The organism is Microbulbifer mixtoriginis (SeqCode) (genome assembly GCF_052468275.1).
Window position 1 is genome coordinate 2,936,543 of sequence record NZ_CP174341.1, and the last position, 230,686, is coordinate 3,167,228.

Genomic DNA, 230,686 nt, shown 5'->3' on the forward strand with positions numbered 1-230,686 from the left:
ATTCCTGCGAGTAACAGATTCCAGGCTTCGAAGCAGACTTAAGGATGCTGCCTGGGGTCAACAGCAAGTGGAAGATGCGTCTGAGCTGATTATTCTTTGTGCAGATATAAACGCTTGGAAAGATCGACCAGAACGCTATTGGGCTGATGCACCCAGAGAGGCGAGGGAACTTTTAGTCCCGATGCTAACTGACTTCTATAGAGATAAACCCCAATTACAGCGAGATGAAGCAATAAGGAGCTGTGGCTTAGCGGCGCAAACCATGATGCTTGCGGCAAAAGCACTGGGCTATGACACCGGCGCACTGGTTGGGTTTGACTCAGATAAAGTGGCCGAGCTTATAAACCTGCCAGAAGGTTATCTGATCGGAATGATGATAGTCGTGGGTAAGGCTAGCAAGGCAGCGAATGGACGTGGTGGCCAGTTAGCATTGGGTGAAGTGTTATTTGAAAACCAATTTTGAGCATAACTTACATACCGTAGTTTAGTATTTATGCTTGCAATCTGTAGGCTGTTCTTGTGATCAATTATCCATATCTCCGCTAGTGGGATAATTGATCACAAGTGGATTAGAGCACAAAGTCAATTGGCGGTTATTGGGTGGGTAAAAAATGAATCGGGTAGTGAATTGTTGTTCTTCGTGTGTCGCTGGCACCGAAGTTAAATTCCTGAATCTTTGCCATTAACTGATCGGTAAACGGCTTGGAATCGAGGCTGGAGCTGGCCAATGCGATATTGGCGACTTCGCCACTAGGTTCAATATCGATAATAAATTCCGCGCCGCCTTCAAGGTCAGGGTCTTGTTTGCGCGCACTCAAGTATAAACGATAAAGCTGGCCTTTGTGTTTATCAAATACCTGCTGAATTTCTACTCTGCTACGCTCTCGCTTTTTCTTAACGGTTTTTTTAAGGGTGGCATCTGCTATGGCTGGTGGTTTTTTATCAGAGAAGCTGGCGTTTCCGCTTTGATCGACCCACTGATAAATTTCTGCGCTTGCAAGATTGCTGGAGAGTGTGAGACTGATACAGAATAAGCTTTGATAAGTAAATCGGTTCATTTTTCCATTTATACTTCGATATTCTTGACCAAGTACTTAGTCTACTTTAGGTGCTACGCCTAGGAGGAGATTAGCGTATTGATTGGTTAAACCTAAGGTTCGTGAATTTTCTGTAGCAATTAATCGCCAGGCTTTACAAGGTATCTTTGTACAATTTTCCCATCTGCTTCGATCTCAGAATCGAATAATCCACCACATGCCTTAATTGTATTGGCAGAGGCGGGGTTGTCTTTGTGACAGTGAATGTGAATTGTCCCGGCTTTCATTTCCTGAAGCCACTGGATCGAGAGCTCCATCAGGCGTTTACCGTACCCTTTGCCTCTATACTTGGGTCTGATCCCCAAACCAATATGCCCACCGCAGTGGGTAATTCTATCGTTCAGGTAGTGGCGAATATTGGTGACGCCTACGATTTTAGTTTCATCAACAAGCCATAGTGTAGAACTTGGGACAAAGCCTTCCGGTAGGTTTTTACCCTGTGCAAAGTTAATGAGCTTTTGGATGAGAGCTTCGAAGTCCGCATGATCAAAATCCATAGGAAAGGGATAGCGCTCTTCATCACCCAACTCTTCTATATATTGCTGATAACTAGCCTCATAGATAGCTGAAGGGGGTACTAATTTCAAGGTAATGCCTGGGAATTCGAGTTATGAATAGGGTGAAAGCAAAATTTAGCCTATAAAAATTAGCTGTGTAATCTCTAAAGAATTGTTAAAACATTTGAGTTGGCAGAAGGGGATAAAGGGACGGCTGTAAATGACTGCATCTTGGGCGCCCTTTGCCAGGAATAGGACCCCAAGACGGTAGGAAAATTTTAAGCTGCCTGAAATTTCAACAAGACAGTACATCCTGTTTCTGACTGGGGAATATGTGCTGAGCCAATGGGGTTGTGAATAAATGATCCCTCGAGATGATCGTCTCTGCCATCATTAAAGATCCCTGAAATCACAAAAATTTGTTCTGCACCGTCAACATGTGTTTCCACACCTGGGTATCTGGCTCCAGGTAGAAACTCGAAGACAGACACCCAGCTTCCTGCTTCCTCTCTCCAAAGACTTCTCTCGAATATGCCGGGAGCAACCTCCCTGGCTTCAATATTCTTCCAGTGACTAGACGTGATGCCAGAAAAATTCACTTGATTCATAGCAGTACTCTTCCATCTTAAGCAACAATATTTTGCGCGCAAAGTATTGTTGCTTAAGTTCGGGTTTACCGTCAAGTACTTTGCGCGCATAATATATAGATCTGTTCAGTGAGTAATCAAGATGACTCCAAAAGAGTTCAATCTCCAAGAGTTGGTGTGTTTTGCCTTATATTCGACAGCGAACTCTATGGTGCGTGAATATAGGCCGGAGCTTGATCAGTTTGATCTTACCTACCCGCAGTTTCTGGTGATGATGAGCCTTTGGAATGAAGACTCTGTTTTCATCAAAGAGCTAAGCCATCAGACTTACCTGGATGCAGGCACCTTGACTCAAGTTCTGAAACGCCTAGAGGCTAAAGGGTTTATCGAGAGGCAAAAGTCCAGCGTGGACGAGCGTGCAAAAGTGATTGTCCTCACCCGAAAAGGGCGCGATCTAAAGCAGAAAACCTCTCATATACTTGAAGATATGGCCTGCAAGGTCAGATTAACGGCTGAAGAGCAACAGGACTTGACCTCACTGTGTCATAAAATTTTATCCCGGCTGAAAAAATAGGGTTGGACCTTATTCAATCGTCCATCACTTTGGTTTGTTATTTATGATTTTTTAATAACTCTTTGGCTTTGTTTGGAACTGACTCATAACTTGGGTATTCAGGAGCCCTTGATGCACAAAGACTCAGTAGCTTTATCGCTTCCTTTTTCTGATTGACTTTAAGGTAAGCTATCGCTAGAGAAAGTTGTGCATTTGGTAGGCAGTAGTGGGGCTTTAGATCAATGGCTCTTTTTAAAACCGCTATAGATTGTTTCCAATGATTTAATTCTTGGAGGCACATACCATAAGCGATGTAATATCTTGGGTCATTAGATGAGGCCGTTAACTGTGCATAAAGCTGAAGAGCTTGAGAAAGCTTCCCAGAAGTTTGGAGCTCACAAGCCCTGCGATAGCTTTTATCTCTGTCCATATTGATAGTGCTAAATTTAATCGTTAATTCCTACATATATTTCAATCCGATCCACATTCCCGCTCTCATCCAACACTGCAATTTGATGCTGCCCACTCTGTGGTGAGAGTGCAAAATTTTGAGTGCCCAATGTTTCATCCTTGGGTTCGCCGTTGATAAACCAGTAGCGTTTCCCTTGTCCTCCTATCGCGCTGAGATTTATACGTGGTAAAGGAGCGCTGTTACCGGTAGGAAGGTATTGGTTACCATTGCTGGCACCGACAATTTTCAGTGGGGTACCCGTAGTTGCGGTTGGGGCGTTACATTCGGGCGCTGTCGGTGGGATTTGTTGGTTCCGAGTTTGGTTGGTGGGCAACCAGGACTCCAGCTCCTTTGGCCACAGGGCAAGGCTTCTCTTTGTAGCAGAGGAGTCCATACAGCTGGGTTTTACCCGCAAGCCCTGTTGGTTGGCAAAGAAGTGGTAAGTTTGTGCAGCACGTAAAGGTTCTCCTTTTGGGGGGAGGGTTCGGGGCGCCCGGCCCTGGATAAGCCAGGCATTGCGCTGTTGGTGGCAGAGTTCATCTTCGGTTAACGACTTCTGGCCTCCTAACGGCCAGCAGATTTCTGTTTGGATTATTGATTCGGGTCTTGCCAGGCGTTGCTGCTTGTTACCTGGTAGAGATGAAATCACTGCATTTAACAATGGCGTTGCACTGATGGAGCCGTAGTAGCCGGGGAGGGGGGTGCCGTCTGGGCGACCTACCCAAATTCCTACGGTATAGCTGGGGGTTACACCGATCGCCCAAGCATCGCGGTAGCCGTAACTAGTGCCTGTTTTCCAGGCAATATCTGCTTTGCTTTGCCTTACCAGATTGCGCCAGCGGCGTGAGCCACCACTGTTGGAAGCCAGCATCTCAAATGTGATCCAGGCGGCCTCTGCAGACATCAGGTACCGCTCTCGCAGTGGAGTTTCGGGTAAATAGCGGGGTGCTGCGGATAGCCCGCTGCGTGCTAGGGCTGCATAAAGTCCGGTGAGTTGGTCCAGGCGGGTGCCAACGCCACCTAAAATCATGGCTAGATTAGGTTTGCCGCCGCTGGGAAATTGTAGTGAGAGGCCGGCATTTTCCAGTGTCGCTGCGAATCGGCCGGGGCCGTAGTGCTCCAGCAATTGCACGGCTGGGATATTGAGAGAGCGCTGCAAAGCGGCAGTAGCACTGACCGGGCCGGAAAAACCACGATGGAAATTCTCTGGGCGGTAATCTCCATAAATTCGCGGTGCATCACTGAGCAAGGAGGCGCTGTGGATCAGGTCTCCATCGATTGCCAGTCCATACAGAAATGGTTTGAGAGTAGAGCCGGGCGAGCGCGTGGCTCTCGCCATATCTACATAGCCATATCGACGTTTGTCACCGAAATGGGAGGCTCCCACATAGGCGCGTACAGATAAGTCGGAATTCTCCAGTACTATAACGGCGGCAGAAGTTTTCTGCGGATAGCTCTCCATATAATCGCGCAGATAGTCCTCCAGTCCACGCTGAATATTGCCGTCAATGGTGGTGTTAATCACCTCTTGATCACCGATGCTTTCTACCAGCCAGCGGGATAAATGAGGGGCATTCTGTGGAAATTCCAGACGCTCCGCATAAACGTTTTCTAGCTGCGCGCGCTCGACCTCGTTTGCGCTCCAAACGCCGTAGACCTGTAACCGGGTCAGAACTTTATCCCGAGCTTTTTGTGCTCGATTTGGGTACCTGTCCGGTCGTAGGCGACTGGGCGCTTGGGGTAATACTGCCAGGAGTGCCGCTTCGGCGTGGGTGAGATCGGCGGAGGATTTACGCAGGTATAAACGGCTGGCGGCTTCCACGCCTTCAATATTGCCGCCGTAAGGTGCCAGATTGAGGTAGAGATCGAGAATTTCCTGCTTGCTGAAATGCCATTCCAATTGCAGGGCGCGCAACATTTGTTTGGTCTTACCGATTAAAGTCCTGTGATGTGGATCTAGCAGGCGCGCTACCTGCATGGTCAGGGTGGAGCCACCGGAGACCACATGTCCATTGCGAAGGTATTGGCTGGCCGCCCGAACGAGCGCAAAGGGATTGATACCTGGGTGCTGATAAAAATGGCGATCCTCATAGGTGAGTAGTGCCTCGATAAATCGTGGCGCTACTTCATCTTGCGTGATGGGGTAACGCCACACGCCGCGATTATCAGCGAAGAAACGCAGTGGCTTACCATGGCGATCAGCCACTACCCGCGCAAAACCATGTGTTTCAGGCAAAGGTAGGGGGAAAATAGTATCCAGGGCCAACAATGTGACTAAAAGAAAGAATGGTGAGATCAGCAGCACGCGAAACATGCGGCTGCTGTTTTTCCATCGAGCTATTAGTGTGGCTAACAGTTTCAATGCTTGCCGATTACCTGTACTTGCGCCATTGGGTTCTTGCCAATGGAAAAGCGTTCAGGGTTATACATATCCTCCACAAAGGGAGGTGGTACCTGGTAGTGACCGGGAGTTACTGCTCGGGCGATATAAAAGAGATTGGTGGGTTTCCACTCAGATTGATCCAATGCTGCCACAAATCGATCATCGCGGAATTCCATGTGTTGTATATTGTCCTGGTCGTTCTGCCATTGGGCGATACTCTTACCGTCGAATTTAAGCTCATCCACTTTGATACTATCGGCGAGGTTTTGGTTTTCCAGCTCAAACCCTGCGGGTAGCAGGTCTACTGCGAGAAGATCGGGCAGGCGTCGGTCCGCGTCGATTTGCAGGCGCGCCAGATAGAGTTCACCTTCACGTACCTGAGTCGGCACCACACTTGAACCGTCTAGTTTGTGGTAGCTGCGCGTGATTTTAACGCCCTTATCCATCACCTCTGTAGGTGCCTGTTTGCTGTAACCATTAATGGTAATAGCAGCGAAGAGTTTTTCTATTTGGCTGGTTACCTCAAATACCTCTGCGGCTTCACGACCACGGAAGAGAGTATTGTGCGGATTATCATCATTCACTTCCCGTAAACCATCAATGGTTTTTAGTAAAGCAGACCAATTTTCACCGCCATTAAGCTGTAACTGAACGCCGGCCATAAATATACTGCCTCGTTCCTGCGTGCTTAGGTACTCCCGTTCACGGAGCAGATTCACCATTTCAAACAGCATCTCTTCGGCTTTGTCGGTAGCCAAATTATGCTCCAGCAATAGGGAGATCATCTGTGCAGTATCGCGTAGGTTAGAGCCATAATCGCCGTAGTAACTAAGGCGCTTGCGCTCAATGGAAAGGGCTTTTTGTAAGGCCTCTTGAGACAGGGTGTTATCGCCCATGGCCTGGAGAGCAATTGCCATATGTAACTGTGGTAGAGGGGATCGGGTTAAGTCAGCACCGCTTTCGTAAAGGCTGCGCAATTGGCCGAGCGAGATTTTTTGCACACGGGATAGCACATAGGCGGCATAGGAGCGGGCAGCATAAGCGTAAAAGTCAGGGTCACTACTATAGCGCTGTTGATAAAAGCTACCGCGCTCGCGGGCATATTCCTGCAGACGCTTGAGGGTGGACTCCAGGCGTGTGTTATCGAACACAATACCTTGATCACGAGCGCGCAGAAGTAAGTCGGCCGCATAAGCGGTGAGCCATTGGTTCTCTGCTGATTCCGCACTCCACAGGCCAAAACCGCCGTTGCTTTTTTGCATACTGAAGATACGTTCGATACCTGCATCAATACGTCTCGCACGCTCGATTTCGTCCAGGGGTTCGATGCCCAATTTTTGTTGCTGTAGTGGCGTTGCCATCACCAGTGGATAAACACGGCTGGAAGTTTGCTCCAGGCAGCCATAGGGATAGCGAAGCAAATTTGCTAGGTGGTCCTGAAGTTGCAATTGCGGGCGGCTATCCAGGGATACTAATGTTTGTACCGTGTCCGGCATCAGGGAATCCAGAAAAGCCTTATCCGGGCTGAAACTCTCATCCTGCTCTAGAAGACGGCGCTGGGTGTGCGTGGTGGCGGGCCAGGCTGGGCGAACACCCAGGCGCCACTGGCGTTCGATGGTGATATTCTGGCCATCTTCATCTATTGCACCATTTACTATCAGTTGGAATTCCGCTTCACCAGTGGCGTTTTTGGCAGTAATTGGGAAGCGCAAAGTCTTGCGCTCGCCATCGGCCAGCTCTAACAGACGCTCTCCCATTTCCATATCCACAGCGCCCACAGACCGCATTTCCACAGTCAGTTTTTGCGTGCTGCCGCTCAGGTTGTTCAGGTCAAGCGCCAGTGTGCTGCGATCTCCGGGAGACATAAAACGGGGTAGGGCAGCTTGGGTGACTAATGGGGAGGCTACTATCAGTTCTCCTTCAGTACTGCCAAACCCCTCTTTACTGAATGACACCGCCATTAGGCGCAGGCTGCCATTGAATTCCGGCAGCTGAAGGGAAATTTTGGCTTTGCCTTGCTGATCGAATTCCACTGGCCCGGAAAATAGCGAAACGATCTGCACATCGGAATTGGGCTCTTCTCCACCACGCGCCAGTTCAGCATCTCCACCGAAACGTTGCTCCAACAGCTTGCCATTACCAGACTCAATAATTCGGTGATAGATATCGCGGACATCAACACTGTAGCGGCGCTGGCCGAAAAAGGCTTCAAAGGGATCTGGTGTTTCAAAGCGGGTGATATTGAGCACGCCCACATCTACCGCTGCCAAGGTGGTCCAGGCTGCGCCGCCATTTTTACCGATGGAGTCCAGGTCCGTGATTACGGTGGCTTCTATCTCTGAGCCGGGCAGGGCGCGTGCCGGGGCTTCCAGGCGCACAGGCAAGCGTCGGGCTTCCCGGTCCAGTGGCAAATGAGCCAGTCCGAAAGCGCGATTAGGGGCGATACGCTCATTCTTATCGGCCGGGCGCAGTGCGGTTACGGAAATATAAGTATCGTGACTGTCCCAGTCTGCTGAAATGGGAATTTCAACTTTGGTGCCCGATTTCTCTACCGATACACGCTCGGACCACAGCAATCGATCGCTCTCTACCAACACCAGCGCTTCACCGTCTGCCGGCGGCACTATAGTGAGTTGTGCTAAATCTCCAGGTGAGTATTTGGGTTTATCTAAAGATAAAGCCACGGTATCCGGGCGGGCCGCCTGGCCTTTCGCTACTTGGTCCTTACGCCACCAGTAATACCAGTCGCGCCCAGCATGGAAGCGCAGGCTGCTGGTGGCTCCGCTATTAGTATCGGTAATTTCCAAACGGTAGTGGCCATTTTCCACAGGCACCGTGAGTTTCAGGGGAGTCTCTTCATTAAATTGCAGTTGGCGGCTGAAAGATTCGAACTCGGCAGTGGAGTATTCATAGTGCCAACCCTGGCTAGCGGAGTACTCCCAAAAATATTGGCGATCCTCTGAGATTAATACCGCACTGAGATTGCGGCCTGTGACCGGTTCACCTAGTGCATCGGCTACAACAATTTCGAATTCCGGTCGGCTATTGGCCGAGGGATTCTCCTTGCCAAAGTTAGGGCGAATGCCGACTACTGGATGCTCGGGCCAAACCAGAACGGGATGTTGCCGAGTTACGGGGCGGCCGCCGGACTCGAACAGGCTCGAAACCAGATTAATTTTCAGCGGGCTCTTCGCGTGATTCCAACGGGATCGCAGCGGTAATTTGCCAAGCCCTTCAGCATCCAGCTCAATGGTGGACGCATTAAACTGGCGCGCGGGTAATCGCTCAGTGGCGTCCCCAAACAAAAACCCTTCCCATTGAGGGAAGGGTTCCCGGTAGTGGCTGACTTGTACCAGAGTTTCCAAGCGGTTGTTGGCGGCCGGAGCACCGTACAGATAGCTACCTTCAACTTCCAGTTTCAAGGCTTTATCGTGCCCCTGAACCAGGCTGCGCTCTTCACCATCCTGTAATACCAGCTTCATACGTTCCGGTAGAAACTCCTCCACCTTGAATGGGTAGCGCACTTTGCGTCCATCGGCCAATTCGACTTCCAGGCGCCAGTCACCCGTCGGAGCATTTTGAGGTAGGGGAAGCAGCTTCTCGTAGTATCCCGGCGCGCTGGCGTGCCAAGTGAAAGTACGGGCACTGGTGTTATCGGGTTTAATCAAGTCCGCCTTGATCGGTAAGTCTTTTAAATAGCGCCCGTCGTAATTGCGTAGCAGGCCGCTAACTTGTATGGATTCTGTGGGACGGTACAAATCCCGGGGACCGTACATAAAGAACTCCATCGGCCTGGAAGGGCGTTGGCCCAGCTTGAAGTCCGATAGGTCCAGCGCCGGTTCGCGCAAATCTAACAGAGAGAAATGGCCTGTATCTGGGTCTCGCGCAACAAAGAAGCGCTGGGAGTCCTCCTGCTCCTGGCTGAGCATAAAACGAACATGCCCTTCTTTGGAGGTCGTCTGCTGCTTGATCAGTCCTCCTTTGTTATCCAGTAGCTCCACCTGGATGCCTTTCAATGCTTGACCCTCATCCAGAGAGGAAACATAGAGGTCAATGCTTTCCGGGTAGTAACGGGCATGTAAGCCCAAGTTGGAAATAGAAAAGTGGGTGACATCGAAAAGATTGGTGTTGTATACACCGGCCGGCTGCATGACAGCAACATAAATGCCTGGCTGCTTTAATGGTTCAATATGGCCTATGGAGAGATCGAAGTCTCGCTGAACATATTTTTCTTGGGTTAGATCAAAATGTGCACTGTAGACTAACTCAGCAACATTGTTCAGAGCCCTTAACTGGTAGTAGTACTTCAGAGACTGATTGTTGACCAGACTAAGGAAGGCGGAATAGTGTTCAGGCTTCACTCTGTGAAAATGGATTTGCACCGCTTCAATGCTGACGGCAGTCACTGGTAAGCCAGGTGTTACCGTAACTGGAAATATACTGCCGTTACTGGAGAAGCTGATACTGGGTTCGATACGCCGAGTGTGAACTGTGTCCTTCTTTAACTTTCGTAACTCGAATCCATCCTTACTGGGCAGGCCGGGGTGTATCGCTACACTGTAGCGTGTATTCGGTTCGATGTTGGTGAAGTAAAGGATCTTTTGGTTGTCAGATAAAACCCAGCCCCCATCGACATCTTCACCATTTTCCTGGGTGAGGGTTAGGTAGGAACCAAAATGGGCATTCCCCAGCAGTGGCTCAGAAAAGATCACCGCAATAGCTCGCGCATCTTTGTAGACCCGCTCACCTATATGGAGCACCGTAAGAGCACTTTCCGTTGAATCCGCAACCAGCGGCATCGTGTCGTTGTTGGAAGTAGAAGCCTGCGAAGGAGCTTCTTCACTGGACTTGCTTAGGGGTTTGGTATCGGAAGTTGTTGATCCAGTCTCACTACTAGCCTCTTTAACACTAGCCTTTGGGGCAGAGACTAATGGGGGTGTTTCTTCCTTTGAATTTTCATCACCGCTTTTGAGTGCCCCATGGGTAGATGCCTTTTTAGTAGAGGGCTCGCTCAGCTTTTCTGGCTTCTCAGGCGTGCAGGCTATAGCAACAAGACAGAGAAGAATGACCGCAATCCAACGCGGTAAGCGGTGAGGGAACATGGATATTTCCTAGTTGGTAAAGAAAGTGGCGGACAATTTAGTTGGTCTTGAACGTTGTCTCAAGCTTTCGTATTGCTCAATGTGAGTTAGTAAGGGTATTGAGCTTGGTAATGAGTATTAGCGAAGGTGGGATAAGGAGCCAAGGAGATATCGGCAATAGGAGAATATGGTTCGTTATTGCTAAAAGAAGTCGCGCAAGTAGGGTCGCTTAGGCTCGACTAAACTGTGAACACGTCTTTGACTAGGTAGAAATAACAAGATATTAATTATTAGGCTGACTCTCTCTTGCGTTTGAACAGTTTTACCCAAAAGATCCCCTCAAAAACAACACCCAAAGCGAGAAAAAAGGCCCCGCCAACAGGCACACCAAATACATAGCAGGCAATGGCTGCTAGTAAGAATAGTAGGGCGACGGTGATCCTCTTCAATTTGGTGCTCCTTTTTGTGTTGTGTGTGGGCACAGGCTCAAGCTTGGCACACTTCAAAGACTATACTGAATGCCAGACCGAAACCCAACATAAATAATGCTTAGGCAGAGAGCTGCAGAGCAGAATGCTAAAGGTAGATAGAGTTTGTGGGAACCATGTTTGATTCTATTAACCGTGACCAATACGAATGAGCCTAAGGCCAGGAGAGTCGATAGACACAGCGCCATGAAGATGACTCGAACTTCTGTAATACCGCCATTGCCAGCAACTAAAGTCGGCTCTGGATAAATTAGGTTGCTCTGCCCGACAGATACCATAGCTGAAACACTTCTGGCTAGAAACAACTCGTTACCATCTAGGCCTAGCCAGTATTCCATAGTGGCAATAAAAATTGATATTGAGCTTGCTATAAGGCAAAGACAGATTTTTGAAACAGTCATCATTTTTTATGGTATTCGCTGCTACTTTTTCTAGCACTTAGCCTTTTGAACTTGTGGGGATATTTTTTTATAAATAAGAACTTCTTAAGAAGTAGTATCTATTTGTGTGGGAAGCCCACAAGGTATTTTTAATATCTAGTTCATTTCTTGTTAATATGTCTTTTCGTATCATGGTACTGCCAGAGAACGTTAATGATTTTCCAGTTATTTTTATCATTCTTATATAAGTGCATATAATCAATCCAATCATCGACTGTAAGCTTTACCGAGGCTACCCGGTTATCAATATCAAGTATGTTGATATCAACCCTGGGGGACTCTGTAAATTTATCGCCTTCCTTATTGTAGTTTTCGGCCAACCAAACCATGGTTTCATAGTCTGTCATCCATGATGAATTCTGAGCCGTCTTTGGATTTCCAGTAGGTTCGCTTGGCTAGTTTCGTATCTAAACCTCTTTCCATTAGGCTTGGTTCAACTTTTTGTTGTGACTCAATGTAATCGAGTACGGCTCTGCGTATTTTGGTGTTGTCCTCAGCGGAATTGGCATATACATATGAATTTAAAAAAGTTAACAGGATTAAAGGTATTAATTTGTACATCATATTTCCTTGGATAACTCTTGTTGTGGGGTTTGTAGAATAACGGTTTATTGGTTAGTTAATGAGCTATCAGATTCTGCTTTGACAGATTGCTGAATAGATGAGTGATTAGAAATCATTGAGTCAATCCAGCTTGCATAATGACTTAAGCGAATGGAATAGGAAGTCTGGCCATAGGTGCCAGGGCGGAAGGTTCGTATATCAACATTTTCCGCGTGCTTCCAGGATGTGAGACCTGCGAGTAACCACTGGCCATCAATTTCAATTAGTACCGGGCCGCCACTGTCGCCATTCGTAGACATGCCTTCAAGTGGCAACGCATTCGGGGCTTGATCAAAGTCATAGCCAAGCCAACGATTTTGAGTTGATGAGATTATGTTAAATGCTCTGCGGAGTTCTGTTCGATTGGGGCCTTTGGGGTCATGGCCGAGGTCAGCTGTACCCGTTGCTCCTTTTCCGATCAGTTTTACTATTTTTCCTTGCTCATCACTTTCACGGTAAATTCCTACCGGATTAACACCAATCATAGGCTGAGAGAGTTTAATTAAGGCAATATCATCGGATGTGGCCAATAATGCTTCAATTTCACTGGCATCTCCCGTTTCTAGTGCCTCATCAATCATCCTTTGAGGTATCTTCTTGTAGCCGGGGTGTATCACCAGCTTATCGATCCTTCTGGAAGTGCCTTTAATGGTGACCTCTTCAATACAGTGTTGCCAAGTAACGGCATGCGCAGCTGTCGCAATCCACTCTGGGGAGATAAGTACACCGTGTCCTTCTCCCGGTAAATCTACAAGTGCGGGGAGTTCAGAGGCATCGATACGGTATCTTGAGTCACTCACATCATCGCGAATGGTTATTGCTATTACCACAGGTGTTAATACTAATTGGAAGGAAAGAAAAAGATATTTAATTGTGCGTATCATGAGAGATCTTTCTGTAAGTTATTGGTTATATAGATCATTGATGTCTGAAAAAAATAGATCTGACGTAGAGGCCTTGGCCTAGTTGCCACCAGTGAATCCTATCGCCAGATATTGGGCTGTAAATTAGAGGCTCCATTGAATTTAATTTCGGAACCTCGTATCCCTGAATTGAAGCTAACTAGCAGTAAAAGCTATATTTTACGGAATCTTTCAAAATAGGCACTAATTGTAGGTTAGGGGATATCACTTCCTTAGTTTGACGGCAGTCCCAAAGACCATCATTTCACAAGATCCTTCCATAATGGCACTTGTTGAAAATCGGATACCTACTACGGCATCGGCTCCTTTCTGCTGGGCACTATCAATCAACCGTTGAAGGGCCTTATTTCTGGCTTCGGATAGCATTTCTGTATAGCCTCTTATCTCACCGCCAACGATACTCTTTAAGCCCGCCATAACATCACGACCAATATGCTTGGATTGAACAACGTTACCGGTAACCACTCCGAGTATCTCTTTGATTTCATATCCTGGTACGGTTTCAGTGGTTGAGTAGATCATGATACATTTCTTAATGTTGCTTGGTATGGTTCTTACTATGATTGCATGGGACATGCCTTGAAAAGAAGAAAGTATTACATTTTGATGAAACTAAAAATACGCCTTATTATTGGGGATGCTTGGAATTAGACTGGGATTTTGACACCCAGCTTCTTGCCATCATGATCGCAATAGAGAACTATCTAGGATATTCAAGAAAGCATTAAATGCTCTTTTTTCTCCGCCTCTACGAAATTTAAGTACGCACTTACCACATGATCAGGCGCCTCCCAATGCGGATAGTGCCCAATCTTTCCCAGCTCAATAATGTCTGCTGCCCGATCTATCAATTGACGAAATCGATCCACCATATGCTTCCCTGAAACTGGGTCCAACGAGCCATTGATTAGCAGTAGGGGGCCAGGGTATTGGTTTAGCGCGTCGATCCAACGCTGACGATGTTTGCGCCTGTCGTACATGTAGGTGATCAGTTTATAGAGGAGCCGGTTGCCATTCTTATATTGGAGAATTTGCCACAAGTCTCGCAATTCTCTGTCGGAGGGTTTTGTCTCTGGTCCGAAAATGGCACTGAAGCTGCGGCAAAACTGCTGGTAGCGCATTAGTTTATTGATTAGAGAGCCAATAGGAGAAAGCAGGAGTTTCTGCACGAGGCGAGCTTGATGAGTTTCTGGGAATAGACCGCCATTCAGCAGGCACACCGAGATATACCCTGTAGTGCCGCCGTTGTTGGCTCTGGCGAGTAACTCCTGTGCTACGGAATCCCCATAGTCATGGGCCAACAGGTGGACCTTATTGATGTTTAAATATTGTAGAAGAGCTTCATGTAAATCAGCTTGCTGGTGGATACTGTAGTTATGCTGTTTGGGTTTGTCTGAATAGCCAAAGCCCAGCATATCCATAGCAATGCAGCGATAGTGCTCTGTCAGTTGGGTCCATACCTTTTGCCAGTCATAACTACTGGTTGGAAAACCGTGGATCAAAAGCAGTACTGGTTTATGACGACAGCTTGGGTTGCTATCGACATAGAAGAGTTGGTGGTCTTGATAATCAAATATCTTTCCGTTTGATAACCATTGCTGAGGTTGCATTGGCTGCTCCATTTCTTATTGTTGTACTTGCTGTAAAGATTGCATGATGAGCGCGCAACCTCAAGCAGCGGCTATCAGATGGAAAGTATTTATCCTGTTCCTTGCAATGCGTAAACCGCGGGCTTGTTGATTATTTTCCATACAGAAAGCAGGGTAACCGAGGCCGTCAGGCCGATAATAAACAGTGGTGGCAGCAGCCAGCCCCAGAGGCTGGTTTCAATGCTGAACTCGCTTTGCTCAAGCCAAAGTGCTAGTGGGACCACTACCAAAGTTGCTACAGCGATACCGATAATTACGGGAGTCAAGCTATCGATCAGCGTGTGATAGAAAATCGTCGCTGGGCGGGCGCCGATTGCCATGCGCACGCCAAGCTCGGTACGCCGCAGTTGTACACTGTAACTGAGCACTCCAAAGATACCGATGGCAGCGAGGCTGAGTGCCAGTAATGTTAGGGCTGTGGTTACCCAAACTGAGACTCGGTCATTGCTTAGGAGTAGGTCTCGCGCCTGCTCCAGGGAGAATAGCTCGGAAACTTTGTACTGCCTGTTTACTTCGGCAAACTCCCGGTTAATCTCTGTGGTGCTGAGTGGTTGGTGAGGCTTATGTCTGAGTACGAGTAGGGGATAGCTCACGTTGATACCGCGCACAAATAAGCGGGCGGGTTCCATTTTGCCTGGCAGGCTTGCGTTACGCACTACACCGACCACTTGGTAGGGCAAGTCACCTCGCCAGTAGTAGCGCTTGCCTAATACTTCTCCATTCGGTTCCAGCTGCTGGGCAAGGGTTTCGTTGACGAGCATCATGCGATTGTTATCGGAAAACTCAGCCGCATTGATATGACGGCCAGCTACCAGTGGCATACGCAAAATGGAAAGGTAGTTTTCGTCGACTACTGTGGTCTTGGCCATCACCGGGTTTTGTCGGCTGGCATCATGACTCAGGGATGTGGTCCAGAGTGGCCGGCTGATAGAGATAGGAGTGTTTAAGCTCAGGCTGGCATTTTGTACTTTAGGGTGCTCCAGCAATCTTTGCCTGATGGCCTTCAGATAACTCTCTCGCTCGGTAGTGGGGGCGCTCCTAAGATTGCCGATATTCAGAGTCATTACCTGAACGTTGTCCAAAGGGAAACCAAATGGTTGGTTAATCAGGCGATTGGCTTGCAGGAATATCTGTAAACTGGCGACTATGAGTAAGCTGGTCATCGCTACTTGGCTGCTGATGAGGACTTTGCGGATCAGTGGTGAAATTTGTACACCGGAGCCTTTGCCGCTGCTCTGCAACATTTGATTCAGTGCGCGGTAATTAACCTGGCGACTGACTATGGCTGAGAAGAATAGGGCGAGCAGTAAGGCACACAACAGTGCGAAAACCAGTGTCTGCCAGTTTAAGGTGAGCTCTTGAATGCGAGGAATTTGTTCCGTAGCCATCACCTTTAATACTTCCGTCGACCCCAGGGCTAAAAGTAGAGAAAGTAATGCAGCCCCTAACATAAGTAGGCCGATTTCACACAGCAGGGCCAAAAAGATATGTTTTTTGTGTGCGCCCAACGCGACCTGTATCGCCATATTGCGTTGTTGTTTGGCAGCGCGAGAAAGAATCAGATTGGTAACATTGGCGCAGGCAATTAACAGGAGCACCAGTGTACCGCCCATAACCATTAGGGTTCGTGTGGCGCTGTCGCCAAGTATTTTATTGGCGAAGGGGGTGAGTCGGTATTCAACGGACCTCTCTACCGAAGAGGATCTTCCCGCTAGGGCAGCTTGATACTGGGCATCCATTAATGTGCTCAATTCATGCCCTGCGCTGGTGGAGTCAATGCCCGGCTTCAGCTTTCCTGTGAGCATGCGAAAAGGCAGGAAGCCTCTCCAATTATTTCTGCGCCCTACTTGTGTATCGTTAAAGTCCCAGGGCAGCCAGACTGCTGTTTGTCGGCCCTGTTTATAGATCTGGGGCTCAATGAAGTTTTTGGCAGTGACGCCGACAATACGAAAGTCCACCTCCCCAAATTGCAGGCTTTGCTCCAAGACATTTGGGCTGCGCCGGAACATCTGCTCCCAGGTTTGATAGCTGATAACCGCCACAGGGACTCGGCTGTCGAGCCCTTCATCGGCATTGAATTGTCTGCCCAGGGCCAGGGGTGCTCCAGCCAGCTGGAGATATTCTGGAGAGACATAGGAAACATTAACCCGTGGTGATCCGGATAAATTGCGGACCACATCTTCCCAGAAGTACACCAGGGCGCTGGACTCGAAGAAACTGTCGTTTTTATAGATTTCAACCAGGGCGGGGTATTGGCTGTTGTTTTCCAGCCGCAGCTGCTTGTTCTGGTAGAGATTACCATTCACGACATACAGCCGATCTTCGTCCGGGTAGGGTAGGGGTGCGGCTAACAGTTGGTAGTTGAGATTAAATAGCGTTACCAGGGCGCCGAGGGTGATACCCAGGGTTAAAATAATAGTGGTGGCGTAGCTCCGCGCCCGATTGAGGGACTGGAGGGCAATGGACAGGTCCTTTGTGGTGATCATAGGGCCATCTCATGGGGCTCTTTTATGGGCTGCGGCGTTGAGATTTTTCCATCCAGCAGATGCAATTGGCGGCTGGCCATGTCAGCGTAACGAGGATCATGGGTCACCATACACAGGGTGGTCCCTTCATTGTTGAGCTGCCGCAGCATTTCCATTACCGCATCGCCATTGTGGGAATCCAGGTTGCCGGTGGGCTCGTCCACCAGTAGCAGGGATGGATTGCCAACTAGCGCCCGGGCTATGGCGATTCGCTGCTGTTGGCCACCCGATAACTGATTAGGTTTGTGAGAGGCCCGGTGACTCATCCCCACCTTCTCCAGGCAGTGTTTCACTTTTTTGTCGGCTTCAGACTTGGGAATGGGATTGCGTCGGTATCGCAGGGGCAGGGCGATATTGTCGTACACAGAGAGTTCGTCAATCAGGTTAAAGGACTGGAAGATAAAGCCTACTTTCTCGTTACGAATTGTCGCCGCCTCACTTAGCGTCAATTGAGCGACTTCAGTGCCTTCAATCTCATAGCTGCCGCTGGTGGGGAGGTCCAGCAGGCCGAGAATCGAGAGAAGTGTGGATTTACCGCAACCCGAGGGGCCGCAGATAGAAACAAATTCCCCCGAGTAAATACTCAGGTCAACGCCCCGCAGGGCGTGAGTTTCCATTTCTTCGGTGCTGAACACCTTAGTGATCCCGGCCATATGAAGGATTGGCTTGGACATAGCGAACTCCCTGTTCTCGCTTTGGGTTTCAGGCTTTAGTCAATAATCTGGATATGCTCAGCTTCATTAAAATTGGCCATATCCGAGAGGATGATACGGTCCGCTTCATTGACGCCTTGGGTGATCTGGATATATCGGCCCGATTCCTCACCGAAGCTGATAGACTGGAGTGCCGCTTCCTCCCCGTTTTCGTTAATCAGGAAGAGGTTGGTCTCACTGTGCCTCTGTACATTGATAGGTCTCTCGACGAACAGTGTATCTTCCATAGTGGCGGTGAAGATCCGGGCATCGACGTTGAGCTGTGGCCTGGCAGACTCTGGGGCGCCTGCGCTAAAAGCAATTTCCACTTCAATATTGCCGTCCCGAACCTCAGGAGTAATACGGGTTACCACACCTTCGACTTTTTCCCTGCGGGTATCAATTTCAGCGGGCTGGCCAACCTCCAGTTGTTCTGCTTTGGATTGTGGGACTTGAACCAGGGCGAGTAGATCTGTCTCGCTGCCGATCAGAGCCAGTTCCTGGCCGGGGTCGACACCTTGCCCCAGCTCTACTGGTAGTCGTTGTAGTATGCCGTCCAGGCCTGCGCGTACTGTGAGACGATCTGTCCGCTGTTGGATACTTTGCAGTTGGGTCTGGGCTTGGTTGATTTGCTCGCGCTGGATTAACTCTGATTCAACGGCGACTTTGCGCAGGTGGTTGATACGCTGTTTTTGCAGGTCCACACGTTTTTTCATCTGCTCTTGGCGTAAGACGGTGGTTTGGTAGGTGAGCTGGGAAACCACTCCACTTTTTACCAGTTCGTCCTCAGCTTCGCGGCGCAACTTGATCACTTGGTAATTGGAATTCAGTTCCGCGAGTATGGCTTCTTCCGCGAGAACATCGCGCTGGTTGTTCAGAACAAGCCGGCGCAGATTAGCTTCCTCTTGTTCTAGGGAGGTTTCGGCTGCATCCAGATCGCGCATTAACTCTGGATTGCTCAGTTGCATAATGACGCTATCACTTTGTACTTCTGCACCGGGACGCAACATGATTTTTTCAACATTCGCTGCGGTTAGGGCGGTAATTAAAGTCTGCTTGTCTGAACGCAGCCTACCGTAGCCATCTACCACAACCTGCAGGTCTCCCCGTTGGACGGTACCTAGCATCAGCTGTTCCCGCTCAACTTTGTAGGCGCTGTCAGGAAGTAACAGGAGGGTGCTGGTAAATGCCACAAAAGCTAGGGCAGCACCACCCAACATTAAAGGGTGCTTAATCAGGGGGCGTTTCTTAGGTTTAATAATATCCATATTGCGGCATTTCCTTGGTTAAGCAATCGTTACACGCTTTTCTGCTGTGAAACCTTGATGCGGAGGCGAGTTAGAGGTGGAAAATCATAACTATTTAAAACGGGTGTATTCCTGTTGGAACTCCGAGGGAGGGCGGGTTCTTATCTTGTAATTAGTACTGTCGAGCATATTTTTGTGATCAAAACTCAGGCCTGTATAAGGGTTTTAGGTGAGGCTGAAAATGCAGGAAAATTGGCACAAGAACCAGTTGCTTGCGGTGAATGGTGGGGAAATACAGGACGGTTTGAATATTGTGAGGCGGGCAGTCACTTGAGAAGTTTAACGATTACCCAATGAATTTTGAGGATCGATTCGCAAATAAAATTGCGGAGATGTAGTGGGAATAAAGGTGTCGTGGTTTAGTGAATCCGGTAGATTTTCTAAACCACTACACCTTTAACAAAATATGTTTGCAAAACGAGGGTTATCCCAGAGCTTTGACTAATAGCGCCTGTTGAAGTTGATCGTCATCAACCCCCTCTGGTCGGGGTATTTGCACGATATGCCCGGATCCCGGAGCTACATCGATCGCTTTGCCTTCCGTATTCTCCATTTGCTCCAAGGGGAAGAACAAGCTACCTCTGGGAGTCATTAACTCCAATTGATCACCGCGTTCAAAGCGATTTTTAACATCAATCGTCAAATACTCAGGACTGCCGTCAATAAGCTCGCCTACGAACTGTTGGCCCGGAGTTGATATCAACCCCTTTTCATATTGCTGGTATTCTGCTGGTGGATGGCGACGGTAGAAACCTTCCGTGTAGCCTCTGTTCGAGAGGGTTTCCAATTCGTCCATCATCTTCATGTCGAAGTCTTTTCCTGCTGCAGCGTCGTCTATGGCGCGACGATAGATCTGAGCAGTACGAGCCACATAATAGTGGGACTTGGTGCGACCTTCGATTTTTAAAGAGTGGACCCCCATTTCCGTGAGGCGCTTGACGTGCTGTACGGCCCGCAGATCTTTGGAGTTCATGATGTAGGTACCGTGCTCATCTTCGTAAGCCGGCATATATTCTCCAGGGCGACCTTCTTCCTGTAGTAAAAAGGCTTGGGAAGTACTGTCACTGGCGGAGGTGGGTTGCTGGATAGATTCCTGATTTTGCACATGAATCAATTCGCCAACTTCATTCTCTTTGGCTTCATGAGCTTGGTATTGCCAGCGGCAGGAGTTGGTGCAGGCGCCCTGGTTGGCATCTCTATGGGTCATATAACCGGATAGCAAGCAGCGCCCGGAATAGGCGATACAGAGTGCACCGTGGACAAAGACTTCCAGCTCCATCTCAGGCACTTTCTGGCGAATTTCCTCAATCTCATCCAGGGACAGTTCTCGAGAAAGTATCACCCGAGATAACCCCTGGCGATGCCAGAACTTTACGGTCGCGTAGTTTACCGCATTGGCCTGTACGGATAGGTGGACTGGCAGATCAGGCCAACGCTCCCTTACCATCATTATCAGGCCTGGGTCGGACATAATCAGGGCGTCAGGTCCCATTTCAACAATTTCTTCCAGGTCCCGCAGGTAACTGCGAACTTTATCGTTGTGGGCGGCGATATTGGAAGCGATATAGAACTGTTTTCCTTGCTGGTGTGCTTCTTCTATACCTAGGCGCAGGGTTTCAATATTTTTAAATTCATTATTGCGCACACGCAAGCTATAGCGGGGCTGGCCTGCATAAACGGCATCGGCACCATAGGCAAACGCATATCGCATATTTTTTAAAGTCCCTGCGGGGGACAGTAACTCAGGTTTAAACACGGAAAAACTCATAGTGGAATAGTCGGACGCGGCCGCATGTTAACGGCATTCAAGATCGCGCTAATTGATATAAATCAATTAGCGCTGGGGTGGGGGTGATAAGCTGATCTGGAGGGAATCTATGCCTGTTACTCTAGCCGAATAAAAGACCTCTAACCTCTAATTTTTGCTGTTTACTTTTTAGTTCTGTAGGACCTGTTGATAGCCTTGTGTATAGACCCAGTCATTATTCTTGGCTGGTAAGTGGCATCCAAAACAGTTGTTAAGCCCGCTGCCCTTCCAGGTTTTGGTTTCACTTTTTGCTACCCCTGGCTTGAATAAAGCCCATCCCCAACCTTCTGCCCAGGCCTCATTCTTGGGAAATCTCCCTTCTGTGTCCTTTACCATCATAAAGGTGAACTGGAGATCAGTAGAGTAGTAAGCCAAGCCTGTGGTTAATGGTTCTGATTTGGTGCTGTTGACATCTTTTACCAGGACTGCGCCATCCGGGAATTTTCCATTTTTGCGAAAGGCTTTAACTGCTTCAGGTTGAGTGTAAACAATGTGAGTATCCCAGCCCTTGCCACTGGATGACTTTACTTGGTAGGAGCCGAGAAATGTCCATTCTTGGCGGTAATCCTTGGGTAATGTGATGTTTCCCTGTGCGTCAACGAAATGACTGAAAGTGGACTTTAGATTCTCTTGAGCTATGGCCTGTAGGCTAAACAGTATTCCCAGTGTAACTAAGCAGATTGTGCGCATAATGCCTCTTCCTATGTTGATTCCATGGAGGTGGGGACTAGGTCTAGCCCTCATTGTTTGGAAGTATAGGGAGGAGAGGGATGATCAACTGTCAGCTAGCTGACACTAAAGCCAAATTTAGCCTTGCGCTAAGCCTTCGAGGGCGCCTTTGTTTAGTAGGCAAATATGTTGGCGTGTGTAATCAATAATGCCTTTGTGTTTCCAGGTGCTAAGTAGTTGGCTAACGGTTTGTCTACTGCCGCCGGCCATAGCCGCTAGCTCAGATTGGGAAAGCTTTACATCTATTTCATGCCCGTGAGCGCAAGGTTGGCCCCGAAAATGAAAGAGTTGGGATAATAAACTTGCCAATCTAACAGCTAGGGGCGCGGTTATATGCTGAAATATACGCTGTTGTAATAAAGACTCTCTGTTGGCTAGATGCTCTATAAGGTCTTGCTGGGTTTGTGACAGTGAATGTAACAGGTCATTGAGATTTTCTGGAAAAGCGACTTCTAGCTCACAACCTATTTTGGCAATTGCTTCTATTTCTTGTGAATTTCCGCCAAGACCTGGGCCAAACCAGGAGCCTGGCCCATACAGGTCTACAAGTCCCCGGCTGCCATTAAAGTCCACTTTATGGATAAGAACATAACCGGCATGTATAAAATAAATATTTCGGGAGGCCACTCCCTGACGAAATAACACTGTTTCTGTGGTACAGCATACTCTTTTTGTTTTAGTCGCTATCGTTTGCAATTTAGTGTTTTCTTATTGGAGGTTGGAGTGTATGGACTAATCACAAACCCTCTTACCTTTTCAATCTTGGTCGAATATTAGTGAAATTCACAGGATGACAATATACACGAAAAAGCAAGCCATCAATGTCGTAGCGCTCAAATCTTGTTATCCATTTACAAAGTGAAAGATACAGCTAAAAAATTACTAGGCTTATTTAATTTCTTCACAGTACCATCAGGCCTTCTGCTATGCGCACCGACTCAGACCAAACTGGCCATCTAATTTATGATCAGGTAATCCAGGATATTGCCGATTACGTTCTCAATTTTGAAGTTTATTCCAATGAGGCTTGGCAAACAGCGCGCTACTGCCTGATGGATTCCTTGGGCTGTGCTTTTCTTTCACTGCGTTTTCCCGAGTGTACGAAACTATTAGGCCCTCTAGTTGAGGGGACGGTGGTGCCCAATGGGGCTCGTGTGCCGGGTACCCAATTTTGCATGGATCCGGTTAAAGCTGCCTGGGATATAGGCTGTACTATCCGCTGGCTGGATTTCAATGATACTTGGCTGGCCGAAGAGTGGGGGCATCCATCTGACAATCTGGGCGCTATCTTGGCGGTGTGCGATTTCCTTTCTCAGAAGCGGCTGAGTGCAGGGGAAGAGCCCCTGACAATGGGAAAGGTGATGGAGGCGATGATCAAGGCTTATGAGATCCAAGGTGTACTGGCATTACAAAACAGCTTTAACCGCGTTGGCTTGGACCATGTATTGTTGGTTCGCGTGGCTTCTACAGCGATTGCTACTTGGTTGATGGGGGGAGGCAGGGAAGAATTACTGGCGGCGATTTCCCAGGCCTGGGTAGATGGTAGCGCCCTGCGTGCCTACAGGCACTTCCCCAATACGGGTTCGCGTAAATCTTGGGCGGCAGGAGATGCCACGGCAAGGGGAGTTCGCCTGGCGGATATGGCCATGCGTGGTGAGATGGGTATACCAACCGTACTTACGGCGAAGCAATGGGGCTTTTATGACGTGGCTTTCAGTAAAACCAATGCTGATCAGGCAATAAAACCGTTGGAGGAGCGGCAGTTCCGGTTTCCGCGTCGATTCGGCTCCTATGTAATGGAGAATATCCTTTTCAAGATTTCCTTCCCGGCAGAATTCCATGGCCAAACAGCCTGTGAAGCCGCGATAGTTTTACATCCATTGGTAAGGGGTAGGGTGCAAGACATAGAGAGAATTGTCGTGACTACTCACGAATCCGCAATACGAATTATTAGTAAAACCGGCCCCCTCTCCAATCCGGCGGACCGCGATCACTGCCTGCAATATATCGTGGCTGTGGCTCTTTTATTTGGGGATTTGCAGGCTAGTTTTTATGAGGATGAATTCCATCAGTCCCATCCGGAAATTGATGAGCTGCGCGGGAAAATTACCGTTGTTGAGGATGGCTGCTATTCGAAGGATTACCTTGATCCGGATAAGCGTTCAATTGCGAATGGTGTGCAGGTTTTTTTTAAGGGGGGCAAGGCAACAGAGAATGTAGTGGTGGAATACCCGCTTGGTCATCGTCGACGCCGTAAAGAGGGGATACCGCTTTTGTTGAAGAAATTCCATTCCAATCTGGCTGCACGTTTCCCTTCAGGCCAAGCAGAGAAAATATTAGCTTTATTTGCTGATCAACAACAGTTACAGGCAATGCCAGTACATCTTTTTATGGATAAGTTGGTTATTTGATGGACTGCCGCATTGCGGCTTTGGAACTTCCAATAAAAAAGGCGACCATAGGCCGCCTAATTCAAGCTCTCAAATCATACGACGGTCAAACAGCTCTTCCCAATTCGGATGATCGTCGTTAAAAGCGCTCTTAGAACTTGTATTCAGCACCGATACCGGCATAGCTGCGGTCGTAATCGCCATCAGCTGTTTCATCGGTGTAGAAGCCGAATACTTTAGCGGCGCTGTTGAACTTGTAGTCAACACCCAGGCTGTAAGTTTCGCCGTCTTCTTTCTTAATGTCAGACTGACCGTACTGTGCTTTCAGAGTCCACTGCTCGATTTTGTAAGCTACAGAGCTCATCCAGCCGTCAGCGTTTTCACCGTCAGCGTTTTCCTGGTCTTCAAACAGGGCACCAACCTGTACAGGGCCGATGTTGTACTGGGCTACAAAGCGCTGAACGTCAACGTCCTGGCCTTCCACGTCTTGGTCGAAAGCGTAGGCCATGTAAACGCCGTTGTTGTCGTAAGCAATAGAAGTGGAGATGCCATTATTGCGCTTGATTTCTTTGCCTAAGATGTCACTGCCATCATCATTTTGGCCAATGATCTCGTAACCAATTACCTCATCTTTATTGCTGATATAAGCAGCAGAAGCTTTGAAGCCCGCGAAAGACGGGGTAGTGTACTGTAGAGCGTCTTCTTCGCGGTTGTCGCTGCTGGTGATCAGGCTTTTAATATCGCCTTCCAGGTCGTTGAACAGGTCAACTTTCTTCTGGGCAACTTTCAACGGGGTGTCGAACTTACCCGCGATTACCTGACCGAAGCCGCCTTCCAGTCCAGCGTAGATATTGCGTTGAGAGAAAGTGTCATCAGCGTCGCCGTCCATATCTACTTCGTATTCCATACGGTAGATACCCTTGATGCCGTCGGTCAGGGCGATCTCACCCTTAACGCCCAGGCGGGAAGCGTTGCTTTGAACATCGGTTACAGAGCCGTCACCTTCGTCAGCAGACTGGAAGGTAACATTGGCTTTGCCGTAAAAGTCGAGGACATCGCCTTCTTCTTGGGCGTTGGCCAGAGTCGGGATCATGGCAACAATGGCCAGAGAGAGAGCGGTCTTATTCATAGTCGTCTCGCACAGTTTATGGTTGTGGGTTGAGGGGAAGCCTTCCGTTCAGTCTGTTGGTTGCCCCTCGATTTGGTGCGGATTCTGCGACCTGAATATTACAAACATGTTAAACATGGCATTTTTCTTAAAAAAATATGACCAGCGGGTGCCATGTATAGCAGTTAAGGCAGTCACTATGCGGCATGGCGCGCCGGTTATAGACATGTTTTGGTTCTATGGTGCCTGTTTTGTGTGCGGTGTCAAATTTTCTGATCTATTGCTATCACGGGGCTTCGGACAAGGATGAGAACCATAAACCCTGTACAAAAAAAGTGCAGGCTGGATGTGGATTGGGACCCTAAGACTACTCTGTGGCTATGGAGCCCTACGCTGGCCCTTTGGGTCTTCTCTCTATCAGTTGCTGCTATTGGTTTGTTGCCGTCTCTACCAGAAATAGGGGGAGTACTGTGGGTATATATTATTGCCTTCCTATTGTTGGTTTCCCTCCCTCAAACACGCGCTCTCTGCCTATTACTTGTCATCTCGTTGCTCGGTGCTCTCTGGGCTTTATCGAGCAATAAAGCCGCGCTTGAGCAGCGTTTACCTGAATCGGCTCATGGCATTGATCAATGCCTAAGGGTTGAGGTTGTATCCCTCCCCGAGGTCAGGAGTAATCCAGCGTTACAGAGGGGTGCTACCCGGGATATACGCTTCCAGGCGAGAATACTGGAGGCGGGGCCGGGGGAAGTTCATTCAGGTAGCCTTCTTTATCTCACCTGGTACCGCGCAGATGTTGAGGTGCAAAGGCTGCTGCGAGGTAATAGCCACTGGGATTTACCGGTGCGGTTAAAGCGTCCACGCGGTAGTGTAAATCCCCATACCTTTGACTATGAGGGCTGGCTCTTACGGCGGGGTGTTTATGCAACGGGGTATGTGCGCCCACAAAATGGCGACCCACAGTGGTTGAGCCAGGGCATGGGGCTATCCGCCCTGCGAGATGCTTTTAGGCAGAAGCTTCAAAGGCTACCGATAAACCAAAGCGCCCTGGTTACAGCACTGTTACTAGGGGATCGCAGCGGCCTTTCCCGTGCCGACAGTGACCTGTTAAAGCAGACAGGGACGGCACACCTTTTGGCCATATCGGGCCTGCATGTGGGCATGGTGGCTGGGTTTTTACTGCTGTTGGGGCAGGTATTGGCGAGGGCTCTCGGGGTATTGATGGGGACCTGTCCCAGGTGGATTCCGATGTTGTTGGCGCTTATTGGCACTCTAACCTATACCTTGTTGGCTGGCGCTCCTCTCTCCGCCCAAAGGGCCCTGGTGATGACCTGGGTATTGTTGCTGGCTTGGCATTGGCGGCGACGGGTAGGCGCTGGCTTGGCTTTTTCTCTCGCTTTGGCATTAGTGCTATTTATCCAGCCATTGGCTTTCTTCGGAGCCGGGTTTTGGCTGTCATTCGCCGCTGTGGGTGCGCTTCTCTTGGGGTTTTCTGGGCGTAGCTCTGTTAGGCAAGAGAGGACAACGAAGAACGGTGTGGAGGGAAGTGAGACGAGTGCTCATGTGGGGATGAAAAGGCACGTTGAAGCTTGGTTTTTACGCTGGTTCTCCACCTTTGTACAATTATTACGCAGCCAATGGCTGGTGGCGCTGGGTTTGATTTTACCCTCGGTAGTGTATTTTTCTGGGTACAGCTCTGGCGGAATGCTGCTGAACCTGATGGCAATTCCCTGGCTTGGTTTGCTAATACTGCCGGCCTTGATGCTTGGCACCTTACTGTTAGGGACTGGCCTTGGAAACTGGTGCTTTAAATTTGCCGACTGGCAACTGACTCTTCTCATGGAAATGCTGAAGTATGCCCGGGATTTTGTTCCTACCTGGCAGCCTTTGATAGCGCCTCAAAGCACAACCCTGCTTGTCTTATCCGCACTGGGCGCCCTGTTATTAATCTTACCCAGGGGTGTGCCGGGACGATATCTGGGCTGCTTGTTTCTGCTTCCTTTGCTCCAATCTATGCTGCCTGTTTCGACATCAGGTCGTCAGGGGCTTACTTTCACCGCTTTGGATGTTGGCCAGGGTTTGGCTCTCTCGGTCCGCTCCCAAGAAGCGCGCCTTGTCTTTGACACCGGACCTCTCTCGTCATCGGGTTGGAGTGCTGGAGGGGCTATTGTTGCTCCTTATTTGAGTGGAGTCGGGGTGAGAGAACTCGATGTATTGGTTGTCAGCCATGGTGACAGGGATCATGCGGGTGGGGTGGCGGCGCTATTGCAGTCACTGCCCGTCAATAATTTCTATGCTCCAGGGCAACTGGGAAAAAAACTGGTGGGGGATTTTGATATTCGAGCAGACTCCTGTGTCGCGGGTGAAAGGCTTTATTTCGGTGAGCTCTCTGTACGTTGGTTATGGCCACTGCAAAAAAAAATTGATGGAGAGGAAAATGATCAAAGTTGTGTGGCTCTAATTGAATGGCAACAAGTGCGTATTTTACTTACTGGTGACATTACAAGCTCCGTAGAACGCCGTCTTGTGGAGCTTTATCCAATGGAGAAGCCAGTAGATTTATTGGTGGCGCCTCATCATGGTTCTAAGACTTCTTCATCCCAGACTTTACTGAGCTGGGCAAGGCCTGAGCGAGTGATATTCAGCGCAGGCTATCGTCATCATTTTGGCCATCCCCATGCGAATGTAGTCGCACGTTATCGTGCGATGGATACACAAGTTTTTAATACAGCACAAAGTGGAGCTGTCGAGCTTTCTTGGCAAAGAGGCACCTCGGAGCCTGTGATAAGTTGGGGTCGTTCAGCGTCACGGTTTTGGTATGCGGATCACAATGGTGAGGCTGAGCCTAGTGGAAGACTTAGCCGCCGAGAGCAGCTGTGATAAAGTGCGACTCCTGCGTCTAAGATGCAGAAGAAATTCCTGAAATCCCTCTCGCTGTTTAGGGCCAAGAAAAGTGTTTGAAATAATAAAATCTGGCGGCTGGTTGATGTTGCCGATCCTGTTGTGTTCCGTTGCTGTTATTGCTATCAGCATTGAGCGTTTTTGGACGCTGAATCCCCAGCGTATTGCACCGCGCACTTTACTTGGAGAAGTGTGGGGGTGGCTAAAAAACAACCAGGTCAATAGTGAGAAAATTAAGGAGCTGCGTGATTCCAGCCCACTCGGACGAATTTTTGCCGCAGGACTTTCCAATTCCCGCCACGGCCGTGAAGTAATGAGAGACAGTATTGAGGAAACTGCAAGCCAGGTAGTACACGAGCTGGAGCGTTTCCTCAATGCCCTCGGCACCATCGCCGCGATTGCGCCATTGATCGGTTTGCTTGGGACTGTCATCGGTATGATCCAGGTTTTCACGGCAATTATGCTGGAGGGCACCGGCAATGCGGGTATTTTGGCCGGTGGTATCAGCCAGGCTCTGATTACTACGGCGGCGGGTCTGACTGTGGCGATTCCAGCGCTAATGGCGCACAGATACTTCCAGCGCCGAGTGGATACTATTGTGGTAACCATGGAACAGGAAGCCGTGAAGCTGGTGGATGCCTTACACAGTGACCGCAAAATTGAAAAAGCGGCCTGAGTGAGGTAGCAATCGATGCAATTTCGCCGCCAAACCAAAGAGCAGGATGGGGTAAACCTTACGCCATTAATCGATGTGGTCTTTCTTCTGCTGATTTTCTTTATGGTGTCGACCACATTCACCAAAGAGAGCCATTTGAAGTTAAATTTGCCCGAGGCCGCTGGGCCTCAGGCAGAAGAGCAGCCTCGTTCTGTTGAAATTCTGATCAGTGCCGATGGTTCTTATTCGGTAAATGGCCAGGGGTTGATCAACAAAAAGTTGACCACTTTGAAATCTGCGCTGTCGGAAGTTTCTGCAGGCGAGTACAATCGCCCGCTTGTGATAACCGCCGACGCTACAGCTCACCATCAGGCTGTGGTGCGGGCAATGGATGCCGCTGGACAGCTAGGCTTTGTCAACCTAAGCATTACTACACGGCAACCAGAAGAGAACTAGCGCGCTGGGCTTTGCTTTAATGCCAGGGATGGACGATTAGCCTTGCGAGCGTACTCGCCCCACTGCCTACGGGGTTGGGGCGAGTCCAGTCATTGGTCTGTATGAAGAAAGTAACCATGCCCCCCCGTAAACCACAGCACGGGGCGCACACCTATCGTCGTTTACTCGCGTACGCTCGGCCGCACCTAGCGATTTTTGCTGTTGCAGTGCTGGGATTTTTCCTGTTTTCCACCATGGGCGTCAGCTTAATTGCCGTTACGGAGCTGCTGTTAGATGCGGTGGGCGCTGGCATCCAAGAAAGCAGAGGTTTTCTCTCGAAATACGTAGCCTCCTATTATCCCGATGGGGTAATGCCACAGGAGACTGCGCGTTGGCTGGTACCTCTGGCCATGCTCATCATTATTCTGCTGCGTGCGATTGGTAACTTTGTTGGCAGTTATGGTCTCGCCTATGTGGGGCGCGCAATTATTCACCAGTTGCGCTCGCAGTTGTTTGAGAAGATTGGCCAGCTGCCTAGTGCCTATTTTGATCGTTACACGGGTGCCTACCTGATTTCCAAAGTCTCATACAATGTTGAGCAGGTTACCAATTCCATTACCAAGGCGGTTAAGGTTTTATTTCGCGAGACTTTTACTACCGTTGCGCTGCTGGCTTACTTGTTGTTGGTGAACTGGAAGCTGACATTGACCTTTTTCCTTTTTGCCCCCTTGATTGCTCTAATCGTGCGTACGGTGGGCAAACGATTCCGTAAACTGAGCCATCGCATCCAAAACTCCATGGGTGATGTCACTCATGTTACCCAGGAGGCGATTAATGGCTATCAAGTAGTACGGATGTATGGTGGCCAAGAATATGAGAATTCACGTTTTGAATCTGCCAGTGACAATAACCGCCGACAATTTATGAAGCTGGTGGTGGCCAACAATGCCAGCGTGTCGGTGATTCAGATTCTGGTTGGCCTATCTACTGCAACTATTGTGTGGTTTGCCCTGGCTCCGGGTATGGTGGAATCCATGACCGCGGGGGTCTTTGCCGCTTATATTGGTGCCGCAGCTTCTCTGGCCAAGCCTGTTCGCAGCCTTTCAGAAGTTTTTGCAGATATTCAGAAGGGAATTGCCGCCGCGGAAAGTATTTTTGAAGTAATGGATACCCCCAGTGAGCCAGAGGGCGGCCGCGAGGTGTTGCCCAAGCCGGTGCGTGGTGCGGTTACCTTTGAGTCTCTCGATTTTAGTTACGATGAGGCCGCTCCCCAGGTGCTGTCGAATATTAGCTTCTCGGTGGAACCGGGCGAAACAGTTGCGCTGGTAGGGGCGTCGGGTTCCGGTAAAACAACGCTTGCCAGTCTGCTGGCGCGTTTTTACGAGCCTACTGGCGGGCGCATCCTTCTTGATGGAGTCGATATTTCAACGGTTCCCCTACAAGATTTACGCCGACATATCAGCATGGTGTCCCAAAATATCGTCCTATTTAACGACAGCGTCTATCGCAACATCGCCTATGGCGATTTGGAAGGGGCACCGAAAGAGAATGTCTTGCGGGCTATCGAGTTGGCGCATGCGGCTAACTTTATTGAGGAGCTACCTCAAGGTTTGGAAACTGTATTGGGAGACAATGCCCAGATGCTTTCCGGTGGCCAAAGACAGCGATTGTCTATTGCGCGGGCGCTATTAAAAGATGCACCGGTATTGATTCTCGATGAGGCAACTTCAGCACTGGACAATGAATCAGAGCGCCATATCCAGTCGGCTCTGACAGAAGTTATGAAAAATCGCACCACCTTTGTGATAGCCCACCGTCTCAGTACGATTGAAAGTGCCGATCGAATCCTGGTTATGGAGAAAGGGCGTATCGTAGAGAGCGGCAAGCACAGCGAACTGCTCGCCCGCGGTGGGCGCTATGCCACATTATTACAACAGCAGACAATGGGTTAGGGCACTGGATGTCACTGGAAGACTGGTTCAACAAGCGCTGGTACAAGAAAGACGGTACAAGCCCTGCCTTATCTCTGCTTACGCCTTTGGAGTTGCTCTATAGCGGAGTGAGTAATCGGCGCAGGGTGATCAGTTCCCGCACCCCACCGGAACCACTATCGGTACCTGTTATTGTTGTAGGCAATATCACCGTCGGTGGTGCCGGTAAGACGCCATTGGTGGCAGAGTTGGCTCGCTGGCTAAAAGAGAGGGGTAAAAATCCCGGGATTGTTAGCCGTGGCTATGGCGGTCGTGCAGAGCAATATCCCTACCAGGTAACTGCTCAGTCTCACCCTCTGGAATCCGGTGATGAGCCGCTGATGTTGCATTTGATCACCGGGGTACCGGTGATGGTTTCCCCCAATCGCAGCGAAGCGGCGAGGGCGTTAGTTGATTACCACCAGTGTGATGTGATCCTCTCTGATGATGGTTTACAGCATTACAGCCTCTGGCGAAGCTTTGAAATCTGCGTGGTGGATGGCAGTCGCGGTCTCGGTAATGGGCATATGCTCCCTCGTGGCCCTTTGCGGGAACCCGTTAGTCGTTTACAGAGTGTCGATTTGGTGGTGAGTAATGGCGAGCCTGAAGCCAGTGTGAAACAGCAGTGCGGCGCGCTACTGGAATACCAGATGACTCTGGAGCCTGCCTGCTGGCACCAGTTTAACCTTGATCAGACCTCTACGCTGCGCCTGACCTCAGGCCCTGAGCCAGGCCCCTGCCATGGGGTGGCAGCGATAGGAAACCCCAAACGTTTTTTCCGCGCACTGCAACGTATGGGCTACAAGGTGATGGAGCAGCCCTTTGCGGATCATCACCAGTTCAGCCCCCAGGAGCTGCATTTCGATGGCGAGACACCAGTGATTATGACGATGAAAGACGCGGTGAAGTGTCGCGATTTCTGGGAGAGTCACTGGTGGGCGCTGGAAGTGCGTGCCAAGTTGCCAGATCTTTTTTATCAGAAGGTGCACCAGCACCTGCAACAGTTCTCCAAAGATGAAAAATAAACACTCATTTGATGTCATTATTCCCGCCCGCTTTGGCTCCAGTCGTTTACCGGGCAAGCCCTTGGCAGATATTGCCGGCAAACCCATGGTTCAGCATGTCTTTGAGAGGGCTTGCGAGAGTGATGCAGAGAGGGTCATCGTTGCCACCGACGATATGCGAGTAGCGGAGGCAGTTCGTGGCTTTGGCGGTGAGGTGTGTATGACCTCTGCTGATCACGCATCGGGCACTGACCGCCTACAGGAAGTCGCTGTTAACCTGGGTTTAGCCGATGACCGTATTCTGGTGAATGTACAGGGGGATGAACCCTTAATTCCCGCTCAGGTAATTAATCAGGTAGCCGCTAACCTTGCGGAAAATACCCGCGCCGGTGTGGCTACACTGTGCGAACCTATTCTTGCGGTGGAGGATTTCTGCAACCCTAATATTGTTAAGGTGGTTGCTGCACAATCCGGGTTAGCCCGCTATTTCTCCCGTGCGCCGATACCTTGGCCGCGCGATGCCTTTGCTGTGCACGCAAATGAGTTGCCGCAGGGGTTGGAACCGCGCCGTCATATCGGTATCTATGCTTATCGTGTAGCGCTGCTGCAAAGTTTTGTTACTTGGCCAGTGGCGCCGCTGGAGCAGTTTGAAGCCCTAGAGCAGCTGCGTTTTTTGTATCACGATGAGAATATTCATGTGGCTGTTGCCTGCGCGGAGGTGCCCGGTGGTGTAGACACCGAGCAGGATCTCCAGCGAATGCGTGAGCTTCTCGGTTAAAGTTACCTGCATGATAGAAACTGATATTGACCTGCAGCCCCACAACACCTTGGCAATTTCGGCTCGTAGCGCCCACTTTGCCAGGGTGCAAAACCTGGATCAGCTGCGAGAGGCATTGACCTTTGCCAGAACACAGAAACTACCAATCTTACCCTTGGGGGGTGGTAGCAATGTTGTGTTGACCGATGATTTCCCTGGTCTTGTTATCCAGGTCGACTTGCGAGGACTTTTAATAGAGCCCAATAGCCAGGGGCATACTATTGAAGCTGCGGCTGGGGAAAATTGGCACCAGCTGGTTATGGCTACTGTTACCAGTGGCATAGGTGGACTTGAAAATCTTGCACTGATTCCCGGTAAGATTGGTGCGGCACCGATCCAAAATATAGGTGCCTACGGTATCGAGTTGTGTGATCGCTTTACAAGCTTGCAGGCTATGGAAGTTGCCACAGGTGAGCTGCACGATTTTACTAAAGACGATTGTGGTTTTGCCTATCGGGATAGTGTTTTTAAAGGGCGTCTGCGCGACCAGTATATTATTACCCAGGTGAATTTGCAGTTGCCACAAGACTGGCAGCCGCGCGTAGACTACCCGGCACTGCGCCAATATATTTCGCAGCACAATTGGGATGCAAAGCACCCGACACCTACTCAGATTGCTCAAGCAGTTATTGATATCCGGAGTAACAAACTGCCTTTGCCTACTGAGATCCCCAATGCCGGGAGTTTTTTCAAAAACCCGGTGGTAGATACGGATCTCTATCAGAGTCTAAAAGCAGAGCATCCCGATCTAGTTGCTTTCGCGGCCGGCGAGGATTGGAAGCTTGCCGCTGGTTGGTTAATAGATCGCGCTGGCTGGCGTGGTTTACGACGCAGTGCGGTTGGAGTCCATGAGCGCCAGGCACTGGTGCTGATTAATCCTGGTAGGGGAGCAGGCCGTGAATTAGTACAGCTTGCTCAGGATATTGCTGCCGATATACATTCAAAATTTGGTGTTTCCCTCGAGCCGGAGCCACGCTTTTACCCTTAAAACTCAGTAAATAAACTGTCTTTCGAGTATTCGCAAAGTGCGAGCCCCAAGTCCTGTCTGGTTTTGATGGCAGGACTTTATACTGGTTTCTATAAAGAATTCTGCTATAGCTGTTAGAAATATAAAATCTATTGACTATTGCAAAGTACAAAAATTTTTTTTATTTCTTGAATTTTCGTTTCCTCAAGTCATACGGCAAAGGCCGGCTTGAGTGCAGAATGATTAGCTGTTACGTTTCTAGGTTATAATTAATCGCTATATACAAGCCAAGATCCTGCGGCTAAACATCAGTTAAACAACATTTGAGACGGTGGTGGCGCTTTGCAGTAGCGTTTTTGTCTGGTATGTTGCGACTGGATTCTTGGGGAGGATCTGCGCGGAGTAGTTTCTCCGTGAGTAAAAAGAAGAACGCAGTTCAAGAGCACGCGCGAGGGGATTGTACGCCGCGTAGCCACTGCACTTATCCGTAGTTGGGGATAGCTTGATCAAAGTCTTAGTGGTGGATGATCACGACCTTGTGCGAATGGGGATTTCGCGCATGTTGAGTGACGTCGAGGATATTGAAGTTGTTGGCGATGCGAATTGTGGCGAAGAAGCGCTGGAATTCGTGCGTGAGACTGCGGTTGATGTCATCTTGATGGATGTAAAAATGCCAGGAATGGGTGGCTTGGAGGCGACCCGCAAGCTGTTAAACCGCTGTCCTGAAGTCAAAGTAGTGGCTGTTAGCGCCCTGGATGACGACCTGTTTCCTGGCCGCCTAATGCAAGCTGGTGCTATGGGCTATGTGACCAAGGGGGCAGATCTTGAAGAGATGGTGCGTGCAATTCATACAGTAATGAATGGTGGAGTTTTTATCAGCAACTCCATGGCTACCAAAATGGCTCTGCGCAATGTCTCAGGTCAATCGGATAACCTTTCTCCCTTTGAAAAACTTTCTAAACGTGAGTTGCAAACTGCGGACATGATTGTGAATGGAGCCAAGGTTGCCGAGATTGCCAAGTCCCTTTCGGTCAGCCCTAAAACCGTAAATAGCTACCGTTATCGGATATTTGAAAAGCTGAATATTAACAGCGATGTGGAATTGACCTTGCTTGCCGTCAAGTACCAGATACTCGACCCCGAAGCAGCGCTCTAATATCCGTGTATTTACTGAAGCGGCAAGACCGGTTGTCAGATGTTCGATAGCAAGCGTTTTCTCTCTACAGTTACCCGTAAGCCTGGCGTCTATCAAATGTTCGATGCCAGTAACCATATACTTTATGTGGGTAAGGCGAAAAATTTACGCAATCGGCTTGCCAGTTATTTTCGCAGCTCTGGGCTCACAGCCAAGACCATGGCGCTGGTGCAGAAGATCGGCAACATCGAAGTAACTGTTACTCGTAGTGAAACCGAGGCATTAGTACTCGAACAGAGCCTGATTAAATCCCAGCGTCCGCCTTACAATGTGATGCTGAAAGATGATAAGGGCTATCCTTACATCTTTCTTTCCAGTGTTGACACTTTTCCCCGTATAGCACTCCATCGTGGAGCTAAGCGGAAGAAAGGCCGCTATTTTGGTCCTTTCCCCAACGCCTCTTCTGTACGTGATAGCCTGAATTTTTTGCAAAAGACCTTTCGTATTCGCTCCTGTGAAGACAGCGTGTTTCGCAATCGATCCAGGCCCTGCCTGCAATATCAGATTGAGCGCTGTACGGCACCCTGTGTAGACTTCATCAGTCCCGAGGATTATCGCCAGGATGTACGCCACGCAGAAATGTTTCTCACTGGCAAGAGCGATAATATTATTCGTGAACTGGCCGATGAAATGGATGAAGCCTCAAGAGCGTTGGAGTTTGAAAAGGCCGCGCGCGTCAGGGATCAAATATCCGCACTACGGCGTCTTCAAGCGGATCAAGTGGCAGAGGGTGATACAGGGGATGTTGATGTCCATGGTGTTGCCACCGAGGGTGGTAGCTGCTGTGTGCATGTACTCTTTATCCGACAGGGGAGAATTCTTGGTAGTCGCAGCTTTTTTCCCAGTGAGCGACTGGGCTTAAGCCACCCTGAATTGCTTTCGGCCTTTGTGGCTCAATTTTATCTCGGTAGTCCAAGAGAAATTCCCCGTGAAATTCTAGCCTCGGAATCTATAGAAGATGTGGTTCCGCTGCAGCAGGCACTCGGTGCTCAGGCAGGGCGAGACATTTCAGTTACCCATAAACTGCGAGGCAAGCGCGCTACCTGGGTGGAAATGGCCCAGCAGGCGGCTCAGCAGAATTTAAGTAGCCGCACTGCAGCGCAGCAGAAGTTGTTTAGTCGTTTTGAGGCCCTTCAAGAAGTGCTTGGACTGGAACAGTTGCCCGAGCGGCTGGAATGCTTTGACATCAGCCACTCCTCGGGTGAGGCCACGGTTGCTTCTTGTGTGGTTTTTGATTCAGGCGGTCCAGTTAAGTCAGATTATCGTCTCTTTAATATTGATGGCATTCAGGCTGGTGATGATTATGCTGCAATGGGGCAGGCACTTAAGCGTCGCTACACGCGCCTATCGGGAGGTGAGGGTAAGTTCCCTAATATCCTGTTAATTGACGGTGGCAAGGGGCAGGTCAGTCAGGCGGTGGACACCCTCAATGGCCTGGGCGTTGTAGGTGTTCAGATAATCGGAGTGGCCAAGGGCACTACCCGTAAAGCAGGTTTTGAGACCTTACATATCGTTTCCAGTAATCAGGAACTGGTACTTTCGGCGGACTCCCCGGCATTGCACCTGATTCAACAGGTTAGAGATGAGGCCCATCGATTTGCAATTACCGGGCACCGCGCGCGGCGTGACAAAAAACGAAGGGAGTCCCCTCTGGAGGGTATTGCTGGCGTGGGCCCCGCACGTAGACGCGCATTGCTTCGCCATTTTGGCGGTCTTCAGGAAATTAAGAAGGCTACAGTGACAGAAATTGCTAGTGTAGATGGCATCAGTCGCAAGCTTGCGCAGGATATATACTCGGCACTACATCACGAGTAAAAATGCAGGGCACAGGCGGCGGATTTTTTCTCCGGGTTTCTCATTGAGCGTTTCAATTTGCCCCACAGCTTGATAACGTACGCCCTCCGCAAGAACAGAGAAAAGTATGACACTCGCCAACCAACTTACACTGCTTCGCGTCGCACTGATACCTGTCCTGGTTTTGGTTTTCTATTTACCTTATAAATGGAGTTACATTGCTTCTGCCGTTATTTTTTCAGCTGCCGCAGTTACCGACTGGCTTGATGGCTACCTGGCAAGGAAACTTAATCAGAGCACTGCCTTTGGCGCCTTTCTTGACCCTGTTGCAGATAAGTTAATGGTGGCTACTGCGCTTGTATTACTTGTGGGCCTGCACAAAAGTGCCTGGTTCACGGTGGCTGCAGCCATTATTATCTGCCGTGAGATCGCGGTCTCAGGTTTGCGCGAGTGGATGGCAGAACTGGGGCAGCGCAGTAGTGTCGCTGTGTCCTATGTCGGGAAGATAAAAACAACCGCACAAATGGCGGCAATCATAGTTCTTCTTGCTTTTGATGTTCGCGACTTTCCTGTAATGGAAACGCTGGGCTATCTACTGCTGTATATTGCCGCGGCTCTGACCCTTTGGACCATGGTGATGTACTTACGAGCAGCCTGGCCTGTATTGATGGCTGATAATCATAAGTCTCTGTGATCTAGATCCCTGTTATTGCCAATCTTGTTATTTTAGGTGCCCTTCTGCATCCTGTGGGGCACCTATCCCTCCACGACTTAAATTCTTTCCACTCTGGCAGAACCGCAGGGCCTCTGTAAGTCCTGGCCACTCATAAAAACTTTCTAGTTGTCGCCACTTATAGCGCTCCTATGACACCTTTCTTCTAGAGTGATGCATTGGGGTTGTAACACTGTTAATAAAAGTATTGCACTTCCAGCCACACTTACTGAGGGAGGATGGACTGTGACAGTGAGGCAAATCTTGATCGGGTTACTGGTGTTTCTGAGCTGGATGCCTGTGCAGGCACAGATAGTACATGACGCTGAATACTATGTGTTGAAAATGCAAAATGGTGAGCGCTGGCAGCAAGAAGACTCAGAAATAACCAGGCGGTTACAGGCTCTACGGGATAAATATGGGCAGCCCCCCAATATTGTTTTCCTTCTCTGGGATGACACCGCCTTTGGCGCTGTTGGATTTCCTGCATTACAAAAAAATTTCGGTTACTCAACACCCAACTTAAATAAGATGGCCGCAGAGGGTATCAACTTTACTCGCATGTACTCTGAACCTTCCTGTACTCCAACCCGTGCTGCTGTGCTTACCGGTCGCCATCCGGTGCGTTATGGCATGGGGGCTGTGGGGATGCCCCATGAATTTTCTGGGCTTCGTGCTGAGGAGGTAACTATTGCGGAGGTGCTGTCCAGAGCCGGGTATGCCACTGGGTTCTTTGGGAAAGGCCACTTGGGAGATATTGAGGAGAGCTACTTGCACAACCAGGGGTTTGATGAGGCGTTATTTACCCCAATGAACCAGATAACCTCTCTCTTTAACCCTCAAGCTAATGCCGTAAATGCGGTGCTGGGTATGTTTCCTGAGATATACCCTCCCGACCCTTATCGCCTGGATAATCCCGGTTTGGTTCCCACCGGTTGGGTCATGAATATTGAAGGTGAAAAAGGACAGCCTGGTAGGGAGTGGTGCGGCACTTCCAATGAGTGTTTCAGCAAGTTCGACCCCGAGGTGGAGCGTCGTACCATAGCATTCATTCGCAAGAACGCCGAAGCCAACAAGCCTTTCTTTGTGGCCTATTGGCCTAATTTTTTGAATTTTATGGCCGCCTTTATGCCCAAGCCATCCGTTTCTGGTTTGATGGTGGCGGATTCATTTCCCGCAGTGGATGACTTCGCCGGCCAGTTAATGGATGAGCTACAAGCGCTGGGTATCGCAGAAAACACTCTCTTTATAGCCATGGCAGACAATGGCCCCATGGTGCACAGTCCCCCTGCGGGTTGGGGTATGCTCCCAATGTTATATCGGGGAGGCAAAGGGGATTTCACTGAAGGAGGGGTAAGAGTCCCAGCCTTTGCCTGGTGGCCAGGTATGGTTCAACCCGGCCAGGTAGTGGGAGATATTATTCATATCGCCGACCTGTACACCACATTTGCCAGGCTTGCTGGCGCCTCTGAGTATATTCCAACCGACAGAGTGGTGGATGGTTTGGATCAGACTGCACTGCTGCTAAATGGCGATACCCATAGTCGTCGGGATTATGTCTTTATCTATACCGGCAACCAACTAGGAGCTACGGTTAAAGGGCGCTATAAGCGTCACTGGATAGGCGCTGGTGAGGTTGCGTCTTCAGGAATGCCAGAGGCCTACTACGATCTTTACATGGACCCGCGTGAGGAATATCCGCAATTAGTGCCTTTGATATACACCCAAGGGCAGTTCAATCACATGGTTGCACGGCATCGGCTCTTTAAGAAAAAGTATCCTGATGTGCCTAGCGGAAAGGGTATCCCCTACACCGGACTTGCCAATGCGCGCCCTGAGACCAAAGCCATTGGCCAACGAGTTCGAGCAGTCGTGGAAGAAATGCCATTTAGCATTGAGGAATACCTGGAGTTTCAAATCCCTGGGGCCGATAAGGTTGGGGATTGGGGGCATTAATCACCGGATTTTGATCTGGACAAACTGGTTCAATCATTCGAGAGGGCAGGTTAAGGGTGCTTATTAATAGAAAAAAACTTTCAGCTTCTATTGTCGGTTTGCTGTTTGTCTGCCACGCCTCAATGCTTTGTGCGGATGACTCACCAAAAGGGAAGTTACAGCTTGAACTAGTAAATGATGCACTTTTCCAGACGGACAGAGACTATACCGGCGGTTTCTTTGTTCGTTGGAGCCCTATAGGAAAGCCCTACACCTTGAGGTTTGGTCAGGAGATTTATACTCCAGATCATCTTGGTAGATCTGAACCCATTAATGAAGAGCACCCCTATGCAGGTTGGAGCTATTTAGGCATAAGATACAAGTATCAAATTTTAAATCAGTGGATGATTGATTTAACACTTGATGCCGGAACAGTCGGCTCTAGAGCGGGCGCTCGCCAAACACAGAAATTTATGCACTGGATTGTCTCGTCTTCTCCCCCCAAAGGATGGGATTCCCAGGTTTTCAATGAATGGGGATTGATGCCTGAGCTTAAGTTAGATTATCACTTACTTCAGAATGTCATATGGGGCACAAGCTATCGACTAGTGCCTTACCTTCGTTGGAAAACAGGTAATATCGTCAGGGACTTTGGTGCAGGGGTGCGAGTTTTATTGGGAAGCTCTTTACCCGCCTTTAGTGCCGCGTCCTCCCCCCTTGAGGGTGGGCGTTACTGGTATTTACAGGCTGGGTTAGAGCATAGAACTGTTCAAAGGAATGTATTGATGGAGGGCAATTCAAAGACTAAGGGAGGAGTAAAAATCTTCAGCTACGGTGTCACCCCTGAGAAGGAGGTGACGTTTGCGAATATCGGCGCTTTCTTTGGTCGAAACTCTTACGAATTCGGCTTGAAGATCATGTATAACACAAAAATTTATGAGTCCCAGTCCCATCCTGACGAGGGGTTCCTCAGTCATAACAGTGCACCAATGGGTAACTTTGTAATGTCCCTGATCCTTACCAAGCAAATTTAGCGGGTGAGTAATGAGGAGGGCAAGCAGGCTCGCAATCCACAGACCGACAAGTAGTAAATCAAGCGAAAGAGTTACCGATATTGGTTCAAGTGAATGACCCCACTTCTATTCACCTTAATTGAGGGAAGTAGTGATTTACGCAAGCCTATTTTTGCTTCTAGTTCATAGGGTATTGAGTGCTGATTTAAGTTAATGAGGTTTACAGCGGCAAAGATTGAGCCGACTATGCTAGCTGTTGCATCCACAGCGATATCATCCTGGCCGTAGGGGGCGATGGGCATCAGGTTATTTGAGGTTCCCGTCAAAACCTTATGCCCACCTAGCCGCAGAGTGTAGAAAAGACCGGAGAGTGTCAATTCACTATTGTTTGGGTTGAAAACACGAAGGTGGATTCGGAATCTGAGATTATTGCCATCTCTTGCAGGAAGAGGTTCCACGGCAACCACTTCTACTTCAGGTTTTTGGAAGCTCGGTGAAAGTGCCGCACAGCCACTAAATAGTACTGCAATCAATAATATCAGAATAAATCGATAATAATTTGTCACTATGATTCCTTGGTTTTCCTAATTATTGGCCTGGACACCAGATTAAGGTGATGTTGTGCATATATTTTGAACGTATTGATTTTTAATTGATCGTTGAGTGTTTCCAAACCTAGCTGGCTCCTGACATGCCGCAACGTCTCAGGTTATAACCCCAATCGTGTACAAGACTACTGGCATCAGGAAATCATAATGAAGACTTGGCTTATAAGTTTGACAGCAGTGGCATTAATATTGTTCGCGAGCTGGAAATGGCTTTTGCTGCCAGGAATTGAGCGAAGTTTAAACAAGATTAGTGTTGGTGAGCCCCCTAAAATTCCCGAACAAGCTGAAGCTTTGCATAGATCACTCATTGTTGGTGATTTGCATGCAGATAGCTTCCTCTGGTCTCGTGATTTGTCAAAGGAGGTAAACTATGGCCATCTGGATCTACCCAGGGCACGGCGTGGTAATTTGGGAATGCAGGTTTTTACCTCTGTCACTAAGTCTCCCCGGGGCATGAACTTAAATGAAAATTCTGCTAGTGCTGGTGACAATATAACCTTACTGGCAATTGCTCAAGGTTGGCCGCCGCGAACATGGAATAGCTTGTTGGAGCGGGCACTTTTTCACTCTGAAAGGGCCACTAAGCTACAGGAATCTTCTCCCGAGAAATTTCGCATTGTGCGTAATGCGGAAGATCTGAGGCAAGTCCTCCAGGCCCGGCAACAAGGCGCTAGCACCCTCGCAGCAATTCTTGGTATTGAAGGGGCCCACCCATTAGAGGGTGAGTTATCCAATATTGACCGCCTTTATGAGGCCGGATTTCGAGTGATGGGATTACAGCACTTTTTTGACAATGAACTGGGTGGATCTTTGCATGGGCAAAGTGGGGCTGGTTTAACAGAGTTTGGTCGGTCAGCTGTGCAGGAGATGGATAAACGTTCAATTGTTATCGACGTAGCCCACTCCTCAGAGCCTGTTGTGAGGGATGTGTTGGCTCTGACCAAAAGGCCTGTAATTATTTCTCATACTGGCCTGAAAGGTATGTGTGACTCGCCGCGGAATATTAGCGATGACCTAATGAAGGAGATTGCCGATCAAGGGGGCTTGATCGGCATTGGATTTTGGGAAGAAGCGGTATGTGATAATAGCCCTCACAATATTGTTAAAACAATCCGCTATGCCATAGATCTATTAGGGGTTGATCATGTTGCCCTTGGTTCAGATTATGATGGCACTGTTGAAGTTTCTTTTGATGCTGGTGATTTGGGGATTTTGACCGCAGAAATGCTAAGTCAAGGGTTCACTGAAGAGGAAATTCGAAAGGTCATGGGTGAAAATATGCGAGACTTTTTCCTGAAGAACTTACCCCAAGGGGATTGAAATTTACTTTCTGAGGTTATTCGAGAGAGAGTTGTCATTCCAACCTGTAAGAACTGGATCAGAGTTATTGGGATGTATTCGGGAGATGGTGATTCTTGAAGGGCATGTGAATCACTATCCATTTGTTCGGAGCCTGACAATCTCCTAACAATTTAACTTCATCTAGATATTAATCCAGACATCTAGAAATATCTGATCTCGCATAACATTGTAACATCAAGGGTAAATAGGGTTGCTTTGACTTGTTGACTACTATGAGCTCCGAAGTAGTTGCAGTGAATAAAATGACAAGGACTAATGATTTATTCGAGTTATGTAGTATGTTTGTGCTGGGTAAATTGAGACGCTTTCTCTTTGTACGCCCCTCTTTCAAGGGGCGTGCGGTAGAGAAAATTAGCAGCAACTCCCATTGGCGCAAGAGTTATCTAGATTGTGGGTGCTTGCCTTGTTACCTCCAAGAAAAGTATTTTCTGATAGGTAGAAATCTGTAAAGCGCTTTTCGAAATCTTCAGGTACTGATTTTTCTGGCAATCCAGTATTCAGAATGGCAGTTTGCCATGCCTTTACTTTTGGGTAGTCGACAATGAAGTCGTACCCGGAACGTGCTTTGATAATGGCAGCTCGGTGAAGAAGTGGTAGCCAGGCAATATCGACATTACTTAGCGTCGCGCCTTTAAAATATGGCCCCTGTCCTAAAGCCTTTTCAGCTCGCTCAAAAACTTTGCTCAGTTTTTCGCTGCGCTCAGCCAGTGTTTGCTCATCTTTACTACGTTGAGCAGAGCACTGTAGCAAATAGTTCTTTGCTGCCTGGTAACTCCAGGCTCGGTCGCGCGCACGTTGTTCTGGAGTGAGCCCTGACTCTAGAGGTGGGGCTATTTCATTTAAGTACTCAACAATCGCATCGGACTCAAAGAGGGCCTCCCCAGAATCGGTGATCAGAACTGGTACCTGGCCAGTGGGCGAGATATCCAGGAACCACTGAGGTTTATCATTCAAGCTAATGTATTCAATTTCATAGGGAATCTCTTTTGCTTCAAGAAGGGCGGTTACTCGCTGAACAAAAGGGCATATTTTAAAGCTGACAACCTTGATCATAATTCGTCCTCGTCATTGGTTTGTATTTATATGACGGAGGCTTTTTGAAAAAGACGAAACTATTTAACAATTTTTATGGTGTTTTGATTTCGGCACATAATCGATCACTGTTCCATGGCTGTCGTGAGTGAAATGGCAGCAGTCCTCAAATAGTTTGCGCAGTTGGCTTCTACCTTTTTGTACTCTGGATTTTAAGGTGGAGTAGGGGATTTTATGCTCTGTCGCATAAGATTTTTGTGACTGACCTTCCAGTTCAATAGCCTTTAGTAGAGCAGCTGACTCCTGTGGGAGCGCGTTAACAAAAGGCTCTATACAGGCTGATAACCTACGCTGCGTTTCTGAATCCTCTTCAGGTAACAACAAGTTGTCTTCGAGTTCTACTTCCTTGAGCCTTCCATTTTCACGGTAGAAATCAATAACTGTCCTGTTGGCTATCTGAAATAGCCAAGACTTGATACTTTTTTGATCCCTTACTGTATGGAGATTCCTGTGAATCTTTATCAGGATCTCTTGGAGCAGATCATCAACTGCATCGGCAGATGAAACCTTTGAGCTGAGAAAAGCTCGCAGGGCTGAACGATATTCTTTCCAAACAGAATCAATAGTCATATTTTTTATCGCTCTTGCTTTATGCATTTTTTTGACCAGCTGGTTTCAGCCACTTGTTCGAAATTAGATGAGAAGAACCCTTTCGCTTTCATCTAAGTTTAGCGGCGGTGCAAGACACTAATCAAATCCAGTAGATAAGAGTCGGTTAGAGGGTAGGGCCAGGTGTGTAGAGAAATCACTAGAGGAAGGTGGAGTAACTGGATACTTCTCGGGGGTCGAGCTTTGTCTAGAAGTTGCCTTTTTTAATAGTCGCTAATGACACATACTTAACCGTTGATGATTAAAGCCCCGGCCAGTGTGAGGAGGCTACCTGGGGCGCAGCCGAACCTTTTCACTGACCGGTGAACTGCGACGCCCCAAACTCTGGTCAGACAGCTTCTAATGCTCTTCCGGCAAGAGTGATACGGTGCATTAGGCGGAACTGTCCCTGATAATCATTTTCGGCAGAATGCCAGGTAGAGCGGTTATCCCAAAATGCGACTGAGCCCGGCTCCCAATTGAAGCGGCATGTATAGCCATTAGTGAGCACGTGGGCAAATAGGAAGTTCAATAGAGGTCTACTTTCCTCAGGTGTCCATCCCTCAAAGCGCAGTGTGAACCCTGGATTTACATAGAGAATCTTGCGCCCGTTATCGGGGTGCTGGATTACCACCGGATGAATCGCTTCTCCAACTTCGTTGACGCCCCCAAGTTGTGATGACAAATCTGTTGATTGGTAGTAACCATCCTCACCATATACGTGGACATTGGAATGTACGGCCCTAAGTGTTTCCAGTGTTTGCTTTAGCCCATTGGAAAGACTTTCGTACGCCTTTTGTAGGTTGGCGAAGTGGGTATCGCCTCCGGATTTGGGTAATTCTCTGGCAACCAGAATCGAGCCGAGGGCTGGTTCCTGATCATAAGAATGATCAGTATGCCATCCACCGCCTACATTGGTTTCCTGATCTTTCTCCTTGCGTACTTCAGCAATGCCTGGATATTCCTGAGTGTGGGTAAAAAACTTATTGATGACAATTTCGCCCCAGCGGCGGGCAAAGGTCAGGTGCTCCTCAGGGGATAGAGACTGGTTGCGAAAAAATAGCACGCCATGATCAGCGAAAGCTTGGCGTAGGTCGCTTAGCTCGGTACTAGATAAATTAGCTAGCTGTATGCCTTCCACGAGCGCACCACAGCCTGTTGAGAACTGAGAGATATGCATGATAGGTGTCGCATCAAATGAATGTCATCGCATAATAAGATATTCGTAAAGAGGTTCAACCTTTTGTAATTCACTTTTCCCATTGATTTTGGCTCTATCAAAATAAAAGGAAATAAAATTAATGAGTTACAAAAATTGATATATTTTGCGTCATATTTCTATAGATCTATAGCAACTATCTCATAACGCAACTTTGATGCTAAGCAAAAAAATCTCAATATTTAATAACTTGATGTACTTCCTGAGTTCCGTGCTGGTTGCACATTCATCTGGTGCGACCTTCTCTAGAAATTACTCTGAATGGCGATATCTCCCACAGAGTAATGGCTATCCTGCGGGTATTAGGTGCCAAAGTGGAGGTTTACAGCCTTACATGTATTCCTACATGCCTTACCCCATGAGCCCAATTACTACAGTCGCTGCGCCGTAGTCCAGACCCCATACTCCACCGGTGCCACGGGGGTGATCGTGCGGCGAGTAAGAGAAACCATTGCGGATTGATAGCCTCCCGGCTGCCGCTTTATGAAAGCGGCAGCCGGGCTAGGCGTAATAATCCCCCGTGCCCTCAGTCAGGGAAATGGGGCAGGGAAGGGGAAACCATGTAGACGATGGACCGGATCAATAAAAAGCTTGGTCACGGGACGCTGTTTCTAGTAGCCGAGGGTATCCAGAAAAAGTGGAAGATACGTCAGGTGTTTACATCGCCTGCCTATACGACTCTATGGGGAGATTTGCAGAGGGAAGTAACTTAAGGGGTGGTATAGCATTAGCTTTATGGATAAGTGTTTCACTAGATGTTGGCTTTGAATAGCGAAGATGAAAAGATATAACCACTGGTTGTACGTTTAGCTGCCGATATTTAAAATTACATTTTTGTGCGGCGAATATACAGAAAGTGAGTCCTCTTTTTCGCCGATAGTAACTTCAATCCAATGAAATCCAGAAGATTCAATATTGATTGAGTGCTTGACTTTTTTATTGTTGAGATTCACAAATCCAGAAAGGGTGCAAGGCCTATCGAAATACACCAGCATAAGGTAATTGCCGCTTTCAGAAAGTGCACTAGCCTCCACGTTCTGTTTTGTTTTGCTGAAATAACCGTAAATACTTATTCTCGCCAATTGTGTGTCAGCAGGCTTAATACTTAAATTAGAGTTTTCGTTTGGTTTAGCGAGTTTCGCTATGAAAGGCAAAAATTCATGTTTTTCTCGTTTCGTGGGCCAGGCTACGCTTTTGAATCATCAATTTTTACAAGCCACAGTGGACTGTTAAGAGGCTGCCCGAAAATAGCTCCAGGGATCACCCCGAATTCTATAGATAGCTCGTTTTCTAAATTTATTACAGAAGATAGATGAGGATGGACTTTTGTGTAAACTGAAATACCTTCTATTGCATGCAATGTGGCTGGATAGAAGAAAATGAAGATGAAAAATCTTAAAAATCGCACTTTATCTCCTTGCGTATAATGCCTCGCATAGGGGTGGAAAAATAAGCGTAGCATTTTGGCTGTCCCAGCATCCATCGGGAGCGATTGTGGCGGTTTGTTAGGTGCTAGCAGCGACCTCGCTATAGACAATTTTTAATGAGTCTGGTGATATGAGGCTTGGAGCTCGGTGATTCTCTGAATCTGGGCTACTCATGCGAACACTAAAACCGTGCTGTGACAAAATGGCGAGTTCCCGGAGAGATTCAACTCGAACGTAGTCTTTTTTAAAGCGAGACATGCTAGCAACATATCTACCGCACTCATGTTTATGCGGTTCAAGTACCGTTCCAGCTTCATTACCTCTAGACACGATGTAATTGATTGTAACTACTTCTGACATCGATATTTCCTTATGGGCCCCTAACGTCTCTAGCAGTGGCAAATTACGGAGCCAAAGGCAGAGTAATTTGTCCGTTTGTCTAAATCTATTAGGCCTCTCATAGTACGATCTCATTGGCATTGATTGCAGTTGCTCTTGCGCTATAGCTGGTAATATTCTCCCAAGTGCAGTTATGATGCTTGGATATCGTATTTGCAGGAATAATATCGTTATCTACAGTTGTGTGGCCATCCGCTATGACGGTGACAGTGTAGCCAAGCGATAGGGCACACCTTAACGTACTATCTACGCAAAACTCACTTTGCATGCCGCATATAATTAGCTCCTGAATATCTAATCTATCCAGGTGGTCTTTGAGATCGGTGTCCTTGAAAGAGTCTGAGGCCTGCTTTCTTACGTAGATATCTGAGTCTGAGTTCTCTAGCTCTTTTGGAAGTTGCCAGCTCTCTGTCTGATACCTCAAAGCATCTGACTCAGTATCATGCTGAATATAAATGACCGGGGCACCAGCCTGTCTTGCTCGCGACGCAACTAGATTGATGTTATCGATTACCCCAAGTGCATTATATGTAGCTCCTTTACCGTGACAAAGAGCGTTTTGAACATCGATAACTAAAAGGGCTTTGCTTTGGGACATTAAGAATCCATATGTTGTTGGTCTGACAGTTACATTGTGACCTTATCACAACGACTATTATTTCATTTGCAAATATACGCCAACTAGCTTCTTCCTGCAGCTAAATTAATAGGCTGCAGCTACTTGGTACTGTAGAGACAAGTGGAAAAGTGGCCATCATGACCGCTATCAACTTTTCTAGTGATCACACGGCTCATTGGTTAGAAGGGGGGACATTTGATTTTTAAGAGTCTCCCAGAAATAACAGCGCGATGATCGAGAATTCAATTGAGTATGATTATAAATGACCCGGCATCAGGTCAGTCCAGGTTGATTTCTGGTGGTAATTTAAGGGGGTAAAAAATGTTCAAGACTAATGGCTAACTCATCGATATACACAGAATAAAGTAGGCTGTTTTCTTAGGCTGCGATTTCCCAGAAAGCTAGTAACTAAGGGGCTTGAGGGCTTCTCTATTAACTACTGGTGCAGTACGTGAGTATCTCAGTAGGGTAATGTTGGGCAATGATGACCGCAAGCAGGCTAGGGCGATAAGCGCGTGGTGAGAAAATGCTATTGTAAGAGTTATTCTGGGTCGCCCGTGAATGACTTCTTCTGGCGATGGGAGGAAAGTGTCGACTGAGGTTTATTAAGCAAGAGTCAACTCAGATTCATGAATCTCTTAGGCTGAGCCCATCCCCCTATTGAAAATTTAGGCAATTACCTCTTTTCACTCTATGTAAATCATGGGTGGAGAGACAGAGTCCGCATTTATTTCTGTTGTATACAATGCTAAGAAGTAGCGTAGCTCCCCTATTTTTTCAGGAGCAAGAGATGTCGGCTGGCAAAAAGATGGCTGAAATCTATCAGGCAAATTATGGTAGTTTGAAAATCTGGCCCATGGTTTCTTAAAGCTTACTTCAGTCAAGTGCCTTACCACCTTGTGGGATCGACGAACCATTAACATAGGTGGTATTGATGTGTAGGGGCTCGGCTATTTTACAGCTGGGATTATAAGGGCGGGCTGAATTTAAATAGAGTGATTAGGGGAGTAGGAGCACTTTTGAATCAAGAAAACGATTTCTACTCTCTCTGCCTTAAGTTTTGAGGAAGAGTTTAGAGGTTCTGAAGGTGTGCACAAAATTTGTGCCAAGAGATATTTCGTTTTTTGATTCTAACAAAATGTGTGGTGCCCGGGGCCGGACATTTTCACAATTTTGCAGAGAGATTCACCCAGCCTCCATGCCCTGCAAATTCTTGATTTTAAAAAAATATTCACTTTACTTATCCTTTGTGATTGTCAGCTGTTTGCGAATGGGTGCAAAATAGTGCACCAAATTTGCACCAACGATAGGGGATAGTAATGGCAACATTTACCCGGCGTGGTAAAGCATGGCGCGCCCAGGTAAGACTCCAAGGCCATTCTGTTGGGGCGTCCTTTGATACCAAAAGGCAAGCTCAGCAGTGGGCGCAGGATACGGAATATCAGATAAGGCAGGGAGAATTCGGAAAGCCCCAGGCGGGTACATTTGGTGACCTAATGAAGCGTTTTTCCGAGACAGTTTCCCCTGGTAGGGCAGGTGCAAGGTGGGAGATTGTCAGACTTAATAAACTTCTATCCGATCCAATATCGCAGATCCCCCTATCGGAGCTTAAGACACAGAATTTCGCTGAATTTAGGGACCGTCGGCTGACTTTTGTATCCCCCGGTTCGGTGAATCGTGAGATTAACTTGCTGGGCGCTGTATGCCGTTATGCGCTTCGAGAGTGGCATCTGTTGGACCACCACCCAATACAAGTTTAGGTAAGTAGTATGGAAGAAATCATTGGCGGTATTCTTCGCCCAATTGGTAGGTTTCTCGTAGAAGTCGTATTCCAAATTATCTTCGAGCTACTATTCCACTTCCCAGGCTATTTCATCTGTAAAGTGTTTATTGGCGGTAAAAGCGAGCCAAAGGATGGCTGGATCTTTCTTACTTCTGTTCTGTTTTGGCTGATCGTCGCAGTCGTAGGTTACTCCGCATACTCATTTTTCAGTGGTGGCGGCAATGCTTAACAAACGCAAGCAGTATGCTACGGCTCTTCGGGCCTCCGCGGGACGCCCAACGCTATGCACATTTTGTGCGGGTCGCTACGCTCCCAGTTTCGCACGAAATGTGCATAGTATTGGTCGCCCCTGTTGCGGGCGTTAGCTGCTCCTAATCATTTACACTCAATATCAAGGGATGATGATGAAAGATATAACCAGAATTAATCATGTAGGATTGAGGGTTAGAGATTTGGATGTCTCTCGTGAATTCTATGGCAAGCTAGGTTTTGAGTTTATAGTTGGCCCAGTTGGCCCTGAGCCAGTAGCTATAGTTGAGCATCCATCAGGAGTTAACATCAACTTGATCCTTAATGCTTCAAAGGATGCACCAAGGAAAAATGTGCTAATGGAAGGTGATATAAAATATCCAGGCTATACGCACATCGCTTTAGAAATAACAGACTATGATTCAGCCAAAAGTAACGTCGAAGCTCTGGGTTTTCCTATAACAGGTGAAGTCGAATACAACGGTGCTCAGTTTTTCTTTATAAGAGATCCAGATGACAATGTTATAGAGTTCCATCAACCAGCACGCAGCTAACAAAGCATTCCAGGTGGCGCCTACGGCGCACCTGAATGCGGCGTTATCTGGCGTGAAGTTGAACCAGTGGGGCATTAATCGACCTAGACTCAAATGAAACTCGATAGCGGGATCCGGTTAGAAAGCGACGGCGAGCAAGCTGACTTGTATGCACTCGACGAAATCAACACAGCGCTGGCGCCGATCGGCGCCCGGATTTGGGCGCAGGATTGGTCGGGCCTCTCCAACGACCTTAAGGCCTTTTTGGCCGATCCCAAACCTTCGACGGAGCGTGTCGCGGAAGTGATGCCACACTTTCTGCTATCCCGTGAACGTCTACTGGAAATCATCGCCCAGGCGGGACGCGAGCCCCATATTCCCGGAGGCGGAGAGCTGACCACACTGGACGAGACCCATGGCGTTTCCTATCCGCAACTGTATGTCGCACAGGAAGGTGAGGACTTTTCGCGTTTTGACCGAATGCATGTGAACATTAGCGCCGACGGGACGCCTGTCGATGACGTGGTACAACTTCTCTGCGGCAGCGGTTTTGTTGTGCACTTCCGTATTCCTTCGGGCGAGACGTTCAAAGTATATCTTGCCTGCCCCACACCCGATGCTGGCTGGCTTTTAACTTTTGATTGCGCCACCCCATTTATCGGCAGCTTTAGCGGCGCTTCGGCTGGGGCCAAAGCCGTCACCCAAGTCATCGGCCCGGCACGCTGGAGAATGGAGTATCTTGAATAAAGATGTCTGCGCAGCTAACGGACGCGTTCAATCAATGGAAAATGGCAACAGCCAGATAACAACGCGTTGCACCGGAATAAGGGCGTCGTCCTTCCTCCAGCTACCCAACCAAACGAACGCCCTTACCTGGTGAGCGCCACCGTTATCGCCTCCCTTTCCAAAGCTGGTAACTACTCTCAATCACTCGGTGAATATGCCGACGAAACTCCTGCGGCAGCTGCGCATATAGACGAGCTATAAGTGGCGGAAAGGGAGCCTGCGCAAAGTGGTGCCGGTTCTCGGCCCCGTACACCTCGGCCAAAGTAATCCCCACCGCCTCACACCAGACCGGCAGCAGCTCCGCCGCTATCTTCTGCTTGCCTGTTTCCATTTTCGAAACTTGAGATGGTGTTAGCCCCAGCTGGTTGGCCAATTGTGCGATCGTCTTCCCCTTCAATTTCCGTGCGTTGCGCAGGTGTTCGCCCAGTGTCCCGGCCTCCAACATCTAGCCGTATTAGGTACTTCCGTAATAACAAATTTTCGATTTTTGAAATAAACCGCATTTTGCATTGCTAAATTAGAAATAATCCAGAATCTCCGTGCATAAACTGTGAAATTGTTAGTAATGTTCCGGTGTTTGTTGCCAAAAGCCCGAATAAATCACTATAGGGAATCTGGTGGCTAGAAGTCGCCGAGGCACTTGCCTTTGGTGGTTAGGATTTGTCGTTCCTACAAGGAGGTAGACCATGCCTTTGACCGCTCATGTTCAACAACTTCACTACGTCAACAATCTATGTATCGGCCTGGAATGGGTTGCGGATTGTCCGAATCAGCTGGCCCGTAAAGCCTTGCTGCAGCTTATTGGTGAGGAGGTAGGGTTCGTGCTTCAAGATGTTATCTGCGCTTATGAGCAAAAGATCCCAGGGGGAAGACTTGTAATAGAAGAGCCTGCCTGACTGCTTTGTAGAGCCGGTGCCGTGAGTGGTACCGGCCTCATAGTCATCCATTGCCCTTGCCGATTGCTGCCCTCTAGCAATAAACTGTATATGTATACAGTATTCAGGGTTTCCAGAATGAAGCTTTCCCCACTGTACGGCCACGGCATTGCCTGTGGCTTTCCCTCTCCCGCCGATGACCACAAGGAAGCGGCTCTTAGCCTGGATGAGCACCTGGTCAGCAAGCCAGCGGCGACCTTTATGGCACGGGCGAATGGGGATTCCATGATGGGGTTGGGCATCTTCGACAAGGATCTATTGATTGTCGATCGTTCGTTAAAGCCTACCCATGGCGATGTGGTGGTGGTGGCCCTGGATGGACAGCTCACCTGCAAGGTGCTGGACCAGCAGCAAGGGCGGCTGCACTCTGCCAATGATGACTACGCCCCGATCCCCATTTGGGAAGGGCAGGAATTGATTGTAGAGGGGGTGGTTAAAGCTTCGGTGCGTTACCACCGGCCGCGCTGAATGCTGGTATTGGTGGATTGCAACAGCTGCTATGCCAGCTGTGAGCAGATATTCCGGCCGGATCTGCGTGGGCGCCCGGTGGTGGTGCTCTCCAATAACGACGGCTTTGTGGTGGCGCGCTCCAAGGAAGCGAAGCTATTAGGCATTGGCGACCTGGAGCCCTTCTTCAAAGTTGCGTGCGCATCGGGTGGCCATCTTCTCCAGCAATTATCCCCTGTATGGCGATATCTCCCACCGGGTAATGACCACTCTGCGGGAGTTCGGCCCCAATGTGGAGGTCTATAGCATCGATGAGATGTTTTTGGACCTGCACGGGCTGCAGGAAGATTGGAGCGATTACGGCCGCAAGATCCGCAACACCCTGTGGCGCAATATTCGTATGCCTGTCGGTGTGGGAATCGCCCCCAGTAAAACCCTGGCCAAGCTCGCTAACCGCGCGGCCAAGAAAATCCCCAAGTGCGATGGCGTCTGTGCGTTGGACACTCCAGAAAAGTGGCAGTGGATGCAGCGCCGCACCGCCGTCAATGATGTGTGGGGCATAGGCCGGCGCCTCACCAAGCGCCTGGCGGATTTCGGTATAGAGACCGCCTATGACCTGGCGCAGGCCAACCCAAAAATTTTGCGCCGCCGTATCAATGTGAATATTGAGCGCACTATTGAGGAGCTAAACGGAATCCCCTGCCTGGGTTTGGAGGAGGAGCCCCCAGCGAAGAAGCAGATCTACTGCACCCGCTCCTTCGGTGAAAAGCTCACCGAGCTAGCGCCGATACTGCAGGCCGCCACCCTCTACGCCAGCAGGGCCGCAGAGAAACTACGCACACAGAAATCGCTGGTTAAGTCGATCCATCTATTCCTGCACACCTCACCCCATGAACCCAACTACTACAGCCGCAGCGCCGTAGTGCAGACCCCATACCCCACCGACGACACGCGGGTAATCGTGCGGCTGGTGAGAGAAGCCATTGCCGATTTATACCGCCCCGGCTGCCGCTTTATGAAAGCAGGCGTCGGGCTAATCGAGATAATCCCCCGCGCCCTGGGGCAGGGTGATTTGTTCACCCCGGGGCTATCCGTTAGGGCAGGGCAGACCATGCAAGCGATGGACAGGATCAATAAAAAGTTCGGTCGCGGGACGCTGTTTCTAGGTGCTGAGGGGATTCAGAAAAAATGGAAGATGAGGCAGGCATTTACATCGCCTGCCTATACCACCCGATCGGGGGATTTGCCGAGGGTGGTAACTTGAGTTGTTTAAGAAATACACCTTAGTCTAGCAATTTCAAGTGTTAAGTAATCAACTCTCAATAGGGGTGTCTATGAGTTTGTTTTCTGGGGTGTGACAATTACTTTCTGGTTTGAAGTATACTCTGGCAGCAGCATCAAAATCTTCACAGTGATGGATTTGACGGGCATTAAAACAGTCAATGTCAGAAAACCTCCCAAGTTGAATCAATACGTCACTAATTAACTCCCTATGGATTAAAGGGTTTTCGATAGAGAATCCTATCTTTGCACCATTTATCTGTACCCCATCTTTCACTTGAAAAAATAGCTGGTTTGATAATTCTGAGTAGGTGCCATAAATTTCTATTATTTTTTCTTGAGTAAAAGGTACCTCAGGATAGGTAATTTTCATTTCGGCATTTTCGAATTTTTCATCTAAATAGAGCAGGTAAGGCTGGGCGGCATCTTCTTTAAGGCCGACAGGATCAATATTGAATTCGATTTTTTTATTTCTTGGAAAGCAATTCTGATAGAGTGCGCCCGTATCAGAAAATGTAATCTTGAGTTTTGTTTCAAGTTCTGAAAGCAAATCGAAGAATTCTTTTCTGTGGGTAAAATAGTTTGAGAAAGAGTTTTGGAGTTCCACTCTTTTTAGGCTCTCGGCAGACTGAGCTGATCTATGATTTGTCGCTATGAATGCTGTAAATGGCAGTGCAAGAGAAAAAACAGCGATAGGAAATTTATAGATGTCGAAGAGCCGATTTAAGCCAACATAAGTTGGATCCCAGGGAAGGTCTAGCCGAGCGGCTATCCAGACAGCGGAGATTATCGCAAGGAACAGAGGAATGTAGAAAGCCGCCTTAAACCAGTCTATCTGCCAAAGAGTGCGCTCCTCAATGGGCCCCTTTGGCGACCGCCAGTTTACAAGTCTTGCCCATGCTACCTTAAAGCCTATTTCAGCCATATGTCTTTCCATTTTTTGACATCGGCGAATTATTAAATTTGGCAGTATTGATGTCTAGTGGCCATATCATTTTACGCCTGCGAATATGGAGGCGAGTGCGTTTTGAACTAATTGATCAGGAGAAGAAGCTCAGTAAGAGACTATGAAGAGATATATGAGGGGAAGGCGATTATTTAAGAATGAACTTTGAAAATGGGTGCACCAAATTTGCACCAAAAAGTATCTAACTTGTTGATTCTGATAGAGTGTGTGGTGCCCGGGGCCGGACTTGAACCGGCACGGCCGTGAAGCCGGGAGATTTTAAGTCTCCTGTGTCTACCAATTCCACCACCCGGGCAGCTCCTTTGCGAGACGGGAGTTTAGCACTTTTGCTCTTCCCTGGATCCTCACGTTCAATGCAGTTCACAGGATTCTGCAATGAAAAGGAAAAATGGAGGCTAGGGTCGGAATCGAACCGGCGTACACGGAGTTGCAGTCCGCTGCATGACCACTCTGCCACCTAGCCTTTGTTCCACATCGTGTGTGGATGAGAACGCTGCGAATTCTATCTGATAAATCTGAAAAATCCTAGCGTTTTCTTATACTTACGTGCCCTTGGCTGCGTAAGTGGGCGCTATTCTATGGACTATCAGAGATTAGTCAAGCGTTGTTTTCAACAAATTGTAAAACTTGAGGAAAAAAGTCTGGAAAGTTCACGGATGACCTTATGGCAATAGACTTAATAACTTTTAGTACGGTTGCCAATGAAGCTATTTCCATTTGTTCTTAATTTATTGGAAGGGTTGCTGGCAATCCATTGAGGGTGTTCGATACTGTCTTTATCTGGCTAACATGTCTCCCCCCAAACGTGTTATGCAATGCCGGTAGGGCACACCAGGATGGTATTTGCCCGTAGTGTAGCAAGGATGAAATCCTCCAAGTTTCACTCCTAATGGTCTTGGCCCTGACGCTCTCCCCCCCCGTCGTCAGGGCTTTTTTTTATCTGTTGTTTGATGTCCTTAGAATTATTCTCGGTGAGGTTTTCTAAGGCCAGTGCTTTTACGGGTCTACCAGCTGCTTGTTCTGACAGCTTTCGAAAGCGTTCCAAAGTAACTTCGCCACGGGTACTCGCGAGTGCTTTCGCAACCTCATCAATACTGGCTTTACCGTCGCTCGCTTCACGAATCTCTTTATCGAGTTCCAGCATAACTCCCGCTGCCCGCGCTGTAACTGGTCCTGAGGAGCGTTTCACCAATAGAGTGGGGGCCTTTTTTCCCCAATTAATCAGTTTATCCATTGCCTCTTGGTAGCGGTCATCACTGATGCCACCAGTTCTTCTTAAAATTTCAAGGGAGTAAAATTCTGCAAGGCCCTCCACAATCCAGTCACTCTGGTCATCTCCATGGATACCTGTTCCGACATGTACTAGCTCGTGGATCATGCTACTGGTGCGGTTTCCACTGATCAAAGGCCGATCGGCATGCATAAATAATGAGCGCGTCCCGGATAATCCCCCTCGCCACATAGGGTCATCAGCGGTAACGATCAATAAATGGCCTGGAAATAGAGGGAAGATTTTTTTAAGTTCTGGCAGGTTCCAATTGAGAAATGCAAGAATGTCCTGTCGACGGATATTTTGCCCCTTAGGGCCGGAAATTCTGGTATCTGTGTTGGCAATCAAATCCTGGCGGCTGCCGATCTTACCAACAATCATCCATCCCTTTGGTCTGACAAAACGTCGCTTTTTGTCGGATATTTGATAGAGATTTTCTTCGATTTGAGGGTAGGGCAGAGCGGAAGACCAACCTTCAGGCATCTCTAACTTCAGGCGGGTATCCGTGGCCCGTCCTCGGCTAGTAGCAGAAATTGGCGGAATTAATTTATCGCTGCGTAGAATTGCCCAGTCTTTGGTAATGCGTGAATCATAACCACCGTTTTTCCTTTGGTTATTGATAACAAAACTATAACGGAGTTTTGCCTCGTTGCCGGCGGTGTGCCATATAGCCTTTCCTTCCTTTTCTTCCAAAGGCTGCGCGCTCTTCAGGTCCTTATAACGGCCTGAAGCCAGGTTCAGGGTTAGCTTACTGGGTACGTCTTCACCACTCAGAGCTACCTCAACCAAGGCCTTCTTACTTTCAGGGTCGATTTTTGCCGTGTATAAGAGCTCATATGCCCTAGAAACCGGTGAAAGGATAAGAACAATCAAAGATAAAGAGAGAAGTTGTTTACGCATCATTATCTGGCAGAAAATCCAACAAGTTCCAATTTGGACAATGAGCAAGCCTACAGGTGCCGAGATGTCGCCATCAAGCAAATGAGTCACGGCACCTGGGTTTAATCATTCGTTCCGGTGCGTCTTGTTAGTGCATGTAGAAGCAACTTTGACTATCAAGTCGAACTAAAGAACACACTTATAAAGACGTTATCAATGTAAGTGGTATATTTAAGCACAACCCAATATGTCACTAGAGGTTGTGTTATGTAGAAAAGCGCCGCCGAAAAATGTTGATAGGGGAAAGGGTGGTTGATTTTTATTCAAGCTGTGTGTAGGGAATATGGCCCATGCGCAAGCATTGAGGAATGACGTAGGTACAGAGGCCACAGGCTCCCGTGGCCTCTGTGGATGTCTCTACCAATAACGAATGGAGCGTGGATCCATAAAGGGCATTCCATAGGCAAAGGCGAAGCCGTCTGGGAAAGTACCCATCACTGGTTGTTGGGGGGGCATTCCGCTAACCTCTGCCCCGTAATAGGCCGGGACAAACTGATGGCCGGACCAGTTTGCTCCAGCCCCCGCATAGCCTTGCATTGGCGGCACGCTATATCCGGTATAAGGAGAAGCGTGTGGGCTTGTGGGCTGGGCGGCAGATACACCAACACCTTCGGTTTTTGCCATTTCTTTGGCTGACTCGAATAGAGAATCAATACCAAATAGCCTGGGAACACCGGCTCCTACTCTATCTGCCCCAAGATTCATTGGTGATGTTAGTGTTCGGATCAGTTGGAAGAGGCCGGTTGTACGCGAAATATCACGCTGTCTGAAAGTGGTTTTAAATAATGGGTGGTGGGCAAGTAGCAGGGCAGCAAGACCAGTGATATGAGGTGCTGCCATGGACGTGCCTGACTGTACATCAAATCCTTTATCTGGCACCGATGACACAATACCCACTCCCGGAGCCGCTACTGATACCTCTGGTCCATGGCAACTAAAGGTGGGTAAGAAAACACCATCTGCAGTAACGGTTGATGGAATAACGGTTTGAGCATCCCAGGAGTCTCTTGGAAATTCATTGAGCATTCCTATTGCCCCTACAGCCATAACATTGGGGGATCTTGCAGGATACTGAACAGGGCCGCCAGAATTGCCAGCGGCAACAACGCAGGCGATACCATGTTGCACGGCATCTTCAATTTGCTGTTCAACGGCTTCTGATGAATCTGTGCTCCCCAGGCTCATATTGATTACATCAATACCTATTTCAATGCAGTGAGCGATTGCATCAATCAGGCTACTAAATTGGCCGCCAGGGAAGACTTTAAATACATAAATTTCGGCTTCTGGTGCAAAGCCACGTATAGCATCAGTCCCAGAGGGTTGGCCGGCAATGATACCTGCGCAATGGGTTCCATGTCCGACAATGTCTTCTGCCCAGCTTTTGCTGTCGTAATTATTAGTGACATCAATGCCATTTTTTAGATGCGAGAGTATTGGATGTTGGTTATCGGCCCCCGAGTCAATGATGGCGATCTTAATACCTTTACCGGTATATTCATCGGGAAGTTGATCTAAGCCCATGTACTTTTGCCCCCAGCCATAGGGAGCGTTATTTGGAAAGCTGGGGATTGCCTCGCTTAGTGAGTGCAATTTGACCAGGTTTACTCCTGTCAGAGAAAGTGAGGGGCAACGAATATATTTATTCCAGAAATCTTTAGAGGGGCGGATAAGAAGGGATTTGATCTGGGCCCCGCCACTCTGGGCGAAAATATTGATTGCCACTTCCCCTTTGTTGTTGGTTACGCCCTCTTGTGGGAAGCCCGCACTTTCTACAATTACTTGAGCATCCCTAATCGGTTCACCCTTTGAGCCGACCACTCGGAGCCGGACTTGTTGGGCCTTAGCATGATATTCACGCAAGAGACCGGGTTGCTGTGCAAAAATTGCAGTAAAGCTTGGTGCAAAATTAGCTTGCCCATAAGAAAGTAATGAATCCAGTTCAACGGCAATATTGGGAGGGGCCGTTTGGTAGAGATTAGCGGCAGCATCAACATCCATACGCACTTTGTAGATGTTTGTTGCTTCATCTGCAGTTGAAAGTGTTTTTAGCTTTCTGCCTGGCCTAATTTCGCGAAGCACTTCACAACCGGGCTGCCTGGCAATAGTTGAAATTATATTGTGCATTGAGCCAGCGTTTAATAGCTGGACTCCCATAGACTTGGCCACTTGGCTCCGGCGGGGAGAAATAAGTAACTCGACCTTCTCTGCAACCTCGACCGAAGGTTCTCCTGCGGCCTTTTCTTGTCGGGATTCAGTCATGTTTGTGTTCCTTCGCTTTCAGTGCGGTGCTGACTTTTAGCGTGTGCTTAACGTCCGAAAGTAATGAATCGAGAGGGTATTCAATATTAGCCGATTGGCTGAATAGGTCTGTCTGGATCTATGATCACTTTCCCGCCTAATTTCCTTCTTAAGTTTTCAACTGCATCTGGTGTAGCTCGTAGTGTGACATTGCTTTTGCGCAAGACGACTTCTTTCACATCTGGGCAGTTTTTTGCCTCGCGTGCCAGCTCCTCCAATTCTATGGCGGTAGCTAATACCTTGCGGTTAGGGACAGCCACATACTGCTCAAATTTTTTCATTATTTTTCTCTGATAACGATCAACTTAAAGAATGCCGGGGCAAGTTATATAAAACTGGTGGCGGAAAATCCGCCACCAAGAATCAGTGTTTGATTAGTGTAAATAGGATTGCTGCTGTAGGGGTGAGTTAGGCTGCTGCATGGCCTGGAATGGGTATGCCTGTCCAATACCACTTAAATTTTGCAATCCTTGATATGGAGTCTGTGGTATTACCTGAAATGGCAATGTATGGCCGATACTCGTCATTGGGTTCATCATTTGAGCAGGGAGGGTCCCCAGCTGCTCTTGAATCTGGGTAACAGGGGTAAACTGATTTAAATATGGCTGTGTCGTTATTTGTGGAACGAACTGAGGCATGGCCTGAAATGGCAGTAGCTGACCTAGTCGCGCAACATTGTTGAGAAGTTGGCCCTGTGGGCCACCAATGTAGTTGCCAATTACCGGCGCAGCGCGGTTTATCAGTTCTCCTAGGAAACCCTGGGGCGTATATTGTGGCGCAGCCTGGAAAGGCAGTAACTGACTGAGGTTATTCACAGCATTCACAAATTGGTTTTGGGGGGCACCCAAATAGCCCCCAAATTGTTGCGCTGCCCGGTTGATTAATTCTCCAGTATATCCTTGAGGAATGAATGGCTGGGTAAGTTGAGGCTGAATTTGTGGTAATGCTTGGAAGGGAAGCAATTGACCAAGACCGCCGAGGGAATTGATCAGCTGGCCTTGAGGTCCACCAACAATACCGCTAATTAATGGCGCCGCCCGACTCACCAAATCACCCAGGAAACCTTGGGGGCTCAGTTGTGGTACAGCATGATGAGGGAATATATTGGTGAATCCTGCGACTGTGTTGATTGGAGGAATAGCGTAGTTAAGTGGCTGTCCAAAAGTCCCTTGAGCGTATGCATATGGCTGGTACATGAACGTACTCCTTGAGTAGGCCTTTATCGATATAAAAATCTATCGTCCAGGTATTTCATGGTTTCTGGGTTGAGAGTATTGAGACTTGATAAAGCCCCATTAACAATTTGACCAGCTAGAAGTAAATCAGGTGCCAATAATAGGGGGAATGCTTTAAGTGTCGGGTATCCAGCTGGCTGAGCAGAGTATAGAGAAGCTTTCGCAGTGTGCTGGAAAAGTTTAAGAATTTTTTGTGGCTAAAATCGGTTGAATATAAAGGCGTGAAAAATGTTTGTACCTTTTTAAAAATGTAACGTTTTTTAGCCGATAATTCACTCAGTTTTCTATAAGATGCAGGCCGTGTTGATTCTAAACTTATACATTGTATTGTTTGGAGGAGGCGATGTATTCATCCCCGCTCAAAAGTTTCAGGGTGTGACTTCAAGTAGGCAATCTTATTTAAATTCCTCCTAAATAATAATCATAAAGCATTTCTTCTTTTCTGAGTTGTTTTATGTGTAAGCTAAAAATTCTTCTCTATGGAATCAATGTGGGGTAGGGCGGAGGGCTTTTTTATTCTGCATGTTTCACATGGATCTTTATCAATCTATTGGCTTCGCCGGGTTTAATAGCAGCAGGTAGTGCTGAATGAAACTCTATGTGTGCTGTGAAAAATCTTGGTGCAGTTAAAAAGGCGTAGTATCCAGGATCAAGGTAGAGGTCACCTGGTATCAGGCTACGAATAATGTGATGGACACCCATTAACTTGGAAGGCACTTAAATAGCGGTTAAAAGAATGCACTTATAAAGCCGTTAACATGCTGTTAGTTTCAAGCAAGTATCATCTATATCTGGTCACCAGTGTTGAGGTGAGTGGTATCTACGAAGCAGATGATGCCCTGCAATTGCAGGAGTCCATTGCTCACCAAGTGCACCGCATGCGGTATTTGCCGAAATGAAGGAGCGAAATCAGCAGGAGTACACTATTGATTGAAATATATCCAAAATAAGACTCCCGAATGGGCAAGCCGGTTATTTCAGAGGGGGCGATAACATAAAACCAAAGATGTTCGTATAGCGGGGAGAGATAAAGCCTTCAAAAGCCATAAAGTAAGGTGGTTGAATGCAAAATGTACGAAGATGAAATTTGCGTCGAAAATACTTGACCGATAAAAAGTGGGCGCGTAGTATTCGCGACCTCGGTGAGTAGCGCAGCCTGGTAGCGCACTTCGTTCGGGACGAAGGGGTCGGAGGTTCGAATCCTCTCTCACCGACCATTATTTAAAAAGCCCGCATGCTGCGGGCTTTTTTGTGTCTGTCAGCTTGCTTCTTTTCTCCTGAGTATTTCTAGCACCAACTTTCCACATGGTTCAAAAGCCTTATTAATAAACTCCGGTTATTGTGCTTGGGAATGGTCTGTACTTTTCCATTTTTTGCTCTTATGGGGCAGGGGTTAAGAGGGTGCCGCACATGTAGATGAAGGTATTTTCGCGAGCCCCTAAAGCGAAATGACTCCATACTTCTCACACTTCAAAAATGCAGAGTGGCCTGTTACGTATCCTAAGAAGAAAACTGCCAGTTTATGTCGGCGAGATCGCCAAATTGGTAGCGATTGTCTTTGTGGATTAGAAGGGACTATTCACCCGTGGAGATCCTGAAGCTATTTATGAGATTTTCAGGTAAAAAGGTTACGCCGCTCATTCCCGGCTGGGCTATCTCTACCGATACAATGAGTGGCGCTTTCTTGTCTGGCTTTCGTTATAACCTTTCGATTTAGCTTTTAATTTGTCGAATGAGGCCTTCTTGTGCGGTAGAGGCTACCAACACGCCATCGCGGGTATAGATCTGGCCGCGGGTAAATCCACGTGCACCACCGGCAGATGGGCTATCAGTGACGTACAAAAGCCATTGATCGAGACGGAAGTTGCGATGAAACCACATGGCGTGGTCAACGCTGGCTGGCATCAGGTGTGGATCGAATAGGGAAATATCATGTGGCTGCAGAGAGGTGCCCAGTAGTCCCATATCAGAGGCATAGCAGAGTGCTGCTCGGTGCTCGATAGGGTCATCAGACATTTCGCCCTCTGCACGCAACCAGAACATACACTTGGCTTCTCGAGTTTCGGCACCAAAGTAGCTTTGTGGATCTACTGGGCGGAAGTCGATCATATAGCGGCGCTGGTCATACTGCGGGCTAACGAGGCCAGCCTCCAGAGCCAGTTCCTGAGTGTTTTTTAAGCTTTCTGGGTCAGGTATGTCCACAGCAGGCATGTCGGCCTGATGGTCGAAACCAGGCTCCTGGATCTGGAAAGAGGCCGACATGTTAAAGATCGCGCGGCCGCGCTGTTTGGCCACAACGCGGCGGGTGGTAAAGCTGCCCCCGTCACGTATTGGGTCCACCTCATAGATTACCGGTAGCTCGCTTGATCCAGGGCGTAAGAAATAGGCATGTAGGGAGTGTGGCAGGCGATCCTCGACGGTACGGGCGGCGGCCATCAGGGCTTGGCCAAGCACCTGGCCCCCAAAGAGTACTTTTCGATAATTTTCGACGTGATGGCGACTGCGAAAGAGGTGGCGATCCAGCTCTTCGACGTCGAGAAGTTTGCTCAGCTTTTCCAACATGGACGACTCTACCTGTTACCTATAAGTGATAGTCGGGTTTGCCTGGGCTGGCATTGGAGGTCTGCCCAGAAGAGCGATAATAACAGTAGATGACGTAAAGGCCATTATTAGTCATTAATTTTGCATCAAGTTTCATTGGTGGCTGATGGTTCACTTAGTTGGGCGCTTTGCGTTAGCAATGTGATGTCATTCATGGCGAAAATGATGGCTAACTTGGACCTTAAATGTCGTATTAGGACAAAATTTAGGCGGGCTGCTCTCTCTTTGGGCGTATTTTCTAGGCTAATTTCCCGATTCTCTTTTCCAAGCGACTCGAATTGCCTATCATTCATGAATGAATAGTCAATTTCAGTCCCCAACATTACGGGCAGAGAAGGTCGGAAGTATGGATAAGGCAAAAGAGAAGGTTCAGAGGTTTCGCGCGCGAGAGCAGCGCATCCTGGATGCGGCTCTGGAGCTTCTGCTGGAGCATGGTGAAGAGAAAGTCACGGTTGAGCAGATTGCTGAGCGTGTAGATATAGGCAAAGGCACCATCTACAAGCACTTTATCTCTAAAACAGAAATCTATATGCGGCTGCTGATGGACTATGAAAAGTCCCTGGCAGAGCGCCTGAAGATCGCAGTAGAGAATGCAGAGAAAGGCGACATTACCGCGCCCGCCCGTGCCTACTTTGAGTCCCGTATGGCTGATCCTGGTAAGGATCGCCTCTTTCAGCGCTTGGAAGAAAAGATTATCTCTCTCAATTTGGCGCCTGAGATGATCTCCGAATTACACGCTATCCGTAACTCCAACACCTCGGCTTTAAACCGAGTATTTGAGCGCAGGATAGAGCAGGGGATGCTGAAAAAAGTGCCTGCCTATTTCTATTACTCCACTTACTGGGCCCTAGTGCAGGGCGCAGTAGAGCTCTATCACTCCAAATCCTTTGCCGATGTGATCGAGGATCGTGAGGGATTGATGGAGTTTATTATGGATGTGGGTGTACACATTGGTGATACCTCACAGCGTAAACCCATGGAGAGCGGCCATTCTGGCGACACGGCGGGGTCCTCCTTTGGCTGAGCCACTTTTTCAGCAACTGCAAAAGTTGCAAAAGGAGTTCCACGGGCACCCACCGGTTGACCGGTGGGACCCGGATTTCTGTGGCGATATGGATATGGTGATCAAGAGTGATGGTCGCTGGATTCATGAAGGAACCGAAATCCGCCGCCAGCCACTGGTGAAGTTGTTTGCTAGCATTCTGAAGAGGGAAGGGGATGAGTACTTTCTGGTCACTCCTGTCGAAAAGCTGCGAATACAGGTTGAGGATGTCCCCTTTGTAGCTACTCAGGTTGCGCGCAGTGCCTCAGAGGGTGAGGAGCAGCGGCTATTATTCACTACGAGTGTGGGCGATGTCATCGAGCTGAATCAAGGTAGCAATTGGCAGCTTCAAGAATTCGGCACACCTGCGCAGCCAGTCCCCTACGTAGAAGCCCGAAATGGCCTAATGGCCAGGGTGTCCCGTGATGTCTTCTACCAGCTGGTAGATTGGGCAGAAGAGAGAAGGCTGGGGGAAAATGGTTCTGGGCAGCTGTTTATACGCAGTGCGGGTGGTGAATTTCTTTTGGGTTCTTATTAGCAAGCGCCCTTTTCTAAACCTGGGGTTGTTTTCTATTCCCCCAGGTTTATCTAACTATTTAGATAAGCCCCTCTTGAAATCGCCTTTAACGTAAGTTCTCCCTAGATTCATAACTTTCCATATTTTTTTGAAGTCTTTGTAGTCTTGTGCAAATTGGCAAGATTTAATGGTTTTTATATTTCTTTCATTTTTCTGAAAGCGTATGTAAATCCAAGGGAAATAAAAAATACAATTAAATGTAAAGTTCAAGTTTCTAGTGCAAAAATTACTGAAAACATATAAAAAGTTAACAAATTCGCAATACGCCGTTTCTACACTCCCCTTCGTCCTATTCGCTTAGGCGTAAAAACAAACATAGTGTTCAGGCAGTCAATTATTTGATTTCAAGTTTTTACCTGTAAGTAAAATCTGAGGTCAATATTCATAGGCTGCTCATATTTTGGATATTAATTCCTTTAGGGGGGGGGTATGAAGCGTATACAAAATCGAGTTGTCCTGGCTGCTGTAATTGCGGCTTTATTGGCGGGTTGTGATGGTGGTGGTGTCAGTGTTGAGCCTAAGACCGTAGATAATTCAGTAGATAACTCTGTTGATAATTCTGGAAGTGGTTCTTCAGAAAACCCCTGTGCAATTATCGAAAGCTCGGGCGTGCAAGGTACCTACGAGAGTGGTAACTGCCGATATGGAACCGATTTTGTTTCTGCATCCAATCCTTTAATTGAAGATTTGTACCTCCCGGCGCTTTCAGAAGGTGGAGCCCATATTTTTGATGGTAGTCTTTTTGTTGGTGAAAATTTCTCTAGTGATGCCGACTTGCAGGCCGCTGGTATCACCAAGGGAGGAGATAACGTAAAGCTGGAGATACAGGCTGGGACAACCGTTGCGTTCAAGGATAACTCGGCTTTTATGGTCGTGAATCGTGGCTCGCAAGTTTTTGCCCGTGGTACTGAAACCGCACCAATTACCTTCACTTCTGAAACTGATGTTCGCGGCACTGTGACTGCTGATGCAGTATCCCAGTGGGGTGGAATGGTTATCAATGGTTTTGGTGTTACCAATAAATGTAAATATAAAGGCTCTATTGGCAGCGGAGATTTGGTCTTGGATGGAGAGTGTCATGTTGCTGCCGAGGGGTCTACTGACGATAACACTTCATACTACGGCGGCGACAACAATGCGGATAACTCTGGTGAGCTTTCCTATGTCGTCGTAAAACATACTGGAGCCTTGGTCGCTAGTGGCGATGAGCTCAATGGTATCTCATTTGATGCGGTTGGAAATGGGACTGTGGTAAACAATTTGCAGGCTTATTCCACTTTTGATGATGGGATTGAGTTCTTTGGTGGTGCGGTAGATATTAATAATTATGTTGCTCTTTATGTGCGAGATGACTCAATCGATATTGACGAGGGTTACCGCGGAAGTATCACCAATGCCCTGGTGATTCAGAGTGAAAATGATGGCAACCACTGTATTGAGGCAGATGGAATCGGTTCTTATAAAGACACGATTGATTACACCGCACTGATTAATCAAGGGCTTAACAGTCGCCCTATGATTGATGGTCTGACTTGTATCGTTTCTGCTCAAAAAGAAGGTACGCATGATCCGGGTGCTGGGTGGCGCTTGCGTGAGGGTATTTACCCAATGATTACTAACTCAATAATCGTTGCCTCATTTAAAGCTGACGAAACGGCTGATGATGGTAGCAACTACTGTTTACGTATGGAGAGTGCTCAAACCCGTAACGAAGCGACCTCCGGAAAAGAGCTAGCCCTGACCTCAAACATTTTCGCTTGTGAAGATCGCACTAAAACCGACGAAGCTTCATTCGATTTAGTGGCCTGGGCTGAAGATAACGGTAACCAGTTTGCCCCGATTTCTGGTGCGGTGAGCCCAACCATCGGTATTGATACCAATTTTATTTTGCTAGACGGAGCCCCTGCAATCTATACGGTGGCTGCTGATCAACAGCGCATCAATGATGCCGTGCCTACTGTAACTGCGTTTGAACGCGCATACTTGGGTGCCCTCGATATAAATGGCACTGACTGGACTCAAGGTTGGACTTACGGCCTTCACCAGGGCAACCGTGCACAGCCTCTCTGGTTTGAATAATTAGCTTTAGGGATTGTTAGGAGTATTTCTCCTGAACCTGCAGGGCGCCGCCTTCGCTGATGGGGTTGGCGCCCTGTTTGGTTTTGATACCCCAAAATAGGAATGATAAGAGGCCCGTGTAATGGCTAAATATGAAAATTTCCAGAGGCTGCCGTTGGTAATGGCTATTACCGCGGCCTCTGCTATGGCTCCTGGTGTATTTGCCCAGGATGCGGATTTGGTGGAAGAAAGCACTGGTACAGCACAAGGGATTGAAGAAGTGGTAGTTCAGGGGCGTTTGCGGGACTCCGCAGAGGCCCTGGTCAGTGAGCGCCTGGAAGAAGAAGTGGTCACCGATATCCTTGGTGCCGAGATGATCGGTCGGGTAGGGGATTCTACAGTGGCGGCTGCGTTGCGCAGGGTGTCAGGACTGTCGCTCGTGAGTGATAAGTTCGTCTATGTACGTGGATTGGGGGAGCGTTACTCAAGTACCACGCTAAATGGTGCGATAGTGCCCTCACCGGACCTGACCCGAAATGTAATCCCCCTCGATTTATTCCCTACTTCTATAGTGGATTCCCTGGCTGTTCAGAAGAGTTACTCTGCTGATCAGGCTGCTAGCTTTGGCGGTGGCAATGTGGATATTCGCACAAAGGGAATTCCCGATGATCTGACTTATTCTGTAGAGTTAGGCACAGGAAGCAATACGGAAACCAGCGGTGAGGTTCTGAGTTATCAGGGTGGGGATGATGATATCTTCGGAACTGATGATGGTACCAGGGCACTCCCAGGAGAAATATCTGCAGCGCTAAAACGCTTTAGGGGAGGCTTGGGTATCTCCGATATCAGAAAAGTTCTGGTCGAGGAGGGAAATCAGTATGCCAGTGAGCAGGAGGCCGATGATGCAGCTCAAGCGCTAAATCGTGAACTGGCCTTAAATCTCAATCGTGATATTTCTATCGAAGAGGATTCCAGTGATTTGGATGGGGATGTGAAAGCGAGTGTAGGCAATCGTTTTTCCCTCAATGATCATTGGGAGTTGGGGTTTCTGGCTGGAGCTTCTTATAAAAATAAGTGGAGGGAGTCTGAGAGAACCCTACGCAATTTTGGTGCCCCCAAAGAGCAATTGAATAATCGTAACAAGTCAACTTATTCAGTGGATATCAGTGGGAATTTAAATTTAGGTATACGCTTTGCTGATGAGCATGTGATTGAAACTACGAGTATATTCCTGCGCAATACTGATGATGAAACCTCTATTACTGATTACTTTAATGAGAATCGACAGGTGTCGGACGGTTCTGGTTATCGTGAGTATTTGCTGAAGTATGAAGAGAGAGAGCTAGCCCTGAATCAGGTCAAGGGCAGTCACTCTCTGGAGCCTGAGACCAAAACTCTTATGCCCTTTGACCTCCTCAATTGGGTTCCGGAAGAGGTGGTTGTCGATTGGTTTTATTCGGATGCAACAGCGACCACAGATATCCCCAATCAGGTCGACGTCATTTCCGATACAGTTACTGATCCTACGACGGGTGAAGTGCTTAGCTCTAAGGTCAGTACGGGTTCTCGAAGTGCAGGTTTCCGATTTACAGAGCTTGAAGACGAAGTCAAAAATTACGGTTGGTCAGTCAACTTGCCTCTAGAATTTTCATTTTCAAGTTTGGAGTTGACGGGCGGCTTCGCGAGGATGGAGAAGGGGCGCTCATACAAGCAAACTGAGCTGCGCCTAGATATCTTCAGTGTGGCTACTGAAGATGTACTCGTTGGCCCGCTGGGCGAGGTATTTGGTGATGAAAATATCACCAACAATGGAAATGACTACGTTTTCGACTTGGCGGGAAGTAACAAGCAAAGCTATTTAGCAGCTACGGCTACAGATGCAGTATTTGGTAAATTCGATTGGACATTATTTGAAACCTGGCGAATTTCGGCAGGGGCGCGCTGGGAGGATTACAGTCAAGTGGCACTTGAGTGGAATCCTTATGGCTACACCATAGATGACCCTCAAGTAATAACTGACCCGAAAGAACTGCTGGAAGCCGTATATTCTGAAGATGACATTTATCCATCTTTCTCACTGACTTATATGGGAGAGTTTTGGACGGAGACTTTTCAGCTTCGTTTTGGAGTCTCAAAGACAGCTGTACGGCCGGATCTTCGTGAAATTACCGATGCGTATTATATCGATCCTATTACTGGAGAGCAGGTCAAAGGTAACCCCAGTGTTCGTCCCTCTGAAATCCATAATTATGATCTGCGTGCCGAATGGTTCTTCGATAGTGGGGACAACTTAACGGTTTCCGCTTTTTATAAGGATGTTATTGACCCCATAGAATTTTTTGAAGCGGCTTCCAGTGATACCAATGTAGCCAGGGAAATTATTAATGCCGAGTCTGGAGAAATTACCGGTATTGAAATCGAGGGCATGAAGCAGCTCGGCTTCCTGGGTGACTCGATGGAGAGTTTCTTTGTGCAGGGCAACGTCACTTTGCAGGAGACGGAATTGGTTGCGGGGGGTGAGGCTGATGCGCCTACGAATCCTGAGCGGGAAATGACGGGGGCTTCGGAGTTTGTCGTGAATATGCTTTTGGGCTTTGATAGTCCTGATGGCAACCATTCGGCAACATTGGGGTATAACGTATTTGGTGAGAGGTTGCATCTCGCCGGCCGTAAACTCGATCCAGACTCATATGAACAACCTTTTCATTCTTTGGATTTGACTTACTCCTGGTATCCCATCGAAGAAGTGACAATAAAAGCCAAGATGCAAAATTTGTTGGATGAGTCTATCGAGATTGAGCGTGATGGCGTCATCGTATTCGAAGAGAAGCTTGGCCAATTCTTTGCCTTAAGTGCTCAGTATAAATTCTGATTTTCTGCCTGCTAAATCCTGCTTCCGACTTCTGGGAGCAGGAGTTCATCTGGTTTTGCGTTCTTAGAAGAGCGCTGACTAATAACGCGGATACAAAAATGGCGCCCGAAGGCGCCAGAAAGCAAACTGCTTACATATTTGGGTAGTTGGGGCCGCCGCCACCTTCTGGAGTAACCCAGACAATATTCTGGGTTGGGTCTTTGATGTCACAGGTCTTACAGTGCACACAGTTCTGTGCATTTATCTGGAAACGTTTGCCGTTGGTATCTTCAACCACTTCATAAACGCCTGCAGGGCAGTAACGCTGAGCCGGTTCATCATAAATCGGCAGATTGTGGTTAAGCGGAATCTCCGGATCCTTCAGGGTTAGGTGACAAGGCTGGTCTTCCTCGTGGTTGGTGTTAGAAATAAACACAGAGGAGAGCTTGTCAAAGCTGAGTACGCCATCGGGCTTGGGGTAATCAATTTTTGCGCAGTCCGCAGCCGGTTTCAGTTGTGCATGGTCAGCTTTGGTGTCGCGCAGGGTCCAGGGCAGCTTGCCTTTGAAGATATTGATATCGACAAATGCGTAAGCTGAACCGAGGATGTTGCCCCACTTGTGTTGTGCCGGGCCGAAGTTGCGCTGCATATGCAGCTCTTTCCAGGCCCAGCTGTCACGATACTTGGTGGTGTAGTCGGTCAGCTCTTCACTGTTGCGCTCTGCGGCAAGGGCTTCCACTACGGACTCAGCGGCGATCATGCCGGACTTCATCGCGGTATGATTGCCCTTGATCTTGGCGAAGTTCAGGGTGCCGGCGTTGTCGCCGATCAGCAGGCCGCCAGGGAAGGTCATCTTCGGCTGAGATTGCAGTCCACCTTTAACAATGGCACGTGCACCGTAAGCGACACGCTGACCACCGTCCAAGTATTGTTTGATTACCGGATGATGTTTGTAACGCTGAAATTCGTCAAAGGGGCTTACGTGTGGATTGCTGTAAGCGAGATCGGTAATTAGGCCAACCACAACCTGGTTGTCTTCCAGGTGATAAAGGAAACCACCACCGTGGGTGCCGCTTTGCTCCAAAGGCCAGCCTGCTGTGTGAACTACCAGGCCTTGCTGGTGTTTGTCCGCAGGAACTTTCCAGATTTCCTTAACGCCAATGCCGTAATGTTGCGGATCGGCATCTGTATCCAGCTTGAAGCGCTCGATCAGTTGCTTGCCCAGATGGCCGCGACAGCCTTCGGCAAAAAGAGTGTACTTGGCGTGCAGCTCCATGCCTGGCATATAGGAGTCTTTCTGCTCACCATTTAAGCCAATACCCATATCGCCGGTGGCAATACCTTTTACAGAGCCATCTTCGTTGTACAGAACTTCTGCAGCGGCGAAGCCGGGGAAAATCTCCACCCCCAGGTTCTCTGCCTGCTCGGCCAACCAACGGCAAAGGTTACCGAGGCTGATAATGTAGTTGCCCTCATTGTGCATGGTGCTTGGCACAAACATGTTGGGCACTTTGATGGAATTCTCATCGCTGCGTAGAACGTAGATATCGTCGCCCTTGACCTCTGTGTTCAGCGGGGCGCCGCGCTCTTTCCAGTCTGGGAATAGCTCATTTAGAGCAGTTGGCTCAAAAACTGCGCCGGAGAGAATGTGGGCGCCGACCTCGGAACCTTTCTCCACAACGCATACTGAGACATCTTCATTGAGCTGGCGAATACGGCAGGCCGCTGCCAATCCGGCCGGACCGGCACCCACGATCACTACATCGTATTCCATTGATTCGCGTTCCACGGCACTCTCCTCAGCAGTTGTATTCAACTTTTTGCGGCCATTCCGGCCTTATCATTTATAAAGAGGGCGGATTATATAGGCGTTTATTCAACCCTACCAATTGCATGACTATTCATTTGCTATGGCAAATGTGCTGTATTTCAACAGCTTAGGGAAGCTGAATAGATGGTCTCTATTTCCTGAAATAGATTGCATGAATGGCAGAAGTCACTTCTATTTGGCTATTGATTTTGCGGTATAGAACCGCCACCATACACGCCGTTCAAACACCTGTTTGACCAGAACACCGTATCCGTTCGCGATGAGAATCGTCAGTCGCGGCTGTTAAAAAGCATATTTGAGACGGGATTTCCATGAAAGTTCTTGTAGCTGTGAAACGCGTTGTCGACTACAACGTCAAGGTTCGCCCCAAGGCGGACGGCACTGACGTTGATACTGCCAACGTCAAAATGTCTATCAACCCCTTCTGCGAAATTGCAGTAGAAGAGGCGGTTCGCTTGAAGGAAAAAGGCGTTGTTAGTGAGATAGTCGCCGTTTCCATGGGTCCCAAGCAGAGCCAGGAGCAAATTCGCACAGCACTGGCGCTGGGAGCCGACCGAGGCATTCTGGTTGAGACCGATGCCGAACTGCAGCCTCTGGCTGTGGCTAAGTGCCTGAAGGCGATTGTCGATAAAGAAGAGCCGCAAATGGTTATTCTCGGCAAGCAGTCTATCGATGGCGACAACAACCAAACTGGCCAGATGCTGGGCGCATTGACTGGTATGGGGCAGGGCACCTTTGCTTCCGAAGTGGTTGTAGAAGGCGACGCTGTGAAGGTAACCCGTGAAATCGATGGCGGCCTGCAGACTGTTGAGCTGAAGCTGCCAGCTATCGTGACTACCGACCTGCGTTTGAATGAGCCACGATATGCATCTTTGCCGAATATCATGAAGGCCAAGAAGAAGCCTCTCGATACTACTACTCCCGATGAGTTGGGTGTAGACATCGCTCCTCGCACTAAAACCCTGAAAGTCGAGCCACCAGCAGAGCGTCAGGCTGGCGTTAAAGTTGCCGACGTGGCGGAACTGGTAGAGAAACTGAAAAACGAGGCGAAGGTAATCTGATGAGCATCCTGGTTATTGCTGAACACGACAACGCCGAACTGAAGGGCGCTACGCTCAACACTATCGCCGCAGCTAAGGCTATCGGTGGCGACATCGCCGTCCTAGTCGCTGGCGCAGGCTGTTCTGCTGTTGCAGACGCCGCTGCTAAAGTTGATGGCGTAAGCAAAGTATTGCTGGCTGACAACGCTGCTTACGAGCACCAGTTGGCTGAAAACGTTGCCAAGCTGGTTGCCGATCTGGGAAAAGATTACGGCCATATCCTGGCGCCAGCCACTACCACCGGTAAAAACATGCTGCCGCGTGCCGCTGCGCTGCTGGATGTTCAACCGATCTCTGACATTATCTCTGTAGAGAGTGCCGATACTTTCAAGCGTCCAATCTACGCTGGCAACGTTATCGCGACCGTGCAGAGCTCTGACGCCATTAAGGTGATTTCCGTTCGTACTACTGCTTTCGACGCAGTGGCTGCAGAAGGTGGAAGTGCAGCTGTTGAGGCTGTAGATATTGCCGATGACGCCGGTGTTTCTTCTTTCGTAGGAGAAGAGCTTGCTAAATCCGACCGCCCTGAGCTTACCGCCGCTAGCGTGGTAGTTTCCGGTGGTCGCGGTATGCAGAATGGCGACAACTTCGAGATGCTGTACAAGTTGGCAGACAAGCTGGGTGCGGCGGTTGGCGCCTCACGCGCTGCAGTAGACGCTGGATTTGTGCCAAATGATATGCAAGTTGGCCAAACCGGTAAGATCGTTGCTCCGGACTTGTACATTGCCGTTGGTATTTCCGGTGCCATCCAACATTTGGCTGGCATGAAGGATTCCAAGGTTATTGTGGCTATCAACAAAGATGAGGAGGCTCCAATCTTCTCCGTTGCTGACTACGGCTTGGTGGCAGATTTGTTTGAAGCAGTCCCCGAGCTGGAAGCAAAGCTGTAATTTCTGATTAGTATACTGATCAGTACTGGAAAAGGCGGCGTATTGCCGCCTTTTCTCATTTTTGGCTTCTGGACTACGGAACTAGTGTGCAATTTCGGGGACGAAGTGTTGGTTTGCAACGTTTAACTGGGCAGGAGCGTTGCCTTTCGAAGGCGAAGGCAACAAAATAGGCGTCAAAAACCAATAACCTAAGAAAGTTGAACTTGTATGTGGGTATGTTCATGTCCCCATTAAAGCGAGCCATTGGCTCAGTCGGTAAAGGCTTTAGCCAGGGCGATTCACGCAGATCGCTCTCTCGTGGCACCATGGCGGCATCTGCGGTGGGGTTGCTGTGGGTATCTGGCAATCTACTTGCCTATGGCTCTTTACTGATTCCTGCAGAGCCGGAAGAGTCTCTGCTGGCCGAGCGCAATGATAGTCGTGTGAGTGCCCCCCAGGCAGCTTCAATACCGAACACTCCCTTCTTTGGTTATGCCGAAGCCAAGAAGCAAGAAGCTGTTCCCGAAGTTGATCTCTCCAACCTCCCTATAACCCAGCTGAACATCGTCCTCTCTGGCGTTTTGGATAATTCGGACAAGAGTAAAGCCAGCGCCCTGGTTGCCGAAAAAGGCAAGCCTGCAAAGCGTTTGTATGTGGGGGATTCCCTTCCTGGTGGCGCAGAACTTTATTCTGTTGAGGTAGACCATGTAGTTCTTCGTCGTAATGGCAGGATGGAAAAGCTGACATATCCCGAGATGGATGGCCGCCCCAATGTCCCGCTGAAAAACTACTCAAGCCTGTCACGCAAATCTAGGCAAAGTAGTAGTGCGGGAAGTTCCTCAAGACGTGAGGCGAGCCAGGAAAGTATTCGAGAGCGGATGGAAAAGCTGCGTGAACTGGCCCGTGAGCGTCGTGCTCAGCGCCAGCCCCAATAAAAACTGTCTAACTAGATTGTTTTGAGTTTTTTGAACATTTACTAGAGCCAGATAAATAATGATGAAGATGTTTTATCGACGGCTGATTGCGGTCGGGTTTAGTTTTTTTGTGTCTACTGCAACGCTGGCTCAGGGCCCGGAGAGAGTTACCCTTTCTCTCGACAATGCCGATGTTCGCGACCTGATTAACTGGGCAGCGGATTTCACCGGAAAAAATATAATTGTCCACCCCAATGTAAAGGGAAAAGTCACCGTTGTTGCCGGTGACCCTATGACACATGATGAAGCCTTCGATGTTTTTATGTCGGTGCTTCAAGTAAATGGTTTCAGCCTGGTAGAGCAGGGTGGTACCTGGAAAGTGGTACCCGATGCCCTTGCCAAGCAGCAGGCGATTCCGGTTGCTGATGAAAATACCCGTGCGCCGGCCGAATCATTAGTCGTTCGTACTGTTCGAGTTGAGAATATCTCAGCTTCCCAGTTGATCGCTATGTTGCGCCCGCTGATTCCTCAGACTGGCCACCTGGCAGCTTATGCTGATACCAATACCCTGATTATTGCTGATCGTGCTGCGAATATTGACCAGATTGTTCTATTGGTAAAACAGCTCGATCGTGCAGGTGCCATCGACATTGAAGTGGTGCCACTGATGTTTGCTTCCGCCAAAGAAGTGAAGCAAATTCTCAATGACTTGTTGCAGGCGTCTGGTGGCAAGGGCGCTGGCCGGGAAGTTCAGCCGTTGCGAATCGCAGTGGACGAGCGTTCCAATAGCGTTCTTTTGACCGGTGACCCAGTAACACGCCAGCAGATCAGAACCGTTATTGCCCGCTTGGACCAGCCGCTGGATGGTGATGGCAATACGGCTGTGGTTTATGTTCAGTATGCCAATGCCGCCGACCTGAAACCAATTCTGGAAGGCATGAGCGGTAGTATTCAGAATACAGAAAAAGACCAGCAGGCTGCGAACGTTGAAGTCAGTATTCAGGTCAACGAATCCCTCAATGCGCTGGTTCTCACCGCGCCTCCGGCACTACTGGAAACAATGAAAGGCGTGATCGCACGGCTGGATGTACGTCGTGCTCAGGTGCTGATTGAGGCCATTATTGTCGAGGTTAAAGAGGATACCAATAATAACCTTGGTATCAGCTGGATCACGGGTGATGAAAACCTTGTTGCAGGCTGGAACAACCTACCGGCTGAAGACGGAGATGGGAATATCAATCCGTTCTCCCTTCCTTTCACGAGTATCACTGGCGCGAATGCATTACATTTAGGCTATTTGAGTGGAAGTGATATCCGAGTTGCAGTGAATGCGCTTGCCACAGCGGGCAATACCAATATTCTGTCTACGCCGACCATTATGGCTTTGGATAACGAAGAGGCTGAAATCCTCGTCGGGCAGAATGTACCCTTTATTACTGGTGAGCAATTGTTGTCCGGTAGCAATGACGACCCTTTCACCACTATTCAGCGGGAAGATATTGGTACCACCCTCAAAGTCACTCCACGTGTAAATAACAATAACTCGGTAACTTTGGAAATTGAGCAGAAGGTTGAAAACCTGCTTTCCGCTGCTGCTGATGCCGCTGTGGGTGCCTCGGACATCGTTACTAGTAAACGTGAAATTCGCACCAAGGTATTGATTGATGATGGTGCGATTTTGGTTTTGGGTGGGCTGATAGAAGATAATGTTACTGACTCCGTGCAGAAAGTGCCTCTGTTGGGGGATATTCCAGGAATAGGGCGTCTGTTCCGAAACAACACCAAGAAAGTCGTAAAAACTAATTTGATGGTGTTCCTGAAGCCCAAGATTCTGAGCACCCAGTTGGCTGGCTATGAAGAAACCCGCAAACGCTACATGGATATGCAGCAGAAGCAGATCTTCTTGAAAGACAGAACGAGCCTGCTGTGGGATTGGCACCGCGGTGATGCACTGCCTGACCTGATGCCGCCAACAGGAACTTATAACGAAAGCCCAGCGCCGGTAGATGGTTCTATCAATGCCGTTGACAACCTGGAAGACGCCCTTGAGGGAGTACCTGGCGAGGTTGAAGTGTTGGATGGTGAGGTTGAGGTGCTGGAGGTAGAAGAATCTAAATGACGGTTGATACAGGAACAGGGACTCCAGCAATTCGTCGCCTTCCATATGCTTTCGCTAAGCGCCACAAGGTCCTGCTACTGGAGCAGGAGGGGCGCCCGCTGTGCCAATACGTTGCACCGCTGAGCCCCTCTGCGATTGCCGAGGTGCAACGTATCAATGGTGGTGCGGTAAGCCTGGAGTCGGTGGAAGATGAAATTTTCCAGGTAGCCTTGCAGCGCCTCTACGAAAACCGTGAGGGGGGCAACCTCTCCGAAGTCGAGGGGCTGGGTGATGACTTGGATTTGGCCGCAGTTGTAGATTCGCTACCGGAAACAGAAGACCTACTAGAGCAGGAAGACGATGCGCCCATCGTTAAGCTGATCAATGCGATTTTTGCGGAGTCCCTGAAACAGGGGGCTTCGGATATTCACATTGAGACCTTTGAAAAACGCTTGATTGTGCGTTTTAGGGTAGACGGCGTGCTGCGCGAGGTGCTGCAGCCTCGGCGCGCCCTGGCTCCGCTATTGGTTTCCCGTATCAAGGTAATGGCCAAGCTGGATATCGCTGAAAAGCGTATTCCCCAGGATGGCCGTATTTCACTACTGATGGCCGGGCGTGAAGTCGATGTACGTGTTTCCACCATGCCATCCTCGGCAGGTGAAAGGGTGGTGATGCGCCTGCTTGATAAACAAGCGGGTAAAATGGACTTGTCCAAACTTGGCATGTCCGAGCGGGACCACAATGTCATGACTGAGCTTTTGGCTCACCCACACGGCATTATTCTGGTTACGGGCCCGACGGGCTCAGGTAAAACGACCACTCTCTATGCCGGCCTCGGCAGCATTAACAGCCGCGAAAAAAATATCCTGACGGTGGAAGACCCGGTCGAATACAACCTGGAAGGGGTTGGACAGACCCAGGTCAACACCAAGGCAGATATGACTTTTGCACGGGGCTTGCGCGCAATTTTGCGTCAGGACCCGGATGTGGTGATGATTGGTGAGATTCGAGATCTTGAGACTATGCAGATCGCCATCCAGGCGAGTTTGACAGGTCACTTGGTACTCTCAACCCTGCATACCAATACTGCACTTGGTGCTGTTACCCGTCTGATGGATATGGGCATCGAACCTTTCTTGCTGTCCTCCAGTTTGATTGGAGTTCTGGCACAGCGCCTGGTCAGGGTGCTTTGCCCTACCTGTAAGCAGCCCCATATTCCCGATGAAGGGGAGAGGCTAGTGCTCGGTGTCGCTCCCGCTGAGGATGCTCTCATCTACCGCCCCAATGGTTGTGATGAATGTAACCATAGCGGCTATGTGGGCCGAATCGGTATTTATGAGTTGGTGCCGCTCAATGAAATCATGCGCCAGCTGATCCACGATCGAGCCTCCGAGAGCAAGCTGGTGGCAGAAGCACGTAAATTGGGGCCAAGTATCCGCGATGACGGTATTGCCAAGGTCCTGGCCGGCAGGACTTCCCTTGAAGAAGTCATGCGGGTAACCCAGGAGTCTTAATCGTGGCAGCGTTTGAGTACACAGCCCTCGCGGCATCCGGTCGAAAAAGCAAGGGAACCCTAGAGGCCGACAGTGCCCGTTCGGCGCGGCAGCAATTGCGTGCTAAAGGCATGGTGCCTCTGGATGTTACCCCTGCCGCCGAGCAATCTGAGAAGAGTGCTGGCGGTTTTATGTCCGGAAGTCCTGGGCTCAGCATTAAAAATCTGGCCCTGCTTACCCGCCAAATTGCCACTTTGTTGCGCGCCGGTATTCCGTTGGAGGAGACCCTAGGGGCAATTGCCAACCAGACTCGCAACCAGAAAATCCGGCGGGTAGTGCTGGCGGTGCGCGGAAAGATTTTGGAGGGCCACAGTTTTGCCCAGGCCCTTGGGTGTTTCCCCAAGGCTTTCCCCAAGCTCTACCGGGCTACCGTGGAGGCCGGTGAGCACTCCGGACACTTGGATGCGGTGCTGGAACGTTTGGGAGATTACACCGAGGGGCAGCAGCAGTTTCGTCAGAAAGTGCAATTGGCACTTATTTACCCCATGGTATTGGTATTTATCTGTGTCCTCGTGGTTACTGGCCTGATGGTTTATGTGGTGCCGGATGTCATTGAGGTCTTCACCGGCACTGGACAAATTTTGCCGCTGCCCACTCGGATACTGGTCTCAATGAGTGACTTTATTGCCGCCTGGGGCTGGCTGGTGCCTCCAGCGCTAGGGGCCATTATTGCGGGTGTAGTCATTATGCTGCGCCGCCCGGCGATCAAATATAAGTTTCACCATCGCCTATTGGACCTGCCGGTAATTGGTTGGATGGTTCGCGGTGCGCAGAGTGCCCGTTATGTGGGAACCTTAGCGATCCTTACCGGCAGTAGTGTCCCACTGGTGCAGGCAATGGGTATTGCTCGCGGGGTAATGACCAATGAGTTCTTAAAGGATCGTCTGGAAACTGCACAGAAGACGGTACGTGAGGGCGGTAGTTTGCACCGAGCCATGGAAGATATTGGGTATTTCCCGCCAATGATGATCTACATGATCGCCAGTGGTGAGTCTTCTGGCACCCTGGACGAAATGCTGCAGAGGGCTGCGGAGTCCCAGGAGCAAGACCTTCAGGGGGCGGTGACTGCTTTTGTGAGCTTGTTCGAACCGCTGATGTTGCTTGTTATGGCCGCTATCGTACTATTTATCGTGATGGCCATCATGATGCCAATTATGAGCATGAACGAACTGGCTATGTAGAGTTCAAAGTAGTGAAGTCCACAGATTCAGGATGCAGGTTATTTAGGAGGGGAAGATGAAATCCTTACTAAACAGCCGTGGCTTTACCCTACGCGAGGCCTCAAGGGTACTTATTGGACTCGGCTTAGTAGGGGTGCTCGGCTTCTTACTGCTTTGAGAGTGTAGATAGATCTCTTTTTACAAAAACTGAATATTTTTAAATTGGGGCCACGATTCCCTTCGTGGCCCTGGGGGTTCCCAGCTTTCAGCTGAACTTGGAGAAAAAAATGCGAAACCTACGCAGAAGTGGTGGCTTCACCTTGATTGAAGTCATGGTGGTGATTGTGATCCTCGGTGTTCTCGGCGCCATGGTGGTTCCCAGTGTTTTGGGCAAAACTGGTGAAGCCCGCATGAAGGCAGCTCGCGTTGACCTTCGTGCTATCGAGACTGCCCTCGACATGTACCGCATGGACAACTTTGTTTACCCAAGTTCTGACCAGGGTCTGGAAGCTCTAGTTTCCCGTCCCTCCGGTTTTCCCGAAGCTAAAAACTGGACTGAGCCTTACTTAAAGAAAGCACCCAAGGACCCTTGGGGTAATCACTACCAGTACATCAGCCCCGGCAGTGCCGGCGCATTCGATTTGTTCTCCCTGGGTGCGGATGGTAAGCCCGGTGGAGAGGGGGAAGCCGCCGATATTTTTGCCGCTGACCTGTAACTCGGTTCAATCAGCAATCGATGTATAGGCGATCAGCCCGCAGTAGGCTCAAGCGTAATCAGGGTTTCACGCTGGTCGAGATTCTGGTGGTGATTGTTATCATCGCCAGCTTGGCTGGCATGGCCATGATGTCCCTGGGCAGTTCCGGGGTGCGTGTTTGGGAAGGGGAGACTCAACGTCTCTCCGCCTTGTTGCAGCTTGTCGCGGACCGTGCCCTGATTGATAAAGCCCATTACGGCGTAGTGCTTGAACCCGAGTCTTATACGGTAGTGCGATTTGATCCCACTTCAATGACTTGGCAGGCTCCCGATATGGCTGCTGCCGGTCGACGCAGCCAGCGATTTGCGGCTCATGAGCTTCCCGCTATCGTTCGTTTGGAGGTGCTTGAAGAGGCGGAACTGCCTTCCACCCAATCCACAGAGTTTGCTGAAGAGCAGAGCGATGAGGAAAAGATCAAGCCGCAGTTTGTCGCTTTATCGAGTGGTGAAGTTCTCCCGATCAAACTAGCCGTTTTTCTGGTCGAGGATGGTGACTTCTCTCGTGGCGCGACAATTTCTTACAGTAGCCTCTATGGCTTGCAGCTAGAGTGGCAAGCCGATGACCTTTAAGCGCAATTCCCTGGCCCGACAGGGCGGTTTTACTCTGGTTGAGGTTTTGATCGCCCTGGTTATCTTTGGGGTTATTGCCGCCAGCGTATTGCGCACTATGCAGAGCAGCGTGCAGCGCCAAAGAGTTATGGAGGAGCGGCTCGCAGCCAACTGGGTCGCTCAACAGGTACTCTCGCAAATTAGGGTACAAACTCCCTGGCCTCCGATTGGTGAGAAAAAAGAGGAAGTGTCCTTTGCGGAGAGAGACTGGGAAGTGACCGCAAAGGTAGAGGCAACCAGCGAAGAGCGCCTTCGACATATCGTGATTCAAGTGGGTTACCCCGATGCCGAAAACCCAACTTTGACACTGGATGCCTGGGCGGCGCAGGAGTAGCTTCTATGCAGATTTCTCCAATAAAGGGCCAGTCAGGCTTTACTCTGGTTGAAGTGCTCGTCGTACTGGTGCTGGTGGCGATTATCAGTGTTGGTTCGTTTTCCCTTCTAGAAGTTTTCCATAATTCCGACAGTGTTGTTGAGCGTCGTGCAGAAGAGTTGCGCCGTTTTTCCATGGCTCTCTATCGTCTGGAGGAGGACCTGCGCCAGGTAACAGCGCGACCGATTAAAAATGCCTATACGGGCTATGAACCCGCTTTGCGCGGTGATCAGGACGAATTCGAATTTACCCGCCTTGGGGCGGCAAACCTTATTGGTGAGCCTCGGGGTGAACTTCAGCGGCTGGGTTATAGTATCGGCTACCCAGAAGACGATGAGAGAAACAGCTCCTTTACTGAAGAGGAAGATCCTGGGGCTTTGTTATTGCGCAGTCGCTGGCAAGTTTTAGACCGAGGCCCTGATTCCGAGCCAATTGTTGAACCTCTGCTCGCCGGTGTGGAGAGCCTGACTTTACAATATTTTGACCCTAGCTCAGATGCCTGGGTTGCCCAATGGCCGCCAGCCGGTACTACAGCATCTACTACCAGTGCAGATAGCCGCCTGCCAAAGGCTATCGAGTTCGTGTTAATGACTCGTCAGTACGGTGAAATACGCCGCGTATTCTCCTTCTCAACTGTAGAGTTCAGTCCTCCTGGAGCTAATTCCGGCAACGGTGGTAATGGAGGGGGGAACAACTCTGGAGGTGGGAACAACTCAAACGACGGCAATTCAGGTGGGGATAATTCCGGCGGAGGTGGTAACGATGAGCGGCTCTAAGTCGATAAAGACTTTTCGCCGCCAGCGGGGCGTGGCTTTAATTACCGTTTTACTTGTAATGGTGATTGCAATTGCCCTGGTCTCGCACGCCATTACCCGCGATCAGATTTCCATCACCCGAAGCGGTGCTCTTTTGGCCAATTCGCAATTAGCCGAGTTTGTCGCTGGGGCTGAGGCCTGGAGTAGGGTGGCGCTTCTCAAGGATTATGAAGAGGATAAAGACGCTGCCCAACCTGCCGATCACGCTCTTGAGGCCTGGGCAGCACCGGCGTTGCAGTTCAATCCTGATAACGGAAAAATACGCATAAATATTAAAGACTTAAACTCTTGCTTTAATGTAAATAATCTTGTCGATAGCGGTAACGGCACCGATCAGTTTGATATTTTTCGCCGACTGGTGAGCAATGTCACAGGAAAATCAGACTTAGCCGGGACTATTGCCGACTGGATGGATGACAACGACACGCCGCGTTCTTCAGCAACCGAGGATGATGGCTATCTCGGTAGGGATCTTGCCCATCGCACCCCAGATACCTTAATCAGTGATATATCGGAACTGTCTTCTGTACAGGGTATGGAGCCGGAAGACTGGCAGAAGCTGGCTCCATTCCTGTGTGCGCTGCCGGAGACTGGAAGCAAGATCAATGTCAACCTGGCTTCTCAGGAGCTTTTGGAAGCGGTGGACCCCTCTGCTAGCGTGAGTAAGTTGCTGCTGTTTCGAGAGTCTGGCGGCATCCTCAGCCAGTCGGGGGATTTGTCCTCTTATGGCTTCAACAACACCAACCAGTTTGTGTTTCATAGCCAGCACTTTCTGGCGCGTATTGCTGTCCAATTGGGAGATAGTGAAGACTACCGCCAGTATTGGGAGACGTCTCTATGGCTCGATGAGGGCGGGGACGGTGAAGTCAAAGTTGTACAGCGCCAGCGGCGCACTTTTTCTGGTGCAATGATGCAGGAATTACTCGACTACAAGGCACCGTAGCGAGTCTAGATAGTAGATAGCCAATAAGATTGTATGTTTAAAAAGAAAAGCGTAAATGAAATCGGCATGCCTGCAGTGCCACCCAAGCCAGCTTTGGTCTTGCTGCGGCTCTCTGAAACTGGCGCCGGTGGGCTCACCTTACATCAGTGGGAGAATGGCTCTTGGTGTGAAGCTGCTCTGGATGATGAATTCCTTTCAGCCTTCAATCCAGAGTTTGAGGCATCGGCTGTACCCGACATCCACCCAGCGTTGAACTTGCCAGAGGGCAGCAAGGCGCTGCTACTTCTGCCTGGTAACTGGGTTTGGAGTGGCGTTGAATCTATCCCCAAAGCAGCTAGACGTCAGGCCAACGCTATTGGCTATATGGTCGAAGAGCAGCTTGCGGAGGATGTAGAAGATCTGCATTTTGTCTGTGCGCCTCGCAATGGTGATATCTGTAGCATTTACGCGATTTCCAAAGACAAAATGGAAATTTTGCACAGCCAGGTGGAGCGACTCGGCTGGCCTTTGACTGCGGCATTACCAGAATATTTACTTTTGGATCTACTCGATATTGACCTTTCCCTTTGGTTGGATGGAGAGCAGGCTCATTTTTGGCAGTCGACGGGGCAGGGATTGTCGATCCGCCGCGAATACCTCCAGCCTCTGTTAGGCTCCCTTCTTGACGTAGATAATGCTTCTGAAGAAGGTGCTGATGAGGAGGAAGGGGAAGAGGGCAAAGAACTCCTGTTACTGGGTGGCGGTGAAGAGGACGGTCTTGTTGTTGCCGAGCTGGAATCACTTTTTGCCGATCGCCTACAAGTCAATCAGCGCCCACCTGAAGAAGTTTTTCTTGAGCGTTATAAGCCCGGCAAACTTAGTAATTTGCTCAGTGGCGATTATCAACTAGCCAGCGGCAAAACTGAGTCGGTATGGTGGCTAAAGCCGGCCAAAGTAGCCGCCTTCTGTTTTGCCGCACAACTTCTGTTTTTTGTTGGTGCTGGGGCCTACTACCACTGGCAGGCTGAGCAGGCAGAAGAGCAGGCTAGAGCCATGTTCACAGAGATGTTCCCCAATGTACGTCCCTCGGCCCAGATGCGTAGGCAGCTAAATGGCTTCTTAAAAAATGCGGGGAATCAGGGCGGCGCCTTTACCACCCATATGCAGCAGCTCAGTAAGGTGTGGACTCAACAGCGAGGTAAAGAGTTGCAACTTCAATCACTTCGCTTTGATGGCCAGCGCGGTGAAATGGTATTGCAGCTTAAGGCACAGAACCTCTCAGATTTGGACACTTTTGTCAGCAAGCTGTCTGGCAATGGTTTGCGTGCAGATTTACTTGGTGCCAATGAGTTGAAGAAGGGCGTATCCGGGCGGGTGCGTGTGCGCTAGAGGCGCAAGGTATAAGGCGAAAGAATTCGGTATTTAAAGCAGAATGAAAGAACAAATCGAGCAGTGGAAACAGAAGTGGCAGGCGATGTCACCCAGTGATCAACGCGCCTTGAGCATCCTTAGTCTTTTTGCCGGGGCGCTTTTTATTGTCTATGGCCTTTACAGTCCGGCCAAAGGTTTTTTCGATGAGTCTCGCGCGCGAGCAGAGGAGTCACAGGAGCTGGTTCAGTGGATGGAGTCCCAGCGACCCGTGCTCTCCCGTGTTAAACCCAATGGTGGGGGCGGCCAGGCTTCCGGCACTTTGTTGCAGCGGGTAACTAATGCGGCCAAGCAAAACCGGGTCACGATTAAACGATTTGAGCCCGAAGGGGAAAATCGTATTCGTCTATGGGTTGAGGAGGTGCGCTATCAGGATCTTCAGCCATGGTTAAACCAGTTGATGAAAGAACAATTGGGTGTTCGCACCATCAACCTTGATGCCTTGCCGGAGCAGGGTATGGTTTCCGCTCGCCTGACTATTGAGGGCTAAAGGAGCCCTATCATTTTCTATAGAATTTGGAGAAGTCCGGATAAGATTAGGCTTCTCCTTATCAATCCATATGTGTTCTGCAGATCACAAGCTCTTTACAATTATGTGCTCCTCCTTGCCCTGTAGCTGCATTTCTTTTTTACATCTTTTCAATAAACCCTAATTTAGCCAGAATTGTCGCCAAAAGCCCTATACTGAAGATGGGAAGTGGAAAAAGGTGCCACTATGCTTTTTAAAGATGTAACCACCAAGCACTTGGTTGAGGTGGCAGATGTTGTCACGCTCTCGAATCCCTATGAGCTCACGGTAGTTGGCCGCTATCTGTGGGGGGAAGAGGTACAAGACCCAGAGGTTTTCGATAAAACAGACTTGTGTTTTCTGTCTGGTGAGCCACTACCAAGATGTTGGCACGATAGCCGCTATCGTGAGAAGGAAGTGCGTCGTTTGCGCTGTGGAACCCACGCGCAGGAAGATGGTGACTATTATCAGGGTGCTTGAACTGCCAGTCATGTTAATGGGTGAGCTGACCGACTGTATTCGGCCAAGTCTTACCTGTAGCTGTTAAGCGCTGTACAATGCGCGCCAATTTTTACAAGCGAAGATTTGCATGACTTTTGAGCAGTTTGAAGAGTATTCCCTGTGGTTGGGAATTGGCGCACTAATCTTATTCATGGTGTTTATCGTCTGGAACCTGGCCAAGGATTCTAAAGCGGGTAGGTTTGGCACCTTTATCCTGTTTCTGGCACTAGGTCTTGGACTGCTCGGCTTTATTATAAAAACAGTACTGGTTGAAGTACTTGGGATAGGCTAGGGACCTCTATGTCACCGGATACCCAATGCTCCAGGGAAGGTCGCTATGACATTATTTGATCGCCCTGAACTCAAGGTGCAGAAAGATCGGCGTATTTGCCGTGCCACCGATATGCGTATCGCCAAATATAGCCGGCGAGGCATGGTGCTCTCATTCTGTGCATTTTTGATCGCGGCCACCATCGGTGATATGCGCCTGGAAGCTCCGCGCTTATTGCTGATTCTAGGGGCCGGGTTAGTGGTTCTCACGCTGATCCGCGGTTACTACGTTTTTCGTTTTGGTCATTTGTATAGTTCGGGACCCAATCGCTGGCGTAATCATTACTTTTTTGTATCGATTCTTGGTTCTATCTGGTGGGGCCTGACTCTATTCTATTTTGTTTACTATATGGGGTTTGCCCCAGAGACCCACTTTCTGTGGATCTATACCGTCATCTTTTGCTCCAGCGTGACCACGGTATTCTCGCCTTATCACCGTTTTCTCACTTGGTTTACGGTTACTTCTCTACTGCCAGCGGCATTGATGGCTCTTTTCTCTGGCATGATCCTCGGTACTATTTACGGGACGCTCACTCTGGCCTTTATCTGGCTGACCGCTCACCAGGGGCGGCGAGAGTCGGAGAATTATTGGGAGCGCCTGTCGGCTATGCAGGAGTTGCAGCAGCGTGCGAGCAGCCTGGCTGCAGCACGAAAGCACTCTGAAGCGGCCGTTGAATTGACGAATGAATTTATTGTTAATATTGGTCAGGAATTCCGCAGCCAGCTTTCTGATGCCTTGGGGGCCTTGTCTCTTTTGGAGGCAGAACCGCTCAGCGAGCGTCAAAAAGAGTGGGTGGGGCTGGCCAAAAATGCCAGCAGCCAACAGCTTAAGCTAGTGGACAATGTGGGGCTCTTTACCCGCGTTGCTCGCAAAGATATCCGTATGCGCCAGGGGCCATTTAACCTGGTCAAAACCATTGAAAAGTCCTTCAAGTTCGCTGCGCGAGCAGCCCATAGTCAGTCTTTGGAATTTAACTTTCAGATTGATGACAGCCTGCCGGTGATGGTCACTGGCGATAATCGCAAAACAGCTCAGTTGATTCGGAATCTGGTGGACTCGGCTACGGGAATTGCCCAACGGGGAGAGCTTTGGGGCGAAGTGAGTTTTACCCCGATCACCTCTGTAGAAGGGCAGTTGAATATTACTCTGAAAGATGACGGCCGCGGTGAAATCCTGCCTGATGAGAGCGAGCTGTTTGGTGCTTTTTCCAGAATGGATACCAATCAGGTAACTACAGGTTTAGGGCTGTCTATCGCCAAGGGTCTGGCGGAAGCTATGGGGGGGTATCTACAACTGCACTCCAATCAAGACGGTAACCGCTACCAGGTCGTAGTCAAATTTACTATTGAACCTAATCAGCGTACTTACTTAACCCCGGACCGCCGTTTGCAGGATAGTGAGGTTTTACTGATACACCAAAAGGGCCTGTTTATTTCCGGCTTGATGCAGATGCTGCGCTCCTTTGGTATGGACGTAAAGTCCCAGCGCTGGTGTGAAGGTTGCGAGTGTGAAGTACAGCAGCTCCTTCAGCAGGCTTTGGAGCGAGGGCAACTGATCATGTTGGTGCCCGCCATGGGCGATGAGATACTCTTCGAATCAGTTACACCATTCTTTGAAAAGACTCATGCTGAGGACCGTGATTGCCCATTGATATGCCTGGGCGGCTTTGGTCAAAAGTCCTCTTTTGCGGAATTGCAAAGACTCGTACCTTCAGCTCTCTACCTGGGACGACCGGTAACCCGTAAGGAGTTGCACGATACTCTGGTGGAGAGAATCTTTGGCGGCGCCAAGCGAACTACTCGGCGTGTAGTAAAAGGTGGTGCCGACCAGCCGCGGCAATATTCTCTGCTGTTGGTGGAGGACTCCCGTCCACATCAGTGGGTAACGGAAGAGATGTTGCAGGCACTCGGTTACCAGGTAGATATCGCCAGCAATGGAGAGGAGGCCTTGCTGCGTTTATCAGAGGGGCATTACGACCTGGCCCTGGTAGATTGTCAGCAAAATACCGATCACAGTGCCGAGATAATCGAGATACTGCGCCGATGGGAAACAGAGCACAGGCCTGATGATCGATTACCAATCGTTGCTTTAACTAGTACCACAGAAGAACAATTCGAAGGGCGTTGTTTAGCGGCAGGAATGGATGATTATCTAACCAAGCCCCTGAGCAAGGATCTGTTACGGGAAACCTTGGCCCGTTGGTTGGGTAGCGCCTAGAGTTGCTGAACTAGGATTATTTAATAATTGGATAATAGAAAGCCGCGGCAATTGCCGCGGCTTTCTTATGGTTAGAATTCGTAGCGAACGCCTATACGAGCGCTCCAATAAGACGGTTCAGCAACCCGTGTCTGGCCTGATGGCTCTAAGAATTTATTGAAAACGTAGCGGCCTTGATCATCGATATCAGCCTCTACAGCGGCCTGATAGCGCGGGAAATCTCCTTCATACATCACGCCCCAATCATCGTTAATCAAGTTCCCCAGATTTTCTACGATAAAGTAGGCGTTGATCCTGTCATCCGCGCGCCAACCGGGTAATTCCTGGTCAATACGTAGGTCGAACTTGGTCCACCAATCACTATGGATTTCATTTCGCTCCATAATCTGACCGCGATCAAGATCTTCAGAATCAACAAAAGCGAAAAAGGCTTCAGTATCGAAGTCTTCAGCAAATACTACATTTGCGTCATCGCTACCGGTTGGTATGTACAGTAGGCTGCGGCCGGAGCCTACATCGCCAAATAAGCCGCCGCCAAAGGTATAGCTATAGGGTAGCCCTTCATTTGCACTGCCAAACAAGGTAAAGCGCGTTTCATAGCCTGCAAAAAACTCGTGAGCGTAGTCCATTTTGAGAGTGAAGCGGTGGGGTACCACATAGTTGGAGGTAGCGGCCCCCGGGTTCTCAGCATCGACAGTTGCAATTTTGGTGTAGTTAGACCAAGCCACAGAACTGGTCATTGGATTCACATCCTCGGCTTCTGTGTAGGCATAGCCCAAGGCTACATTGAGACCAAAGTCGAAGGATTTGCTTAGACCCAGGGATAGAACGCTGGAAAAACCGGAATCTCCTTTTACGTTAGTGAGCATAAAGTCTCCGCTACGACCATTGGCGCTTTCATAAATTGGGCGCCCATCCACAGCAGTATCTACTTGTTGCAGGGATATATCGCGGACAATGGCAGCATCTTTATAGTCGCTATAGAGGTAGTCAGCAGAAAGCAAATAGCCGGATTCAAACTCGTAACTAGCGCCGATGGCATACTTCCAAACTGAAGGGATTTCGAAATCCGGATCCATTAGATTGACGCCACCAGATCTACCTTCTCCATTGGCAACCTGGTCATATAGATTTTGCGGTATGTCATAGATGGGGCGGCCACTGCCAGTCCAGTCCATATCGAAGAGCGGGGTTCCACTACTATCGGTGGTTTCTATCTGCAATACCCCGTTGTTGGAATAATTGTTGGAAATCCAAACGTTGGGATTGCCACCAGAATATAGGCCCAGGCCACCGTGTAGCTCCAGGCTATCATTGACATTCCAGTTGAGACCGAGACGTGGCTGTAAAAGGTCTATGCCATCCATATTATGCTGGTTACTGAAACCGTACGTTTCTGTGATATCCAGATTCTTCACCGGCCTATCGTTGCTGCTGTAGCGGTCATAGCGCAAGCCTGCTACGACTGTGAGATCAACTTCGGCAAAAGTGTATTCATCCTGCAGGTAGAAAGTATCGATGTCATAAGCAAACTCTGCTGCAGCATCCAAGGGATTATTGGTGATGGCAGCATTTTCATAGATAATTTTGCTGGCAACGCCATTTTCAAAATCTTCGATACTAGCAAACCGGTACTCCCCCTGTGCTTCCTGAATAAACAGGTTAAATACATCGAAACTTTCATGTTCGTAGCCGGCGGTGAGATTGTGCTCACCCAGCAATAAGCGCCCGGCGAGTTTTATGCTCAAATTATCGTAACTCAGCTTATTGGCATGGCGGGAGTCATCAGATCCCAAGTAAACCGTTGCGCTCTTTAGGCCTTCTTCGTCCTTACTGGTGACCTGGACTTCACCAAATTCAGTACCACCGAGAGAGAGTTGCCAGTTATCCAACTCTGAATAACCGATCTTTATTTCTGTAGAAAAGATATCGCTCCAATCGGAAAACAGCTGAACAATATAAGAATTCAGTTCGGCACCGCGCTCATAATAATGATTGGATAGCTCTAGCTCATTGTAGTCGTCGTCGGATTCGGCAATAGAGTAGCCATCGTTGTAGTTATAGGTAAGAGAGGCTCGATGATTATCGCTGATATTCCAGTCTAGCTTGATCAGCAATTTCTCATCTTCTTCCGGCAGGCTTGAGGGGAGCCGGCCAGGGTTATAATCGTACACATCATTCGCGATGCGCACGATTTCCTGCAGCTGCTCCTGAGATACGCCCTCAACCTCAGAGGGAGAGTTACTACCTGTTGGTCCACGGTCAAAAGTAGCGACACCTTCTAGCTTTTCGTAAGCGGTGAAGAAGAACAGTTTGTCCTGGATAATGGCTCCACCTAAGGTAGCGTTGTAGCGTTTCTCATCAAAGCTGGCTACAGGGAAGTCTTCACCCTCAAGAGAATCTCCACGGAAACCATCATCGGTATAGTCATAAAAGAATGAACCATGCCACTCATTGCTGCCGGACTTGGTCACTGCATTGATGTTACAGGCGCTGAATCCGCCGTACTGCACATCGAATGGAGCCAGCTCTACAGCAACTTGCTCGATTGCATCGTATGAGAAGGGCATGCGTTCTGTTGGATAGCCATTGCTATTCAAGCCAAAGTTGTCATTCATGCGCACCCCGTCAACAGTAAGGCTGTTGAAGCGCGGGTTGGCGCCAGTACATTGAATAGAGTCATAACTGGCTTCGTCGATGTAAACTCGTGGGTCCAGACGTAGCAAGTCCTTGATATCGCGGTTTACTGCGGGTGCACTGGCTAGGTCATCGCTATTGAAGTGAGATGCCGGGCCTACCGCTAGTCGGGAAGTAGTGATAGCTTGTCCAAGCACGCTGACTTCCTCAAGGTTACTTGTGTCGAGGGATACCACCAGGGGCAGGGTATCGCCTACTGAGAGATAAATATCTTCAAAGGTACGATTCCCCTGTTCGGTTTCAATTTTGACGATATAAGGGCCACCCACACGCAAACCACTGAGATTAAACTGTCCTGATTCTCCTACCTCGGCCACTCGCCGACTATTGGATGGCGTGTGCACTACAGTAATTTTTGCATCGCTGATGGCTTCGCCTGCGCTACCAGTAATAGAGCCGCGAATGGCTGCGGCAGTTTCCTGAGCGTAAGAGATATGTGTTGAACCAATCGCGGAGATAATCGCGGCGGATAAGCACATGCGCCGGAAGATAGAAGGTTTCATAACTAGATCCTGGTCTTTAAGTGGGCCAACAGCGTGGCTTTGAGAGAACTGGTTGTAAACGGCTCCCGAGACTCATCCCCAGGTCTCGGCCAGAGTGCTTTTTAGCGGGTGAAATTGAAGGGCTGGTTAACGATTTGTTGCAATTTTGTAACAGGTTCGTGAGATGGCATTGATGCATACCAATTTGTCACAAGTGTTTATTAAGCTTGCCGCAAATTTCTGCAGTGGATGATTGAGATGATTAACCTAAAAAAAATAATTTGTATAAATATTCTATTGGTTGGGCTGCTCAGCACCCTAAAAACCCATGCTTGGGGAGATGATGGCCATAGAGTGGTTGGAGAAATCGCTTGGCATTATTTGGCACCTAATGTAGCCGCAGAAGTTGAATTGTTACTTGATGAGGTTGGGGAACCACATCTGGCAGAGTCAGCCACCTGGGCGGATCGTATTCGTTCCAACGAGCAATATAATTGGGCAGCGCCCATGCACTATATCAATCTATCTCGGGACTGGAACCGCTATGACGCGGAGAGGGATTGCCCTCCAACAGGATGTATTGTCAAAGCCATTCAGCAGTTTGAAGAAGTTCTTGCAGATCGCACCCGGTCAGGGACAGAGCGTGCCGAGGCCTTAATGTTTATTGCGCACTTTGTAGGGGATCTTCATCAGCCGCTACACACAGGTCTTTATTCGGATCGTGGTGGCAACGATGTATTCGTGCACTTTTATGGAGAGGAGACCAATTTACACGCTCTTTGGGATATCCATCTTGTCTCAAGAGTGGTTACCGATTGGCAGGGTTATGCAAAAGAACAGACAGAAAAAATTGGTGCAGTCCAGAGCCAGCTTTGGCAGTCTACAGATGCAATAGACTGGGCAAAGGAGTCCCATCAGTTGGCTCATAAACTGGCATATACCAATGAAACTCAATTGGGGGAAAAGTACTTCTTGCGCTGCAGGGATTCCTTAGAAATGCGTCTACAGCAAGGTGGTGTGCGCTTAGCTGCCGTACTTAACAAAGTTTTGGGTGGAAGATCATTGAAGATGGTCGATCGATAATTAATCTAGTGGTTTTATTGTGGTGTTAGCCTCCACGAGATAAGGGAAACTAGCATCCATCGCTCATTGAGTGAAGGAGTTTTCCTAAACACCGGCTTAAGGATGGTAGATTCTAAATAATGCAATTCGAGCTCTTTTGACAATTAAAGTGCCCGTCCAAGCCCGAATTGCTCCTAAAAACTGGACATTAGTTTAGAGCTACTTCTCCTTGAGCATGTGAGCGCAAAAGCAACTGTTTGGAAGTATTTGAAGACATGCTATCTCCCAAGCTCAACCTTGAAGAACTCCCAGGCTAACTGATTATCTGAAGCGGACAGGTTACGATTTGCGTCCGCCATCACATATTTTCCGTGGGCTGTTTTCAAAGTGATTTTGTCATTTTGATTCAAACAGGCCCATCCGTTGGAATGGTTGTAAAGGACAAATTTCTCCCAGCCTAAAAGCACACTGGCTCTTACATCGACATTATGGTTGTTATGTGGAGTGGCACGTAAGTAATGACCGTTATGGGCGCGCAGTGAAACCGTGTCACCACTCTGAATACAGCGGTGATCCACCCACTGCTGGGTGTTCCCTTTTTGCTCCAGCGCAAGAGTAAAAGTCTCCCATTCTGCAGCCGCAGCAGGCATATTTTTTGCCTCATCGTTACCACCGTAGACAGCCTGAATGCGTGTGTTGTGGTGGGTATTAAGCAGGGAGGCTGTATGTGCCCTCGCATAAGTGGATGAATAGGCGGCAGCGTGATTGGTCCAACTTAATGTTGCCGTAATGGGGTTGTGATCACTGATGCTCTGGTGGACTTCATCATACCGGTTGGTAAAGAAGCTAATTTGCGAGTTGCCGCGAAAAGCAATATGGTCAACACCCTTACAGGGGCCCTTTACATCGTTAATATTCGTATTACCTGCGGCATAACTTACCTGGCTACAGGACCAGGTTAAGCCCAACTCGGAAGCCCAGCGCCCCAACTCCGACTGATTAGGGCCTGGCTGCCAGCCGCCGTTGTCAATCCATGCATTAAAGTCGCCCATTACAATCACTGGATATCCGGCCGAATTTTGTTGAATAAAATGTTTGAGCTGGTTGAACTGGCCTGTTTTCTCCTGGCCGTTACTGGTGTCCATGTGAGTATTGTAAAAGTGTACTTTTAGGTCCTTGGCTAGCTGAACTTCAGTGAAGGTGAAGCCTTTTTCCGTCTCACAATCGGGACTTGAGCCGTTTGCGATAAAGTCTGAGTAGGTACCCTTACAGCTTGAATACTCAACATGCAGCTGCCTGCCATTAATAGGGTGTTTGCTGATAGTGCTTAAACCATCGCCAAAACTGAAGACCCCGCCCTGGAAATGATCACTTCGATAAGGATATTCTGTTTGGCTAAGGGGAGACATCACCGCGTAATTTCTGACCCAGTTTTCCTGGAGTCCGACAATATCGTAGGCCTGTCCGGCAATATAGGTGGATGAAAATAGAGATGCCTGGCTATCAGAAATACCCTGTAAACCTTCAGGAAAGCCCTTTATGTTGGCTGCCATTACTCTAATTTGGCCACTTTGCCCAGCCAAGCTTCCCGGCCTGCTATAGGCTTGATTGCCCACAGTGCCGGTAAAACCTACTTGAGTGCTGGAACTAACCAGAATATCCCATATTTCTGACAAAGTTATTGCTGAAGCAGAAGCGCTTAGGCCCAGGCTTCCTACGATAAGAGCTGACCTTAATAGTTTATTTTTCATTTTATTGTTATCCGTTATTTAAATTGTCCGATTTTATTTTTCTATAAGTGGTGTATCTCGGGTATCGTTTATTGGTTGTGCGTGGTAAAGGGAACGATTTTTAATTAATTATGAGGACTCCTTAATTGACAAATATTACTATTAATATTTAAGCGACTTTTATTTGGCGTCTACCGAACGGATAAAAGACTTCAGTAATAGATACTAATTGTCATTTCATCAATAAGTAAGATAGAAAGAACTTTAACGGGCTATGGCCAAAATAAAAGGTTGGGCAAGCGTACTAGAAAGCAATTGCCGGAATAATAAAGGATTGGTGATATGAGTGGATACCGAATTAGTAAATTTTAAAATCAATAATAGACTGGGCAGTTCCGCTTGTTGTCTTAGCTGCCAGCCTGATTAACAATGGTTGCAGTTTAAGTACACAACGCCCACCTCAGGCTCCAGAGCCTGGGAAATATTAACAATAATGTAGTAGGTGTACATACATGGAACTGGTAGGACTTCACCGGAGCCTTAGGCTCTTCTGCGCCCCCCTTATTGTGGCTTTACTGACGAGTGGTTGCTCGGAATCCAAAGACAGTAGCCCTAAAAACCGTTTGGCCTTAGCCCAACAAGCGCTGACTTTGGCGCCCGCTGATCCAGAAATTGCTGAAATCTATCAGCGAACCTGTCGCAGCTGTCACAGCACTGGGGTCAGCGCTGCGCCACTCACTGGGGACATTGCCGGCTGGGAACCGCGTCTCGACAAGGGAATGGATGTATTGGTTGAAAACGCGATTAATGGTTTCCAGGGGATGCCGCCACTGGGTCTTTGTTTCGAGTGCTCACCGGAGCAGTTTGAACAGTTAATTGCCTTTATGGCCTCTGCGGAGTAAGGGATTATGCAGCAGTCACGTCGCCGCTTTATTACAACTATTGCCGCTGGTTCTACAGCTATCGCTGCTACTCCAATCTCCTCTATGGCACGCACCTTGGTACAGGCGAGTGACCCAGTAAAGCGTAAGGGTATCCGCTGGCGCAACTGGTCTGGTTCGCAAGACTGCCTGCCCAGTGAACGTCTGGCACCAAAGACAATCGCCGAACTACAGCAACGTGTAGCTGATGCTAGAGGTACTGTTAGAGCTGTGGGGGCTGGGCACTCCTTCACGGCCTTGGTGCCCACCGATGACACCATTCTCTCGCTCGGGCGCATTAGCGGTGTGGCCGATCATAGTAGCGAAACCACCCAGGCTACGATTTACGCGGGTACACGTATAGCCGATCTTGGCCAGCCGCTTGAAGATATTGGTCAAGCCTTGATTAATCAGCCGGATATTGATGAGCAAACTCTCGGCGGATGCCTGGCCACTGCCACTCATGGCACTGGGGCCGGTTTAGGTTGTATGTCCAGCTATGTAACGGGATTGGAGCTGGTTACGGCAGATGGCAGCACTCTGTGGTGCGATGCAGAGCAAAACCCAGAGACTTTCATAGCAGCCAAAGTTTCCCTGGGTAGCCTGGGGTTAGTGACCAAGGTGCGTATGCAGAACCAGTCCACTTACAAACTCCGGCGAGAATCCTGGGTGGCTCCCATGGGGGAGGTGCTTGAGCAGGCGGAGACACTGGCGGAGTCAAATCGCAATTTCGAGTTTTACTATATTCCTTTCTCCGGAATGTGTATGGCTGATACGCACCAATTAACGGATGAAGAGATCTTTACCACCGCGCGTGAAGATACTAACGAAGCTGTAATGACCCTTAAAACTGTTCGAGACTGGCTTGGCTGGTCGCCCAGATTACGGCAATACGCCTTACAGTCTGCAATGGAGGATATTGAAAAGGAGGTGGTTGTGGAGTCCTCTTGGCGAAACTACGCCAGTGAGCGAAATGTTCGCTTCAATGAGATGGAATACCACCTTCCCAGGGAAGCCGGACTGGCCGCTTTTGAGGAGCTGCGCCGTACAATCGAAGAGAACAATCTTAATGTGTTCTTTCCTATCGAAGTGCGCTTTGTAAAGGGGGATGATATTTGGTTGAGCCCCTTCTACCAGCAGGATTCCGTATCTATTGCGGTACACCGTTACTTTGAGGAGGATTACCAGCCCCTTTTTAAGGCACTGGAACCCATTATGCGCAAGCATGGTGGCAGACCGCACTGGGGGAAACTTAATACCTTGCATCGGCAGGACCTGGCTGGTTTGTACCCCCGCTGGCAGGATTTTCTTGAGGTAAGACGTGAACTTGACCCTAAAGGAAAATTTTTAAACCCGTACCTGAAAAAACTAATTGGTTGATAGGGCCCTTATTCATCTCAGGGCTGAAGAGAGACTAGGGGAGCGAGCTGTGCAGAAAACGCGGAGAAAATTTTTACTGGGCGGAGCGGCATTGGGGGTTGCGGCCGCATTTCCTTTGTTAAGGCCTAAAGCTTTGGGGAAGGGGGGGCACACTAACTATTTTCAAAGTCTCTCTAAGGCTCTGGATTCCGCAGGTTTCTCTGGTCCCACAATGGTAGTGGATTTAAACCGCCTGAGAGCCAATGCGACTGTACTTTCTGGGCATCTAAATGGGCACTTTGACTATCGAGTTGTTGCCAAATCGTTACCAGCTCTGGGGTTACTGGAGGCGGTTGCCAAACAGACTGGTACGCAGCGGTATATGGTTTTCCATCTACCTTTTTTGCAACAGTTGGCGCAGTCACAACCACAGGCAGATATTTTGCTGGGTAAGCCTCTTCCGATTGCTGCGGCCAAGAGCTTTTATAGCCGCCCAACAACCAGTGGATTTGACCCTAGAACACAACTTCAGTGGCTGATTGATAGCCCTCGGCGGCTACAACAGTATGCGGCACTAGCCGGTAGCCTTGAGCAAAGGTTACAAATCAATATCGAGTTGGATGTGGGGTTGCACCGCGGTGGAGTCAGCGATGCTCGTGACCTTACTGAAATGCTCAATATTATTAAGGCAGAACCACTGCTTACTCTGTCGGGATTTATGGGCTATGACGCCCATGCGGCTAAGATGCCGGGTATTTTAGGTGGCCCAGAGAAGGCCATTGATCGCGGTTTGGAGATTTATACTCAGAGGCTTGAGCAAGCTAAACAATTGTTGGGTGACCAGTATCCTAAAAGGTTGACGTTGAATGGCGCCGGCAGCCCGACTTACCAGCTTTATAAATCACGCTCAGATAGTGCACCCTGTAATGAGCTGTCGGCAGGTTCCTGTCTTGTTAAACCTATAGATTTTGATATCCCCACTCTCAGTGATCACAAGGCGGCTGCATTTATCGCCAGCCCAGTATTGAAGAAGTTACCGCAGACACAAATTCCTGGTTTGGAGAAACTAACGGGTACGATGCGCTGGTTAAACCCAAATCGCGAGCAGACATTCTTTATCTCTGGGGGGTATTGGAAGGCGCTGCCCGAATCTCCAGAAGGTCTTTCGATCAATCCTATTTATGGACGCTCTACAAATCAGGAAATGCTCAATGCTTCCAATCAGGTTGTCCTACAAGAGGATGACTGGGTTTTCCTGCGACCAACTCAAAGTGAGTCTGTATTTCTTCAGTTTGGGGATATAGCTGTGTATGACAAAGGGGAGATTGTGGAGCGCTGGCCTGTATTAAGTAACTCCTGAAAAAACATCTTTACATGGTTCTAAATAGATGACGCTGTACTGTATATAACCGTATGTAATCACAAGTAATTATTATAATAAATTTGGAGAGTGACGTGATCTTTGAGCTGGTTTTAGTGCTAAATACTATTTGGTTTTTAATGGGTTTCAATGTTTTCTCCTTGCGGGGAAAGATTTTTGCCAAGCTGGTTGTTCCTAGAGAGCATAGGGATACCCCTGTCTTTGGAATACTGGCTGAGTCAGGTAAATTTCTAGGCGGGTTTAATTTTTCATTGGCGCTAATGAGTATTCTTTTATTGGTTAATCACGCCTCCTTTTCTGGGGATATTCAAAGATCTATATTGCTTTTTGTTTTTTCTGTTACACATGGTTCTCAGTTTATTTATAACTTGCCAGTCGCGCTAAAGAACCGAAAAGGGGGTGGGCCTTGGAAAGTGAAAGGTGTGATGAAGTTTATATTTATTATGGACTTTATCATGATGATGATTAATTTAACCCTGGCGCTTTGGTATTGGTTGTAATGAGGCTGGTCGTTCGGTGTCGGCTAGTGTTGCCATTGCTGTTATGGGTGGCTTTTACGGTTTAATAGGTGATGCGATATTGAGTGATATTTTCCATATAAATATGCTGCGTTGAAGGGATGTGAAATAGGTGCTTAAATTAACAGATGTACCTACTGAACAAGTTTCGGCAATAACAGACTTGGTATTGGCTGTATTGGCGTTGTTTATATTTCTTTATTTTATTAGACCGGAATTCAAGTCCGGCTGGAAGAGAAATTGCTGGATTTGTTTCTTTGGGGTGATGTTTATCGTTGGCCTATTGGGTTCGGTAATTCATGGCTTTCAGATTGCCGGGCCTGAAAGAATATTCATGTGGCATATTTTATTTTTTTTCCTCGGTCTTTTTCTGGTGTCGTTTACACTCGCTATTATTGGTGATCTTGCCGGTGAGCGAATATCGAGAAAATTATTGCCCTACATATTTTTAATTGGCCTGATATTTTATTTCATTGCAGTATCTAGAATTGATGGTTTCATAGTATTTGTGGGTTATCAAGCGTTAGTGATGATTCCTGTTGTTATTGGTTATACATGGATGGGGGTTAGGGGGCGTTTACCTGGGGCTTGGTATATGGTTGTTGGCGGGTTTATTTCTCTCCTAGCTGTGGTATTGCAAGTCAGAACGGCTCTGGAGTTTACGTTTATTTGGACGTTTAACCACAATAGTCTTTATCATATGGTTCAAACAATAGGCGTATTGTTCTTTTTTGCAGGAATAAGAAAGTCACTGCAGGCATCAATATGATTTTTTACGCAATTTAATTCTTTAGGTTTTTATGAATCGAAATCCTCTACTCAAAGTGCTGTGATCTATAGGGGGGCAGAGAAAAGGCGCCCACACCCCCCTAAGTATTCATGATTGAAGCTGTATTATAAGGCCCCTGGCCAGCTTTAGGGTTATAGTGTTTTAGGCTGCACAATTTATAAAGAAGGCATTCTATGGGCGCCCGAAATACTATCTATGAATATGGGGCAGTTGCTAAGTGGCTTCATTGGATAATAGCATTCTTAATTCTAGGATCTTACGTCAGTGTCTATTACCTCCAATGGTTTACTGAAGAGGATACCCCAGCAAACTGGATTGCCTTACAGCTGCACTTGTCTATTGGCATAACGATTGGTGCTTTTGTACTGTTACGGATATTTTGGCGTTTGACTAACCCCACTCCGAAACTGGAACCTGGCTCCAGGCTAGAGCACTTTGCCGCGCATACAGGCCATTTTCTGTTATATGTAGTCATGATACTAGCACCATTAACCGGATACCTAGGAACTGGGGTGAATACTGAGTACTTTTTCCTGTTTGAAATCCCTCAGTTTGCTGACACTTCCCTTTTTGCCCACCTTGTTCAGAATAAAATGGGCTTGACCTTCAAACAGTTCGAGGAACCTATCGATTTCATTCATAAGGAAGTGCTGGGTGAATGGCTTATCTGGTTACTTATTTTGGGACACTTCTTGGCAGCCCTTTATCATCACTTTATAAAGAAAGACCGTACACTGATTAGGATGACTACGGGTAATCAGTGAAACAAGTACTCTTATAAAGTCATTTACCTTGCCCGTGATTTAAATGGCTCTACTATGTGTTCGTTGGTCGAAAACCATAAAGCCAGAGTGCTCTGTTTGACCCTTGATAATGTTGCAGAGACCAGGAATGTATTTTTGAAAATCAGTTGTGCCTGCATTAAGGTTTTATTTATGACTCTAGTGAGGAAATTACTTTACCTAATCGCATCCTCAAAGATATAAAAGGCTTTACTGGCGATTAAGTCCAGTATCTGAAAGTTACAGGGGGCTGATAACCTTGGTCTTTCATACCTATGTAAGCGCTATTGAGCTAAAAAGTTCTCCGCACCTGACAGAGTTTTGAGACTAGTATTGGCGCCAGATTTCAGTGCCGTTCCCGCAATTGATGTTTATATAAATTTTGGAGATCCTTCTAAGGAAACCTGAATGTTTATTGTACTGAGTAATTTGCATATATAACCCCGTCAAGATTTTACCCAGGTGTATTGGCAGAATTTGATGCCAATTTGGCATAGAAGTTTGGCGCTCGGTTTTCTAATCTTCTGCCCATAACAATGTACCCATCCATAGAGATGGCCTGATAGTTTGGAGTCTAGGTAATAACCGGTATGGTCGTTTACTGCGGGTCCTAAGTGGTAGCTTATGTGTAGTCGTTTATCTTGGATATTGTGGTCCGGAGCTCTCTTGTTATTGGCTGGCTGTGATCCCCCCGGGGAATTCCACCCCATAGCGAGGGTGGAACCATTGGTCATACTATCAATTGAGAGCCTCTAATCAGCTATCTGATTAAGTTACTGCATTGATCATCGGGTTGTCTTCTTCGTCGTGTTTTGGCAATGCAAGCGAAATGAAGGTTGCCAAAAACAGCAAGCACGTGGATACCAACAGGCAAGCTTGTAAACCGGCAATCTGGAAAATCCAGCCCGACAACAGAGTTCCGGTAAGACGGCCCAGAGCGTTAGCCATGTAGTAAAACCCCACATCCATAGAAACGCCATCTTCTCTGGCATAAGCGACGATCAAGTAGCTGTGCACAGAAGAGTTCACTGCAAATAACACAGCGAATACCATGAGGCCCAACAAAATGCTGAGTTGAGGGTGGAAGCCGATATAGAGTGAGAAGGCAATCAGCGCAGGTATCAGAGTTAATGCGCAGCCCCACAATAGGGCGGTTCGCCCATCAGGCAGTGCCGAAGAAAAACTTCCAGTGATCCTTGGGGCAAAGGCTTGTGCTGCGCCATAACCGATGATCCAGCAGGCTAGGAATGCACCGACTTGCCAGTGGCCCCAGTCGAATTGGCTCGCCAGGAAAACGGGCAGGGCGATTACAAACCAAACATCACGAGATGCAAATAGGAACAGTCTTGCTGCCGCAAGGATATTCACCGGGCGACTCTTAGAAAATACATCTTGAAAGCGGGCTTTCACCTTTGCTTTACCCAAGTCTTTTCGTAAAAATTTCTTACTCAATAGCAATACTGAGGCGAGAGCGACTGCCATTGCGAATATAGCCCCACGAAATTCCAGTAATGCCAATAGGCCTCCCCCCATAAAGAACCCAATGCCTTTCAGGGCATTCTTGGAGCCAGTCAGTAGGGCAATCCAGCGATAAAGAGTTCCTTGGGTATTGTCGTCAGGTAGTAAAAGCTTGATTGAGCTTTTCGCGCTCATCTTGTTTAGGTCTTTGGCTATGCCAGATATTCCCTGAGCGGCCATAACCAAAGACACACTGAGATAGCTAGAAGGGACCAATAACAGAGCTAAAGCGCAAACCTGTAATATCAGACCAATATTCATGGTGCGATTAAGGCCGAGCCGGGCACCGAGCCATCCCCCCACCAAATTGGTGACTACTCCAAAAAACTCATAGAAAAGAAACAGTAGGGCTATATCGAGAGGGGTGTACCCGAGGGTATGGAAATGCAGAAGCACCAGCATGCGCAGTGCGCCATCGGTTAGAGTAAAAGACCAATAGTTACCAGTCACCAATAAATATTGGCGTACCGAGGGCGAAAGGGTGGAGAAAAACTGCATGGGTTTTGGCTCTAACTACTAGGGGCTGGCCTGAAGATCAGGCCAGCCCCGCGGGTATTTATCAGTTTTTTATTGGTGGGATCTAAGACATTGGCTTATCCAATCAGGCGAGCCAGCTCTGCAGTACGGTTGGCATAGCCCCACTCGTTGTCATACCAGGTATAAATTTTCACTTGAGTGCCATTGACCACCATGGTGGACAGTGCATCAACAATGCTGGAACGTGGGTCGGTTTTGTAATCCACAGATACCAGAGGACGTTCCTCATAACCGAGAATATTTTTCAGCTCGCCCTCTGCTGCGGTTTTCAGTAAGTTATTAACTTCATCCACAGTTGTTTCCCGTTCTACTTCGAAAACACAATCCGTCAGGGAGGCATTGGCCAGCGGGACTCGTACGGCATGGCCGTTCAGCTTGCCAGTCAACTCCGGGAAGATGGCGGTGATTGCTGTGGCTGAGCCGGTAGTAGTGGGTATCAGACTGGCTCCACAGGCCCTTGCGCGGCGCAGATCTGCATGGGGCGCATCAAGGATTGTCTGGGTATTAGTGATATCGTGGATAGTAGTGATAGAGCCATGCTTGATGCCCAGTTTTTCATGTATCACTTTTACCACCGGGGCCAAACAGTTAGTGGTGCAGGAGGCTGCAGTAACAATTTGATGCTTGGCTGGATCATAAATATGCTGATTCACCCCCAAAACAATATTTGGGACCCCGTCTTCTTTGACGGGGGCCGAAACCAGCACACGCTTTACCCCCTGCTTTAAATAGCCCTCCAATTGCGCGCTAGTCTTCATTTTCCCAGAGGCTTCAATAACCAGGTCGCAAGCACTCCAGTCTGTGTCGGCAATGGCGAGATTATGGCTACAACTTATTTCCTGGCCAGCAACCGTAATTGTGTTGTCCTTAGCTTCTGCATAATGCTGCCAACGCCCGTGTACCGAATCAAAATTCAGTAAATGCGCAAGGGTGGAAGCATCTCCAGCGGGGTCATTGATTTGCACAAACTCCAATTCTGGCCAGTCCCAGGCTGCGCGCAGCACAAGCCGACCGATACGACCAAATCCATTGATTCCGACTTTGATAGCCATGTTGTAACTCCTGAGTAATCTAAATATATGAAAAATCGCATATATCCAGGTAAATTTTTTCAGCGACTTAGTGATATTACTTGCCAGCAAAATACCTACTGCCGTGACTTAGCAGCATAGGCTAGCTCTTTGGGGCCTATCTCCCATTAGGATCAAGTTGCGAAGATCTTCGGCAATAAAGTGCTGATTTGCCTGCAAAGTGTCTTGAAGGATCGATTTGGCCCAGCTGCCCAGTTCAGGGTTGATGCGGTAAAAGATCCACTGTCCCTGGCGGCGGTCCCGCAATAAATCAGCGCCGCGGAGTAGGGCTAAGTGCCGAGATATTTTGGGCTGGCTCAAACCCATAGCAGCAGTGAGCTCGCACACACAAAGTTCTCCCTCGTGGGTGATCAGTAGAAGCGTACGCAGGCGGGTATCGTCTGCCAGGCACTTGTAGAACTGAACTGGGTTCAAGGCTTACCCCAAATCTTGTTTATGCCGCTTTAGCGGCCTTGTTATACACCAGTACAAAAAGTTTGATGCGGGTACTCAGTTCCAACACCGTTGTGTAAAAGGGTTTGAAGCAATGCCGACTGGCAGGGTCTTCAAAATTCCATGAGATCAATTTTCCGTGCCCAGCGGCAGGCACATATTCATTGTGGCTTTTATCACATAAGGTAATGACTAAATCAAAATCCCGGTCAGCTACTTCTTGTAAACTCTTGGAAAAGAGCCCTTTGATCGGGATACCAAAACGTTGGAGAGCCTTGATGGCACGAACGTCCACCGGGGTGGGGTCTGTCCCTGCACTTGAAACCTCGAAGAACTCTCCCCCATAGTTACGCAGTAAAGCCTCAGCTATTAATGAACGAGCCGAATTCCCCGAGCAGACAAACAAAATCTGCCTCTTCATAAATTGCTCCCGAACGGTAAACCGTCCGACTTAGTCCGCATTATATATGGAAAAACGAATATTCAAAGGACCAAAAAAACCGGGAGCAGGTCCCGGTTATTCACTATAAATGTTTAGAGCTTGAACTCTGCCCAGACCGGCGCATGGTCTGAGGGGCGCTCCATAGCGCGTATATCATAATCGACCCCTGTGGCCACACAATGTTCCATCAGAGGGCTTGTAGCCATAATCAAGTCGATCCGCAGCCCACGCTTGGGCTCGCGGTCAAAACCCTTACTGCGATAGTCAAACCAGCTAAATACATCATCTGTATCAGGATTCATCGCACGGAAAGTATCCGCCAAGCCCCAGGCCTCAATTGTCTGCAGCCATTCGCGCTCTTCTGGAAGGAAGCTGCACTTGCCGTCGCGCAGCCAGCGCTTGCGATTGGGCTCGCCGATACCGATATCTTGATCACTCGGAGAGATGTTCATGTCGCCAATAACCAGCACCGGGGCTTCGGGATCGCAGGTGGTTTGTAGATAGGTATCGAGGTCAGCGTAGTACTTTTGCTTTGCCGGGAATTTTACTGGGTGTTCACGATTCTCGCCCTGGGGAAAGTAGCCGTTGATGACGGTGAGAGGTTTACTGCCGCCAATATCGAACTTTCCCATGACCATACGGCGCTGGGCGTTATCGTCGTCGGTAGGAAAGCCATATTCGCGATCGATAAATGGTAGGCGTGAGAGCAGGGCAACACCGTAGTGTGTTTTTTGGCCAAAATAGATTAGCTCGTAACCCAGGTCGCGAATGGCATCTACAGGAAAGTCTTCATCGGTAACCTTGGTTTCCTGAAGACCAATGATATCGGGTTGATGGCTATCTACCAGAGCCTGCATTTGGTGCAGGCGAGTGCGAATACTGTTGACGTTAAAGGAAACGACTTTCATTTCTTCCCCCAAATGAAAAAGGTCGGGCAAGCCCGACCTAATTGTTTACTGTGCGCATGGGTGTGCCTGGCACACCCAAAGGGCATCACATCTTTAGAAATTGGCGACTTGCGGCGGTGCCTTGCTGGCTTTGTCAGCCAGTCCAATAAAGTCCGCCATTATATAGCCCGCTTCGTTCAAGATTGGATCTTTTTCCAATTTGATTTCCACAGGGCCACCAATAGTTGCCACTTCTTCAGACTCACTCTCTTCATAAGCCTCGAAATCCTTGTAGGGTTCAAGCCCTTTTGCTTCGCGACGGCGGTTCTCCATGGAGAGCAGGCGCTGGTTCACGTTTTCACGTTCTTGCTCTCGCATTACCTCATTAAGGGAGAGATGCTTTCTGTCGGCGCGTTCGCTCTCAAACTTGAATTGATCGCGCAGGAATATGAAGTCCGGATCTGATGCTGTGCGCTTATTGTGCTTAGTGAGCAGATTAGGAATCAGAGTCTTCAGATTAAAGTACTTGGCGTGTGGTACGGCGTGGATACGGTCCCAGGGCAGGGCGGTATCGTAAGCGCTTTCACCAACACTCTCCGCATCAATAAGTTGCGGCATGGGGATATCGGGTTTCACGCCCGCGTGCTGGGTGCTATCACCAGATACGCGGTAGAACTTGGACTGGGTAATTTTTAACTGGCCTTCTTTCAGGGGCGCCATAGTTTGCACGGTGCCTTTACCAAAAGATTGATTGCCAACAACCAAGCCGCGGTTGTAGTCCTGGATGGCGCCGGCGAAGATCTCGGAAGCTGATGCCGAGAGGCGGTTAATCAATACCATCAGCGGGCCGCGATACATTGCGCGAGAGCGGGAGCGGTTGTGCCGTGAAATCTGCTCATTAGCGTGGCGGATTTGGACTACTGGACCCTGATCGATAAACAGGTCGGTCAACATGGTGGCTTCCTGTAGGGAGCCGCCGCCATTGTTGCGTAGATCCAGAATGATACCGTCTACCTTTTCCTCTTTCAGTTCGCTGAGCAATCTAGCCACATCGCGGGTAGTACTCTTGTAATTGGGGTCGCGGCGACGGTAGGCGTCAAAGTCTATATAGAAGGTCGGCAAGTTGATTACACCGATCTTGTAGCTCTTCTTACCATCTGAAAATTCGAATACGGCCTTCTTGGCAGCCTGATCTTCAAGCTTCACTTTACTGCGCTTGATCAGGATGGTCTTGTGGGTGCCGTCGCCGCCGGTGGGAATAGTTTCCAGGCGCACGAAGGTGCCGGCCTTACCGCGGATTAGATCCACCACGTCATCCAGCCGCCAGCCGACGACATCGACCATTTCACCATCTTTATCCTGGCCGACCCCTACAATCTTGTCGTTAGGCTTGATCTTACCGGTGCGGTCAGCAGGACCACCCGCTACCAATCGGGCAACCTTGGTGTATTCCTCATCCCCCTGCAGCACGGCACCGATGCCCTCCAGAGACAACGACATACTCATGTTGAAGTTTTCCAGGGAGCGTGGGGACAGATAGTTACTGTGGGGATCATAGAGGCGAGTCAACGAGTTCATATAGAGCTCGAATACGTCATTGCTGTTTTGCTGCTCAAGGCGCTTCTTTTGACCTTTATAGCGGCGTTCCAGCAAATCGCGAATATCCTCATCCTCTTTACCTGTGAGCCTCAGGTTTAAGACGCTGCTCTTCAGGCGCTTACGCCAAAGATCATCGGCATCACTGATGGAGGTAGGCCACTGACTCTCCTCACGGTCGAGTTCGAGGGATTCATCGCGATCGAAATCGAAAGCGGGCAAGCCTTTTTCGAGCTGGGATAGGATATTGTCCAACCGATCGCCCATACGCAGGCGGAAACGGTTATAAATTTCAAAGCCTGCTTTGACATCGCCAGCGCGTAACTGGTCATCCAGCTTGGTTTGCCATTCGCGGAACTCATTGATGTCTGAGGCGAGGAAGTAGCTTTTGGTGGGATCTAGAGCATCAATGTACTCGTCCCAAAGGTCTTCCGACATTTCGTCTCCGACCTTGATTTTGTTGTAGTGCAGCATTTCTAGCTTGCCGACAATCTCCCTGGCAGTACTGCCCTGGTCCTTTTCAGGAGCCAGAGGCTCGGTCTCTGCCAGAGCGGTTGTGGAAAGCAGGCCAATGACCAAGAAGCCGGAAAATAGAGCGGCGATCCGATTGGTAAGCATAGGGAGTCTCTTTATACGTCCTACTTCATAGGCGACCAGCCTTTATGGCTTAGCGACCTATAGCTTAGGACAAGTATAAAGGCTGAAAGCTCCGAAGGGCATGAAATACCTCCAATCAGAGATGGATCTTTTCCACATTAGGCACATTTAGCAAAATAGAGTTTCCTACTATCCATTATTTAGGGCATTTGGTCTCAAATGGAGGCGGTTGGCACGGCTCGGTTTTGATGATTTTTACGTCTGAAGAGCATTTTTGACCAGCTAGTCGAGCATAGAGTGATTGAGTGCCGGGAAAATGGATACCGCTAAAAAGAAAAGGAATTGAGTTGATACACCCGCTGTTTTAAGAGCCCCCTAACAGTTCCGGGATGTCTTTAGCGTTCTGAGTGGTTCGGGTGAAAGTGCAGCTTCGCAAGGATATCCAGCCCTCAGAATGAAATCGCAACACAGAGTGAACTGCTCTAAAAGACTTACCGGAAGGGCCCCTAAGGCCGAATTTTCTTTTACGGCGAGCGGTGCCAAGCAGCGGCAATCCTCAAGTCCCGCAGAGTCATTCTGAATTAGTTCAGAGGCCTTTTAAATGCGTACTGCTTCAACGTGGCTTAACGGTCACGCCCGAGGGCTCAATTAATGGGATTGGTTACCGATTATTTATATCTAAGACATAAGTATTGATATTGAAGGTAAGCATCTAGGCGAGAGTTAATTGCGGTTCAGGTCAACCTTTTCTGCTTAATACTGCTCATTATTCCCGGTAAAAATGTTGCACTGAATCGATCTACTGGCTCCCTAGTGCTGTTCCATGGAGTTGTAGGATGAAGGTTGAATTTGCAACGTCGCGTTCACAAGAAATCTATGAGATGGCTGACCTAGCGGTAATAGGTGTAAGTCCTTTCAACAGCTACTTTTCCGAGGGGCAGATTGCTCGGCTTGCAAAGTGGGCGCAAAGTCACTTTAAGCGAGTCATGTTTTTTATTCCCGATAATGCTGCTGAATATACACAGATCGCACTTGGCTATGAGGAAGAGAAGGCGAGAAAAAGAGCTCGACGACAGTGCCACTATCTGCATAACAAGGTCTATCGCGCTTCGGGCTCGTGTGCTGTAGACAGTGAATTGGTTGACTCCGAGTGGTTGAAACAATCTGAGCTCTATTCTCGCTGGCTCTATCAGTTTGAGCAGGAGTTTCACTTGAATGATGGTTTCCGCGAGGGTTGCTTGGAGGCTAGTAGATGGGTGCTGGAGCATCATCTTGCGGAAGAAGAAGTTACTGTCGAGATGGTTTCAATAGCGGTGAGATATCTTTTGGCGGAGTTGCCGGTGATTTTGCATTCTGCAGATATCGTGGGTACAGATTCCTCATGTTTCTGCTATCACAGCTGTCCCAGATATTTAGATGACCTTTTTCACGAGAGTGGCCAAGAGGCTGCAGGAGAGAGAAATGGTTATGTGATTGTGAGAAATGACGGTGAGTAATAGTAGACGCTATGGCCTGTGAATGTGGTGTGAAAGGACACAGTTAATCTAGAAAATACATTAATAAATGGGTGTAACTCATTGATATATATGAGTTTGTAAAAACTTAATGTAAATTCTAACTTTCAGGGGGCGAGTGAAGCAAAAGCTCCGCTCGCCTTTGGTTCATTAGGTTAATTTGGTAGCTGCTTGGTCATTATGATGTGGTCGATATTGTAACCGTGCTTAGTGACAGCCAATTCAAGCAGCTCATCTACAATGGCCTCATCCAGCTGTGGAGTTCGACTTAGAAGATAAAGGCTGCTGCGATCGGGGTCGCCCACGAGGGACCATTGATATGCTGGGTCTAGTTCTAGAACCCAGTAGTTACCATTGGTTTTCCCATCGAAGAATGAAACCGCAAGTTTGCTATTCGTATCATCTAGAGGGGTAGCGGTACCTTGCACGCTGATGGGAAAACCGTACTTCGGGTGTAGGATTCGGCAAAAGTTGAAAACACTGAGTGTGCCATCATCGTTGAGACCATAGTCTGCCGTGACTGCTGTACAAGCAGGCTGGAAGATCTGTGGCAATCGGGCTATTTCATACCACTTGCCAACGTACTGATAGACGTCCACGTAGGGAACCGTCTCAAGCTCAGACTCATTATCAGCCCAGGAGAGATGCGCTCCAAAAGCCAATAGAAGAACCCCCAAACCTTTTGCCAAACCCTTCATATTCACATTTCCTTGTCATTGGATTGAATCACTTTCCACCGTACCAATTGTGCGATGGCAAACTCTTTACGGAAGGCAAGCTGGAACGGATTAATCAATTGTTCGTTTGGGGCAAAGCTTCACAATAACTTCAAGAATGGCCAGCACTACCCACTAAACTTAGGCCAATCGATTGACAAAGAGGGAAACCTTAACTGTCTGCCTATTCATTAGCGCAGTAGTAAGGAAGTAAGAGTGAATAAAAAACCATCACTATCGGCTGTAGTTGCATTGACATGGGCGGTTAGTTGGAGGGCGATCCTTATCAACCTTCCGATTTATATGCCGTTTTCCATTCTATCTAAACTGGGCTACGGGTTTCCTGTTTGGTTTTGGTACCTTCTGTGTATCTTGGGTGGATTTTTGTCTTATGTTCTTGCGTTTTGGTGGCTCTTCTCGCGAGGTTACGGCGCCCCAAATCTCCGGAAATTGAAAATAGTTGAATAAAAAAACAGCAACAAGCAAGTATCAAACGGTATAGATTGAGGTCGCTCTTCCGGCATCGTCGCAAATTCATTGTGGCAACTAGGGCTGATAACTACTCCAATCATGCTAAACCAAGTAAGAAGGCCATCCTATGTCACAGGAAATTCCCGTTGATGTACTGATCCTAGGAGGTGGTATTCAGGGGGTAACCCTGATGAGAGAGCTGATACCAGAGTACTCGGTGGTACTGGTCGACGATGAGTTCGGTGACGCCGAGTCTCTACATTTCCACGGTTATTTCTCTTCCGGCTGGAATGCGGCTAACCCCCAAGCTGCTGAAATTTACCGATGTGCCGCGCAGCGCTGGCACAAAGAACTTGCAACTAGCGGCGTGAATAGTCGCATAACAGATTTCCATGCAGCACTGACTCCGGACTTTCTAAACACTGTTGAAGATAACTGGGCCACAGCGGCTATTCCCTTTGAGGAAGTTGAGTTGCCCGAGATCTTTGATCCGGATAATTTGCCATCAAATCGCAGGTTCAGATTTCCTGATGATCTTATTTTTGATGGAGCTGCAGCCTATCGCAGTGTGAGCGAACCTTTGAGGAAGCAAATCTATCGTGGGAGGTTGGCCTCGTTTCAGCTTGGGGGGGCAGGGATTGAGCAAGTAACTCTGGATATGGATGGTCGCTCGTGTGAGTTAAAACCAGAGCTGGTGATTTCTGCCTGTGGTGCGGGGAATGCTGAAGTAATTCGGCACTTGGGTGTGGCAGAGGAGCAGATACAAAATGCCCAGTTAGTAAGACCTCTGCATATGCTCTTAGCCCGCGGCCCCAATATCCCGCCAGTTTCAGCTTTGTTGATCGACTTGGTGGTGATGTACCACCCGCTGGAGGATGGGGAAGGGCTCTGGATTCTAACGCTTAACCCAGAAGTTCCGAAGTTCAAGGCGGGTGTTGTCGATATGTGTATCCCGCCAGAAATAGAGAATGATCTACTTTGTGCATCTTTTGAGCGCCTTTCCAGCGCGATGTTGGCTTTTGAGGCTTGGGCGCAGGGCTGCCAGTGGTCGGTATATGCAGGCTGGAAAACAGATGCACCGGGACCAGATGGTGATCTATTAGTGGGCTTGGATTATCCCACACCATACCAACTGGATGATTATGGCGTGAAAAATTTTCTCGCGGTATGGCCAAACCATTGGGGCTTGGCTGCTAATGTTGCCGCTGACGCTGGAAGTTGGGTGCGTTCCAAGCTCAAAAGCTGTCACCCCCAGCCGGGCGCCGATAGTGGATTATCTCCAGGCTCGGGGGTTGGCCATCCCATAGAAAATAAGTGGCAGAGCGACAAACTCAATTGGCTGTGCTGGGAAGATTTCGCTCGAAAAGTAGGTTATCACCGTTAACTTTAACCTCTTCGGGTTAATCAATTTGATTGGTTTCTGTCCGCTGTGGATATAAATACATCGCTCTAAGGAGCAAAATAAACGTCATGCAATGAAACTGTTGCTTGCAACGGTGAGTTTTTTCTGTATCTTAAAAACAAAATGTAACCGGTTACATTTTGCTGCAGGGGTCTGTGAAAGAAGAAATGGACCAGTAGCGATGCAAGATACTTGGCCGGATGGAAAGCGAAAACAATAAGAACCTGGTTGCCAGAGGCAGCTATACGGGAAGTGGTATGGGAAAAAAAATAAGAATGGGCATGGTCGGTGGTGGAGAGGGTGCCTTTATTGGTGCGATCCATCGTATGGCAGCTTCCCTCGACGGTGAGATAGCGCTGGTGGCGGGATGTTTTAGCAGTAATCCCGAGCGCGGCCGTAGCAGTGGAGAGAAGTTGGGCCTTAACCCAGAGCGCGTTTACCAGAGTTATGAGCAGATGCTCCTGGAGGAATCCCAGCTTCCTGTTGATGAGCGCATAGAGTTTGTCTCTGTGGTAACTCCCAATGATTTACATCTACCAGTTTCTATTGCCGCACTGCGAGCGGGGTTTCATGTTCTCTCTGATAAGCCAGCCGCTTGCACACTTGAGGAAACCCTTGCGCTCAAAAACGAGGTCGTACGGAGCGGCCATCTCTATGGTTTGACTCATACCTATGCGGCTTATCCACTTGCGACACAGGCCAGGGCAATCTTAGCCAGGGGAGAGCTAGGGCAAGTCCGCCGGGTAACTGTTGCCTACCCACAAGGCTGGCTGGCATTGGCTGGCGACTCCAGCGGAAGTAAACAAGCCAGTTGGCGGACAGATCCCACACGCTCGGGGGAAAGTGGCTGTTTTGCCGACATTGGTACCCATGCTCATCACTTGGTCGAATTCTTTACCGATCAGCGTATCACTGAGGTCTGTGCGGACTTGCAATCAGTAGTCGACCAAAGGGCTCTGGATGATGATGGTGCGGCGCTATTTAAATTAGATCAGGGTGCGCGCGGCACCCTGACAGCCAGCCAAGTCTGTGGTGGGGAAGGGAATAACCTGAATATCAGCGTTTATTGCGAACATGGCTCGCTGTTCTGGGAGCAGGAATCTCCCAATCAATTGCAGTTAAAACGCAGGGGGCAGCCAGTGGCCCTCTTGAAGGCTGGTGCAGACTGTGGATACCTGGATGACGAGGTCCGAGCTCTTTGTCGAACCCCGCAGGGGCATCCTGAAGGTTATATAGAGGCCTTTGCGAATATTTACCGCGACTTTGCTGCCCAGGTTCGATGCCGCCGGCAAGAACAACCCATTAAAGAAAGTTCTGTCGTGGGGGATATTGATGCGGGTGTCCGTGCTATGGCATTTGTGCGCGGTGCATTGGAAAGCAGTCGTGCGAGTTCTTCTTGGGTGGCTCTGTCGCCATATTGGGAATAAGCAGCTAAATCGTATTGATTCATTTTCAAATAATTTAGGAACCTCTGGCAGGGTGGAAGTCCGGCAGTTAGTACGGCACAGGGAGGTGTCGATGTCGGCCCAGTGCCAGTCCGCTTTTGGAAAGATAGCATTGTGCTTTTCAAAAGAAGCAAGCTGATCACCCAGGAAGGATTGATTGCTTGCAGAGGTAAATAAGTACAGCAGTAAAAAGGATAAGAATAAATGAAGGCACCCAGAATTCAGGGGCCCGGGATATTTCTCGCCCAGTTCCTCCCTCCGAGCGACCAACCGGCTTCACTGGAGTCTATGGCCTGCTGGGCATCGGATCTGGGTTATAAAGGCATTCAGGTTCCCACTTGGGACAAGCGCATCTTTGATCTGGAATTAGCCAGCAGTAGCCAGGCTTACTGTGACGATGTTTTGGGAATCTGTGAGAAGGCGGGAGTTGAAATCTCAGAACTTTCCACGCATTTGCAGGGCCAGCTGGTTGCAGCGCATCCAGCATATAAAGAAATGCTGGATATTTTTTCCCCAGAGGAAGTGCGAGGCAACTTGCCAGCCCGCGCTGAGTGGGCGAGCAATCAACTGATGTTGGCTGCTCGTGCCAGTGCCAATCTAAAGCTTAAGTCGCACGCTACATTTTCTGGCGCACTACTTTGGCATACTTTTTATCCCTGGCCCCAACGCCCCGCAATGTTAGTGGAAGAGGGCTTTCGCGAACTGGGCCGGCTGTGGCGCCCTATATTGGATGCGTTTGACAGTGCTGGAGTTGATGTCTGTTATGAGCTTCACCCCGGTGAAGATCTGCACGACGGGTTGACCTTTGAACGTTTCCTCTACGAAGTGGAGGACCACCCAAGAGCGAATATCCTCTATGACCCCAGCCACCTGCTTTTGCAGCAGATGGACTACCTGGCTTTTATTGATATCTATCACGAGCGAATCAAGGCGTTTCACGTGAAAGATGCTGAATTCCATCCGAGTGGTAGGGCCGGAGTTTATGGCGGTTATGCCCCTTGGATTGATAGACCTGGCCGTTTCCGTTCCCTGGGCGATGGTCAAGTGGACTTCCGCGGGATTTTCAGCCGCTTAACCCAATACGGTTACGACCGCTGGGCGGTACTCGAATGGGAGTGTTGCATTAAGGATCAACAACAGGGGGCCAGTGAGGGGGCACCATTTATTCGCGATCACCTGATTACCGTGGCGGGTAAGGCTTTTGATGATTTTGCTGGTGCAGAAACAGATCGCGCGCGAAATCGTCGGATTTTAGGATTGGATTAAATTTTTCCAAACCAAGTGAATAACCAATAACAATAAATCATGCGGAGACTGGATAAATGAGTACGATGATAACGCCCCAGAACAAGAGAATATTCTTGGTGGGTAATCTCTCCATTTTTATGATTGGCTTGGGCATGGCTGTGCGGACGGTGATAGCCACTAACTTGCAGGAAGATATCTATAACCATATAGACCTAGCTAACTCCACCACTATGCTCGGTGAAGCAATTGGTATTACCTTTGCTGGATTTGCTTTCACACTTCTATTTGGAAGCGCACTTGTGGACTTGGTCGGTATCAAGCGAATGCTGATGCTCTCATCTATAGGTTATGTAGTGGGCAGTTTGCTTATTATTGCGGCATCTATGGTGACTCCAGGGGAGGGGGTGGAGAATCTGGTACTAGCTGGCCTGTTACTGACAGGCTTGGGCTGGGGTGCCGTGGAGGCAGCCAGTAATCCTATGGTTGCTGCAGTCGACCCAGAAAATAAAACGCAACGTTTAAACGTACTACATGCCTGGTGGCCTGCGGGCATTGTGGTTGGAGGATTACTGGGGTTGTCAATCTCTGCCCTCGAGCTTCCCTGGCAGTTGAACCTTGTCGTGTTGGCACTGCCGGCTGTTGTTATGGCTTGGCTTGTGGTTAAAACAGATTTCCCAGTTACTGAACGGGTTTCTTCAGGTATCAGTTATGGCGAAATGTTTAAAGAGGTATTCAAGCAGCCGATGTTTATCCTGCTGTGGGTGTGTATGTGGCTGACCGCCGCAACCGAGTTGGCCCCTGGGCAGTGGGTAGACCTGACCCTGTCACGCGTTGTTGGCATGAAGGGTATTCTTATTCTTGTTTATGTCAGCATGTTGATGTTTGTGATGCGCCACTTTGCCGGACGGCTGGCAAAGAAACTGTCTCCTATTGGGCTTCTATGGTTAAGCAGTCTCCTTGCCGCAATTGGGCTCTATTGCCTGGGTATGGCGAGAACGCCAGTAACTGCATTTTTGGCAGCGACTGTCTGGGGCATTGGTGTTTGTTATATGTGGCCCACTATGCTGGCCACAGTCTCCGAGCGTTTTGTGCGCGGTGGGGCATTGTTTCTGGGATTGCTGGGTTTTGCCGGTGGTATGTCTATCCAATTTGTTCTGCCAAAGCTTGGCGCTATTTTTGACAATGCCAAGATTGAGGCAGCGGGGGGCTTGGAAGCCTTTGAAAAGTTGAGTGGGGATGAGTTAGATGCGGTATTAGCCACCGCTTCTGTTGAGTCATTCCAGTCATTGGCAGTAGTTCCACTTATCCTGCTCCCCATTTTTGCCTTTATTTGGCTTTGGGATCGAAGGCAAGCAGCCAGCAAATCAGAAGCAGCCGTTTCAGTGGGGAATCCGTAGATGGTATCCATCTGTGCGAAAATAACCCGCTTCTAACAGGTAATTAGCAGGAAATTATGTCAAACATTCGCGAAGTTGCACGCCGCTCCGGCGTATCGGTCGCGACCGTATCCCGAGCATTGAAAGATCCGCAGATGGTCTCTCCGCGAACCAGAGAGCGGGTGCTAAAGGCTGTAGAGGAGGCGGGCTACCGGCCGAACCTCCTTGCGCGGAACTTCAGTTCGGGCAAGTCATACGCAGTGATGGTTTTGGTTCCCAATATAGCTAATCCATTTTTTTCTCGGGTCATTCGCGGGATTGAGAAAGCTGCACAGGATCAAGGCTATTCGGTGCTGCTGGGGGACACAAAAGGGGATTCCAGCAATGAGCAATTTTATGCAGGTATGGCGCTAACCAATCAAGCGGATGGTGTTATCCAGCTTGGTAGTCGTTATCCGTTTGCAGAGAAGGACGCAAACCTGGCTGCATCTGTTCCTTTGGTGAATGCCTGTGAGCGCATAGTAGAAGATGATCGTTATCCAGTGGTGGAGTTGGATAACCATGGTGCGGCCCAGGAAGTTGCGCGGCACTTGATGAAGATGGGACACCGTCGCATCGGGGTTATTACCGGGCCCTCGCAGAGCCCTATAGTGCGAGACAGGCTGTCCGGATTTTCCGAGGCGCTAAAAAAACGTGGGTTAGAACTTGATCCTGAAATGGTTGTTCATGGGGAATTCACCATGACCTCTGGGCAGAAAGGCGCAGAGACTTTGCTATCGACCCCTCATCGGCCGACGGCCATTTTTTGTATGAACGATGAGATGGCAATTGGTGCTGTGCACCAAGTGAAGAGAATGGGCCTCAGGGTGCCGGAAGATGTGTCTGTTACAGGGTTCGATAACATTGAATTCTCACAATTCACAGATCCGCCTTTGACTACGATCAACCAGCCCGCAGAGGAGTTAGGCCGTTACGCAATGGAAACGCTGCGATTGATCATCGATGGCAAGCCATTGAAATCCAGCCGGACTATTTTGCCATTTGAGCTGGTGGAACGGGAGAGCACAGGTCCTTGTTCGGACAAGTGAGAGCCGCAGATTCCCATGGACTGTTGCCCTAAAAAGAGCGGCATTGATTAGATAACAGCGTTAGGTGTGGAGATAATAATGATGAAAAACCTTACTAAAGCCAGATCCAAACTATCCGTAGCGATTGCAGCAGCAGTGATGCTGGGTGCTGCAGGTTGCGAGCGGGTGCCCGTGTCGAGTACCCAACAAGTGGACGGAGAGTGGCGTTACCTGTTTGATGGAGAAACGTTACAGGGCTGGACTGGCACAAATGGCTCGCAAATTGGAGAGGCCTGGCAGGTTGTTAATGGCAATCTGGTCTTAACTGCCGGGGGTGCTGGGGACCTGGTAACAGCTGAACAATTCGAGGATTTTGAATTGCAGCTGGAGTGGAAAATTTCTGAGGGTGGCAACAGTGGCATTATTTATCGTGTCGCTGATGGAGATGCGCCAGTTTGGATGAGTGGCATGGAATACCAGGTGTTGGACAATGCTGCGTTTCCCAATCTGGAAAAGCCAAGCCACAGCGCCGGCTCAGTGTTTGATATGTATGCGCCCAGTGAAGAGAGTGTCAAACCTGCGGGGCAGTTTAACCAAACTCGTATACGCGTAGAGAACGGAAAGGTCGAACATTGGTTGAACGGCAACAAGATTGTTAGCTACGAGCTTTGGTCAGAGGATTGGGGCAAGCGTTTGGCGGGCAGCAAGTTTTCGAATTATCCAGATTTCGCACGCTCTGAAAGCGGCTATATCGCTTTGCAGGATCATGGTGACAAGGTCTGGTATCGCAATATAAAAATTCGGGAGCTATAAGCTCATGGGTATTTCAGGAATCAGTCTCTGGCAAATCCTGATAGTACTGGTGCTTGCAGTTTTACTGTTTGGCAGCGGCAAGATTCGTCGTATGGGAGAAGACCTGGGGGGAGCAATCAGTGGCTTTCGCCGCTCTTTAAAGGATAACGGAGAAGAAGGCTTCTCTGCTGAATCTCCCTCAAAATCTGCTGCTGAGGTTTCCCAAATAGGAGGGCGGCAATGACTATCAATAGAAGGCGGTTTTTGGCAAATAGTGCAAGGCTGGCAGCTTTGGGGCTTGCTGCTCCCTTTATTGGGTTTAGTCGTCTTAGCCACAGCACTGCAAGTGAACGCTTTTTCAAAATCTCTTTAGCCCAGTGGTCCCTGCATCGGCAACTGCGAAGTGGAGCTCTTAAAGTTCTGGACTTTCCAGTAAAAACACGCAAAGTCTTTGGCATTGAAGCGGTTGAGTATGTCAATCAGTTCTTTAAGGATCAGGCAAAGGACTTGAAGTTTCTCGCTGCAATGAAGGCTAGAGCAGAAGACCATAATGTTCGCAGTCTGTTGATTATGGTTGATGGCGAAGGCGACCTAGGCGACCCCGATAAAGGCAAGAGAAAGCAGGCCATAGAGAACCATTACAAATGGGTCGAAGCGGCTAAGTACCTCAATTGTCACTCTGTGCGTGTCAATGCCGCAGGGCAGGGGAGTCGCGAAGAAGTCGGTAAGGCTGCTGTTGAGGGACTGCGCGCGCTTTCGGAATTCGCCCAGGATTTCAATATTAACGTGATTGTTGAGAATCATGGTGGCTATTCATCGAACGGGGAGTGGTTGTCACAGGTCCTTCAGCGTGTAGATATGTCCAACTGTGGCAGCTTGCCGGATTTTGGAAACTTCGGAGATTACGATCGCTATTTGGGGGTTCAGCAACTGATGCCGTTCGCCCAGGGTGTTAGTGCCAAAAGCTTTGAGTTCGATTCAGCGGGAATTGAAATCAATACGGATTTTGCTCGGATGTTACGGATAATTCGCGATGCGGGTTATCGAGGCTATATCGGCATTGAGTTTGAAGGGCCGGGAGATGAGGACCATGGAATCCTGGCAACTAAGCAGCTACTTGTGCAGCTTGGCAGGAAGGTGGAGCTGCCCGCGCAACTAAATGAAAAAAATTGATAAAATTTAGTTTCGCATGTAACCGGTTACATATTTTTAATTTCTCCAGACGTAAAAATATGTACTTTAATGTCTGTTTTCTTTAAGAAATCAGACTCCAACGCTAAAAATTTTAAATCTAGACTTTATAAGCGCCGAAAAAGCAGAAAAATTTTCCAAAAATGTAACCGGTTACAGGAAAATATTTCCAGCTGATAGAATTTATCCGGTCAGAAGAAAAATAAATGATCATGTAGGAGAGATGTTATGGCGAGTGAAGATATCGAGAATAAAGAGTACGACGCCTTAATAGTCGGCTCTGGTGCTGGGGGCGGCATGGCTGCCTATGTGCTGGCCACAGCCGGTTTAAAGGTACTGCTGCTTGAAGCGGGGCGATCCTACGACCCGGTCAAAGAAACCCCTATGTTTAACTTGCCCAAAGACGCGCCCCTGCGCGGTGGTAGTACGCCAGAAAAACCGTTCGGTTTTTACGATGCGACAGTGGATGGTGGCTGGCAGGTACCCGGCGAGCCCTATACCCAGGGATCTCAAGAGAAAGGTCGACGTTTTGACTGGTGGCGAGCGCGTATGCTGGGTGGCCGCACGAACCATTGGGGGCGTATTTCCCTGCGTATGGGTGAATACGACTTTAAGCCCTACTCAAGGGATGGGCTCGGCTTTGACTGGCCCATCAGCTACCAAGACCTGGCACCCTACTACGATAAAACCGAGATGCTTATTGGTGTCTACGGCACCAATGAGGGATTGGAAAATACTCCGGACTCTTCCGACGGCGTATTATTGCCGCCCCCTAACCCCCGTGCTTATGAACTGCTAGCGAAAAAAGCTTGTGATAAGCTGGGTATCCCCGTGATCCCCTCACACTTGGCGATTCTCAGTGAGCGCCTCGACCATGAAAATATTCCGCAGAAACTGTTCCCCGATAACAAGCTTGCCCAGGATGTAACTCGCGAATCGATGAAATCCCGCGCAGCCTGTTTTTGGGCCACACCCTGTGGTCGCGGTTGTTCCATCAAGGCAAATTTCCAGTCCACCACAGTACTACTGCCTCCTGCGTTGGCTACAGGCAATCTAGACATCATCACTGACGCGATGGTGCGCGAAGTTACCGTTGATAAGAAAGGCAAAGCCAACGGGGTTGTTTACATTGATAAAGATACCCGCCAGGAAAAGTTTGCCAGTGCCCGCGCCGTTGTCGTCGCGGCCAGTGCCGCCGAGACATCGCGCATTCTTCTCAATTCAAAAAGTACCTTATTCCCAGACGGTCTCGCCAACGGCAGTGGTGTTGTAGGTAAATACCTGATGGATACTGTGGGTGCCGGAGTCGGTGGCCAAATTCCAGCCCTGGAAAATATGCCCGCCCATAACGAAGACGGCGCGTCGGCAATGCATATGTATATGCCCTGGTGGTTATATAAAGAGCAGTTGCGCGGAGACCTGAATTTTGCGCGCGGTTATCACATTGAATTCGGTGGTGGCCGCAGTATGCCTGGAGCAGGTGCCTTCGGTGGTATGGGTGACTTTACCGAAGGTGCCTATGGTAAAGATTTGAAAAAGGCCTGCCGACGCTATTACGGCTCCTTTGTTTGGTTCGATGGTCGTGGGGAAATGATCCCTAATGATGATAGTTACTGTGAAATTGACAAGAATCAAGTTGACCAGTGGGGTATCCCGGTTCTGAAATTCCACTGGAAGTGGAGCGACCAGGAGCTCAATCAGGCTGCCCACATGCACAAAACCTTTGCCGAAATTATCGAGGGTATGGGCGGCAATGTGACCACAACGGTACAGACCGATGGTGCCAAGGCCATTATCAACGGTGGTGCGATTATTCATGAAGTTGGCACCGCGCGAATGGGTTCCAACCCGAAAGACTCTGTGCTCAACCCTTACTGCCAGTCTTGGGAGGTTCCGAACCTCTTTTTAACCGACGGCGCTCCCTTTGTTTCCAATGCCGATAAAAACCCAACCCTGACCATTATGGCGCTGGCTTGGCGTACCTGTGACTACATCGTGGAACAGTTTAAAAAGAGGAACATTTGATATGAGCAAGGATAAAACAAACCTGAGCCGCCGTAATGCCCTGCGTTTGATTGCTACTACTGCGGCTGCGGTCCCGGTAATCGGTTGTTCTGAGAAAGCAGCACCAAAAGTTGAGTTGAAGGAAGATAAAGCAGCTACAAAACCAGCGGTTAAGAATCTTGACGCACCTAAACAAACTTTAGCCAGGGGTACACCAACAGATCCTGATCTGCTTAACCCCGTCGTACCATGGGAAATGCAATTAGATGCGCGTGAGTTGGCGGTACTCGCAGCGCTTTGCGATGTGATTATACCTGCAGATGAAATTTCACCGAGCGCTTCTTCAGTAGGTGCACACCATTACATCAATGAATATGTCAGCGCACCTTATTCCAACAATAAGGCGGACCTTGTCACTATTCGCGGAGGGGTGGTCTGGCTAGATGGAGAGTCCAGGCGCAGGTACCAAGGCCCATTTGTTGAGCTGAATGAATCTCAAAAAAATGCAATCTGCGAGGACATCAAATGGACTCGTAACGCGAAGCCAGAATTCCAAGCCGGTGCACGTTTCTTTGCCAAGGTAAGAGTTCTTGTATCTACCGCATTCTACACCACCGAGGAAGGCATGGCGGATATTGGCTACGTAGGTAATAGGCCTATGGCCAGCTTCCCTGGCGCACCGCCTGAAGTATTAAAACGACTCGGCTTAGAAAGCTGATAACCGTGTAAGGCAACCCCCTGGGAAAGGGGTTGCCTATAAAAGTAAGCCAGGGATGGATAGATCTGGAACCGGGCTTATTCCGAAAACTTGGTATGAGGGTATGCCGAGTTTAGAGGGTGCACGGAAGGCTCAAAAATTATAATAAAAGTGATGCTTAGCTATGAAAGAGAAAACCCAAAAAGAAAACCGCAGGGCGGAGTTACTTCGCACATCCGCCAGTGCACTGGTGTTATGCAGTGTCGTCGGCATGGCACAGGCGCAAAATACAGAGGAAGCCCAAAAAGAAAACTTGGCTCTTGAAGAAGTAGAGGTATTGGGCATTCGACAGAGCATGGAGAAAAACCTCGATGTAAAGCGTTTTTCCAATGCGGTGGTGGACTCAATTACCGCTGAAGATATTGGCAAGTTCCCAGATAAAAACGTAGCCGATGCCTTACAGAGGGTGCCAGGAGTCTCTATCGTACGTAGTGGTGGTGAAGGTGCGGAAGTGAGTATCCGCGGTACCGCTCCGGAGCTTACCTTTACCCAGCTGAACGGTAACTATATTGCTACTCCGGGCGATGAGCCGTCACGCTCGCTAGATTATTCCTTGTTGCCCGCAACAATGATTGCCCGTACAGATGTTTATAAGAGCCCTGAGGCAAAGCTGGATGAAGGCGGAATCGGTGGTACTGTCATTTTGCATACCCGCAAACCTCTGGACCTGGACGCGGGAGAGGGCATGCTATCGGTTGAAACAACCTACGCGGATGTCACTGAGAAGTATGAGCCACAATACACGGGTTTTTACTCATGGAAAAATGATCAGGAAACCTTTGGTGTATTAGTTGGTTATTCCAAGCAAGACCGTCAAAATCGTGTGATTAGCACCACCACAGAAAACTGGGGATGGCAAGGTGACGTTAAGCCCCATGAAGGGGTAGAAGAAAGGGGGCCCATGGTAGATATCGACGGTAATGAGTACCGGGATTTCTATGCCCCCAGAGCCGTAGTGGGTAGCGTTTTTGAAGAGGAGCGTACCCGCGAGGGAATTCAGCTCAGTGCTCAGTGGCGTCCGGTTGAACAACTTGAGCTAGGTGTCAATTATTTTCGCTTTGAGCAGGGTGGCAACTCAGAGAATTACCGTATTGTATTTCCAGAGTGGAACTATGGTGATGCAGTTGCACCCGGTAGCCTTAAATTTGACGAGGATGGCGATACCTTACTCGGTATTGGCATGTTGGACAGAGGCCAGGCCGAATTGCAGTCTCCTCAAGTCGCTGGTGACTACACGCGAGCTGAATATGTGTCAGATACCTTGGATTTTAATGCTATTTACCAAGGAGATGGATATAGCGTGCGATTGGTTGTGGGCAGCACCAGTGCGGAAGGCGGACCTTCGGAGAAATTGTTTGCCTCAGTAAACTCTCGCTATGGCACTGTGACTGACTGGAGCTGGGACCTAAGCAGTGGTACTGCAGAGATTGATACCAGTGCCGATCTGGGAGACCCCAATACTTACCCCTTATACGATTGGTTTTCTTCGCACTGGACCAGTAGTGAAGATGATGAAAACTACTACCAGTTAGATGTGTCTATCGATATGGATTACGGTTGGCTGACTTCCCTTGATGTAGGGCTTAAATACCGCGACCACGAAATTAACCGACGCATTACTAAACAAGCTTGGGATGATGATAACCCGCCGTGTCCGACTATTAACTGGCCGAATGAAGACGGTAAAGATGGTCTTTGTTATCCCTGGTGGCCGGACGATTCTTTCCACACCGACCCTAATGGCGTTCCGGATACGATTGATATCCTTTCCAGTGGCCCACTCGATAATATTATTGGTGGTGTAAAAGTGCCCAACTTTGCCCACCTGGAGTTTGAGAAGCTAAAAGAGTTTCTCTATGAGACTTATGGTGATCCTACAGTAACCGTAGAACGGGACCAGGACTATCGCATCGGTGAGGAAGTGACTGCAGCCTATGTACAGCAAAATTTTGCTTCTGCCACTTTGCGCGGTAATTTTGGTGTTCGCGCGGTGCAGACCAAGCAATATGCCCGAACCTATGACAATATTGACGGGGTTTTGCAAGATGAGCCCAATGTCCGCGATAGCAGTAACACCGATTTTCTGCCAAGCGCCAATATCGCTTGGGATATTAACGATGATTTAGTAATGCGTGCAGCCCTCGCGAGGGTTGTTGCCCGAGTTAATTATGATGACCTCGGTGGTTCTGAATCAATACACGCCCCACTGCCAGGAGCGACTGTAAGAGATGGGTTTGCGGGGAACTCCGAATTGGAACCCTATAAAGCGGATCAGTTTGATTTGGGTCTGGAATGGTACTTCGACGATGCTTCCGCAATGGGAGTAACCCTGTTCAGGAAGGATATTGCATCATTCGTCATTAACGGCAGTTCCCTGGTAACCAGGGAAATAGATGGTGACATTTGGAATGTAAACATGTCGATGCCTGTTAATGGCACCGATGCCACCGCTCAGGGTGCCGAGCTGTTTGTGCAATATGCCTTTGATAACGGTTTTGGGGTTTTTGCCAACTATACCTATACGGACACAGAGCTGGCCAATCTTGACCTCGAAAGCGGTGAAACAATCAAAACAGAAATTGCGGGTACCTCTAAAGATCAATACAATCTATCGGTGTACTACGAGAATGACCTTTTCAGTGTGAGAGCCTCTTACAACTATCGCAGCGCCTATGCGGATGGCTATAGCAACGGCGTGAATACGTTTACTGATGAGTATGATCAGCTTGATGTAAATGCTTCTTATAGTTTGATGGAAAACCTTACTCTCACTGCCTCCATTATTAATCTCACCGAAGAGAAGGTGGATAGATATTGGGGTGAAGAAAACAGAGTCTTGGGTTCCTCCTACTCAGGTCGCCGCGCCTATATGGGGCTGACTTACAGCTTCTGATCCCGCCATAACTTCGGCGCACAGATACAGTAATGTCTCTGTGCGCTTTCCATTTGAGACAAATCATTGTGATCAGCAAAAGAAAATTCCTGAAATACTCCTTCCTGGGTACTGCTGGCGCCCTGGCAACCTCTTCAGTGGCAGCTATGGCAAGGGGTTATACGAAGAAGGGAAAAAAGCCCGTAGTCATATCAACCTGGAACCATGGGGGCCCAGCCAATGAGGCAGCTTGGCAGGTTCTCAGCGAAGGTGGCAGGGCTTTGGATGCCGTAGAGGCAGGTGCTCGGGTGCCGGAAGCTGACCCGCAGGTAACCAGTGTTGGCTATGGCGGTTTTCCCGATCGCGATGGTGTAGTGACCCTTGATGCCTGCATTATGGATGACAAACAAAATTGTGGTTCAGTGGCTTTTTTACAGGGTATCAAGCATCCCATCTCGGTTGCGCGAAAGGTGATGGAGGAAACTCCACATGTAATGTTGGTCGGCGAGGGCGCACAGCGTTTTGCCGTTGAACAGGGGTTTGACATTGAGAACCTGTTAACTCCAAAAGCTGAAGCCGCCTGGCGTGAGTGGAAGCGCGAGTCCCGTTACCAGCCGGTAATCAATATAGAAAACCACGATACTATCGGCATCTTAGCCGTGGACCAGGACGGCAACCTCTCAGGTGCCTGCACCACCAGTGGCGCGGCTTTCAAGATGCACGGGCGGGTAGGGGACTCACCGATTATCGGCGCCGGACTCTATGTCGACAATGAAGTGGGTGCGGCTACTGCCACGGGTATGGGCGAGCTAATGATCAAGACTGTCGGTTGCCATCAAGTAGTGGAGCTGATGCGTCATGGCTACACACCGGAGGAAGCCTGTCGTGAGGCGGTGGAGCGTATTGCGCGCAAGCTAGGGGACTATAAGAAGTTCCAGGTGGGTTTCCTGGCTTTAGATAAAGCCGGTAATTACGGTGCTCACTGTATTCACCCAGGCTTTAATTATGCAGTAAGAGATGCGAGCGGTGCACAATTAGTAGATTCGAAAAGTAAACTCGGCTGATTGTCTTCTAGGGGCAAGCAGCAGTTAGTTGACTTGCCCCAATAGGAAGAAAATTCGAATTTGCTCAATACACTGCTCAGTGCAAAGTTCGTGCTTGCTGCCTGTTTAGACGCAGTTCTGGGGAGAAGCGAATCATATCTAGGAGAGCATCAAAATAATGTTCGCCTAAGTCGCCAAGGTCTACAAAGCGAGGAGAAAGAAGCCAGTCTTCCAGAACACCAAAAAGGCCTCCGTGAAGCATTTGTTGGGCCAGTTTCAAATCCAAGTCGGCAGGTAATTGACCGACTGATAGTGCAATCTCCAACAATTCTCCCATTCGCTCCAGCCGCTCTGTGCGGCCTTGCTTAATACGGTGAGTGGACTCGCATACTTCACTGATTGGGTCGCATGGCAGGAAGATAATCTCCAGCAAGCGCTGCCATTCATCATTACAGGCAATCTCATCGAATAGCCATATCCAGCGGGTACGCAGGGTGCCTAGAGGGTCTATCTTCAACTCATCACCGGCCGCCGCGCAGAGGTCTTCACCGGGCAGGCGCATGCGCTCGGTTAGAGCGTTGAGTAGCCCAACTCTGTCGCGGAAATGGCTATGCAGGGAATCACGAGTGACTCCGGCAAGCTCTGCGACTGCCGTTAGGGAGGCGTGGGTGACGCCAGATTCGTGAAAAACACGAATCGCGGCGTCTAAGATACGCTCTCGGGTGTTAAGTATTTGCTCTTCTCTATATTTAGCCATGGGCAATGCAGCTTCTTCATTATCGTAATCGCCTCATTTGACCGCATATTCACGGCTGTTCGCCGCATGAAAGCAAATGAGACTTTAGTGCAAACCCTTGAAAACACTGGGTAAAAGTGCATGTTAGTCGATATTCATGCGCTGATGAATAGTTGATCGGATTTCATCACTACACATAAAATGCGTGGCCACTGGAGTTAGACCTTCCTGTCACCATCTCTTTTTCTCCCGAACTGACCGCAGTATCCAGGCCGTCAGCCCTGATCGAGGTAACCATGCTCAATAAAAAAGCGTTTATCAGTCTTTTGATCACTAGTGCATTGCTTGCCGCTTGTGATGAAAGAACCGCTGCGCCACCGATGCCGGCGCCACAGGTGACTGTGGTTACGCTGGAAACCGAGCCGGTTACGCTTACCAGAGAGCTACCTGGTCGCACTTCACCTTTCAAGGTGGCGCAAGTTCGTCCACAGGTAAATGGCATCATAAAACAGCAATTGTTCCGTGAAGGTGGGCGTGTCGATGCAAATCAGCCACTTTATCAGCTGGATGACGCCATTTACCAAGCGGATGTGGATAGTGCGCGCGCTAAATTACAGGGTGCAAATGCGGCAATGAATATCGCCCGCCTTAAGGCCGAGCGCACCGCAGGCCTTGTTAAGAGTGGCGCTGTCAGCAAGCAGGAGAATGATGTCGCAGAGGCAGATTTGCAGGAAGCCCGCGCCTCTGTTGCAGCTGCCAGGGCGGAGTTACACCGAGCCGAGATCCAGCTGGACTACGCCCAGATTACCTCACCGATTACTGGCCGTATTGGTAAATCCAGTGTCACTCAGGGTGCTTTGGTAGCGGCCAATCAGGCCGCAAATTTGGCCACTGTGCAACAGCTGGACCCCATCTATGTGGATGTTACCCAGTCCGCAGCAGAGCTGGTCAGCCTGCGTCGGGCTCTTCAGGCGGGTACATTGGCAGATGCCACAAATCTGCCAGTCAAGATTTTGCTGGAAGATGGCAGTGAGTTTGAACATCAAGGCAAGCTAGAGTTTGCCGAAGCCAGTGTCGATCCCTCTACCGGAAGTGTGTTGCTGCGAGTCGTTGTCCCCAATCCAGACAATATGTTGCTGCCAGGCATGTACGTGCGCGCGATAGTGGGTAGCGGTGTACGGGAAAATGCCATTCTGGTGCCTCAACAAGGTATTGCAAGGGACCCGAAAGGCAATACTTCGGCAATGGTGGTCAATGAAGAGAATATTGTTGCCCAACGCTCTGTTCGGGTCAGTCGCACAGTCGGTAACCGCTGGCTGGTAGAAGAGGGACTGGAGCCCGGTGACCGTGTCGTGGTGGCTGGATTACAGAAAATTCGCCCCGGCGCGCCGGTGCAGCCTAGTGAACGTGAGGATAAACAGGCACCAGCAGCAGCTGGTGACGGCAACGCTGCTACTGAGCAAGGTTCCTGAGGGTAAGGGTTATGGCGAGCTTTTTTATCAACCGGCCCATCTTTGCCTGGGTTCTGGCAATTATCACCATGCTGGCAGGTGCATTGTCTATCAGCAAGTTGGCGGTGGAGCGCTATCCGAATATCGCACCGCCCTCTATTAATATTGAGGCCAGTTACCCTGGCGCCTCCGCCAAAGTGGTGGAAGATTCGGTGACGCAGATTCTGGAGCGGAATATGAAAGGTCTCGATGGCCTTCTCTATATGTCTGCTGTCAGTCAATCCAACGGTGGTGTGTCTGTCTCCCTTACGTTTGAGAATGGTACCGACCCGGATACCGCACAGGTGCAAGTCCAAAACAAGGTACAGCTGGCAATGCCGCTGTTGCCCCAAGAGGTGCAGTTACAAGGGGTCAATGTCAGTAAGTCCCGTGGTGGCTTCTTGATGGTTGCAGGTTTTGTCTCCGAAGACGGCAGTATGAACCGCAACGACATTGCCGATTACATCAACTCAGCGATTGTGGACCCGGTTAGCCGGGTGCCAGGTGTCGGTAATGTGCAGGTGTTCGGCTCCAAATATGCAATGCGTATCTGGCTCGATCCCAACAAGCTGACGACCTATGATTTAACGCCGAATGATGTAGCCGCGGCGGTCCGGGCCCAAAATGCCCAGGTCACAGTGGGCAGCCTTGGTGGCGCACCGGCGGTGCCAGGGCAACAACTCAATGCCTCTATTACCTCCCAGGAGCGCCTGCAAACCCCGCAACAGTTCCGGGAAATCGTGGTACGAGCCAATGATGATGGCTCCATACTACGGCTTGGCGATGTCGCCCGCGTTGAGTTGGGGGCAGAGAATTATGAATTTATCTCCCGCTACAATCGTCAGCCGGCTACCGGTATCGCCATTAACCTGGCCACCGGTGCCAACGCACTGGAAACCGCCGAAGGCGTGAAAGCGAAGCTTAAAGAGCTGGAGCCTTTCTTCCCTCGGGGGCTTACTTCGGTCGTACCATTTGATACCACGCCCTTTGTGGAGGTCTCCATTAAAGGTGTGATCAGCACATTGATTGAAGCAATTGTACTGGTCTTCCTGGTGATGTATCTGTTCCTGCAGAATTTCCGTGCAACCCTGATCCCTACAATCGCAGTACCGGTGGTGCTGTTGGGTACCTTTGCCGTACTCGCAGGACTGGGCTTCTCGGTCAATATGCTCACCATGTTCGCTATGGTATTGGCCATCGGCCTGCTAGTGGACGACGCTATTGTGGTGGTGGAAAACGTAGAACGGGTGATGCGCGAAGAGGGCTTATCGCCAAAGGAAGCCACTAAAAAATCCATGCATCAGATTACCCCGGCATTGATCGGAATTGGTGTCGTGCTGTCGGCGGTGTTTGTGCCAATGGCATTTATGGATGGCGCCACTGGCGTAATTTACCGGCAGTTCTCAGCAACCATTGTTGCTGCCATGGCCTTGTCTGTATTAGTGGCGATTATCCTGACCCCCGCACTATGTGCCGCCTTGCTGAAACCACTTTCAAAAGGGGAAAGCCACGGTGAGAAAGGCTTCTTCGGTTGGTTCAATCGCAACTTTGAGCGCGGCAGTCGGCGCTACCAGGGCGGAGTGCAGGGCATCCTAAAACGTAGCGGCCGCTTTATGCTGTTGTTTGTGGCCCTCTCCGCTGTGATGGCCTTCTTATTCCTGCGTTTACCCAGCTCCTTCCTGCCCGATGAAGACCAGGGCGTGCTCTTCTCTATGGTGCAGGCACCCGTGGGTGCGACCCAGGAACGCACCATGGAATCTATCCGCAAAGTGGAAGATCAATTCCTGGATAATGAGCAGGGCACTGTGAAGTCAGTATTTTCGGTGCAGGGCTTTAGCTTTGCCGGTAGCGGCCAGAATACCGGTATCGCCTTTGTGAATATGGAAGATTGGTCTGAGCGGGAAGAAGAGTCGCAAAGTACTGGAGCAGTCGCCATGCGTGCTATGGGCGCGCTGATGCAAATTAAAGATGCCATGGCTTTTGCCTTTGCACCGCCGCCTCTGCCAGAGTTGGGTTCTTCTGGTGGCTTTAACTTTTACTTAAAAGATAACGGCAACCTGGGGCACGAAGCGTTGACCGCTGCCCGCAACCAATTCTTGGGAATGGCCGGGCAGAGTAAATTACTCTCTAACGTACGCCCCAATGGCCAGGAGGACACGCCGCAGTTTCGGGTGAAAATCGACAACGCCAAGGCTGCGGCCCTCGGCTTGTCTATTGCCGATATTAACAGCGCACTGAGTACCGCCTGGGGTGGTTCCTATATCGATGATTTTATCGATCGCGGCCGGGTCAAGCGGGTTTATATGCAGGCGGATGCACCATATCGCATGGTGCCGGAAGACTTCCAGCTTTGGTCTGTGCGCAATGACAAAGGCGATATGGTGCCTCTATCTTCCTTTGCCAGTTTTTCCTGGGAGTATGGATCTCCCCGCTTGGAACGCTATAACGGCGTGCCCTCCATGCAGATCAATGGCCAGGCAGCAGCGGGGGTCAGCTCTGGTGAGGCCATGGCGGAAGTGGAGAGATTGGTAGCCCAGTTGCCAGCGGGCGTTGGTGTTGAGTGGAGTGGCCTTTCCTATCAGGAGCGCGCCGCCGGAGCACAAACACCTCTTTTGTATACCCTTTCATTACTGATTGTTTTCCTGTGCCTTGCCGCACTTTACGAGAGCTGGACAGTACCGACCGCCGTATTGTTGATGGCACCGCTCGGTATTCTCGGCGCCGTGCTTGCCAACAGTTTGCGCGGCATGGAGAGGGATATCTATTTCCAGGTGGCTATGCTGACCACTGTCGGCTTGACCAGTAAGAACGCCATTCTGATTGTGGAGTTTGCCAAGCAAAACCTGGAAAACGGAATGGAGCTGGTGCAGGCGACCATGCGTGCAGTCCGTGATCGCCTGCGCCCAATTTTGATGACCTCTTTGGCTTTTGGTTTGGGAGTTCTCCCACTGGCGATTGCCACCGGTGCAGGTTCCGGCGCACAACGGGCAATTGGAACCGGGGTACTGGGGGGAATGGTTGTGGGCACACTACTGGGAATCTTCTTTATACCGCTGTTCTTTGTAGTGGTGCAGAGACTGTTTGGGCGTAAAGCTAGCAGTACTGATACTGGGCAGGATCAAGTTCTTGCCAATAAAAAGACAGAAGCTGCGGAAGCTTTGTAAGTCTCAAGCCAGAGAAAAGCCAGGCCGCATTTCCCGGCCTGGCTTTTTTGTATTCGCTCTTTGATAGAGCACACCTTAAATGTAAGTGAACTCAGTAATTCCCAGGTTGGCAGTAGCTTCGGCTATTTTCTTCGCCCCATGCCCAGCTTCCGAGAAATGCGTTAATTTCATAAAATGGACAAAGTAATCCTTGATACAAAAAAAGCGGGATTTTGATACTGAAGCTTTCTTGTATTTTAGAGGCAGGAGCAGGATGGAACACTGCAAATACGACATTATTGGCGATATCCATGGCCACGCCAGCGCATTGATTGAGCTGCTCGATGTACTGGGTTATCGGGAAACAAGCAGCGGTTTTGCGCACCCAGAACGCAAAGTCATCTTTCTTGGAGACTTTATCGACCGCGGTGAGCACCTGATAGAGCACCGTAAGCTCCTGAAGATAGTCATGCGTATGGTCAAAAATGGTCATGCCAAAGCGATTATGGGTAATCACGAGTTTAATGCCCTGGCTTATCATACCGAAGTCAATGGCAAGCCCCTGCGCCCACATACCGATAAAAATACAAAACAGCACCAGGCTTTTTTGAATGAGTACCCGGATAACGATCCAGAAAAATCTCAGGTATTGGATTTCTTCAGGTCATTGCCTCTGTGGCTTGATCTTGGCCCTCTGCGTGCGGTACACGCTTGCTGGGACGAAGAGAAAGTTAATTTTTTAGTATCGAGAACCGATAGCGGCAGGTTAACGTCTGAGCTTTTGCTGCAAGCTAGCTCCCCGGGCAGTGATGCCTTCAAAGCGGTGGAAACTTTGCTCAAAGGGTGTGAAATTGAACTGCCTCAAGGAGTGAGTTTTCTGGATAAGGATGGTAATCGCCGCTCTGCCGTCCGCGTTCAATGGTGGAACGCTTCTGCAAAAGCGCTGGGGGAGATAGCGTTACCGCGTGGTGTTGATATCGGTTCCGCCGCTAGCTTGCCTGTGCCTAGGGGTATTCCTTATTACCCTAAAGCAGATAAGCCCTGCTTTATCGGTCACTATTGGCTTAAAGGTGTGCCAGCACCTCTAACCGAGAAAGTTGCTTGTCTCGATTATTCCGTGGCGGGTAACGGCAAACTGGTTGCTTATCGTTTTGATGGTGAACGGGTCTTGAGTGAAGACAAGTTTGTATTTGTGAAGTAGATACCGCCCGCTTGAGTTTCCATTACAGGTTTCTTGTGGATAGCTAGCCTGCCAGTAAGGTCCATGTAAAGAATTGCTGGCATTGGCGCACAGCAAGGCCACTCCGCAGAAATTACGCTGTAAAAGCCAGGCTTGAGAATAGAGCCTGGCTTTTTTAATTCAGGAATATTCTTCGTTTAAGCAAGTTCAGCAATACGTTCATTTGCCGCAGTGGTGGCTTTCTCTTTTGCCTCTTCACCAGTGGCAAGCCCTTCGGAGTAAACAAACTCAACATCAGTGATGCCCACAAAACCGAGGAACTGCCGCAAAAATGTGCTCTGTGCATGGTTGTCACCGTAGTAGCCCCCCCGAGCAACAAAGATGATCGCTTTTTTATTTTTCAGTAACCCTTCTGGCCCATTTGCCGTGTAGCGGAAGGTGATGCCGGCTCGGGCGATATGGTCAAAATAGGTGTGCAGGGTAGAGGGGATTGTAAAGTTGTACATAGGTACGCCGAGGACCAAGGCATCTGCTGAAGAGATCTCTTCGATCAGTTTGTCTGAAAAATCGACAATCGCCTGCTGATCTGGAGTGCGCTGATCAGCCGGGGTATTGAAGGCCTGGAAGCGATCCAAGGATAAATGGGGTACCGGATCTGCTGCCAGATTACGCTGAACAACTTCGCCCTCCGGATTATTCGCCTTCCAGCGCTCAATATACTTTGCCGCCAACTGGGAGGTCTGGCCACCGGCTTGAAACATGCTGGATTGGATATTGAGCAACTTTGTCATGACGGGTTCCTTATGAATCATTTAACTTGAGGACTATTGAATCATTGATTAATTAGATAAAAAATTAGAAAATTTTGCTCAAACCCATCTAAAAATCCGATATATGACTGATCAGTTAGCGAACCCGGCTTTAAGCCCAAAGATCACCCTGGAGCAATGGCGTTGTTTAGTTGCGGTCGTTGAAGGGGGAGGGTATGTACAGGCGTCGGAACTCCTACACAAGAGTCAGTCTTCCGTTAGCTATGCGGTACAAAAGCTGGAATCCATCCTCGGTGTAAAGGCATTTACAATCACTGGTCGCAAAGCGGCACTTACGGCTGCTGGGCAAATGTTATATCGCCATGCCAAACAATTACTGGAAGATGCTTCGGCAATGGAAATGGCTGCCCGGCGTGCTTCTGTGGGTTGGGGGTCGCTGGTGTCAATTTCTGTGGAAGTGCTGTTTCCAACTTGGCTATTGCTAGATTGCCTGGAGGTATTTGGCCAAGAGAGCCCACATACCCGAGTAGAGGTTTACGAAGTGGTGATTAGCGGTGCCCTCGATGCCCTTACCGAGGGAAAGGTGGACTTTGCGATTGATCCGAGAATTCCTCCCGGTTTCAATGGCGAGTTACTGCCAGCACCAGCACGCATTATCCCAGTGGCCCACCCCAGTCACCCATTACATCAACTGGAACGCGAACTAACCCTGAAGGATCTGCGCAGTCATCGGCACCTGATCGTTAGAGATTCAAACCCCCAAAGCGATAGTGAAACCCTAACAGTTGAAGTTGCCAAGCGATGGACGCTGAGCAATATGGCAACGGTAATCGGGGCAACTTGCAGGGGCTATGGGTTTTCTTGGTTGCCGCAGGATAAGATTCTTGGGGAGCTGGCCGATGGAACACTCAAACCTCTCCCCTTAAAAGGAGGGCAAGAAAGGTGGCAGCCTCTGTATCTTATTTTTCCTAATCGCGATGACATATCGCCCGCAGCGCGCCGGTTGGCGGAGATAATCCGCCAACGACTTGAAAGCTTACATATTGGTACGTGATAAGGCGTTAGGCGCTGTCTTTTAGTTGCTTGGTTTTTTCAAACCAGAAAGCATAAAAATCTTCAGTTACCAGCTGCTCGATATTGGTTGCCTCTTCACGGGGACAAAATACGGTCGCGGTGATGACATCATGGCCAAGATCATTAGTGGTCACACTTACTTTTGCGTCAGGGCCAGAGAGCTCCACACCCATCCGATTCTCAATTAGCTTGCAGTAGCGCTCGGCAACTTCCCGAAAAGATTCGCAGTGCTCTTTCAGTCGTTCGGCAATAAACTTCTTGGCTTCAAAGGGGTTAATCTCACTGCGCTCACGGGTTATCGAGAAAGTGTGCTCGATATAACGGCGCATAAAATTCAGGTTCTTTACCGGCTGAGTAAAAAAAGCATTATTGGGAATATAGAGAGTGGTTCCGGTATAACCATTGCCGAGGCCATGGGGATCAATCTCCAAAAGCGTGGTGCTTAACCAGTCACTATCAGTAACCTCGCCAAATTGGTCGCCCACTTTAATCCAATCGCCAACAGTAAAGGAGCGCATATTGGCTTGGTATAGGCCACCCACCAAGCACTGCACGGCCTCACGCAGAGCGAGGACAATCGCTACAGAAAAGGCGGCAATAGAGAGGGCGAAATCTCGTAATTCTGTCACCCAAACAGCAATTACACCGATGACCAATAGCAGGTTGCCGATGTTGTGTACGGTGTTGATCCTACGACGCTTATCGGCTTTTGCCCAGTTACTGCGAGCAATGGCAAGGGTCAGTAAGCCGCGGACTAAAAGAATGACGGCAACTACACAGAGAGTAATAAAGAGTTTGCTGTGGAAAATCTGTTCCAGTAACTCGGGATTCATTCGGGGTGGTAGACCTCAGTTTTTTTGGTTGTTTCTTAGGTTGTAGCCTTATAAGCCCCTCTGTTTAGGTAGGTGCATTGAGAGCACTGGGCCAGTTGAAGGCGACATCAGTGGGCTGTAATAAGAAGGAAGGTGCGCAATGTATCTTTAGGTGGCCCATTTTGTAAATGGGCAGAGTAAATTACAGCCTTGATTGGCCATTTCACCCCATTACTGCCTGCTCCGAACGTAGTTATCGGTAATCGGGATTGGAGAAGTCGGGCTTGCAACCTGCATCCCAAGCAGAGCGCCGGTTCCCATGGGCGGGTATACCCCCCGCATCTTTTATCATTCGGGCCATATGCATTAGGTTCCAGGTCATGAAGGAGGTATTCCGGTTGGTAAAATCATTTTGTGGACCGCCAGAACCGGGGTCGAGGTAAGAGGGGCCTGGGCCGGCTTCGCCAACCCAGGCGGCATCTGCTTGTGGTGGAATGACATAACCCAAGTGTTGCAGGGAATAAAGGATATTCATTGCACAGTGTTTAGCGCCATCTTCGTTACCTGTTATCAGGCAGCCGCCGACTTTTCCATAATAGGCATACTGCCCCTGATCATTAAGGTTTGACGAGTTGGCGTAGAGACGCTCTATGGCTTGTGTGCAGATAGAGGATTTTTCACCGAGCCAGATAGGGGTTGTGATGACGAGAATATCTGCCTCGTTAACCTGGTGATAAATTTTGGGCCAGTCATCGTTCTCCCAGCCGTGCTCGGTCATATCTGGATAGACACCGAAGGCGATATCATGGTCAACGGGCCTGAGCAGGCTTACCGATATGCCATTTCTTTCCATAATCTCTCGTGAAATACGAATTAGTCCGTCGGTATGGGAGAGTTCTGGCGTTGGCTTGAGGGTACAGTTTAGGAACAGTGCTTTCAGATCTGAGAAATCCCAGTGGCTGGATTCGCACTCTTTGATTTGTTGATTGTTGAGAGGCATCTCAGAGCTCCTTTTGCATCAACTATTGAGCAAGTGTCGAGATTTGAATACAGGTATAGCAGCCAGGGAGCTATTAAAGCTGTCGGTTGGTTCCAACAACCAATGGCTAAAGGCATGAGATTAGCGCGACTGCTGTTCTCGCTGCCATAGATCCCAGTGGTGAACTTCAACGATTGATAATGAGAGCGAAATGGGTAGGGAGCTACAGGCCTGCCAGCTGAAATTTGAATTGGCGCTTCTCTTCCACTAAAAGTCTGAAAATTTTAGGAGGTACCTGGGTTAATCCGCTACTTTATTTACTTAAAGTTCACAAGCGACTTACCGAGGTGCACCATGAAGGCGAATCTACCTCTGACTTATAGATTTTTATCGGCCGTTTTCATTCTGACAGCTCTTTACTCTGCTCCATTGAGTGCAAATCCTGACATGAAAAATACTTTAGATGGCACTTGGTGTGCTGTCGATGGGGAGTCGTTTATTTTATATGAAAGCCAAAAAGACGCTTTGGATGTAGGTAAGGATATTTATTGTCGAACTTTCAAAGTCCTTAAGAAAACTAAAACCGGTGGGGGTGGCCGCTTCATTGACAGCTTCAAGAAGCCTGCTGACTTTAAGCATAAATTGGGCGGTCACGAAGAGACAAAAAATGGAGCGACTACCAATAAGGATGTCGGTATCTTTGTCTTTTCTAACTCCGGTGATACCACTCGTATAGTGACTGTCGACGTATCAGATGAAAGCGTGGGCAACTTTACTCTCGACAGTAGCGGAATAATGCAGGGGTTTACCGAGGAGGTGACTTCTGATGCTCAAGTTCACGAAGCGCATGTGGGAATTTTGACTTTCAAGAGGGCTCCAGGCCCTATACCAGCATCAGCAAAATTTGATCAGGAGTGGGAGTCCGTCTTCCAGGCGACACATAAGAAGCAATAAGTGTTGGGCCTACCAGCAAAAGGAAATAGCCGCGTCTTTCGAAAAAGAGTGAAAGACGCAAAGAATCACCAAGAAACAATCTAGCAAGGGGAGGATTGCGGCTTAGAGAAGCTCTGCCATTTTCTTTATTAGAATGGCCGAGGCGTTCTCACTAAACTGCTGCCCCTCCTCAATATATTCCCACACGGTGGCGTCGCTCTTCCAGCCACCTTGCTTCTTGATAAGCTCAAAGCCAATCTTTTCACGAGCCGCAGAGGTCGATAAGCCACGGCGAAAGCTGTGGCTGCTTAACTCGTCAACAAAATCGAATCCGCAGGAGGCACCCAAGTTTTTTAGTAAGTCATTAATTGCTGCTGGGTTTAGCTGCCTGCTTTGCACCGTATCCCACCGGTTCACCGCTCGAAATACGGGCCCACTTTCAATGCCGCTGACCTTGAGCCAGGTTTTCAGAGCTCTTGCAGGGCAAGCCTCAGGAGCACCAAAGGGCAGGGCGCGCATCATTCCTTCGCCACTTTGGTCTGTTTTTGACTTGGGAAGCTTTACGATCACGCCTTCCTCCTCCCATACCAGGTTTTCCACCTGAATAGCCACTAGCTCACTGCGACGAAAGGCACCAAAGAACCCTACCAGGATAAGAGCCAGATCACGTGCGCTCTTCCTCGTCTGGGATTGAGTGCGTAAATATCGGGTCATGCTAGCAATGTGCTGCAGGCTGAGCGCTTTTGATTTCTCTTTAGGTTTGCCGTGAGTGCGACGGACACCACGCATGGTTTTCTGAACCAATGGATCTGTGACGGGGTTTAGCACTCCCTGGTATTGATGCCATTGCCCGATTGCGGTGAGGTGAAGGTCTAGAGTACGAGGATTAAGCTCCTCAGCACGGCCGAGGACGTAGCGCACCAGAGTGCTGCCATCTGTGGGTAGCCGCCCTCCCCATTTTTCAAACTGGCGAATTGCCGAGCGATAAGCCCTGCGGGTGTTATCGGATGTGGCGGCACTCAGGTATTTCTGAATGTCCTCATCGGTCAACAATTCACCAGTGCCCCCAAGTGTACTGGGAGTGTTCTTTTCGAGGTGCTTTTTGGCGGCAAGAGATTTGTGATGTTTCATGATGCTCGAACTGCTGGGAAGCCTCCTGTTTGTACTGGAGGTACGTTATTACGGGAATCTTACAGAAAGATAACCTGCGATAATAGTCATTATCGCAGGTTATACAGCGGCATTTTTCAGGTATGAAAAAATACAAAATAATGTAATATTACGTATTATGTAATTTGTAACGAAATAATCTAAGGTGAAGCTTATGGCACGCACTGGGGTCACGTATCTGGATATTGTTCAGGCCGCCAAGGCCATCAAGGCTCGTGGAGAAGAGCCCACCGTTGATCGAGTGAGGGCTCAGTTGGGAACCGGCAGCAAAAGCACTATTGCCCCTCTGCTTAAAAGGTGGCGCAGTGAATTTGCGAGCAATACGGATAGTAGTGGGCTCCCGCGAGACCTGGTGGATGCACTGAAAGGCCTACACCAAAGGATCCAGGAAGCGGCAAGCAAGCAGGTAGAGGAGCTTCAGCAGGAGTTCCTCGTGCAGGAAAAAGAGATCACTTCACAGTTAGAGGAGTTGCGAGTCACTAGTAACCAGCAGGCCGCCAGTATTCGTGATCTTGAGCACAGGCTTTCGTCGACCGAGGCGGAAAAGCGTAGATTCAAGCAGTCCTTACAAGAGACCCAGACTGCCCTGGAAAAAAGTGAGTACCAGAAGCAGGAAGCTTTGCAGCGTATTGCGGAGCAAAAAGTGATGATTGAGGAAATAAAGCAGGAAAATAGGGATGTCCGCGAACACTTTGAGCACTTTCAACAGCGTACTGCCAATGACCGGCAATATGAGAGAGACCAGTATCGCTCAGCTGCGGAGCAACTGAAGGGGCAGATCGCAGTACTTACTGAACAGCTGACCCTCTCAGAGCGTAGATTCAACGAGCAGGAGTTGCTTTACAAGCAGGGACAGGCGCTGATTGCTGAAATCAATCGAGAGAAGCAGCAGCTTAGCGAACAGGTTGGGGTGGCTAGTACAGAGGCTGCAAACCTAAGGGAGCAGGCGTGTGAGCTGAAAGACAGGCAGACAGAGGTGGCTAGCTTGCGCGAGCAAATCTCTAAGCTGCAACGTGAAGGTTCTTCGGCTCAGAAGGAAGTGCAACTACAACAGAGTGCCCTCAACAGATTAGAGTTGGAGCTTACCACTACAAAAGATCGCCTCGAACAACTCGCCGATGAGAACCGCACCCTGATTCAGGAGAAAGCGGTGATTCAGGGGCAGTTTTCTCAGCTGGAGAACTCTCTAAAACCCTAGACAAGTCTTGGGCTGGCTATACTTCTAGATGAAGCTCTAATTGAGCGATTCAGGGCAAAAAGCCTCGCTTTTACTAAATTTCCAGCCCTTACTTTGAATCTGTTAGACCGCAAATAGCTGTTTGCGGCAGTATGTCCAGGCAGTCTCGCCCCAAGCTGCCTCTAAAATGAACTTATCGCCTTGGCTGACTAATTCGTAGGCAGCTAAACTTGCTAGCAAGCCACTCAGTTTGCCTCTACCCCAAACAAAAGGATTTAGCCCCACATTTTAACTCCAGGCTGACAAGCACGTTTCTTTTAATTGGCCTGATCAGTTCTTTGAGTATCCTGGAGAGAAGTATTGGCAGGAAACTTTCAGCGGATCATCGATAAGCCAACTTTCTTTGGGGCGCTTGGCTTGCTTCTCATGGTTACCCTTCCGCTCATTATTTATCCAAAACTGGGTGCGAAGTGGATTCTGAATGCGAAGAACTTTGTAACGGATGACTTGGGTGTTTTTTATCTGTTGCTGGGAGTTGGTGCATTACTGTTTATGACCTACATCATTTTTAGTGATATCGGTCAAATCAAACTTGGAAAACCTGAAGAAGAGCCAGAATTTAGCACCTTGTCCTGGGCCTCCATGCTTTTTTGTACAGGCATTGGGGCATCTATTTTGTACTGGTCAATGGTGGAGTGGATCTATTATTACCAAACGCCGCCATTTGAGTTAAAAGGGCTTACTCCGGAGGCTGCCCGCTGGGCAATCGCTTTTGGTATATTCCATTGGGGTCCTATTGCCTGGTCGATTTACCTGATTCCGGCTCTACCAATTGCTTATTTTTATTATGTAAGGCACCGCAATGTCTTAAAAGTAAGTGAGGCGCTTATGCCTGTTTTAGGTGAGCAGCGGGCAAAAGGGTCTATTGGCAAGTTGATAGATGTTTGTTTTGTTTTTGGTATGTTAGGTGGTGGGGCAACGACATTAGGAATTGCTGCGCCCTTGATTTCTGAGGGTGCACACGAACTATTGGGTGCGCCTACAGGACTGACTACACAAATTTTTATTCTGATGCTCTGCACTGCAATATTTGGCTGCAGTGTGTATGCCGGGCTTAAAAGGGGAATTAAGACTTTATCAAACCTGAATATGTGGCTTGCGATGTTTTTATTGGCTTTCATCCTTATTGCTGGCCCTACTTTATTTATGCTTAATGCGGGATTGGATTCTTTGGGGAAAATGCTTAACAGTATTCTTCATATGGCCACATGGACAGAGCCCTTTGGTCGATTCAGAGAATTCCCTCAAACCTATGTCTCTCAAGACTGGACCATCTTTTATTGGGCCTGGTGGTTAGTGTTCGCCCCAAGTGTTGGATTGTTTATTGCTCGCATATCACGGGGGAGAACCATAAAAGCTATGGTTGTTGGTGCAATATTTTATGGCACCCTGGGCTGCTTCTTATTTTTCCTAACCCTGGGAAACTATGGGGTTTACCTGCAGTTCTCAGGTGAACTGAATGTAGTACAGCTTCTCAACCAACAGGGGGGTACTGCAACTATATTCGCCATCTTGCAAACACTCCCTATGAGTAATTTGGTCATTATTGTTTTTACTTTACTCGCGATAATTTTCACAGCCACTACATTTGATTCTATATCCTATATACTCGCTGCCGTTGTTCAAAAGGAAGTGAATGATGAGCCTGCTCGCTGGAATCGCTTGTTTTGGGCATTTGCATTATCAGTGATGCCTATTACGCTTCTCTTTTTGGGTGGGCTGGAGGCCCTACAAACAGCAAGTATTGTCGGTGGTGTTCCGTTGCTACTTGTTGCAATAATGCTTTGCGTATCGATTGTAAAGGCAGCTCATTACGATTTACGTCACCAGCCGAGCTACGAGGAAAAGGAAATCTATATCAAACACCCGCCAGAAGATACCCCCTGGAGTGAAGAGGGTGATTGGGGGACGGCTTGTAGCTCTGTAAAGAAAGATGGCAGTAAGGAAGCTTCCAGAAAAAAGGATCTTTAAAGGCTTATATACCCTCAGTCTTAGGGGACAATTCAGTGAGAAGGGTATATGAGCTCACTATAAAATACCTATGAGTGCGCATATAGGCTTTACACTTAAATTCCAGAGTCTGCATACATTCTGATCCATTTGGGAATGATGCGTAGTCAGGATGTACTCATAAAGAGGTTATAAAAGCTGTAGGCTACAGAGATTAGTGTCTTATATCTTATCTTTTAGCCCTTGTTTGATGGCCAGATTGTTTTGCTTTTGAACACTAAAAACAGCCTGTTATTGAAATTAATAGCCTTCCTGTTAAAATTGCAGACGAAATAATAATCATATCTAACCAATCATATTCCGTCTCTATAAAAGTTATTCCACTCTACCATCTGTCTTCATTTCCCTTCGGAGATCGAACCCACTTTTATTTTGTCGGCTTTGTACACTGCTCGGAGAAGTGCATTGACTAAGAGTTTTAGAGAAATTATCGACAAGCCAACATTCTTCGGATCACTTGCACTACTTTTGCTAGTTACAGTTCCACTGATTGTTTTCCCTGAAGTCGGATCAGTATGGGTTAAAGTCGCAAAGGATTTTGTTACCGACCAGCTCGGAGTCTTTTATCTATTACTGGGGGTAGGGGCCATCCTCTTTATGGTTTATATCGTATTTAGCGATATAGGCCAGATAAAGCTCGGCAATTCGGAAGAAGATCCGGAGTTTTCTACAGTGTCCTGGGCATCCATGTTGTTTTGCTCTGGTATTGGAGCTTCAATCCTCTACTGGTCGATGGTGGAATGGATTTACTACTATCAAACTCCACCCTTCCAAATTGAGGGTGGAACACCTGAGGCTGCGCGCTGGGCCGTTGCCTATGGCATTTTTCACTGGGGGCCATTAGCTTGGGCGATTTACCTGATTCCCGCTCTGCCGATTGCTTATTTTTACTATGTCAGAAATCACAGTGTACTGAAGATTAGTGAAGCACTAATGCCCGTGCTAGGTGAAGAACGCGCGAAGGGGGGTATTGGCAAGTTAATTGATGTGCTATTTATCTTTGGCATGCTGGGAGGAGGAGCCACTACATTGGGGATTGCCGCTCCACTGATTACTGAAGGCGCACATGAGCTACTGGGAGTACCAAGAGACTTGGGTACACAGGTTATTGTGCTTATGATCTGTACACTTATTTTTGGTTACAGTGCTTTTGTGGGCCTAAAGAACGGTATTCGAGCCCTCTCCAACATTAATATGTGGCTTTCAGTATTATTGCTGGTATTCGTGTTTCTTGTTGGTCCCACCCTGTTTATGTTGAATACTGGCCTGGATGCTTTGGGCAGGGTGCTTGACAACATCTTCCATATGGCTTCCTGGACTGAACCTTTCGCACAATTTGAACAGTTTCCTGATACTCATTTTCCTCAAGATTGGACCATATTCTACTGGGCATGGTGGCTGGTTTTCGCACCAAGCGTAGGCTTGTTCATTGCCAGAATATCCCGAGGCCGCACCATAAAGGCAATGGTAGTCGGCTCGATTTTCTTTGGCACTCTCGGCTGTTTCTTGTTCTTTATGGTTCTGGGGAACTATGGAGTCTACTTACAGTTTTCAGGTGAATTGGATGTGGTGCAGGTATTGAACCAGCAGGGAGCAACTGCAGCAATATTTGCCGTTTTACAGACTCTGCCAGCGAGTCAGTTCGTAATATTGGTTTATACCATTCTTGCACTGATCTTCACGGCCACTACCTTTGATTCTATTTCCTATATTCTTGCTGCAGTAGTACAGAAAGAAGTAGATGAGGAGCCAGTGCGCTGGAATCGGGTCTTTTGGGCATTTGCCCTGTCCATTATGCCCGTAACACTGATGTTTCTTGGTGGGCTGGATACCTTGCAAACAGCCAGTGTTATTGGAGGTGTCCCACTTCTGATTGTTGCGCTTCTGTTATGCATCTCAATCGTTAAAGCGGCTCACTATGATTTACGCTACCAACCCAGTTACGAGGAAAAAGAAATTTACATTGAAGACTTCCCTAAGGATGACCCCTGGAGTAAAGATGGGGATTGGGAGTTGCCGGCTTCTTCCCCCCACGGGGTATCTCATGACGACAAACCACATATCGAAGGGGACCCAGGTAGTCATCCGTCTCGTTTATAAACGATAACAAACGGCTGAAACCTATAAGAGGTTATGATTAGGGGGTATAGACAGCGGGAGTAGAAGGGCACTATATATTACTGGTGCCCTTTACTTTATCCTGGCGCGGCTCAAAAGCTGCACTTACCTTGTCTACACAATACTTTCTAAGAAAGTTAACATCGCTAATACTTTTCCCATGCTCAAAGCACTGCCTCAATTGACTCGTATAATTTTCAAACAGTAGCCTTGCCTGCTCAATAGGTAGAGCTACTAGATGTTCGATAAACTGGCGAGATCCCACCTGGAAGTGCATGTAATCAATAGGCACATCCCAATCTCCGCCCCAAACGGCAAAACCATACATGGCAAATAGAGAGGTTACATCTTCAGACATCCCGGCACGAACCGGTTTTCCTGCTCGATACTTTGCTCGATTTAAGTAACCTTCCTTCGTATTTTTTGGTATCAAGATTGGCTTAGAGGATTTATCAATATAAAGGTAAGGGTTCTGCATTGGGTTAATATCAATCGCAACCCCATAAGCATGTTCAGACCACTTGCTGCCATCGGTAATTGGTCGAGAATCAAATGCCAGAGAATTGTTCATATCCTCTGTTTTTCGCTCCTTTTTACTGAAGTATTCTATTGGGATAGCAGACTTAATAGGGAACTGCCGTTGATAGAGTTCTCCAAATAGAGCGAGAACATTATCGGCAACAACATCAAGAACTATAATCGCTCCTTTTTGTCTATTTGTATCATTTTTATTTTTTAAATCATGCTCACTGTTCAGTGCGCCAGCAATATCTGAATCCTCGGGTAGAAGATGAAAATCAAAAACTACTTTTTTTAATCTTTCGCAATCAACCGGGGATTCCTTTGTTATTATTTTTCGATATCTCATTAACTCGCACTCGCTCTGAGATACATTAAATATGCCTGTTTCAGCCCCTGGTTGAAAATCTTGCTCCGTGATATCTCTCAAAGAGTCTCTGCCACAGGCAATTAGGCCAAAGACAATCAAAACAAAAATTATGTAGTGGGACATGTTTAACTAACCTCAGCACCAATAGCATGTCGTTTCCGGCGCCCGTTCTTCACGATCATTACATGTATAAGTTCAGATATACTGGATTGTGGCTGATTTTTAAAAATATATCCGTACAGGGAGATATGTGCCGTTCTAGTGGATGATTGACGTCCAATTGGTTATTAGAAGTGTCGTTCTCATTATTGGCGTAATTTAACCACACCCAAAACCTAAGTTGTTGCTCTTCGGAATGGAGATAGTCGTTGAGTAAGGGGTCAAGAGAGCTGATTGATAAGCCCACTTTTTTTGGGGCAATCTTATTGTTACTGATAACGACAGTGCCGTTGATCTTGTTTCCAGATTTGGGCTCACTGTGGATTTTGACGGCAAAGGAGTTTGTAACAGAACGTTTTGGTATTCTCTACCTTTTACTGGGAATAGGGTCGATTCTTTTTATGGCTTATATCGCTTTTAGTGATATAGGCCGCATCAAGCTTGGAAGCAAGAAGGAATCCCCTGAGTTCTCGACAGTTTCTTGGGTTGCCATGTTGCTAAGCTGTGGCATCGGCGCCTCCATTCTGTATTGGTCAATGGTTGAATGGGTTTACTATTATCAACAACCGCCATTTCAGGTTGAAGCAAATACACCGGAAGCGGCCCGCTGGGCAGTGGCCTATGGCATATTCCACTGGGGCCCCCTGGCTTGGTCCATCTATCTAATCCCGGCGCTGCCAATCGCTTACTTTTACTATGTGCGCAGAAGTAGGGCATTAAAATTTAGCCAGGCTCTTGTCCCGGTGCTGGGTGAGCGCAGGGCCAAGGGTGCCACTGGAAAGCTTATTGATATCTCTTTGGTATTCGGTATGTTGGGTGGCGTCGCTACCCGGTTGGGTATAGCTGCACCCTTAATCACCCAGGGGTTTCATGAATTGTTAGGGTTACCTATTAGACTTGAGACGCAAATAGCTGTACTTATACTCTGCGCTCTATTGTTTGGTTACAGCGCTTTTGTTGGCTTAAAGCGTGGGATCAAAACCTTTTCCAACTTTACTATGTGGCTTGCCCTATTATTATTGCTCTTTGTTCTTATTGCAGGGCCAACTCTATTTATACTCAATAATGGACTGGAGACATTAGGGCGGATGTTACACAGCTTCCTGCGAATGGCTACCTGGACTGAATCCTTCTCTTATTTTGAGCAACTTTCCTACTTTCGTTTTCCTCAACAGTGGACCGTTTTCTATTGGGCTTGGTGGTTAGTCTTCGCACCAAGCGTTGGCCTTTTTATCGCCCATATCTCTCGGGGGCGGACAATAAAAGAGATGATCATTGGTTCTATATTTTTTGGGACCCTCGGTTGTTTTCTTTTCTATATGGTGCTTGGCAACTATGGGGTATACCTGCAGTTTTCTGGAAAGCTTGATCTGGTGCAGCTCCTAAACAATCAGGGAGCCAATGCCACTATTTTCGCCATACTGAAGACTTTGCCTGCAGGTCAGTGGGTTGTACTGGTGTATACATTGATTGCACTGGTTTTTACTGCTATTACCTTTGATTCCATTTCCCATATCCTCGCCTCAGTTGTACAAAAAGAGGTAGACACAGAGCCTCTTCGCTGGAACCGAATTTTTTGGGCATTTGCCTTGGCATTACTGCCGATTGCCTTAATGATACTGGGTGGATTCGAAGCGTTATTGGCAGCGAGCATTATTGCAGGCATCCCCCTATTATTAGTTGCTCTATTACTTTGTCTCTCAATCGTTAAAGTTGCACGGCATGACTTGGGCTCCCACCCAACTCTAATTGAAAAGGAAATAGTTCTTGAAAAGCTATCCGCAAAGGGGCCATGGAACCAAGAAGAGGCGGGCGAGCAAGATGGAGCCACTTTAGGGGGTTCTGGAAACGCTAAACAGGGAAGTGCGGGGGAGAGGTCTTAGGATTTTAAGAGTGAGAATACCGGGGCACAGGCCCCGGTATAAACTTCTAACCTTACAGGTTGAAAGTGCGAGCGACAGAGAAAACGATACGCTCGTCAGCCGTGTCCCAATCCAGATTGGTATTCTCGGCGGCAATATTGAAATCAAAACCGTTAAGAGAAGTCATGTATTCTACACGGTAGTGGTTGTAGGATTTTTTGTTATCCCAGCTCCAGTTGTCCAAGTTCGTAGAAGTAGAGCGGTCCATACTGAAGCGAACGTTATGCCCCTCTGCAAACTCAAAAGTGTGAGCCAGCATCATAATGTAGTGGCTGCCGCCTCCGCCAAAGTAGTCCCAGCTGTACCAGCCATTCACTTCGGACTCACCCAGATCGGAGCTGTAACCTAACTTAGCGTAAGCCTCTGGATAATTTCCGTCATCAGAAGCCTTATCACCGTGGTAGGTGTAGTAAGCAATACCTGTATCCAGGCTCACTTTGTCGGTAAGTTGCATGAACTTACCTGCGTAGAAGTCCCACTCCAGGTTAGTGTCATCACCTTTGCCAAAGTCCACATTGGAAGCCCAGGTACCAACATACCAACCGTTATCAAAGCCGTAGTCCAGGCTAGCCTGCAGAGCTGGGTCATTCTGAGTCTGGCTAACACCGTTAAAGGTGTAGTCGGTGGTCAGGTTTACAGTAGAAGACAGCTCTGCTTGGGATTGCTGAGCAAGTACCAGCAGGGAAGCATAAGTGAGTGCAGAAAGTTTCAACGTCGATTTCATTGTTCAATAACCACTTATTTATATTTTGTAGCCCCCGCCAAACTAGGCGGGGGATTTCAACAGTTAGCTCGCCAGTTCGATCTTGTTAAAGTCGATTTTGTTTTCTTTAGGCGAGGAGTCGATAGCTGCTACCGCTCTGAAGCGCTTCACCAGGATGTAACCCAGGCAGCAGAAGAAGATGCCAATCACCAGAGCGCCGATCCACTGGATTTGTAGGAAGTCCAGCTTGAACAACAGGGTGAGCAGGCTCATCGCAGCCAGGTTCAGCACGAAGTACTTCCACTTGCCCAGGCGCGCAACGGTCATGCCCAGATTGTCGGTGTACAGGCGAATCAGGGAATCCAGCGAGTTGATCACGAAGGTAATACCCACAATCACCATAGCCAGGTTGTAGAAGCCACTGGTATCCAGGCCTTGGCTGGAGTAGTAGTAGAGCACGGTGAACCAGAGCGCGATGGGGATGGATGGGAAAATCAGCATCGCCGCCAGCACTTGGTAAGTGCGCAGGCCACCCACAAAGCGGGAGGTAAACTGGCCGATCATAATGCTCCAGGCAAACCACCAGAACAGGTAGAACTCGTGGTAGTCATTTAACGGCAGCACGAACTGGTGGATGTTGCCAAAGTAACCGCCGAGCAGCGCAAAGGTGGAGGCGAAGTCGCCAACGCTACCGTTCTCACCGGTAAAGGCCCCAACCCACATGACAGCGATCAGGCCAATAAACATCCAGGTAGTTGCCAGGCTGAGGAAGCGCACATAGCGCAGGCTGGTGGATGAATAGACCGCTGCGGCGATCACTGCAAATACGATCAGGTAGAAGGTGCCCACAATGGTTTCACCATCACCGACTTGTGGCAGATACCAGGGCAAGTTGCTGAGCAGCAAGTAAGCGGTAAAGGCGCAGGTTCCGATAATCACCACATTGTTGATCAGTTTTACTGGTCCCAACTCAAAGAATTTAACTTTGGGTTCGATAATGCAGAAGTAAAAACAGGTGAGGAAGTAGAAGCCCCAGATCAGGAAGGCCCAAAAACCAAACTCAATCGCGAGTGGGTTGGTGAAACCATATTCTGGGCTATTGGCTAAGTCTGCGTAGCCACCGAACTCGGTGAGAGGGAACATGATCAGACCTACATCGAGGCCGGAAGTGAAAAGGATCGCTATAAAAGTGAAGGTTTTGACCGGGGTTACCCCGACCATCTTCACATTTCCCCATTTAATCAGCGAGAAAATTATTGCCGTGAAGGTAAATAATAATCCCGCGGAAAGCCAAGCTGTCATGCTGAGTCTCCAGCTAGTTATTGGTATGCCGGCGCCCCCAGAGGGCATTGCTGTGCGAGATTTGAATATCCCCGTCGCGTTTGAAGGGGGCAGTCAAATCTCTGCCAGAGCGCTGGCGTAAATTCAGCTCACTGAGTGCGCGCAGGGCGGCCAGGTCGCTGAGTGCTGGTAGCCTTGGTCGCTACCGGTGCCTCGGAGGGCGCCAATACGGGGCGCCCTAAAATCAGGTCAGCAGCCCGCTCCGCCACCATAATGGTGGGCGCATTCAGGTTGCCGTTGGGAATGGTCGGAAAGATGGAGGAATCTACAACTCTCAGACCCTGCAAACCGTGTACACGGGTTTCCGGGTCTACCACTGCCATTGGATCGGTACCCATCTTGCAGGAGCAGGATGGGTGGTAAGCACTCTCGACGGATTCCCGCACGAAAGCGTCAATTTGTTCATCAGTCTGGATGTCGGTGCCGGGCTGGATTTCATCGCCTCGGTATTCATCGAAAGCCGGCTGATTGATAATCTCGCGAGTCAGTCGCACACAAGCGCGGAAACCCTCAATATCCTCTTTCTCCTGCAAATAATTAAACAGGATAGAAGGGGATTGCTTGGGATCGCTGCTCACTACTTTGACCCTGCCGCGACTCTTGGGCTTGTTGTGCCCGATATGCACCTGGAAGCCGTGGCCATCGAAAGCTTCGCGGCCGTCATAGCGCATAGCTGCCGGCAGGAAGTGGTATTGCAGGTCCGGCCACTCCACGTTTTCTTTGGAGCGAATAAAACCGCAGGACTCGAAATGGTTGGTGGCTCCGAGGCCATCCTTCTTCAGTATCCAACGAGCACCGATCAGGAATTTATTCCAGGGGTCGAGCTTGCCATTCAGGGAAATCGGCTGATTGCAGCGGAACTGGAAATAGAACTCCAGGTGGTCCTGCAAGTTTTGGCCAACGCCGGGAAGTTCGTGTTGGAGTTCGATACCGGCTTCTGCCAGTGTATCGGGATCTCCGATTCCGGAGAGCTGAAGAAGGTGAGGGGAGCCGATGGGACCTGCGCTGAGGATGACTTCCTGTTGCGCTTTGAATTCCAGGATCTTTCCCTTGCGTTCAAGTTTGATTCCGGCTGCCCGTTTACCTTCCAGAATCACCTTATGCACAGTGGCGTGGGTCAATACCGTCAAATTGGGGCGCTGCATTGCCGGTTTCAGGTAGGCGTTGGCGGTAGACCAGCGCTTTCCGTCTTTCACCGTCATATGCATAGGGCCAAAGCCCTCTTGCTGCTCACCGTTGTAATCTGCGGTGTAGTCGTAGCCAGCTTCTTTACCGGCTTCGATAAAGGCTCCATAAAGGGGGTTGGCCATTTCGTTGCCGTTGTTGACCCCTAGTGGACCTTCGTCACCACGGTAATCGTCACCGCCAAAAGCCCAGGTCTCAGAGCGTTTGAAGTAGGGCAGACAGTGGGCGTAGTCCCAGCCTTTGGCGCCGTGCTGTGCCCACTCATCAAAGTCTTTGGCGTGCCCGCGTACGTAAACCATCCCGTTAATCGAGGAAGAGCCACCGAGCACCTTGCCTCTGGGGCAATGCATGCTGCGGTTGTCCAGGTACGGCTCTGGCTCAGTCATAAACTGCCAGGCGTACTTGTCGGTATTCATGGGAATGGATAGTGCGGTGGGCATCTGGATAAAGATGCTGCGATCGCTACCTCCTGTCTCTACCAGGAGGACTTTTTTATCTTCCTGGGCAGACAGGCGGTTGGCCAGAACGCAACCGGCAGAGCCGGCGCCGACAATGATGTAGTCAAACTCACTCATACAGGGTACCGCTTAAAATGGACTTTCCAGTGGTGCCAGGCCCACATACACCGCTTTTAGCTGGGTGTAGTGGTTCAGGGTCGCAAGTCCATTTTCGCGTCCGATTCCGGATAACTTGTATCCGCCCACCGGCATTTCTGCCGGGGAAGCGCCGTAGGCATTGATCCAGCAGATACCCGCTTGCATCTGGTGGATAACACGGTGGGCGCGAGTGATATCACGGGTAAAAACGCCGGCGGCCAGGCCCAATCGGGTATCGTTAGCGCGGCGGATCACTTCGTCTTCATCATCAAAGACCAGTACCGACATTACCGGGCCGAAGATCTCTTCGCGGCAGATGGTCATATCGTCATGACAGTCGGTGAATACGGTGGGAGCAACGAAGTAACCGTTAGATGAATTCTCCGGGGAGAGGGTGTGGCCGCCGCAGAACAAGGTCGCGCCTTCCTCTTTACCCTTGTTGATGTAGTCCATCACCAGTTGCTGGTGCTTGGCAGAAATCAGGGCGCCGAAGTTGGTGTCCGGATTCATCGGATCACCGGCAATAATATTTTGCTCAACACGCTCTTTCAGGCGAGCGAGGAACTGATCGTGGATGCTGCGGTGTACAAATACCCGGGTACCGTTGGTGCAGATTTCACCCTGGGTGTAGAAGTTGCCCAGCATGGCAGCAGAAACGGCTTGCTCCAGGTCGGCATCATCAAAGATCACCAGCGGGGACTTGCCTCCCAGCTCCATGGTGACTTCTTTCAGGTTGGAAGCCGCTGCAGCCATTACTTTCTTGCCGGTACCCACTTCGCCGGTAAAGGAAACCTTGGCGATATCCGGGTGGTTAGTCAGCCAGGCACCCACGGCGCCATCGCCCTGGATTACGTTGAAAACACCCGGGGGCATGCCCGCTTCAATAAAGATTTCAGCCAACTTCAAAGCACCTTTGGGGGTCTCTTCGGAAGGCTTGAAGATCATGGCGTTACCGCAGGCCAGGGCCGGGGCGGCTTTCCAGCAGGCGATTTGTAAAGGGTAGTTCCAGGCACCGATTCCGGCGCAGATGCCCAGGGGCTCGCGGCGGGTGTAGTAGAAGTCCTCGCCGACTTGCTGTTGATTGCCCTCAATGCCTGCGGCCAGGCCGGCAAAGAATTCGATAGAGTCGGCCCCAGTTACCACATCGACAACACTGGCTTCCTGCCAGGGCTTGCCGGTATCAGCCACTTCGATAGCTGCCAGTTCGTCGTTGCGCTCGCGCAACAGTGCTACTGCTTTCAGCAGGATGCGACTGCGTTCGACCGGCATCATCGCTGACCACTGGGCAAAACCGCGCTTGGCGCTCTCGATGGTTTCTGCGAGTACCTTCTCGTCGGCAACCTCAACTTGATAGCTGACCTTGTTGGTCGCCGGGTTATATACATCAAAGCACTCGCCGCTCTCATTCGACAGATAGCGGCCGTCTACAAAATTCCGTTGTTTGTCCAGTGACATCTGTCTCTCCATACTGCTTTAACAGAGGGTCAGTCGGTTATTTGTTAGCGATGGGGCAGGGCGGTGAATAGCCGCCCAGTGACCCATTGGCCATCACAAAAAAATGGGCTGGTCTGACGTGGAATTTTGTGCCAAATCGTCAGGCTCCAGCCCCGGCCCGACGGTCAAATGTCGGGCGATATGGCACAAAATATAACATATTTTTAATTTGAACTCTAATTGTTAGCACTCAATGCAACAAAACCGACAGGTTCACAGGGGGTTTATATTTCTGCAATTTGAGAGAAAAACCCTTGATACAAGGATAAAAGCCGAGCTGAATTGGGCCAAAAATCTCATTTGAACTCTATAAAAAGAGCTGTACAAATTTTGCACCCACCCTTAGGGCGCAAACTCAAACGTGACTTCGATAGCTCGGCATTAGATGCCTGGGTGGGGTAAGTTGAAAGCCGTAATGCTGAGTGACTAGGGGAGGGATAGCCCCCCTTGGAACTTAACTATTTACTTCGCGCAAAGGCGATGGCTGGGGGAGAAAATTAGCCAAATAAAACACAATCAGACCCAAGGCTATACCGGGTAAGCCCTCATAAATCAAGCTATGAAGGTCCAATAATCTCCAGGCGATTGCTATCGTAAACCCAACGGTTACAGCGGCAATAGAGGTCGCTTGTGAGGGTCTTCCTCCAAAACAAAGCACCAGCAATAGGGGGCCAAATGCGCTGGCGAGGCCAGACCAGGCAAAGATCACCATATTGAAGACGCTTTGGTTGTTGGTAAGCGCCAGAAGTAGTGCGCCCCCGGTAATAACAACAGTTATGAGCTTAAGAAACCAAGTCTTCTCAATCTTACGGGGAAGAATATCGTGAGTAATGGCTGCGGAGCAGCTAAGAAGCAGTGAATCTGCAGTGGACATGGTTGCAGCAAAGATGCCAGCCAGGATCAGCCCAACTACGATTGGTGGCAGCAATTCTATGGCCATGGTCGGCAATGCTAGCTCAGCATCAAAGCTGCCGGAATCGGCGATGAAAACCCTGGATAACAAGCCGACCCCTGTGGCCATGGAGTAAAAGAGAACAAACCACAGGTAGTACCAGCCTCGCGCCGTGCGCATTTTGCCGGGATCACTCAGAGTCATGAAGCGGACCATTATGTGGGGCTGGCCAATCACAGATAGCCCCGCAATCCCCCAACTGATGACAAAAATAACGAGCCCGCCCCAACCAGAAAAGGTCAGATCTTGGGGAAACCAGTTCGTAAATCCCTCGACGGCTTGCATTTGCCCCATTGCACTTGAGAGACCTCCCAGGCTGATAAGGGCTACGGCTAAAAGTGTGCCCATAGCGACGATCATAACAATCGACTGTGCAGCATCAGTCCAAATGGAAGCGCGTATGCCGCCGGCCAGGCAATAAAGACATACCAGCAACGCCCCAACCACAGCGCCAGACCAGAGAGGCCAGTCCAGTAGTACATGTAGTGCCTTACTGCCGGCAACCATCTGTGCTGATGCATAGGTGAGCAAGAATAGTAAAGATATGATACCTATAATCCGCTGTAGGGCAGAGTGATTTTGCCCATACCAATTGCTAAGCACGCCGGCATAGCTGACTTCACCACTTGAGTCAGTGGCAGTTCTTATTCTTTTGTGTACATAAAGTGAAGCAATAAAGTCACCAGCGATCCAGCCCACCATTAACCAGACAGAAGCGAACCCGGTCGTGTAGGTATAACCAATAACCCCGATGAACATATAACCGCTATTGTTAGTCGCCACTGCCGACAGGCCTACTAACCAGGGGGGAACTCCACTGCTAGCCAGGTAATAATCGGCCTTGGTGTTGCGACTAAAAAGCGCTGAGAATACACCTACCAGCACGAATAATAATAAAAACCCAACAAATGAATAAACCAATGATAATCCTTATTTTAGCAATTTTTGTTTTTATTTTTGAAACACAAATTTCGTGCATTTTTACGTTCTAGCTTTTATTTTTTTATTTAACATATCAATTAGTTAAATCAAATAAACAATGTGCTCGGGATACATTTGACCACCTCACTATTTTGTAGCCTCCTCAATATAAGTTGCCAAAGAACTAATCTGCTCTTTCGTCATCAAGTCATTGTATGCTGGCATAGCGCCAACGCCATTGGTAACAGCGTTTTTCACGCTTTCTGCATTAGGTTTTAATTCATTAAGGTTGGGGCCTATAAGGCCCTCAGAGCCGGCATCTTTCAAGGTATGGCAAGCTCCACAAGAAGGTTGAGACTCGAGGTAGATTTGCTTTCCGGCTTGACCCTCTGCAGATAAAGAAACCGATTCACGCTCTGGGGGGGTGCTTTCTTCTTTCACCATATGTTGATCGGTTGCTGCAACTTTCTCCTTGGGTAACTCACCCAACAGGTTTACCGTAAGTGCTGCATCCAGCCAGCCGTTGTGTGCATAGCCGCGTTCGTTCTCTACACGTTCTTTAGGTTGGATATCCCCTTGGGTATCTGTGGCGCGCGAGACGATGGTGTGCGGACCCTTTGGTAAATTCACGGTATAAGAAAAAACTCGCCAAGCGTTGGGGCCGAGGTCCATATCCTCTAGCGCTGCATCCTGCCAGGTTTTGCCCATATCGAGCGAGACTTCTACTTTCTTCACGCCTCGTTCACCAGAAAGCGCAACACCGTAGAAAGTCACCTCTCCAGCTAGAGCTGGGGTATTGTCCGCACCCGGGCCATTTACCCAAGACTTTACAGGCATACGCCACATGCTTGGATAGTCTGGGCCAGGGGGAGCGCCAATGGGTCTAAGGCGGTAACCCGTTTTTTGGATTTTGGCCTCGGATTCTTGCGGTGCGCAGATGAGAGTCTTAACGTACTTAATATTGTTACAGCCGAAATAACCTGGAACGATGAGCCGTAAAGGGCCACCATGCAGTAGCGGTATTGGAGCGCCATTCATTTCCCAAGCCAATATAGTATCGTCCAACGCCTTCTTGATAGGGATTGATCGCTCTACGACCAGATCATTGCGCTCCATCTCCTCAGGAATGATCTCGCCTCCAGTGGCTGTCAAAAAGTTCATGCCCGCATCCACACCGCCAAAATGATCAAACAGAGTTTTCAGCCGAACACCTGTCCAGATAGCGCAGCCGGCTGCGCCAACTCCCCATTTAGAGCCTGCCGGTTCATGCTCGAAAAAAGCGCGGCCGTTGCCTGTACATTGAATAACTGCACCGACGGCATCTAAACCCAGCCCTTTCAGCTCTGCAACAGAGATAGCAATGGGCTGCTTTACGCCTTTGACTTCAAGCATCCAGGTGTCCGGTCGTTCAACAATCTGGGGGGAGGGCAATGGCAAATTGTTGCGCACAAAAAACCGGGCCTCAGGGGTGATAGCGCTCATGCCCATCAAAGACCGACGGGTTTCTATTGTCAGTGGGTTAACCCCATGAATAATGAAATTTTTGGGGTTAACTCCACGTGGCAGTTTGGGTGTTGATGATGGAGTAAGGGCAACACTTGCAGAGGGTGCTAGTAAGGCGCCTGTAGCTGCGGTCATGGCTCTTAGAAAGCCACGGCGGCTTTCATCAAGGCTTGATTCACTCATGGCTTTATTGATCCGCGTATTGATACTTGAGTTCACATAGTCTTATAGCTTTAAAATGCCAAGGTGACAGCTTGCTAAGTATCTTTTTCGCGGCTATGTGGCGGCGGGGTTTGAGCAATAACCTTGTCTAGATCCTTGAAAACGTCACTTACCGCCAGTGGCTGTAAGGCATTGTCACTGAGAATTTCATCCCGATAACTTTCTCGCCTCTTAATGGCCTCGGCCAGATACCGTAGCGCTTCATCAAACTGCTCCATAGCCGTATAGGCACAAGCTAGCTGGTAGAAGGCATGGCTATTATCTGGGTCAATACCTAGGGCCTGCTGACAAAGATTTGCAGCCCATTGGGGTTCGTTCAGCTCGAGCACTGCATCAGCTTTGTATGTCAATGCTTCAACATCTTCATGACGAAGACGCAGAATCTCATCATAGATCGCGATTTTGTTGGCGATTGAGGATTCCTGCTGAGCACGCAGCCAGAGAGATTGTACTTCTTGAGTCAGCTCAATTTCCTCGCGATTCTCTTCAATGTGCTGGGTCTTTTGTTGTAATTGACTCTCTATGACCTCCAGACGTTTTTCATATTCTTGAACCAGCTTTGATATCTCCTCATCCGCTAGGGAGTGCACACGCTCTTTAATATCTTGTAGCGATCGCCAACCCACTAAGACCAATATGGAAGTGGCGGCGGCTATGAGGTAAAAGAAGTAAGTGACCGTATCAGTTGCATAAGCAACCGCTCGGTCCACGGAATTATGCTCCCGGTCGACAATCTGCTGGATCAACTCTTGTTTAGCTTTGGCTTGGTCGATACGCAACTGTTTGATTTCATCCAGCACATACCGCTCTATAAATGGTGTATAGAGCGGCTTCTGTAAAGATTCCACCTCTTTCTGCGCACTATCTTCATTATCGGCTTCCGTTTCCTGGGAAACGGAAGCCGGGGAAAGCAAAAGAAAAGTCAAAAAACAGGTGTTTAGGAGGCGAGGCATATCGCGGTCCCATGGTCATAAACCTCAACCAGTGCCTCATGAAGTGTTCTAATGGCAGTGTCATAATCTGGTTCACTAACAACAAACTGCATGTCCACATGCCGCATAGAATGGTGCATGGCGAGTACTGAAATATCGTTAGAAGCCAGTGATTGAACCGCTTTTGCCAGCACACCGGGGATTTGCATATCGCTCCCGATGGCGGAAACAATAGCCACTTTCCTTTGGTTCAATTCTGCTTCCGGGAAGCGCTCTTCCAGAGATGCCTGTATACGCTTGATGGTTTTCAGGTTCGTAGCCAAAAAGTGGGTTAGGGTATTGGCGTTGGTATTTTTAGACACAATATGCGCCTTGTACCTTTTAATTACCGTAAGCACTTCCCGATCATAATCGTGGATCGTGCCTGCCATATCCTGATCAAAAAGTTCCAGCGCATAGACACCTTTACAGCCAGCAATAATCTCCACACAGGGCGAATCACTCACATAGTCACGGGTGATTAATGTTCCGGCGTGCTCTGGCTCAAAGGTATTCTTTACCCGGAGGGGGATATTCTTCTGGCGTAAACCCTTTGCCGCCTTGGGGTGAATTGCCTCCATACCGAGATTGGCCAGTTGATCGGCCACATCGTAATTTGTACGACCGATAGGCACAGCGTTATCTGGCCCAACTAGGCGAGGGTCGGCACTGCTCAAGTGGAACTCTTTGTGAATTACCGCCTCTTTGGCTCCTGTGAGTACGGCAAGGCGGCTAAAGGTCATTTCACTGTAACCCCGGTCAAAGGAAATAAGCAGGCCCTTATCGCTGTGAGCGTAACCGGTAACAATCGGTAACTGTTGGTTCAAGTCGATGTTGGCAAAGGCATCACGAATGCGCTCATCCAGCGGTATGTGCTTACTGGTACGCCAGCCCGTTAGATCTACAAAGCACGCATTGACTCCATCCCGCTGCAGCAGTTTTGATGTATTCCAAGCGCTGTGTGCCTCGCCAAGGCTGGCAAGCATTTCTCTTACTGTTCCCAGGTGGGCATCTAGAGAAAAGTGGCCATGCTGGCAGAGACTTTGTAAGTCTCGAAGGCACTTTTTAGCCCCTTCCAGGCGCTCATCCAAGAAGAGGTTGGCCTCCTTGAGCAAGTCAGTGTCACCAAATAGACGATCGTTGATCTGTCGCAGCTGTGTGCGAAGCTCACCAAACTTCACCAGCCAGCTATCATCCTCAATACTGCTGGAAAAGAGGCCATAAATACCCGGCTGGCCACTCTTTTTATGCTCTAGAAGTAGATCGGTAATACCACCATAAGCTGAAACTACAAAAACACGATTGTAGAGCCTTTTGGAGTCACCTTTAATAATGTTGTCCCGGACAGATTCATAGTCCGACATTGAGGTGCCACCAATCTTTTCTATCGTATGCATTGTCTCTTACTGGTCCTTTCTTTCTCTTGATAACGGCGTATCCAATGGATGAATACCACTGGATTGAGTTTCATATCAGATAACAGAAATCGATTTCCTCGTGCAGATATATTCTGGCCGTGGTGGGAGGCTGCAAAATGGGTCTTCTACCTTATTACTCAATGCATTAAAGACAAAAAATAAGTTGGATCTCGGATATGGGCTAATATTGCTGCTGGAGCCGTGCATCAGGTTGCAATCAAATACGACTAAACTGCCAGGTTTACCTGTAACAGATTTTATGCCCCCTTCAGATGTCAGCCTGCGTAGGTGATCATCTGACGGAATACCGAGCTCTTGTTTTTTTAAAGAACTTAAATAATGCCCCTTAGGGGTTTCACCATCACAGCCGATGTAGTGGTGATGGGACTTCGGAATGAGCATTAATGGGCCGTTGTAATTCCGGCTCTCGGTTAAGATTACGGATACACTGAGTGCGCGCATTCGCGGCATTCCATCCTCGACATGCCAAGTTTCAAAGTCAGAATGCCAATAGAAATCCTTGCCACGGAATCCAGGTTTATAGTTCGCCCGAGATTGATGGATATAAACCTCATCATCCAAAATATATCTCGCGATATTTGATATCCGGTTATCTCTTGAAAGCTTCCTGAATAGGCTGCTGCGTTCATGAATACGAAATACCGAGCGCACCTCTTCACTTTCTAACTCAGTAATGAGTTCATCTGAGCTGCGGATGTCATTGTCTTCCTTGAGGGTTTCCAGCTCTTTTTGAAAGACCTGAACCTCCCTCTCAGAAAATACATTTTCAAGAACGATATATCCCTGCTGCCTATAGGCGTCCACTTGCTCAAGATCCAGCGGGGGAGGGGGATTTGGCCCACCGTAAACTACTGGATCTCTACGCCGTGTTACTCGACCTGCGACTCCTCGTTTTCTGGAGGGGTACATATCATTTCTGAGTGAATGGATCCGTTCTAGCAGGTACTTCATTTCAGCTGCTGCCCTGTAATTGACTACCTATTCAATGGGGTCGGCTTCTAGTTCATATGCGCCCTCAGAATTGTGTACCTCCTTTCCATTCAAAGGAGGGTTAAACACACAGGCCATGGTCATTTCTTCAAATGCCCTCAAAGTGTGCCGGTCATGTTTGTCGAGGACATAGATGGTACCAGGCTCGATAGGGTGCTTTTTCCCATCATCCATCGTCTCCACCTCTCCTCTCCCGGAAACGCAGTAAACTGCTTCCAGGTGGTTTTGATAGTGCATTTGGAAGTCAGCACCGGTGTATATGGTGGTGATGTGGAAGGAAAAACCAACGCCATCATCCTTTAAAAGTAGGCGTGTACTCTCCCAATTGCCATCCGGCGAGACGATTCTTCGGTTTGATTTTTGGGCTTCTTGTAGATTTCTAACAATCATGAATATTCCGCTATGTTGTATGCGTAACTAAATAGCCTGGTTATCAGCAGGCTTAGCTTTCCAGCTGGATCATTGAGTTTTGGATACAATTGGGTCTAGCAGGCCTCGAAATAGACTCTTTCTTCAGGGATATCCTGCTCTCCAGCACAGACTTCTCGAATTGCGGATTCAATAATGTCGATACCTTTCTTAAGATTCTGGTCAGTGATGACCAGAGGGCAGAGTAGCTTAACGATTTGATCATCTGCGCCACTAGTTTCAATGATTAACCCCTGCTTGAAGGCAAGTTTGGTAATCTTTTCTGCAAGTTCGCCACTGACACAATCAATACCTTGGAACATGCCGCGGCCTTTAGTGGTGAAGTTACCCTCACCATATTGACTGACAATACTTCCCAACCGCTCGGAGATATACTTCCCTTTACGCTTGATTTCCCGCGAAAAGTTATCATCTGACCAATAGTGATCAATTGCCGCTTTGGCCGTAACAAAAGCCAGGTTGTTTCCACGAAATGTGCCGTTGTGCTCACCAGGCTTCCATTGGTCTAATTCGGGCTTCATTAAAACCAGGGCAAAGGGCAGCCCGTAGCCGCTGAGTGACTTGGAAAGGGTAATAATGTCAGGCTCGATACCTGCTTCTTCGAAACTGAAAAAATTTCCTGTGCGGCCACAGCCAGCCTGAATATCATCGACGATAAAGAGCAGCCCGTGCTTTTTACAGACAGCTTGTAGGTTTCTCAACCACTCGATACTGGCCGCATTGATACCTCCTTCACCCTGAACGGTTTCGACGATAATCGCCGCGGGAGAATTGATTCCGCTGCTGGAGTCTGTAAGCACCTTGTCGAGATACTCTGTAGTATCGATATTTTTGCCAAGATAGTTGTCATAGGGCATGCGATGAGTGCCATTCAAGCTAACCCCAGCAGCATCCCTGTGGTGGGAGTTACCGGTAGCTGCCAGGGAGCCCAAACTCACACCGTGAAAACCATTGGTAAAAGTCACAATATTTTGCTGTCCGGTAACATTGCGGGCAATTTTCATTGCTGCTTCAACCGCATTTGTCCCGGTTGGGCCAGTAAACTGAACCACGTATTCCATATTGCGTGGCTTGAGAATTTTATCGTTAAGCGCTTGCAGGAACTCACCCTTGGCTTTAGTGTGCATATCCAAACCATGGGTAATGCCATCACTCTGAATGTAGTCCTGCAGAGCCCGCTTAAATAGCGGATTGTTGTGCCCATAATTGAGAGTACCGGCACCAGCTAGAAAATCCAGATACTGATTCCCCTCCTCGTCCCACATGAGTTCGCCTTTTGCACGATTGAATACTCGCGGAAAAGAGCGGGCGTAACTTTGTACTTCAGATTCAATCTCATCAAAAATTTTCATAGTTATCTCTCTTTTAAGCTGTTTTTGTTTGAGCAATAGGCCCGATACGCACACGGGTTTCGGAGTCATGCAGACCATCAAAGTGAGTCTGGGAGTCCATCCAGGGGGAGGATTGGAGGCTTGCAGAGAGCTTCTCTGCAGTGCTCTGGAAGAGGGCCCAGGAAGGGAGGTTATGTTCAGTGATCGTTGTCTCGATAAATCTCACTGATCTGCACTGAGGGCGCTCAATGATATTTTTGAGCATGAGAGAGGCTAACCCCAGCCCTCTTGCCTTTTCCGACACGGCAACCTGCCAAATAAACAGGGTATCTGTGCGGCCAGGGATCAAGTAACCGGAGATAAACCCCAGCTTCTTATCGCCTGCTTCTGCGATCACTGAAGTATCGGCAAAGTGACTGCACTGGAGGAGGTTGCAGTAGCTTGAGTTGGCATCCAGGGGTGGGCAGCTCTCAATCAACTTGTGAACAGACATGCCATCCTCCAGGGATGGCGCTCTCAAAGAAATACTTTCTGAACTAGACAAAATAACAACCTGAACGACAAATTATACTTCCAGCTCTAAATATTTGATTGTGTAAAAATTACCCTTTTAGAGTGTTTTTTACGCTTTATTCATCTTTTAGATGCTGAAATGATTGCTGAAATAGTTAGAGTGCTAAATATCGTACACAAATTAAATATAAAGTCTAGGGCGACTATATAGGACCTGATCACATTTTTTGCACAGAAATTGGGCAGAATCGCAGGTTGTATACCCTTTGAGTGGGCAGAAATACCTAAAGATGGTGCTTCGCCCCACTTCAGAACTTTGAAGGGGTGGCGGGGTACTTGGCGATTGTTTAGTAGTGAAGATATTTTTTCGGGAGGCTCAAAGCGTTTAGTAATTAGGATATAGGGTTATATAATCCGCCCAATCGCCCTGATTCTGAGATTGAGAGGTAGCTTTGAACAGTATTGAACAAGTGCTAGTGGCCCTTCGGCGTGTAATAAGAGCCACAGATTTACACTCCAAGCACCTGGCCAAAACAACAGGCCTGACCGCTCCCCAGGTGTTATTGTTACAGGCCATTAGAAATAAGGGCGAAGTCACCATCGGTGAACTGGCCAACGAAGTGAGCCTCAGTCAAGCTACAGTGACCAACATCTTGGATCGTCTTGAGAAAAGGGGGCTTGTCTATCGCCAGCGCTCCCAATCAGACAAGCGTAAAGTGCATGCTTACCTCACAGATCAAGCTGCAGAAACACTGAGAGATGCACCTATCCCGCTCCAAGATCAATTCGCCCGCCAATTTGGTGATCTGAAGGATTGGGAGCAGAGTATGATCATTGCTTCGCTCCAGCGTGTAGCCCAGATGATGGATGCCCAGCATATTGATGCCTCACCTGTTCTGGATATCGGTGTTTTAGACAGGCAGGGAGCAGCTATGGATAAGTCAAGCTCTTCCTTGGGGTATGGCGAAGTAGCTGATTCAGCGGAAAAAACTGGGAGAGAAACACCCTAGTACCCCCCCTTTGTGGATATCAGCAACCGGTTCTACCCCAGGTTGCTGAGCCCCATGTCAAAGTTGTCTAAGCTTGCAGCAATTGCTCTTTGTAGTTGAGCGGAGGCACTTGCATGTACTGCTGCCTCGAGCACCTCTTCATAGATTGTAAGTGGTGAATATGGACATTCTGGTTATTGGTGCCGGCCCCACCGGGTTAACTGCTGCAAACGCTTTAGCCTACAAGGGGATGAATTGTCGTATTGTTGAGCGTAAAAATGCGCCCTCGGAACTCTCCCGAGCGGTTGGCATTATGCCTGCGACTATAGAGGCTTTGGGCGAGCTGGGTGCTGCAGATCCACTCCTTGCTGAAGCCATGCCTCTCAAGAAAATGCATATTTTACGCGATGAGAGGACCCTCGTTTATCTGGATAACAGTGGCAATGAATTCAGGAAGAGGGTGCCGCTCGGTTTGCCGCAAAACCGCACCGAGGGAATCCTGCGTGATGTGCTATCCGGCAAAGGTGTTGAGGTTGAGTATGGGCTCTCAGTTACCGGTATAAGTACCACGCAAGACAGCGCATTGGTTAGTTTTTCCAATAATACCAGCGACTCATTCGACTGGGTGATTGCTGCCGATGGCATCCAATCAGCAACCCGCGAACAGTTGAAAATCCCCTATCCGGGAATAGACTTACCCAGCAAATGGTCCATCGCAGATGTGGATTTGGCGGGTGACTTCGATCCAGAAGAGATCACTTTGGATCTCTATGGGCCTGATAACCAGTTTTCCCTGATATTGCCTATTGAGAAGCACCGCGCACGCATCGCATCATCCACAGAAGATGCTCTGTCAGCGATAAAACTGCCCTTGGATATCACCAACGTTCGACGAACAGCAGCCTTCAAAATCTCAATACGGCAAGCCGAATCTTACCGTAAGGGCCGGATTTTACTGGCAGGGGATGCTGCTCATTGTCATTCTCCTGTTGGTGGGAAGGGTATGAATCTTGGTATGGCGGATGCGATTGCTGCAGCAATGGCAATCACTAACGGGAGCGTTGATGAATACTCGCGGTTACGCCATGCAGCAGGTAAAGCTGTGGTGAAGAAAACTGAGTTGGCAAGGCATTTAATTTCTTCCGCAAATCCCATGGCAAAACCCCTTTTATGGTTATCGTTTAAAGCAATCTCCTCAATCCCTGCCGTCCATCGGGCCTTTATGAAGCAATGGACTGCGATTTAATCAATCGCGAACTCTAATTGTGAACAACCTATAACTGATTTCACTCCCCTTGAGCGAATGAGAAGTCAAGATAGAGTATTAACATTCTCTTGAATATTGGGACACAATGATTACCAGGAATGAAGATGCCCGCCACACCGATAGATATTGAAAGCTGGAATAGAGGGGACCACTTTAAATTCTTTATGAGTAGTGCTGGGTCGACCCGTTTAAGTTTAACCCAGCCTCTAGATGTTACGGAGTTAGCCTTTTTTTGTAAGAAAAATACAATATCTTTTTATTACAGCCTTATTTTTCTTGTTACTCAAACCGCAAATGAGATAGCCGGATTTAGGCATAGGGTAGTTGATGGCCAACCCTTCGAGTTCGATTTATTGCATCCGCTGTTCACCGATTTGAATAAAAATGATGATCTATTTAAGCTTGTCATGGCTGAAATGGAAACGCACCTCATTGACTTCGTCAAGAAAACAAAGCAACTCTCAAAAGATCAATCAGAATACCTCCCGGTAAATACATTTATGGATCGCTACGATATTTTGAATATCACCTGCTACCCCTGGGGTGACTTTTCAAGCATGCAAGTGAAACCAGTCCAACAAGAAAACTGTGATCCAGGGATACCTTTTATTGCCTGGGGTAAGTACCAACAACAAGCCAGCCGACTTATGACCTCATTACATACTGAGGTAAATCATTGCTTTCTTGACGCCATTCATCTGTATCAATTCAAAACGCAACTGGAAGATAAAATCAAACTCTTAAAGTAAGGACGACGAATCTTCTAGTTAATACAAGCAAGTCAATATTACTGATTGGCTCGCATTAATGACCAAAGGCTATTTCCCAAGCAGGAAAAATAAGCCGTAAAAGCCTGATTGATTCTTAGACGCTGCTGATCCTGCGGATATAAGCCTAGTTTTGCCTCCTGACTGGCTTTAGAGCCTGCCACCAAAAAATTATTATTGATACTGGAATCCTGAATAAAGGCCTCAAAAGCCCTAGCACAAAGTTCTACTGGCTGGCTGTAATAAATAGAGCCATTTACTTTATCGGCGTTAACAGAAGCTTTCACCAGTTCACTTGGGTTATTGCCACCTTCATCCAGCATTACCGCTTTAAAGCATGCAAAAAGCAGGTCATTCAGAGGGTGGGGTACCGGGGTTGCGCCGCGTAGCCAGGCCTCAGAGGCATACATGCTACTCGAAGTGTCGCTAAATGCTTTTTGCGCAAGATAGTGATCCAGTGCATGAAACCACTCATGGGCAATAGCTCCTGGACCGGCATTTTTAGCCAGGGAAAACGACTTGGCTGAAGGGTCATAAAATGCGGAGACTCCAGGGCGGCCACCAATACCGTATTGAAAAGAGAGGTTCCCGCGCAGGGAAATCAATGTTTCGGGCCCCTGCAGTATGACCATTAAGTCGGAAAGCGCATCATAAAACAACCCTGCTGCGCGATCGCGCTCCTCAGCAGTCACCCAGCGGCCAATGGCTATAGATCTAAAGCCAAAACGCCTGCGAACATCGACAAAGGATACCTGCTCACTACCGCGCACATCCGGTCCACGGCGATAAAATTTTCGGGTTGCTACCATAGCTAGCTTAGGTGAGAACGGATGACTGGAATTTGCCCGGGATACTATTACAAGCTCGACCTGCTCCACAAGAGGGTTACCTGATCGGGCCCCGAATAAACGGCTACACTTTGGCCAGGCACCTAAAAGCTCCTTTTGCTAAGCCTTTGGTGACTCTAAATGCCCTGAAGTTGCTTATTGTGGAAAATCGAATCAAGAGCCCTTAGAGCTTTTACACCTACTTCTGCCTGTAGCAGTTTTATCTTGCCTGTCAAAACCAGTAATTCACCGGGAGTCTAACTATGGTCAAGTCCAAGCGCCCTCTGATCTCTATCAATCCATTAAACGGTGAAACTTTAAAGACTTTTCATGAGATGACTCCAGATGAACTCGATAAAGCTATCGGTCGAGCGGATAACGCTTTCGTGGAGTGGAGTAAACGAAGCTTTGGTGAGCGAGCAACAATACTCAAGCGCGCTGGACAGCTATTCGAAGAGCGCGCCGATGAACTCGCCAAATTAATGGCACAGGAGATGGGCAAGAAGGTTAACGATGGGCTTGGCGAATTAGCGCTCTGCGCAGAGATTTTTGCTTATTATGCCGAGGAAGGTGAGAAGATTTTGGCTCCGCAACACCTTTCTACCCGGGAGGGGGAGGGCACGCTGGTATTTCAACCCCTCGGTGTTGTCTATGGTATCCAGCCGTGGAACTTTCCTTTCTACCAGCCTTCCCGCTTTACCGCAGCCAACTTAATCGCCGGCAATGTTGTTCTAACGAAACACGCCTCAAATGTTCCCCAGTGTGCTGAGGCATTTGAGCAACTGTTATTCGATGCCGGTGTGCCCAAGGGGGTCTACACCAACTTGCCAATTACTTCCGCAGGTGCCGCACCAATTATCGATGATGATCGGGTAAAAGGGATATCTTTTACAGGCAGCAATGCAGCGGGCGCGAAGGTTGCTGAGCAGGCAGGGCGCAATGTGAAGAAAACCGTGATGGAACTCGGTGGTGTGGACCCATTTATCGTACTCGAAGATGCAGATATGGATTTGACCGTTGAGCGATTTGTGGAAGGTAAGCTTGGAAATTGCGGCCAAATCTGCTTAGCGGCAAAGAGAATCATCCTGACGGAACCTATTGCCGATGAATTCCTTGGGCGAGTCACCAAACTGTTTGAACAATTGAAACCGGGTGATCCCCTTGAGGACACCACAGATTACGGGCCCTTGTGCACCGAAAAAGCCGCGGAGCAACTGGAAGAGCAGGTCAGTGAGTCAGTTAAAGCCGGGGCTCACTTGCTGGTAGGTGGGAAGCGCAATGGGGCGTTTGTTGAGCCAGGCATTCTAACCGATATACCGGCAGGCTCACCTGCGGCCGAGGAGGAACTCTTTGGACCCATAGCTTGCGTCTGGGTGGTAAAAGATGAGAAGGCAGCTATTGAGATGGCCAACGATAGCCGCTTTGGCCTGGGAGGCTCGGTCTATACCAAGGATCACGAGAGGGGGCAGCGTGTAGCTGAAAAACTCGAATGTGGTACTGCCTTCGTCAATCATGTGGCTTCGAGTTATGCGAGCATGCCAATGGGTGGTGTAAAAAAATCCGGTTACGGCCGTGAACTGGGTGAGCTGGGCATCAAAGAGTTTGTAAACCAGAAGTTGATACGACACTTTAACTGAGCAGTTAACCATTCCTATTGCCCCTGTGAACCACGGGGGCTTTAAAGGGGTTTTTAGTGACAACTTTATAGGTATTGTTCACCTGACAAGTCAATTTAGACAGAGGGCTGAGTATTTAAATAAAAATACTTTGTAGGAATACCCTCATTGTCATTACATATACCCCTTGGCAGCATTCCTGCTTTTAGTAAAACACGTTCTGAAGCAATATTTTCAGGCGCAATAGTCGCAATGAATTTGTCAATGCCAAAAGTTATTGTGGCGTAGTCAATCAACCCAACCACTGCTTCGGTCGCTATGCCTTGTCCCCAGTACTCTCGGGAAAATGCATATTTAATTTCGGGATCAAATTGGTCATTAGGGTGGACAATACCGCAGAAACCAACAACCTCTAAAGTATTTTTTAATTCTACAGCGAACATACCGTAGCCACGGCTCATATAGTTTTTATGGGTGACTTTCAGCCATGCCTTAGATTCCTCATAACTTAATATATTTCCATCCCCAACCCATTGCATTGCCTCACTATCGCCATATACCTTTTGAATCATAGAGAGATCTGAATCTCTCCATTCCCTAAATATTAAACGATTAGTGGTAAACAAACTTTCTCGCACTTCACTATTATCCCTTTCGCGCTAAAATTCAAATAACTAGTAGACAGTGCATATCATAGCCTATCCATCGGATAGCTCGAAGGATCGGGTCGTAATTTATCCATTGCTATGATTGAATTCACTTTGCCTTTTAACACTTGCCGCAGGAATTGATAACCGTTTCATAGCCGCTTTGTTAATAATAACTATATTTAATTTGCCAAATCTGCTTTACCGATAGTCTTCAAAATAGTAGCGGGAATATCTCCAAACGGCTTACAAGGCCCTAAATCATGGCAAATGGTACTCAGGCCAATTTGCCTGCCAGGCTCTGAAATTGAAATAGTGATTATTGCTCCATCAGTCATTACAATTTCGGTACAACCATCACCTTCAGGTAAATAAGTCGCCCTCTCACTGTATGAAAGTTGGTCACACTTGCTGTCATAATTCCAAATAGGGGAGTTCTCTACTGTTGTCTCAATAAAAGCCCATTCTTCCATAGAAATCTCAATCTGTTTAAGTGAAGATACTGAGCCTTCAGATATGGCATACGAGACAAAAGCTTTTGAGTATTCTCCAAAAGCATTCTGTACTAGATGAGCCTTCAAATAGATAATCGGTTTCCAAGATCTTGACCAAATAATCTGGTACTCAGTTTTTCCAGCTCTTGAAATCAGGGGGGAGAACTCTGGGTGATCATCTAAATATCCCACTACATCTCTTCCTGCACAACTGGAAATAAAACTGATTAAAAATAACACTAAAAATACACGTAGAACCAAACTTACTTCTCCAGGGGGAATTGCTATGTTCTGCGCAATTACTTGTCAGGCCATTTGGTCATATTTAAAATCATGAATTTTGAATTTGGATTGCATTCTTTATTACACCACATGCCCCATTGAGAATTACCATAATCAAAGAAGTGGAAACTCAGGGACTTGCCGGAAACAGACTCTACATTAAGCTTATATACCGTGGGCTTTGCCTCTGATACATCAAAGCCTTCCTCAAACTGCTTTACTGAAGCTTCCGCCTCATTGTTTGAGAGCTCACTCATGTTTATTCTTGTAAAATACGATTCATTAGCTAGCCGCACTGGATTACTTTGAACCATTTGCGATGGAATCATTACAGGACTATAACTGCCGGGCTTTGGCCAAGCCCAACCTTCTTTATTTGTGATAATGTGGCCGTACGGGGTACATACTATTTGCCCCCACTTATTGATTGGATCTGGCAAAGAGGTTACGGCAGATTTTGGCGTCCCTTTGCAATCTCCAGCTGGTTCTGCGTATGAGGCAATCGAAAGCACGGCCATTATAACTAGGGTAATAAATCTCATCGATACTCCTTGGAGAACTATTCGCCTTATTAAGGGACAACTGAAACGCAATGGGGGTCCGGAGGGGAATTGAGCAACTTGTTAAGTAATTGCACTATATCCCCAAATGAATACTGACAGTGCCCACCAAATACATGACAATAGTAACCCGAAACCCACATATTTAAACTTTGACTCGTAAGCTTTAACCAACTTATTACCAGCAGCAACAACTGATTCATGTTTACAGCTTTTGTGACCGCCAGATAATACAAAGTCGAAACAAGCAAACCCAGTAGTATATTTTAGCGGTGACCAACCTGAGTTTGCTTTGAAATTTGCTGGTTCTCTGCTTTTAAACTCTCGATAAAAGAGAAGGTGTAGATATGCCCAGTAAGCGCATATGCCCACCCAGATGATTACTAACACTATTCCTATCATTAATACTTAACAATCCTCAGAGGTTTGAAGCCTCACTGCCCACTTTTCTGGGCAGATGCACCTTTGATCTGTAAAGTGTTTAGAGCGCACGGTAGTGGACATTTATGTTATGTGTTGTTGCTTTGTAAGTCTCACCTTGCCTCTCGAAGCATACCTTGCGAACCTCTTTTTCTTCATATTTTCTTTCGCCAACGACTCTTTGATTCGCCGTACTCGAGGTAGCACAAAAAGAATTCTCATTGTTTGTCTCAATTTTCGTAACACTTGCTTTTGAACGCGGCATAGAACTTGGCTTACCAATTTGCCTCATACTCGCTAAGAGATGCTTTTTTGTTATATGCCTTGTATCAGCACCCACTCCAGGAATATGTAAAGTTTGGCTGATTTTGTAATTTTTACTGAGCCAGGGAGATAATAATGAAACATCATTACTCATGTAAACCTCTTCAAACTTTAAATACACTGATATCTTGTCAGTTTCTGCTTTTACAAATGGCGATGTAAGTATAATTATCCAGATTAAGTTCTTCATGTTTCTCTTCGCTATCAATGTTCAAATGAGTAGCTTATTTATAAGTTATATGACGTCTACCTTTCTTCGTTAGGAGTCTACTACTAGATTGACTCCGATAAAATGGAAAGATCACTTTGCGCAGCATTCTCAGATTTTGGCAATAAGATATGATAGCCAGAGAGTATTGGTATATATTTTGTAGCCACCGCTTCAGTCGGCGGCCTGCCACCTTGATTAGAAAAATAGTATTCAAAATAGTAGGCTTTACCCCCTTCAAATGCTTCAGTGAATTCTAATATCTTTGGCTCCATGAAAGCATTTGCTTGAAGAGTTATTGTATAGGTGCCAGGCTTCAATCTGACCTTGAGGAAACCAAGGTTGTTTAGGCAACCTTCCTCCTGATCATGAATCAACAATTTTAGGCAAACAGTTGTTCCATCATTGGCCTCTGGCCGATAAACGTAAATTATTGCCTCTGATTTTGACAGAGTCTTATGCGGGGTATACTTGGGGCCTTTTGCTATAGGTCCGGCACAGCCAACTGCCAATGAAAGTAGTATTGATAATATTCCAATTCTCAGTGTCATATTAAGACCTTGATGATTTCTAACGCCCGCAATAGGGGCGGCAGGAGTTTAACGTAGACCGGTGCACACTGCCTGTGATGTTATGAATGCCATGCTTCAATGGAGGTGACTGTGTACCTTTTGCTCTCATAAATCCTTTCGGCGGGACAGAAATAATCGATGAAAACAGCCATGCTATATGAGCTTTCCTTAACCAAATAACCAATCATTTCTGGGATTTCGGCTCTTTTGCGAATCTGTATAATATACGCTGATACTTCTTTTCCAGTCTTATCCAAAAGATAGCTTCCACTTTCGGGTTGCCTGCAGCTGGAGTTAGCGTGCCACTGCGACAGATACTAGCCAACCATAGCCAAATACCGCGGCGCCATAGAGAATCAACAAAATCGGGATTGCAACAGCAGATAAAGTACTAAAGCGCTCAACTTCAATGTATGCATTTTTAGGTGAATGTGGTAGCAGGCGTACACTAACACTATCGCCTTCCTTATACCTATTCAAAAGATCATGCTCTATATTGTTGTCTTTAAACAATTGAGGGGAACGAAGTAATGGCGTGTCAGAGTAGAATTTTTCTTCCTTGTATTCATATTCAAACTCAATTTGTGCTTCGTAGATTCTTTGACCTTCCGTGTTCGCAAAATTTTTCAATTTAGATTTAGTAACTGTTGCGTCAATTAAGGGCAAAGAAGCCCACTTTTTCTTTACCCTTAGATAGACAAAGGTTTGGCAAAATCCGAGGCCTACGATTACTATCAATCCTACGTACTTAATAACCCCAAACATCATTTTTTCACTCTAAGAAACGCAACATTTATATAGTGGCCACCATGACAACTGTTTCCTACTTTTAAATAGGCTACTGCTATGGCGAAAAATGGAAAATGGTCGTTATGCCCAATATTTACTGCTAACCAATCTAATAAGTTAATGGTTATTAGGGATTTATCCTTAACTCTATGAGTTTCTCAGGACAAATCAAACACTTTTCCGAAAGATGCTGGACTTTTTTGTCAAAAATGAAACAGGCTCAGATCATCTTTTGTTGTCTTTCGGCGGCGTTACATTGTGCAAGAGAATATTTCCAGGGTTCGCGCTAACCCATGGATTTATGCAGACCTCAAAAAAAGAAAGCGCGCCATTATGTTAGGCATCCCCCCTGAAAGCAAGTAATTATGTGGACTAGAGGGGGATTTGAGAGACTATTGGTTCAATACTTTGGTGCTGTTCATTTGCATATAGGACGGCAGGCGGCGGCTTATGTTATTGGTGGCGTCAATTAGATATAACCACCCAACTTTTAAATTCAAACGATATATTTATTCTACGTTACACACGCTCAAGCGTTGCTGCTTCCAAAAACAGCTTAATTGCTGTGAAAGTTGTTCACCATTCTTACTTGTTTGGATTTGCCAATGTTTGGGATAAAGGTTTTGATAAAACATATCCGCAAAACGGTAGTCAGCTAAAATAATCACGCCCCGATCTGACTCAGTGCGAATCACTCTTCCCGCTGTCTGCAATACCCGAGTCATGCCGGGATAGCGGTAGGCAATATCAAACCCATTGACCGCTGAGAGGGTCTGTGGGTGCTCCGCCGACTGTCGTAGCAGCTCTTGCTCTTCATTTACTTGGGGAAGACCGGTACCTACGATAATTGTGCCAATCAATTTCTCCCCTACAAAATCAACGCCCTCAGCAAAAACGCCGCCCATAATGGCAAAACCCAGGCTCTGTGCACCCTCACTAAATGAGGCCAGGAAGGCTTCTCTTTCGCGATCACTGGCGCCTGGCGTCTGTTGTAGCGGCTGTATTTCCGGATAATCCTTCTGGAAATGCTCTACGACCATTTGCAGAAAGCGGTAAGAGGGGAAAAACACCAGGTAATTGCCAGGACGGCTGAAGTAAACTCGGGCAATCAAGTCCACTAGTGCTGGGAGTGCACTTTTCCGAGCCTGATAGCGGGTATCCACAAAAGGACAAAGAAAAACCCCCTGGTGGGAAGGCTCAAAAGGTGATGGCAGCATCAAGTAAGGCGTTTCTGGCTCAATCCCAAGCTGTTCAGTGACAAACTGTGTGGGGCGTAGGGTGGCTGAGAAGAAAATAGCTCCATGAAACTGGGCGCAAGATTCCTGTAGGAAACCCGCGGCATTCATACACATCAGCTTTAGTTGGTGTTCCTGCCAGGGGGCGTCCCGATCGATCACACGGGTCAGGGCCTGGTGTTGACCAGAAAGAATTTGTTCTATGCAGGCGTATCGATAAAGACATTTCAACCATTCCCCGATCTCTTCAGGGGGGAATTTTCCCTGTTCAGATAATTCACTCAGTGCATCTAGTACCTTCTGGGTAGCGCGAGTTACAGTTGCAGGGCGATCCTCTTCGGAATTCAGCGGGCTACACCAGGCTTGTACATTTTGGCTTGAGCGTATTTCCTTATAGAGGTTTTGCTCTTGAAACCGTTTGCTCCATTGAGCAAGTGCGCGTACCAGGGATTGGATACGCCGGTACAACTGTGGGTGGTTGCTTTTACAGGCCAAGGCCGCGCGGCGACTATCCCTGCGGCTCAAGCTAGCGCTGTACATTTCCCGTGCCCGCTCGCTTAAGTTGTGCGCTTCATCTACTAATAGTGCGCGCTTGTAACGCGGATCTTGTAGTGTGGAAATATGCACCAAGGGATCAAAGACGTAATTGAAGTCACAGACCACCACATCGGCCCAGGGCAGCATTTGCAAGGACAACTCAAAAGGGCACAGATGCCACTGATCTGCAACCTTCGCGAGCGCTTCCGGTGTGATCCAGGGTTGCCCCAGCAGTTGTTTGCGCGCTTGCGGCAGGCGGTCGTAAAAGCCCTGTGTGCGAGGGCAGGTGCCTTCATCATCGCGACTACACAAACCCAGTTTACAAGCGCAGGTCTTATCACGCGCACTTAGCTCCAGTAGTGAAAGCTTTAGCCCAACTCCATGTAGCTTAGCGATAGTCTCTCGCACCACCTGCCTGCCAGAGGTTTTCGCCGTGAGGTATAGCAGCTGGTCCAGCTTTTCCTCACCAAGGGCTTTGATAGCGGGGAACAGTGTACTAATGGTTTTGCCAATACCAGTGGGCGCCTCCACAACCAGTTGTCCTGCATCCCTAAGGCAGCGATAAGCGGATACCGCCAGCTGGCGCTGACCGGGTCTGTAATCAGGGAAGGGGAATGAGAGGCTTTTTGCTGTTTGAATCACTTGTTGCCGATGCGCTTGCCAGGACCTATGCCAATGGATATACAGACTGAGGGCATCTCCAGCAAAACTTTCCAAAGCCTCCCAGTTGAACAGGCTTTGCTCCGGGTAGGACTTTTTCTCTTTGAGGTTGTACCAGACCATCTGCAGTGAGACCTCTTCAACCGAACTCCCTTTTTGGCGCTGCTGTAGCAAATAGCAGAAACCGTAAATTTTAAGCTGAGCCCAATGGTATAGGCGGGTGGTCTCGGGAAGCCTATCTGGATGGCAATAGGTGGTTTTGATTTCATCCAGTTGTGCCGGCTGGTGCAAGTCAGCTTGCGGATGAAGGATATCGACCCGTCCCTCCAAGAGGATATCCTGGCCTGAGCACTCCAGCTGAACCTGTAAACGGTATTCCGCTTCTGCGCCTTTGGGGCGACGTTTTTGCAGTTTTTGGTGAGCGCGAATGCCCTCCTGGGCGGTTGGGCCTGGCCCGCCGGTATGGATCAAATCCCCTCTGCGGCAAGAGAAAGCCACTAATTCACCCACAGATAACTTTAGGGGAGAGGCGCTTGCGGAGGTGTCATGCTCCTCAGTAGGCTCCGCCAGTAGCCCTGCAACTGTAGGCTTACCCCTCAAGGCTGTAACCATTCCACATGTATCACCCGGTGGGGAATATTGTGAGCGGCAAAGAAAGTCAGCCAGCGCTGCTGGTTTTGCTGTAAGCGATCACCGGGGCCCTTGACCTCCAACAGCTTATAACTTCCTTTTTTAGGAAACAGAATCAGATCTGGCAGGCCATTGCGGTGATGATTGATATCACCGAGTAAACGTTGAAATAGTGCGTGCCAATGTTCAGCAGGAATACGATCCAGGGTCAGCTCCAGCAGTTCCTGGGATAGTGCTTCCCAGGCTACCAGAGGATTGGCAATACCCTGTTTTTCACGGTAGGTTTGCATAACCCGCAGCTTTAGCGAGCTTTGACAAAGCTCCGACAGCCGCGATTCAAACAAGCTCTGGCGTGATGAGTAAAAATTTGGGCTACGGAAATCACTGGGGGCTATTTGGAAGGGGTTATAAAAGGCACCTGGCACTGAAGCAAAGAGAATGTCCCAGATATAGAGGCCCAGTACCCCATTGAATAGACTGTTCTCTACATAGTGGCAAACACCTTCTTCCTGCCTTGCCACTTCCGCAGCTGCCAGAATTTCTACTCTTTCTGGGGCCTGGGGTAGGGTAAATATTTCTTGCGGTGGCTGATAAGGCTGGGGATTCTTCCAAGCTTGAGCACAGCCTATGCGCTTGGCCGTGCGATACCCAAAACTCTCGGCAAAACATCGTTCGGCCTCATTGAGGGGAGATTCGAGAATTTCACGGCATAGAGAAAGCGCCTGATCGAAATTACCACGCTTTGCGGCAATTCTCGTCCGGCGTTCACGGGCAGGCGGCTGCGCACAATCCTGATAGAGTCTCTCTGCAGCTTCCAACTGATCCAGTCTTTCCAGTTGTCGCGCCATCTTCAGGCGTAGACGATCCACTCGCCTGGCCAGAGTCAAATCTCCAGGAATGCCAGCGGGTAATTGACCAGTCAGTTTATGGATTCCGCCGGCATCACCAGAGAGTACCTCCTCAGCTTGTTCAAGGCAGCTGTAATAGAGTAAGTACTGCTCAATCTGCTCTCGACTCTGGAAGGGCAGCTGGTGACTATCTAATGGGTAGGGCTCATATTGGTATAACCCCAGGTCCTTCAGCACGTATTCTGTAAGGCTCTGGTTCAGATTGCCAAAAAAACAAAGCTGAAAGGTTTGAAAGCACTCGGCCCTTTGAAGTGCAAGCAATGCCTCATCGGCCATTAACCGTTTTCGCCATTCAAAGGAGGCCGCCAATAAAGCTTCCTCTAACTCTCCCCGTTTTAGGGACTTGCGTAGGCCAGCAGGCCCCGCTGAGAACAATTCCGCCTTGGTAAACAGCGCTATAAGTTCGCGGTCTGCCAGGGGTGGACTCCTTTTCAAAAAACCAGCAGAGCAAAGAGAGTCAATGGCCTCACCAAGATCGTCAATTTCTCTGTAAGACAGTTTTCCCTCTCTGAACAGTGCTCCCAAAGATGATGGAATACCCTTACGGGATAGCAGCCGAACATAAAGACGCTGACTGTCAGCATCGAGCTCGTAGAACTCACGATAAAAGTTAATCTCAGCAGGGGAAAGTAGCTGCTTGTAGCGGGACACTACAAAATCAACCAAGGCCCGGAAGTTGGTCAAATAGTAGTCAGGTGCTAGCTCGATAGTGGCGGCCATGATACGGGCAATAATGTGTCAACAATAAATCGTGGTGGGTAATATTGATATAAGAGCTGTATGGTTATACAGCATATCATTTCTGGAAACAAAACCATAGGCTGACTTTACGGACATATAAGAAACACAGCAGCAGTAAGCTTTGAATGATTCTGAGTAGCTTCCTCGTTGGTTAAAGTATCAATACTTCAAGAGACTATCGATCAAGCTATAACAGAAGGAGTGTTTTTGAGAAGGAGTGAGAGCCAATAAGGAATAAACTTAAATAGGTGAGTTGAGACACTCAACGATTTACCCATGGGTATGGAAATAGCCTTGTAAATATGTTTTTTAATAGGAGGGGAAAATTGCCCCTCCTATTCAGCTAAAAAGCTATGTAAAACTCAAGAAGCTTGAATTGAGGTTTTACTTTGATGCGCACTCGATCTGGGAACCTGTACTCTATATTCTGGGAACATATTTACGGTAACAGTAAAATCACACTTAGTAGGACCAGCAACATGCTTCAGGCCCCACCAGTATTTTATTTTAACGGTTTCGCCTGGGGCGATGGGGTGACCGTAGCTTACAAAACCATCTTCTATGGGAGTACCTACTGAATTACACAGGTATGCATCCCAGGTCATACCATTGTCATCGAGATCTAAGAATACTTTGGCGTCGAGGATAGGAAATTTTCCAGTATTTTTGAGTTCTATAAGCCCCTGAATATAACTTCCTTCTGTAGAGTCCTCGATACCAGTCCATGCAGCCCAGTGAAAACTGGTGGCCTCAAGACTATCAGAAATAAATGGCTTATCTGTATCCCAACCTTCAACATGACCAATATTTGACATGATTAATCCTTTTCTTCAGAAATATCATTAAAAAATTAATGACTGCAAGTGGGTACCGCCTATTTTTAAAAACGAAAGCATGAGAAGAGGGGAAGCAAAACAATAGCAAATCAAAAAACACGAGATATATGTTCTGGGCTTTACCCTAAGATCCCTGCTCACTGTGCACCTCTTGGTGCACAAGCGGAGTATTGGGGCCATAAAAGTTGAGATCAACCCTTAAATATTAGATGGGCAATAGTTGCGAGAATAACAACGCCAAAATTTTTACTGGGTGGAGTATGCATGCCATATAAAGCAGTCTTTGATCAGCAGCCTGGCATTGCGCCGGCAACAATTGACCGTCTTAAAGGCTGCAAAACTAAAGTAAATTCCACCAAGGCATCCAGGGCTATGATTTTGCAGGCACGCAAATAGAAAAAATCGTCTAACTCTTATTTAATATACCGAAAAACTTTACGGTACCTAAAAATAATAAACCAAAGAAATAGGGCTAATGGTGTAATCATTAATACAGCCATTTGGTTTTTTAATACCGCCATATTCATTGTGATGATCACAGTCCCCAATTCATAGATATCGGTGGCAATGATCACAGGAAGGAAAAACGCCCAAAATCTCGCGCTGCCAATTTTTTTGGCAAAAGCCAACCCAAAGAAACCCACAAAATAAGTGGTATAGATGATCAGGCTTGCTATCAACCACCAGATCGACTGATTGTATTCATTGTAAGCAAAGGCTTCATACTGAGAGATCACTTCTATCGGAACCAGAAGAAAAAACAATACCTTCCAGAGTACACTTGGCTTGTAGATTAAAGATTCATTACCAAGAGCACTCTCTGGGGCCCGGTAGAGTTCCTGCATGAAACATCCCTATTGTTATTACTTTGCAGTTCAATAAAGCTTATGTTACTAACACAAGATCCTTGAAGCTTCCCGAAGAAGGAGCCTATTAGTGGGCGCCTCAATCAACGAGAGGGCGCAGAGGATATTCTGATCCCAGGCAAAGTCAACTAATTCAATCCCCATTTTCATAACAATGCGAAATCAACCTGAAAACTCTTGTTTTTAGTCAAATTCATACTGTTTGAATACAGAAAAACCGAGGAAAAATCGGGGCAATACCTATTAGGTGGTAAATTTCTGTGACGATAAACGCAAAGTCAGGTTTTAACCTTTGGTGACATAAGTTACAGGTTTAATGCATTTCCACTTCACGGAATCATTCTTTTTTTTCGCCCGTTTATTAAATACTAAAGGCCACCTTGACCATCACCCCGTTGGCTCAGGCCGACTCCAAATCCAGATTAGCCCACAACCGATGCCGCCAACAGCGAAAAAAAGTAAATACAGATTGGAAATGTGATGAACGGCAAGAGCCATAGAAAGTGCCATGGTCAGCGTAGCCAGTAGTTTGGTTCTCCTACTGATGTAACCACTACGCCAGGTTCTTAATAGGTGACCAAATAAGTGATGTTCCTCAATCCATTGATGCAGCCGTTCAGAGCTTTTAGAGGCCGCCCAGGCACCAACAACAATAAATACGGCAGAGGGTAACCCAGGCAGGATGGCACCAATAATTCCGACAAGCATAAAGAAACAAGCCACGGCCCCCCATAGCCAACGCATCCACCCTTTGGCTAACGGAGGGGTTTCCATGTCAGGCACTTCTTCATTATGTTGACTCAACCTGAATCTCCAGTTTTAAAATCCGTTAAACAGATAAAACAATGGCTATTAGCAGCTATCTGCTCACTATATCAAAGAGGCACTAATGAGTGACACCTGCAACTTGCATTCTTACTGCGGAGCTTGGCTCTCAATATACAGTTGTGGGACCGGCAAGATTGTTACAAAGGCAACCATTGTTGTTTTCTAATGTGCTACAGGGGCGCGTCTTCATACTTTTATTAATAATCTGTAATGTCTAGCATGATAAAAAGGACTGCCTAAAAACTGTCGTCATCAATGCTCTTAAACAGAAGAAAATAACAATACGACTTTCTTCCCTTATGCCTGTAACCCAGTGTTGAAAAACACTTCTGCTTTAACACTACACTGATTAACAAAGCCGCTATCGGCTACCAAGCTGCATGTTTTATTATTGAGCATTAAGCACTATGGATTATCGGCTACAAGCGCCCGATCTGGAGTGCCTTATACAAGCAATCCGTGATAGAGGATACCTGCTGTACGGGCCCAGATTGACCGATGGAGCCATCACATACGGCGAAGTTCACTCACTCTCAAATCTGCCTCAAGGCTGGACCGATGAGCAGCAGGCTGGGCAGTACCGAGTTAAGCGCCGGGAAGATGAAGCTTACTTTGGCTATGCCGTAGGGCCTCACTCCTGGAAGAAATACCTGCAATTACCCCGCCGGCCCATATGGAAGGTCTCCAAGCAACATCAAACCATAGAAATCGTTGAGATTCAGGATTCAGCCCCAAAGCAGGCATTCCTGGGAGTTCGAAGCTGTGAGCTGCACGCCATTGCTATCCAGGATCGTATCCTGTGCCAGGGGGAATATCCCAGTGAGAGTTACCACCAAAGGCGGAAACAGTTGTTTACCGTTGCGGTGAATTGCACCTCGGCAGCAGATACCTGCTTTTGTACTTCGATGAATACCGGTCCAGAGGTCACTTTGCCCAGCGATCTCACCTTGACAGAGGTGATTGAAGCCGGGGAGCACTTTTTTCTGATCAGCAGTGGCTCGGATGCCGGTAAGGAAATTATTGAGCAACTCCCCTTGCTTCCAGCAAGTGAGGGGGAAAGTAAACTGGCTAAATGTAAGGTGAAGCGCCTTGAGGAGGAAATGCGGCGTGGACCACGCCAGTTCGATAGCTCAGATTTGAAAGAGCTACTCTATAGAAACCTCGATAGCCCGAACTGGGATAAGGTCGCTGATCGCTGTCTATCTTGTGCCAACTGCACCATGGCCTGTCCAACCTGTTTTTGCTCCACCGTTGAGGACACCACCGATCTCAGTGGCGAACATGCTGAGCGCTGGGAGCGTTGGGATTCCTGCTTTACAGCAGATCTCAGTCATATTACCGGCGGCTCCGTACGCGCCGATACCCGGTCACGCTACCGGCAATGGATGACTCACAAACTGGCCAGCTGGCACGACCAATTTGACAGCTCTGGTTGCGTGGGCTGTGGTCGCTGCATCACTTGGTGCCCTGTGGGTATCGACCTCACCGAAGAGGTCCGAAATATCCGAGCCCTGGATCAAAAACAGACGCCCAGCCAGGAGTCACCATGAAGACCATTGCCGATCTTCTTCACGAGCATCCTTTCTTTCAAGGTTTGGCAGAGAGTGATCTGCAGTTTCTGGCTTCCTGCGGTGAGAACTGTATTTATCACAAGGGCGACTACCTGGCGCGGGAAAATAGTCAGGCAAACCACTTTTTCCTAATTCGCAGTGGCCGGGTAGCAGTAGAGACTTTTGTTCCCAATCGCGGCCCCCTGTGCCTGCTCACACTCCATGGCGGTGATATTTTCGGGTGGTCCTGGCTGTTTCCTCCCTATATCTCTGCTTTTGATGCCCGCGCCATGGAAGATGTTCGCAGCCTGCGCCTGGGCGGGGAATGCTTGCGCAATAAATGCGAACAGGAACCTAAACTGGGTTTTGAGCTGATGAAGCGCTTTGCGCGAATTGCTACTGAACGGCTGCAGTCCGCACGTATTCAATTGCTGGATATTTACGGCCCAGATCACCAGGGCCACCCAACATGATCCCCTCCGTTTACCGGGTGTGCCAGCGGCGCGTGGAATATCCGGGGACTTTCACATTGCAGCTGGAAGCTAAGAACGGTAGGCGGCATAAGCCACCGATGAATTTTGCTCCCGGTCAGTTCAATATGTTGTACGCCTTTGGTACCGGAGAATCCGCCATTTCCTTTAGTGGACTGGGGAGCGAGGACGGCAAGCTCATCCATACCATTCGCGCCCAGGGGAATGTCACCCGGGCCCTAGAGCGCCTACAGGAGGGAGACACTTTAGGTGTAAGGGGGCCTTTCGGCATCGGTTGGCCTCTAGATACTGCCGCTGGCAAAGATCTTTTGATTATTGCCGGCGGTCTCGGACTGGCGCCGTTGCGCCCAGTAATCTATGCGGCGCAGCGGGAGCGACTTACCGCACGCGAGGTGCGTCTCTTTTATGGTGCCAGGCGCCCAAGTGAATTGCTGTATAGAGAGGAGCTCGCTCAGTGGAGCACCCAGCTCGAGCTTGAGACTTCGGTAGATCACGGTGATGGCTCCTGGCCTGGGCATATTGGTGTGATTACCGATCCTTTACAGGCCGCACAAATAGATGGCGCCAACTCGGTGGCGTTTCTGTGCGGCCCTGAAATTATGATGCGCTTTTGTATCCAGGTTTTGGTGCGCAAAGGTGTGCCAGCGTCCTCTATCTATCTATCCATGGAGCGCAATATGAAATGCGCCATCGGTCTCTGCGGACACTGCCAGTGGGGTCCAAACTTTATTTGTAAGGATGGCCCTGTTTTTTGCTATGAGGATATTCGCCCATGGCTGCAGATTCGCAGCTTATAAGCCGACAGCCCTACAAACCCAAACTGGCGGTCTGGAAATTCACCTCCTGTGATGGCTGCCAACTCAGCTTGTTGGACTGTGAGGATGAGCTGTTGCTGTTGGGGCAGGAAGTGGAGATCGCCTATTTTATGGAGGCCTCCAGCAAGGTAGAAGAGGGGCCTTACGATATCTCCCTGGTGGAGGGCTCCATTACGACACCCGCCGACCTGTTGAGAATTCAGGAGGTGCGGCGTCAGTCAAAGTTCCTGGTAAGTATTGGCGCCTGTGCCACTGCCGGCGGTATCCAGGCACTACGCAATTTTGCCGATGTCGTCGAGTTTACTTCTGTGGTTTACGCCGAGCCCTCTTACATTCACACCCTAAAAGAGTCCACCCCCATTGCCGCCCATGTGCCAGTGGACTTCGAGTTGCAGGGCTGCCCGATCAACAAACTGCAACTGTTAGAGGTCATCAGTGCTTTTCTGAATTCTCGTGCACCTCAGGTTTCCAGTCATTCAGTGTGTATCGAATGCAAACTTAAGAACAATGTCTGTGTATGGGTAGCCCATGGCACCCCCTGCATGGGGCCGGTAACCCATGCTGGTTGTGGCGCGCTTTGCCCCAGTTACAACCGCGGTTGCTATGCCTGCTATGGCCCGAAGGAGAACCCTAATGGTGAATCCCTGTGTCACTGGTGGGAACAAAATTTAGGAACAGACAGATCTACCGTCATTGAAAATCTACGTAATTTCAATAGCTTATCACCTCATTTTAAAGAAATTAGTCAAGATAGAGAGCATCGCCAAAAGGGAAAATCCTAACGGGTAGAGCAACTAATGGCCGGTAAAAGTAAAACCATCAAAGTCGATTATTTGGCACGCGTTGAAGGCGAGGGTGCACTCTATATACGCTACGACGATCATGGCGTGCACGAAGTGCAGTTAAAGATCTTTGAGCCCCCACGCTTCTTTGAAGCCTTTTTGCGGGGGCGCGATTACACAGAAGCACCGGATATCACCGCCCGTATTTGCGGCATTTGCCCAGTGGCCTATCAAATGAGCGCGCTGCACGCCATGGAGAACGCACTGGGTCTGGTTCCTACTGAGCCCCTGAGAAATTTGCGCCGTTTGCTCTACTGTGGAGAGTGGATCGAAAGCCATATGCTGCATATCAGCATGTTGCATGCACCGGACTTTCTCGGCTATCCCAATGCCGTGGCCATGGCCAAAGACCACCCAGAAGTTGTACAGCGGGCGTTGGAAATCAAGAAAACTGGAAATGCGTTGGTGCGTCTGCTTGGGGGTAGGGAGGTCCACCCAATCAACGTGCGCGTAGGGGGCTTTTATCGAGTGCCCAGCCTGGAGTCCTTTCAAGCACTGCGCCCCCAATTGTTAGAAGCCCACAATCTGGCAGAACTCATGACGCGTTGGGCGGCGGGTCTGCCATTTCCCCATTGTGAGCAATCCTATGAATGCGTCGCCCTGTCCAACCCCAGTGAATACCCCATGAATGTGGGGCGTATTGTTTCCAATCGCGGGCTGGATATTTCGGTAAAGGACTACGAAAAACATTTTCGCGAACAGCAGGTACCGCACAGTACGGCATTGCACAGTCTATTGATCGAGCGGGGCGCCTACCTTGTCGGGCCCATGGCGCGCTACAACCTCAACTACTCCCAACTCTCAGGAGAAGTGAGAAGCCTTGCCGAGGCGTTGGGTTTCCGAGCCCCCTGCAATAATCCCTTCAAAAGTATTGTGGTGCGCTGCCTGGAAGTACTCTACGCCCTGGAAGAGGCACTGCGCCTCATCGATGCGTTTCAACTCCCCGATGAGCCCTACCTGGCTGTAGAACCCAGAGAGGCTAGTGGCTGTGCCGCTACCGAGGCCCCTCGCGGACTGCTCTATCACCGCTACGCCATGAATGAGCAAGGCAAAATTACTTTTGCCAAGATCGTCGCTCCCACCTCTCAAAATCAAAAAACTATCGAAGATGATCTACGCCTGATGCTGCCAAAATTCATGCACCTGCCCGAGCAACAATTACAGGGTTTATGTGAGCGCGCCATTCGCAATTATGACCCCTGTATTTCCTGCTCAACCCATTTCCTGCAGCTACATTTGCAACATGAGCCAAAAAGAATCTCCTGAGCGCTGGCTGTTGGTCAGCCTTGGCAATCGCTTCCGGGGAGACGATGGTGTGGGGCCCTATCTGCTCGACAAGCTGCGCAGCCAATTAAAAGGAAGCGCAGATTTTCTGGAGAGCGGCAACGACATGGTAACCCTTGTGGGGCATTGGAAAGATCGTCAGGTCTGCTTGGTAGATGCGATTTTGTCCGATGAGCAAAAATCGGGCGAACTAATCCGTGCTGATGGTCTGGCCGATATTATCGCGCCCAGTAACTGCACGACTTCAAGCCACGGCTTTAACCTCAGAGAAGCGATCGACTTGGGCAGAGTGCTGGGAGCATTGCCCCACAGGCTGGAAATTTTTTCCATCTGTGCCGAGAACATCAGCTCCTGTGATCGTCTCACTGCCGCAGTGAAGTTAGGCGCGGAGCGTGCCGAGCAGGAGCTACTTGCGTTTCTACAAGGCGATAACGGACAAAGCTGACAACGGAGACCAGTGATGCATGAACAGTCCTTGATCAGCAATCTGATCGAAAAAATACAGCAGCTTGCCGAGAACGAAGGCGCCAGGGTAGTGGGTGCCAAGCTGCGCCTAGGTGCTCTTGCACATATCTCCGCCCCACATCTACGGGAACATTTCGAACAGGCAACTTTCGGGACCAGCCTGGAAGGATTGCAACTGGAAATTGAAGAGCTCACCGATATTCATCACGCCGAAGCCCAGGACATTATCCTGGAAAATCTGCAATTTGAGGCCAGTGATGGACAATGAGCGTCGCCGGCTAGCGATTAAAGGCCTGGTACAGGGCGTAGGGTTTCGACCTTATATTTATCGCTTGGCGCGGGATTGCCGACTGACCGGCTGGGTTGCCAACCATAGTGGTGGATTACAGTTGGAGGTTGAGGGAAAAAGCACAGGCATCGAGAAATTCCTACAGCGTCTTCCTCTGGAAAAGCCGCCGCACAGCCTGATACTCAGTATTGATAGTGAGGTAATTCCTGCCGAGGGTGACAGCGATTTTGAGATTCGAGAAAGCACCGTTGCCGCCGCACAATCTACCCTGGTTCTGCCAGATATAGCTCCCTGTAACTCTTGCCAGGCCGAATTGCAGGATTCCCGTAACCGCAGGCACAAATACCCATTCATCAACTGCACGCACTGCGGCCCGCGCTTTAGCATCATTGATAAGATGCCCTATGATCGCGCCAACACTGCAATGGATCAGTTTCCTCAATGCGCCAAATGCCAAGCTGAATACACCAATCCCGAAGACCGCCGTTTTCACGCCGAACCCAATGGCTGTCCAGAATGTGGCCCACAGCTGCAGCTCTGTGATAGCAAAGGCAAGGTGCTTCTCACCGGCCTGGCAGCCTTGAATGAGACGTTCGCCAGCCTGGCCAGTGGAAAAGTTGTTGCGTTGAAAGGTGTAGGGGGGTTCCAACTATTGGTAGATGCCGGCAATAGCCAGGCATTACAGACATTACGCAAACGCAAGCAGCGCCCACACAAACCTTTTGCCCTGTTGTATAGCTCTTTATCGGCAGCGCGACGTGATTGCCGGATTTCGGAGTTGGAGGCAAAACTGCTTACTTCACCGGCACGCCCCATCGTACTACTGGAAGCAAAACCGGAAGCGAATGCCAGGGTACACGAGCTGGTAGCGCTGGGTTCACCAGATCTGGGGGTGATGTTGCCAGCCTCACCACTGCACCTACTCCTTGCCGAAGAGTATGCGGCCCCCCTTGTCGCCACCAGCGGCAATTTGGCTGAAGAGCCAATTTGCATTGAAAATACGGAGGCTTTGCGGCGCCTTGGCAAAATTGCCGACCGTTTTTTACTGCATAACCGCCGCATAGTGAGGCCATTGGATGACTCGGTACTGCGCGTAGTAGAAGACCGCCCCTTGATGTTACGCCGTGCACGTGGCTATGCCCCACTACCCATTACCCAGGCAAAACTGTCACAACAGGCACTCACTCAATCCTATTTAGCCCTGGGAGCAGATTTAAAAAATTCCGTGGCGCTGTCCCACAATGGTTGGATTTATCAGAGCCAACATATTGGCGACCTGAGTAGCGCCACCGCAATTGAGCACTTTGACCGCACGATTGCGGACCTCACTGGCTTACAACAGCGTCGACCGCAAACGCTGATCCACGACCAGCACCCAGGCTATAGCTCTCATCGCTGGGCACTGCAACAGCAGGCTCCACGCCTGGGGGTACAACACCATGTTGCCCATCTGTTTTCCTGTATGGCCGAACACGGTCACAGTGGTGCCGCACTTGGCGTCTGCTGGGACGGCACTGGCTATGACAGCAGCGGCATAGTGAGGGGCGGGGAGTTCCTCCTCTGGGACGGTAAATCGCAAGTAGAACACGTCGCCAGCCTGCGCACATTTCCCCTGCCAGGTGGAGAAAAAGCCGTGCGCGAACCACGGCGGGCTGCGGCGGGCCTGCTATATGAAATTTCCGGATACATGGCGCTGCAACACCAGCTGCTCAAGCGCTGCTTTACCCGCAGTGAACGCCGTAACCTGGTCACCATGCTGGAAGGTGAGGTCAACAGCCCTCTATGCAGCAGTGCCGGGCGCCTGTTTGATGCAGTGGCCGCACTGTTGGGGCTATGTAGCCAGTCGAGCTATGAGGGGCAGGCCGCCATGGTGCTGGAACATAGTGCCCGAGGAATTCAGAGTAGTGACAGCTATCCATTCGACCTGTATCAGCGTCAAAGCAAGTGGGAGCTGGACTGGGCCCCCTGTATTAGCGCCTTGATACACGATGAAGGGAAGTCGCTGCCGCAGCGGGCTGCGGCTTTCCACAATACCTTGGCAAATATGATTCTGGCAGTGGTCAGTGAGATCGGGGAGCGTCAGGTCTTTCTCTCCGGCGGTGTTTTCCAAAACCGAAGACTAACGGAACGCACCGCGACACTGCTGCGTGAGCGGGGATTTACCGTGCATTGCCACAGCCAGGTCCCCCCCAACGATGGCGGTATTGCTCTTGGGCAACTTCACTATGCCCACTGCATGGCTGCAGCCGGACAACTTGCGGGGGATTAAGTGGGCATGTGCTTAGGTATTCCCGGCCTTATTGAAGAGATCACAGATAATTCCCCCCTCGAACGCCTGGGCAAGGTACGTTTTGGCGGCATAGCCCGGCAAGTCAACTTATCCCTGGTGCCAGATGCCGGCGTTGGCGATTATGTGGTAGTCCATGTGGGTATCGCCATCAGTCAGATACAGGAAGAAGAAGCCGAACGTGTTTTTCGCGACCTGGAATCCCTGAGCGGGCCGAGCGGCCAGGAGTGATGCCGTGAAATTTGTCGATGAATACCGCCAGAGCGAAACTATCCAAAAGATAGCCACAGAAATTCGCAAAGAAACCACGCGCCCCTGGACGATTATGGAAGTATGCGGTGGACAGACTCACGCCATCGTTAAGAATCGCCTCGACCAGTTACTACCGCAAGCAATAGAGTTGGTTCATGGACCGGGCTGCCCGGTTTGTGTGACCCCCCTGGATACCATTGATCGGGCCATTGCCATCGCTGGATTGCCGGGAGTGATTTTCTGTTCCTTTGGCGATATGTTGCGAGTACCCGGGTCAGAACACAGCCTGCTCGATGTGAAAGCCAATGGTGGCGACATTCGCATTATCTATTCCCCCCTACAGGCGGTGAAGATTGCCGAGGACCACCCAACAAAGCAGGTGGTCTTTTTTGCCGTAGGATTTGAAACAACCGCAGCCGCGAATGCCATGGCTGCCACCCAAGCCAAACAAAAGTCGCTTAAGAATTTTTCCCTGTTGGTTTCCCAGTTTTTGGTGACACCGGCCATCGCTTCTATATGCGCCGCCAAGGATACACGTGTGCAGGGATTTCTTGCCGCTGGTCATGTGTGCTCAATAACCGGTTACGAAAGCTATCTGCCCCTTGCCGAAAAGTATCAGGTGCCGATTGTCGTTACCGGCTTTGAACCCCTGGATATTCTTGAAGGATTGTTGATGTGCCTGCGCCAATTAGAGCAGGGCAGTTATCAGGTGGAAAACCAGTATCTAAGAGCGGTAGAGCGAACCGGCAACCGCCCGGCACAAGTGTTACTGAACAATGTATTTAGCGTTTCTGCTCAGTGTTGGCGGGGCCTGGGTGAAATTCCAGCGAGTGGCTTGGCACTTGCTGAAGAGTTTTCAGATCTCGATGCAACAAAGAAATTTGCATTGCCAGAGATCAAACCCCGGGAGCAACACCAGTGTATTAGTGGTGCCATTATGCTCGGCCTCAAAAAGCCCGGCGACTGTCCCCATTTCGGCACAACCTGCCGCCCAGACCACCCCCTGGGCGCCCCCATGGTTTCCTCCGAGGGTGCCTGCTCCGCCTACCACTGCTATAGCCAACAGGTAAAAACCCGTGAATCTTCAATGTCCTCTCCCAACAACCAATAAGGACAGTATCCGCCTGGGGCATGGCAGTGGTGGCGAGATGACCCAGCAACTTCTGAAGGAGTTTATCCAACCTCTGTTCAAAAACACCTGGATCGACCAAGCCCACGACAGCGCTACCTTGCCTTGGGATTCTGATCGCTTGGTATTCACCACCGACTCATTCGTAATTACCCCTTTGTTTTTCCCCGGTGGGGATATCGGCAAATTGGCCGTTTACGGCACCGTCAATGACTTAGCCATGGGCGGTGCCGAGGCAAAATTCTTGAGTTGCAGCTTGATACTGGAAGAAGGGTTGCCGTTCAACACATTAAAAAGAGTGCTGCAATCCATGGCTGGCGCAGCCGAGGAAACCGGTGTAAAGCTGGTTACCGGGGACACCAAGGTCGTGGAGAGAGGCAAGGGCGATGGTATCTATATCAATACCAGCGGAGTGGGTGGCTTGCTGAGTAATCACCCAATAGACCCCAGTTATATCCGCCCAGGTGACAGAATTCTATTGTCCGGGGATATTGGCCGACACGGCATTACCGTTATGGCAAGCCGTGAGGGATTGGAATTCGAAACTGCACTCACCAGTGACTGCGCCCCGCTCAATGCCGCAGTTTCAGCATTGCTCCAGGGCGGTATTCCGCTTCACTGTTTGCGGGATCTCACTCGCGGTGGTCTCGCGACGGCCCTGGTGGAACTGGCCGAAACCAGTGGGCAGGCCTTCGAACTGGATGAAGCGCAGATCCCAGTCTGCGAATCAGTCTACGGAGCCTGCGAAATGCTGGGCCTAGACCCCCTTTACGTGGCCAACGAGGGGCGTTTCGTTGCTGTTATTCCCGCAGAGTACGCTGATCAGGCCAGCGCTATCCTAAGAGAGGAACGGGTAGGGGCATCCTGTGCAATTATTGGGAAAGTCACTGGCAAGCCCAGTGCCCAGGTTATTCTAAAAAACAGCCTGGGGTGTGATCGCCTGTTACAGCGCTTGCCAGGAGAACAGTTGCCAAGAATTTGTTAGCCAATAGCATTTATAAACATCCTGCGGAAACATTGATAGCAGCCTCAACCTCCCTGGCATTGTTCATTTTAATGTCATGCATCGCCCTGATTCCCGCCCCGCAGTTTCGGGTAAGGTTCTGATTAAACTAAGTGCTAGAGCGCGATTAGTTGGCAGTGGCGTTTTGTCACAGCAAGCGGCTGGCTTCATTTTTACTAAGCTTCCCAGTCTAAACGCATGACTATTCATTACTAAGATCAGTCGAAACTAAGCTCAGTCGAAAACTGTGAAAGGTAATCCGATAAAGGTGAACCGTGCTTCAGACAAGGCCTGAGAAAAACTGGCACTCAATGTCCCCAGATGCGGTGTTCTCCGAGCTGAAGACCAGTATGGCCGGAATCAGTGAGGAGGAAGCTGCACTAAGACTGCGAACCGACGGGCCTAACTGCCTGCCAGCACCAGCTCGCAAAGGGTTTCTGCGGCGCTTCTTCTCCCATTTCAACAACCTCCTGATCTACGTCCTGCTCGGGGCGGCGCTTATCACAGGCCTACTACAACACTGGGTAGATACCGGGGTCATCCTGGCGGTGGTTATCGTCAATGCGATTATCGGCTTTGCTCAGGAGGGTAAAGCGGAAAGGGCCATGGATGCTATCCGCCATATGCTGGCTCCACGTGCCGCAGTCCTCCGCAACAATCAGCGGCTCACTGTGGAGGGAGAGAAACTAGTACCCGGCGATATTGTGCTCATTGAGGCCGGTGACAAAGTGCCTGCCGATTTGCGGCTGTTAAAAACGCACGGTCTGCAGGTACAAGAGGCCATCCTGACCGGGGAATCCATCCCGGTAGAAAAACATACCGATCCGGTAAACACCGATACCCCCTTGGGGGACCGTAGTTGCTTAGCCTATAGCGGAACCACTGTCACCAATGGGCAGGGAGTGGGTGTAGTAGTGGCCACCGCAGCAGAGACCGAGATCGGTCATATCAGTGGCATGCTCGCCAGTGTTGAAACTTTAACCACTCCGTTGGTTGAACAGATGGGTTTCTTCGCCAAATGGCTGGCCCTTTTTATTCTGGCCGTTGCTGCGTTGATCTTCGCCTTTGGGCTGTTTGTATTGCAGCACAATTTTAATGAACTGTTTATGGCCATTGTTGGGCTTTCGGTAGCGGCCATTCCCGCGGGCTTACCGGCAGTTCTAACCATCACATTAGCGGTCGGGGCCCAGGCGATGGCGCGGCGCAACGCCATTGTCCGGCGCCTGCCGGCTATCGAAACCCTGGGATCAGTATCGGTAATCTGTACCGATAAAACCGGGACTCTCACACGCAACGAGATGTGCGTCGCCACAGTAGTTACAGGCGCACAACGCTATAAAGTAGAGGGTGAGGGCTATGAACCGCGGGGTGAAGTCATGCTCGGCGGCGCGCCGGTAGCGATGTCATCCCCACTGCAGGAGTTAGCCCGTGTCGCGGTTCTTTGTAATGACGCCGAGCTCAGAAAAGAGGATGACAACTGGCTCGTCGAGGGTGATCCCATGGAGGGGGCCTTACTGGCCTTCGCAGCAAAGGCGGGAATGAATAGCGGGGAGGTACGCAAGCAGTGGACCCGTACCGATATTATCCCCTTTGATGCACAGCATAAGTTTATGGCCAGCCTAAACCACAACCATGAGAATCATGCACTGATCGCCGTTAAAGGTGCGCCGGAACAGGTTTTGGCAATGTGCAAAACCTATCGCAGCAAGGATGGAGGCTGCGAACCGCTGATGGAGACCTACTGGCGACAAAAGACCGAGGAGGTGGCGGCATTGGGACAGCGTGTCTTGGCGCTCGCCACAAAAGAGGTAAAGCCAGAGCACACGGTGCTGGAGCACTCAGACGTGAAGGGAACTATGACTCTTCTCGGCTTGGTGGGATTGATCGATCCACCCCGTCAGGAGGCTATAACCTCAGTTGCAGAGTGTAGGGGCGCGGGTATTCGAGTGAAGATGATTACCGGCGATCATGTCGCGACCGCAAAAGCCATCGGTCAGCAGATAGGCTTGCAGCGGCCTAACAAAGCCCTAACGGGAGTGGATATCGACAACCTGAATGACGCGGCATTGGCGGCAGAAGTCCTGAAGGTGGATATCTTCGCCCGCAACAGGCCTGAGCATAAATTGCGGCTGGTAACCGCATTGCAGGCCCACGATATGACTGTGGCAATGACTGGCGATGGCGTAAACGATGCCCCCGCTTTAAAACGCGCCGATGTGGGTATTGCCATGGGCCGGGGGGGAACAGAGGCTGCCAAAGAGGCCTCCGAGCTGGTTCTAGCCGATGATAATTTCGCTTCCATCGGCGCTGCGGTCCGTGAGGGGCGCACAGTTTATGACAATATAAAAAAAGTGATTAGCTGGACGCTGCCCACCAACGCAGGGGAAGCCTCAACCATTATTGTGGCGCTGCTCTTTGGCATGGTACTGCCGATAACACCGATCCAAATACTTTGGGTGAACCTGATTACCGCGGTTACGCTTGGTATTGCGCTCGCCTTTGAGCCCACAGAAGAAAATACCATGCACCGCCCACCCCGGTTGCGCGACCAACCGCTCCTTACCAGTGTACTGGTATGGCATATCACATTAGTTAGTACCTTATTCCTGTGTGGCGTATTCGGAATATATACCTACGCCATTCAGCAACACCACTCATTGGAATTGGCACGAACCATGGCCATGAATACATTGGTGGTAATGGAAATTTTCCACCTGTTTTTTATTCGCAATATGTATGGCACCTCTCTCACCTGGAAGGCAGTGCGCGGCACCAAAGTGGTGTGGATGGCAGTCATCATGGTCACTTTGGGGCAATTTGCCATTACCTATGTCCCACTCCTGCAGGAAGTCTTTGCTACTGAGGCAGTGCCACTTTTTGATGGCATTCTGATCGTTGCGATTGGCGTAGCGCTGTTTGTCATTATCGAGATCGAAAAACAGATGCGTATACGCCTTTCCCGCCAGACACAAAGCTTCACTGCCAGGGAAAATTCTTAATTCCGTACCTTGACCTGTTCTCAGCCTGACCAACCCTACAGCCTAAGCCCCGCTTTAATTGGCTCACAATTTGCTGCCTCTTTATGGGTTTATTCTTATTACTAGTGATCAGATGCTCTCAATGTGTGTTGAAAGCCAGCGCTTGGCTCTACCAAAACTGAAACTTTCAGTGACATAGAGCACATTTTTGCAGGTTGGCAGCAGGGGCAACACCGTCATAGACACTTTGCAATACGCTTGAGCTTAACCGTGCTAGAGAGCTTTTCAGGGATCGCGTTTAACACAAGGTTAAAACCCGGAACAGCAGTGTAGCGAGCAAGTAAAACTTTCCGCCATAAAACCTTATGACATTTAGTGAAGATCCAGGCCGGGCCCCGGTAGGGAGTAATGAGATGCCGTTTAAACAAATCCTACTTCCTCTAGATGGCTCAGCTATCGCTGAAGAGGCCATCGCCCATGGAGTTATGCTGGCGCAGAACAGTGGTGCAAAAATTCACCTTCTTCATGTACAAAATTCTGAAGAGCAGAGCATAGATCCGGTGGACTGGCGGCTGCGCAGAGTAGAGCTGCGTAGCTACCTCAACCGTTTGGCTGAGCCCATTTCGGAGCAGGGTATTACTGTAAGCCAGTCTGTGGTGGAGGGACGCCCAGCAGAGCAGATTGTAGAGTACTGCGATGAGGTCGATATCGATCTGATTGTACTCACTGCATACGGCAAGGGTGGCGTCAGCCGTTTCGACTTCGGCAGCACCGCCCAAAAGATTTTTAGTGGCTCTGGGCGGTCCTTCATCATAGTGCACCCGGGTTTAAAACCTCCGGTCCAGGAAAATATGGCTTACCGCCGTATCCTGGTTTCCATGGATGGTTCCTCTCATTCCGAGTGGGTTGCTTGCCAGGCGGCATCAATGATGCGTGGGCAAGAGATGGAAATGATTCTGCTGCAAGTGATTGCTGTGCCAGATATGCCCCGCAAAATGCCGATCACCCGCGAAGAACACGCCACACGGGAAAAGTTTGTCGAATGCAATCGACGCGCGGGTGAAGTCTACCTGGAGGAGATGGCTCGCCAATTGGAAAACGGCATCAAAGTGCGGCCCTTGCTACTGGTTGCACAGAATGTCGCCGAGTGTATTTATGCCACTGCTGCGGAAGAGGATGTCGATCTGATTGCGATGAGCGCGCACGACTGGCAAACCGGTGAGCAACACGTAACGGGTACCGTCTGCCACTCCGTTATATCCCACAGTAACCTGCCGGTTCTGGTGTTCCAGGATTTGCAGGAATCCCAATTACAGGCTCTGCGCGCTGACAACATAGCCTGCCAAATTCGCCACTCAACTCTTCCGGTAAGAAATGAAGCGCATCGATGAAATTGCGGTTTTGGAAAAAGCAGGGCGCTCGCCAGGGGTACAAGTTCTTTGTACATGCAAAGTCCGAGCAAAGCGGTACTCAATCTGGGAGTACCGCCCACGGGATTGGTAACAATTCGAGCCGGGATAATGAACAGCAGCGCCTGGAAGATATAGCCGCGCTGGCCAAGCAGCACGCAAGCCCTGTCGGTACCGGTGGTGGCTACCGCTTGCGACTGCACTTGCGTCAGTTAGAAAAACATTTCGAGAAAATCTATCGGCATCTCGCCACTCGGGTAGAGGCGGGCGAAAAAAGTACTCGCAGTGAAGAGTGGCTACTAGATAACCGCCATGTGGTCCAGGAAGCCCTGCAGTTGGTATGTGAGTCCCTGCCGGTGAACTACTTAAAGCAGTTGCCACAAGTGTCTGCCGAAGACGGCAGTCTCGACCTGCGTTTACATGTCCTTGCCGATGCATTGATCACCGATTTCTCCCAACCCGTAGATATGCAATCCATTCACCTGTTGGTTGAGCACTACCAGGAGGATGCTGTTTTAACCACCGGCGAACTCTGGGCACTGCCCGCACTTTTGCGCCTTTGCCTATTGGAGCACTTGGCGCAGCTGGCCGAGGATGCCCTGGGAGGACATACCGCTACAGAAGAGGAACTCAGCGTTGGCATTGCCAGCGGTATCATTAGCCTGCGAGAACTGCGCAGTTGTAACTGGCGGGATTTTGTTGAGTCCCTCAGCCGTGTAGAACATATATTGCGCAAAGACCCTGCAGACGCCTACCGCCGAATGGATTTTGAAACCCGCGATAGATACCGGGATGTGATAGAAAAGCTGGCGCGCGGCAGTGGCAAAACCGAGCAGCAGGTTGCCCAGTGCGTGGTGGAACTGAGCGGCGTACAGAAAACCGATAAGCGCACCCGGCATGTGGGATACTACCTGATAGATGAAGGGCGTCCACAGCTGGAAACCCTGCTGGAATATCGCCCAGGCTTTCTGCAGCGCCTTCATTGGCAGCTATTGCACAAGGCATCCAGGGTATTCTTTTCCGGATTGGCTCTTTTCTCGATTCCACCGCTACTTGCCCTGGCTGTTTATCTACTCTGGAGCGGTGCTTCTATCATTTTGACGTTATTGGTACTGCTGGTTACCGCAGTGCCAGTGGTCGGTATGGCCCTGGCTCTGGTTAACGGCTTGATTACCCACTGCTTGCCCCCGCGCCTGCTGGCAAAACTGGATTTTGATAAGGGCATATCCAGTGAATACCGCACGGTTGTGGTTATGCCGGTACTATTTGCCGATGCGGAGGATATGCAAAGGATTCTCGAGTGTCTGGAAATCAATTTCCTCAACAACGGAGATAGGAATCTTGTTTACGCAGTTTTAAGTGATTTTGCAGACGCGGATACGCAAAGTACCAGTGAGGACACAGCACTATTAGAAATCGCCAAAGCATCTATTGAAGCCCTGAACGAACGCCACAGGGTCGATGAGGGCAGATCACCATTTTTACTATTACACCGTGAGCGTCGCTGGAATGCGTTGGAAAACTGTTGGATGGGCTGGGAGCGCAAGCGCGGCAAATTAATCGAATTCAACAAACTATTGTCTGGCAATGAGGAGCACAGTTTTACCACTTGTTTTGGCGATCGCAAACAACTGCAAGGCATTCGCTATGCCATCACTCTCGATGCCGACAGCCAGATGCCACCAGACACCGCACGACGCCTCGTTGGTGCCATAGCGCACCCACTCAATCGCGCAGTGGTCAACAGCAGCACACAAAGAGTGGTAGCAGGTTATGGATTTTTACAGCCCCGGGTGGAAACCGACCCGGCTAGCTCTGATGGAACCCTATTCAGCCAGATTTTTGCCGGTGATCGCACCGTAGACCTCTACACCCACGCCGTCTCGGATGCCTACCAGGACCTATTTGGCGAGGCGATATTTACCGGCAAAGGAATTTACGACCCGGAGGTTTTCTCCCAGACCCTGGCCGGGCATCTTCCAGAAAATGCCATCCTCAGCCACGATTTAATTGAAGGTGCCATCGGTGGTGTAGGGCTGCTGTCGGATGCAGTCTTCTATGAACAATACCCACCTAATGTTTTCGCCATGCTGCGCCGCTCGCACCGCTGGATTCGCGGTGATTGGCAGATACTTTCCTGGCTGGGCAAACGTGTACCGGTCGATAGCGGTGAACGAGTCGACAACCCTTTACCGACAATTCAGCGCTGGCAAATCGTCGATAATCTGCGACGCAGCCTGGAGGCCCCCTGCCTGTTGGCACTTTTTCTGCTGGCCTGGAGCGGTTGGCTACCAGGCCATGCCTGGGCTTGGACTTCGGCGCTACTTTTGTTGTCTTCCGCATCGGTATGGCAGGAATTACTATCGATGGTCTGGCGCAGCATCGCTGATCCCAGCCGCGCCCATCTTCATTTCCGGGGAGGGCCGGCGGTTCTACAGCAGCGCTTTTTACACTGGCTGCTATCGCTGGTTCTGCTCCCGGTGCAAGCGATTAACGCGTTGGATGCGATCGTACGCACACTCTATCGGCTGCGCGTTTCCCACCGCCATTTGTTGCAGTGGACATCAGCGGCACATGTGAATCGCTCTGTCAGCAGTGCACTGACTGCGTTTGGCAGTTGGCGTGCGATGTGGATTTCCCCACTGATCGCTCTATTGGTAACTGCAGGCTTGGCTTATTGGGTTCCCGCCAGTCTCTTGCCTGCAGCACCGTTTTTGTTGGCCTGGCTCTTTGCGCCCCAACTTCTTCACCACATCAATTTACCGCGAGAGCTGGAGCCATCAGTTCTAACAGAAGAGGACAAGCGCGAGTTGCGTTTGCTAAGCCGGCGAACCTGGTTTTTCTTCGAACACTTTATGGGGCCTGATGACCATTGGCTGCCGCCAGATAATTATCAGGAAGAACCCCTGGCGGTCCTGGCCCGGCGTACATCCCCCACCAATATCGGGCTGGGCTTGCTCTCTATTCTCAGCGCCTACGACTTTGGTTACGTTGATCTCAGCCTGCTATTAGCTCGACTCAACAACAGCTTCGACCGTATGCGCGGACTGGAGCGCTATCGCGGACACTTTCTCAACTGGTACGAAACCCGCGAGCTACACCCGCTCAACCCCCGCTATGTCTCCACCGTGGATAGCGGCAACCTGGCCGGCAGCTTACTAACCCTGGCCTCCGGCCTGGAATCCCTGAAAAGTGAACCACTGAGTGGACGCCAGCTGGTACTGGGGATCACCGATACCCTCGATGCCATGGCAGAAACCCTGCAGCCGGTCGATAAGGACTCCGCCCCCAACGAAATCCGTGAGATCAACGCGCAGCTAGCGCAGTTTCGCCAACGTTTACAAGCCGGCGCGGAGCACAATCGCTGGTGGCAAACCATCGACGATATCTATGAGAGAGATGTACCCTGGCTACAGAAGCAGATGCTGGCGCTGATCGAGGGTGACGAAAAAAATTTCAGCGCAGAGGATCTCGGTCGACTACGCCAATGGCTCGATGAACTGAACCGCCATGCGGTGGCCGCGAGGCGCTATCAGGAGGCGCTCGAACCCTGGCTGCGACTTATGCAGGTACCTCCCAAAGTCTGCCGGGAGGGTGTGGAGCATGTCAGAAAAGCTTACCTCTCTCTCGCAGACACTTTGAAAATCCCGGTTTCCTTATCGACCATGCCAGACTTTTGTGATGCTGCGGAACAACAACTGCTGCAACTGCAAAAACACCTCGCTGCAGAACCACAAGAGCACGATGAAGCCGCCTCTTGGTGTGAAAAAATGCACAGCGCACTGGAAAGCGCACGGGAAAATGCCGCCAGTTATTGCCGAGACATCACCAGCCTTTCCACCAGGGCACTCAACTGGGTTGAAGAGATGGATTTCGCCTTCCTCTACGATCGCGATCAGCACCTATTTCATATCGGTTACAACATTACCGATGCTGCACTAGACGCCAACCACTACGATTTACTCGCCTCAGAATCTCGCCTGACCGGCTTCCTCGCTATTGCCAAAGGGGATGTACCGGCGCGCCACTGGCGCCACCTTGAGCGACCATTTCGGCACCTTCATCGCCGGGTGGTGTTGATGTCTTGGAGTGCGACCCTGTTTGAATATTTAATGCCGCGGCTGTTTATGGAAACGCCTGAGCACAGTTTGATAGGGCGGGCCTGTCGCAATGCCATTGAAGTGCATCGCAAGTTTACCGGCCGCTTCGAACTGCCCTGGGGTATCGCCGAATCCGGTTACTACGAACTGGACAGCCAATTGCACTACCAATACCGTGCCTTTGGAGTGCCCGGCATCGGTTTTCGTCGCGACCTCGGTGAACGCCTGGTTATAGCGCCTTATGCTTCCATGATGGCACTACCATTCGATGCCGCAGGGGTTATGGAGAACCTGCGCCAGCTTCGCGCCGAAGGTGGTTACGGCCAGTTCGGTTTGTATGAAGCGATTGACTACGGCCGTACGGCCAAAGCTATACCTCGACGCGCACGCACTGTGCGCTCCTATATGAGCCACCACCAGGGCATGATCCTGCTGGCCATTAATAACTACCTCCACGACGACATAATGCAACAACGCTTCCACAGCGATGTGCGCATTGCCGGCCTGACGCCACTACTGCACGAGCGCCTGCCCACCGCGCGGCCGGCCCTAAGACCCTGGCAGCAGCCGGGGCTACAGCGCAGTTTCCACGCCGAGGGAGCCCTGCAGAGCTGGTCTGCTCTTCCGGGGAGACCCTATCCGCAATACAACCTGCTCTCTAACGGCCACCACACACTGCTGCTGGGAGCAGATGGTTCAGGTGGCAGCTATTGGCACAATCTTGCCCTGACACGCTGGCAGCCAGATCCGACCCAACACCAGGGCGGGCACTGGAATTATGTCCGCGATCTGGATAGCGGCGAACTATTTTCTGTGGGGCTGGCCCCCTGTGGCGGAGACTCCGGCCACTGTATGGCCAACTTCTCACCACAGGAAGTAGAGTTCCAGCGCCGTGAAGCGGAGTTATTCTGCCGCTTACACATTGCCCTCAGTTCCCAGCATGACTTAGAAGCTCGCCGACTGGTAATCAAAAATGAGAGCAATCGCAGCCGCCACCTGCTGCTGGCGGATTATGCCGAGGTGGTGCTAGCGCCAGAACGCGATTACCAGCGTCATCCCGCCTTTGCCAAACTGTTTGTGGAGAGCCAGTACCTGCCCGATGAGCAGGTGATGCTCTATCGAAGGCGGCCTCGCAGCGGCGAGGAAAAACCGATATATCTAGCCCACTGCGCATTGGTTTCTGCCGATGTAAGTCACCAGCTGGGCTGGGAAACCGATCGGGTACGTTTCCTCGGCCGCGGCGGGTCCCCGGCAAGGCCTCTGGCTCTGCAACGAGGCCTGGAAGGCTTCACGGGAACCACTGGCCCTGTATTAGACCCGGTAATTGCCTCAGCCCAAGAAATTTCTATTTCGCCTCATTCTGAAGTCGAAGTGATCTACCTGACTGGCGCCAGTAAATCACGCCGGGAGTTGTTGGCTGTATTGCGCTCTTATCGCTCGCGGCCCAAGGCACGTTGGGTATACGACCTGGCGCGAATGCAGTCTGAACAGGAATTACACAACCTGCGTATCCCTGCGGCAGATGTTTACTGGATGATGGAGTTGCTCTCCGCTGTACTAGCTCCCTCCGGCGGGCTGCGCGCCTCTTCCCGAGTATTGGCCCGCAGTCATCATATTCAGCGTTGCCTGTGGAGCCGTGGCATCTCCGGAGATAACCCAATCCTGTTACTGCAGGTGCGCAGTGAGCAGGGCATTGATTTTGCCGAGCCCATTCTGCAAGCCCACACTCTCTGGAGCGGCCGCGGCCTGGCTATTGACCTGGTTATTGTTGATGAGGATTCCGCCGGTTATTCCCAGCAGACCCGCGACAGGTTACAGGAGATGATCGCCGATATTCGCGGTCGCACTATGCGCAAACTAAACGGCTCAGTGGTGATGGTGCCAGGCCAGGAGCTGCCAGAGTCTGATCGTATGGGCCTTTTGGCTGCAGCACGGGTATTGCTCGATTCCTCAGCAGGGCCAGTGGCCACACAGCTGGAGAATAGTGCCACCGCGCTACAGGCTCAGATGCAGCCATTGCCTCCTTTTGTACCGGTGCAATCTGCAGGTTATGTCCAGTTACCAACACCAGCCCTGCAACGCCCAAATGATCTTATATTTGATAATGGCCTGGGTGGATTTTCAGCGGATGGGCGCGAGTACATCCTGCATCTACAGTCAGGCAAGCCGGAAAAACCGGGCCAGCGCCCTCCTGCACCCTGGGTAAATATCATCGCTAATCCCAACTTCGGTTGTCTGGTATCCGAAGGGGGCTCCTGCTGTACCTGGAGCGGCAACAGTGGTGAACACCGGCTGACCGCCTGGAATAACGATCCGGTCCGCGACCCCAGTGGTGAAACCCTCTACCTACGCGATGAAGAGAGCGCCCAGGTTTGGTCTCCAACCCCGGCCCCGCGGCCCGCCGAGACCGACTATCAGGTAAGGCATGGGGCAGGTTACACCGAGTATCGCCATAACAGCCACGGCCTTGAGCAGTCCTGGCGTATTACGGTCGATCGCACTGCTCCGGTGAAAATTGGCCGGCTGACATTGAAAAATGGCTGGAACAGGCCTCGCCGATTAACTGCCACCTACTACGTGGAGTGGGTAATGGGACTGACCCGCGGCAACAGTTGGGCTCATCAGGTCAATGAGTTCATACCAGAAAGCAATACGTTATTGGCCCGCAACGCCTTTGTCCCGGATGCCAAACCCGGTGTCGCCTTCCTGACTGCCAGCCTGCCACCTCACGGTCTGACCACAGATCGGCATGAGTTTATTGGCAGTACCGGGAGCCCACAGGCACCGGAGGCACTGTTTCGGATTGGCCTCTCCGGGAAGGTGCAGTCTGGCGGCGACCCTTGCGCCGCTTATCAAGTCCATATTGATCTGGCTATCGGCGAAACCCAACACATTTATTTTGTGATGGGGGAGGGGATTGATCGTGCCCAGGCATTGGATTTGGCCGGTGAATTCCGGGATCCACAAAGAGCCGCAAACTCCCAGGCCGAGTTCGAACAGTTTTGGGAGAATTATCTGCGCTCTGTTCAGGTGCGAGTGCCCGATAAGGCCACCGAGCTGATGGTAAACCGCTGGCTACCTTATCAAACCCTGGCCTGCCGCCTCTGGGGCCGCAGCGGCTTCTATCAATCCAGTGGTGCCTTTGGTTTCCGTGATCAGCTTCAGGATGTACAGGCACTGCTTTGGACACATCCCGATTGGACACGCCAACATATTTTGCGCACTGCCTCACGCCAATTCCAGGATGGAGATGTACTGCACTGGTGGCATGAAAATCCCTTGCGCGGTGTGCGCACCCGCTGCTCCGACGACTTACTGTGGCTGCCATTTGTTACAGCCCAATACATTCGCACCACGGGTGATTACCAAATCCTGGATGAACCGGTCAGCTATCTTGCCGGGGCACCACTGGGCAAAGATGAGCACGAACGCTACGCCGAGTTTGAAAGCAGCGATGAATCTGGGTCTCTTTACGAGCACTGCTGCCGCGCAATTGAGCGCGCCGGCGCCGTAGGGCCTCACGGGCTACCGGTAATCGGCAATGGCGACTGGAACGACGGTTTCAGCCGTATCAGTACCACCGGCCGCGGTGAGAGTGTGTGGATGGGCTGGTTTTTACTGCGAGTTTGTCGGGATATGGCGCCCCTGTGCGACTACATCGGCGATTCTGCACTGGCGGAATATTACCGTCAGCTGGGAGAAAATTTCCGTCAGCAGGTAGAAGACAGCGGCTGGGACGGCGCCTGGTATCGGCGCGCTTATTACGATGACGGCACGCCGATTGGTTCTAAGGACAGCGATGAATGCAAAATTGACCTGATTGCACAAACCTGGTCGGTGCTATCCCAGCAGGAACCCACTGAGCGATCCCGCAAAGCGATGGAATCGGCCGACCAGCACCTGGTAAACGAGTGCGCCCGGCAAATACTGTTGCTTAAGCCACCGTTTAACAAAACCAAGAAGGACCCCGGCTATATCAAAGGTTATCCACCTGGAATTCGTGAAAACGGTGGCCAATACACCCACGCCGCCACATGGGCCGTCTGGGCCGCGGCCGGACTCGGACAGAGCGAGCGGGCTTGGCATTACTTTAATTTGTTAAACCCAATTACCCACACCGATACCCTTGAAGGCGTAAAGCGCTATCGCACAGAGCCCTATGTATTAGCCGGCGATGTCTACGGCGTGGCCCCCCATGTGGGGCGCGGTGGCTGGACTTGGTATTCCGGAGCGTCCGGCTGGCTGTATCGCAGTGCACTAGAGGCATTGCTCGGGGCAAAAATTCTTGATGGCGATCACTTGGTGATCGAACCCTGCCTACCGCAAACCTGGCATAACTATCACTTATCGCTGCGCTTTGGCAGCAGTCGCTATGAGATCGACATCAGTAATTGCGGTGGCTGTCCGCGAGAGATCGAATCACTGACGCTGGATGGAGAAAGACTCACTTCAGGAGTCATTCCGTTAAAAGACAGCGGCCAGGAGCATCAGGTAGCTTTAGTATTCAAGCCTGTTTTTAATCCCCCCAAATAACAACGAAATACTTCACTATTAAATTTTCCAGTGTGGTCAGCAGGTTGCCTTATATGGCTTCAAATACGATCAATACAAAATTTTTTCTCACGATAGCTTTTAGCGCTCTACTTATTTTGGTTACCCCCACCATAATAACGACAGTGATTTACTGGTTTATTGGTAGTGATTTCTCAAACAGGGCAAAATCTGATGCGGACCGACTTCTGGGAATAGGTAACTACTGTATTATTGCCCCACATAAAAGATCGGAGGCTGCATATTTTATCACCAACTTTAAACATGTAAATTTGAAGGAAGTTATAAAGCAGGCTGTATACTTCAAGTTATACTTGCCTTCACAGGAAGTTGGAAGTGGATTAGCCAGCGCAAGAAAACGAAATTACCACTTTGCTATTTATAATAGTGATGCCATGTATTATTGGAGCCTCAGGGAAGATAGGTTTATTAAATCTCCCGACTATGTATATGTAACTTTTCAGCAAATTCTGAAAGTCTACTCCATGTACAATGGGAGGCCAGATATTTTGGGAAAGGGTGGCTTTTCGCAACCATCATGGGATTATTATGATTGCCCCCATTGAAAAGAAAGCATTATTGAACTTATCCCAGTTCTGACTGGGTCTAGCAGTTTTCGCTTTTTCATTGGTAGCACCAAGCCTTTCTTTGAAAATTTAGTGAACTTCGCTGTCTGAATACCACTCATGCTCTTAGTGTCATGATGAAGCGCCAACCTCCTCAGTAGTGATTTTTCTTTCCTTGCGAGTTTAGAAGTTGGCAAGATACCCAAAAGACGCATTGATGATCCAGTGTTCCGAATCAATACTCGCCCAAGGAAGGTGTTAAATTACTTGAGTCCGCTGGGTTTTTTGGCGGGAAGACGTGTGTCACTTATGTTAGCAATCTAGGTAGCTCTTCATATTTAAAGCATGGGTTGGACTTCGCCATATAAACCGGGGGATTACTTACAAAGAACTTTTTGGCTGAAATCTAGTCAGATCTGGAACCTCGCAAGCCAACAGGTCAGATCTTTTCTTTTTGGATGCTTGCCGAGGCATTCTACGGAAGTGATATTTAAGTCAGATGGAATTCCAGCCTCCCCCCTTAGTATATAAAGATAACGAAACATCAATTTCATGGCGCCTTTGGGTTTCCCTGGCGATAGCACTGAGTTTGCATATGGTTTTATTGACAATTCCAGTTTCCGTGCCACCAGATAATCAGTTGAACAAACAATCTACAATTAGGTTTATCTTAAAACATAAAAAACCGACTGCGAGCTCGCCAATAAACAGCCCAGACAGTACAGGTAGGCCCAAAAGGTCTGTAACCACTACAAAACCGAAAGTAGGGCAGAGTGAAGTATTGCCTGCAGCTTCAGCTACTGCAAAACCGCCCTCATCCGGAATTCAGCAAAAACATGAAGCCCCGAGTAGAGTGACAACCAGTGAACATAGAGACCGAGCAAATACTACTCAGCCCGAAAACTTATCGTCTCAAAAAGCCGTTACTTTAACGGTTCCCGCTGAATCTGGAGCAAAAAGCAAAGCGGTGGTTTTTGATCCGAGGTTAAAGAGAGCTTTAGATCGAGAGAACAACAAAGTTCGCCAGCTTCAAACAAAAGATGCCCTCTACACAACAGCGACAGGCACTTTTGTTCAACTCGGTGATAAATGCTTTGACCTGAAAGATTTACCGGCTGGCAGTGATAGCGATCTGAACCCCTGGTTTAGAGCCAAATGTCCCAAGAACTCTAGATCCCAAGCGGATATTGATCGCCTCGCTGAAAAATATGGTATACCTTAGACCCACAATCATTTGTGATGAATAGTATGAGCAAGGCCTCGTCCATACAGAGGAGACCTCACATAAGAATACCAACTAGCGTTTGAACAATCTCATGGGTGAATAAATTGGAGCCGAACTTTTTGCAGTCTTAGAAGGTTGGTAGCAGCATCAAACCTTACCCTTGCAAGGTAATAACAGCTTTGTGTATTAATCGGGCGGCTAGGGATGTTAATTGCGGTTGATCCATTAGCTGCATCAGTGCTCGTACTATTGACTACAAGTGTGAATGTTATTGCACCAGCGCCGAAGGCCGGTTGACAAACCTCAAATAGCATAGCTGCCATCGCAGAATTGGGGTCATTATCAGACCACCACCACCGAAAAAACTCCAAGGTTCCACCATTAGGTAGATCCCAAAATTGGGCATCGGCAAACCGCTCAGTGCCAAGCCGGCTCAGCTCAGTGCCACCTCCTACGGAATATAACCATTCCGACCCAGTAGTATCCTGCCGCCCAATAAATGACTTCGGCATAATTGGTGAATAGTCTGTGCTCCCTGTGGGGAATAGCCCCTCTTGGGAATCAGGATTACCCGATGCATATAAGGAAAAATCAAATGGCCTTTCTGGGTCAAGCCCTTCAGCTACATATACATTAGACGCCGCCCTATCAAAACCCATGGCTTCAAGTGCCGCCGGATTAGTAATTAGATTATCCTTATTGCCCGCAATTACCATCTGTGAAGCCGCTGTGAAACTGACAAGTGTGGCGAGGGTATATTTAAGCCACCGGTAGGACATCTTCATATGAACTCTCCAAAATTAGTATCGAAATTATTATCAAAATCCCCAATAATGAGTAAATTCTGAGCATCCTTAACGACGTAGGGATAAGGTATGTAATTAGTAGAGAAATGAATTTCTGCAAGTAATCTCAACACAAAGGCGGAAAAATCTCTCAGAAATGCCCCTCAAAACTTATTGAGAAATCCCAAGCGTATACATGAATAAATTCAATCGATTCAGCATGCATCTCACCAGGAGGTATTGATCTAATTAAATTTCTAAGATCAAAATGAAAACACCAAGTTACCCATTTTAAGAGATAAACTTACCCCCTAAATTGAGCCCAGATGATTTTGCGCTGGGGGTTTCAACTATTTCCCATGTGGCCCGCTGAAACCACAAAAACTTGAACTGTCTTTTGCTAATGTTGAATTATGTTAACAATTGCTGATCGCCGGCCGCTATGTAAGTTGTCCTTGTCAATTCCATCCCAATCACGAAGTATAAAAACTATGTGTTCTTACTGTACGTTGAGTGGGTAGGGGCCTTCTTAATAATAAAGAGAAGAGAGAAGAGTTTAAGCTCTTCTCTGGACTTCCACGTTATGGTACACGCTTGTAGATATAGGTTTTGTCATCTTGACGGAGGATCAGCGAAACGACAGGGCCCACATCGGCGCCTTCAAATTCGATAGTTAGCCCTGGTACCATCTTAGATGCATATAGTGTGGATGATTGCGGCCGAATGACGAACTCTCCGTATCCCGCTGAAACAATAAGGCCCGTATAGCCACGACTAATCTCGATGACATCGTTCTTAGCCTGCTCATAGCGCCCGATCCCCCTTAAAAGAACTTTCTCAGGTAAAGTAATGAAATCTGGGGTGGGGACGATCTTAGTAGATACTGTTTGCTGGGGGTTCAAAAAATGGTGGCCGATATCGTCTAATCCTTCGCCACTCGCAGCATCTGCCAAGGCAACAACACCGGCTCTCCGTGCTGGGTTAAAGCCCATAAATGTGCGTGATCCATCGCTGCTGCCATTAGACCAATAATAGGTTTCGCCATGGGTCGTCGTTCTACGCCAACCCAGGGCCATGCGAGTGATATCACTGCCTCCAGGCCTATCGACCGACAACATCAAACGCGAGGCAGCCACCAAATCCTTAGGGCCCTGGCCGTTAGTGAACAAGTCGAGAAGAGTGAGGAGATCGTTGGCAGTAGAGCGCAAACCACCAGCCGGTGCGAGCACACCATCACTAGTGGGGCCAATCGGGCTGAGGTAAAAGTCATGGCCTTGAGCGCGTCGTGCTGCCTTTCTCGGGTCATCCTCTAAAGTAGTGTCACTTAACCCCAGTGGCTCTGTTACACGCTCTCGCAGTATCTCTGCAAAAGAGCGGCCTGACTTCAAAGCAATGCCTTGACCTAAAAGTCCAAAAGCCAGGTTTGAATAGTTAAATTGAGAGCCTGGACTAGTTTGCAGGTGGTAGCTTGGTAAGCTGCCATAGAGCTGTTCAAAGGAATAACCTGCATATTTATTCGGCGCATCGGGTACCGATGTAGCAAGGTTGTTGGGCCTAAGCGGCAATGCAGCACCATGTGTAGCCAGGTCGGTGAGGGTGATTTGTCGTCCTTTAAAAGTTGGAGCCTTTACTCCGTCTGGTACGTAATCCTGAAGTGGGTCGTCGAGCCTTACGCGCTTATGTACGACTTCAACAGCTAATAGCAGGGCGGTAAAAATCTTAGTTAGCGAGGCAACTTCAAAAATGGTATCACCGCCTAGCTGGTAGTCGTCCTTGGCTTCAGGATCCCGAACGGTAATGATGCGACGACCAGAGGGCTTCAGGGTGCCTGTAACCGCGGCATGTGCCCCATGCTGCTTAAGAATACGATGACGTACAAGACGTTGGAGCTCGTCTACACCTTTCGCTGTATTATTTGATAAAGCGTCTAACGCAAAGAGTGGCTGGGGCAGGGTGTATGCGATGGCAGCCCCCAAAAAAACTTTAGAAAAATCACGTCGATCCATGGCGATCAGTACCTATTGAAGAAGTCAGTCAGGCAAATCAATATGCGTTTACAATACCTAACCAATAGTTAATTTAAAACAATCAAATTGCTGAAAGAGTATCGACTACCAATATCTACAGAAGTTTCAGTATTTCATTCGTCATATTGTCAATGAGTTCAAAGGAGTGAATTAGATTGAGCGACTTATGAAGAAATCGATATGCACAAAGGTCAGTTGTTCCCTTGTCAGCCTACTCAGGGGAATTAGCCAAGTCATCCTACAGAAGAACGCATTGAGTGGAGCTTTGTTTTTGTTTGGTGTGGCAGTTAACTCCATCACTATGGCTATTGGAGCCCTAGTTGGTGTTATCTCCTCAACAATTTTTGCACATATTAAACATTACCCGGTGAATGATATTGAAGAGGGGCTATTTGGGTACAATGGCGCATTGATTGGTGTAGTCATTTTCTCTTTATATGCACCATCGTCAATCACCGTTTTCTTAATTATTGCTGGAAGCGCTCTAACCGTTTTAATAATGCGCTTAATGATGATTCACTTTCCTCTTCCGGCTTATACCGCACCATACATTTTGGTGATATGGGTTATCTGGGCCATGGCTCCGGCACTCAATCTAGAGCCAGCTATAACATCGATGAGTGAAAAAATCTCAACTTGGGGGATATTCGAAGGCATAGGCCAGATTATCTTCCAAAATAATGCCATTACGGGGACTTGTTTTTTGCTTGGGATTTTCATTTCCAATAAGTTACATGCCCTTTGGGGCATCATTGGTGGGCTATTTGCTACATTATTGGCTGAGCTTCTATCTTTATCGACAACACTCATTCTTGCCGGAATCTTTGGCTACAATGCATCACTTTGTGCTATTGCCTTAACAAGTAGAAGTAAGCAATGGCTTGCTCCACTTGTGGGGAGTGCATTAACCGTGCCCATCGCAATGGCTTTTATCAATACTGGCATCGTTGTATTAACAGCACCATTTGTACTTTCCAGTTGGGCGATATTATTGCTTAAGAAAAGATTTTCATTAACTTACTGATAGAAAGGTCAGAGTGTGGCCAAATCTTATGACTGATTCGGCCACAGTATTTAACTAGGCATACTTGAGCTTTTTATCTTCACAAAGAATAACTTAATAGATATCTGTTAGTTTCTTCCAGCTATTACACCACCATCTACATCCCAAATTGCACCGGTAACCCAACTAGAGTTTTCACCTAGAAGGAAGTTAACAACATTTGCAACATCATTTGGCACACCAATTCTCCCAATGGGGTGGAAAGAATCAAATCCGGATAGTGCTTCATCTATTTCATTAGGATCAATAAAGTTCTCATAAATTGGTGTTTTCACGACTGCTGGAGAGACTGCATTAACTCTTATGTTGTACTCGGCAAGCTCCATGGCTAAATGCTGGGTTAGGGCATGGAGCCCAGCCTTTGCCATTGAATATGCTGAAGATGGAGTGGCTTTAATTGCTTGCTGGGCCCACATAGAACCAATATTAACTACACTACCAGAGCCATGCTTTATCATATTCTTCGCAACAGCTTGAGTAATAAAAAATAACGAACGATTGATTTCTAGATATCTGTCATAGTCATCATTTTCATGCAATAGAAATGGCTTGGGGTTGAAATAACCCGCAGCATTTACCAAGTATCGATAATGAGCTTCATCTTTCTCGATAAGCTCAATGAGAGCACTGACATCTTTTTCTTGGTAAAGATCTGCCTGGAGCGTTTTCACTTCACCATAGGTAGATAGATAATCCTCTGCCTTTTTTAGCTTTGCTTCCTTACTACCAACGATTATGGGCGTTATCCCTTGTTTTATCAGCTGCTCCGCAGTAGCTAGTCCAATTCCACTTGATCCTCCCACAACAAGGGCCAACTCACGTCTATCTTTGTCTTTAGCTTCAACTATAGTCTCGTTCACAAATTTTCCTCGATAAGATAATGTAGATAGCGTGCAAGTAGTCTAGGCAAAGCAAAGCCCTGATGAAAAGTAGGTACAATTCGGTGTATTAGTTACTTTTTGGTAAGTATTTATGGAACCAAACAAAAAGAAAGTCCTAAGAAAGGCGCCACCAAAGCAAAGCGCCCGGATGGTTGAGACTATCTATGGCTGTAAATGGTCGCTTACAGTCTACCGCTTGCTGGCTTTGGAAATAAATCGACCAGGAGAGATGGTACGCAGTGTGGAGGGTCTGAGCGCAAAAGTGCTTAATGAATGTCTCCGTAAAAACGTAGAGTTTGGTATCTTGGAACGCGTGAGCTATAACGAAATTCCTCCCAGGGTTGAATACACAGTTACAAAATTTGGTAAAAAATTTTTAATTGTATTGGAGGAATTAGAGAAACTGCAAGATGAGATAGATCAAATGAACTCACAGTGAAAAATTACCTACAAGGATCATATTCACATCCAAATCAAAACCATTTCACTACGTTTTCCAATATATATTGCGCAAGCTATCTGATAAGAGTTGAGTTTGAAGGTAAACCGGAACACAAGATTCCATTTGATTAATAGCTACACTAAAACCTTTAACGTGGTGCATTTCTAGGCACAACTTTTCCATTATGACCAAAGAATAGCTGAATGTTTTAATTAACAAACTAAGGACGGTTATAGCATGAAAATTGTAGTGATTGGCGCTAACGGAACCATTGGTAAATCAGTTGTGGCTGAACTTAAAGACCATGAAGTTGTAAAAGTAGGTCATAGCAAAGGCGACTACAGAGTTGATATTGAGGACAGGGCATCTATCAAGGCCATGTTTGAGAAAGTCGGCCAAGTTGACGCCGTAGTTTCAGCCACTGGAAATGCAGTTTTTGCGCCAGTTGAGGAACTGACATTTGATCAAATTAAGGCAGCTATCAACAGTAAGTTGTTAGGGCAAATTAGTATTTTCCAGATTGGCCGTGACCATATTCGAGAGGGTGGCAGTATCACTTTAACTTCAGGTGTTTTGGCTCAACATCCTATGCGGGGCGGTTCTGCACTCAGCCTGGTGAATGGGGCCATTGAATCCTTTGTGAAAGCCACAGCGTTAGAGCTCAGCCATAAGCTTCGTTTGAATGCTGTTAGTCCACATTTTGTGAAAGAAACCATGGATATGATGGGTATGGATAGTTCTAGCGGCATCTCAGCGTCGGACACTGCAAAAGCGTATCGCCATGCAGTTTTAACCAATGAAACTGGGCAGTCTTTTGACGTAGTAGATTATATATAACCCTCAAAACTGAAACTTATTGTGAGACTTTTTATATCGATGATATGCAGTTTATTGATGGTTATGTATTAATTGATACACTGGCTTTTTCTTGGCGAAATTGATCAAGACGTGAGTTAGTGAAGTAACTACATAGAGTATCAACGTAAATGCGATTGACTCCGAGCTGGTAGAAAATACATTCTTCAAGGAGAGAAAACAGCAATAGCCTGTACGAAATACAATGATGAAAATATTCCTGCTCAATCGCTATACATTTTTTGGCTGTTGTGTTCTCACGACTATCGTCAGCCTGCCTCTGTTGCACTCTTACTCCTGGCTCTGGCCTATTGCCGCAATCAGCAGCCTTCTGAGCCTCCTAGGAATTTACGATCTGATTCAAAAAACCCATGCGGTGCGCCGTAACTACCCCATATTGGGCAATATTCGCTATCTCATGGAACGTGTTCGCCCAGAGCTACGCCAGTACCTGTTAGAAGGAGAAGAAGACGAGCTGCCTTTTTCCCGGGCCCAACGCTCCCTGGTCTATGCCCGGGCCAAGAATGAGAATGCATCCAAACCCTTTGGTACCTTGATTGACGTCTACGAACCTGGTTTTGAGTTTATCAATCACTCCATACGCCCCAAGGAGGTCAGAGAGCACAAGAGCTTCAGGGTGCTCATAGGGGGACCTCAGTGCAGCCAGCCTTATTCGGCCTCAATCTTCAATATCTCCGCTATGAGCTTTGGGTCCCTTAGTGCTAACGCCATCAGGGCCCTGAACAAGGGCGCCAAGCTAGGGGACTTTGCCCACGATACAGGGGAGGGCAGCATCAGCCCCTATCATCGCGAGTTCGGCGGCGATCTGATTTGGGAAATAGGCTCGGGTTACTTTGGTTGTCGAGCCCAGGACGGTAGCTTCGATCCAGACCGCTTCAAGGCACAGGCTCGTAACCCGCAAATTAAGATGATTGAGCTAAAACTCAGCCAGGGCGCCAAGCCCGGCCATGGCGGCATCCTACCCGGGCACAAGGTGACTGCGGAGATAGCATCCACCCGCGGCGTACCTGAGGGCGAGGACTGCATCTCACCTTCGAGCCACAACAGCTTTTCTACCCCCCTTGAGTTGCTGACTTTTATCAAACAACTGAGGGAACTTAGCGGCGGTAAACCAGTGGGTTTTAAGCTGGCCCTCGGACACCCCTGGGAGTTTATCGGCATCGCAAAGGCCATGCTCCAAAGTGACATATTGCCAGATTTTATCGTGGTAGATGGCAAGGAAGGGGGTACTGGAGCAGCACCGTTGGAATTCACCAATCATATCGGCGTGCCCCTGCGCGAAGGCCTACTGTTTATCCACAATACCCTGGTCGGCCTGAGCCTGCGAGACAAGATCAAGATAGGTGCCAGCGGCAAGATAATCTCGGCGTTCGATATTGCCAGTGTGCTGGCTATAGGGGCCGACTGGGCCAACTCGGCACGCGGCTTTATGTTTGCAATCGGCTGTATCCAATCCCAATCCTGCCACACTAACAAGTGCCCCACGGGCGTAGCCACCCAAGACAAGCTGCGACAGCGAGCCCTGGTGGTGCCGGAGAAAGCCGACAGGGTACATAATTTCCACCACAACACCCTTAGTACCCTGGCCGAGATGTTAGCCGCCGCCGGATTAGAGCATCCAGCACAGCTAGAAGGAAAACACCTAGTACGCCGTACCGGTGGCACAGAAGTTCAGCTATTTTCGCAAATCCACGTCTACCTCAAGCCTGGCGAATTGCTCAGGGCACATAGCGAGGGGGGCTTCTATGCCCGGGCCTGGCGCATGGCACGTGCCGACAGCTTTGATCCAACCGAGAACGGCCCAGCCGGTATCGATTCGGAAAGCGAGGCCGGCACAGCTGAACTTGCGCTCAGTTGACCAGGGATCATGCCCCCCAAAACTGTTGTGAGGCTCCTGAAATAAACGGTCTTAAGCAGTGAGATTAAAGTCACGACTTTAATCAATCACCTCTCAAAAAGTTAACCGTTGCACACTGTTGTTGGAAATTTAACCGAGCGAATTTATATGAAATCTTGGGAGACTCTGAATAATTTCGCAAAGCCTTGAAGGCTGTAGATGTTAAGCGCATCTCGACACGGACGGACTTAGCCCCTTGCAAGAACTGCGATGCAGCAGATGTGCTCTTTATGGCTCGCCCCATGGGGCTTTCGGAGCGATTTATAGACAAGAGTCCTAAATGTAGTGAGCTGATTTAGCCTTTGATTAAAGTAACTTAGCTCAAGTGATTTGGAGCCCGAAAGGGGCTTTGATCGTGTTTCTTTCTCTATTTTAAAAACCTATTGACGATCGGTTTTTGTCGCTCTACCATCATTCAAGGAATGATTTTAACAGTTGGAATAATGGTCTATGCGACTTGGTGATCTTGAGAAACAGGTGCTCCAATATCTCTGGGATAGAAAATCTGCGGATGCCAAACAGGTCCACTCGGACTTGAGCCGGGCCCGTGGAGGTTCTCTCAATACTATCCAGAGCACGCTGGATCGCCTTTACAAGAAAGGTTTGCTGTCCCGGGAGAAGCAGGGGCATGCATTCCAATATAGCCCGGCAGTGGAACGCTACGAGTTTGTCGGGCAGCTGATTCAAGACGTTACTCGTGAGTTCGTTGATGATGAGAACGGGTTGGTAGCCGCATTTACCTCCATCTCATCGGAGTTAAGCGAAAGCCAATTGGAGCAGCTGGAGCAATTGATCGAAAGCCAGAAGATTAAGCGCCAGCAGGGTGATCGCGAATGATTTTGGGGCAGGTTGCACTCTGGCTAAACCTGCTGACTATTGCAGCGCTTGGCCTGTTTGTCGGTATTCTACTGGTATCAGCTGCCTGCCTTTCTGCTTCCCGGCATTCACTTCGCCTGTCTGCCAGTAGCCGGCGTTTACTACTGTGGAGCGCGGTATTGCTGCCGTGGTTCGCGGCTTCCACTGCCGCTGTTATCCTGGCTTTCCCCAGCCTTTTGGGAGGCGTTGCATCACTGGCGCACTGGCACCATATCAACGCTTTTAACCTCTACAGTTGGCATGGTGTTTTTACCATTGCATTTCTTTTTCTTACCGGGTTTTTGGTATTTCAAAGTTTTAAACGAGCTCATCGCCATTTGGCGCAGCTCCGATTGTTAATGCAACTTTGCGAAAGGGATAAGTCTGACCAGAGTATTATCCAGGCTCAGGGTCCCCAAGCTTTCACCAGTGGTCTGCTCCGTCCGCAAGGGTTTTATACCAGCGGTCTGCGAGACCAGTTAACAGCGGAAGAATTTGAGGTGGTGCGCCTACATGAGGAAGCCCATGCGCAAAAATTTGATCCTCTGAAGAAATTAATATTCGCTTTGTTTGCCAGCTTTTTCCCTACGCGTTTGGGGAATTACTTGAATCGACAGATGGCGCTGTGTATGGAGCAGCGTGCAGATGCTTATGCCCATAGACAGGGGTGGAGTGAGACTTTTATCGCCCAAACCCTGCTTAAAGTAACCCGTATCTCCAATGGGTTGCAGCCCAAAGAGAGAAGTTCAGCAATGGTCTGTTATTTCGCTCTTGACCAATTGGATGCTCGTATTCGTTACTTGCTGTCTGATGATAAGGGGCGCAGCTTACCCCCCTTGTTATTAGCTGGAATGTTTGTGGCTCTTACAGGCACTTGCCTTGTTTCGGTGGATGCGCTCCACCACACCGTCGAAACCCTTTTCTCCCACTAAGGAAGCCGAAGTGTTTAATTGTTTGCGTTTAGTCATAACTAAAAAACCGATTGCTGATCGGTTTTTTGTGGCCGGAGCTGTGTTCTTTTTAGTTGCATTAAGTGGGTCCCTTAAGGCAGAGCAGGGCGAGGAGTTATCGGGCCTCACTTATGAGCAGGCAATTCTTAAAAGCTTGCAAAATCATCCTGAACTGGCGGGTTACCGATATCAGTTTGAGGCAGTGGATGCTCTATCTGAACACGCCAAGCTCGGACCACGCCCGGAGATTAGTGTTGCCGCTGAAGGGTTGGGGGAAGACAAGAGCAGCGATGGCAACGGCAGCTCCCAGGTAACAGTCGGCATCAGTTGGCTATTACAGGGTGATCTCGCAGAAAAACGTGTATTGGCTGCACGCAGCAAGACTTCTGTGATTGAGGCCCAAAAGCAGGTTCTTGAATTAGAAGTTGCCGCAAATACCGCGGGTTACTTTTTCCAAGTCCTGGCTCAGCAGGAACGCCTGGAAATTGCTAAAAGAGCAGTCGACCTGGCTCGCAATATGGCCGCTGAAATTAATCGCCAGGTTAGTGTTGGCAGAACGAATGAAGCCGATGCTTTTCGGGCGGAAGTCGACTTGCAGCGTCGACTCTTAGCTGTGGAAGATGTCGAGCACGAGTTGGATATTGCCAGATATCAATTAGCTGCCCAGTGGGGCTCCAGAGAGCCCAGTTTTCGAGCGGTGGTTGGTTCTCTTTCCAGTGTCATTCCAGAAGTTGATTTATCTAGATTGCGAAGCTTGGTGGCGAGCAACCCAAATTTGGAAATATTCATGAGCCGCGAGCGCGTGGCGCAGGCGGAAATTGATTTGGCACGTGCAGAAGCGGGCATTCAGTGGCGGATTGATACAGGAATTCGTCGCAACGAAGCGAGTGGAGAATATGGGTTGGTGGCAGGGTTCGCAATCCCACTAGGTAAGGGTGATCGTAATCGCGGCAAGGTATCTGCTTTGAGGGCGGAACAAAATCGTTTCCGAGCAGAAAGAAATGCGAAAGAGATTGAGTTGGATACACAGCTCTTTGTGATGACCCAAAGGCTACAGCATCACCGCCACGTAGCTGCCGCCTTGAATGAAAAAATGATTCCCAGTTTGGATAAAGCGCTCACCGCTACGCAAAAAGCCTATCGACGTGGCCGCTATAACTACTCGGAATTGGCACTTGCCCAACAGGGACTTAGCGATGCGCAGCTTTCACTGCTCCAGGCACAGTACAACGCACACCTTAGCCTGATTGAAATTGAAAAACTCACCGGCCTGTCAGTGGCACAGATAAGCGAGAGCGAGATATGAGATCCGCAGTTTTTTCCAGCCTGATATTTAGTGCTTTACTTTCCTTGTTCCTTAGTGGCAGCGGCAGTGTCTATGCGGCCGGAGCTGTCGCAGAGGCGGAACCGGAAAAAGGGCCCAATCGTGGGCGCATGTTGCGAGAAGGTGATTTTGCCGTTGAGCTAAGTATTTATGAAACTGGTGTTCCCCCGGAGTTTCGGGTTTGGGTGAGTAACGATGGAGAGCTGGTTAATCCTCAACAGGTTGATCTTAAAGTGATTCTTACAAGGCTTGGAGATGGAGAGGACCACATCGAATTCAGGCCCGAGGGGGATTATCTGCGTGGTGATATGGTGATCTATGAGCCCCACTCATTTGTTGTGACTCTAACAGCCAAGTATCAGGGGCAAGAATACCGTTGGCAATACGATAATTTTGAGGGGCGAACCCGTATCGATTCCGGTATTGCTAAATCCATGGAAATTGATACGGAAACCGTTGGCCCAGCCAGGATGAGTGAAACCAGCCGCGCTTACGGCAGGCTTATTGTAGATCCAGAGCAGGTTCGTGAAATTAGTGCGCGTTTCGATGGCTTTGTAGAAACTGTGCAGGTGGGATTGGGGGAGCGCGTTAATAAAGGGCAACCCCTAATTGCCATTAACAGCAATCAAAACCTAAACACCTACACTATTCAATCCCCAATTGCCGGTGTAGTAGTCCAGCGCAATGTAAACCCTGGTGAACAGACCGCAGGTCGAGTTTTATTAACGGTTGCCGATGATACTGCCTTGTTGGCAGAGTTGGATGTTTTTCCCTCGACACGCCCCCAGATTCGCCAGGGCGCGCCCGTTTCCGTAAATATCAAGTCCTTGGAAACTCCTCTGCTCGGGGTAGTGAAACAAATTGATACTTTGATGAAACCCAACCAGGCCACCGCCGTTCGAGTGTCACTGCAAGATATTCCCGCAGGCCTCGCACCGGGTTCTTTTGTAAGCGGCGATATCCAAGTTGCTGAATATGAGGTGCCTCTTGCCGTCAAGCGTTCCGGTTTACAGGCGTTCCGCGATTTTACTGTCGTTTATGCCAAGGTGGGCGACCAGTATGAAGTGCGTATGTTGGAGTTAGGACGTGAAGCTGGTGATTGGGTTGAAGTGCTGGGGGGGATTCGACCGGGAATCGAATATGTCACCGGTAACAGCTACATCATTAAAGCGGACATTGAAAAGTCCGGTGCATCTCACGATCACTGAGGGTTCGACATGCTTGAGTACTTGATAAGAACCTCAATTCAAAATCGCGGGCTGGTTATTGCCCTTGTGCTATTACTGTGCGGCTTGGGCATTTGGAATTTCACCCGGCTGCCCATTGATGCAGTACCAGATATTACCAATATCCAGGTGGTTATTAATACGGAGGCACCGGGGTATACCCCAAAAGAAGTTGAGCAACGGGTTACATACCCTGTGGAAAATGCAATGGCTGGATTGCCGAGCCTTGCTTATACACGTTCCGTTTCGCGGTATGGGTTGTCTCAGGTTACGGTGATTTTTGAAGATGGCACCGATATTTATTTTGCCCGCCAGTTAGTGAATGAACGGCTCACTAGTGTACGTGGTGCACTGCCTGCTGGTTTGGAGCCGGAGCTTGGACCCATTGCCACAGGTCTTGGTGAAATCTTTATGTTCACAGTGGACTCCGAACCCGGAGCCACCAATGCTGATGGCAGTGCCGTAACACCTAAAGACTTGCGTTCGGTGCATGACTGGATTGTGCGCCCGCAGTTACTGCGTGTACCTGGTGTGGTGGAAGTCAATCCGATCGGCGGGTTTAAGAGAGAAATTCTAATTGCTATAGAACCAGAGAAACTGCTGGCATTCGGCCTGACGCAGGAAGACCTGATTCGCTCGATCGAGGAGAACAATCGTAACCGCGGTGTAGGCTTTATTGAACACAGTGGCGCCCAGTGGTTGTTGCGGGTTCCTGGGCAGGCAAGCTCGTTAGAGACACTAAAGGATTTCCTGGTTGCGGAAGTGAATGGCGTTGTTGTTCGACTTGGCGACTTGGCCAAGATCGAAGAGGGGCGCGAAATGCGCACAGGGGCGGCTACTCAGAACGGCAGGGAAGTGGTGATGAGCACCGTTTTCATGCTGGTTGGCGAAAATAGTCGCACCATTGCAGGTGCAGTTGGTGAAAAATTAGAGAGTATCAAACAGAGTCTACCGCCTGGTATCACATTGACAGCAGTTTATGATCGTACCGGTCTGGTTGACCAGACACTGCGCACGGTCCAAACCAATCTTATGGAAGGTGCGCTGCTGGTTATCGCGGTTCTTTTCCTGCTGCTGGGGAATGTTCGCGCAGCAATTCTCACTGCGCTGGTCATTCCGGTGGCCATGTTAATGACTATCACCGGCATGGTTCAGGCCCGCGTAAGTGCAAACCTGATGAGTCTGGGGGCGCTGGACTTTGGCTTGTTGGTGGATGGGGCCATCATTATTGTCGAGAACTGTCTGCGACGTCTCAGCGAATCCGCCCGCGAGCGTGGCCAGTTGAGTCTTAAAGAGCGGCTTACCCTGGTATTTCAATCGACGCGGGAAGTGATTCGCCCGGCCATGTTTGGTGTGTTCATTATCACAGCCGTGTATTTACCCATTTTTGCCCTGACTGGAGTGGAGGGCAAGATGTTCCATCCGATGGCAATTACCGTGGTGATTGCGCTGCTTTCTGCGATGTTTCTTTCCATCACTTTGGTGCCAGCCGGCATAGCGCTGCTATTCCGCAAACCGGTGATCGAAAAGAAAAACCCTGCACTTGAGAAGCTGAATAGCTTTTATCGCCCGGCCCTGGAGTTTGCACTGCGCCAGCGTGGCATGGTTGTCGCTATTGCTGCGCTACTGGTGTTGGTTTCCGGCTATACGGCAAGCAGAATGGGTAGCGAATTTGTGCCGAATCTGGATGAAGGCGATATTGCCATGCACGCCTTGCGTATTCCCGGCACATCCCTGGAACAAGCGATTGCACTACAAAAATCCCTAGAGGAGCGGATTAAAGAGTTGCCCGAAGTGGAGCGTGTATTCGCCAAAATTGGGACTGCGGAAGTGGCTACCGATGCCGTTCCCCCAAGTGTTGCCGATAACTTTATTATCCTGAAACCCAGGTCTCAGTGGCCAGATCCGGATAAGCCGAAAGAGCAATTAGTAGAAGAGCTGGCAAAGCTGGTAGAGCCAATCCCCGGCAACCGCTATGAATTTCTCCAGCCAATCCAGATGCGCTTTAACGAGCTTTTAGCGGGGGTACGTGCGGAATTGGCGATCAAAGTCTTTGGCGATGATTTCGAGCAATTAGAGCGTTTGGGCAGTGAAATTGAAGCGGCTATAGGCAGTGTAGAAGGCGTTGCTGATATACAGATGGAGCAAACCAGCGGTTTACCGGTTCTCGCCATTGTTCCTGACCAAGCCGCACTAACCCAGTATGGGCTGGCCATCAGCCAAGTACAGGAGCAGCTGGCAACCGCCCTGGGAGGTACGGTTGCTGGCCGCTTTTATGAAGGAGACCGCCGCACCGATATTGTTGTGCGTTTGCCAGAGGTATTGCGCCAGGATTTGGATGCGCTAAAGAAACTGCCGATTCATCGACCCAATGGCAACTATGTGCCCCTGGAGGAAATTGCCAGCTTGGAACTCACTGCCGGTATCAATCAGGTTTTCCGCGAGAACGGTAAACGCAGGGTAGTGGTAACGGCTAATGTGCGGGGTAGGGACCTGGGTAGCTTTGTTGCTGATGTACAGCAGTCCGTTTCCGGTAAAGTGGAAATACCACCTGGTTACTGGGTTGAATACGGCGGGACCTATCAAACGCTACAGTCTGCTACTGAACGTTTATCGATAGTAGTACCACTGACCCTTGTGTTGATTATGGGGCTTCTTCTGCTGGCGCTTCGCTCCATAAAAGATGCGGCAATTATCTTTACCGGTATACCCCTCGCATTAACCGGCGGTGTGCTCTCTTTAATGTTGCGGGATATCCCTTTCTCCATTTCCGCAGCCGTTGGTTTTATCGCACTTTCCGGGATTGCCATCCTTAACGGCCTAGTGATGGTTTCCTTTATTCGCGATCTGCGTGACCAAGGTTACAGCATAGAAAAGGCCATTATTGAGGGCGCCCTGATCCGATTACGTCCGGTCATTAGTACTGCACTGGTTGCCTCACTCGGTTTTGTACCCATGGCCCTGAATACTGGTATTGGCTCTGAAGTACAGCGCCCACTGGCTACGGTGGTTATTGGCGGTATTGTCTCATCAACAATCCTGACACTTTTAGTGTTGCCGGCACTCTACAGAATTTTACATGGCAGGAATGCCAAGTCGGAGAGCTTACAAGATAACCCTGAAGTGGCTCTGGCTGGAGCCAGTTAACTGGGCCTGTGTGCACTTTGGTTCACAAGAATTTAGAACTTTAATAACGGGAGATAGTAACGTTGCACAATAGTTTAAAAACAGTTTTCGGCTTGATGGCGCTGATAGCAGGTATGGTGATATCTATGCCGCTATTTGCACATGGAGTGGACGATGCTACCAAGACTTTTCTTGCCGGTAATGAAGGGGTAGCTATTATTCCCTTTCTATATATTGGCGCCAAGCATATGGTGACTGGCTATGACCACCTGCTGTTCCTGGTGGGAGTCATTTTCTTTTTATATCGCTCAAAAGATGTTCTTATCTATGTAAGCTTCTTTACTCTCGGTCATAGCTTAACGTTGTTATTTGGAGTGCTTAACGACACCCATGTGAATGTCTATTTGATCGATGCCATTATTGGATTATCCATTGTCTATAAAGGCTTCGATAATCTCGGCGGCTTCAAACGGGTTTTTGGCTTCCAGCCTAATACCAAGGCTGCCGTACTGATTTTTGGACTCTTCCATGGTTTTGGTTTGGCAACCAAATTACAGGAATTCAAGCTGTCCAGCGATGGGTTGGTGGAGAACATTCTGGCCTTTAATGTCGGAGTAGAAATTGGTCAGTTTGTTGCGTTGCTGTTTATTCTTCTCGCCATCAATTATTGGCGTCGCTTTGACAGTTTCCTGCGCTTTTCCACTATGACAAATACCTTACTAATGAGTGGTGGACTGATGTTGGTGGGTTACCAGATGACAGGCTACTTCGTAGGTTAGTTAGCCAGAAAGTGACTTTATTAAGTTAATTGAACAGAAAGAACTCAGATTTAGAGCTTACAGAATGAATACAACTGAAATGCCAGTGCAGTCTGCACAAACGCTGATTAAATCCACACTTGCTGCTGGCGTGCTTGCAGCCATTATGTTGACCACAGTAATCCTGCCAGCTGAATACAATATAGATCCTACTGGAATCGGCAGTGCACTGGGGCTGACTGAATTAAACAGTCAAGAGCAGGAAATTGCTGTACCAGAAGTAGTGCAGCGTGGCGAGCAGTCCTTTGCTTATCGGACTGACACTACAACTATTGAAGTGCCCGCTGGCCGTGGGATTGAATACAAATTTCAATTGGATAAATACGGCCATCTGGAGTACGAGTGGGTAACGGAGAGTGGTGAACTTTACTTTGATTTTCACGGCGAACCCGCAGACGATACTACCGGCTACTTTGAGAGCTTTGCTATTGCTACCGCAAACAAGATGAGTGGCTCTCTCACCACGCCTTTTGATGGTTCCCATGGCTGGTATTGGAAAAATAACGGTCAAGAATCTGTGAAGATCACTCTAAAAACAAAGGGGTTCTACGAGGTTATTGGACTCAAACAGTAACGCTTTTTGATCAACATTCGCTAAAACCGAGAAGAAAGAGAGTATTATGAACAAACTTATTCGAGTCATCTGTGTATCAGTTACCTTAGGCTTCGCAAATCTTGCTTTCGCCCATGGTGACCATGAGAGAGACAATTTTGCCACTGTATCCATGGTAGAAGCCAAAGGCATCGCCAGCCAGGAAGTCGCTCGCCTAATCAAAGAGGGTAAGCTTAACGAGTCCTGGTCTGACAAGCCGCTCAGCGCCGCTATACAACGTGTTAACAATCAGCGTCAGTGGGTTGTTACAGCAAAAGAGCAGGGTGGTGTACTGAATCAGCAACTACAGGTTTTCTTAAGCACCGAAGGTTACTTTCTGACTTTTAAAGTGCAGAACCTCTAACTGATAAGATATACGCTGGCAGCGGTAAATTAGCCGCTGCCTTCAATGAAAATTCTTCACACATCTGATAGGCATATTGGTCAAACTTTATACGGCCGAAAATGCCATGAAGAATTTAAGGCCTTAAATGCGCATGTGGTTGGTAGTATCAAATTAGACAGCGTGTAAGATGTGCACAGACTCATGACTGCCATCAAGACACCTTGCCATCTCAGATCAGATTTGCCGATCCAGAAATTCGAGCCTCCATACATCGAAGTGATTGGGCCCAACTGATCGCTGCCAGCTCTGCGTAGTCAGGGTTTAGAAGTGTATGCGTAAGCGAAACGACAGTGCCAAGCTCACTGCTTCTGAACACTACTTCGACCAATGACGAATTCTTTTGCGGTTCGGTGCCATGTGGCAAGCTGAGATTGCAATGTTTATGGACCTCAAAACTTAGAAACTTCGGTCTATCGACACGACGATATACTCCAGACATTACGCAAGAGCTACCGTCTGGAGCTGTCATCTCAAAAGCAAAACTCCCGCCAACCTCTGCCGTGAGATTGAGCACACGCGTAGTGAAACCGTCAGGCCCCCACCATTTTTCAACCATGCTCGGCGTAACCCAGGCTGTAAAAACCTCTTCCGGTGTTGCCCTGACCGTGTAGGAGATAGGCTTGGTTTGGACGTCCGCTTGATAGGAAAGATCGATCACTATTGCACCTTGTTCTTTTTATCAGCAGGTTTCCTGCTTTCTGTTAACACTAAAACATAGCTTTTAGGGAGGAGATGAAGCACTTTTGTTAGGGTGTTTTTTACGGGCTTTAGCAAACCGCGGCCATTGCCTAACGATTTTACACCTATATACTTAGTCAAATGGGTAACAATCACGAAAATCTGAATACAGTCTTCCAAGCCTTAGCAGATCCAACGCGCCGCGCTGTCATTCAGCACCTGACCAGCGGACCGGCATCAATCACCGAGCTCGCTAAACCGTTTGAAATGGCACTACCTTCATTCATGAAGCACATTGGTGTGCTGGAGGATGCGGGTTTGATCCGATCCAAGAAAATTGGTCGCGTACGAACCTGCGAGATCAAGCCGAAGCAACTGACAGCTGCAGAAACTTGGATTAATACACAGACGGCCCAGTGGGAAGGCCGGATGGCAAGAATGGCGAGCTTTGTCGAAGCACTTGGCGCTGAAGGACAGGATGACTGAGTACGATAGAGATACAGGGTGCCATATTGCAAACCCTGTAGGTCCCCCCTCCATTCCAATAGCCGACTACTTGATCTTCTGTTAAAAAACTGGAGGGCGTGATCGGCTCACCTACCTCACCCCCTTATGACATTGCACCTCACTTTAAGCAGATAGGGGTCAATTCTCTTACTCTTTTGCGCCACTAGTAAGTTATCCATTGACCTAACTATTATTGCTTTTTATAGTTATCCAATCAGCTAACTATTAGTCGGTAGCCTGGGAACTGCCATTAAGCAAAGGGACTAGCATGAGCCAACAGTTATCGCACGACACCATATCCATCAGTAAAACAATCAAAGCACCAGCAGAACAGGTTTTTTCAGCCTGGGAAAACCCAAAAGCCCGATCAATATGGGGGGCACCTTCTAAGGATGAGGCAGTCGAGTTTATTGAAAACGACTTTCGCGTCGGAGGCCTTGACGTACATCGGTGCGGCCAAAAGAATGATCTGCAATTCCGGGTCGAAACACACTACTACGACATCAGTAAGCCGCATCTCCTGCTTTTTACCGAGCGTGTATATACCGACGACTCTTTATTGAGTGCCTCTTTGATCACCGTGGCGATTAGTCAAAATAAGCGCGCGACTGAACTCCAGGTGACGATACAGATCACCTCTCTGGTCGGTTTGGGAATGATCGACGGAACACGCAATGGATGGCAGTGTGCTCTTTCTAATCTTGCTGCTTACCTGGAAGCAACAAGGGTGGAAATCGAATAAAGCAGACCTGGTAGATCAGTTTAAACTGCTGATTTTTCCCTTGGTTCTCGGCAAAGGAAAGCGCCTCTTCGGTGCTGGTGTGATCCCTTTGGGGTTCCATGTACAGCAATCTACGACGACAGATAGTGGCACTATTTGCGTAACCTATATGCGGGATGGAAGTATCTCCACTGGAGACTCCTCGCTTCAACAAGGTTAGCGCCGGCAGCCCAATCGCAAGCTGGCATAATCGATAGGAGATTTTGAATGCTGGTTATGACGCTGATCAAAACTCACAGATAAATATGGAACGCCATAGTTGCTAAATTACGAGGGTTCAAAGGCAGGAGCCGTAGGGGAGGGGACATCAAAATCTAACTCCGGAAAAATGATAGTTTGATAGTGGCAGGGACTTTGCTCGTATGGGACAACCGGTTATAGCAATGATTTCAGATATCGCAGATTATTTTTCGAAAGGTTGTGGGCGTTGTGAACGCTTTGCAACGCCTGATTGCTCGACCCAGAAATGGAAATCCGGCCTTAATGAGTTGCGCCGGATATGCCAGAGCATGGATCTGGAAGAGCACGTAAAATGGGGGCAGCCTTGCTACACATTCGCCGGTCGAAATATTGTCATCCTTGGAGCGTTTCGAGAGAAATTCCTCATTAGCTTTATGGATGCGGCGTTATTGAAAGACACCAAAGGCTTACTTCAAAAGCGTGGTGAGAATACCCAACACCCACATATGATCCCCCTGAAATCCAACGACCAAGTGACAAAGCTCGAATCAGTTATACGAGCTTACATCGAGGAAGCGAAGGGATATGCCAAAGCCGGCATTAAGCCCCCAAAAGCAGAACGCGATATCAAGCTCCCAGATGAACTGGTTGAAGCCATGGATGCCGACCCCGAGCTTGCAGAAGCGTTTCATGCATTAACACCAGGGCGCCAGAGAGGCTATGCCTTCAACTTAAATTCAGCCAAGAAACCAGCTACACGGGTTTCGAGAATAGCCAAGTTCCGCAGCAAAATAATTTCAGGCAAAGGCGCTATGGAGCGATAAAAAAAGATGCATCGATGAACAACTCGCATCGACCTCGAGCGACCTTTGGAATAGCGCAGATTTGGCTAAGCAGTTCTAGACGATATTTATCATGCCGAGTGAGGTAACAGAACATCCTCCTCGGGAGGGTACCGAGACCGCCATTCATCACAAATACCAAAGGGGCAGGGGTCTTTATCAAACCTGAACCAGGGCGCAGTTACGATATGGAGCGCATTGCAGCAACCTTCAAAGCTGACGGTGAAGAGACCGCATACTGTCCAAAGCATAGGAGAATACATATGACTGAACTCGTAAACTGCCTGTGGTTTGACTATGGCGAAGCAAAGAAGGCGGCGGAATTCTACGCCGCAACTTTTCCAGATAGTCATGTAGATCGAGTTAATCAAGCGGTGACCGACTACCCTGGCGGTGAGGAAGGCAGTGAACTGACTGTCGAATTTACCGTACTCGGGCGCAAGTTTATTGGTCTGAATGGCGGTCCGAATTTCAGGCCAAATGAATCCGTTAGTTTCATGGTTGTCACCGAGAATCAGGAAGAAACCGACCGCTACTGGGAGGCGATCATCAGTAATGGTGGACAAGAAAGTGCCTGTGGTTGGTGCAAGGATCACTGGGGCCACTCGTGGCAAATTACACCAAGACAGCTTCTGGATCTGACAACGAACTCTGATCGTGACAAAGCGAAGCGTGCCTTTAAGGCGATGATGTCCATGAGTAAGATCGATATCGCCACGATAGAGGCAGCCGCCGAGGAAGTATGAGTTCATAGGGAAGTACTCTTCTCAACTTAACTCAAGATCTGGAGCTGATTATGGCTTTAATTCAGAACAGGAAAACTAAGGAGATCTCCGGAGTAGTCCGGCAGATCCTGTTACCGGAGGCCTGGAAGGATGAACTCGCTGAACTCCGCAAAGCAGAAAAGGAGCTGACCCGTGCCCACGACCGGCTGGCAGAAAAACGACGGTATTCGGGTTGGGTTAAGATCGAACAAAATTATGCCTTTGCGGGTCCAGGAGGCACTGCGACTCTGGCTGACTTATTCGATGACCATTCACAACTCATCGTTTACCACCATATGTTGAAGCCCGCTGATCCCAGCCCGTGCGAAGGCTGCTGCATGGTCGCCGATCAGATTCCTCATCTTGCCCATCTACATGCCCGAGACACCTCTCTCGTCTTTGTGTCAAAAGCGCCAATCGTTGAGATAGAGGCATTCCGGAAACGTATGGGTTGGGCAATCCCCTGGTATGAAACCAAGGACAGCTTCAACGCTGATTTCGATGTGGCTACCGGATTTGGCATCAACGTTTTCTATCGCGATGGAGAGGACCTCTATCGAACCTATTTCACTAACGGTCGAGGTGTCGAAACACTTGGCACGGTGTGGACTCTTTTGGATATCACACCGCTCGGCCGCCAGGAAAACTGGGAAGCGGCTCCCGACGGCACTCAGCAGACACAGCCATATCATTGGTGGCGGAGACACAACGAATATGGCTAATACGGGTGCCTGCCACACATCATCCAGCTACAAAGGGAAGAATTCATCTACTCAATCGCTTGTTTAGGAGAAACAGGATATGAGGCGTTTAGTTGTTTGGAATGTGATGACGTTGGACGGGTACTTTGAAGGCACTGCGCCCTGGGCGTTGGACCATCACGGAACAGTGTGGGGCGACGAGTTAGAAGCTTTCTCTCTTCAGCAGGGCGATGAAATCGGCACCTTGTTGTTTGGACGCTGCACCTATGAGGGGATGGCCAGTCATTGGAGGAATGAAACCGGGGCGGTTGCGGACATGATGAACTCACTTGAGAAAGCTGTCATCACGCGCACACTTGAAACCGCCGATTGGTCAAACACTCGTCTTTTAAAAGGTGAGGCCGTCGAACACGTTAGCACGCTGAAGAAGGAGACCGGGAAGAGAGATATCTTCGTTTTCGGAAGCGCAGACCTTGTGGCTACTCTGCTCGCAAGGGGCTTGGTGGATGAATACCGGATATGTCTTGCACCCATCGTACTTGGAGCAGGCTCACCTCCCTTCAAAGCTGACGCCATCCAGAAGAATTTCGAACTCATGCGGACGGACGCCCTTAAATCGGGGGGGTGATCCTTCGCTACAAGTGCTTGCAGAAAGGTGGAGAAGTATAACAAATCGCAAAGTTTCTATTTTCTTTAAGGGCATTAGGCCTTCACGGAAATCCGTGGAATTCCTATATTCCAGCAGTCATATGGATTGATTGATACAGTTCAAATAGCCATCTATCTTGTACCGGTGTAATCACCAATTTTTATACTGTCATGATAAGGCCTCAACCTTTTGGTTACCACTTGATTCGGATAGAAGGCGATACGAGCATTAATTACTTTGGCAAAGTTGAATACGGCTTTGTAAGTCCATGCAATGGTTGAAGTAGCTGGAGCGGACAATGGGGCGTCTTTACCTTAATATGAACCAGTTAAAAGAAGTGAAGAAGTATTCTGAAAAGTTGAAGTAATTCATCAATATATATTGGATAATATTATGGAATTTAATTTCCCAAATCGTGACGGTGTAGAATTAAAGGGTAAATTAGAAAATTCCACCGGGAACCCAAAGGCCTATGCAATTTTTGCACATTGTTTCACATGCTCAAAAGATATCATTGCTGCGAGCGCTATTAGCAAATCATTGACTAGCAAAGGAATATCAGTATTAAGATTTGATTTTACTGGGTTAGGTAACAGTGATGGAGATTTTTCCAATACTAACTTTTCATCTAATGTTGAAGACTTACTTAGTGCTTGCAATGAAATTAAAAACCGCTTTGAAGCGCCAAAATTGCTAATTGGGCATAGTTTTGGTGGTGCTGCCGTATTAAAAGCCGCTGGTATGCTAAAGACAGCTAAAGCTGTTGTTACTATAGCCGCTCCAAGTGATGTAAAACATATCCAACATATGTTTAAAGATGAGCTCGATAACATCAATAAAACAGGGCAGGCAAAAGTGGTGCTTGCTGGCCGAGAGTTTACTCTTAAAAAGCAGTTTATTGACGATATAAATGAAGCAGACATCTTGGTTAACCTTAAGGAATTAAGGAAAGCTTTACTAGTTATGCATTCACCACTAGACAGCACTGTTTCTATTGATCATGCTGCAAAAATATTTAGCGCTGCGCACCATCCAAAAAGTTTTATTTCCTTAGATAAAGCCGATCACTTGCTTATGAAGAAATCAGATGCTGAATATGTCGGCAATGTTATTGGAGCCTGGGCTCAAAGATATATTAGTTAATACGACATATAATAGAGAATAATGTTGGAGCTTAGAATCCAATAAAAATATGGACTCGTCTGTTAAGGATTAAGTTGTATAACTGAGCTTTACTGACTTCCAGGAACCTTTGGATCAAACAACATAGCCAGTACCAGATGGCCTTTGGATTGTTCCCTTATTACATTAAACATCCAGAAGCTTAATTAAGCTCATTTTTCAAAATAAACGATGAAAACCCTTGTTTTTGTAAGCATAGATATTCCGCAAGGAATCATCGCGTCAATCCATCGCAGCCGCTACTTACTCAAGAATGAGTTACTTTAGTTTGACTGCACTCTGAGTGAAATTTCGAAATTATATCGATTACGACGAGAAAGTAAGCAGTTACGGATAGAGAAGGAAATCTCAAAAAAGGCCGGTGTAGATTCAAAAGTACAGCATTATTAAGGTACAGCAAGGCAGCTTTCAAGTGAGATTGCTCTACCGGGTAATGCAGGTAATGCACTACAAGCAAAAATGTACGAGATGCCAGGGTCTGAGCACAGAAATTCGTTAGCTGTTACAACGATCAGCATCGCCGTAATCAATTCAATTTTGTTACAGCCAATCAGCGTCATCGAGGAGAGGATTACGTAATAACTCGTATTATTCTTTTCCACTCCGTTATATATATTATGCCTATCAAATTGGTACACTGGATTCACTACTCTCACTATCAGACATAACAAAAAAGGAAATTTTGATGTTGCATCTAAAAACTTTACCCAGCCAGGTCGGCAACTCTTGCGCCGCTCACTGCACCGAGATCGCAGTGTCAGGATACGACATCCGTGCACCAAGGCCACAGGCATTTGTGGAAGGGACTCTGTGGAACGCCGTCAAATGGCAGAATGCGGACCTACCTCCTATGCCAAACGGTGCTGACCATCCCTTAGTGGCGGCCAACAATAGTTCGCCGATGCGTGTGCGAAACTATGTGAATACCCAGTGCCCTGGGCGTACCGGTCGGATTTTATATGACGCGACTCAGAAAGACATGTGCCTTCAATTCGCGCAGGCGGCCAATAGAGTTGATTATAATGCGTTGTTTACAAATCTTATACAGCCAGCTAGTAATGGGGGAATGCCGAGGAACTTGCGTGCCGACACCTTTTACAATTGCGCTTTTATGATGTTTCGAGGCCCTTCCCCTGGGTCTGCTCATGAAATGGGTTTCCATAATATCCTGGTTGCCAAGGATGGGTCCACAGTCAAATATTATAACCCGAATGAAACTCAACCAGTTTGGAGGGCTGATGTTGGATGGCGAACGTTGCGTCATCAAAACGCTGGAAGGCATAGTTACGTTTGGAGTGGTATTGCAATCGAAATCACCTAGCAGTTAATCTTTGATGATGCGATCATTAGTATGGATCATGGGGTTTATCCTTGGTTTTGCTTTTAGCTTTAGGCACTTTCATCAAAACCGGTAAACCCTTCTTATCCAAGACGATTTGTCAGATTTGGTCTGATTTAGTCCACATCTTTACACCTTCCTCCAGCTTACTCGCTCCATTATTTGTTAAGAAATACTAAATTCCTGCTAGAACTGAATGTAAGTTACTCATGCCAGCCACTACTAATAGATCGATAAAATAAATTCGATTGTATCCGTTTTCGCAACATTGTTTCTCTATTCGAACTGATTATTGAGTCAATGTGATGTAATAGGATAGATCCCAAGTTTTGGACATTAACCCAACGCTTCAGGAGCTTGAAATGAAAGCAAAACTTATTTTACCAATGATTCTATTAAACATGCTTGGCGGAGTAGGGTCCGGCATCATGATCTATATATCTGGTGGCGATCCGGTTTGGGTCGGCGCACTTTTAGCGACCTTGCCTTTACCATTTTTCTTGATGGTCCTAACAAATGTGTTCAGCATTTCAAGAACGTCAGAAAGATTACCAGTTATTCAAGCCGTTAACTTTATAGGAGTTGCATTGGTTGCTTATTCAACTTATTCGAACCAGGCTCCAATGTCCTTGTCTCTATACATTCCTATTGCAGCTGCTGCTCTGGGCTTCCTATCCCTTCACTGGTATATCTGGTCATTCTCCGTCTACAACCGTAAAAAGAGCAAAGCCATATCAAAAGGCCAAAAACTGCCTGAAATGAACTTTAATCGATTAGATAAATCGGGTGTGTCTTCCACCTCTTTTGACGAATCTAAAACACTATTAGTGTTCTTTAGAGCCAACTGGTGCCCATTTTGTATGAACCAGTTAAAAGAAGTGAAGAAATATGCTGAGACACTTAAGCAATATGATGTGAAGGTGAAGTTTATCTCTAACCAAGGCTACGACAACTCAAGGAAGTTAGCCGACAAGCTTGATCTGCCTGGTCATTTTGAAATTCTTCAAGATGACAACCTAATGGGTGCTAAAGCTCTAGGCATTGAAGATATTGGCGGTTCCCCTGCAGGAATGCCTGGATACCCTAAGGATACCGTTATGGCCACGGTGATAGCACTGGATGAAGGTGGCAAAGTTCTATTCGGAGACGAGACCGACAATTATCGCAGACGCCCAAATCCTACGACTTTCCTGCATGTTTTCGCGGGCTCAGCACCACAGCTAGAAAAGGACAAACCAACCTTTAAGAGCATTGCTTAGCGAAAGCCCTAAACTTAGCAACCAGAAGGTTTTCGTCAGCCAATCTCCCCCTTTCTAGAATTAGAGAGGGGGTTCTCTTGATGAAATTATTCTGCGATTTCGCCTGACACCCTAAATCCTAATCCAGCACGCTTTGTAGAAAATCGATAAAAACTCTCGTTTTCGCAGGCATCGCTCTACCACTGGGAATCAGTGCACTAACCGGTGGACCGGGTACTACTTTCTCAGGAAACAACTCAATAACTTCGCCAGTCTGAATAGAAGAACCGAGAGCAGTATCATATACCTGAGCAATACCCATACCAGCGACTACTGCATCTATCAGTGTTCGCCCATCTCTAAAAATTGCCAGCGGGGAAGGGGAAAACTCAGTAATTGAGTCATCATTTTCTCGAAATGACCAGGCTCTTACTTTTCCTGTAGGCGCTCTGAAAACAAGAGCATCATGCTCTCTTAACTCCTCCAAATTCTTAGGTTTACCTTTCTGCGAAAGATATTCAGGCGAAGCACACAAGATACGTCTAGATCCACATAATGTTTTTGCGATAAAAGAACTATCTTCTAGTTCGCCAATTCTAACAACGACATCCCATTCTCCTTTAATAGCGTCCTCCAGGCTATCTGAAAGAGAGACCTCGACCGTAACCTTGGGGTGCAACTGCGTGAACCCCTTTAAAGCACTGACAATATTTCGGCCTATTCCTATTGGCAAATTGATACGCAATCGTCCGGCAGGCTCATCCTTCCTGGCATGCAGCAAAAGCCTGGCCTCATTGATTGTTTCTAACGCATGTTTTGCGGCATCCAGAAATATTTTGCCTTCTTCTGTCAGCCTGATACTTCGAGTGGTTCTGTTGAATAGCTTAAGACCCAATTCCTCCTCAAGCTTCTTAACTGCCTTACCAGCGCCTGATTTGGTTGAGTTCAATGATGCCGCTGCCTTTGTAAAGCTTCCGTGTTCGGCTACGGCAATAAATACGACTATTTCGTTCAAATGGGCTTGTTGAAACACAGATTGTGTCCCTAATGGATACAATGAGTTTCAAAATAGCATGTTTATAGCGCAAATCAAAGTAACTAATCTTCCCAATAGTGGTTTGGCGTAAGTACCTGCATAGAGGCCAATTGGAGAGTTAAGCACGTCGCCTCTTGGCCCATCGAAGGCTTACCCAAAGCTCGCGCTTCCAAACTTTAAACCATTAGAGGAATAGGTTATGTCTCTTCAAGACAAACTAGATGCTTTCAAAGAAGTATTTAAGCAACAGGCCCCGGAAGGAGCATTTGAAGCCTTTGCCAGATCATCCAAGGAATTGGCTGCTAGTGGCCAAGTTGAGCGTTCGATTAAAGTAGGGGAGAAAGTCCCATACTTTACATTGCCAGATTCAGAAGGTAACGACGTTGCCCTGGAAGAACTCCTTACCAAAGGGCCCGTTATTCTAACGTTCTATCGAGGCGTGTGGTGCCCTTACTGCAATATTGAGCTGCAAGCGTTAGAAGAAGTTGCTGCAGAGATCAAAGCGCGTGGCGCAACGCTGGCTGCTATTTCCATGCAAGGGCCCGCTGAAAGCCGCAAATCTCAGAGAGATAACAAGTTAAGCTTCCCAATTCTGACTGATCAAAGTGGAAAGCTTGCTGAAAAATTTGGTATCCGCTGGACATTACAACCTTATGTAATTGAGTTCCACAAGGTGTTCAAAGTCGAACTCCCGACCATCCATCGTGACGGCGCGTGGAACTTACCTATGCCTGCAAGATATGTCATAGATACCGATGGAACAATCGCATATGCGGAGGTGAATCCTGACTATACGCGTCGCCCCGAACCCAGCGACTTATTTCCCGTACTTGAAAAGCTGAGTCAGTCTACAACTGCATAGTATGTAAACAACTCCACCTCTTTAGCGCTGACTAGCGCCAAAGAGGTGCGAGCACTCAATGTAAATCGATATCGAGCACCGTAAAACCCAACTTATATGGTAAGACTCATGGTCAATTTTACACGTTACACAATTGAAACAGCACCAGAAGCCTCTAAGCAAACTCTAGAAGCCGCTAAAAAGAAAATGGGATTTGTACCCAATCTAATGGCAACCATGGCCGAATCACCTGTAATGGTAGAGAGCTATCTAACACTTATGGGATTATTTGATAACTCTCGCTTGAGCGAAACGGAGCGAGAGATAATCCTGATGACAAACAGCCGCCTTAACGGTTGCACCTACTGCATGGCTGCGCATACCGCAGTTTGCAAAATGGCCGGTGTAGATGAAAATGTAATCAAGGCGCTGCGTAGCGGCAAAACACTCGATGACCCTAAACTCGAAGCGCTCCGAGCATTCAGTGTCATTATCAATGAGAAACGTGGATGGGCTACAGAAGAAGAGGTTGAGGCGTTTCTTGCAGCAGGTTATACGAAAGAGACGATTCTAGAGGTGATAGTTGGAACCAGCCTAAAAGTACTCTCGAATTACTCTACCCACAATCTGAATGTCAGTCTCGATGATGC

193 protein-coding genes, 3 tRNA genes and 1 pseudogene (2 of these 197 cut by a window edge) are annotated in these 230,686 nt (G+C 48.8%); 118 read left to right on the forward strand and 79 right to left on the reverse strand.

Annotation, left to right across the window (positions count from 1 at the left end; genetic code table 11):
- A protein-coding gene (locus ACJJIC_RS12815; RefSeq protein WP_252085787.1) for a nitroreductase family protein crosses the window boundary here: on the forward strand, positions 1–463 show its 3' portion. Its footprint begins 140 nt before the window's first position; the window shows 463 of its 603 coding nt (coding positions 141–603); the start codon falls outside the window, past its left edge; it ends in the stop codon at positions 461–463.
- A gap of 130 nt (positions 464–593) precedes the next feature.
- Here the strand turns inward: ACJJIC_RS12815 and ACJJIC_RS12820 are convergent, their stop codons facing one another.
- The 3 genes from ACJJIC_RS12820 to ACJJIC_RS12830 all read right to left on the reverse strand — a co-directional run bounded on the left by ACJJIC_RS12820 (position 594) and on the right by ACJJIC_RS12830 (position 2,202).
- Positions 594–1,058, reverse strand: coding sequence for an AgmX/PglI C-terminal domain-containing protein (locus tag ACJJIC_RS12820; protein ID WP_445357104.1), 465 nt, complete (start codon positions 1,056–1,058; stop codon positions 594–596).
- A 119-nt stretch (positions 1,059–1,177) separates the two neighbouring features.
- Positions 1,178–1,684 (reverse strand): GNAT family N-acetyltransferase, encoded by a 507-nt coding sequence (locus ACJJIC_RS12825; protein ID WP_445357105.1) that lies wholly within the window; start codon positions 1,682–1,684, stop codon positions 1,178–1,180.
- Positions 1,685–1,872: 188 nt separating this feature from the next.
- Positions 1,873–2,202 (reverse strand): cupin domain-containing protein, encoded by a 330-nt coding sequence (locus ACJJIC_RS12830; RefSeq protein ID WP_445357106.1) that lies wholly within the window; start codon positions 2,200–2,202, stop codon positions 1,873–1,875.
- A 121-nt stretch (positions 2,203–2,323) separates the two neighbouring features.
- Here ACJJIC_RS12830 and ACJJIC_RS12835 point away from each other — a divergent pair, with 121 nt between their 5' ends.
- On the forward strand, positions 2,324–2,755 hold the full coding sequence (locus ACJJIC_RS12835) for a MarR family winged helix-turn-helix transcriptional regulator (protein WP_444886089.1): 432 nt from the start codon (positions 2,324–2,326) through the stop codon (positions 2,753–2,755).
- A 37-nt stretch (positions 2,756–2,792) separates the two neighbouring features.
- On the opposite strand, the gene ACJJIC_RS12840 is transcribed toward ACJJIC_RS12835, so the two are convergent.
- The 14 genes from ACJJIC_RS12840 to ACJJIC_RS12905 all read right to left on the reverse strand — a co-directional run bounded on the left by ACJJIC_RS12840 (position 2,793) and on the right by ACJJIC_RS12905 (position 22,508).
- Positions 2,793–3,164: a hypothetical protein gene (locus tag ACJJIC_RS12840; protein WP_445357107.1), complete on the reverse strand. Its 372-nt coding sequence runs from the start codon at positions 3,162–3,164 to the stop codon at positions 2,793–2,795.
- Positions 3,165–3,180: 16 nt separating this feature from the next.
- On the reverse strand, positions 3,181–5,499 hold the full coding sequence (gene pbpC, locus ACJJIC_RS12845) for a penicillin-binding protein 1C (protein ID WP_445357108.1): 2,319 nt from the start codon (positions 5,497–5,499) through the stop codon (positions 3,181–3,183).
- A 44-nt stretch (positions 5,500–5,543) separates the two neighbouring features.
- Complete coding sequence (locus ACJJIC_RS12850) at positions 5,544–10,670, reverse strand: alpha-2-macroglobulin family protein (protein ID WP_445357109.1); 5,127 nt, start codon at positions 10,668–10,670, stop codon at positions 5,544–5,546.
- 269 nt (positions 10,671–10,939) lie between these two features.
- Positions 10,940–11,098, reverse strand: coding sequence for a hypothetical protein (locus ACJJIC_RS12855; RefSeq protein WP_445357110.1), 159 nt, complete (start codon positions 11,096–11,098; stop codon positions 10,940–10,942).
- A 580-nt stretch (positions 11,099–11,678) separates the two neighbouring features.
- The gene (locus ACJJIC_RS12860) at positions 11,679–11,924 is read right to left on the reverse strand and encodes a nuclear transport factor 2 family protein (protein WP_445357111.1); all 246 of its coding nucleotides are present in this window, start codon (positions 11,922–11,924) and stop codon (positions 11,679–11,681) included.
- A 261-nt stretch (positions 11,925–12,185) separates the two neighbouring features.
- Positions 12,186–13,064, reverse strand: a complete 879-nt coding sequence (locus ACJJIC_RS12865; protein WP_444885061.1) for a S1 family peptidase — start codon at positions 13,062–13,064, stop codon at positions 12,186–12,188.
- 243 nt (positions 13,065–13,307) lie between these two features.
- The gene (locus ACJJIC_RS12870; protein WP_252085798.1) at positions 13,308–13,625 is read right to left on the reverse strand and encodes a heavy metal-binding domain-containing protein; all 318 of its coding nucleotides are present in this window, start codon (positions 13,623–13,625) and stop codon (positions 13,308–13,310) included.
- A 191-nt stretch (positions 13,626–13,816) separates the two neighbouring features.
- Positions 13,817–14,713, reverse strand: a complete 897-nt coding sequence (locus tag ACJJIC_RS12875) for an alpha/beta fold hydrolase (protein ID WP_445357112.1) — start codon at positions 14,711–14,713, stop codon at positions 13,817–13,819.
- An 89-nt stretch (positions 14,714–14,802) separates the two neighbouring features.
- Positions 14,803–17,238, reverse strand: a complete 2,436-nt coding sequence (locus ACJJIC_RS12880; protein ID WP_445357113.1) for an ABC transporter permease — start codon at positions 17,236–17,238, stop codon at positions 14,803–14,805.
- Positions 17,235–17,951 carry an ABC transporter ATP-binding protein gene (locus tag ACJJIC_RS12885; RefSeq protein ID WP_444886098.1) on the reverse strand — a complete coding sequence of 239 codons (717 nt, stop codon included), beginning with the start codon at positions 17,949–17,951 and terminating at the stop codon, positions 17,235–17,237. The genes ACJJIC_RS12880 and ACJJIC_RS12885 overlap by 4 nt, the downstream gene beginning before the upstream one ends.
- A 35-nt stretch (positions 17,952–17,986) precedes the next feature.
- Entirely contained in the window at positions 17,987–19,237 is a 1,251-nt protein-coding gene (locus tag ACJJIC_RS12890; protein ID WP_444909687.1) for an efflux RND transporter periplasmic adaptor subunit, read from the reverse strand.
- A gap of 463 nt (positions 19,238–19,700) precedes the next feature.
- Positions 19,701–21,044: a prephenate-dependent tRNA uridine(34) hydroxylase TrhP gene (gene trhP, locus ACJJIC_RS12895; RefSeq protein WP_445357114.1), complete on the reverse strand. Its 1,344-nt coding sequence runs from the start codon at positions 21,042–21,044 to the stop codon at positions 19,701–19,703.
- Between the two features lie 168 nt (positions 21,045–21,212).
- A complete protein-coding gene (locus ACJJIC_RS12900; RefSeq protein ID WP_444885056.1) occupies positions 21,213–21,773 on the reverse strand; it encodes a cytochrome P460 family protein in 561 nt (186 codons plus the stop codon).
- A gap of 117 nt (positions 21,774–21,890) precedes the next feature.
- Positions 21,891–22,508 carry a Crp/Fnr family transcriptional regulator gene (locus ACJJIC_RS12905; RefSeq protein ID WP_445357115.1) on the reverse strand — a complete coding sequence of 206 codons (618 nt, stop codon included), beginning with the start codon at positions 22,506–22,508 and terminating at the stop codon, positions 21,891–21,893.
- Positions 22,509–22,738: 230 nt separating this feature from the next.
- Between ACJJIC_RS12905 and ACJJIC_RS12910 the strand changes: the two genes are divergently transcribed.
- Positions 22,739–24,223 carry a bifunctional 2-methylcitrate dehydratase/aconitate hydratase gene (locus tag ACJJIC_RS12910; RefSeq protein ID WP_444924993.1) on the forward strand — a complete coding sequence of 495 codons (1,485 nt, stop codon included), beginning with the start codon at positions 22,739–22,741 and terminating at the stop codon, positions 24,221–24,223.
- 130 nt (positions 24,224–24,353) lie between these two features.
- Here ACJJIC_RS12910 and ACJJIC_RS12915 read toward each other — a convergent pair whose 3' ends face one another.
- Entirely contained in the window at positions 24,354–25,331 is a 978-nt protein-coding gene (locus ACJJIC_RS12915) for a porin (RefSeq protein WP_444885053.1), read from the reverse strand.
- Between the two features lie 285 nt (positions 25,332–25,616).
- Here ACJJIC_RS12915 and ACJJIC_RS12920 point away from each other — a divergent pair, with 285 nt between their 5' ends.
- The 12 genes from ACJJIC_RS12920 to ACJJIC_RS12975 all read left to right on the forward strand — a co-directional run bounded on the left by ACJJIC_RS12920 (position 25,617) and on the right by ACJJIC_RS12975 (position 40,729).
- Positions 25,617–28,190, forward strand: a complete 2,574-nt coding sequence (locus ACJJIC_RS12920; protein ID WP_445357116.1) for a DNA internalization-related competence protein ComEC/Rec2 — start codon at positions 25,617–25,619, stop codon at positions 28,188–28,190.
- A gap of 73 nt (positions 28,191–28,263) precedes the next feature.
- On the forward strand, positions 28,264–28,887 hold the full coding sequence (locus ACJJIC_RS12925) for a MotA/TolQ/ExbB proton channel family protein (protein WP_445357117.1): 624 nt from the start codon (positions 28,264–28,266) through the stop codon (positions 28,885–28,887).
- 15 nt (positions 28,888–28,902) lie between these two features.
- Positions 28,903–29,322 carry an ExbD/TolR family protein gene (locus tag ACJJIC_RS12930; protein WP_252085811.1) on the forward strand — a complete coding sequence of 140 codons (420 nt, stop codon included), beginning with the start codon at positions 28,903–28,905 and terminating at the stop codon, positions 29,320–29,322.
- Between the two features lie 116 nt (positions 29,323–29,438).
- Entirely contained in the window at positions 29,439–31,253 is a 1,815-nt protein-coding gene (gene msbA, locus ACJJIC_RS12935) for a lipid A export permease/ATP-binding protein MsbA (protein ID WP_252085812.1), read from the forward strand.
- An 8-nt stretch (positions 31,254–31,261) separates the two neighbouring features.
- Entirely contained in the window at positions 31,262–32,296 is a 1,035-nt protein-coding gene (lpxK, locus tag ACJJIC_RS12940; protein ID WP_444924996.1) for a tetraacyldisaccharide 4'-kinase, read from the forward strand.
- The gene (gene kdsB / locus ACJJIC_RS12945) at positions 32,286–33,053 is read left to right on the forward strand and encodes a 3-deoxy-manno-octulosonate cytidylyltransferase (protein ID WP_444924997.1); all 768 of its coding nucleotides are present in this window, start codon (positions 32,286–32,288) and stop codon (positions 33,051–33,053) included. The genes lpxK and kdsB overlap by 11 nt, the downstream gene beginning before the upstream one ends.
- A 10-nt stretch (positions 33,054–33,063) precedes the next feature.
- Positions 33,064–34,080, forward strand: coding sequence for a UDP-N-acetylmuramate dehydrogenase (gene murB / locus ACJJIC_RS12950; protein ID WP_445357118.1), 1,017 nt, complete (start codon positions 33,064–33,066; stop codon positions 34,078–34,080).
- A gap of 481 nt (positions 34,081–34,561) precedes the next feature.
- Positions 34,562–35,215: a response regulator gene (locus ACJJIC_RS12955; protein ID WP_252085817.1), complete on the forward strand. Its 654-nt coding sequence runs from the start codon at positions 34,562–34,564 to the stop codon at positions 35,213–35,215.
- Positions 35,216–35,254: 39 nt separating this feature from the next.
- Positions 35,255–37,069 (forward strand): excinuclease ABC subunit UvrC, encoded by a 1,815-nt coding sequence (gene uvrC, locus ACJJIC_RS12960; RefSeq protein WP_444909677.1) that lies wholly within the window; start codon positions 35,255–35,257, stop codon positions 37,067–37,069.
- Positions 37,070–37,175: 106 nt separating this feature from the next.
- Complete coding sequence (gene pgsA / locus ACJJIC_RS12965; protein WP_252085819.1) at positions 37,176–37,742, forward strand: CDP-diacylglycerol--glycerol-3-phosphate 3-phosphatidyltransferase; 567 nt, start codon at positions 37,176–37,178, stop codon at positions 37,740–37,742.
- Between the two features lie 264 nt (positions 37,743–38,006).
- Positions 38,007–39,716, forward strand: coding sequence for a sulfatase-like hydrolase/transferase (locus ACJJIC_RS12970; protein ID WP_445357119.1), 1,710 nt, complete (start codon positions 38,007–38,009; stop codon positions 39,714–39,716).
- Between the two features lie 56 nt (positions 39,717–39,772).
- Positions 39,773–40,729 (forward strand): lipid A-modifier LpxR family protein, encoded by a 957-nt coding sequence (locus tag ACJJIC_RS12975; RefSeq protein ID WP_444909675.1) that lies wholly within the window; start codon positions 39,773–39,775, stop codon positions 40,727–40,729.
- A gap of 71 nt (positions 40,730–40,800) precedes the next feature.
- Here the strand turns inward: ACJJIC_RS12975 and ACJJIC_RS12980 are convergent, their stop codons facing one another.
- The gene (locus ACJJIC_RS12980) at positions 40,801–41,274 is read right to left on the reverse strand and encodes an LEA/WHy family protein (RefSeq protein ID WP_444909674.1); all 474 of its coding nucleotides are present in this window, start codon (positions 41,272–41,274) and stop codon (positions 40,801–40,803) included.
- A gap of 189 nt (positions 41,275–41,463) precedes the next feature.
- On the opposite strand from ACJJIC_RS12980, the gene ACJJIC_RS12985 reads away from it, so the two are divergent.
- Positions 41,464–42,636 carry a dipeptidase gene (locus tag ACJJIC_RS12985; protein WP_444885043.1) on the forward strand — a complete coding sequence of 391 codons (1,173 nt, stop codon included), beginning with the start codon at positions 41,464–41,466 and terminating at the stop codon, positions 42,634–42,636.
- A gap of 393 nt (positions 42,637–43,029) precedes the next feature.
- Here the strand turns inward: ACJJIC_RS12985 and ACJJIC_RS12990 are convergent, their stop codons facing one another.
- The 3 genes from ACJJIC_RS12990 to ACJJIC_RS13000 form a co-directional block, all read right to left on the reverse strand.
- Entirely contained in the window at positions 43,030–43,731 is a 702-nt protein-coding gene (locus ACJJIC_RS12990; RefSeq protein ID WP_444909673.1) for a glutathione S-transferase family protein, read from the reverse strand.
- A gap of 63 nt (positions 43,732–43,794) precedes the next feature.
- Positions 43,795–44,367 (reverse strand): RNA polymerase sigma factor SigZ, encoded by a 573-nt coding sequence (sigZ, locus tag ACJJIC_RS12995; protein ID WP_444909672.1) that lies wholly within the window; start codon positions 44,365–44,367, stop codon positions 43,795–43,797.
- 340 nt (positions 44,368–44,707) lie between these two features.
- Positions 44,708–45,538, reverse strand: coding sequence for a TauD/TfdA dioxygenase family protein (locus ACJJIC_RS13000; protein ID WP_444885040.1), 831 nt, complete (start codon positions 45,536–45,538; stop codon positions 44,708–44,710).
- Positions 45,539–46,146: 608 nt separating this feature from the next.
- Here ACJJIC_RS13000 and ACJJIC_RS13005 point away from each other — a divergent pair.
- A complete protein-coding gene (locus ACJJIC_RS13005; RefSeq protein ID WP_444886111.1) occupies positions 46,147–46,290 on the forward strand; it encodes a DUF4113 domain-containing protein in 144 nt (47 codons plus the stop codon).
- A gap of 93 nt (positions 46,291–46,383) precedes the next feature.
- On the opposite strand, the gene ACJJIC_RS13010 is transcribed toward ACJJIC_RS13005, so the two are convergent.
- The 3 genes from ACJJIC_RS13010 to ACJJIC_RS13020 form a co-directional block, all read right to left on the reverse strand.
- Complete coding sequence (locus ACJJIC_RS13010; RefSeq protein ID WP_444909671.1) at positions 46,384–46,731, reverse strand: hypothetical protein; 348 nt, start codon at positions 46,729–46,731, stop codon at positions 46,384–46,386.
- Positions 46,732–46,763: 32 nt separating this feature from the next.
- Complete coding sequence (locus ACJJIC_RS13015) at positions 46,764–47,039, reverse strand: hypothetical protein (RefSeq protein WP_444909670.1); 276 nt, start codon at positions 47,037–47,039, stop codon at positions 46,764–46,766.
- A gap of 422 nt (positions 47,040–47,461) precedes the next feature.
- Complete coding sequence (locus ACJJIC_RS13020) at positions 47,462–48,001, reverse strand: cysteine hydrolase family protein (RefSeq protein ID WP_444909669.1); 540 nt, start codon at positions 47,999–48,001, stop codon at positions 47,462–47,464.
- 1,340 nt (positions 48,002–49,341) lie between these two features.
- Here ACJJIC_RS13020 and ACJJIC_RS13025 point away from each other — a divergent pair.
- From ACJJIC_RS13025 to ACJJIC_RS13040, 4 genes are all read left to right on the forward strand, one after another.
- Complete coding sequence (locus ACJJIC_RS13025) at positions 49,342–49,782, forward strand: site-specific integrase (protein WP_444909668.1); 441 nt, start codon at positions 49,342–49,344, stop codon at positions 49,780–49,782.
- 9 nt (positions 49,783–49,791) lie between these two features.
- The gene (locus tag ACJJIC_RS13030) at positions 49,792–50,034 is read left to right on the forward strand and encodes a hypothetical protein (protein WP_444909667.1); all 243 of its coding nucleotides are present in this window, start codon (positions 49,792–49,794) and stop codon (positions 50,032–50,034) included.
- Positions 50,035–50,209: 175 nt separating this feature from the next.
- Complete coding sequence (locus ACJJIC_RS13035; RefSeq protein WP_444884529.1) at positions 50,210–50,608, forward strand: VOC family protein; 399 nt, start codon at positions 50,210–50,212, stop codon at positions 50,606–50,608.
- A 93-nt stretch (positions 50,609–50,701) separates the two neighbouring features.
- Entirely contained in the window at positions 50,702–51,334 is a 633-nt protein-coding gene (locus tag ACJJIC_RS13040; protein WP_445357120.1) for a hypothetical protein, read from the forward strand.
- A 142-nt stretch (positions 51,335–51,476) separates the two neighbouring features.
- Here ACJJIC_RS13040 and ACJJIC_RS13045 read toward each other — a convergent pair whose 3' ends face one another.
- Complete coding sequence (locus ACJJIC_RS13045; RefSeq protein WP_444909665.1) at positions 51,477–51,818, reverse strand: helix-turn-helix domain-containing protein; 342 nt, start codon at positions 51,816–51,818, stop codon at positions 51,477–51,479.
- Positions 51,819–52,059: 241 nt separating this feature from the next.
- Between ACJJIC_RS13045 and ACJJIC_RS13050 the strand changes: the two genes are divergently transcribed.
- The 4 genes and pseudogenes from ACJJIC_RS13050 to ACJJIC_RS13065 all read left to right on the forward strand — a co-directional run bounded on the left by ACJJIC_RS13050 (position 52,060) and on the right by ACJJIC_RS13065 (position 54,019).
- A complete protein-coding gene (locus ACJJIC_RS13050; RefSeq protein WP_444909664.1) occupies positions 52,060–52,269 on the forward strand; it encodes a hypothetical protein in 210 nt (69 codons plus the stop codon).
- Positions 52,270–52,386: 117 nt separating this feature from the next.
- On the forward strand, positions 52,387–52,776 hold the full coding sequence (locus ACJJIC_RS13055) for a LexA family protein (RefSeq protein ID WP_444909663.1): 390 nt from the start codon (positions 52,387–52,389) through the stop codon (positions 52,774–52,776).
- Positions 52,777–52,890 (forward strand): annotated as a pseudogene (locus ACJJIC_RS13060) (Y-family DNA polymerase); the annotation flags it as partial.
- Between the two features lie 31 nt (positions 52,891–52,921).
- Entirely contained in the window at positions 52,922–54,019 is a 1,098-nt protein-coding gene (locus ACJJIC_RS13065) for a Y-family DNA polymerase (RefSeq protein WP_444909662.1), read from the forward strand.
- Between the two features lie 48 nt (positions 54,020–54,067).
- Here the strand turns inward: ACJJIC_RS13065 and ACJJIC_RS13070 are convergent, their stop codons facing one another.
- The 7 genes from ACJJIC_RS13070 to ACJJIC_RS13100 form a co-directional block, all read right to left on the reverse strand.
- The gene (locus ACJJIC_RS13070) at positions 54,068–54,961 is read right to left on the reverse strand and encodes a hypothetical protein (RefSeq protein ID WP_445357121.1); all 894 of its coding nucleotides are present in this window, start codon (positions 54,959–54,961) and stop codon (positions 54,068–54,070) included.
- A 250-nt stretch (positions 54,962–55,211) separates the two neighbouring features.
- A tRNA-Leu gene (locus tag ACJJIC_RS13075) sits at positions 55,212–55,298 on the reverse strand.
- Between the two features lie 94 nt (positions 55,299–55,392).
- Positions 55,393–55,466, reverse strand: a tRNA-Cys gene (locus tag ACJJIC_RS13080).
- A 423-nt stretch (positions 55,467–55,889) separates the two neighbouring features.
- Positions 55,890–57,254 carry a hypothetical protein gene (locus tag ACJJIC_RS13085; RefSeq protein WP_445359691.1) on the reverse strand — a complete coding sequence of 455 codons (1,365 nt, stop codon included), beginning with the start codon at positions 57,252–57,254 and terminating at the stop codon, positions 55,890–55,892.
- A gap of 315 nt (positions 57,255–57,569) precedes the next feature.
- The gene (locus tag ACJJIC_RS13090; protein WP_445357122.1) at positions 57,570–59,474 is read right to left on the reverse strand and encodes a S8 family serine peptidase; all 1,905 of its coding nucleotides are present in this window, start codon (positions 59,472–59,474) and stop codon (positions 57,570–57,572) included.
- A gap of 86 nt (positions 59,475–59,560) precedes the next feature.
- Entirely contained in the window at positions 59,561–59,794 is a 234-nt protein-coding gene (locus tag ACJJIC_RS13095; RefSeq protein WP_444900827.1) for a hypothetical protein, read from the reverse strand.
- A 93-nt stretch (positions 59,795–59,887) separates the two neighbouring features.
- Positions 59,888–60,709, reverse strand: a complete 822-nt coding sequence (locus ACJJIC_RS13100) for a hypothetical protein (protein WP_445357123.1) — start codon at positions 60,707–60,709, stop codon at positions 59,888–59,890.
- Between the two features lie 797 nt (positions 60,710–61,506).
- Between ACJJIC_RS13100 and ACJJIC_RS13105 the strand changes: the two genes are divergently transcribed.
- Both ACJJIC_RS13105 and ACJJIC_RS13110 read left to right on the forward strand, forming a co-directional pair.
- A complete protein-coding gene (locus ACJJIC_RS13105; protein WP_444904689.1) occupies positions 61,507–61,647 on the forward strand; it encodes a hypothetical protein in 141 nt (46 codons plus the stop codon).
- Between the two features lie 241 nt (positions 61,648–61,888).
- Positions 61,889–61,965: transfer RNA gene (locus tag ACJJIC_RS13110), tRNA-Pro, on the forward strand.
- A 496-nt stretch (positions 61,966–62,461) separates the two neighbouring features.
- Here the strand turns inward: ACJJIC_RS13110 and ACJJIC_RS13115 are convergent.
- Positions 62,462–63,310, reverse strand: a complete 849-nt coding sequence (locus ACJJIC_RS13115) for an acyl-CoA thioesterase (protein WP_252085833.1) — start codon at positions 63,308–63,310, stop codon at positions 62,462–62,464.
- Between the two features lie 385 nt (positions 63,311–63,695).
- On the opposite strand from ACJJIC_RS13115, the gene ACJJIC_RS13120 reads away from it, so the two are divergent.
- The 4 genes from ACJJIC_RS13120 (at position 63,696) to ACJJIC_RS13135 (ending at position 69,898) form a co-directional block, all read left to right on the forward strand.
- Complete coding sequence (locus ACJJIC_RS13120; protein ID WP_252085834.1) at positions 63,696–64,373, forward strand: TetR/AcrR family transcriptional regulator; 678 nt, start codon at positions 63,696–63,698, stop codon at positions 64,371–64,373.
- On the forward strand, positions 64,366–64,929 hold the full coding sequence (locus ACJJIC_RS13125) for a DUF1285 domain-containing protein (protein ID WP_444886117.1): 564 nt from the start codon (positions 64,366–64,368) through the stop codon (positions 64,927–64,929). The genes ACJJIC_RS13120 and ACJJIC_RS13125 overlap by 8 nt, the downstream gene beginning before the upstream one ends.
- Before the next feature lie 468 nt (positions 64,930–65,397).
- Positions 65,398–67,047, forward strand: coding sequence for a beta-helix domain-containing protein (locus ACJJIC_RS13130; protein ID WP_444904690.1), 1,650 nt, complete (start codon positions 65,398–65,400; stop codon positions 67,045–67,047).
- A gap of 121 nt (positions 67,048–67,168) precedes the next feature.
- Positions 67,169–69,898, forward strand: coding sequence for a TonB-dependent receptor domain-containing protein (locus ACJJIC_RS13135; RefSeq protein WP_445357124.1), 2,730 nt, complete (start codon positions 67,169–67,171; stop codon positions 69,896–69,898).
- 130 nt (positions 69,899–70,028) lie between these two features.
- Here ACJJIC_RS13135 and ACJJIC_RS13140 read toward each other — a convergent pair whose 3' ends face one another.
- A complete protein-coding gene (locus ACJJIC_RS13140) occupies positions 70,029–71,666 on the reverse strand; it encodes an electron transfer flavoprotein-ubiquinone oxidoreductase (RefSeq protein ID WP_444884977.1) in 1,638 nt (545 codons plus the stop codon).
- Positions 71,667–72,019: 353 nt separating this feature from the next.
- Between ACJJIC_RS13140 and ACJJIC_RS13145 the strand changes: the two genes are divergently transcribed.
- The 16 genes from ACJJIC_RS13145 (at position 72,020) to ACJJIC_RS13220 (ending at position 87,860) form a co-directional block, all read left to right on the forward strand.
- Positions 72,020–72,769 (forward strand): electron transfer flavoprotein subunit beta/FixA family protein, encoded by a 750-nt coding sequence (locus tag ACJJIC_RS13145; protein ID WP_252085838.1) that lies wholly within the window; start codon positions 72,020–72,022, stop codon positions 72,767–72,769.
- Positions 72,769–73,698, forward strand: a complete 930-nt coding sequence (locus tag ACJJIC_RS13150) for an electron transfer flavoprotein subunit alpha/FixB family protein (RefSeq protein ID WP_444884976.1) — start codon at positions 72,769–72,771, stop codon at positions 73,696–73,698. The genes ACJJIC_RS13145 and ACJJIC_RS13150 overlap by 1 nt, the downstream gene beginning before the upstream one ends.
- Before the next feature lie 221 nt (positions 73,699–73,919).
- Positions 73,920–74,612: a type II secretion system protein N gene (locus tag ACJJIC_RS13155; RefSeq protein WP_444884975.1), complete on the forward strand. Its 693-nt coding sequence runs from the start codon at positions 73,920–73,922 to the stop codon at positions 74,610–74,612.
- A gap of 58 nt (positions 74,613–74,670) precedes the next feature.
- Positions 74,671–76,710, forward strand: a complete 2,040-nt coding sequence (gene gspD / locus ACJJIC_RS13160; protein ID WP_252085841.1) for a type II secretion system secretin GspD — start codon at positions 74,671–74,673, stop codon at positions 76,708–76,710.
- Positions 76,707–78,203, forward strand: a complete 1,497-nt coding sequence (gspE, locus tag ACJJIC_RS13165) for a type II secretion system ATPase GspE (RefSeq protein WP_445357125.1) — start codon at positions 76,707–76,709, stop codon at positions 78,201–78,203. The genes gspD and gspE overlap by 4 nt, the downstream gene beginning before the upstream one ends.
- Before the next feature lie 2 nt (positions 78,204–78,205).
- Complete coding sequence (gene gspF, locus ACJJIC_RS13170; protein ID WP_252085843.1) at positions 78,206–79,423, forward strand: type II secretion system inner membrane protein GspF; 1,218 nt, start codon at positions 78,206–78,208, stop codon at positions 79,421–79,423.
- A 266-nt stretch (positions 79,424–79,689) separates the two neighbouring features.
- Positions 79,690–80,118, forward strand: a complete 429-nt coding sequence (gspG, locus tag ACJJIC_RS13175; protein WP_252085844.1) for a type II secretion system major pseudopilin GspG — start codon at positions 79,690–79,692, stop codon at positions 80,116–80,118.
- 20 nt (positions 80,119–80,138) lie between these two features.
- Positions 80,139–80,726 carry a prepilin-type N-terminal cleavage/methylation domain-containing protein gene (locus ACJJIC_RS13180; protein ID WP_252085845.1) on the forward strand — a complete coding sequence of 196 codons (588 nt, stop codon included), beginning with the start codon at positions 80,139–80,141 and terminating at the stop codon, positions 80,724–80,726.
- A complete protein-coding gene (gene gspI, locus ACJJIC_RS13185) occupies positions 80,716–81,099 on the forward strand; it encodes a type II secretion system minor pseudopilin GspI (RefSeq protein WP_445357126.1) in 384 nt (127 codons plus the stop codon). The genes ACJJIC_RS13180 and gspI overlap by 11 nt, the downstream gene beginning before the upstream one ends.
- Positions 81,100–81,104: 5 nt before the next feature.
- Entirely contained in the window at positions 81,105–81,914 is an 810-nt protein-coding gene (gene gspJ, locus ACJJIC_RS13190) for a type II secretion system minor pseudopilin GspJ (protein ID WP_445357127.1), read from the forward strand.
- On the forward strand, positions 81,901–82,896 hold the full coding sequence (gspK, locus tag ACJJIC_RS13195; RefSeq protein ID WP_445357128.1) for a type II secretion system minor pseudopilin GspK: 996 nt from the start codon (positions 81,901–81,903) through the stop codon (positions 82,894–82,896). Before gspJ ends, gspK begins: the two co-directional genes overlap by 14 nt.
- A gap of 33 nt (positions 82,897–82,929) precedes the next feature.
- Positions 82,930–84,264, forward strand: coding sequence for a type II secretion system protein GspL (gspL, locus tag ACJJIC_RS13200; protein WP_444925013.1), 1,335 nt, complete (start codon positions 82,930–82,932; stop codon positions 84,262–84,264).
- A gap of 43 nt (positions 84,265–84,307) precedes the next feature.
- A complete protein-coding gene (locus ACJJIC_RS13205; protein WP_444884969.1) occupies positions 84,308–84,793 on the forward strand; it encodes a type II secretion system protein M in 486 nt (161 codons plus the stop codon).
- Between the two features lie 225 nt (positions 84,794–85,018).
- Positions 85,019–85,291 carry an acetyltransferase gene (locus ACJJIC_RS13210; RefSeq protein ID WP_252085851.1) on the forward strand — a complete coding sequence of 91 codons (273 nt, stop codon included), beginning with the start codon at positions 85,019–85,021 and terminating at the stop codon, positions 85,289–85,291.
- Between the two features lie 109 nt (positions 85,292–85,400).
- Positions 85,401–85,604, forward strand: a complete 204-nt coding sequence (locus ACJJIC_RS13215; protein ID WP_252085852.1) for a DUF2788 domain-containing protein — start codon at positions 85,401–85,403, stop codon at positions 85,602–85,604.
- Positions 85,605–85,649: 45 nt separating this feature from the next.
- Positions 85,650–87,860: a response regulator gene (locus ACJJIC_RS13220; protein WP_252085853.1), complete on the forward strand. Its 2,211-nt coding sequence runs from the start codon at positions 85,650–85,652 to the stop codon at positions 87,858–87,860.
- A gap of 71 nt (positions 87,861–87,931) precedes the next feature.
- On the opposite strand, the gene ACJJIC_RS13225 is transcribed toward ACJJIC_RS13220, so the two are convergent.
- Positions 87,932–91,060: a TonB-dependent receptor gene (locus ACJJIC_RS13225; protein ID WP_445357129.1), complete on the reverse strand. Its 3,129-nt coding sequence runs from the start codon at positions 91,058–91,060 to the stop codon at positions 87,932–87,934.
- A 237-nt stretch (positions 91,061–91,297) separates the two neighbouring features.
- Between ACJJIC_RS13225 and ACJJIC_RS13230 the strand changes: the two genes are divergently transcribed.
- Entirely contained in the window at positions 91,298–92,122 is an 825-nt protein-coding gene (locus ACJJIC_RS13230; RefSeq protein WP_444909651.1) for a S1/P1 nuclease, read from the forward strand.
- 257 nt (positions 92,123–92,379) lie between these two features.
- Here the strand turns inward: ACJJIC_RS13230 and ACJJIC_RS13235 are convergent, their stop codons facing one another.
- Positions 92,380–93,852: an endonuclease/exonuclease/phosphatase family protein gene (locus ACJJIC_RS13235; RefSeq protein ID WP_445357130.1), complete on the reverse strand. Its 1,473-nt coding sequence runs from the start codon at positions 93,850–93,852 to the stop codon at positions 92,380–92,382.
- Between the two features lie 491 nt (positions 93,853–94,343).
- Between ACJJIC_RS13235 and ACJJIC_RS13240 the strand changes: the two genes are divergently transcribed.
- The 6 genes from ACJJIC_RS13240 to ACJJIC_RS13265 all read left to right on the forward strand — a co-directional run bounded on the left by ACJJIC_RS13240 (position 94,344) and on the right by ACJJIC_RS13265 (position 99,563).
- Entirely contained in the window at positions 94,344–94,733 is a 390-nt protein-coding gene (locus tag ACJJIC_RS13240; protein WP_445357131.1) for a c-type cytochrome, read from the forward strand.
- 6 nt (positions 94,734–94,739) lie between these two features.
- A complete protein-coding gene (locus ACJJIC_RS13245) occupies positions 94,740–96,131 on the forward strand; it encodes an FAD-linked oxidoreductase, L-gulonolactone oxidase family (protein WP_445357132.1) in 1,392 nt (463 codons plus the stop codon).
- Between the two features lie 49 nt (positions 96,132–96,180).
- On the forward strand, positions 96,181–97,470 hold the full coding sequence (locus ACJJIC_RS13250; RefSeq protein WP_444909648.1) for a DSD1 family PLP-dependent enzyme: 1,290 nt from the start codon (positions 96,181–96,183) through the stop codon (positions 97,468–97,470).
- A 95-nt stretch (positions 97,471–97,565) separates the two neighbouring features.
- The gene (locus tag ACJJIC_RS13255) at positions 97,566–97,991 is read left to right on the forward strand and encodes a hypothetical protein (RefSeq protein ID WP_252085860.1); all 426 of its coding nucleotides are present in this window, start codon (positions 97,566–97,568) and stop codon (positions 97,989–97,991) included.
- A 130-nt stretch (positions 97,992–98,121) separates the two neighbouring features.
- Positions 98,122–98,778 (forward strand): DUF6962 family protein, encoded by a 657-nt coding sequence (locus ACJJIC_RS13260; RefSeq protein WP_444909647.1) that lies wholly within the window; start codon positions 98,122–98,124, stop codon positions 98,776–98,778.
- Between the two features lie 194 nt (positions 98,779–98,972).
- Entirely contained in the window at positions 98,973–99,563 is a 591-nt protein-coding gene (locus ACJJIC_RS13265; protein WP_252085862.1) for a cytochrome b, read from the forward strand.
- A gap of 786 nt (positions 99,564–100,349) precedes the next feature.
- On the opposite strand, the gene arsJ is transcribed toward ACJJIC_RS13265, so the two are convergent.
- The 6 genes from arsJ to ACJJIC_RS13295 all read right to left on the reverse strand — a co-directional run bounded on the left by arsJ (position 100,350) and on the right by ACJJIC_RS13295 (position 106,702).
- Positions 100,350–101,597 carry an organoarsenical effux MFS transporter ArsJ gene (gene arsJ / locus ACJJIC_RS13270; RefSeq protein ID WP_445357133.1) on the reverse strand — a complete coding sequence of 416 codons (1,248 nt, stop codon included), beginning with the start codon at positions 101,595–101,597 and terminating at the stop codon, positions 100,350–100,352.
- Between the two features lie 95 nt (positions 101,598–101,692).
- Positions 101,693–102,688 (reverse strand): ArsJ-associated glyceraldehyde-3-phosphate dehydrogenase, encoded by a 996-nt coding sequence (locus tag ACJJIC_RS13275; RefSeq protein ID WP_445357134.1) that lies wholly within the window; start codon positions 102,686–102,688, stop codon positions 101,693–101,695.
- Positions 102,689–102,796: 108 nt separating this feature from the next.
- Complete coding sequence (locus ACJJIC_RS13280) at positions 102,797–103,141, reverse strand: metalloregulator ArsR/SmtB family transcription factor (RefSeq protein ID WP_445357135.1); 345 nt, start codon at positions 103,139–103,141, stop codon at positions 102,797–102,799.
- 19 nt (positions 103,142–103,160) lie between these two features.
- Positions 103,161–103,580, reverse strand: coding sequence for an arsenate reductase ArsC (locus ACJJIC_RS13285; protein WP_444909643.1), 420 nt, complete (start codon positions 103,578–103,580; stop codon positions 103,161–103,163).
- A gap of 113 nt (positions 103,581–103,693) precedes the next feature.
- The gene (xthA, locus tag ACJJIC_RS13290) at positions 103,694–104,509 is read right to left on the reverse strand and encodes an exodeoxyribonuclease III (RefSeq protein WP_445357136.1); all 816 of its coding nucleotides are present in this window, start codon (positions 104,507–104,509) and stop codon (positions 103,694–103,696) included.
- Between the two features lie 93 nt (positions 104,510–104,602).
- On the reverse strand, positions 104,603–106,702 hold the full coding sequence (locus ACJJIC_RS13295; RefSeq protein ID WP_252085868.1) for a carboxy terminal-processing peptidase: 2,100 nt from the start codon (positions 106,700–106,702) through the stop codon (positions 104,603–104,605).
- Between the two features lie 815 nt (positions 106,703–107,517).
- Here ACJJIC_RS13295 and ACJJIC_RS13300 point away from each other — a divergent pair.
- Positions 107,518–108,177 carry a tRNA-dependent cyclodipeptide synthase gene (locus tag ACJJIC_RS13300; RefSeq protein WP_444904709.1) on the forward strand — a complete coding sequence of 220 codons (660 nt, stop codon included), beginning with the start codon at positions 107,518–107,520 and terminating at the stop codon, positions 108,175–108,177.
- A 173-nt stretch (positions 108,178–108,350) separates the two neighbouring features.
- On the opposite strand, the gene ACJJIC_RS13305 is transcribed toward ACJJIC_RS13300, so the two are convergent.
- Positions 108,351–108,893 carry a lipocalin family protein gene (locus ACJJIC_RS13305; protein WP_444884956.1) on the reverse strand — a complete coding sequence of 181 codons (543 nt, stop codon included), beginning with the start codon at positions 108,891–108,893 and terminating at the stop codon, positions 108,351–108,353.
- 616 nt (positions 108,894–109,509) lie between these two features.
- Between ACJJIC_RS13305 and ACJJIC_RS13310 the strand changes: the two genes are divergently transcribed.
- The 12 genes from ACJJIC_RS13310 to ACJJIC_RS13365 all read left to right on the forward strand — a co-directional run bounded on the left by ACJJIC_RS13310 (position 109,510) and on the right by ACJJIC_RS13365 (position 124,600).
- Entirely contained in the window at positions 109,510–110,766 is a 1,257-nt protein-coding gene (locus tag ACJJIC_RS13310; protein ID WP_445357137.1) for an FAD-dependent oxidoreductase, read from the forward strand.
- A gap of 275 nt (positions 110,767–111,041) precedes the next feature.
- The gene (locus ACJJIC_RS13315; RefSeq protein WP_445357138.1) at positions 111,042–112,211 is read left to right on the forward strand and encodes a Gfo/Idh/MocA family protein; all 1,170 of its coding nucleotides are present in this window, start codon (positions 111,042–111,044) and stop codon (positions 112,209–112,211) included.
- A gap of 222 nt (positions 112,212–112,433) precedes the next feature.
- Positions 112,434–113,495 carry a sugar phosphate isomerase/epimerase family protein gene (locus ACJJIC_RS13320; RefSeq protein WP_444884953.1) on the forward strand — a complete coding sequence of 354 codons (1,062 nt, stop codon included), beginning with the start codon at positions 112,434–112,436 and terminating at the stop codon, positions 113,493–113,495.
- A gap of 56 nt (positions 113,496–113,551) precedes the next feature.
- Positions 113,552–114,874 carry an MFS transporter gene (locus ACJJIC_RS13325; RefSeq protein ID WP_444904713.1) on the forward strand — a complete coding sequence of 441 codons (1,323 nt, stop codon included), beginning with the start codon at positions 113,552–113,554 and terminating at the stop codon, positions 114,872–114,874.
- A 56-nt stretch (positions 114,875–114,930) separates the two neighbouring features.
- A complete protein-coding gene (locus tag ACJJIC_RS13330) occupies positions 114,931–115,941 on the forward strand; it encodes a LacI family DNA-binding transcriptional regulator (RefSeq protein ID WP_444884951.1) in 1,011 nt (336 codons plus the stop codon).
- 78 nt (positions 115,942–116,019) lie between these two features.
- Positions 116,020–116,733, forward strand: a complete 714-nt coding sequence (locus ACJJIC_RS13335) for a 3-keto-disaccharide hydrolase (protein WP_444886144.1) — start codon at positions 116,020–116,022, stop codon at positions 116,731–116,733.
- A gap of 4 nt (positions 116,734–116,737) precedes the next feature.
- Complete coding sequence (tatA, locus tag ACJJIC_RS13340; RefSeq protein ID WP_152453619.1) at positions 116,738–116,956, forward strand: twin-arginine translocase TatA/TatE family subunit; 219 nt, start codon at positions 116,738–116,740, stop codon at positions 116,954–116,956.
- The gene (locus ACJJIC_RS13345; RefSeq protein ID WP_445357139.1) at positions 116,953–117,885 is read left to right on the forward strand and encodes a sugar phosphate isomerase/epimerase family protein; all 933 of its coding nucleotides are present in this window, start codon (positions 116,953–116,955) and stop codon (positions 117,883–117,885) included. The genes tatA and ACJJIC_RS13345 overlap by 4 nt, the downstream gene beginning before the upstream one ends.
- A gap of 246 nt (positions 117,886–118,131) precedes the next feature.
- Positions 118,132–119,928: a GMC oxidoreductase gene (locus ACJJIC_RS13350; protein WP_444904718.1), complete on the forward strand. Its 1,797-nt coding sequence runs from the start codon at positions 118,132–118,134 to the stop codon at positions 119,926–119,928.
- Position 119,929: 1 nt separating this feature from the next.
- Complete coding sequence (locus ACJJIC_RS13355; protein WP_252085880.1) at positions 119,930–120,625, forward strand: gluconate 2-dehydrogenase subunit 3 family protein; 696 nt, start codon at positions 119,930–119,932, stop codon at positions 120,623–120,625.
- Between the two features lie 163 nt (positions 120,626–120,788).
- The gene (locus ACJJIC_RS13360) at positions 120,789–123,557 is read left to right on the forward strand and encodes a TonB-dependent receptor (protein WP_445357140.1); all 2,769 of its coding nucleotides are present in this window, start codon (positions 120,789–120,791) and stop codon (positions 123,555–123,557) included.
- A gap of 68 nt (positions 123,558–123,625) precedes the next feature.
- Positions 123,626–124,600, forward strand: a complete 975-nt coding sequence (locus tag ACJJIC_RS13365; RefSeq protein WP_445357141.1) for an isoaspartyl peptidase/L-asparaginase family protein — start codon at positions 123,626–123,628, stop codon at positions 124,598–124,600.
- A 76-nt stretch (positions 124,601–124,676) separates the two neighbouring features.
- Here the strand turns inward: ACJJIC_RS13365 and ACJJIC_RS13370 are convergent, their stop codons facing one another.
- Positions 124,677–125,336, reverse strand: coding sequence for a TetR family transcriptional regulator (locus tag ACJJIC_RS13370; RefSeq protein ID WP_445357142.1), 660 nt, complete (start codon positions 125,334–125,336; stop codon positions 124,677–124,679).
- Positions 125,337–125,611: 275 nt separating this feature from the next.
- Here ACJJIC_RS13370 and ACJJIC_RS13375 point away from each other — a divergent pair, with 275 nt between their 5' ends.
- The 3 genes from ACJJIC_RS13375 to ACJJIC_RS13385 all read left to right on the forward strand — a co-directional run bounded on the left by ACJJIC_RS13375 (position 125,612) and on the right by ACJJIC_RS13385 (position 131,149).
- Positions 125,612–126,787, forward strand: a complete 1,176-nt coding sequence (locus ACJJIC_RS13375) for an efflux RND transporter periplasmic adaptor subunit (protein ID WP_445357143.1) — start codon at positions 125,612–125,614, stop codon at positions 126,785–126,787.
- Positions 126,788–126,798: 11 nt separating this feature from the next.
- Positions 126,799–129,969: an efflux RND transporter permease subunit gene (locus tag ACJJIC_RS13380; protein WP_445357144.1), complete on the forward strand. Its 3,171-nt coding sequence runs from the start codon at positions 126,799–126,801 to the stop codon at positions 129,967–129,969.
- Positions 129,970–130,222: 253 nt separating this feature from the next.
- Positions 130,223–131,149 (forward strand): metallophosphoesterase, encoded by a 927-nt coding sequence (locus ACJJIC_RS13385; protein WP_444909629.1) that lies wholly within the window; start codon positions 130,223–130,225, stop codon positions 131,147–131,149.
- Between the two features lie 176 nt (positions 131,150–131,325).
- On the opposite strand, the gene ACJJIC_RS13390 is transcribed toward ACJJIC_RS13385, so the two are convergent.
- Positions 131,326–131,919: an FMN-dependent NADH-azoreductase gene (locus ACJJIC_RS13390; protein ID WP_444900794.1), complete on the reverse strand. Its 594-nt coding sequence runs from the start codon at positions 131,917–131,919 to the stop codon at positions 131,326–131,328.
- Between the two features lie 103 nt (positions 131,920–132,022).
- Between ACJJIC_RS13390 and ACJJIC_RS13395 the strand changes: the two genes are divergently transcribed.
- Positions 132,023–132,952, forward strand: coding sequence for a LysR family transcriptional regulator (locus tag ACJJIC_RS13395; protein ID WP_445357145.1), 930 nt, complete (start codon positions 132,023–132,025; stop codon positions 132,950–132,952).
- Between the two features lie 7 nt (positions 132,953–132,959).
- Here the strand turns inward: ACJJIC_RS13395 and ACJJIC_RS13400 are convergent, their stop codons facing one another.
- Both ACJJIC_RS13400 and ACJJIC_RS13405 read right to left on the reverse strand, forming a co-directional pair.
- The gene (locus ACJJIC_RS13400; protein WP_252085888.1) at positions 132,960–133,805 is read right to left on the reverse strand and encodes a mechanosensitive ion channel family protein; all 846 of its coding nucleotides are present in this window, start codon (positions 133,803–133,805) and stop codon (positions 132,960–132,962) included.
- 232 nt (positions 133,806–134,037) lie between these two features.
- Positions 134,038–134,784, reverse strand: coding sequence for a flavodoxin family protein (locus tag ACJJIC_RS13405; RefSeq protein ID WP_444900792.1), 747 nt, complete (start codon positions 134,782–134,784; stop codon positions 134,038–134,040).
- 333 nt (positions 134,785–135,117) lie between these two features.
- Here ACJJIC_RS13405 and ACJJIC_RS13410 point away from each other — a divergent pair, with 333 nt between their 5' ends.
- Complete coding sequence (locus ACJJIC_RS13410) at positions 135,118–135,717, forward strand: hypothetical protein (protein WP_445357146.1); 600 nt, start codon at positions 135,118–135,120, stop codon at positions 135,715–135,717.
- 102 nt (positions 135,718–135,819) lie between these two features.
- Here ACJJIC_RS13410 and ACJJIC_RS13415 read toward each other — a convergent pair whose 3' ends face one another.
- A complete protein-coding gene (locus ACJJIC_RS13415) occupies positions 135,820–136,827 on the reverse strand; it encodes a site-specific integrase (protein ID WP_445357147.1) in 1,008 nt (335 codons plus the stop codon).
- Positions 136,828–137,020: 193 nt separating this feature from the next.
- Here ACJJIC_RS13415 and ACJJIC_RS13420 point away from each other — a divergent pair, with 193 nt between their 5' ends.
- From ACJJIC_RS13420 to ACJJIC_RS13430, 3 genes are all read left to right on the forward strand, one after another.
- Entirely contained in the window at positions 137,021–138,064 is a 1,044-nt protein-coding gene (locus ACJJIC_RS13420) for a DNA-binding protein (protein WP_445357148.1), read from the forward strand.
- Between the two features lie 339 nt (positions 138,065–138,403).
- Positions 138,404–140,074, forward strand: a complete 1,671-nt coding sequence (locus ACJJIC_RS13425; protein WP_444909623.1) for a BCCT family transporter — start codon at positions 138,404–138,406, stop codon at positions 140,072–140,074.
- A 444-nt stretch (positions 140,075–140,518) separates the two neighbouring features.
- Positions 140,519–142,213, forward strand: coding sequence for a BCCT family transporter (locus tag ACJJIC_RS13430; RefSeq protein WP_444909622.1), 1,695 nt, complete (start codon positions 140,519–140,521; stop codon positions 142,211–142,213).
- Between the two features lie 70 nt (positions 142,214–142,283).
- On the opposite strand, the gene ACJJIC_RS13435 is transcribed toward ACJJIC_RS13430, so the two are convergent.
- On the reverse strand, positions 142,284–143,243 hold the full coding sequence (locus ACJJIC_RS13435) for a M15 family metallopeptidase (protein WP_445357149.1): 960 nt from the start codon (positions 143,241–143,243) through the stop codon (positions 142,284–142,286).
- Between the two features lie 245 nt (positions 143,244–143,488).
- Here ACJJIC_RS13435 and ACJJIC_RS13440 point away from each other — a divergent pair, with 245 nt between their 5' ends.
- Entirely contained in the window at positions 143,489–145,162 is a 1,674-nt protein-coding gene (locus ACJJIC_RS13440) for a BCCT family transporter (protein ID WP_445357150.1), read from the forward strand.
- A 52-nt stretch (positions 145,163–145,214) separates the two neighbouring features.
- Here the strand turns inward: ACJJIC_RS13440 and ACJJIC_RS13445 are convergent, their stop codons facing one another.
- From ACJJIC_RS13445 to ectA, 12 genes are all read right to left on the reverse strand, one after another.
- Positions 145,215–145,925, reverse strand: a complete 711-nt coding sequence (locus ACJJIC_RS13445; protein WP_445357151.1) for a TorF family putative porin — start codon at positions 145,923–145,925, stop codon at positions 145,215–145,217.
- A 63-nt stretch (positions 145,926–145,988) separates the two neighbouring features.
- A complete protein-coding gene (locus ACJJIC_RS13450) occupies positions 145,989–147,206 on the reverse strand; it encodes a BCCT family transporter (RefSeq protein ID WP_444886162.1) in 1,218 nt (405 codons plus the stop codon).
- Between the two features lie 128 nt (positions 147,207–147,334).
- On the reverse strand, positions 147,335–149,005 hold the full coding sequence (betA, locus tag ACJJIC_RS13455; RefSeq protein WP_445357152.1) for a choline dehydrogenase: 1,671 nt from the start codon (positions 149,003–149,005) through the stop codon (positions 147,335–147,337).
- A gap of 12 nt (positions 149,006–149,017) precedes the next feature.
- The gene (gene betB / locus ACJJIC_RS13460) at positions 149,018–150,481 is read right to left on the reverse strand and encodes a betaine-aldehyde dehydrogenase (RefSeq protein ID WP_445357153.1); all 1,464 of its coding nucleotides are present in this window, start codon (positions 150,479–150,481) and stop codon (positions 149,018–149,020) included.
- 493 nt (positions 150,482–150,974) lie between these two features.
- On the reverse strand, positions 150,975–152,393 hold the full coding sequence (locus ACJJIC_RS13465) for a sodium/proline symporter (protein WP_445357154.1): 1,419 nt from the start codon (positions 152,391–152,393) through the stop codon (positions 150,975–150,977).
- Between the two features lie 147 nt (positions 152,394–152,540).
- Positions 152,541–154,079, reverse strand: a complete 1,539-nt coding sequence (locus ACJJIC_RS13470; protein WP_445357155.1) for a molybdopterin-dependent oxidoreductase — start codon at positions 154,077–154,079, stop codon at positions 152,541–152,543.
- A 74-nt stretch (positions 154,080–154,153) separates the two neighbouring features.
- Positions 154,154–155,071 (reverse strand): TPR end-of-group domain-containing protein, encoded by a 918-nt coding sequence (locus ACJJIC_RS13475; protein ID WP_444886169.1) that lies wholly within the window; start codon positions 155,069–155,071, stop codon positions 154,154–154,156.
- A complete protein-coding gene (locus tag ACJJIC_RS13480; RefSeq protein WP_444925049.1) occupies positions 155,056–156,486 on the reverse strand; it encodes an aspartate kinase in 1,431 nt (476 codons plus the stop codon). Before ACJJIC_RS13480 ends, ACJJIC_RS13475 begins: the two co-directional genes overlap by 16 nt.
- Before the next feature lie 75 nt (positions 156,487–156,561).
- Positions 156,562–157,479, reverse strand: coding sequence for an ectoine hydroxylase (gene thpD, locus ACJJIC_RS13485; protein ID WP_445357156.1), 918 nt, complete (start codon positions 157,477–157,479; stop codon positions 156,562–156,564).
- 27 nt (positions 157,480–157,506) lie between these two features.
- The gene (locus ACJJIC_RS13490) at positions 157,507–157,908 is read right to left on the reverse strand and encodes an ectoine synthase (RefSeq protein ID WP_445357157.1); all 402 of its coding nucleotides are present in this window, start codon (positions 157,906–157,908) and stop codon (positions 157,507–157,509) included.
- 95 nt (positions 157,909–158,003) lie between these two features.
- Complete coding sequence (gene ectB / locus ACJJIC_RS13495; RefSeq protein ID WP_445357158.1) at positions 158,004–159,299, reverse strand: diaminobutyrate--2-oxoglutarate transaminase; 1,296 nt, start codon at positions 159,297–159,299, stop codon at positions 158,004–158,006.
- 13 nt (positions 159,300–159,312) lie between these two features.
- A complete protein-coding gene (ectA, locus tag ACJJIC_RS13500; RefSeq protein ID WP_445357159.1) occupies positions 159,313–159,822 on the reverse strand; it encodes a diaminobutyrate acetyltransferase in 510 nt (169 codons plus the stop codon).
- 421 nt (positions 159,823–160,243) lie between these two features.
- On the opposite strand from ectA, the gene ACJJIC_RS13505 reads away from it, so the two are divergent.
- The 3 genes from ACJJIC_RS13505 to ACJJIC_RS13515 all read left to right on the forward strand — a co-directional run bounded on the left by ACJJIC_RS13505 (position 160,244) and on the right by ACJJIC_RS13515 (position 162,796).
- Positions 160,244–160,801, forward strand: a complete 558-nt coding sequence (locus tag ACJJIC_RS13505; protein ID WP_445357160.1) for a MarR family winged helix-turn-helix transcriptional regulator — start codon at positions 160,244–160,246, stop codon at positions 160,799–160,801.
- A 160-nt stretch (positions 160,802–160,961) separates the two neighbouring features.
- Complete coding sequence (locus ACJJIC_RS13510) at positions 160,962–162,026, forward strand: FAD-dependent oxidoreductase (RefSeq protein WP_445357161.1); 1,065 nt, start codon at positions 160,962–160,964, stop codon at positions 162,024–162,026.
- Positions 162,027–162,151: 125 nt separating this feature from the next.
- The gene (locus tag ACJJIC_RS13515) at positions 162,152–162,796 is read left to right on the forward strand and encodes a CatA-like O-acetyltransferase (protein WP_445357162.1); all 645 of its coding nucleotides are present in this window, start codon (positions 162,152–162,154) and stop codon (positions 162,794–162,796) included.
- 38 nt (positions 162,797–162,834) lie between these two features.
- On the opposite strand, the gene ACJJIC_RS13520 is transcribed toward ACJJIC_RS13515, so the two are convergent.
- On the reverse strand, positions 162,835–163,623 hold the full coding sequence (locus tag ACJJIC_RS13520; RefSeq protein ID WP_445357163.1) for a CLCA_X family protein: 789 nt from the start codon (positions 163,621–163,623) through the stop codon (positions 162,835–162,837).
- Positions 163,624–163,904: 281 nt separating this feature from the next.
- Here ACJJIC_RS13520 and ACJJIC_RS13525 point away from each other — a divergent pair, with 281 nt between their 5' ends.
- The gene (locus tag ACJJIC_RS13525) at positions 163,905–165,278 is read left to right on the forward strand and encodes an NAD-dependent succinate-semialdehyde dehydrogenase (RefSeq protein WP_445357164.1); all 1,374 of its coding nucleotides are present in this window, start codon (positions 163,905–163,907) and stop codon (positions 165,276–165,278) included.
- Positions 165,279–165,373: 95 nt separating this feature from the next.
- Here the strand turns inward: ACJJIC_RS13525 and ACJJIC_RS13530 are convergent, their stop codons facing one another.
- The 11 genes from ACJJIC_RS13530 to ACJJIC_RS13580 all read right to left on the reverse strand — a co-directional run bounded on the left by ACJJIC_RS13530 (position 165,374) and on the right by ACJJIC_RS13580 (position 176,770).
- Positions 165,374–165,895, reverse strand: a complete 522-nt coding sequence (locus tag ACJJIC_RS13530; RefSeq protein ID WP_445357165.1) for a GNAT family N-acetyltransferase — start codon at positions 165,893–165,895, stop codon at positions 165,374–165,376.
- Positions 165,896–166,086: 191 nt separating this feature from the next.
- The gene (locus tag ACJJIC_RS13535) at positions 166,087–166,659 is read right to left on the reverse strand and encodes a hypothetical protein (protein ID WP_445357166.1); all 573 of its coding nucleotides are present in this window, start codon (positions 166,657–166,659) and stop codon (positions 166,087–166,089) included.
- A gap of 38 nt (positions 166,660–166,697) precedes the next feature.
- Positions 166,698–167,222: a hypothetical protein gene (locus ACJJIC_RS13540; RefSeq protein WP_445357167.1), complete on the reverse strand. Its 525-nt coding sequence runs from the start codon at positions 167,220–167,222 to the stop codon at positions 166,698–166,700.
- 499 nt (positions 167,223–167,721) lie between these two features.
- Positions 167,722–168,174, reverse strand: a complete 453-nt coding sequence (locus tag ACJJIC_RS13545; RefSeq protein ID WP_445357168.1) for a hypothetical protein — start codon at positions 168,172–168,174, stop codon at positions 167,722–167,724.
- Between the two features lie 83 nt (positions 168,175–168,257).
- Positions 168,258–168,743, reverse strand: a complete 486-nt coding sequence (locus ACJJIC_RS13550; protein ID WP_444904750.1) for a DUF2846 domain-containing protein — start codon at positions 168,741–168,743, stop codon at positions 168,258–168,260.
- 315 nt (positions 168,744–169,058) lie between these two features.
- Positions 169,059–169,532, reverse strand: coding sequence for a DUF3592 domain-containing protein (locus ACJJIC_RS13555; RefSeq protein ID WP_444939162.1), 474 nt, complete (start codon positions 169,530–169,532; stop codon positions 169,059–169,061).
- A 530-nt stretch (positions 169,533–170,062) separates the two neighbouring features.
- Complete coding sequence (locus ACJJIC_RS13560) at positions 170,063–172,597, reverse strand: ATP-dependent DNA helicase (RefSeq protein ID WP_445357169.1); 2,535 nt, start codon at positions 172,595–172,597, stop codon at positions 170,063–170,065.
- Positions 172,582–174,243 carry a VRR-NUC domain-containing protein gene (locus tag ACJJIC_RS13565; protein ID WP_445357170.1) on the reverse strand — a complete coding sequence of 554 codons (1,662 nt, stop codon included), beginning with the start codon at positions 174,241–174,243 and terminating at the stop codon, positions 172,582–172,584. Before ACJJIC_RS13565 ends, ACJJIC_RS13560 begins: the two co-directional genes overlap by 16 nt.
- Before the next feature lie 383 nt (positions 174,244–174,626).
- Entirely contained in the window at positions 174,627–175,079 is a 453-nt protein-coding gene (locus ACJJIC_RS13570) for a hypothetical protein (RefSeq protein WP_252085917.1), read from the reverse strand.
- Positions 175,080–175,513: 434 nt separating this feature from the next.
- Positions 175,514–175,945: a hypothetical protein gene (locus ACJJIC_RS13575; protein WP_444884913.1), complete on the reverse strand. Its 432-nt coding sequence runs from the start codon at positions 175,943–175,945 to the stop codon at positions 175,514–175,516.
- Between the two features lie 408 nt (positions 175,946–176,353).
- The gene (locus tag ACJJIC_RS13580; RefSeq protein WP_444886180.1) at positions 176,354–176,770 is read right to left on the reverse strand and encodes a YbaN family protein; all 417 of its coding nucleotides are present in this window, start codon (positions 176,768–176,770) and stop codon (positions 176,354–176,356) included.
- 431 nt (positions 176,771–177,201) lie between these two features.
- Here ACJJIC_RS13580 and ACJJIC_RS13585 point away from each other — a divergent pair, with 431 nt between their 5' ends.
- The 16 genes from ACJJIC_RS13585 to ACJJIC_RS13660 all read left to right on the forward strand — a co-directional run bounded on the left by ACJJIC_RS13585 (position 177,202) and on the right by ACJJIC_RS13660 (position 202,027).
- Positions 177,202–178,344: a 4Fe-4S dicluster domain-containing protein gene (locus ACJJIC_RS13585; protein WP_444890310.1), complete on the forward strand. Its 1,143-nt coding sequence runs from the start codon at positions 177,202–177,204 to the stop codon at positions 178,342–178,344.
- On the forward strand, positions 178,341–178,817 hold the full coding sequence (locus ACJJIC_RS13590; protein ID WP_444884910.1) for a cyclic nucleotide-binding domain-containing protein: 477 nt from the start codon (positions 178,341–178,343) through the stop codon (positions 178,815–178,817). Before ACJJIC_RS13585 ends, ACJJIC_RS13590 begins: the two co-directional genes overlap by 4 nt.
- The gene (locus tag ACJJIC_RS13595; protein WP_444909601.1) at positions 178,814–179,632 is read left to right on the forward strand and encodes an FAD/NAD(P)-binding protein; all 819 of its coding nucleotides are present in this window, start codon (positions 178,814–178,816) and stop codon (positions 179,630–179,632) included. The genes ACJJIC_RS13590 and ACJJIC_RS13595 overlap by 4 nt, the downstream gene beginning before the upstream one ends.
- The gene (locus tag ACJJIC_RS13600) at positions 179,608–180,432 is read left to right on the forward strand and encodes an NADH-quinone oxidoreductase subunit B family protein (RefSeq protein ID WP_444904755.1); all 825 of its coding nucleotides are present in this window, start codon (positions 179,608–179,610) and stop codon (positions 180,430–180,432) included. The genes ACJJIC_RS13595 and ACJJIC_RS13600 overlap by 25 nt, the downstream gene beginning before the upstream one ends.
- Positions 180,433–180,447: 15 nt before the next feature.
- Positions 180,448–181,758 (forward strand): Ni/Fe hydrogenase subunit alpha, encoded by a 1,311-nt coding sequence (locus tag ACJJIC_RS13605; protein ID WP_445357171.1) that lies wholly within the window; start codon positions 180,448–180,450, stop codon positions 181,756–181,758.
- A complete protein-coding gene (locus ACJJIC_RS13610) occupies positions 181,736–182,221 on the forward strand; it encodes a hydrogenase maturation protease (protein WP_444909599.1) in 486 nt (161 codons plus the stop codon). Before ACJJIC_RS13605 ends, ACJJIC_RS13610 begins: the two co-directional genes overlap by 23 nt.
- Positions 182,222–182,236: 15 nt before the next feature.
- Complete coding sequence (locus tag ACJJIC_RS13615; RefSeq protein WP_444884905.1) at positions 182,237–182,509, forward strand: hydrogenase/urease maturation nickel metallochaperone HypA; 273 nt, start codon at positions 182,237–182,239, stop codon at positions 182,507–182,509.
- Complete coding sequence (hypF, locus tag ACJJIC_RS13620; RefSeq protein ID WP_444909598.1) at positions 182,499–184,799, forward strand: carbamoyltransferase HypF; 2,301 nt, start codon at positions 182,499–182,501, stop codon at positions 184,797–184,799. Before ACJJIC_RS13615 ends, hypF begins: the two co-directional genes overlap by 11 nt.
- A 6-nt stretch (positions 184,800–184,805) precedes the next feature.
- Positions 184,806–185,048: a HypC/HybG/HupF family hydrogenase formation chaperone gene (locus ACJJIC_RS13625; RefSeq protein ID WP_444905242.1), complete on the forward strand. Its 243-nt coding sequence runs from the start codon at positions 184,806–184,808 to the stop codon at positions 185,046–185,048.
- A gap of 4 nt (positions 185,049–185,052) precedes the next feature.
- Complete coding sequence (gene hypD / locus ACJJIC_RS13630; RefSeq protein ID WP_444904758.1) at positions 185,053–186,180, forward strand: hydrogenase formation protein HypD; 1,128 nt, start codon at positions 185,053–185,055, stop codon at positions 186,178–186,180.
- On the forward strand, positions 186,146–187,183 hold the full coding sequence (gene hypE, locus ACJJIC_RS13635) for a hydrogenase expression/formation protein HypE (RefSeq protein ID WP_445357172.1): 1,038 nt from the start codon (positions 186,146–186,148) through the stop codon (positions 187,181–187,183). The genes hypD and hypE overlap by 35 nt, the downstream gene beginning before the upstream one ends.
- Before the next feature lie 293 nt (positions 187,184–187,476).
- Positions 187,477–190,200: a cation-transporting P-type ATPase gene (locus ACJJIC_RS13640; protein WP_445357173.1), complete on the forward strand. Its 2,724-nt coding sequence runs from the start codon at positions 187,477–187,479 to the stop codon at positions 190,198–190,200.
- A 392-nt stretch (positions 190,201–190,592) separates the two neighbouring features.
- Complete coding sequence (locus ACJJIC_RS13645) at positions 190,593–191,570, forward strand: universal stress protein (protein WP_444939174.1); 978 nt, start codon at positions 190,593–190,595, stop codon at positions 191,568–191,570.
- The gene (locus ACJJIC_RS13650) at positions 191,567–200,221 is read left to right on the forward strand and encodes a GH36-type glycosyl hydrolase domain-containing protein (protein ID WP_445357174.1); all 8,655 of its coding nucleotides are present in this window, start codon (positions 191,567–191,569) and stop codon (positions 200,219–200,221) included. Before ACJJIC_RS13645 ends, ACJJIC_RS13650 begins: the two co-directional genes overlap by 4 nt.
- 53 nt (positions 200,222–200,274) lie before the next feature.
- Positions 200,275–200,805: a hypothetical protein gene (locus ACJJIC_RS13655; RefSeq protein WP_444909594.1), complete on the forward strand. Its 531-nt coding sequence runs from the start codon at positions 200,275–200,277 to the stop codon at positions 200,803–200,805.
- A 595-nt stretch (positions 200,806–201,400) separates the two neighbouring features.
- A complete protein-coding gene (locus ACJJIC_RS13660; RefSeq protein ID WP_444909593.1) occupies positions 201,401–202,027 on the forward strand; it encodes a hypothetical protein in 627 nt (208 codons plus the stop codon).
- A gap of 92 nt (positions 202,028–202,119) precedes the next feature.
- On the opposite strand, the gene ACJJIC_RS13665 is transcribed toward ACJJIC_RS13660, so the two are convergent.
- Positions 202,120–202,815, reverse strand: coding sequence for a hypothetical protein (locus ACJJIC_RS13665; protein WP_445357175.1), 696 nt, complete (start codon positions 202,813–202,815; stop codon positions 202,120–202,122).
- Positions 202,816–203,396: 581 nt separating this feature from the next.
- Positions 203,397–204,821: a serine hydrolase domain-containing protein gene (locus ACJJIC_RS13670; RefSeq protein ID WP_444884895.1), complete on the reverse strand. Its 1,425-nt coding sequence runs from the start codon at positions 204,819–204,821 to the stop codon at positions 203,397–203,399.
- Between the two features lie 187 nt (positions 204,822–205,008).
- Between ACJJIC_RS13670 and ACJJIC_RS13675 the strand changes: the two genes are divergently transcribed.
- Positions 205,009–205,866: an urea transporter gene (locus ACJJIC_RS13675; protein ID WP_445357176.1), complete on the forward strand. Its 858-nt coding sequence runs from the start codon at positions 205,009–205,011 to the stop codon at positions 205,864–205,866.
- A 107-nt stretch (positions 205,867–205,973) separates the two neighbouring features.
- On the opposite strand, the gene ACJJIC_RS13680 is transcribed toward ACJJIC_RS13675, so the two are convergent.
- The gene (locus ACJJIC_RS13680) at positions 205,974–206,765 is read right to left on the reverse strand and encodes an SDR family NAD(P)-dependent oxidoreductase (protein ID WP_444890296.1); all 792 of its coding nucleotides are present in this window, start codon (positions 206,763–206,765) and stop codon (positions 205,974–205,976) included.
- Positions 206,766–206,877: 112 nt separating this feature from the next.
- Here ACJJIC_RS13680 and ACJJIC_RS13685 point away from each other — a divergent pair, with 112 nt between their 5' ends.
- The 11 genes from ACJJIC_RS13685 (at position 206,878) to ACJJIC_RS13735 (ending at position 219,256) form a co-directional block, all read left to right on the forward strand.
- Positions 206,878–207,225, forward strand: coding sequence for a winged helix-turn-helix transcriptional regulator (locus tag ACJJIC_RS13685; RefSeq protein ID WP_444909589.1), 348 nt, complete (start codon positions 206,878–206,880; stop codon positions 207,223–207,225).
- A gap of 240 nt (positions 207,226–207,465) precedes the next feature.
- Positions 207,466–208,065, forward strand: coding sequence for a short chain dehydrogenase (locus tag ACJJIC_RS13690; protein WP_445357177.1), 600 nt, complete (start codon positions 207,466–207,468; stop codon positions 208,063–208,065).
- Between the two features lie 223 nt (positions 208,066–208,288).
- A complete protein-coding gene (locus ACJJIC_RS13695) occupies positions 208,289–209,962 on the forward strand; it encodes an FMN-binding glutamate synthase family protein (protein ID WP_444909587.1) in 1,674 nt (557 codons plus the stop codon).
- Between the two features lie 489 nt (positions 209,963–210,451).
- Positions 210,452–210,838: a BlaI/MecI/CopY family transcriptional regulator gene (locus ACJJIC_RS13700; protein ID WP_444909586.1), complete on the forward strand. Its 387-nt coding sequence runs from the start codon at positions 210,452–210,454 to the stop codon at positions 210,836–210,838.
- Entirely contained in the window at positions 210,835–211,788 is a 954-nt protein-coding gene (locus ACJJIC_RS13705) for a hypothetical protein (protein ID WP_445357178.1), read from the forward strand. Before ACJJIC_RS13700 ends, ACJJIC_RS13705 begins: the two co-directional genes overlap by 4 nt.
- Before the next feature lie 10 nt (positions 211,789–211,798).
- Complete coding sequence (locus ACJJIC_RS13710) at positions 211,799–213,112, forward strand: TolC family protein (protein ID WP_445357179.1); 1,314 nt, start codon at positions 211,799–211,801, stop codon at positions 213,110–213,112.
- Entirely contained in the window at positions 213,109–214,338 is a 1,230-nt protein-coding gene (locus ACJJIC_RS13715) for an efflux RND transporter periplasmic adaptor subunit (protein ID WP_445357180.1), read from the forward strand. Before ACJJIC_RS13710 ends, ACJJIC_RS13715 begins: the two co-directional genes overlap by 4 nt.
- A 9-nt stretch (positions 214,339–214,347) precedes the next feature.
- A complete protein-coding gene (locus tag ACJJIC_RS13720) occupies positions 214,348–217,503 on the forward strand; it encodes an efflux RND transporter permease subunit (RefSeq protein ID WP_445357181.1) in 3,156 nt (1,051 codons plus the stop codon).
- A gap of 62 nt (positions 217,504–217,565) precedes the next feature.
- Entirely contained in the window at positions 217,566–218,261 is a 696-nt protein-coding gene (locus ACJJIC_RS13725) for a HupE/UreJ family protein (protein ID WP_445357182.1), read from the forward strand.
- 64 nt (positions 218,262–218,325) lie between these two features.
- A complete protein-coding gene (locus ACJJIC_RS13730; protein ID WP_445357183.1) occupies positions 218,326–218,874 on the forward strand; it encodes a hypothetical protein in 549 nt (182 codons plus the stop codon).
- A 46-nt stretch (positions 218,875–218,920) separates the two neighbouring features.
- A complete protein-coding gene (locus ACJJIC_RS13735) occupies positions 218,921–219,256 on the forward strand; it encodes a DUF6488 family protein (protein WP_445357184.1) in 336 nt (111 codons plus the stop codon).
- A gap of 211 nt (positions 219,257–219,467) precedes the next feature.
- On the opposite strand, the gene ACJJIC_RS13740 is transcribed toward ACJJIC_RS13735, so the two are convergent.
- Positions 219,468–219,956, reverse strand: a complete 489-nt coding sequence (locus ACJJIC_RS13740; RefSeq protein ID WP_445357185.1) for an SRPBCC family protein — start codon at positions 219,954–219,956, stop codon at positions 219,468–219,470.
- A 161-nt stretch (positions 219,957–220,117) separates the two neighbouring features.
- On the opposite strand from ACJJIC_RS13740, the gene ACJJIC_RS13745 reads away from it, so the two are divergent.
- The 8 genes from ACJJIC_RS13745 to ACJJIC_RS13780 all read left to right on the forward strand — a co-directional run bounded on the left by ACJJIC_RS13745 (position 220,118) and on the right by ACJJIC_RS13780 (position 228,180).
- Positions 220,118–220,462 (forward strand): ArsR/SmtB family transcription factor, encoded by a 345-nt coding sequence (locus ACJJIC_RS13745; protein WP_444884880.1) that lies wholly within the window; start codon positions 220,118–220,120, stop codon positions 220,460–220,462.
- A 289-nt stretch (positions 220,463–220,751) separates the two neighbouring features.
- On the forward strand, positions 220,752–221,225 hold the full coding sequence (locus tag ACJJIC_RS13750; RefSeq protein WP_445357186.1) for an SRPBCC family protein: 474 nt from the start codon (positions 220,752–220,754) through the stop codon (positions 221,223–221,225).
- A 401-nt stretch (positions 221,226–221,626) separates the two neighbouring features.
- Positions 221,627–222,268: a YdeI/OmpD-associated family protein gene (locus tag ACJJIC_RS13755; protein WP_444909577.1), complete on the forward strand. Its 642-nt coding sequence runs from the start codon at positions 221,627–221,629 to the stop codon at positions 222,266–222,268.
- A 281-nt stretch (positions 222,269–222,549) separates the two neighbouring features.
- A complete protein-coding gene (locus tag ACJJIC_RS13760; RefSeq protein ID WP_444909576.1) occupies positions 222,550–223,032 on the forward strand; it encodes a VOC family protein in 483 nt (160 codons plus the stop codon).
- Between the two features lie 50 nt (positions 223,033–223,082).
- Positions 223,083–223,772, forward strand: coding sequence for a DUF899 domain-containing protein (locus ACJJIC_RS13765; protein ID WP_444909575.1), 690 nt, complete (start codon positions 223,083–223,085; stop codon positions 223,770–223,772).
- Positions 223,773–223,851: 79 nt separating this feature from the next.
- The gene (locus tag ACJJIC_RS13770) at positions 223,852–224,379 is read left to right on the forward strand and encodes a dihydrofolate reductase family protein (protein WP_445357187.1); all 528 of its coding nucleotides are present in this window, start codon (positions 223,852–223,854) and stop codon (positions 224,377–224,379) included.
- A 414-nt stretch (positions 224,380–224,793) separates the two neighbouring features.
- Positions 224,794–225,543: an alpha/beta hydrolase family protein gene (locus ACJJIC_RS13775; protein ID WP_444890279.1), complete on the forward strand. Its 750-nt coding sequence runs from the start codon at positions 224,794–224,796 to the stop codon at positions 225,541–225,543.
- A gap of 1,740 nt (positions 225,544–227,283) precedes the next feature.
- Positions 227,284–228,180 carry a TlpA family protein disulfide reductase gene (locus ACJJIC_RS13780; protein WP_444909573.1) on the forward strand — a complete coding sequence of 299 codons (897 nt, stop codon included), beginning with the start codon at positions 227,284–227,286 and terminating at the stop codon, positions 228,178–228,180.
- A 118-nt stretch (positions 228,181–228,298) separates the two neighbouring features.
- Here ACJJIC_RS13780 and ACJJIC_RS13785 read toward each other — a convergent pair whose 3' ends face one another.
- Complete coding sequence (locus ACJJIC_RS13785) at positions 228,299–229,192, reverse strand: LysR family transcriptional regulator (RefSeq protein WP_444886208.1); 894 nt, start codon at positions 229,190–229,192, stop codon at positions 228,299–228,301.
- Positions 229,193–229,394: 202 nt separating this feature from the next.
- Between ACJJIC_RS13785 and ACJJIC_RS13790 the strand changes: the two genes are divergently transcribed.
- Both ACJJIC_RS13790 and ACJJIC_RS13795 read left to right on the forward strand, forming a co-directional pair.
- A complete protein-coding gene (locus ACJJIC_RS13790) occupies positions 229,395–230,057 on the forward strand; it encodes a peroxiredoxin-like family protein (RefSeq protein ID WP_444890278.1) in 663 nt (220 codons plus the stop codon).
- A gap of 108 nt (positions 230,058–230,165) precedes the next feature.
- A protein-coding gene (locus ACJJIC_RS13795; protein WP_444890277.1) for a carboxymuconolactone decarboxylase family protein crosses the window boundary here: on the forward strand, positions 230,166–230,686 show its 5' portion. 46 nt of this gene lie beyond the right edge of the window; 521 of the gene's 567 nt are visible here — the first part of the coding sequence; the start codon lies at positions 230,166–230,168; the stop codon falls past the right edge of the window.

What these genes read in the sequence shown, in the direction of transcription:
- ACJJIC_RS13690 (WP_445357177.1), top strand. Translation starts at nt 207,466, where the DNA reads ATGAAAATTGTAGTGATTGGCGCTAACGGAACCATTGGTAAATCAGTT.
- ACJJIC_RS13070 (WP_445357121.1), bottom strand. Translation starts at nt 54,961, where the DNA reads ATGGCTGAAATAGGCTTTAAGGTAGCATGGGCAAGACTTGTAAACTGG.
- ACJJIC_RS13510 (WP_445357161.1), top strand. Translation starts at nt 160,962, where the DNA reads ATGGACATTCTGGTTATTGGTGCCGGCCCCACCGGGTTAACTGCTGCA.
- ACJJIC_RS13310 (WP_445357137.1), top strand. Translation starts at nt 109,510, where the DNA reads ATGTCACAGGAAATTCCCGTTGATGTACTGATCCTAGGAGGTGGTATT.
- ACJJIC_RS13145 (WP_252085838.1), top strand. Translation starts at nt 72,020, where the DNA reads ATGAAAGTTCTTGTAGCTGTGAAACGCGTTGTCGACTACAACGTCAAG.
- ACJJIC_RS13345 (WP_445357139.1), top strand. Translation starts at nt 116,953, where the DNA reads ATGACTATCAATAGAAGGCGGTTTTTGGCAAATAGTGCAAGGCTGGCA.
- ACJJIC_RS13105 (WP_444904689.1), top strand. Translation starts at nt 61,507, where the DNA reads ATGCTGTTAGTTTCAAGCAAGTATCATCTATATCTGGTCACCAGTGTT.
- ACJJIC_RS13090 (WP_445357122.1), bottom strand. Translation starts at nt 59,474, where the DNA reads ATGACTGAATCCCGACAAGAAAAGGCCGCAGGAGAACCTTCGGTCGAG.
- ACJJIC_RS13415 (WP_445357147.1), bottom strand. Translation starts at nt 136,827, where the DNA reads ATGAAACATCACAAATCTCTTGCCGCCAAAAAGCACCTCGAAAAGAAC.
- ACJJIC_RS13245 (WP_445357132.1), top strand. Translation starts at nt 94,740, where the DNA reads ATGCAGCAGTCACGTCGCCGCTTTATTACAACTATTGCCGCTGGTTCT.
- ACJJIC_RS13490 (WP_445357157.1), bottom strand. Translation starts at nt 157,908, where the DNA reads ATGATTGTTAGAAATCTACAAGAAGCCCAAAAATCAAACCGAAGAATC.
- ACJJIC_RS13605 (WP_445357171.1), top strand. Translation starts at nt 180,448, where the DNA reads ATGGCCGGTAAAAGTAAAACCATCAAAGTCGATTATTTGGCACGCGTT.
- ACJJIC_RS13240 (WP_445357131.1), top strand. Translation starts at nt 94,344, where the DNA reads ATGGAACTGGTAGGACTTCACCGGAGCCTTAGGCTCTTCTGCGCCCCC.
- ACJJIC_RS13585 (WP_444890310.1), top strand. Translation starts at nt 177,202, where the DNA reads ATGGATTATCGGCTACAAGCGCCCGATCTGGAGTGCCTTATACAAGCA.
- gspD (WP_252085841.1), top strand. Translation starts at nt 74,671, where the DNA reads ATGATGAAGATGTTTTATCGACGGCTGATTGCGGTCGGGTTTAGTTTT.
- ACJJIC_RS13410 (WP_445357146.1), top strand. Translation starts at nt 135,118, where the DNA reads ATGAAGGCGAATCTACCTCTGACTTATAGATTTTTATCGGCCGTTTTC.
- ACJJIC_RS13685 (WP_444909589.1), top strand. Translation starts at nt 206,878, where the DNA reads ATGGAACCAAACAAAAAGAAAGTCCTAAGAAAGGCGCCACCAAAGCAA.
- ACJJIC_RS13210 (WP_252085851.1), top strand. Translation starts at nt 85,019, where the DNA reads ATGCTTTTTAAAGATGTAACCACCAAGCACTTGGTTGAGGTGGCAGAT.
- ACJJIC_RS13755 (WP_444909577.1), top strand. Translation starts at nt 221,627, where the DNA reads ATGGGACAACCGGTTATAGCAATGATTTCAGATATCGCAGATTATTTT.
- ACJJIC_RS13300 (WP_444904709.1), top strand. Translation starts at nt 107,518, where the DNA reads ATGAAGGTTGAATTTGCAACGTCGCGTTCACAAGAAATCTATGAGATG.
- hypF (WP_444909598.1), top strand. Translation starts at nt 182,499, where the DNA reads ATGGACAATGAGCGTCGCCGGCTAGCGATTAAAGGCCTGGTACAGGGC.
- ACJJIC_RS13445 (WP_445357151.1), bottom strand. Translation starts at nt 145,925, where the DNA reads ATGAAATCGACGTTGAAACTTTCTGCACTCACTTATGCTTCCCTGCTG.
- ACJJIC_RS13350 (WP_444904718.1), top strand. Translation starts at nt 118,132, where the DNA reads ATGGCGAGTGAAGATATCGAGAATAAAGAGTACGACGCCTTAATAGTC.
- ACJJIC_RS13435 (WP_445357149.1), bottom strand. Translation starts at nt 143,243, where the DNA reads ATGTCCCACTACATAATTTTTGTTTTGATTGTCTTTGGCCTAATTGCC.
- ACJJIC_RS13655 (WP_444909594.1), top strand. Translation starts at nt 200,275, where the DNA reads ATGGCTTCAAATACGATCAATACAAAATTTTTTCTCACGATAGCTTTT.
- ACJJIC_RS13115 (WP_252085833.1), bottom strand. Translation starts at nt 63,310, where the DNA reads ATGTTGGAAAAGCTGAGCAAACTTCTCGACGTCGAAGAGCTGGATCGC.
- ACJJIC_RS13695 (WP_444909587.1), top strand. Translation starts at nt 208,289, where the DNA reads ATGATGAAAATATTCCTGCTCAATCGCTATACATTTTTTGGCTGTTGT.
- ACJJIC_RS13385 (WP_444909629.1), top strand. Translation starts at nt 130,223, where the DNA reads ATGGAACACTGCAAATACGACATTATTGGCGATATCCATGGCCACGCC.
- ACJJIC_RS12835 (WP_444886089.1), top strand. Translation starts at nt 2,324, where the DNA reads ATGACTCCAAAAGAGTTCAATCTCCAAGAGTTGGTGTGTTTTGCCTTA.
- pbpC (WP_445357108.1), bottom strand. Translation starts at nt 5,499, where the DNA reads ATGTTTCGCGTGCTGCTGATCTCACCATTCTTTCTTTTAGTCACATTG.
- ACJJIC_RS13295 (WP_252085868.1), bottom strand. Translation starts at nt 106,702, where the DNA reads ATGCTTACCAATCGGATCGCCGCTCTATTTTCCGGCTTCTTGGTCATT.
- gspI (WP_445357126.1), top strand. Translation starts at nt 80,716, where the DNA reads ATGACCTTTAAGCGCAATTCCCTGGCCCGACAGGGCGGTTTTACTCTG.
- ACJJIC_RS13575 (WP_444884913.1), bottom strand. Translation starts at nt 175,945, where the DNA reads ATGCAGGAACTCTACCGGGCCCCAGAGAGTGCTCTTGGTAATGAATCT.
- ACJJIC_RS13520 (WP_445357163.1), bottom strand. Translation starts at nt 163,623, where the DNA reads ATGGTAGCAACCCGAAAATTTTATCGCCGTGGACCGGATGTGCGCGGT.
- ACJJIC_RS13565 (WP_445357170.1), bottom strand. Translation starts at nt 174,243, where the DNA reads ATGGCCGCCACTATCGAGCTAGCACCTGACTACTATTTGACCAACTTC.
- betA (WP_445357152.1), bottom strand. Translation starts at nt 149,005, where the DNA reads ATGAGTGAGTTTGACTACATCATTGTCGGCGCCGGCTCTGCCGGTTGC.
- ACJJIC_RS13595 (WP_444909601.1), top strand. Translation starts at nt 178,814, where the DNA reads ATGATCCCCTCCGTTTACCGGGTGTGCCAGCGGCGCGTGGAATATCCG.
- ACJJIC_RS13305 (WP_444884956.1), bottom strand. Translation starts at nt 108,893, where the DNA reads ATGAAGGGTTTGGCAAAAGGTTTGGGGGTTCTTCTATTGGCTTTTGGA.
- ACJJIC_RS13360 (WP_445357140.1), top strand. Translation starts at nt 120,789, where the DNA reads ATGAAAGAGAAAACCCAAAAAGAAAACCGCAGGGCGGAGTTACTTCGC.
- ACJJIC_RS13095 (WP_444900827.1), bottom strand. Translation starts at nt 59,794, where the DNA reads ATGAAAAAATTTGAGCAGTATGTGGCTGTCCCTAACCGCAAGGTATTA.
- murB (WP_445357118.1), top strand. Translation starts at nt 33,064, where the DNA reads ATGATAGAAACTGATATTGACCTGCAGCCCCACAACACCTTGGCAATT.
- ACJJIC_RS13330 (WP_444884951.1), top strand. Translation starts at nt 114,931, where the DNA reads ATGTCAAACATTCGCGAAGTTGCACGCCGCTCCGGCGTATCGGTCGCG.
- ACJJIC_RS13475 (WP_444886169.1), bottom strand. Translation starts at nt 155,071, where the DNA reads ATGCCTCGCCTCCTAAACACCTGTTTTTTGACTTTTCTTTTGCTTTCC.
- ACJJIC_RS13660 (WP_444909593.1), top strand. Translation starts at nt 201,401, where the DNA reads ATGGTTTTATTGACAATTCCAGTTTCCGTGCCACCAGATAATCAGTTG.
- gspL (WP_444925013.1), top strand. Translation starts at nt 82,930, where the DNA reads ATGTTTAAAAAGAAAAGCGTAAATGAAATCGGCATGCCTGCAGTGCCA.
- gspE (WP_445357125.1), top strand. Translation starts at nt 76,707, where the DNA reads ATGACGGTTGATACAGGAACAGGGACTCCAGCAATTCGTCGCCTTCCA.
- ACJJIC_RS13540 (WP_445357167.1), bottom strand. Translation starts at nt 167,222, where the DNA reads ATGAGATTTATTACCCTAGTTATAATGGCCGTGCTTTCGATTGCCTCA.
- ACJJIC_RS13215 (WP_252085852.1), top strand. Translation starts at nt 85,401, where the DNA reads ATGACTTTTGAGCAGTTTGAAGAGTATTCCCTGTGGTTGGGAATTGGC.
- ACJJIC_RS13220 (WP_252085853.1), top strand. Translation starts at nt 85,650, where the DNA reads ATGACATTATTTGATCGCCCTGAACTCAAGGTGCAGAAAGATCGGCGT.
- ACJJIC_RS13705 (WP_445357178.1), top strand. Translation starts at nt 210,835, where the DNA reads ATGATTTTGGGGCAGGTTGCACTCTGGCTAAACCTGCTGACTATTGCA.
- ACJJIC_RS13335 (WP_444886144.1), top strand. Translation starts at nt 116,020, where the DNA reads ATGATGAAAAACCTTACTAAAGCCAGATCCAAACTATCCGTAGCGATT.
- ACJJIC_RS12985 (WP_444885043.1), top strand. Translation starts at nt 41,464, where the DNA reads ATGAAGACTTGGCTTATAAGTTTGACAGCAGTGGCATTAATATTGTTC.
- ACJJIC_RS13790 (WP_444890278.1), top strand. Translation starts at nt 229,395, where the DNA reads ATGTCTCTTCAAGACAAACTAGATGCTTTCAAAGAAGTATTTAAGCAA.
- ACJJIC_RS13030 (WP_444909667.1), top strand. Translation starts at nt 49,792, where the DNA reads ATGGAAGAAATCATTGGCGGTATTCTTCGCCCAATTGGTAGGTTTCTC.
- ACJJIC_RS12860 (WP_445357111.1), bottom strand. Translation starts at nt 11,924, where the DNA reads ATGACAGACTATGAAACCATGGTTTGGTTGGCCGAAAACTACAATAAG.
- ACJJIC_RS13035 (WP_444884529.1), top strand. Translation starts at nt 50,210, where the DNA reads ATGAAAGATATAACCAGAATTAATCATGTAGGATTGAGGGTTAGAGAT.
- pgsA (WP_252085819.1), top strand. Translation starts at nt 37,176, where the DNA reads ATGACACTCGCCAACCAACTTACACTGCTTCGCGTCGCACTGATACCT.
- ACJJIC_RS13375 (WP_445357143.1), top strand. Translation starts at nt 125,612, where the DNA reads ATGCTCAATAAAAAAGCGTTTATCAGTCTTTTGATCACTAGTGCATTG.
- gspK (WP_445357128.1), top strand. Translation starts at nt 81,901, where the DNA reads ATGAGCGGCTCTAAGTCGATAAAGACTTTTCGCCGCCAGCGGGGCGTG.
- trhP (WP_445357114.1), bottom strand. Translation starts at nt 21,044, where the DNA reads ATGAGTTTTTCCGTGTTTAAACCTGAGTTACTGTCCCCCGCAGGGACT.
- ACJJIC_RS13670 (WP_444884895.1), bottom strand. Translation starts at nt 204,821, where the DNA reads ATGGATCGACGTGATTTTTCTAAAGTTTTTTTGGGGGCTGCCATCGCA.
- ACJJIC_RS13235 (WP_445357130.1), bottom strand. Translation starts at nt 93,852, where the DNA reads ATGAAAAATAAACTATTAAGGTCAGCTCTTATCGTAGGAAGCCTGGGC.
- ACJJIC_RS13615 (WP_444884905.1), top strand. Translation starts at nt 182,237, where the DNA reads ATGCATGAACAGTCCTTGATCAGCAATCTGATCGAAAAAATACAGCAG.
- ACJJIC_RS13550 (WP_444904750.1), bottom strand. Translation starts at nt 168,743, where the DNA reads ATGACACTGAGAATTGGAATATTATCAATACTACTTTCATTGGCAGTT.
- ACJJIC_RS12865 (WP_444885061.1), bottom strand. Translation starts at nt 13,064, where the DNA reads ATGATACGCACAATTAAATATCTTTTTCTTTCCTTCCAATTAGTATTA.
- ACJJIC_RS13015 (WP_444909670.1), bottom strand. Translation starts at nt 47,039, where the DNA reads ATGCTACGCTTATTTTTCCACCCCTATGCGAGGCATTATACGCAAGGA.
- ACJJIC_RS12875 (WP_445357112.1), bottom strand. Translation starts at nt 14,713, where the DNA reads ATGCAACCTCAGCAATGGTTATCAAACGGAAAGATATTTGATTATCAA.
- ACJJIC_RS13155 (WP_444884975.1), top strand. Translation starts at nt 73,920, where the DNA reads ATGTCCCCATTAAAGCGAGCCATTGGCTCAGTCGGTAAAGGCTTTAGC.
- ACJJIC_RS13045 (WP_444909665.1), bottom strand. Translation starts at nt 51,818, where the DNA reads ATGTTGGAGGCCGGGACACTGGGCGAACACCTGCGCAACGCACGGAAA.
- ACJJIC_RS12880 (WP_445357113.1), bottom strand. Translation starts at nt 17,238, where the DNA reads ATGATCACCACAAAGGACCTGTCCATTGCCCTCCAGTCCCTCAATCGG.
- ACJJIC_RS13225 (WP_445357129.1), bottom strand. Translation starts at nt 91,060, where the DNA reads ATGAAACCTTCTATCTTCCGGCGCATGTGCTTATCCGCCGCGATTATC.
- ACJJIC_RS13570 (WP_252085917.1), bottom strand. Translation starts at nt 175,079, where the DNA reads ATGTCAAATATTGGTCATGTTGAAGGTTGGGATACAGATAAGCCATTT.
- ACJJIC_RS13050 (WP_444909664.1), top strand. Translation starts at nt 52,060, where the DNA reads ATGCCTTTGACCGCTCATGTTCAACAACTTCACTACGTCAACAATCTA.
- ACJJIC_RS13675 (WP_445357176.1), top strand. Translation starts at nt 205,009, where the DNA reads ATGAAGAAATCGATATGCACAAAGGTCAGTTGTTCCCTTGTCAGCCTA.
- ACJJIC_RS13025 (WP_444909668.1), top strand. Translation starts at nt 49,342, where the DNA reads ATGGCAACATTTACCCGGCGTGGTAAAGCATGGCGCGCCCAGGTAAGA.
- ACJJIC_RS13395 (WP_445357145.1), top strand. Translation starts at nt 132,023, where the DNA reads ATGACTGATCAGTTAGCGAACCCGGCTTTAAGCCCAAAGATCACCCTG.
- xthA (WP_445357136.1), bottom strand. Translation starts at nt 104,509, where the DNA reads ATGAAAGTCGTTTCCTTTAACGTCAACAGTATTCGCACTCGCCTGCAC.
- ACJJIC_RS13020 (WP_444909669.1), bottom strand. Translation starts at nt 48,001, where the DNA reads ATGTCCCAAAGCAAAGCCCTTTTAGTTATCGATGTTCAAAACGCTCTT.
- ACJJIC_RS13775 (WP_444890279.1), top strand. Translation starts at nt 224,794, where the DNA reads ATGGAATTTAATTTCCCAAATCGTGACGGTGTAGAATTAAAGGGTAAA.
- ACJJIC_RS13040 (WP_445357120.1), top strand. Translation starts at nt 50,702, where the DNA reads ATGAAACTCGATAGCGGGATCCGGTTAGAAAGCGACGGCGAGCAAGCT.
- ACJJIC_RS13205 (WP_444884969.1), top strand. Translation starts at nt 84,308, where the DNA reads ATGAAAGAACAAATCGAGCAGTGGAAACAGAAGTGGCAGGCGATGTCA.
- ACJJIC_RS13320 (WP_444884953.1), top strand. Translation starts at nt 112,434, where the DNA reads ATGAAGGCACCCAGAATTCAGGGGCCCGGGATATTTCTCGCCCAGTTC.
- ACJJIC_RS13750 (WP_445357186.1), top strand. Translation starts at nt 220,752, where the DNA reads ATGAGCCAACAGTTATCGCACGACACCATATCCATCAGTAAAACAATC.
- betB (WP_445357153.1), bottom strand. Translation starts at nt 150,481, where the DNA reads ATGTCACTGGACAAACAACGGAATTTTGTAGACGGCCGCTATCTGTCG.
- ACJJIC_RS12930 (WP_252085811.1), top strand. Translation starts at nt 28,903, where the DNA reads ATGCAATTTCGCCGCCAAACCAAAGAGCAGGATGGGGTAAACCTTACG.
- ACJJIC_RS13765 (WP_444909575.1), top strand. Translation starts at nt 223,083, where the DNA reads ATGGCTTTAATTCAGAACAGGAAAACTAAGGAGATCTCCGGAGTAGTC.
- ACJJIC_RS13120 (WP_252085834.1), top strand. Translation starts at nt 63,696, where the DNA reads ATGGATAAGGCAAAAGAGAAGGTTCAGAGGTTTCGCGCGCGAGAGCAG.
- ectB (WP_445357158.1), bottom strand. Translation starts at nt 159,299, where the DNA reads ATGAAAATTTTTGATGAGATTGAATCTGAAGTACAAAGTTACGCCCGC.
- ACJJIC_RS13560 (WP_445357169.1), bottom strand. Translation starts at nt 172,597, where the DNA reads ATGGTTACAGCCTTGAGGGGTAAGCCTACAGTTGCAGGGCTACTGGCG.
- ACJJIC_RS12840 (WP_445357107.1), bottom strand. Translation starts at nt 3,164, where the DNA reads ATGGACAGAGATAAAAGCTATCGCAGGGCTTGTGAGCTCCAAACTTCT.
- uvrC (WP_444909677.1), top strand. Translation starts at nt 35,255, where the DNA reads ATGTTCGATAGCAAGCGTTTTCTCTCTACAGTTACCCGTAAGCCTGGC.
- tatA (WP_152453619.1), top strand. Translation starts at nt 116,738, where the DNA reads ATGGGTATTTCAGGAATCAGTCTCTGGCAAATCCTGATAGTACTGGTG.
- ACJJIC_RS13665 (WP_445357175.1), bottom strand. Translation starts at nt 202,815, where the DNA reads ATGAAGATGTCCTACCGGTGGCTTAAATATACCCTCGCCACACTTGTC.
- ACJJIC_RS13390 (WP_444900794.1), bottom strand. Translation starts at nt 131,919, where the DNA reads ATGACAAAGTTGCTCAATATCCAATCCAGCATGTTTCAAGCCGGTGGC.
- ACJJIC_RS13275 (WP_445357134.1), bottom strand. Translation starts at nt 102,688, where the DNA reads ATGGCTATCAAAGTCGGAATCAATGGATTTGGTCGTATCGGTCGGCTT.
- thpD (WP_445357156.1), bottom strand. Translation starts at nt 157,479, where the DNA reads ATGAAGTACCTGCTAGAACGGATCCATTCACTCAGAAATGATATGTAC.
- gspJ (WP_445357127.1), top strand. Translation starts at nt 81,105, where the DNA reads ATGCAGATTTCTCCAATAAAGGGCCAGTCAGGCTTTACTCTGGTTGAA.
- ACJJIC_RS13745 (WP_444884880.1), top strand. Translation starts at nt 220,118, where the DNA reads ATGGGTAACAATCACGAAAATCTGAATACAGTCTTCCAAGCCTTAGCA.
- ACJJIC_RS12915 (WP_444885053.1), bottom strand. Translation starts at nt 25,331, where the DNA reads ATGAATAAGACCGCTCTCTCTCTGGCCATTGTTGCCATGATCCCGACT.
- ACJJIC_RS13450 (WP_444886162.1), bottom strand. Translation starts at nt 147,206, where the DNA reads ATGACAGCTTGGCTTTCCGCGGGATTATTATTTACCTTCACGGCAATA.
- ACJJIC_RS13380 (WP_445357144.1), top strand. Translation starts at nt 126,799, where the DNA reads ATGGCGAGCTTTTTTATCAACCGGCCCATCTTTGCCTGGGTTCTGGCA.
- ACJJIC_RS13230 (WP_444909651.1), top strand. Translation starts at nt 91,298, where the DNA reads ATGATTAACCTAAAAAAAATAATTTGTATAAATATTCTATTGGTTGGG.
- ACJJIC_RS13405 (WP_444900792.1), bottom strand. Translation starts at nt 134,784, where the DNA reads ATGCCTCTCAACAATCAACAAATCAAAGAGTGCGAATCCAGCCACTGG.
- ACJJIC_RS13005 (WP_444886111.1), top strand. Translation starts at nt 46,147, where the DNA reads ATGGACCGGATCAATAAAAAGCTTGGTCACGGGACGCTGTTTCTAGTA.
- ACJJIC_RS13325 (WP_444904713.1), top strand. Translation starts at nt 113,552, where the DNA reads ATGAGTACGATGATAACGCCCCAGAACAAGAGAATATTCTTGGTGGGT.
- ACJJIC_RS13735 (WP_445357184.1), top strand. Translation starts at nt 218,921, where the DNA reads ATGAACAAACTTATTCGAGTCATCTGTGTATCAGTTACCTTAGGCTTC.
- kdsB (WP_444924997.1), top strand. Translation starts at nt 32,286, where the DNA reads ATGAAAAATAAACACTCATTTGATGTCATTATTCCCGCCCGCTTTGGC.
- ACJJIC_RS13720 (WP_445357181.1), top strand. Translation starts at nt 214,348, where the DNA reads ATGCTTGAGTACTTGATAAGAACCTCAATTCAAAATCGCGGGCTGGTT.
- ACJJIC_RS12885 (WP_444886098.1), bottom strand. Translation starts at nt 17,951, where the DNA reads ATGTCCAAGCCAATCCTTCATATGGCCGGGATCACTAAGGTGTTCAGC.
- ACJJIC_RS13600 (WP_444904755.1), top strand. Translation starts at nt 179,608, where the DNA reads ATGGCTGCAGATTCGCAGCTTATAAGCCGACAGCCCTACAAACCCAAA.
- ACJJIC_RS13770 (WP_445357187.1), top strand. Translation starts at nt 223,852, where the DNA reads ATGAGGCGTTTAGTTGTTTGGAATGTGATGACGTTGGACGGGTACTTT.
- ACJJIC_RS12990 (WP_444909673.1), bottom strand. Translation starts at nt 43,731, where the DNA reads ATGATCAAGGTTGTCAGCTTTAAAATATGCCCTTTTGTTCAGCGAGTA.
- ACJJIC_RS13420 (WP_445357148.1), top strand. Translation starts at nt 137,021, where the DNA reads ATGGCACGCACTGGGGTCACGTATCTGGATATTGTTCAGGCCGCCAAG.
- ACJJIC_RS12900 (WP_444885056.1), bottom strand. Translation starts at nt 21,773, where the DNA reads ATGCGCACAATCTGCTTAGTTACACTGGGAATACTGTTTAGCCTACAG.
- ACJJIC_RS13715 (WP_445357180.1), top strand. Translation starts at nt 213,109, where the DNA reads ATGAGATCCGCAGTTTTTTCCAGCCTGATATTTAGTGCTTTACTTTCC.
- ACJJIC_RS13135 (WP_445357124.1), top strand. Translation starts at nt 67,169, where the DNA reads ATGGCTAAATATGAAAATTTCCAGAGGCTGCCGTTGGTAATGGCTATT.
- ACJJIC_RS13000 (WP_444885040.1), bottom strand. Translation starts at nt 45,538, where the DNA reads ATGCATATCTCTCAGTTCTCAACAGGCTGTGGTGCGCTCGTGGAAGGC.
- ACJJIC_RS13100 (WP_445357123.1), bottom strand. Translation starts at nt 60,709, where the DNA reads ATGTACCAGCCATATGCATACGCTCAAGGGACTTTTGGACAGCCACTT.
- ACJJIC_RS13650 (WP_445357174.1), top strand. Translation starts at nt 191,567, where the DNA reads ATGAAATTGCGGTTTTGGAAAAAGCAGGGCGCTCGCCAGGGGTACAAG.
- ACJJIC_RS13470 (WP_445357155.1), bottom strand. Translation starts at nt 154,079, where the DNA reads ATGAGTGAATCAAGCCTTGATGAAAGCCGCCGTGGCTTTCTAAGAGCC.
- ACJJIC_RS13625 (WP_444905242.1), top strand. Translation starts at nt 184,806, where the DNA reads ATGTGCTTAGGTATTCCCGGCCTTATTGAAGAGATCACAGATAATTCC.
- ACJJIC_RS13400 (WP_252085888.1), bottom strand. Translation starts at nt 133,805, where the DNA reads ATGAATCCCGAGTTACTGGAACAGATTTTCCACAGCAAACTCTTTATT.
- lpxK (WP_444924996.1), top strand. Translation starts at nt 31,262, where the DNA reads ATGTCACTGGAAGACTGGTTCAACAAGCGCTGGTACAAGAAAGACGGT.
- ACJJIC_RS13730 (WP_445357183.1), top strand. Translation starts at nt 218,326, where the DNA reads ATGAATACAACTGAAATGCCAGTGCAGTCTGCACAAACGCTGATTAAA.
- ACJJIC_RS13760 (WP_444909576.1), top strand. Translation starts at nt 222,550, where the DNA reads ATGACTGAACTCGTAAACTGCCTGTGGTTTGACTATGGCGAAGCAAAG.
- ACJJIC_RS13545 (WP_445357168.1), bottom strand. Translation starts at nt 168,174, where the DNA reads ATGAAGAACTTAATCTGGATAATTATACTTACATCGCCATTTGTAAAA.
- ACJJIC_RS13700 (WP_444909586.1), top strand. Translation starts at nt 210,452, where the DNA reads ATGCGACTTGGTGATCTTGAGAAACAGGTGCTCCAATATCTCTGGGAT.
- ACJJIC_RS13370 (WP_445357142.1), bottom strand. Translation starts at nt 125,336, where the DNA reads ATGGCTAAATATAGAGAAGAGCAAATACTTAACACCCGAGAGCGTATC.
- ACJJIC_RS12920 (WP_445357116.1), top strand. Translation starts at nt 25,617, where the DNA reads ATGAGAACCATAAACCCTGTACAAAAAAAGTGCAGGCTGGATGTGGAT.
- ACJJIC_RS12850 (WP_445357109.1), bottom strand. Translation starts at nt 10,670, where the DNA reads ATGTTCCCTCACCGCTTACCGCGTTGGATTGCGGTCATTCTTCTCTGT.
- ACJJIC_RS13150 (WP_444884976.1), top strand. Translation starts at nt 72,769, where the DNA reads ATGAGCATCCTGGTTATTGCTGAACACGACAACGCCGAACTGAAGGGC.
- ACJJIC_RS12890 (WP_444909687.1), bottom strand. Translation starts at nt 19,237, where the DNA reads ATGGATATTATTAAACCTAAGAAACGCCCCCTGATTAAGCACCCTTTA.
- sigZ (WP_444909672.1), bottom strand. Translation starts at nt 44,367, where the DNA reads ATGCATAAAGCAAGAGCGATAAAAAATATGACTATTGATTCTGTTTGG.
- ACJJIC_RS12830 (WP_445357106.1), bottom strand. Translation starts at nt 2,202, where the DNA reads ATGAATCAAGTGAATTTTTCTGGCATCACGTCTAGTCACTGGAAGAAT.
- arsJ (WP_445357133.1), bottom strand. Translation starts at nt 101,597, where the DNA reads ATGCAGTTTTTCTCCACCCTTTCGCCCTCGGTACGCCAATATTTATTG.
- ACJJIC_RS13645 (WP_444939174.1), top strand. Translation starts at nt 190,593, where the DNA reads ATGCCGTTTAAACAAATCCTACTTCCTCTAGATGGCTCAGCTATCGCT.
- ACJJIC_RS13130 (WP_444904690.1), top strand. Translation starts at nt 65,398, where the DNA reads ATGAAGCGTATACAAAATCGAGTTGTCCTGGCTGCTGTAATTGCGGCT.
- ACJJIC_RS13480 (WP_444925049.1), bottom strand. Translation starts at nt 156,486, where the DNA reads ATGCATACGATAGAAAAGATTGGTGGCACCTCAATGTCGGACTATGAA.
- gspG (WP_252085844.1), top strand. Translation starts at nt 79,690, where the DNA reads ATGCGAAACCTACGCAGAAGTGGTGGCTTCACCTTGATTGAAGTCATG.
- ACJJIC_RS12870 (WP_252085798.1), bottom strand. Translation starts at nt 13,625, where the DNA reads ATGATCTACTCAACCACTGAAACCGTACCAGGATATGAAATCAAAGAG.
- ACJJIC_RS13180 (WP_252085845.1), top strand. Translation starts at nt 80,139, where the DNA reads ATGTATAGGCGATCAGCCCGCAGTAGGCTCAAGCGTAATCAGGGTTTC.
- ACJJIC_RS13780 (WP_444909573.1), top strand. Translation starts at nt 227,284, where the DNA reads ATGAAAGCAAAACTTATTTTACCAATGATTCTATTAAACATGCTTGGC.
- ACJJIC_RS13515 (WP_445357162.1), top strand. Translation starts at nt 162,152, where the DNA reads ATGCCCGCCACACCGATAGATATTGAAAGCTGGAATAGAGGGGACCAC.
- ACJJIC_RS13265 (WP_252085862.1), top strand. Translation starts at nt 98,973, where the DNA reads ATGGGCGCCCGAAATACTATCTATGAATATGGGGCAGTTGCTAAGTGG.
- msbA (WP_252085812.1), top strand. Translation starts at nt 29,439, where the DNA reads ATGCCCCCCCGTAAACCACAGCACGGGGCGCACACCTATCGTCGTTTA.
- ACJJIC_RS12910 (WP_444924993.1), top strand. Translation starts at nt 22,739, where the DNA reads ATGCGCACCGACTCAGACCAAACTGGCCATCTAATTTATGATCAGGTA.
- ACJJIC_RS13285 (WP_444909643.1), bottom strand. Translation starts at nt 103,580, where the DNA reads ATGAAGAGGCAGATTTTGTTTGTCTGCTCGGGGAATTCGGCTCGTTCA.
- ACJJIC_RS13315 (WP_445357138.1), top strand. Translation starts at nt 111,042, where the DNA reads ATGGGAAAAAAAATAAGAATGGGCATGGTCGGTGGTGGAGAGGGTGCC.
- ACJJIC_RS13590 (WP_444884910.1), top strand. Translation starts at nt 178,341, where the DNA reads ATGAAGACCATTGCCGATCTTCTTCACGAGCATCCTTTCTTTCAAGGT.
- ACJJIC_RS13610 (WP_444909599.1), top strand. Translation starts at nt 181,736, where the DNA reads ATGAGCCAAAAAGAATCTCCTGAGCGCTGGCTGTTGGTCAGCCTTGGC.
- ACJJIC_RS12820 (WP_445357104.1), bottom strand. Translation starts at nt 1,058, where the DNA reads ATGAACCGATTTACTTATCAAAGCTTATTCTGTATCAGTCTCACACTC.
- ACJJIC_RS13525 (WP_445357164.1), top strand. Translation starts at nt 163,905, where the DNA reads ATGGTCAAGTCCAAGCGCCCTCTGATCTCTATCAATCCATTAAACGGT.
- ACJJIC_RS13055 (WP_444909663.1), top strand. Translation starts at nt 52,387, where the DNA reads ATGAAGCTTTCCCCACTGTACGGCCACGGCATTGCCTGTGGCTTTCCC.
- ACJJIC_RS13555 (WP_444939162.1), bottom strand. Translation starts at nt 169,532, where the DNA reads ATGATGTTTGGGGTTATTAAGTACGTAGGATTGATAGTAATCGTAGGC.
- ACJJIC_RS13355 (WP_252085880.1), top strand. Translation starts at nt 119,930, where the DNA reads ATGAGCAAGGATAAAACAAACCTGAGCCGCCGTAATGCCCTGCGTTTG.